A 226,308-nucleotide genomic window follows, 5' to 3' on the forward strand; every position below is an offset into this window, starting at 1 on the left:
AGCGCCCCCAATGCGTGAGCGAAGCGCGGCGGAAGGCGAAGCGCTTGGCGAGCGCCCTCGCCGGGATATGGATGGAGCGAAGCAGCTCGCCAGGTTCCAGGATATTCGTGTGGTTGCCGGTGACGAAGTCGACGACGGAGGCGCGGCGCGGAGCCGCGTTGCGTGGCCACAACGTGCAGACCCCTTCGAGCGCCGCCGTCAGCGAGATCATCGATCCGGCCGGCAGCGACATGCAGACGTTGCCGCCTACCGTTGCTGCATTCCAGACCTTGAACGAGGCGAGCAGCGAGTCGCAGCACATCTTGAACAGGGGCGCCGTCGTCCATGCCGCCGGCGCGTCGAAGTGAGCCAGTTCCGCCAAGGTGCATGTCGCGGCGATCTCAAGTCCCTCGTTCGTGGCCTGCAACGACGGCCAGTTGAGAGACTGAAGGTCTATGAGGGTATCGGTCGCGACCTGCGGCGTCGAGAACAGCCAGGTCCCGCCCGCGAGCCAGGCGTACCCCTCGTGCCAATCGGATATCTCGTCGGCCGAGACCGGCCGCATGACCTCGGTGACGGTTTCCAAATTCATCGCCGTTGCCTCTCGGACAGCCGATGCAGTCGCCGGTTTTTGGTCCGCTGCGCACGCATCACAGCAGGTGCCAAAGAAGCGCGATCTCCGCGAGGTAGCAGAGCACCAGCCCGACCGGCAGCGCCCAAGCGAGCCAAGGCGCCTTGCCCTCGGGGAATAACCAATCGCGGAAAACGTAGATCGCCAGCGGCATCAGCGGCCATGTCGTCAGTCCGACACTGATGATGTTGCCAATGAAGGTGCCGACGGCCGGGTTGAGGTCCTTGAGATGCGGGTTGAGGAAGCGAAGCTCCAGCATGACGACGGGAAAGAGCGTGAGAAGGACGAGGCACGCCGTCTTCCACATGTTCGGCGGCGAGCCCGTTTTGGGATCGTTCGGGACCCACCCCGGGAACGAGGTGTCGACACGCTGCGCGTGAAAATGGGCGACGAGGTTTTCGCTCTCCTTCACCATGGCCGCGCGTTCGGGCGATGCGAGCCAGCGGTCGAGGTGCGCCGCCGAGTCGAAACGCAACACCGTCGTCCAGCCGCCCTCCTTATGCTGCGGTGGCTGCACGAATGAGCCGAGGTAGCCGGGAAACGTCGCCTGCAGTTTCTGAATGCGATCCGTCCAGGCCTTATATGCAGCCTCGCTGCCGGGCTTGATCTCGGTGACCATGACCATCGTCACGCCGTGCGCGACGGAGTAGTCGACGGCCGCCTGCCCCACGAGCTGCATGACGAGGCCGCCTTCGACCAGCGGCGCGGCGGTATCGATGAGTACGCGGTTCTGTTCGCCGCGGCGCCACCGCCGCAGCGTGTCCATCGAAGGAAAGCGGGCCAGTCCCACCGTCTCGAGCTGGTCCGGAGGCGCCGGCGGCCAAAACTCGACGGCGCGAGCGTCGGCGGCGAGCAGCGCGCTCTGCCATTGAACCTGCCACTGGGCAAACGCGGCTTCGCGGCCGGGACGGACACGCGCAGAAAGCAGAAGTGTAGAGGGCTGGCCGCTCATGGTTCAGTCACCGCCTAGGACACCTGGGAACGCGCCGGTGATCGCGCCGACCTCGTTGATCTGCCTGGCGACGAGCGTCGTGGCGTCGGGACTCGGCTTGATGAGCTGGAACTTGAGGACCCTGACCGCCCGGTCTGTCTGCGAGGTGCCGCTGAGGAGGAGGTCGGCGCCGATGGTCGTGCTCGTCGCGGCGACGCGCACGCCCGACGTCTGATTGAACGGCCTGAATTCCGCAATGTCGGTGAAGATGGGCGCCGTCGTGTGCGCCGCACTTTGCAGATAGACGCGCGGCCCACCCTGCAGCGACGAGCCGCTGGAATAGACCTTAACGGTGCCGGGTCCGCTCAGCTGGCCGACGATGATCGTCTCGGCACCACCCCACGGTCCAGTAAGCCAGCCCGTCGCCAGCGAAACGCCGCTCGTATATCCGAGACCGAACGGCATGAACGCCGAGGTGAGCTGCGCCTCCTTGGGGCCGGGGCACTGCTTGTCGCCCGATGCAGAGGCCAGCCGCGAGCGGAGGGGCTTCATCAGTGAGAAGCTGAAGACCTTCACCTGCGTGGGCGTCCCCGGGCCCGGGGCGGTGATGATGCTGTAGCGGCCGGTCGCAAAGTCGACGAAGCCGGACGCGACGCTGACGCCGGAGCGGTCGCCGACGTAGGGCGTGAACGTCGAGAAGAGCGGCGGTGCCGTGTCCAGCGTAGACGGCAGCTCCGTGCCGAACACGCGAACCTCGCTCGGAGTGCCGGGGCCCGAGCCGACGATGATGTTGTCCGCCGTGGTGCCATCGATCTGGGCGGCGGTGACGCTCACGCCGCCGCGCGCGGTGCGATCGAACGCGGCGAAGCGCGCAATCGGTGCGCTGAACGCTGGCTTGCCGTCGCTCGCCTTGCCGGAATAGGCCACGACGATCGGCTCGTAGTTCTCGCCTGCCCCGACGATGAGATCGAGGACGTTGTCGTCGTTGACGTCGCCCATGGCGACGCTCAGCGCGCCTTCGTACCCGGTGAATGGCGTGACCGTGGCGATGTTCCGGTCGCCGTTGCCGTCGTAGACGTTGACCTCGGCCGAGCGGCCCGGCGAGCCTTGCACGGCAACTGCATATGCCGAGACCTCGGGGATGACGTTGACCAGCGTCATCAGACCATTGTCCTCGTGGTTGAGGCGGTGGCAGTGCATCACGAAGAGGCCGGTGTAGTCCTCGAACTTGGTGCGGATCGACAGGGTCCCGGGCTGAATGACGGACTCGCCCGGTCCCAAGGTGGGCGCCGGCACATTGGCGTTGTCGACCTCCCATTTCTCCGCCCCGGTCTTCAGGCCGGTCGTGGGGTCGAAGTAGCTCGTCACCTGGAAGTCGTTGACGTGGACGTGGATCGGATGCTCGTCGTTGTTGTTGTTGATGAAGCTCCACTCCTCGACCGAGTTCAGCCGTGGCTGCAGCAGTGGAACGTTCGGGAAGGCCGTGCCGTCGAACGCGTAGACGAACGCCTTGGGATCGGACGTGCTCGCCAGGTCGTTCAGGAATCCGCCCGTTATCGTCAGCTCGCGCTTGAAGTCGGGCGTGACCTGGGAGAGCTCATCGAACGTCGCGTAGGCGTCGAGCTTCTGTCCTTCCGCGAAGGCGACAGAATTGCCGCGCTCTTGCGCCGGCACAGTGCGCGCCAGGACTTGCGTCGGAAAAATGAAAAAGCCGTCGAAATAGCTGATGTCCGAAGGCAGTACGCTCAATGTGCCGAGAGTGGCCGGCGGATTGTCGCTACCGTCGTTCTCGTAGAGAACTCCCTGCGAACTCAGCGTCCGCGCGCCACCCCCCATCGGCGGCATCTCGAGCACGAGGTCGCCGCTATCCGGCATGGTCACGGCGATCGCGTAGCGCGTGGCCGGCGGAATGACGAGCCGCGTGCCGCCCTCGAAGACGGGATAGTGGACCTCGCGGCTCGGGTTGCCGTCCTGGCCGACGATGGCGATCTTCGGGTGTGTGCCCGTCGCCGTCTCGGTGAGCTGAACGCTCATGTAGGCGATGTCGCTGACGTTCGCGAGCACCCAGATCTCGGTCTGCCCGGGCTTGCTCGTGATCACCGGCTGGAACAGCCCATTCACGGTGAACTGTACGTCACGCTGATAGTCGGGCAGCGCGGGGTTCGCTTCGACGTTGCCTCCCGGGCCGCCGGAGTTTGCCGCAAAGCGCTGCAAGCTGCTCGGAATGAATTCGAAGCGCCCGCGCATGTTGTTGATCGACAGCGGGCCTGCGTACCAGACCGTAAAGTATTGAGTTCCTTTGCGGGATTGCGCGAAATTCACCGGCGCGAGCAGCGGCCGGTACGTCCCCTTCGCCAATTCGTCGGCTGCGGGCGCCTTGCCGGAGCTCACCCATTGCGGCCAGTTCGGATTGTTGATCTGGGAGAGACCGCCTTTGCGGTCGAACACCACGTTGTACTGCAGCAGCATGTTGCGGATCGGCAGGGCGTGCTGGGTGACAAGCGGAAGATTGCCGTCCGTGCGCCCGATCGCCAGCAGGCCGGCGAGCCCGTAGTACACGTGCGGGGTCGTCAAGCCATGCAGGTGGCTGTGATACCAGTAGGCGCCCTGCGGCATGTTCTGCGGGATACGGTACGTGTAGGTGTTCGACATCCCTGCCGGTATATGCAGCATCACATTGTCGGAGTTCCCCTTTGGGCTCACGTGCACGCCGTGGACGTGCAGGTTCAGCGGGGAGGATGTCATCTGGCCCGGATAGAGCGGCACCGGCTCGCCCTTCGCTGAGTATTGCGGGTCGAAGAAGTCGCGGATCGTCAGCCCGCTCAACTCGTTCTCGAGATGCACGATCAGCGTCTCGCCCGGAAAGACTTGCAGCGTCGGCGCGGGATACAAGTTGTCGCCAGACAGCTGCCCGTCGGAAGCGGTGCCGCGGATGACCGCGTAGCCGAAGACGAGCATGTTCTCGACCGGCTTCGCCACGGTGTCGAGCACGGCGCGGCCTTGATGCGCCGTCAGCCTCACCTCGAGGACACCGTCCTTGCTCGCCAGCGTGACCGGTTCGCGATAGGCCGGGCGCAGGGACGGATCGAAATTGGTGACGGCTTCTTGCGCGCGCCCTTGCGTCGTGAGCCAAGCCATGGCTAACGCAAGCACGCCGGCGAGCGCCGCCAGTGCGCGCAAAGTGCTACTCGTGCCCGACGACTCGCTCGCCATTGGTCCTCGCCCAGATCTTTGACCGAACGAAAAACGACCGCAGTCCACCGCCCGCACCGAGGCCCGATGCGAGAATCGCCATCTGGCGACGGTGCCCGGCTAGGGTCGTCTAGACAACGTTTACGTTCCGATACTCACGGTTATTAAGAATGCGGGGCTACGCTTGGGTCGAACCGGAGCGACCGATGCTGCACCGCCTTCTCTCCAGCGTGGCGATGATGGCCCTGGCCGCAGGCCTCGGGCCCGTGCAGGCTGTCTCGCCGAACGGTGTCGAAACGCTCAGCCCGCCCGGCGCCATCAAGGCAGAGGGCACCTGGAGCCTGGGCGTGCGGGCGGGAGACTTCGTCTTCGTCGCCGGCATGCAAGGCATCGACCCCGTCACCAATACTCTGGTCCAGGAGCCCAAGGCGCGCATTCGCCAAGCGTTCCTCAATATCAAGTTGATCGCGCACGCAGAGGGCGCGAGCTTGCAGGACTGCGTCCGGCTGACCGTCTATGTGAGCGACCTGCAGCGGTTCGCGGCGATGGTCGACGAGGTCCAGGCGGAACTGTGGGGGACACCGCCATATCCCCCGCGCACGATGGTCGAGGTCAGGCGGCTGTTCGACGACGACATCGTGGAGATCGACAGCGTCTTCTACGCGCCGGCGAAAAAGTGATGCGTGCCACGCCGCGCAACCCACCGCCCGGCTGCCCTCTTCCTCGGTCGCGCCAAGACCGAGTGCCGGCGTGGAAGGAAGCCGAAAGGGTCGCCACGAGAGATGGAGCGTCGATAGTTTCGATTTGCCGGGGATGCTTCGTTTCCAGGTAACTACCTAGAAACCACAGTTAGTCGCATTCGATTCGCATTGGAGGGTAAGCCTTCCGACCGATATCAGATGATCAGATGGCCCCTCATGTGCTCTATGCCACTCATCTGTTCGCCCGTCCCTAACGGCCGCAGCAGATAGAGGACGTCGCCGACCACCCCGTCGGGCGACGTCCTCGACCCTTCGAGCGTGAAGGTGCAGGGGCCGACCGATAAGGGTCACTGCTTGGCTGCGACGCCAAGGGCTCCACCATCCGCCCGACCACCGCAGGGGCGCACCGCAGTATCAGCCGCGCACAATGGTCGAGGTCAGGCGGCTCTTCGACGACGACATCGTGGAGATCGACAGCGCCTTTTACGCGCCGGCGAAAAAGTGATGCGCTCCATCGTTTGAAGGGCGCCCTACGACAAGCTGACCCTCGATCACCCGACGAATTTTACCGAGGCGTCCCGCGATCATTCGGGAACGATATCCTGGGTCCGCGAGATTTCCCGGTGCAGATTTCCATCCACGTCGGTCAACGCTGCATAGGACGCGCACTGGACGCGCGTAGTCCTCGATCTGACCGTTGATAGAGATCGACCGCCTTCCCACAGAAACACAAGACGCGTTTGCAGTTCGATGAGATGACGAGTAGATCGCCCTCGGCTTGAGGGGCGCAAGCTTGCCGCGGCCCCGCGCGCGACGTCATGTTTTGCACGTGCTGCTGCGAACATCCCGACGAATGCAGCCGAGACCTCCCGGCAATTTCCGGGAATGAATTGCAAATCATTTGCCACCTGCCCCACGTCGTTAACTTCAACGTTGACGCGCAGTTTTCCGAGGCCGCACCTTGCCGCGGTGTCCTGAACATCGCCAAGGCGAGTGAAACACCGGCGAAATACCGATCCAAAAGTACGCAATTGGGTACGGGCAGCGCGTGAATTCAAAGAAACGCGCGCCAATTAATGGGGGAAACTATGGCATCCGGGTCTTCAAGAATCGTCTTCAATCCCATCAATGAGAGCCCTGCTTGGGATAGCACAAGCCATCTCTCGGACCCGCACTATGCCCTTCTACCGGATGCGCTTTTTAGGACCATGCCGGCACCGGGCGCCAACCATTTTGCTCGTGAGGAATTCACTGGTGAGGGTTCGGAACCGGTAATTCAGGTAAATCTCGCGGCCCAGTCCCTCGACGCGCCGACGGACCCGCTGTTCGAGCAGCAGTGGCACTTCAATTTCCTTGGCGACATCGAGAAGATTTGGGAGGAGTTCACCGGCGTCGGCGTCCACGTCGGCATCTACGACGACGGTTTGCAATCAGATCACCCCGATCTCGCCGCCAACTACGATGCCTCGAAGGAACTCGACGTTCAGGGCGAGCACCTCGATCCATTGTGGGCCGCCGCCGGCCTGGGCAATCCGCACGGCACCGCGGTCGCGGGTCTCATCGCAGCAGCACGCGACGGCGTCGGCACCGTGGGTGTGGCTTACGGCAGCTCCATCACCGGCGTGCCGATCTTCAGCGGCGCGGCCGACATCAACGGCAACTATTACGGGTTTTTGGAGGCGGTCAGTCACGCGTCCGAGTTCGACATCGTCAGCAATAGCTGGGGCCACATGCCCCTGTTCTTTCAGGGCGCTATTGGCCAGGATAACGATCTGAACGCCATGTGGATGCAGGCCGTCGAGAGCGGCCGCGACGGTCTGGGGACGATCGTCCTCAAGGCGGCCGGCAACGACAATATGAACTCCATCGGAGAGCAATCTGCTACGTCGCGCTCGACTATCATTGTCGGAGCGTACGACGCGACCGGCGACGCCTCCTACTACTCGAATTACGGTGCAAATCTGCTGGTATCGTCGCCGTCGAGCGGGGACTCGTACGACTTTTTTAATCCTAACGCAGATCCTGATCCCGGCCTCGTCACCACCGATTTGACGAACGGCGGCTACAATATGCGTGCCGGCTATGGCGTGCCGTCTGAGTACACCGACCAGTTCGGAGGTACCTCCGGTGCGACGCCCATCGTGTCGGGCGTTGTCGCGCTCATGCTCGACGCCAACGCCGATCTCGGCTGGCGCGATGTGCAGAATATTCTCGCCTACTCCGCGCGCGAGGTCGGCAGCGGCGTCGGCGGAACTCGGACGGCATCCGAAAATTACCAGTGGCTCTACAACAACGCCGACAACTGGAACGGCGGCGGCCTGCACTTCTCGCAGGACTACGGCTTCGGCTCGGTCGACGCTTACAATGCCGTTCGCATGGCCGAAGTGTGGGGACTGTTCGCGGCACCACAGACGAGTCAAAACGAGACGTCCGTATCGTCTTCGACCGCGGGACCGGTGGCGCTCGACGACCTCACGACTACGGATATCCAGTTCGACTTCAGCGGAGCTGAGTTCGACGTCGATTACGTCAACATCGATCTGGACATTACGCACACATCCACGATGCAGCACGTGTTCCTGAACTTCGGGACCATAGACCAGATTATCCAAAAGAGCCTCGCCGACCTCACCATTCAGCTCATCTCGCCCGATGGCACGGTGGTCGAACTGGCCGATTTCACCCAAGATATCGTTATCGATGACGGCTCGCTGGGATTGCATCTTCAGCTGGGTGCCAACGCCTTCCGCGGCGAGGACGCCAGCGGCACGTGGACACTACGCATCATCGACAATTGGTTCGGCAACGGCGCGGGAACCGTCGACGCGGCGACCGTCACGTTGCATGGCAGTGATGGCGCGCAGGTCAACCTCGACGACGACGTCTACCACTACACCAACGAGGTGTTCACCTCGCTCGCGCGCGACGCGAGCCGGCTGACGTTGACCGACAGCACGGGCAAGGACTGGCTCGATTTGTCGGCAATGACCGGCAACCTCGATATCCGCTTGGCGCAAGGGGGTACCTCGAAGGCGGACGGCGTGGCGTTCCTCAAGATCGGCTCTGGCACGCTCATCGAGAACGCCGTGACTGGAGATGGTGACGACAATATCGTCGGCAACGGTCAGGCAAACCGTCTCTACGGCATGCGCGGCGATGATACCGTCGACGGCAAGGGCGGCGCCGACGTCCTCTCCGGCGGCGCGGGCAACGATACGCTGACGGGCGGTGCCGCCAAGGATGCCTTCCTGTTCGACCGCGCGCTCAATGCGCTGACCAACGTCGACATCATCACCGACTTCTCGCACCTAGACGACACCATCTGGCTCGATGTCACGATCTTCTCCGGCATCGCCGCCGGCGTGCTGAGCGCGGACGCCTTTTACATCGGCACCAGCGCACAGGACGCGCTCGACCGCATCATCTACGACGCGCTGACCGGCGCCCTCTTCTACGATGCCGACGGCTCAGGCTCGTTGGCCGCCATGCAGTTCGCCCTCCTGACTGGCTCCCCCGATGATCTATCGTGGGACGACTTCACCATTGTCTCTATCGAACCGCAGACCATCGTCACAACAACCGACAGGACCGTAGACACCACGCCCAACGTTATTATTTCGGAGGCTGAGGCCAAGGGCTCGGGGGTGATATTCGGAACCGACGGTAGCGAGACCATCCGCGGTGACGACGGCGACAACCAGATATTCGCTCGCGGCGGGGACGACCTGATTCTGACCGGCGCCGGCAACCATTACATCGATGCCGGCGAGGGCATCGATACGGTTCTGGCGGGCGATGGCAACGATGTCATCGTAGGCGGCGGCTCGTCGCTCTACTATGGCGACAACCTTGTAGCCGGCGGCGGCGACGACATCGTCATCGGTAGCGACGATCAGATCAACGACGACTCGTGGCGTGTCCTTTTCGGCCATGGCGATGTGATCGGCGGCGGAGCCGGCAACGACAAGATCTACGGCCTCAACGGTGACGATGTCATCAACGCTGGTGAGGGCGACGACTACATCGAAGGGGGCAATGGCAGCGACGGCATATTCGGCGGAGATGGCAACGATCGGATTCGCGCCGGCCTTGGCGAGGTAAATTCTGCCGCGGGCGGAGAAGGCATCGACACTGTCGTTTTCGAGGGGGCCAGCGACGACTATCGCTTCTTCATGCTGAACGTCGAATCTTTGGGGTTCAACTCACAGACGGTCTACGTTGAGAAAATTTCGAGCGGCGCGGTCGAGCGCACCGGAATCAGTCCGTTCGATGTCGAGTTCCTGGAATTCACCGACACGACGATTGACATCACGCAGAGCCTCGTCGTCGTGGTCGGCGTTCCTGATCTGATCTTTAATGAATTTTATGACGACGTGAACCTTACGGTCGACGCATGGGAAATCGGCGCCGTCATATTCCAGGCCGCTGACGTCAACATCGTCGACACCGGCGCCGAGAACGGTTCGGCGGATAAGCTGCAAGCTGTCCTCGTCGACCATGCGTATGGGGAAGTGAATATAAGCAGCGACGCCCTCACGGTGCTTGAACTTGCCGGCCTCGGCAAACACTACCTGGTTGACATCAACAATCCGGACCTCGGCTGGGTCCACGACCCGATGATGGAGTCCGTTACCGTTCATGCTGCGGCGGGCGAGCGCCACCTGACACTCGATCTCGTTGCTGTCTTCCTGGGAGAGACAGGGAAGATCATCGATGACAATGCAACGAGCGTCAGCATCAAGTCGGGTACTGGTACTGGCAGCTCCCTCTATCCGCACGGAGATCTTCTGAACGGCGCGGGCGTCAATGGCTTCAATCTTTCGTTCGCGTCCGCCACTTCTGTCGATTTCCAGAACGTCGCTGGCATGAAGATCAGGTGGTATGTCCCCGAGGCCACGACCATCACCGCCACGTACACTCAGTTCTCGGCCATCGAGCATCTCACAGAAACCGGCAACCACGGCTATCTTACCATCGAGACGGCGCTCGACGACATGTACCTCGCTACCGCGGGCGGCAGCGAGGAGTACTCGTTCGCGATGACAACCGACGCGGTGGCAGGTTATTTCCCTGGCCGCGAATACATTCGCTTCGGCAATCTCGGCGACGTGAATCTTTCGAATGACGGCACGGTCGGCGATGACGCTGGGACGAACGCCGGTTTAGGTCTGCGAGGCGAGATCAGGCTTGGCCTTGGCGACGACGAGGCGTGGATCCTCGGCACCGGCGCTTTCCAGGGCGAGAACGCTGTCCTCGACGGTGGCGTGTCGATAATGCCGACCGACAATGCACCCAGCGAATATTATGGCGATGCGCTTCGCATGACGTTCGCAGTGGCCGGCAATATCGGCGACATCAGCGACTACATCATGAACTTCGAGGTCCTGCGCCTCGATAGAACCGGCTTGGCAGGACAGACCGTCGACGTTGCCAATTTCGACAATCTGCAGAAGGTGCTGATCACGGGCAATTCGCAAGCCGGCGGTGAAAACACCGTCAAGGGGCTCCTCGATGGCTCGTCGGTGACGTTTGCATCGGTGGGCGAGGCGCTTCAGGAAGGTCCGTCGGGTACTAGCGGTGCCGGCTTCTACGTGTTCGATATCTACGGCGACCAGTTCGGCACCGTTAATCTCGACATGTTGGGCAACGAAGCAGACGACACGCTGACCCTGTCGTTCGTGGGCAGCGAGGTCGTCGGCGGCCTCGACCAGGGCACGATCCACGTGCTCGATGCCGAGACCGTCAACATCGTGACGAGCGCGCACGACCTTAACTACTACGACGAGGCATTCGATCCGAACATCCGACCGCCTCACCTCCCGCTGTCGAATAAGCCGACCGATCCATTTGCCCAGGTGCTCAAGCTCGATGCCACAACGAGCATCAAGATAACGGGGGACACGGGCTGGGATTTCACCGTCGCGGGGACGAACATCTCCAACGTTACACTCCTCGATGCGAGCGGAGTAACCACCGGCGGTACGGTCGGAGCGGTGACAGCTATTGCGACCGGCACTTCGGCAGTCACGTTTAAGGGCGGCAAGGGCGACGATACCTTCGGTGGTGCGGCCGGATCGGATGCCTTCGATGGCGGTGCCGGCTACGACACCGTCAAGTTCCACGGTGCATATAGCGATTACACGTTTGCGATGGTGGATGGCGCGCTCGTCGTCACCGACAATCGCGGCGTGAACGCGGTCGATGGTGGCGATACATTGCGCAACGTCGAGCGCATCGAGTTTGGTGATGGCACCTCCGTTGGTACAATCCTCGGTCCCGATGGAGAGCTCAGTGGGCTTCCCAGCGACATATTGATCGCGCAGGCGGCGCCTGTGCCGGAGTATAGCGCGACGGGCACCGTGGTCGGGACGTTTTCAACGTTCGATGCCGACAGCGCCGACACGTTCGAGTACACCCTGCTCAATCCCACCGGCGCCTACAAGATCGTTGGCAATCAGCTGCTGGTGGATAATGGCCTCTTGATCGACTACGAGCAGACCCTGTCGTCCAACCCCGTCAACATCGTTACGGTGGAGGTCAGGGACTCTGCGGGCAACACGTTCCAGAAGGACGTTGAGGTCTATGTTGGTGACGTCAATCCCGAGTTCGTAGTCGGCGATGACAACCCCAACGAGCTGCGGGGCGGGGCCCTGGCCGATACCTTCTACGGCGCCGGCGGGGACGACATACTGCGGGGCAACGCTGGCGACGATATCCTCATTGGTGGCGCCGGCAACGACTCGCTCTTCGGTCAGAACGGATCCAATACCGCGGTCTTTACCGGTAACCGGTCCGAGTACTCGGCTCTCGGCACGAACCGGTTTGATTTCAGGATCGTTGATAGCGTGGCCGGCCGTGACGGCACGGATCGACTCAACCTGATTTCGAAGATCCAGTTCGCGGACGGGACAATCACCGTCCAGGAATTCTTAAGCGGCGGTAACAGTGCGCCGACGGCGGTGTCGCTGATCAACCAGACGCTTTCCCTCGCCGAGGACACGGACACGGGTGGGCGCATCAAGGTCGCGGACATCGTCGTGACCGACGACGGCAGGGGCACGAACATCCTCGGCCTCACCGGAGCCGACAAAGATGCCTTCGAGATCGATGGCAACGTCCTCTACCTCAAGGCCGGCACCTTCCTCGATTTCGAGGCCAAGGCCTCCTATGACGTCGCCGTCACCGTCGACGACACCACCGTCGGCGGAACGCCCGACGCGAGCGTCTCCTTCTCCCTGACCGTCACCGACGTCAACGAAAAGGCCTCTGTATCGCTCACGCCAGTCCTTGCCTCGATCGCCGAGAACGCCTCCACCGCCTCGCGCATCAAGGTCGCCGACATCGTCGTCAGCGACGAAGACAGCAACGCCGCCTATCGGCAGAACAACTTGTCTCTCGTCGGCCGCGACGCGGCACTGTTCGAGATCGTCGGCATGGCGCTGTACCTGAAGGCCGGCGTTCAGCTGAATGCGATCGCCGCCAGCACCTACGAGGTGTCGGTGACCGTCGATGACGACGAGATCCCCGGTTCGCCCGACGGCACGAGCGACACCTACACACTGATCATCGAAGACGTGCCGGGCTACAACGTCATACCTGGTACGTCGGCGAGCGAGATCCTGAACGGCACGTCAGGCGACGACTACTTCATCGGCAATGGCGGAGAGGACGAGTTCCGCGGCAAGGGAGGCGACGACACCTACGTCGTCGACAGCGCCGGCGACAAGGTCGTCGAGACCGCCAACAAGGGCACCGATACGGTGCTGAGCTCCGTCGATCACACCCTTGCCGCCAACGTCGAGAACCTGACGCTGACCGGCGACGGTAATCTCGATGGCACAGGCAACGACCTCAACAACGTCATCATCGGCAACGATGGCGACAACGAGCTGTCGGGCGGCGCGGGCAACGACCGGCTGTTTGGCGGCGTCGGCGATGACACCCTCACGGGCGGCGCCGGCAACGACATCCTTGATGGCGGGATCGGCGAGGACACGCTCACGGGCGGTATCGGCAACGACTTCCTGGACGGAGGAATGGACGCCGACGCGATGAGCGGCAAGGAAGGCGATGACACCTACATCGTCGACAACGCCGGAGATGCCGTCAGCGAGGCGGCGAACCAGGGGACCGACACCGTATACAGCTCGGTTAACTACACGCTCGGAGCCAATGTCGAGCGCCTCTATCTGACAGGGATCGACGCTATCCGCGGCGCGGGCAATGGGCTCGACAACCGCATCGCCGGCAACAGCGCGTCCAACGTGCTGACGGGCGGGGCCGGCAGCGATGTCTTCATCTTCAATACCGCGCTTGGGTCCGGCAACGTCGATAGCATCACCGACTTCAGTGCCGGTCAGGACAAGATGTGGCTGGATCACCTGATCTTCGACGGCATCGGCAGCAGCGGCGCGCTGGTGGCGAGCGCCTTTGCGCTCGGTGCGCATGCGGCAGATGCCAATGACCGCATCATCTATGACGCGAATACGGGTGCGGTCTACTTCGACGCGGATGGCAGCGGGGCGGGCGCGCAGGTGCAGTTCGCACAGCTCGACGCGCATCTTGCCGTCGCCGCCAGGGACTTCTTCGTCATCTAGACATCAGGCGTCGCCGGCCGAGATGCCGGCGACGCCTGTCGCGCGATCAGGTGCTCCCGGGAGGATGTGGCAAATCTGGATGGAGTAGCCGTGAGATGCCTTGCGTTTGATGAGCAGCGGGTTCGTAATGAAATGCAATGTTCAGGGGTGAATGCCCAGCACGCATCAAAGACGTGCGGTCGGCACTGGGATAGGGGGAAGCATGAGTTTGAGATCAGGATGACCCTTTAAATTCTTATGGCTGCCGCACCGCCACGGTGCGTTTGAACGTTGCCGCTGGTCGGCGGCAGCGCCCGAGCTGGTGCGCGCCGCGGGAGTTATCGCGTCATCTGCAAGCCCAACCATCGTCGGCAGGGAATGTCGGCAGCTTTAGCTTTGGCAGTGTGGAGTTAGCGTACATGCTATTTGGAAAGAAGACGGCCGGCGAGGAAGCCGCCAAGCACGCAAACGGCACTACAGGTACGGCAAGCGGTGGTTCACCGTCGGCGTCTGAGCCCGCCGCCGGGCCGGCCGCAATGTCGGAGGGCTCGACCGGCACCGTGGTCAGTGCCGAAGAGGCAAAGAAGCGAGCTTTGGCTGCCAAACAGGTCGCCGCCGCGTTCGGCGAGTTTGTGATGCTGATGATGCGCTCGCCCACTGAGCGTCATCACACCCTCACGGATCTCGAGTGGCTCATCGTGCCGGGTCTGATCAACCGCCAATATGCGCTCGCCGAGGCCCAATCCAAGGAGACCGGGATGGTAAGCCCGGTCGGGGGCGTACTGTGGGCCTTTGTCTCGGAGGAGATCGACAAACGCTTGTCGGATCTCGCGACGCCGCTGCGGCTGAAGCCCTCCGAGTGGCGCTCGGGCGATATCCCCTGGATCGTATCGGCGCACGGAGACAACCGCGTGCTGGCAGGCCTCATCCAGCAGCTGACCACGACCTTGTTCAAGGACCGCAAGCCGAAGATGCGCGTTCGCGGCCGCGACGGAAAGCTCACGGTCGGCCATCTCGAAGTTAAAGAGAAGGACGCCGCCTGAGTAAGGGGGCAGCGCAGCTAGATGCGGAACGGCAAGGCAGGGAGCTGGCGCTCTAGCCCCGTGCGGGCAGCGATTCGTCGCTGCTCGCTCGCAATTTTGGGAGTCGCGATCTTCTCCGGCGTCATCAATATTTTGGCGCTGACCGGCTCCTTCTACATGCTGCAAGTCTATGACCGGGTGTTGACGTCGCGCAGCATCCCCACGCTCGTCGGTCTGACCGTCCTGATGGCCGGTCTGTACGCCGCCAACGGAATGCTGGACTTTTTGCGTGTGCGCGTCATGAGCCGAGTAGGCGTGCGCATCGACAACGAGTTGCGCGAGAATGCGTTTGCCGCCGTGCAGACGCTGCCGCTGCGCTTTCGCAAGTCTGGCGACGGATTGCAGCCCATCCGCGACCTCGATCAGATCCGCTCATTCCTGTCGGGGCTCGGGCCGACGGCATTATTCGACTTGCCTTGGATTCCCCTGTACCTCGCCGTTGTCTACCTGCTGCATCCTTGGCTGGGAACCTTCAGCTTGGGTGGCGCAGTGCTGCTCGTATTCCTCACGCTTCTGACCGAGTTGCGCAGCTCAGCGCCGATGCGGGACGCAGCGCAGAGTGCCGGCCAGCGACTTGCATTGGGCGAAGCCGTGCGACGCAATGCCGAGGTCATCAAGGCCATGGGTCTTGGTGGCCGGATGCAGAAGCGCTGGAAGGAAATCAATTCACTGCACCTGGCCCATCAGCTCAAGGCCGCGGATGCGGTCGGCGGCATCGGCACTGTCTCGAAAGTTCTGCGCCTCTTGTTGCAGTCCGGAATGTTGGGCCTCGGGGCCTATCTCGTGATCGAGGGCGAGCTGTCGGGTGGCGCGATCATTGCCGGATCGATCATCATGTCGCGCGCCCTTGCGCCGATTGAAACTTCAATCGCGCATTGGCGCGGGTTCGTCGCAGCCCGACATTCCCATCGACGTCTCGTCGAACTCTTTCGCCTTTTGGCTGACGATAGCGAGAAGGTTCTTGAACTGCCGCAGCCTCGGATCAACGTCCTCGTTGAGAATTTGACCCTGGTGCCACCCGGCGGAACTCGCGCCGTCCTCCAGGGTGTGAATTTGGGCCTCGCCGCTGGTGATGGTTTGGGGATCATTGGCCCCAGTGGCTCGGGTAAATCCTCTCTGGTCCGCGCTCTCGTTGGCGCATGGTTGCCGGTCCCCAATGGTGGCAGCGTCCGACTTGATGGGGCTTCACTCGATCAATGGAGCCCCGACATGCTCGGGCGTCATATCGGCTATCTACCGCAAGGTATTGAGCTGTTTGAAGGTACGGTCGCCGAAAACATCGCGCGCTTCGACGAGGAGGCGCCAGACGCTGCCATCGTTGCCGCCGCGCAGGTTGCAGGCGTCCACGACATGATCGTCCACTTGCCTGACGGCTATCAAACGCAAGTCGGCGAGGGAGGCGCGCTCCTCTCAGCGGGGCAGCGACAGCGCATTGCCCTCGCACGTGCACTCTACGGCGACCCTTTCTTTGTCGTGCTGGACGAACCGAACTCCAATCTTGACCAAGTGGGCGAGGCTGCATTGACGGAGGCCATTCTCTCCGTGCGCAGGCGTTGCGGAATCGTCGTCGTCGTCGCCCACCGGCCATCGGCATTGGTGGCTGTCGACAAGGTGTTGGGGCTGGTCGGTGGTCGCGTCCAGGCCTTCGGACCGAAGGAGGAAGCGCTGCGCCGGTTGCTGCAGCCGGTCGCCGACGCTGGCCGCGGGCAACGCGCCGAAGGACCGAGCAGCCAAATGAATCTCAAGGTCGTCGGTGAGCGCCATGGCGTCTGACCGCGTGCCGAAGGAGAGTCTTCAACGCCGGGATCTCGGCAGTGTCTGGCGCTATCTACTCGCCGGGTTTGTCATCATCGTCGGACTCGTGGGCGGTGTCGGCGTCTGGGCATCGCAGACGGAAATCTCGGGAGCCGTGATCGCGCAAGGCACGGTGGTGGTCGAAAGCAGTATCAAGAAGGTGCAGCATCCGAGCGGCGGTGTGGTTGGCGAGATCCACGTCAAGAACGGCGATTTCGTTCAGGCGGGAGACCTTCTGTTGCGGCTCGACGAAACCGTCACGCGCGCCAGTCTGCAAATGGTCACCAAGCAACTCGACGAACTCGCGGTGCGGGAGGCGCGCCTCGTGGCAGAACGAGACGATGCCAAAGCGGTAACTGTGCCGCCGGCAGTGTCCGACAGGCAATCAGAAACGGCGATCGACGAGATCCTCGGTGGCGAGAGGAGCCTGTTCGAGAGCCGTCGCAATTCGCGACAGGGACAAAAATCGCAGCTGCGCGAGCGCATAGCCCAGCTCGACCAGGAATTTGCCGGCATCTCCGGTCAGTTGGATGCCAAGGCGCGAGAGATTCAATTGATCGGCAAGCAGCTCCGCGATCTCGAGACGCTAGAAGAGAAGAAGCTCGTCACCGCTGCGACCATGGTTGCCCTGCGCCGCGAGTCGGCGCGGCTCGAGGGTGAGTACGCGCAGCTCAAAGCGGCGGCTGCCCAAACTCGCGGCCGGGTAAGTGAGATCGAGCTGCAAATTTTGCGTATCGACCAGGATATGCGGACCGAGGTCGTCAAGGAGTTGCGCGAGTGCCAGAGCAAGATTGCTGAATTCACGGAGCGGCGTGTGGCCGCCGAAGATCAGCTGAAGCGTGTCGACCTGAGAGCGCCGCAATCCGGAACCGTCCACCAGCTGGCCGTACACACGGTCGGCGGTGTCATCAACGGCGGCGAAGCCGTGATGTTCATTGTCCCCGACAGCGACAAGCTGGTCGTCGAGGCCAAAATCGCGCCCCACGATATCGACCAAGTGCTTGGAGGCCGCCAGGTAATGCTCCGCTTTGCGGCCTTCAACCAGCGTACGACGCCAGAGCTCGTCGGCGAAATTATCTCCATATCAGCTGATTTGGCGCAGGACCCCCGAACCGGCGAAAACTATTTCACGGGTCGCATTTCGGTCTCGGATGAAGAGATGACCAAACTCGACGGTGGAAAGCTCGTCCCGGGAATGCCTGCCGAGGTGCACATCAAGACCCACGATCGCACTGCCTTGTCGTACTTGGTAAAGCCATTCCAGGATCAAGTTGCGCGCGCGTTCCGGGAGCGCTGAGGGGTGGCTCCCCGCGCCCGAGGCCCATTTGCCATTTTATCCCGAATTCGTTTCCGGCCGGAACACCAAAGCCGGGAGTGGCGGTCGGCGGGATGCATCATGCCCTCGAGGGCCTATCCCATTGCCGTCAGAATATCGAATCTCTGGGTTCCCATTGCCTATCGTCGGGACAGCAATTGAAGCAGCGGGGGGTGCTCATATCGCCGCGTACGAGGCCCTGCGGGCTACCGTGTCCCCTGGGCACATTAAGCTGAATGCTGTCAGAGCGTTGGCCTCTCCAGCGGGCTTCTTGGCTCAACCTCGTGGGCGAACTTTTGCGCTTCCTGCCTGATCGGAACTGGCAATTGGCGACGCCCGTGTGGGGAAATACGTCCACAACGGCATCGCCGCTCCGCATTCGCTCCCGCGAGAGTGGTACGGACTTTCTCTGCGTCATTGGTAGTGGGTTCACTGAAACGGCAGTTGTCTGCGACGCTTTTGCAACAGTGATTCCAACATTGCGCGGCTCGGGAATTGCTCCCTAGTCGATGCTAGATGGCAACCCGTAGCGTGTTACTTGGTAACGCGTACTCGATGAATCTTCCAAATGGCAGCACAGTTCCAGCTGCCTGAAAAGCAGACAACGAGAAAGGCGCGTGCCCAACATCGACTGATGGGGGAGTTGAGTAATGTTGCGTTCGCGTCCGCTCGCTGAGCGAAAGCTCAAAGCGATTATTGGCCCGCTGGCCTTTGCACTGACGATGTCAGTGTCTCACGTGGCCCTCGCCAATTGTAATCCACCCAACACTGGGGATACCAGCGTCATATCGACGGGAGTCGGTGGCGACGTGAACTGCGACAACGCGGATGACGACGTCACCGTAAACGCTACCGGCACGGTAGGCGGCGACCTCAATACCGACGGTGGCGAGGACGCGGTCACCATCGATATCGGCGCCGTCAACGGCGACGTGAATACCGGGGGTGCAAATGACACCGTTGACGTGATCAACGGTGGCACGGTTGGTGGGACCATCAGAACGGGCGACGGCGATGACACCATCGAGATCGATGATGGCGAGGTGGGCGGGAACGTGAACGCCGGCGATGGCGACAACCAGATCACCATTGATGACAGCGAAGTCGGCGGCAACGTCGTCACCGGTTCGGGTACCGACACCATCACTATCGAGGAGACCGAGATCGGCGGAAACATCAATTCCGGCGACGGGAATGATACGGTCAACCTCGACGAGGAGGCCGAAATCACCGGCAACGTCATCACCGACGGGGGCGATGACATCATCAACATCAACGGCGCCGAAGTCGGCGGCAATTTGAATACGGGCACCGGCGCCGACACTGTCACTATTAACGCCGGCGGCGAAGTCGAGGGTAACGTCACTACCGACGGTGGCAATGACATACTCACCCTCAACAACGGCGGCGAGGTCGGCGGCAACATCCAAATGGGTGATGACGACGATCGCCTGAATATCAACGGAGGTGAGGTCGGAGGCGACATTCTGACCGGCGGCGGTGTTGACGTCGTCCGCATCATCCTCAGTGGGAGCAACACTCTCGAGTTCGAGGGAACTCAACTCAATACCGGGGCCGGCGATGACAGCGTTCTGCTCCGAGGCTTGTCCAATATCGAGGAAGACGACGAGAACTTCGAGATTGAAAACCCTGACTTCGTCTTCCGTGGCGGCAGCGGTTATGACGTTTTCCGTGCCGATGATAACGACGACGGCTTGAAATTGGGGGCGATCGAAGGGTTCGAAACCCTCCTTGTCGAGGAGTCGATCCTCGTCCTGACGGCCGACGACTACATGTTTAGCCCCGCGAGTTCGGCAACGGGCGGCATTGAAATCGATGGCAGCTCGCAGCTTTGGTTCAACAACGCGGCGACGGTGGAAACCCCGCACATCGAGATCGAAGCCGGCGGCATGCTGATGTTCGGAGCCTTCCCGGCCGGAGAGGGCGATGACGACGACGATGAGGGTGGCGAGGCCGGCGAGCCCGTCAATACCGTGCTGAACATCGGCGACAGCACCCTCGTCAACAACGGCACGGTGGGCACGCTGAACGGCATCGTCGGCGACACCGTGACGGTCAATGGCGGTCCCTATATTGCTGCCTCGGCCACCGCGAAGATGGTCATCGACACGCAGCTCGGCGGCTCCAACTCGCCCACCGACCGCTTCAACTTCACCTATGCTGGCGCCGGCGGGCCGGTTCAAGGCAACACGACGACGGTCACAGTCAACAACGTCGGCGGCATCGGCGCCTTCACCGGGCAGGGTCCGACGGACGGCATCGTCATCGTCTCAGCTCCGGCGGGCTTCGCACCCACCGCCTTCCAGCTCGGCGTGAACCAGCTGACCGGTAAGCAAGAAGTTCTGGCGGGCGCCTTCTCCTACCGTCTGTTCAACTCGCCGACGGCGGCGCTCCTACAGTCGGACATTCTCGATCAGGTTCCTGGCTATGCCATCGTGTCGTCGGTCGCACAGCGCTACGCATCGGCTGGCCTCGGTACGCTCTACAAGCGGATGGGCGAGGTTCGGCTCGGTCGCGGTGACGGCAAGACGATCGGCAATGCCGGTGCAGGGATGTGGGTACGGGGCTTCTACAACGACAGTGATGTGTCGCCTGAAGCAGGCTTTGCCTTTAGCCAGAAAAATCAGGGCGTCATGGGCGGCGCCGACATAGATTTGGGCTCCAGCGCGGGTGGCCATTTCCTCGCTGGTGCGTTTGGCGGCTACGGCACCGCGGATGCCGGCACCTCGGCAACGATCTGGGGTGTCAAGTCGCCATCGACGGTGGACCTCACCGCGTACACGTTCGGCTTCTATGGCTCGTACTACGATGTCGGCCGGCCCGGCACCGGTTTGTATGTCGATGGCGTCTTCAAGGTCGACATTACCGACTTTGAAATCGCATCGGCGGCACGCGCCGCATCCGCCTCGACGGATGGCTATACCTCTACCGTGTCGGGCGAAACCGGATATGGGTTCAATCTGGGCGGCAACCTAACGCTGCTGCCGCAGGCTCAGTTGAGCTACATTTCCGTGAGCAACCAAAACTACCAGGACAACTATGGGGTGAAGGTCGGGAGCGGTGTCGGCGAGTCCCTCGTCGGCCGTGCAAGCCTGCAGCTGCAAGGCAACTACGGTTCCGCCTCTGGTGGTTGGTTTGCGCCGTACGCCATCGCAAGCATTCTCTCTGACTTCCTCGGCGACAACGAAACTGCGATTGGCCGCACGCCATTCAAGAACGACATGGGCCTCACGTGGTACGAAGCCGGCGGCGGCGTTACGGCCGAGCTTGGCGAGTTCGTGTCGCTCTACGGCTCGGCCGAGTACAGCTTCGGCGACATTGAAGGCTGGGGTGGCACCGGCGGCGTCAAGGCGCGCTGGTAAGCAGACAACTTGGAGGGCTGGGGCGGGATCCGAGCTGCCTACACCTTGGATACCGAGAGCCTCCAAACGCAAGGGCCGCTCCGCGCGGCCCTTGCTCTTTTGTTTTGTAGCCGGCCGCGCTGGACCTGGATCCCGGTTGCAAAACCGCGCATCGGCGCTTCAGCCAAAGCGCCCCCGCTCGCCGAATAGTCAAAGAATTCGTGAGCCGGTTTTTGTGCCGACGCGCTCCGCGTTCGTCGCGCGATGCGCCTGTGGCGTTCGCCACGGAAAGTCAGATTTTATCGGAATAACTTGGAGGCCACGCCCGGAATCGAACCGGGGTGCACGGATTTGCAGTCCGTTGCGTCACCACTCCGCCACGTGGCCATACCGCCCGGGCGAGCCGGGGCGAAAAGAATGCGCCGTGTATCATACTGATCAGAGCCTGCAAAGTGCGCCTGTGGGGGGCGCTCGCCTTCAGACTTTTGCCCCGAGGCGCCGCGTCCTGTCGCGCTGCAGCACACTCTCGGTTAAGCTCCCCGCAAGACCCCTGGAAGCCGGAGATAGTTATGGTCGATGTCGCCACACAGCGCCTGAACATGGTCGACAGCCAAGTTCTGACCAGCGACGTCACGGACCGGCGCATCCTGCGGGCCATGCGCGAGCTGCCGCGTGAGCGGTTCGTCCCAGGACCGATGGCGGCGCTGGCCTACATCGACGAGGCAGTGCCGATCTCGCCGGCAGGTTCCGACCGACGTTGGCTGTTGGCGCCGCGCATCGAGGCCAAGCTGCTGCAGCTGGCCGACGTCGGTGCCGACGACAGCGTGCTCGTTGTCGGAGCGGGCACCGGCTACACCGCGTCAATCCTGGCAGGCATGGCACGGGCGGTGCTCGCCCTCGAAAGCGATGACAAGCTCGCAGTCGAGGCCCGCCGCAACTTGGCCGAGCTCGCCCTGACGAACGTCAAGGTCGACGTCGGCATCCTCGTGGCCGGCTGCACCTCCAAGGCCCCGTTCGACGCGATTGTGCTGCCAGGCGCGGTTTCGTGGGTTCCGGATGCGCTCTTCGATCAGTTGAAGGACGGGGGGCGCCTGGTGGCAGTCGTGACAGAAGGTGGGATAGGCAAGGCGACGCTCTGGCGGCGACTCGGTCGCTCCGTCGACTCGTGGGGCGCGTTCGACGCAACCGCGCCGATGCTGCCCGGCTTCGCGAAGACAACGGAGTTTGTATTGTAGGCAACTCGCAGTCTGCTGTGCTTTAGCGGACAAGAATTCGTTGGCGATTTCGCAGGCTTAAATTGGCCTGCTGCGTCTGCGTGACGCGCGCGAGTGTGGGATTGGCGCAACGCCGTACAAGGGCTTTTCCACCAACGGTCCCCAAACACTACACAAATCACCCACCAGCCCCCAGACTCACTGGGCACCTGCGATTCCAAATGGGCTCGGGGAAAGCCCTTGTACGTGCGCGGCTGAGGGGAAGTAATGCGGACGGCCAGTAAAAATAATTCATCACAACAACGGGTTGACCACTTGGGAAGGTCGTCAGCATGTGGCTCGAGCAGTTCGCCCGGCGCACGCCGCGCGTTCGGGCTGATTCTGTCCTGCCTGGTCGTCGTCGTTGGTTCGGCGCCCGCATCGGCCGAGTCGCTGAAGGACGCTCTGTCGGCCGCCTACGGATACAACCCGCGTCTGGATGCGCAGCGCGCCTTCCAGCGGGCCAGCGACGAGGACGTCGCCCGCGCCATGTCGGGTTACCGTCCGACCGTGACCGGTAATGCCGATATCGGCATCGAGCGCACTGACCAGCGCCCCACGTCGATCTTCGACGGCGTGACCAAGCCGCGTGGCTACGGCATCGACGCGGTGCAGCCGATCTTCAGTGGGTTTCGCACATACAACGCGGTCAACGAGGCGGAAGCCAACGTTCGTGCCGAGCGCGAGGTCCTGCGGGACGTGGAGCGCAGCGTGCTGCTGCAAGCGGTCACCGCCTATATGGACGTGGTCCGTGATCAGGAGCTGGTCCGCCTCAACGAGAACAACGTCAACGTGCTGTCGCGCGAGTTGAAGGCAGCGCAGGACCGCTTCGCAGTGGGCGAGGTGACGCGCACCGACGTCGCGCAGGCCGAGGCCCGGCGCGCCGATGCGGTTTCGCGCCTCGATGCTGCGCGTGCCAACCTGCGCACCAGCCGCGGTAGCTACCAGCTCGTCATCGGCCATCCGCCGAGCGGGCTAGCGTGGCCGGGAACGCCCGAGGAGTTCCTGCCCCGCCAGATGCAGGAGGCGATCGGCGTCAGCAACAACGAGGACCCGCTCGTCGTCGCTTCGCTCTTCCGCGAGCAGGCCGGCAAATACACCGTCGAGCGCATTCGCGGCGAGCTCCTGCCGACTATCCAGCTAGAGGCGAGCTACGACGACCGTTTTGGAACGTCCAAGCTCACCAACGAGGTTGAAACCGGCTCGTTGGTCGGGCGGGCGGTCATTCCGATCTATGAAGCCGGCGACGTCTACGCCCGCGTGCGCCAAGCCAAGCAGAACCACCTCGGCCTTCTGCAGCAGATCGAGCAGGTGCGTACCGAGCAGACGCAGAACGTCGTCGCGGCCTGGTCGCAGCTCGAGGCGGCGCGCGCCCAGCTCGAATCCGACCGCGTGGCGGTCGAATCGAACAAGGTGGCTCTGCAAGGCGTCCGCGAGGAAGAAAAGGTCGGCCAGCGCACGCTCCTTGACGTGCTCAACGCCGAGCTCGAGTACCTCAACTCGCAGGTGAACTTAGAGACGACCCGGCGCAATCTCGTGGTCGCCGCGTATGCCGTGATCTCGTCGATGGGTCGGCTCGATGCCGCCTGGATCGGCGCTGCGGCCTACGTCTACGACCCGAACGTCCACTATAAAGAAGTGCGCCGGAAGTGGATCGGCCTCAGCATTACCTATGGTGACGGCCGGACGGAGACGTTCGAGGCGCAGCCCCAGACGGAGCAGGGCTGGGACCCCGTGAAATAATCACGGGTGAAATTGGGCGCGGCACCCCGTCGCGCCACAGAGCTGCCAAGGATGGCAGCTAGCCATTAGGCCATTAACGCAGCGGCTTGCCGGCCGGAGCCAGGGTGCATGCGCCTAGTGGGTGCATGATGGAGCTCCGGAGTCCCTAGGTTGCGTAGGCGTATTGATAGGGGCAGCACCGCCGTTGTACGACCGGGGAAGCGCTAAGGCTCGCGAGCGGGCGATGGCCGATGCGCGTCGTGTAGAGGATTGCCCTCATGAGTAAGCCGCAGGCGGCCTCCGAGCCCAGTATGGAGGAGATACTCGCCTCCATTCGCAAGATGATCTCCGACGACAGGCCGGGCCCCAATCCGATGCCGGATCAGATGGGTCGCACGCCCTTCGGCGAACCTATGAAGTCCGTATCGGAATACAGCGGTCGCGCATCGCCCGCGGAGAGCGGCTCCACGCGGCCGGCTGGCGCACAGCCCTCCAACTTCAATAGTCTCGCCGACGCACTCAAGGTCGCGACGGCACTGTCCGATCAGCGCCGGTCGCTGCAGCAGGAAATAGCGACCGCTATCGAGAAGGGACCGCGCGGCACGGTCATCGATCCGCTCGGCTATGCGACGGGCTCGCAATCCACGCCCGCTGCGGCACGGGGCGAGGGCGTCCGGCTCCCGGAGGGGTCCGCCTCGCCGGCGCCTGCCGGGAACGAGCCGCAACTGCCGAGCTTCCCCGCTTGGAACCAGTCTGCAAAGCCGACCCGCGACGACAGCCCGGAACTCCTGTCATTCGACTTCGGCACCGTGGTGCCGCAGCAGGAGACGTCGCTCAAGGCCGCGCCGGCGACGAGCGAAGGAAAGCCGTCGGCCGACAAGCCGGAGAGCAAGTCCGCGCCGGCGGCATCTGAAGAGTCGCGCGTCGTGAGCATGCCTTCGCGCGGCGCTGCCCCCGCGGCAGCGAGCAGCACGGTCGCGCCGTTCCCGCGTCCGGCCCGCGACGCGACCAAGCCTGGGAGCGATACGGGGCAAGCTGACAAGGCGCCCGACCAGGCCGCCGCTGTCAGTTCAACGGCAGCGACGCCCGCGCCCTCCACCAAGGAGGAGAAAGCGTCCGCTGAAGCCGAGGCGCTGCTCGATGCCGTTGTCGACATGGTGCAGCAGCAGCCGGATTCGCTGTCGGTATTCACTTCGGGCGCATCCTTCATCGGCGGTATCGCCGGCAAGAAGCACAGTGAGCTCGTTGCCGCCGCGACCGCGGCGAAAGCCAAGGCCGTGGCAACGGCTGCACCCGGCGCACCTCCCAAGCTCGACGGCGCCGCGGCGGAGTTGCTTCGGCCGATGCTTCGTCAATGGCTTGCCGACAACATGCCGCGCATTGTCGAGGACGCGCTGCGCAGCGAAATTACGTCGGGCGACAAGGGGCCGGGAAAGAGCTGACGGCGGCGCCGTCCGGTGAGCGTGGCGCACCCCTGTAGTCCGCGAACGCCAGTCCGCGGGCCCGCCGTTGACAGCGCGGGAACGGAGAGCGTAGGACCGCTGGTCCCGCCTCCTCCTAGAGATTTCCGCTCCCATGCTCGATAAAATCTACCAGCCCGCCGAGATCGAGCCGCGCGTCCGCGCGGAGTGGGAGCGCGCCGACGCCTTCAAGGCCGGACGCTCCGACCGGGCTGGAGCACAGCCCTACTGCATCGTGATCCCGCCACCGAACGTGACGGGATCGCTGCATATGGGGCACGCCCTCAACAACACGCTGCAGGACGTGCTCTGCCGCTTTGAGCGCCTGCGCGGCAAGGACGTCTTGTGGCAGCCGGGCATGGACCATGCCGGTATCGCGACGCAGATGGTCGTCGAGCGCCAGCTTATGGAGAACCAGCAACCGGACCGGCGCGCCCTGGGGCGCGAGGAGTTCGTGCGCCGCGTATGGGCCTGGAAGGAAGAGTCCGGCGGCATGATCATCAACCAGCTGAAACGGCTGGGCGCGTCATGCGACTGGAGCCGCGAGCGCTTCACGATGGACGAGGGCCTGTCGAAGGCCGTCGTCAAGGTGTTCGTGGCGCTCTACGAGGCCGGCCTCATCTACAAGGACAAGCGCCTCGTCAACTGGGACCCGAAGTTCCAGACGGCAATCTCGGATCTCGAGGTCGTGCAGGTGGAGGCGCGCGGCACATTTAATTGGACCTCCGGCGACCCCGAGCAGCCATTCGACGCCGAGGCGCTCGCCAAAGCGCTGAAGCACAATCCGTCCGGCCACCTGTATCACTTGCGCTATCCGCTCAAGGACAAGGTACCGGGCTACGACAAGGACTACATCGTCGTCGCCACGACACGGCCGGAGACGATGCTCGGCGATACCGGCGTTGCCGTGCATCCCGACGACGAGCGCTATGCAGCGCTCATCAAGTCGAATGCCAAGGTGCGGCTGCCGATTATCGGACGCGAGATTCCGATTGTTGCCGACGAATACTCCGATCCCGAGAAGGGGACCGGTGCGGTGAAGATCACGCCGGCGCACGACTTCAACGACTTCGAGGTCGGCAAGCGGCACGGCCTCGAGCAAATCAACGTGCTCGACGAGAACGCACAGCTGAATGACGTGCCGCCGCCGGAGTACCGAGGGCTCGATCGCTTCGATGCGCGCAAACGCATCGTCGCAGATTTGGCGGCGCTTGGTCTGCTCGAGAAAATCGAGCCGACGACGCACACCGTGCCGCACGGTGATCGCTCCAATGTGGTCATCGAGCCGTGGCTGACCGATCAGTGGTACGTCAACGCAGCCGAGCTGGCGAAGCCCGCGATCGCCATGGTCGAGAGCGGCAAGACCAATTTCGTACCCAAGAACTGGGAGAAGACCTACTTCGAGTGGATGCGCAACATCCAGCCGTGGTGCATCTCGCGCCAGCTGTGGTGGGGGCATCAGATACCGGCCTGGTATGGGCCAGATGGGCACGTTTTTGTCGCCGAGGACGAAGCCGCGGCCAAGGCGAGTGCAGCCAAGCACTACGGCAAGGCGACGCCATTGAAACGCGACGAGGATGTGCTCGACACGTGGTTCTCGTCCGGGCTCTGGCCGTTCTCGACGCTCGGCTGGCCCGACAAGACACCAGAGCTCGAGCGCTACTATCCGACGAGCGTGCTCGTCACCGGCTTCGACATCATCTTCTTCTGGGTCGCCCGCATGATGATGATGGGCATGCACTTCATGCAGGAGGTGCCGTTCCGCGACGTCTACATCCACGCCCTCGTCCGCGACGAGAAGGGGCAGAAGATGTCGAAGTCTAAGGGCAACGTGATGGACCCCCTGGGTGTCATCGATGCCTACGGCGCCGACGCGCTGCGCTTCACGCTCGCCGCCATGGCCGCTCAGGGCCGCGACATCAAACTGTCGACGCAGCGCGTCGAGGGCTATCGCAACTTCGCGACCAAGCTCTGGAACGCGGCGCGCTTCGCCGAGATGAACGAGTGCGTGCGCCAGCGCGGGTTCGATCCCTCAGGCGTCAAGGAGCCGGTCAACCGCTGGATCGCGGGCGAGACGGAACGCGCGGTGCGCGCCGTCACCGAGGCGATCGAGGCCTACAAGTTCAACGAGGCGGCCGGCGCCGTCTACGAGTTCGTATGGGGCGTCTTCTGCGACTGGTACCTCGAGCTGATCAAGCCGATCCTCACCGGCGATGACGAGGCGGCAATGTCCGAGACGCGCGCCACCGTGGCGTGGACGCTCGACCAGATCCTGAAGCTCCTCCATCCCTTCATGCCCTACATCACCGAGGAGCTGTGGGCGCATGCGGTCGAGCACGGCGAGAAGCGCGAGAACCTGCTGGCTCTGAGCCAATGGCCGGCGCTCTCGGGCCTCGTCGACGCCGAGATCGACGAGGAGATCGGCTGGGTGGTGCAGCTCATCTCCGAAATCCGCTCGGTGCGTACCGAGATGAACGTGCCGGTCGCCGCCAAGCTGCCCTTGGCGCTTCCCAACGCCGCGCCGGTCGTGAAGGAGCGCGCCAAGCGCCACGAGGAGACGATCAGCCGCCTCGCGCGTCTCGACAGCATCACATTTCCCAAGGCGACGCCCAAGGGTGCGGCCGTGATCGTCGTCGGCGATGCGACCGCCGCCCTGCCGCTGGGCGGCGTCATCGACGCCGAGGCCGAGGCGAAACGCCTTGGGCGCGAGATCGAGAAGGCGGAAAGCGACCTCGGCAAGATGGACGCCAAGCTCTCCAACCCGCAGTTCATGGCCAAGGCCAAGGAAGAGGCGGTGGAAGAGGCTCGCGAGCGCAAGGCCGAGCTGGAGGGCGCTATCAAACGCCTGCGGGCGGCCGTAAAGCGGCTCGAGACGGTCAGTTAAACCGCATTTTCGCGGCCGCCTTGCCCGAAGGTTAACGCCAACTGTGAGATGTGGCGAACGGGCCACGATTTGGGCGGCCACTGCCGCCGTTGCGCCACAATACGGCGCCAGCGTCGAGCTAGGGAAGAGCGAGGGAAGCGTGTGGAGGCGGCGGGTGGCCGTTCGCCGCGCGAGCTTTTCAGACACAGAGGCCTGGGCAACCTTCGTTCGTATCGCGCGACACCTCATATGAGTTGTCGAGACTGTGGCTTATCTAATCTGTGGACGGACTGAAAATAAGTATGGACGCGAAAACGTTCGACAAATCAAAGCTTCCGAGCCGTCACGTGACGGAAGGGCCGACGCGCGCGCCGCATCGCTCCTACTACTATGCCATGGGCCTCGAAGAGGAGCACATACATCGCCCGTTCGTCGGCGTGGTGTCGTGCTGGAACGAGGCGGCTCCCTGCAACATCGCGCTGATGCGCCAGGCTCAGGCCGCCAAGATTGGCGTCGACGAGGGCGGCGGCACGCCGCGTGAATTCTGCACCATCACCGTGACCGACGGCATCGCCATGGGTCACCAGGGCATGAAGGCCTCGCTGGTCTCGCGCGAGGTGATCGCCGATTCGATCGAGCTCACGATGCGCGGTCACTGCTACGACGCGCTCGTCGGCATCGCCGGCTGCGATAAGTCGCTGCCCGGCATCATGATGGCGATGCTGCGTTTGAACGTGCCGTCGGTGTTCATGTACGGCGGCTCGATCCTGCCCGGCAGGTTCAAGGGTCGTGACGTCACGATCGTCGATGTATTCGAGGGCGTTGGCATGCACTCGTCGGGCAAGATGTCCGACGAGGAGCTGCACGAGCTCGAGTGCGTCGCGTGTCCGTCGGCCGGCGCCTGTGGCGGCCAGTTCACCGCCAACACCATGGCCTGCGTGTCGGAAGCGATCGGCCTGGCGCTGCCCGGCTCGGCCGGCGCACCGGCGCCGTTCGAGAGCCGCGATTCCTATGCGACCGAGAGCGGCCGGGCCGTGATGCACCTTCTGGCGCGCGGCATCCGTCCGCGTGACATCTGCACGCGCGAAGCGTTCGAGAACGCGGCCGTCATCGTCGCGGCCACCGGCGGCTCGACCAACGCGGCGCTGCATCTTCCCGCCATGGCGCACGAGGCGGGCATCGACTTCGACCTGTTCGACGTCGCCGAGATATTCAAGAAGACGCCGTACATTGCCGACCTGAAGCCGGGCGGCAAGTACGTCGCCAAGGACGTGTTCGACATCGGCGGCGTGCCGCAGATCTTGAAGGCGCTCATGGATGGCGGCCTGCTGCACGGTGATTGCATCACCGCGACGGGCCTCACGATGAAGCAGAACCTCGAGAAGGTGAAGTTCAACGCCGACCAGGACGTCGTGTATCCGGTGTCCAACCCGATCACGCCGACCGGCGGTGTCGTCGGCCTCAAGGGCACGCTTGCACCGGACGGCGCCATCGTGAAGGTCGCCGGCCTGAAGAAGCTGCAGTTCAGTGGTCCCGCACGGATCTTCGACTGCGAGGAAGACGCGTTCGCGGCGGTCGATGCCGGCCAATACAACGAAGGCGACGTGATCGTCATTCGCTATGAGGGCCCCATCGGCGGTCCCGGCATGCGCGAGATGCTGTCGACGACGGCGGCGCTCTACGGCCAGGGTGCCGGCGAGAAGGTGGCGCTGATCACCGATGGCCGCTTCTCCGGCGGCACGCGCGGTTTCTGCATCGGTCACGTCGGCCCGGAGGCGGCGGTCGGCGGCCCCATCGGCCTCATCAAGGACGGCGACATCATTTCGATCGACGCGGTGAAGGGCACGCTCGACGTGGAGTTGAGGGAAGCCGAACTCGCCGAGCGCAAGAAGAATTGGAAGGCCCCTGCTAACCCGTATCAGAGCGGCGCAATTCGCAAGTATGCGCAACTCGTCGGGCCGGCGTCAAAGGGCGCGGTTACTCATGCTGGTGGCAAAGCGGAAGTGGTCTGCTATGCGGATATTTGATCGGACAGTGCGCGTACTCGTGGCCGGGCTCATGCTGAGCCTCGGCGTCATCGGCGCTGCAGCGGCGGCCGGCAAGTACCGATCGGCGCAGGACGCGCTCGATCAGGGCATCGGCGCCTTCAACGGCGGCTACTACGAGATCGCCATCCCGGCGCTCGAGTACGCGGCCGACGCGCACCTGTTCCTCGCGCCCTACTACCTGGCGCGCATCTACTCCGACAACAACGGCTCGCGCACCGACCACGCCAAGGCGTACCAGCTCTACTTGAAGATTGCCGAGGAGCATACCGACGTCGACCCCGACGACGACCAGCGTGCGCCCTACGTCGCCAAGGCGATGACGCGCATCGCCGGCTATCTCGTCAACGGGCTGCCGGAGGTGAACCTCAAGCCCAATCCGAAGATCGCCATGGAATACCTGCGCGAAGCCGCGCAGTTCTTCCGCGACGAGGACGCGCAGTTCGAGCTCGCCAAGCTCTATCTGCACGGCGACGGCGTCCAGAGCGACGAGGCATATGCCAAGCACTGGCTGTCGGTCCTGAGCCAGAAGGGCCATCCCGGAGCGCAGGCGTTCCTCGCCGATCTCCTGTGGCGTGGCAAGTACATGAAGGCCGACCCCGTCCGCGCGCTGGCGCTGATTTCGGTCGCCGTCACCAACTCGCCGCCGTACGAGCGGGTGTGGATCGAGGACATCTACCAGAACATCTACTGCGGAGCCGCGCAGGGCGTCCGCAAGCAGGCGACGGGCATCGTCGCCGACTGGCGCACCCGCTACGGCCGCAAGCCCGACACGCGTGACGACACCGGCCTCGGGCTCCTCAACGTGCAGGCGACGCGCACCTGCGGCAATGGCGAGCCGGTGCTGTTCGACATGAGCGCCAATGCCGACATGCCGGGCACGCCCACGGCGCCGCTGGCGACCGCACTTCCGAAGCAGGCCGATGGCAGCGACAGCTTCGCCAAAGGAACCGCGGGAAGCGGCATGCGCGATGTCGGTGCAAGCACGAGCGCTCCCGCACCGGCGCGCTGATGCTGGTTATTTGAGCAGCGGGTGCTCATGCATGCAGCTTGAGCCCTGCTAGAATCGCTCATATCCTTGAGCGCAAGAGCAAGAAGAAGGTGACGGAGGTCACGTCCAAGGCGGAGTGAGGCACGACGCGTGTGCTTGCTTAGACCTTGGAGGTGCACTTATGACCGGCTCCGCTTCTTGGCTCCGCCAACTGCAGCAAGTCTTTCATCGCAAGCTCAACGCCACTGTCGTCTGCCTCCTGGCCGGCGGCCTGACGCTGGCCGCCGCAGGCTCTAACGCCACGACGATGTCGCCGCCCGAGCGCGTGCGCGGCTTCTTCTGCAATCAGAAAGTCGATTCGATAAACTTCCTGATGTATCAGGCGCAGGGCGAGAACGAGGAGATGGCGGCCAACGCGGTGAACAAGGACCTCGCCAAGTTCTCCTGCGCCTATTACCTACCGGCCAATGCGATCTACAGCGGCGAGCACACCGTCATGCAGGACGGCCTGGTGTTCAAGCTGCACAGCTATGTGTTCCTGCCAGAAAAGGTCGAACGTTGGAGCGGGTCGGTTCTCGGCTCCCTGCAGCAGCCGACCAATGCGAAGCACGACGTATAGCGCGGGGCGCAAGCCCGAACACGAAAGGCCGGATCGCGTGAAGCGATCCGGCCTTTCGCATTTCTAACGCGGTGAAACGATCAGCGACGCGACAGGCTGAGCTGCGCGGCGGTGCCGTCACCCGACAAGCTCACGCTCTGGCTCTTGCCGTGCACCGTGACGCGGATCGAGCCGCGCACGTTGTACTGCGAGTTGACGAAGCTGCCTTTGTAGGAATTGCCGCCCGTCTTGTAGACCGTCGCGGTCTGCGAGGCCTTGCCCGAAGCCGTGGCGCACGTAGCGGTTACCGTGTAGCTGCCGCCCCCGCCCGTATAGCGCGCGTGGCAGCGAGCCTTTTCCTTCGAGCCGCTGGCGAACGAAACCCAGCCGCCGCCGCTCCACGAGCCGGAAAGACTGCTCGGCTCGGCCTCGCTAGGACCAATGAAACCGACAACGGGAAGAGCCGCGAGCGACAGCAAGCCTGCGCCGCGAGCCAAGCGATTGAGTATCTGCATGTTCATCATGGGACCTTGCACAATGAGCCCTGTGTCCACCGAGTACAGATTACACCAGTTCAAAGCTCGGGACACGGGGCGGAGGGTTGTTCCGGGGGCAGACACTGACCGAGAATCGTAACAACTCGCTGAACGCCTCCGCCGTCCGGCGCCTGTCGCCCCGGAGCATGTGGGGATGCTCCTTAACCCGTCAAAGCCCTGCTGTTCCTTGCGGAACAGTGCGTCGCACCCGCTGCGGGTAACGATCTCCCGACCGCTGCCAGAATCGGCGCGGCGCTTTGCGGATGGCTAAGGATCTCGCTCCACGGGAGGCGAAAATGCTACGCGCCTGTTTTGTTTTGATTGGGGGAATCCTGACGGGAGGCTTCCTTCTGGTCGCCCTCATGGCGACATCGGCCTCCGCGGGCATGAGCCAGGACCTATCTAGTTGCACCGCAGCAAAGGACCGCGCCGGCGCGGCCGCGTGCACGCGGGTGATGAGCAGCGGACGCCTGCCGCGCGAACAAATGTACATCGGGCACTTCAACCGCGGCACCGGCTATCGTCGCGCCGGCGACACCGCCAAAGCAATCAACGACTTCACCAGGGTTCTGGAGTTGAAGCCGGATTTCGTGCGCGCCTACGAGGCACGCGGCATGGTCCACGCCGACAGCGGCAACCCCGAGAAGGCGATGGCCGACCTCGACGAGGCCGTGAAGCGCGGCGGCGACCAATGGCAATTTCATTATAGCCGCGCGGTGGTGCGGCGCGCGGACGGCGATCGAGACGGCGCGCTGCGCGACCTCGAGGCGGCGATGGACCTCGACCGCGAGGCGGCTTTTCCGCCGCTGATGCGCGCGCTGATCCTCGCAGACCAGGGATCGTTCGAAAGTGCCCGCAGCGAAATCAATCGTGTGCTGTCGCGTGGGAGTGAAACCGCGGCGGCGCATTATGCGCGCGCTTCGGTCGCCTTCGCTGAGGGCCGCGTCGAGGCGGCGGAAAAGGACGTCGACCGCGCGTTGGATCTACGCGGCGACTTTGCCGCCGCGCACATGCTGAAGGGCCGCATCCTAGAAGAGCGGGGCGTGGCGAGCGCGGCGCGCCAGCGCTTTGAAAAGGCGCTTGCCGATCCGACGGATTCCTTCGACGGGCGTGCAGCGCGACGATTGGCGAAGGCACGACTCGCGATCGGCGATAGGGGCGATAGCGGCAAGCCGGAAAATTCGGCGCGCAAGAAGTCTGTGGCCAAGGCAGACGTCGCCGAGGTCAAGCTGGAGAAGCCGCGGCCGCTCGACTGCAAGGTGTTCCTGCCGGCTACGGGCAGCGTCGTTACGGCGAAGTGCAGCGAGTAACTCAGCCGCTATCGCTCAAAGATCGAGCTCGACCCACGCAGGAACGTGATCCGACGGCTTTTCCCAGGCGCGCGTGAAGCGGTCGACGCCGGCGCAGACGAGCCGGTCGGCCGCCTGCGGCGAGAGCAGCAGGTGATCGATGCGGATGCCGTCGTCCTTCTGGAAAGCGCCGGCCTGGTAGTCCCAGAACGTGTAGACGCCGGGGCCGGGATGGCACAGGCGGATCGCGTCCGTCAGACCGTCGCTCAGGATGGTACGGTAGGCGGCGCGCGTCTCCGGCTGGAAGAGCGCGTCGGAAGTCCACGCGGCGGGACGCTTGGCGTCGACGGGCTCGGGGATGACGTTGTAATCGCCGGCCATGACGAAGGGGATCTCTTCGGCCAGCAGGCGCTTGAAGTGAGCGCGCAGGCGGGCAAGCCACGCAAGCTTGTAGGGGAATTTCTCGGTGGTAATCGGATTGCCGTTGGGCGCGTAGATGGAGGCGACCTTCAGCACGCCGGACGGCACCGAGATGATCGCCTCGATGAAGCGCGACTGGTCGTCGGCGTCGTTGCCGGGAAGGCCGGTGCGCAGTTCCTCCAGCGGCAGCTTCGACAGGATGGCGACCCCGTTGAAGCCTTTCTGGCCGTGGATGGCGCAGTGGTAGCCCAGCTCCTCGAAGGCTTCGCGCGGAAAGCCCTCGGTGACGCTCTTGATCTCCTGCAGGCAGATAACGTCGGGCGACGCCTGCTTGAGATAGGCGACGGCCGATTCCAGGCGCGCCTTGACGCCGTTGATGTTCCAGGTGGTGACCTTCATGGCGTCGAAGGGGTAGTCGAGAATCGAGGGGCTGGCCAGCGCGGCTAGATCGAGAAGCTGGTGCCGCAGCCGCACGAGGCCGTGGCCTTGGGGTTATTCACCCGGAACGAGGCGCCGATCAGGTCGTCAACGAAATCGATCTCCGAGCCCGCGAGATAGCCCATAGACACCTGGTCGATGACGACCTTGGCGCCGGAGCGCTCGAGCACGACGTCGTCGTCGGCCGCGGCCGGTACGAGGTCGAATTTGTACTGGAAGCCCGAGCAGCCGCCGCCCTCGACGCTGATGCGCAGGGCCCGCGCCGCGGCCTCGCCGGCGACGATCTCGGTAATGCGCTTGGCGGCGCGCTCGGTGACGGTAACGGGGTCGCTCATGGGCTGGCCTCGGGTGGATCGGCGGGAAAGCGGCGGCTAGGGTTGCAGAGCGCCGGATTCTGTCCTTATGCAAGATAAGCGTGATGGGCGCCAAATCAAAGCCCGCGAGGGCCAGGCCGGATGCGGTAGCGACGGTGAAACCTGAAGCCAACAACGTTGGGATGGGCGATTATGGCGCGGGGCTGCGTCCGGGGGAGCGCGCGCCGGCCGGCTATTCGGCCGGTGCGGTGCCGAGCCGCGGGCGCTTGGCCGCCGAACCCGAATGCACCACGCGCAGCCCGTTCCAGCGCGACCGCGACCGTATCCTGCATTCGACCGCCTTCCGCCGCCTCACCTACAAGACGCAGGTGTTCGTCTTCCACGAAGGCGACCACTACCGCACGCGGCTGACGCATTCGCTGGAGGTGGCGCAGATCGCCCGCACGGTGGCGCGACAGTTGCGGCTCGACGAGGATCTGGCTGAGGCGATCGCGCTGGCGCACGACCTCGGCCACCCGCCGTTCGGCCACGCCGGCGAGCGGGCGCTCGATAAGGTGATGCACGACTTCGGTGGGTTCGACCACAACGCCCAGAGCCTCCGCGTCGTCACCGGGCTGGAGCGCAAGTACGCGCAGTTCGACGGCCTCAACCTCACCTGGGAGACGCTCGAGGGGTTAGCCAAGCACAACGGCCCGGTGGACGTCGCGAGCGCGGTGGCGAAAGTGGCGCGGCGCATCGAGCGCTGGCAGAGCTTGGAGCTGGGATCATGGCCGTCGGCCGAGGCGCAGGTCGCGGCGCTGGCCGACGACATCGCCTATGTCGCCCACGACATCGATGACGGGCTGCGCGCCCATCTCTTGACGCTCGGCGATTTCGAAGGGCAGCCCCTGGCGGGCCCGTCGTTGCAGCGGGTGCGCGCCAGCGCCCCGGCCGACAACGGCCGTGCGGTCTACGAGCTGACGCGGCGCCTGATCACCGTGATGATCGCCGATCTCGTGACGGAATCGCGGGCGCGGCTGGCAGCGCTCGCCCCGCAATCGCCCGAGGACATCCGCGCCGCGCCGCAGGCGACCGTCGGTTTCTCCGCAGCAATGGCAACGGACATTGCCCGCCTCAAGGCCTTCCTGTTTGAGCGCGTCTATCGCCACGAGCGGGTGATGAGCGTGATGCGCGACGCCGAGCGCATCGTCGCCGACCTCTTCGCGAAATACCAAGCGGACCCGGCGGCCATGGCGGAAGCCTGGTACGCGGCTTCCCAGCGTCTCGACGACCGGCGCCGCGCGCGTCTCATCTGCGACTTCGTCGGCGGGATGACCGATCGCTTCGCCATCGCCGAGCACCGCCGCCTGTTTGACGCCACCCCCAATTTACGATAGGCGGGCCGCAACTTTTCCCTTGTGTTTCCAGCCCCCAGGATCGCCCCCGTGGACGTTTTCGCCGACATCGAAAGCCGCGTTGCGGCGGCGCTCGAAGCCTTGAAGGCGGAGGGCGAGTTGCCAGCGGATGTGCCAACCTCGAACGTCGAGGTGGAGACGCCGCGCGAGCCGACTCACGGCGATCTCGCCACCAACGCGGCGATGGTTCTGGCTAAGCCGGCGCGCATGAAGCCGCGCGACATCGCCGACAAGCTGCAGGCGAAGCTCTCGGCCGTCGATGGCATCGACACTGTCTCGGTCGCCGGTCCGGGGTTCATCAACCTGACGCTCAAGCCGGCCATTTGGCAAAGCCTTGTGCGCGCCATTCTGGAGCAGGGCGAAGCCTACGGCCGCTCGTCCATCGGCAAGGGCAAGGCTGTCGACATCGAATACGTCTCCGCCAATCCGACGGGTCCGATGCACGTCGGGCATTGCCGCGGCGCAGTCTTCGGCGACGTGCTCGCCAACCTGCTGGCTTTCGTCGGCTACGACGTCACGCGCGAATACTACGTCAATGACGCCGGCGGTCAGGTGGACGTGCTCGCGCGGTCGGTGTTCCTGCGCTACCGCGAGGCGCTGGGCGACGACATCGGCGAAATCCCGGCCGGGCTCTATCCCGGCGACTATTTGAAGCCGGTTGGCGCGGCGTTGACCAAAGAGCATGGCCGCTCGCTCGTCAACATGCCGGAGGAGCGCTGGCTGCCGATCGTGCGGACGTTCGCGATCGCCGAGATGATGCCGATGATCAAGGAGGATCTCGCCGCGCTCAACATCAAGCACGACGTGTTCTTCTCGGAGGCATCGCTGACGCGCGGCAGCACCGACAAGGTGCACGAGGCGGTCGCCGCGCTTCGCGCCAAGGGCCTAATCTACGAGGGTCGCCTGCCGCGTCCGAAAGGCCACGACGACGACGAGTGGGAGGACCGCGAGCAGACGCTGTTCAAGTCGACGGAGTTTGGGGACGAGGTCGACCGCGCGCTGCTGAAGTCGGACGGCACGTACACCTATTTCGCCGGCGACGTCGCCTACCATTACGACAAGCTGCAGCGCGGCTATAAGCACCTCGTCAACGTCTTCGGCGCCGATCACATCGGCTACATTCCACGCATGCTGGCGGTCGTCGCCGCGTTCACGGGCGGCAGAGTCGAGCGTGACGCCAAGGGGAAGCTCAAGGCGTGGGAGACCACGGGCGGCACGAGCGATCTCGCGATCAAGGTCGTCAACCTCGTCAAGCTGTTCAAGAACGGCGAGCCCTACAAGATGTCGAAGCGCGCCGGCACGTTCGTGACGCTGCGTGACGTGGTTGACGAGGTCGGGCGCGACCCCGTGCGCTTCATGATGCTCTACCGCAAGGAGCTTGAGCCGCTCGACTTCGACCTCGCCAAGGTCGTCGAGCAGTCGAAGGACAACCCGGTCTTCTATGTGCAGTACGCGCACGCCCGCGCCGCTTCGGTGTTCCGCAACGCGCAAGAGGTGTTCCCCGAACTGGCGCCCGGCAGCCGGGCGGTGCGGGAGGCCGATCTCTCGAAGCTGACGGACGCCGGCGAGATCGAGCTCATCAAGAAGCTAGCGTTCTTCCCCCGGCTGGTGTCGGGCGCCGCGCGCGCGGAGGAGCCGCACCGGCTAGCGTTCTACCTTTACGACGTCGCGTCGGCCCTGCACGGGCAATGGAGCCGAGGCAATGATTCGCCACATTTGCGATTTATCCAGGCAGATGACGGGGTTATGACCGCAGCTCGGCTTGCCCTTATTGCTGCCGTCCAACAGGTGATATCCTCCGGACTTTCAGTCCTCGGCGTCGAGGCCCCGGAAGCTATGCGCTAGACTCCGATTCGACGCTTGCAGACTGAATCAGCGCTTCGAGGGGTTCTCAATATGTCTCGCTCCCAAGGTGCCCCAAACAATGGATGGCCGACGCAGGGCCGTCCCGCGGGCGAGGGCGACCCCCGTACAGGCGAGCGGCCGGCGCAACGGCCGCAGGCCAATCAATACGCTGTCCCCGGCCAGCAGCAGGCTGGCTATCCTCAGGGCTACGCCGACCCGCAGGCACCCGCCTACGGCGGTGCCCAGCAGGGCTATCACTACCCTCAGCAGAATCCCCAGCAGCCGCAGTACGCGCCTCCGCAGGCGCCCGCGGTGCATACGCAGCCGCCGAGCAATCGGCAGGGGCTGAGCAGCCTCGACAGCGCCCGCAACGCGCAGCCGACCCACGACTTTGAAAATTTCCCGCGTACGCAGCCGCCGCAATACGCGACGCAGCCGCCGCGCCAGGCGGCACCGGCGCAGCGCGCCGCCTACGCCGCTCCCGGCAGCGAGCACGCGCATGCGAATGGTGCCTACCGCCAGCCGGCTCCGCAGGGCGCGCCGCAATATGCACCGCGCCAAGCGCCCCCGGCCTACGAGCAACAGTGGCCGCAGGCGCAGGGCTATGGTCAGGACGTGGGGGGCTATCCTCCCGCCAACAGCAATCAGCCGCACATGGATCCGCTGCAGCAGGCCGATTGGGCCATGCCGGCGACGAGCTACGGCGACCCCATCGACCAGCCGGGCTTCGGCCGCGGCCAAGCCGGCTACGACCAGGCCCACGGCGGCGCCCTGGAGCCGACATACAACCAGGACGAGGCCGGCGCGTACGAGGCCGAGGAGCCGCGTCGCGTCAGCTGGACCATGCGCATTGCCGGCGCGGTGGTGGTGGCCATCGGTCTCGGATACGGATTGGCGCAAGCCTATAAGGCGGTGCTCGGATCGCCGCCCGATTCCAGTCCGCCGGTCATCGAGAGCGACGCCTCGCCCGCCAAGGAGCGGCCACTCGATCCGGGCGGCAAGCAATTCTCGCACACCGACAGCAAGGTTCTTGGTCGCCTGGGCGACAACGGCAGCGCGGCCACCGAGGGACAGGCTGCCGGCCTGTCGGAAAGCGATTCCGGCAACGGCTCTCGCCCGGTGAAGACTCTGGTTGTCGGGCGTGATGGTTCTATCGAAGCACCCACGGGTTCGGCAGAGGCAGCGCCGGCCCACGAGGATCAGGTTTCCGTCCCCGGCCTCACCGTCGTCGATGCATTCGGCAGCGCTGCCCAGGCGCCGCCGCAACAGCGTGCAGCGCCGCAGCCGCCTCCGCAGCAGCAGGCCGAGGCCGAGCCGGTCGTCGTCAACACCAAGCCGCGCGTCAACGTCAAGACGACCAAGGTCATCCCGGCCTCGACCGCCAGCCTTCCGGATGAGATGGCCGCGCCGGTGGCGCCCGCCGCGCCGAAGAAGCAAAAGGTCGCCGCCGCCCCGGTGACCGGTGACGAAGTGGCCCCTAGTGCCTCGGGCGCCAACGGCTATGTCGTCGTGCTGGCCTCGGTGCCGGCATCGGGCAACAGCCGCCTCGACGCGCTACGCAAGTTTGCAGACCTGCAGCAGCAATACGGCACGGTGCTCGCCAACAAGACCCCCGACGTGCGCGAGACGACGCTCGCCGGCAAGGGTGCCTACCATCGGCTCCTGGTTGGGCCGCCTGGTTCAAAGTCTCAGGCGAGCGACCTGTGCACCCAGCTCAAGGCCTCCGGCTACAAGGATTGCTGGGTCACCGCTTACTAGTGAGCGGCGTGCCGCCGCGCTCGACGGGCGCGGCCGGCGATGCTAGGTCCGGCGGGACCTGAAGCTTTCATCGGATAGGTGATGCGGACCGCCCTGATCGTCGGCGTCGCGGGCACGAAGCTGTCGCGCGACGAAGCAGCATTCCTCAAGGACGCGCGGCCGGCGGGGTTCATCCTCTTCGCACGCAATCTCGCCGATCACGAGCAGATCCGCGCCCTGATCGGCGACGTGCACGCGGCCGTCGGGGCGGACGACCTCATGGTGCTCATCGACCAGGAGGGCGGGCGCGTGCAGCGGCTGCGACCGCCGCTGGGCCGGGCGCTGCCGCCCGCCGCCGCCTACGGCGCCCTCTACGCGCGCGACCACGCGGCCGCGGTGCTCGCCGCCTTCGAGGCGACGCGCCTGCTCGCCGCCGACCTCGCCGATCTGGGGATCAATACCGATTGCGCGCCCGTGCTCGATCTTCCTGTCGAGGGGGCGCATGACATCATTGGCGACCGCGCCTACGGGCACACGGTGGAGCAGATTGTCGATCTCGCCAAGGCCGTGGGCGAAGGCTTCATGGCGGGCGGCGTGATCCCCGTGATCAAGCATATTCCCGGACACGGCCGCGCCACCGCCGACAGCCATCTGGCGCTGCCGGTCGTGACCGAGAGCCATGCCGAGCTGACGGCGACGGACTTTGCGCCGTTCAAAGCGCTGAACGGGATGCCGTCGGCCATGTCGGCACACGTGGTGTTCCGCGATATCGACGCGGTTCATCCGGCCAGCACCTCGCGCACGGTCATCCAAGAGGTCATCCGCAGCGAAATCGGATTCGACGGCCTCCTGATGAGCGACGATCTCAGCATGAAGGCCCTGACAGGCCCGATGCGCAAACGCGCCGAAGCGGTCCTCGCGGCGGGCTCCGACCTGGCCCTCCACTGCAATGGCGATCTGACGGAAATGCGTGATGCGGCAGCCGGTTCCGCGCCTCTGGAAGGTCGTGCCCGCGAGCGTTTTGACGCAGCCATTAAGATAACGAAAGCCACGCGGCCGTTTGATTCCGCTGCGGCCGAGGTGCAACTCGCCAAGGTCCTTGCATTTGCGGCCGGCAGCGCTGAATCAGTGTAAACTCAACACCATATGATTGCAGACCGACATGCGGTGGCTGATTCCGGCCGCTGCCAGGATCAAGCCATTACGCGATGAGCGCAGAGACGCAGGACATGGATCAGACGACTTCGGCGTGGGAGGAGCCCGTCGTCGAAGCGCGCGCCGATGCCGAGGACGCGCTGATCGTCGACGTGGCCGGCTACGAGGGGCCGCTCGATCTGCTCCTGGCGCTGGCGCGCACGCAGAAGGTCGACCTGTCGAAGATCTCGGTGCTGGCGCTCGCCGACCAGTACCTCGGGTTCATCGGCGAGGCGCAGAAGCTGCGCTTGGAGCTCGCCGCCGACTACCTCGTCATGGCGGCCTGGCTCACCTACCTCAAATCGCGCCTGCTGCTGCCGCGCGAGGCCGTGCCGGGCGAGGAGGCGACGGCCGAGGAACTGGCGCGGCGCCTGTCGTTCCGCCTGATGCGGCTGGAAGCCATGCGCGAAGCCTCGGCGCAGCTCATGACGCGCATGCGGCTGGGACGTGACGTGTTCCCGCGCGGCATGCCGGAAGGCACCAAGACCATCCGCGAGACCGAGTTCACGGCTAAGATCTACGACCTGCTGCACGCCTACGCCGACCAGCGCCGCCGCACCATCAAGGTCGGGCACGTGATCAAGGTGCGCCCGGTGTGGTCGATCAAGGACGCGCGCCTGCGCCTGGAACGGCTACTCGGAGAAACGCCGACGCAAACCGAGTGGCTGGCGTTCGAGCACTGCATGCAGGAGTTCGCCGGCGCCCACGACAACGGCAAGACGGTGATGGCGAGCTCGTTCGGCGCGACCCTGGAGATGGCGCGCGAAGGCACGATCGAGTTGCGCCAGGAAGGCCCGTTCGAGCCGATCTACATGCGTCCCCGCCGTTCCGAGGCCGGCCAGCCCGATGCGGAATGGCAGCGAGTCGTCTAGTTGGTGAAACCCGTGTGCGTTCCGGACAGCCAATGACGAAAGAGAAGCGCATGGAGCCGCCACGCTTAAGCCTGGTCCCGTCGAGCCAGGAGAGCCACGACCACGCCGGTGACGAGGCGGGCGAGGAGACGGCGCGCGTGGGCTCACTGCCGCGCAACGTCGCGGCGCTGCCCTTCGCTGATCATCGCGAGAAGCTGCGGATCCTAGAGGCGCTGCTGTTCGCCGCCGCCGAGCCGCTCGACGAGGCGAAGCTCGCCGGCCACCTGGCCGAGGGCGAGAATATTGCCGCGCTCATCGAGGAGCTGCGCGCGTTCTATGCCGGGCGCGGTGTCAACCTCGTGAAGGTCGCGGGCAAGTGGGCTTTCCGCACCGCCGAGGATCTCTCCTATCTGCTGGAGCGCTATGCGACGCAGGAGCGGCGCTTGTCGAAGGCGGCGCTCGAGACGCTGTCGATCATCGCCTATCACCAGCCGGTGACGCGCGCTGAGATCGAGGAGATCCGCGGCGTGACCACCTCGGCGGGCACGCTCGACATTCTCCTGGAAACGGGCTGGGTCCGCCTGCGTGGCCGCCGCCGCGCGCCCGGCCGCCCCGTCACCTACGGCACGACTGACGCTTTCCTCAGCCACTTCGGCCTCGAGGGCATCAAGGACCTGCCGGGTCTCGCCGAGCTGCGCGCGTCCGGCCTGCTCGACGGCAATCTGCCGCCCGACTTCACCGTCCCCGATCCGACCGACGTCGCCGCGCTCATGCCGGACGAGCTGCCGCTCGAGGCGGGCGAGGATGAGGACGAAGAGGAAGACGACGAGACCGGCGAGGATACGGACGAAGAGGCCGACGACTTGCCCGACGGCGAGGAGCCCGATAAGTCCTGACGCTGGACGTTGCCGCGTAACCGAGTGCCCGCGTTGTCCTCCGAGATCACACCAGTATCGCAGCGTGGCGCAGTGAACGGCGACGCCAAGGGGCGCGCCGCTGCGACGTTTGCGGCTCGGCTCACCTTCGAGAACCTCACTCGCGACTACGACTCGACGCAGGCGCTAGCCGGCGTCGACCTCGACATCGCGCCGGGCGAGATCGTCTGCCTGCTCGGGCCGTCGGGCTGCGGGAAGTCGACACTCTTGCGCATCGCCGCCGGCATCGAGAAGCCGAGCGCCGGGCGCGTGTTGATCAATGAGCAAGAGGTTGCCGGACCGCAGCGGTTCGTGGCGCCGGAGGAGCGCGGCGTCGGCCTGATGTTCCAGGACTTTGCGCTGTTCCCGCACCTCACTATCCTCGGCAACGTCGCGTTCGGATTGAAGGCGCTGCCCAAGGCCGAGGCGCGGCGCGAGGCGCTCGCGGCCTTGAAGCGCGTCGGCCTCGCGCACCTCGCCGACGAATACCCGCACATCCTTTCGGGCGGCCAGCAGCAGCGCGTCGCGCTCGCCCGCGCCATCGTTCCGCGCCCGGCGGTGATGCTGATGGACGAGCCGTTCTCCGGGCTCGACGTGCAGCTGCGCGAGGCGATGCAGGACGAGACGCTGGGCCTTCTGCGCGAGACGCGTGCGACGTCGGTCATCGTCACGCACCATCCGGAAGAAGCAATGCGCATGGGCGATCGCATCGCGGTGATGCGCGCCGGGCGGCTGGTGCAGGCGGGCGGCGCCGAGGACCTCTACCACAAGCCCGCCGACCTGTTCGTCGCGCGGCTGTTCTCCGAGATCAACGAAATCGGCTACCGTGTCGGGAGCGAGAGCATTGACACGCCGATCGGGGCATTGCCGGCGCCGGCACTTAAGGCCGGTGATCGGGCAACGGTCTGTATCCGCGAGCGCGGGGTTGAACTGTCGCGTAACGGCACGGGGCTAGCGGGCCGCATCCTCGACGTGAAATTCCTCGGCGACGTCGCCCGCCTCGAGGTTGGCGTGGAAGGCTTCGACAAGCCGCTGAAGGTGCGGGCCCGGGAGAGCGACGGCTGGGCGCGCGGCGATGAGGTGCGTGCACAAATCGACCCGGCGAGTGCGCTGGTGTTCCCTACCGAAAGCCAGAAGTGAAGCTTTCGTAATGAGTTAGCGCTATGTGGTCTAGGTTTGGCGGTCTTGCAGGCCCATATGCTTTCTGCGATACCACTACTTAATCTGGTCATTCAGCACAGGAGCGAACGACGATGGGCCTGAGCGGCTGGCATTTGCTCATCCTCGCGCTTGTCGCGCTTCTCGTCTTCGGCGGCAGCGGGCGCATCTCGTCCATCATGGGCGACATGGCGAAGGGCATCAAAAGCTTCAAGAAGGGGCTGACCGAGGACGACGAGGACGAGCGTCCGGAAGCGCGGGCACCCGATCCCCGCATCATCGATCAGCGCCCCGTCAAATCGGCCGAGCGCGACACCACCAAGACGGGCTGAGCGGCGGCGCGGCGCACGTGATGCCGTAGCGCTCGATTGCCTTGAGCGCGGCGCCACCGGAACGACGCATGTTTGACATCACCTCCAGCAAGCTTCTGATCCTCGCTATCGTGGCGCTCATTGTCGTCGGTCCCAAGGACCTGCCGATCCTGTTGCGCACGGTCGGCAAGTATCTGGGCGTCATCCGCCGCCAGGCTGCCGAGTTCCGCCAGCAGTTCGACGAGGCGATGCGGGAAGCCGAGCTCGATCACCTGAAGAAGGAGTTCGAGAACGTGAAGCGCGAGGTGCGCGCCACCATGGATGAGGGCGCGCGCGCCGTGGACAGCCAGATCGAGGCAGCGGCGGTGAAAGCCGATCCGCCGCGGTTCGGGACCTCCATGCCGGTGACGTCGCCATCGCCCGACAAGCCGGCCGAAACCGACGCACCTCTGCCGGCGCCGGCCGTTGCCGCGCCGGACAAAGAGCCGGATCGGGGTGCCGCATGACCGATGTCGTGCCAACAGGGCGTGCGGGCCAGGAGGACATTGATGCCTCCAAGGCGCCGCTCCTCGATCATCTCGTCGAGCTTCGCCAGCGTCTCATCTATTCGCTGATCGCGCTGGGGCTCGCCTTCGTCCTCTGCTTCGTTTTCGCCAAGCAGATCTACAACATTCTCGTGCTGCCCTATCAGTGGGCGCACGGCGGCACCGATCCGATCGAGATGATCTACACGGCGCCGCAGGAGTTCCTGTTCACGCAGATGAAGCTCGCGCTGTTCGGCGCCTTCTGCATCTCGTTCCCGATCATCGCCGCGCAGCTCTACAAGTTCGTGGCGCCCGGCCTCTACAAGAACGAGCGCAAGGCGTTCGTGCCCTACCTCGTGGCGACGCCGGTGCTGTTCCTGCTCGGGGCGCTGCTCGTCTATTTCCTCGTCATGCCGATGGCGATGCGCTTCTTCCTGTCGATGCAGCAGACGGGCGGCCCGGTGGAGATCCACCTGCAGGCACGCGTCTCGGAATACCTCGCCCTGATCATGAACCTGATCATCGGCTTCGGCATCTGTTTCCAGCTGCCGGTTGTGCTCACGCTTTTGGCGCGCGCCGGGATCGTCACCGCCGACACCCTGAAGAAGGGGCGCCGCTATGCGATTCTGGGCATCACGGCGGTGGCCGCGGTGCTGTCGCCGCCCGACCCGTTCAGCATGCTGGCCATGATGCTGCCGACGATTGCCCTCTACGAGCTGTCGATTTGGGCGGTCGAACGGGCGGCGCGTCAGCAGGCCGCCAAACAGGCGTCATCCACCGCGGCTTGATCGCGTCTGGACCATCCCCCGCGCCGCGACTATACGTGCGCCAACTGCCACAACCGAATGTCATCCCCGCGTAGGCGGGGACCCACGCCAGCTTCAACAAGCGCTTTTGGTGAAAGTGCATAACTTCCGGCGAAGCGGCTTGCGGAGACTTGCGTGGATGGCCGGCCGTCTATGCGAAGCATAGCTCCGCTATGACGCGGCCATGACGGTTCTACAGCACGAGATCAGAGGCCGACGTGTTCGACATCAAGTGGATCAGGGATAATCCCGAGAAGTTCGACGCCAAGCTGGCGGCGCGCGGGCTGCCGCCGCAGTCGGCCGAGCTGATCGCGCTCGACGAGGCGCGGCGTGCGCACGTCACCAAGCTGCAGGAGGCGCAGGCGCGCCGCAACGCCGCCTCCAAGGAGATCGGCGCCGCCAAGGCTGCGAAGGACGAGGCCAAAGCCAACGCGCTGATGGCCGAGGTTGCGGCGCTGAAGGATCAGCTCGCCCAGGGCGAAGCGGCCGAGCGCGACCTCGACGCCAAGCTGCGCGATGCGCTGTCAGTCATTCCGAACCTGCCACTCGACGACGTGCCGCTCGGAAAGGACGAGAAGGACAACGTCGAGGTGCGCAAGGTCGGCGAGCCGCCGAAGCTCGCCGGCATCAACAAGCCGCTGCAGCACTTCGAAATCGGCGAGCGCTTGGGCCTCATGGATTTCGCCACGGCGGCGAAGATTTCCGGCGCGCGCTTTGTCGTCTTGAAGGGCGCGCTGGCGCGGCTCGAGCGCGCCATCGGCGCCTTCATGCTCGATCTGCACACGACCGAGTTCGGCTACACCGAGAACGTCGTGCCGCTGCTGGTGCGCGACAATGCATTTTATGGCACGGCGCAGTTGCCGAAGTTCGAGGATGACCTTTTCTTCACCGATCCTAGACCGTCGGATTTTGAAGATCGGACAATGAAACTGGTCGCTGACACTGTTCGACAAACGCTCGGCCGCGGCGATAGGAGCTTCTCCCGCGCGGAGGTTGATGCCCTCGTCGATAAGTTCGCAAAAAATGCTGCGAGCGCATTTATGATGGCGAACCATTGGGCGACGACGGACTACGAAGAGACAAGCCCTGGCGCAACCCGCATTTCTGCAAGTCGCTTCGGCTTGATCCCGACGGCCGAGGTGTCGCTGACCAACTTCGTGCGCGAGGAAATCCTCGACGAGGCAAAGCTGCCGATGCGCCTCACCGCGCAGACGCCGTGCTTCCGGTCGGAGGCGGGCGCCGCCGGCAAGGACACGCGCGGCATGATCCGCCAGCACCAATTCACCAAGGTCGAGCTGGTCTCCATCACCACGCCGGAGGAAAGCCTCGCCGAGCACGAGCGCATGACAGCGTGCGCCGAGGAAGTGCTGAAGCGCCTCGGCCTGCCGTTCCGCACGCTGCTGCTGTGCACCGGCGACATGGGCTTTGCCTCGCAGAAGACCTACGACATCGAGGTGTGGCTGCCGGGAGAGAACACCTATCGCGAAATCTCCTCGTGCTCGGTGTGCGGCGACTTCCAGGCGCGGCGCATGAACGCGCGCTACAAGCCGAAGGGCGCCAAGGAAACGCGCTTCGTGCATACGCTCAACGGCTCGGGCCTCGCGGTCGGGCGCACGCTCGTCGCCGTGCTCGAGAACTACCAGCAGGCGGACGGCTCGGTGGTCGTCCCCGAGGTGCTGCGGCCCTACATGGGCGGCCTCGCCAAGATCGAGAAAGCCGCGTGATGCGCATTCTCGTCACCAACGACGACGGCATCGGCGCCGAGGGCATGGACGTCCTCCGCCGCATCGCCGAGGAGGTTTCCTCCGACGTGTGGGTCGTGGCGCCGGAGAAGAACCAGTCGGGCGCTTCGCACTCGATGACGCTGCACGAGCCGCTGCGCGTGCGCCAGACGGACGAGCGCACGTTCGTCCTGCGCGGCACGCCGACCGACTGCGTGATCATGGCCGTGCGCCACTTCCTGCTGGATCACCCGCCGGATCTGGTGCTGTCCGGCATCAACCACGGCTCCAACCTCGCCGAGGACGTCACCTACTCCGGCACCATCGCCGCGGCCATCGAAGGCACGATGCTCGGCATCCGCTCGGTCGCCATGAGCCAGGTCGGCGGCTCGCTGGAGGAAGGGAAGATCCACTGGGAGACCCCGCTGACGCACGGGCCCGGGTTGCTGGCGCGCGTCATGGAGGCCGGCTGGCCGAAGGACATTGTGCTCAACGTCAACTACCCGCCGTGTCCGCCGGATGCCGTGACCGGCATCGAGGTGACGCGGCAGGGCCGGCGCGACCAGGCCTCGCTGCGCATCGACCAGCGCTCCGATCCCTGGGGCATGCCGTACTTCTGGTTCAACTTCGAGCGCCCGCCGTCGACGATGGTGGCCGGTACCGACCTCGCGGCCATTGACCAACGCCGCATATCGGTGACGCCGCTGTGCCTCAATCTCACGCACGAGCCGACGTGCCGAGCGCTGGAGCAGGTGTTCAAGCCGGTTGCCGCGCGCAAGCGCACCGCCGGCGGCGACAGTCTCTGAGCAGACGCGCTGTTCGTTCAGCCAGCGTTCAGCCATTCGCCATCGCGGCGCCGCGATGCCGACGCCGCAACGTCCTCAACAATGCACAATGGCTGCATAAATTGCTCGCTGTCGGCGGGACGCATTGTGCGTCTCCGACGTTCGCCCAGCGGGTTCTTCCAATGCGTTTTCATCAGCCCTGCTGCCACCTTTAAGGGTCCGTTAACCCCTTAAGGATTAATGGAAGGTTGGCAGTAAAGGTGCGTATCATGATGCGTTTTATGCGTTTCAAGAACCGCGGTGCGTCGATCGCCCAACAAGCGGGCCGCGCCGGCGCCATCCTTCTCGCCACCCTGGCAGGTGGCTGCAGCGCCTCGATCTCGGGCTTCGATTTCCCGAGCTTCAGCCTCAACGACGATCCCAAGCCGCAGCAGACCGCATCCGCATCCGGGCGCGGCAACCCAAGCTATTTGGGTAACGACGGCTATGGCAGCGGCGGTAGCGGCTACAACAACCCGCGTACCAACCGCGAAAGCAGCGTGAGCACGCAGGCGCTCCCGGACGCGACGCCGTCGTCGGGCTATTCCGGCTATTCCGGGGGCCGCACCGGCACGAACTACGCCGCCAACAACGGTCGCTACGACAACCAAGCGCCGCCGTCGAACGCGAACGCGGGCAGCGGCAGCAACGGCCGCTACGACGCGCAGCCGTCGAACTCGTACACCTCGGGCGGCCGCTACGGCACGGTGCCCCCGGCGTCGACCGCCTCGACCAACCGCTACGATCCTCAGCCGACGCCGTCGCTCGCCAACCCGGGCGATACGGTCGAGGTGCAGTCGGGCGATACGCTCTACGGCATCGCGCGCCGCCACAATGTGGCGGTTGCCGAGCTGATGCAGCTCAACAACATGTCGAGCCCCAACCTGAAGCTCGGCCAGCGGCTGTACCTGCCGCAGGGCGTTGCCGCGAGCCGTTCGCCGTCGCCGCCGCCGGTGCAGACGGCGAGCATCCAGCCGCCGCCGCTGCCGCCCTCGGGCGATCTCAACGGCAAGTACAACAGCAGCTACACGGTTCGCCCCGGAGATTCCATCTATGGGATTTCCCGCACGTACGGCGTGCCCGTCACCGAGCTGCAGCAGGCCAACGGCATCACCGACTCGCGCGGCGTCAAGGCCGGCGCCGTGCTGCGCGTGCCCGGTGGCGGCAACGGCTCAGCGCAGCAGCCGCTGCAGCAAGTCGCCGTGGCGCCGCCTGCACAGCAGGGCCCCGGATCGCCGTCGTATCAGAGCGATATCCCCTCGACGCACCAGCCGACCATCATCAATGGCTCGGGTAGCGGAGCTCCGGCACCCTACACACAAGTAACGACGCGCAGCGCCAATAACGTGGCGACAGGTGCGGTTGCGCCGCCGCCCCGCCAATCGTCGGGTAGCGATAAGCTGCGCTGGCCGGCGAGCGGACGAATCATCACCGGCTTCGGCCAACGCTCCGACGGCACCCACAACGACGGCATCAATCTGTCGGTGCCGCAGGGCACGTCGGTGCACGCCGCCGAGTCCGGCACCGTCGCCTACGCCGGCTCGGAGCTGAAGGGCTACGGCAACCTGATCCTTCTGCGCCACGACAACGGGTGGGTCACTGCCTACGCGCACAACGACCAGCTCAACGTGAAGCGCGGCGACAAGGTGCAGCGCGGACAGGTGATCGCCACGGCAGGCCGTACCGGCTCCGTCGATCAGCCGCAGGTGCACTTCGAGCTGCGCCAGGGATCGAAACCGGTCGACCCCGTGCCGTTCCTCGAGCCGCTCTAATTCAATTTGGGTGCTGGAAAAGAGAATGGTGTCAGACCGCGAAGGTCTGACACCGTTTGCGGCGCTTGCGGCCGTCTGACCGGCTGGACCGGTAACGACGTTTAGATCAGAGTCGCGCGGACGATAGAAGAGTCATTTGTGCAACGCGCGACTTGGCTCTTTGCAACGCTCGCATCACTCAGCTCTTGTCGACGCGCTGCATCAGCGCCATCGCCGCGTGCGGCGCGCGCACCTTGCCCTCGTGGATGAAGTAGACGAACGCGTCGCGCGGTTTTTTCGCGGGCTTCGCCTTCGTGTCGACGAGCGGCAGGTCTTGCGGCACGCCGCCCTCAGCCCACGTGTTAAAGCGCGCTGCCCAAGTATCGAGCGCCTTTGGAGCGTAGCCGGTCGTCACTTCGTCCTTGCCCTTCTGCAGCCGCGCGTAGATGAAATCGCCGGTGACGTCGGCGATTTCCGGGTAGGTCTCGTGCTCGGCGTAGACGATCGGCACGCCGTGATCGCGGGCGAGCGCGATGAACTCGGGCACGCAGAAGCTGGCGTGGCGCACCTCGACGACGTGGCGCACGGCAGCATTGCCGACTTGGTGCGGCAGCAGCTCGAGAAACGCGCCAAAATCGGCGGCGTCGAACTTCTTGGTCGCCGCGAACTGCCAGAGGATGGGCCCGAGCTTGGCGCCCAATTCCAGCGGGCCTGAATCGATGAAGCGGTTGATCGAGTCGCCGGCCTCGGCGAGCACGCGGCGGTTCACGGCGTAGCGCGGCCCCTTGAGCGAGAACACGAAGCCGTCGGGCGTTTCGCTCGCCCACTTGGCGAACGTCGCCGGTGTCTGCGTGCGGTAGAACGTGCCGTTCACCTCGATGGTCGGCACGTGCTGGGCCGCGTAGCTGAGCTCCTTCGCGTGCGCCAGCTTGTCGGGATAGAACGTGCCGCGCCAGGGCTCGAACGTCCAGCCGCCCATGCCGGCCCGGATGCTTCCCCGCTTTGCCATACGAACCTCGTCTCCTTGCGCTGGGCGACGGTGGCAACCCCGCTGCCGCAGGTCAAGGCGCCCGTAACAAGCCGATAGAAGCATTTCGAAGCGAATGCGGGTTCCGCGCGCAACCCGACTACAACCGGCATGGGCCGATGCATTTGCCAGCGAGGACGAGCAAGGGAGATCACCATGATTCCGCACACGAGTTCGCCGGCGAAGGCTACGAGCATCAAGCGCGGCGCGAGCAAGGCGTCCCGGACGGAAAGTCCAGTCGTCGATTCCAACACGATGGCGCGCATCAAGGTTGGCAGCGTCGACGACAAGACAATCGATTGGCGCGCATCGTTCGCGAGCTGCGGCGGCAATCACGCTTCGCAGTCGTCGACCATCGTCTACGAGATCGCGCCGGGCGGCCACCTCGGCTGGCACACGGACGCGACCGAGGAGACGCAGTACATCGTCTCGGGCACCGGCGAGCTGTTGATGGAAGATGGCAAATATCCCGTCGGTCCGGGCAGCGTCTTCGTGCTGCCGACCAACGTGCGCCACGACCTCGCCAATACCGGCAAGGAGCCGCTGCGTGCGGTCGCCTTCTTCGCCGCGGCCATGTTTACCCAGGACTTCGACAGCGTGATGCTGCCGCCGAAGTCCCATATCCTCGGCACCCCCAACCGCGAGGGCTAGGCCCAGGAACGATCTGGCGGGGCGCGCATTTTCGCCTGGGAACCCCAGGGAGTGCTCACATGCCCGTCGACACCCAGAAGCACCTATATGATCTGGTGAAGCATTTCGGGACGGCGATGGTGATCACACGCCGTCCCGACGGCCGCGCGCACGCGCGTCCCATGGCGGTGGCGCAGCTTGAGGCTGGCCTCAACGCCTACTTCGCCACGAGCATCGACTCGCCGAAAGTCGGCGAGATCGAAAACGATCCACGGGTCGCCATCGCCTTTCAGAGCCACTCTGAGGATGCGGTCATGTATGGCAAGGCGACGATCGTGCGCGATCGCGACCTCATCCACAGGCTTTGGTCGGAGCCCTGGCGTCTGTGGTTCCCCAAAGGCAAGGACGACCCGTCCATCTGCCTCGTCCACTTCGAACCTGAGGAAGGTGAGTATTGGGATCGCAGCGGGACGGAAGGCATCGGCTTTCTGTTCGAGGCTGGCAAGGCGCTCATGCAGGGGCGCAAGGCGGACGTGGAAGACGATCCCAAGCAGCACGCGAAGGTGCGCCTGGTGAAGTAGCAGCGCCGCTCGCCAGCGGTATTCAAGTCAGGGCCGCGATGGGGCTGCGGTGTTGGCGAGAGATTGCTCAACTTCCTTCGTCGGGGATCTGCAGGGTCGTGCCGCAGGCCTTGCAATGCACGGCATCGGAGTCGTGGCGCATGAGCGCGCAGGTGGGGCAACGGAAGCGTACCTTGTGCGGTGCCACCAGCACGCGCACCAGCATCAAGAACAACGTCACGCCGAGGATCATGATGACGATCGAGATGAAGCGGCCGAACGTGCCTTGGAGCGTGATGTCGCCGAAGCCCGTCGTGGTCAGCGCGGTGACCGTGAAGTAGAGCGCATCGACGTAGTTGTTGATGCCGGGGTTTCGCCCGTATTGGCTCGCGTAAACGATGCCGCTCATGATGAACAGGAACACGGCGAGATTGACGGTGGCGAGGATGACCTCCTCGTTGCGGCGGAACCAGCGGCTGTCCTGTCGTAGCCTGGCGAGCAGCTCGTAGGTGTGTAGGAGACGGACCGTGCGTAGGATTCGCAGGAAGCCCGCCGCTTCCCCGGCCACGGGAGCGAGAAACGAGACGATGGCTGCCATATCGGCGAGCGAGGCTGGGTGTACCAGCTCGCGCAAGCGGTTGCGGCTGATTGCCAATCGCGCCAGGAAGTCGGCGAGGATCACGATGCCGAAGGCGATGTCGAGCCGTTCGAGCACGGGGTTATTCGGCATGAACGACGTCGCGACGATGAACAGGATCGTGACGATGTCGAAGGCCACAAGTGCGTAGCGGAAGCGCTGGGCAGTGCGCGCATCTGATTCATAGAAATAGCGCAGCGTCTCGACGATGCCGGTGGGCTTCGGGTTTGGCTTCAGCATGGACTTGCCTGGCGATATTGCGGCAAGCCGAACAACGGACTTATCACGCTCTTCGTTCCAAGACCGGTCCACGTGCCGCCAGACGCGCCGCTAGGGCAACGGTTGACCTCCGCCGGCGACCGAGCGCCAGACACTGTCGTCTATGGCTTCGAGCACGAGGATGCGGGTCGGCCCGTCGGCCGGCTGAAGCGTCGTCGGCGGTAGCGTGATCTTGGCGCGCGCGCCCGTCTGGCCGCTGAAGCCGATGCGCTCGGGGCGGAACTGCGACGCCCAGGCGTAGGAATACTTGTTCTCGATCGCCGTGGGGCCGAGGGCTGCGAGCGCCGCGCCGTCCCACTTCGCCAGCGTCTGGCCCGAGCCGTCGAGCAGCGAGGCGGCGACGATGTAGGCCGCGCCCGTGTCGGGACCCGCATTGACGTACGCATCGAAGGTTACGCTGCCGTCGGCCGCGACCATCGGCGCCGACAGGGCGATGTGGTGGCGGTGGAAGTTGGTGCGCGAGTGCAGCGGCGAGACGACCGCGCCGAAGAGAATGTGATAGCTCAGCACGGTGAAGGCGATGCAGCCGACGCTGAGCCATACCGCCAGCTTGCGAACGTCCTGGGCGGGGAGCGGGCCGCTGGTGATCCAAGGCACCCAGGGCCGCCGATCGCCGGCGTGCGTCTGCACGAAGAAGCGATTGTCGAGCGCGTAGGCGCCGCTGCCGGCGAGAAATACCGCCGAACTCATGGCGACGCCCGATACGGCCATCGTCCATTCGTCGAGGCAGGTCGAGCCCATCCAGCCGAAGATCAGCATCAGCGCGACGTTGAGCCCGATGCTGACGAAAGCGGCGAGGCGCGTGACGAGACCGAACATCAGGCCCAGTCCCACCGCGAGCTCGGCAAGCGTCCACAGCCACACCGAGGTTACGATCAGGTCGTGGTGGCTGAGCGTCCACTCGATCGGCGTCTGCACCCACAGCGCGCCAGGTACCGCGTGGGTCAATTTCGCCGCCACGTAGCCGGGGATGTCGAAGTCGAGCTTCACCGCGTGATCGACGCCGGCGACGTCGTGATAGTCGTAGATCAGCCGGCGGCTGGCACCACCCCAGAAGATGAAGCCCTGCACGAAGCGCGTGCCGAGAAGGATGAGGGCAGCGAGCGAGAAATCCGCCGCCGTGAACGCGCTGTCCCGCGTCGCCTGCTCTGCGTGCGCCATGCAACCGCTCCCTCTGCCAATGCCGGTGCAACCTTGCGCCGGATAGGATAAGACCGGATTACAACGACGAGACGATTATGGGTAGGGCGACGCGATGAACGACCGGCGCAGCATGGGCAGCTTCGACATCGCCGAGATCGCCGCCTCGCTGCCCGAGCACGCGACGACCCTGCTGGTCGACCGCTATCTGACCGACCGCCCGTCGGCAAGCGCGCGGGTGTTCCGCGTCTATAGGCCGACGCCGCCCCACTACCACGCGCAATGCGATGAATATCTGTACGTTTTCTCCGGACGCGGCACCTTCTGGATGGGCGAGGCCTCGACCAAGGCCGAGTTCGGGCCGGGCGAGCTTTTGCATTTCGAGCGCGGCACCGTGCACGCGCTACCCGACATTCTGGAGGAGCCGCTGGTGTTCTTGTCGATCGATACACCGCGGCGCGATCCGAAGGACGTGATCTTCGTCGATCCGAAGGACGGCACGCCCGAAAGCTTCATCCAGCAAAGCGGCGGCTACTGAGCGGGTGCGGGGGGGAGCGACGTGAGACTGCTGATCCGTACACTGCAGCGCATCGCCATCTTCGCCATCGGCGCGATCAGCATCTGGCTGATCGTTTTCGTCGTCTTCGACTTCGCCGATGCGGAGCTGCCCATCTATTTCGCGCTGCTCGCGACATACGCGATCGGCGCCTACGTGATCCTGCCGTACGCGGTGCGCATGGGGCTCAAGGTTTTGCAGCGCCGTCGCGTTCCCAGCTTTACGCTCGCCGCCGACGGGCTGCCGGCCGATCCGGTCAATCTCGTCCTCGTTGGCACGCTGGATGAGCTGCGCGCCGCCTTCGCCTCGATCGGGTGGGTGGAAGCCGACAAGCTGAACCTCAGAAGCTCGTGGCGCATGGCGAAGTCGTTCTTGTTCAACCGGCCGTATCCCACGGCGCCGTTCTCGACGCTGTTCCTGTTCGGGCGGGGGCAGGACATCGGTTTTCAGAAAGCGATCGGCGACAGTCCGCGGAAGCGTCATCACGTGCGCTTCTGGGGACGCAGCATGCACGACGTGGCCGATGTCGACAGTGCAAGCTTCTGGCTCAACACCGACGTGCCGCCTCCCGGTGCAAGCGTTCCTTGGGTCGGCGCCGGCACGCGCGACACCGGTTTCGGGCTGACCAGCCTGACGTTCCAGATCACGCACGCCACGGATTCCGATACCAACGCCGAGCGCAACTACATCATGGGCGAACTGCGCGATGCCGACGCCATCGGTGACGTCGTCTCGGTAGAGGCGGGCGACCGTGTCGCGGGGCATCACGTCAACCATTACATCACCGACGGGGACGTGGCCGTGGCGCCGCTGGGCAAGGGCGCCGCGCTGCCGACGGGATAGGATCAGCCTTGGCGGTCGCGCCGCTCGAACTCGGCGCGCACAATCTCAGCCAAGGCACGAGGCAGCGCGTCGAGCTGTCGCTCGGTGCTTGTCTTGAAGCGCTGCAGCTCGCTCTCGGCCGTGTCGAACCTTTCATTGGCTTGTTCCTGAAAGCCCAACACAGCGCGATGCACATCGCGGAGCTGTCCGGTCAGAAAGCCGTAGGTGCCTTCCAACTCGCCGACGCGGCGCTTCAAGTCGCGGATTTCGGATTCGACGTCCATGCACGTCCCCAATCGAACGCAGGAACATTACAAGAACAAGAGTGGCAATGCAACCCGAAAGTGCCGCGCGGCGGCCCTAGCCCTGGGTGACCGCCTTCACGTCCTTGAAAGTGATGTCGGGATTGCGCTCGGCGACCCAATTGAGGCTGAACACTGACGGCGCCATGTAGACGCAATCGCCGTCGGCATCGGCCGCGATCGACGAGCGGTTCGCCTCGATGAAACGGGTGAGCTTCGTCTTGTCGTCCGCCTCGATCCAGCGCATCACCTCGCACGGTGCCGGCTCGAAGCCGGTCGACAACCCATACTCGTGCGTTAGCCGGTCACCCAGAACGTCCAACTGCAGCGCGCCGATGACGCCGACGATGGGCTGCATGCCATCGATGGGCGAGAACAGCTGCACCACGCCTTCCTCGGCCATCTCCTTCAGCGCATCTTTCAGCTTCTTCGCCTTGATGGCGTCGCCGAGCCGGATGCGGCGCAGGATTTCCGGCGCGAACGAAGGGATGCCGAGGAATTGCACGTCCTCGCCTTCGGTCAGCGCATCGCCGATCCGAAGCGTGCCGCGATTGGGAATGCCGACCACGTCGCCCGCGTAAGCCTCTTCGGCCAGCGAGCGATCCTGCGCGAAGAAGAACTGCGGCGCCGTCAGCGCCATGATCTTGTCGGTGCGCACGTGCTTCACCTTCATCCCGCGCGTCAGCCGCCCCGAGCACAGCCGCATGAACGCCATGCGGTCGCGGTGGTTGGGGTCCATGTTCGCCTGGATCTTGAAGATGATGCCGGTCATCGCCGGCTCGGTCGCCTCGATGGTGCGCGTCGCAGCCTTGCGGCTCAGCGGTGGCGGTGCATAGGAGATCAGCGCATCGAGCAGATCGCGCACGCCGAAATTGCGCAGCGCGCTGCCGAAATAGACCGGCGACAGCGTGCCATCGCGAAAGGCCTTCAGGTCGAACGCGCCGCAGAGATCGCGCACCAGATCGATGTCCTCGCGCCACTTGGCAAGATCGTCCGGCTCGAGCAGCGTCTCGAACATCGGGTCGTCCGGCCCCGACACGGGCAGACCCTCGTGCGCCTCGTCGACACGGCGGATGCGCGGCGTCTGCAGGTCGTAAGTGCCGCGGAACGTGCGGCCCATACCGATGGGCCAGACCATGGGCGCGGTGTCGAGCGCTAGGACCTTCTCGATTTCGTCGAGGAGCTCCAGCGGCTCGCGCGACTCGCGGTCGAGCTTGTTGATGAATGTGATGATCGGGATATCGCGCAGCCGGCACACCTCGAAGAGCTTGCGCGTGCGCGCCTCGATGCCCTTGGCGGCGTCGATCACCATGATCGCCGAGTCGACGGCCGTCAGCGTGCGGTACGTGTGGTCGGAGAAGTCTTCGTGGCCCGGCGTGTCGAGCAGGTTGAAGACGGCGCCCTCGTACTCGAACGTCATCACCGAGGTGACGACGGAAATGCCGCGCGCTTTCTCGATGGCCATCCAGTCCGAACGCGTGTTGCGCCCGTCCTTCTTCGCCTTCACTTGCCCGGCGAGCTGAATGGCGCCGCCGAACAAAAGCAGCTTCTCGGTCAGCGTGGTCTTGCCGGCGTCGGGATGCGAGATGATGGCGAACGTGCGCCGCCGCTTGATCTCGGCGGCGAGCTTACCCGCCGCACCGCCCGGGGCGGGCGCGGACACGGTTGGAGCTGCGTCGTTGGGCATTCTCGTTGTGGCGCCTGGGGTTGGGAGCGCGCGCCGGGCGCGCCGGGATGATTGCGAGCGGTGCCCTTAGCACCCTTCACCCGGGCCGTCGATGCTTGCCGCCGAACGGCCCCTTCGCTTTTGTCGCGAATGCTGCCACAAGACGTCCGGGCCAGGAGACAAGCCGTGATTCAATGGAAGCAAATCAACGAGTTCACAGAGCCTGACTGGGAGAAGGTGAACGCCGAGCGCCATCCGCCGACGCTCTTCTGGCGCGGGGCCAAGGGCGCCGTGTTCGGGCACATTCGGGACGGCGAGCTGTTCGACCACAAGTGGGTCTATGTCTGCGACAGCAACAAGGTCACCCATTTCACCGAGGTCGAAGGCCCCGAGAAGGCTTGATCCGCCCCTGTTGCTTGCCTATCGGCGACTCCCGCTCGATGCGGGCGGCGACCCTCGCTGCAACGCACTGCGGCTGCCTGTACACGCCCCCGCCAGGGACGCATAGTTCCAGCGTTCTTGTATGCGTTTTCGTCGGGGGACGGGGATGGAGTGCGGATCGCAGGAGTTCCTTTGCGAGCTGACCAATTGGCTATCCGAAAATGAGATGGTCGGGCCCTGGCTGGTCGAGGTGATCGGCCGCTTTGGGACGCAGGCGCAGGGCATCGCCGGATCGGTTGCGCAATTCGTGCGCGAGTACGGCCAGTCCATCGTCGGCTTGATCGGTGTGTCGTTCGGCTTCTGGCGCTGGTGGCGCTACCGCGAGCACATCTTGCACAAGCGGCTCGCCGAATATCTGCGCGAGAACGACGCGCGATTGGCGAACGGAACGGCCGACCTCATCGAGCTGATTCAGCGTCCGGCGCCGGGTCAGCAGTTCAAGGACCCGCTGTTCATCGACGACGACCTTCGCGTCGTCCTGCGCGAGCGCAACTGGGACAAGCCCGCGTACGCGGTTGGTGTCGCTGCGAGTTCGGACTGGCAGCTCGAGAGGGCAATCGGCCGTATCAATCGCCGATTGAGCACTGCGCAAGCAACGGTCGCGTCACTAAACAGGCAGTTGTTTAGTGCGCTCAGCATTCGCGGCGCTATCACTGCTTTGCAACGGGCAGGCAATGACACTAAGGCGCCTTCAGACGCACTCAATCATTTCAAGGCAGCCCTCGCAGTTCCGGGTCACGAACGAGATCTGACGATCCGAGAGCTCGAAGCGCACCAGATGCGCAAGCTTCGGCTTGCGAGCAGGGACGTCTATGGCAACGCACTCAACCTTGCGACGACAATTGACGATCCGCGTGAGCGGAGCTTCCAGCTCGCGCGTCTCAAGCGTTACACGGCTGAGATGATCGTCGGGACCACACCACGAAACGCGTACTGGCTATTGACGGAGTCCGAAGAGGCATTGCCCCTCTTGACGAAGTGCGAGCCGCTCGGTCTATGGGAGCGGCTCGAGAAGGCGGACACGCAATACCTGGCAGGCTACTGCGCAAGAATGTCTAACTTTAACGGGCTAGAGAGGGCGCATCTCTCCGACGCAGAGGCCTCGTACAGCGGCTTGGTCCGGGAATTGTCGTCGCGGAGGTGGCTCAGGCCACGCCAATTTCGACGTCTGCGCTCAATGGCACGAGGTGGGCTCGCGCGCGTAGAAAGCGCGAAGAATGGCACCTACGATACGAGTTGGCTGCCTTAGCCGTGAAGCAGGCGCAGCAGCATGCCGGCACCATACGCGCCGCCAGTAGCCATGAGCGCGTTGAGGAAGCTGCGCACGACGGTGGCACGCAGCGCTTCCGTGAGCCCAAGCTCCTGGCCGCGGCGATAGAGCTGCTGGTGCTCCGAGTAGGAGAATGACGCGAGCGCAATCGCGGCGGCGGCAATCGCCCAGGCACCCAACCCGCCAAACCCAGCTAGCGCCGCGGCGAAGATGGTCAGGAACCCCAGCATGTCGGACCTCGGTCCGGCCGCGACGCGCACCCCCTTACAGCAGCCTGGCGCTGTTATCGGGTGATTCGTCCGGGCAACGCCAAGGCGGCAACCGAGCCAACTGGGGATGAAGAGAAGAAGGTAAGTTTTGCAAGCGCTTGGAAAATGCGCATTCGCCGTCGCGTGCGGCCCGCGGGGCGATCGCAGGGCTAGGGCGCTGCCTCGCCGCTGCATTCCTTGACGAGGCGCTCGCGGGACTCCTTCATCTTGGCGAGCTTGTCCTCGATCGACTTCAGCACCTTCGTCTGGTCGTCGGTCGAGCCGCCGCTCTCGGCAATCTCCGCCTTCATCTCCTTGATGCTCGACTCGCGCTCGGTGATGCCGAGGTCATGGTCGTTGAGCGCGACGTTCGTCTCCTTCTTGGCGCACTTGTAGCCTGCCGCCACTGCCGCCGGCGCGGCGAGACCCATGGCAACGGCAAGGACGACGGCTGATCTCAACATGCTGATGGCTGGCTCCGGCTAGATGGCGCGAGGAAGTCGCGCGCAGCATGCTTGCCGCCCGCTGCGCCGAGCAAGCCGGCACAGTGGCAAGGAGCGTGGAACTTTCGGCAAGCGACGGCCTCGGGCGCAGCCTGCGAACTACTTCGCCGATGCCTAGTGTCCTGATAGCGAAATTCGTCTCAGTGTGCGGCAAGGCGGCAGAACGAATTTCGCGATCTGAAGGACACTAGCCAAGTTAATGCTCTCCAGTGTGATTCAGATCGAGAAGCCGCCTCACTACCCAGCCGAGCATGATGTAGCGGACTTCTCGATCATCACACTAGTGGCCGAGCGCCCAGACGTAGGCGGAGACGGCGGCAGCATCGTCCTTCGACAGCTCGACGCCGCCCATCGGCGGCATGGCACCCGGATGCTGCTTGGGCTCCGGCACGCCGTTGGCGATCGTGTCGGTGATCGACTTGAGGCTGCCGTCGCCCCACAACCACTTGCCGGTCGTCAGGTCGGGACCGACCGGCGTGCCGATGCCGCCGGTGCCATGGCAGCCCGCACACGTCGCGCCGCCCACCTCGCCCGCGAACACCTTGGCGCCGAGATCGACCTGGGCCTGCGTGGCGCCCTCGGGCACCGGCAGCTTCGGCGCGTTGCCGGCGTCGGGGTGGACACCTTCCGGCGGCAGAGCACCAGGTGACGCTGCTGCGCTCTGCTTCGGCGCGGGGGCCGCCTCGATGCCCTTGGCGTCGGGATCGCCCTCGTAAGTGATGCGCCAGATGCGCCCGGCCTTGTCGTCGCTCACGTAGAGCGCGCCATAGGGCCCGACCGCGAGCCCGGAGGGACGATGCGCGGCGCGCCCCGGGTCCTTGTGCACGCCGGCAAAGCCATCGGCGAAGACGATCCAGTCGCCCGACGGCTTGCCGTCCTTCAGCGGCTGGAAGACGACGTTATAGCCACCCTGCGGACCCGGGGCGCGGTTCCACGAGCCGTGGAAGGCGATGAAGGCGCCGCCGCGATAGCCGGCCGGAAAGTCCTCGCTCTTGTAGATCTTGAGGTCGTTCGGCGCCCAGTGCGCGGGGAACGCTGCAACCGGCGGCTCCGCCTTGTCGCAGTCCCCGACCGCCTTGCCGCCGTCGCCGCCGTACTCGGGCCCGAGCACGAGCTTTTTCTGCTGGTCGTCGTAGTAGCACTTGGGCCAGCCGTAGGCTGCGCCCTCCTTGAGGACCGTCACCTCCTCGGCCGGAAGGTTGAAGCCTTGCTCGGCCGTGTAGAGCTTCGGCCAGTTCTCGTGCAATTGATCGCGGCCGTGCTGGGTGACGAAGATGCGGCCGGCCTCGTCGAAGTCGAAGCCTTCCGGGTTGCGGTTGCCGGACGCGTAGCGTTCCTTGGGTGAGAACACCTGGCCGAGCTTGTTGGCGTCGTAGCGCCAGATTCCGGCGCGCGCCTCGAGCTCGGTGCAGGGATCGTGTCCCTTCGACTGCGGCATGCGGTTCTTCAATTCGCACGCGTTCGTCGCCGAGCCCATCGAGACGAAGAGATTGCCGTCGGTGTCGATGATGAACGGATGCATCGGGTGGTCGCCGGTGATCGGCATCCCGGAGAGCACGACCTCGGCGTTGCCCGTCGGCGTGATCTCGTCGTCCTTCAGCGCGTAGCGAACGATCTTGTCGTTGAGCTCGGCGTAGACCCAGTCCTTGTAGAGATAGACGCCGGTGCCGCCCTTGCCACCGTCGGCGAACGTCTGTCCGAAGCGTTCGACGTGCTCGGCGCGGCCGTCGCCGTCCATGTCCTTCAAGGCGACGAGAAAGCCACCGTCGGGCGGCGTGTCGTTGTTGTAGTAGACGCCGCTCCAGGTGTTGACGAACACCGTGCCATTGGGGGCGACCGCTATCTGCCGGGCGTGGCCGATCTTGTCGGCAAAGACGCTGGCGCAAAACCCCTTGGGCAGAACGATGCCGGTGTCGGTTTGCGGACAGCTTGCCTCGGCGCTGAGGGCCGGTGCAGTGACAAGCACGGACATGGAGGCGGCGAGCGCGCCGCAGAGCAGTACGCGCGAATGAAGGGGTCGGGGAGCCATTTCGTTTCCTCGCAATGGCGTGTATCGAGCCTCCTCCCTATATGGGCGCCCGAGGCGACATACGAGAGGGTGCGGCGAGGAGTGCGTCTTACAGGTGGCGTGTGAGGCGTTGCAGTGGGCATACAGCGATGCCGCCGAGGTATCTCGACCGCACCGCTGAAAATGGCTCGTTCCGCGCAACTATCGAGCCGGAAGTTGACCGCTCATATTGTTCGTCGCAGGGAGCTTGCCGTCATTGCCCATCCGCATGGTCGGTCCCTTGGAACCGGCAGGCCCGCCACCTTCCGGCGCCGGCTCCGCGGTGCCCATGTCGGGTACGCTCGTGCTCATTTGGTCAGTGGCCGGCAGCTTGCCTTGGTCGCCCATCGTCTTGGTCGGCGCCTTCTGCACGCGCTCGTCAGCCGTCTCGGCCGAGGCGGTCGTGCCGAAAGCGGCAAGAGCGACGGCACTCGCCGTCGCAAGTGCGAGAATTTTTCTCATCGGCTCCACTCCTTGGTTACGTGGAGCCTTTCGAGTAGGCCTGCCCGCTTGCGGAAGCCTTGCGCGGTGCGGGCGAATTCGCGGCAATTGCACCCTTGTTTGTCGCGGTCTCCGGAACGCCGCCGACGCGCGGAACGGACTAGCCGCTCCAGCGCGCCGGGACGATCCGAGTGAACGTCGCTCGGTCAGTGGCTGAGCTTGATGTTGAGTGCCGCGCGCGCCACGTCGACGTTGTCGAAGGCGATGCGATCGCCGAGATCGACGCTCGGATTGCCGACGGGCAGCGGCGAGCTGGCGCCGATATCGTAGCGCAGGTATTCCGCGCGCAACGACACGCCGTAGGTCATCATCCACTCGACGCCGCCGCCGTAGGCGAGGCCGGAGTCATCGAGACGGATCTTGTGGGCGAATCCAGTGGCCGGCACATTCTGGGTGAACTCGAACTCCGAGAAGCCCCAGCCGACCGAGCCGAACAGCAGCCAGTTGTTGATCGCCCAACCGAGGCGGGCGCGGACGCTGGCGAGGTAGTTCATATCGGCGCCCAGGACCGACGCGTTCGGCACACTCGGCGAGTTGATGTTCTCGCCGCCGTCGGCGAGCGTCATGGCATCGAATTCGACGCCGATCAGCAGTTGCGAACTCTGCCAATTGTAGCCGACCTGGCCGCCCACGACGGCGCCGTTGAGGTCGAAGCCATTGAGGCGCGTGTTGGTGTCCAGGTTGTCGAATGTGCCACCAGCGTCCTGCCAAGCATAGCCGCCGTTGACGCCGACGTAGAAGCCGTTCCACGGGTTGGTCACCTGTGCCCGGGCCGGCGTCATGCTGGCCACCGCGGCAGCGGCCAGCGATGCGGCCGCAAGATAAATCTGTCTCAAAGCTACGTACTCCCTCGCTCGTTATTCCTTCCCCCATACGCGGGCTACGCAACGAGGAAACGAGCTAACATGCCGGCAGGGAGTTCCATTGTTGCGGACCCGCGGTTGTGCACACGGGCGCCTAGTTTTTAAACAGCAGATGAATAACTTTCGGCGCGGGCCCGACATCGCCTTGTTCTATCGGCTTAAGCGGGACGACAGGGTCGCTGGGCGCGACTAGAGCGCCGCGAGTTCTTCGGCGGTGATGCTCAGCGCCGTCGAGATTTGCTCGGGCGTGTGCTCGCTCGTGAGGAAAAAGCGCAGCCGCGCCGCCTTTATCGGTACCGCCGGATAGATGATCGGCAGAACGTAGATGCCGCGCTTCAGCATCCGGTCGGTGATGCGCCCGGCGCTGACGATGTCGCCGACCATAACCGGGCAGATGGCGTAGCCCTGGCAGGTCGCCGTATCAAGGCCGAGGCGTCGCGCCTCGCTCAGAAACATCCGCCCGTTGGCCTGCAGGCGCTGGACGCGCTCGGGCTCGGCGTGTGCGAGCTTGAGGGCGGCGAGGGCCGCGGCGGCGACGGGCGGCGACAGGCCGACCGAATAAACCTGGCCGGCGGCGCGGAACTTCAACAGCTCGACCAGGGCGTGGCTGCCGCAGATGTAGCCGCCGCAGGCGGCGAGTGCCTTGCTCAGCGTGCCCATCCAGATATCGACCGCGGCCGGATCGACGCCTGCCGCCTCGGCGATGCCGTGGCCCGTACGCCCGAGGACCCCGAAGCCGTGCGCCTCGTCGACCATCAGCCACGCGCCGTAGCGCTGCTTGAGAGCGATGAGGCCGCGCAGGTCGGCCATGTCGCCGTCCATCGAATAGAGGCCCTCGACGGCAATGAGCACGTTCTTGTGGCTGTCGCGCTCCCGCTGCAGCAGGCGCTCGAGCGAATTGAGATCGTTGTGGCGGAAGGCGGCGACCGTGGCGCCCGACAGCTTGGCGCCGACGAGGATGCTGTTGTGGGCGAGCTCGTCGTGCAGGATGAGGTCGCCCGGCTCGGTGAGGGCGGCGAGAGTCGACACGTTGGTCGCGTGGCCGCTGACGAAGGTGAGCGCGGCTTCCGTTCGATAGTGTTCGGCCAGCGCCGCTTCCAGCTCGCGGTGCAGTTCGATGTCGCCGGCGACGATGCGGCTTGCCGAGACCGAGGTGCCGTACTGGTCGATCGCAGCCTTCGCAGCAGCGGAAACAGCCGCGTGACCGTTGAGGCCGAGGTAGTCGTACGCCGAGAAATTGAGGAGCGTGCGTCCCTCGACGACAATATGTGGCGTGCGGCTCGGCGAATGGCACTGGTAGAACGGATCGCTGAACCCGAACCGATCGGCGATGGCGCGGTGTTTCATGACGCCGGTGTAGCCGGGCATGTCGTCGAACCGCTGCGAGCGTCGCATCTCCCCGCCGCTGCGGTTCTGGGGTACCGGCGTCAGCTTCTCCCGCCAATACCGCAACCGCGTGGAAGCGTCTTGTGCGGTACCTGCCGCGGCGAGCCCGAGCAAGGTCAGAAGGCGCGCAATTCTGCTGTCGTTGGGGCGACGCAAGTCCTGCCTAACAAGATCTGTCTCACGCGCGTCCAAAGCTACACCCCTTGCTCCCACGTGTTCGCAACCGAAGCGCGTCGGCCGGAACGCGCGCCGATATTGGCCTACTTCGTGTCCTTTGGGCGAGAAATATCGGGCTACGGAGCGTCGCAAGGGCCGCCCCGGCGCGCAAAGATGCCCGCTTGCCGGGCAAGCGGGCATCTCGCGACATCGTCACCGTTAAGGCGCCGGGTTGGAGGTCAGCGGCTTTGTCAGCGCATCGTCGCCGGCTTCGCCGGTGCCGGCACCACTGGCCCCACCGTCATACAAGTCCTCCTGCTTCTGGGGTGCTGTAGGAACCTGCGCGGCGGAGCCCGGATTGCCCGCCTGCGGGTCGGCCGGATTGTTCACGCTCGGGGCCGGGACTTGGTTCTTCGAGGCATTGGGATCGTTGCCGAAACCGGCCTCCTGCGCGAGCGCGACACCGGCGGAAAGGCCGAGGGCAACGGCGGTCGCCAGGGCGATGGCGGAAGATCTCATGATCGAGCACTCCTTGGTCGGGTTTTATCGTACCCCTCGCGTCGACAACGGGATTGTGGCCCCTCGTGTTCCATGAACCGCTCGACGCGCCCACTTTCGACGCCCCCGTAACAAGCTGATTCAAAAGACTAATGTTTAGAGCGGCACCGGGCGGCATTGATGTTCCCGGTGGAACTGTGGGGGCGGCTTCTTCCGCGCATATTCGGGTGACAACAGCAACCGAATGGATACTCAAATGACCCGCACGATCCTCGCCACCGCCGCTCTTCTCGCCGCCACGACGCTCGCCACCACCGGCGCGCAGGCGTGCATCTCCTGCGAGTACGTTCCGGAGGTCGTCCGCAGCTCTTCGACGCTGCCGCACACGGGGCACTACTACGCTGCCGAGCCCTACCAGAAGAAGCGCACCATCAAGGCCGCCATCGTCGATAGGCCGTCACTGCGAGCCGCGAAGGTTGCCAAGCAGGCGAAGTTCGCCAAGGCCGAGCCGGAGAAGTCGGCGAAGGCCGAGCCGGTGAACGTCGCGAAGGCTGAGACCGTCGAGAAGAAGGTTGAAAAGAAGGCCGAAAAGACCATCGCCAAGGTTGAGACCGAGAACTCGTCAGTGACGCTGGCTTCCAATGCTGATGTCGCCACCAATGCGAAGGCGCCGGTGGAACAGACGACCACGACCACCGCAGCCAAGCCGACGGACTGCAAGAAGTTCTTCGCCTCGGTCGGCATGACCCTCACGGTGCCTTGCGAGTAATCAACGCGCAGCATCTCACCAACGACAGCGCCCGCCGGGACGACCGGCGGGCGCCTTTTCTTATGCGGTAGCGCGGAGCTATTTGAAGAGCGAGGTGAGCGAGAACGACGAGCCCTCGACAATGGGCGGTGCCTCGGCGACCTGCGGATGCGGTTCGTCGACGTAGACGGTGACGCCGGTGGCGCGGCCATCCTTGATCAGCTGTGCGACGTAGGCCCAGCCCTTCGGCTCGAGGCCGATGCACGCTTCCGACATCTCGCCTTTCAGTCGAACATGAATAGCGATGTTGCCGCGCGCGAGGATCGCCTTGGTCTGCGCTTTGCTGTAGCGCTCCTTGTTCGCGAGTTTGCGCAGCCAGATGCCGGCGACGTTGCGCTTGGTCTTCGGTCCCCAGCTCACGCGCCGCTCTTTCTCAGCCGAAAACGTGTACTCGCCCGGAGGCAGAGGTCCGACCGCACGCGCCGCGAGACATTCGGGGTCGGGATTGTTGCGGCAGACGTCGCGGCCGGAGATGGCCCAGGCGATGGTCCGTCCGTCGGCCTTGGGATCGTCGGAGACGACGAACAGGCGCCCCGTTCGTATAGTGTAGCCGAGCCTGAAGCTCGCCGCCGAGGCCGGCACCTCGCGCACGACGTCCTGGTACGGATTGCAGATCTCGCCACCGGTCAACTTGCGCTTGAACCCGTTGAGGCTGATCGTCACGAAGTCGACGTTGGCTGCGCAGTCCCACTGCGGCAGCATCTGCTTGTCTTTGATTGCGGCGAGCACCGTCGCCGCCGCCGGCGTCTCGGCTGCGGATTCCTGCACCGATTCCGGCGCAGCCTTCGGCGCCGCGGCAACCTTCGATTTATCCTTCGGCTGCTTCTTCTCGACCGAGAGGGTGGTCTCCCACGGCAGCGGCGCGGGCGCCGGCTGACTGCGCACCTCCTCGCACTTGGCGGACAACTTCGGCGGCTGGATCTGCTTCACTGCCAGCTGGCGGGCGACGGCGCTGCTCGCGCCCTGCTCGATGTAGGCACTGATCAGTGCCTGCTGAACGTCGACCTGCTCGGGCGAGAGCTCGAAGATACACTCGTCATAGAGCTGGTCACCGACCTTGGAGAAGATGTCGGCAATCTGGGCAGCCGCGGCCGATGGCCCGGCGTCGGTGGCTTCAACCGGTTGGGCGAAGCTCTGGCCGGGGGCAAGCAACAGGGTGCCGATGGCGGAAGCGAGCACCGCCCGACGCAGCCCATCCCTGCGCGCATTTCGAGGCATTTGAATGCCCTGCATATCCTCGAACGCATCCCGCTATGTAGACTTGGTAGCCCAAGAGTCGGGGCAAGAGAAAGGCACTTGCCTCCCACGGGCGCTCCAGGGGGCGTCGGTGCGCCATGTGTCGCAAGAAATCGGCGCTGCGGCGCCTCCGAACGATTGCTATAGCGGGGCAGCCAACCGCCCACGGGAGCCCAGCCATGTCCGACGAAAAAGACCTCCACGCCGCCATCGACCGCCTGACGCGTGAGAATGCCGAGCTAAACGGCCTGGTGCTCGCCACGGGCGTCATTCTGACCCAGCTGCTGCAGTCGATGACCCTGCGCGAGTTGAACCCGCAGAACGCGGCGACCCGGATCGTGAGCAACGCTCAGAAGGCGATTGAGGGCTTTCGGCCCGAACCGGCCGGCCCGCTCGACGGCGCGATGAGGGCGCGGGCCCTTTCGGCCGTGAAGCAGTTCGAGGACCAGCTGCGCTCGGTGCTCCCGACCTGAGGCCGACCCGACACCGCTCGGCCCTGAAATGGGTGGCGGGACGCGACGCAGGTGCGCCGCGTCTCCCACACTATTAGCGGGAAGCGCCGGCTTTGGCGTTGCGTTCTTTCTTGGTGATTTTCGCTTCGCGCTTCTTGGTGTTCTCGGCTTTGCGCTGGCGCGCCTGGATCTTCTTACGGCGCGAGTCGGACAAGTTCGGCATTGCAGTTCTCCTCTATGTCGACGGGTGCATACAAGAGATGACGCTGGCCGCGCAAGCCGGTCAGATGCGCAGGTGAGTCCTGCCCGTCGTAAACACGATGCAGCCGGCGCGAGCCTTCGCCGGCGCCGGCCGTTAGAGGTTCGACAGCGCTTGGGTCTACTGGCCCCGAATGCGCTGGTTGATCTCCGCCTGGGTGGGGACACGCCCATCCTGCGTGAGCTTGTCGATGATGCCCGGGAGCGCAGCCGCCAGCTGCGACAGAAGATCCTGCTGACTGCATCCGGCCTTGTCGGCCATCTGCGTCACGGCTCGCTTACCGAGCGCATCACCAAGGTCTTCGGGCTGCACAGGCTTGTTCTGGCCCGTGCCGATCCACGACTTCACCGCGTCATCGAGACCGGCCGCTTGTAACTGGGCGAGCAATCCGCCGAGTCCGCCGGCGCCGGCACCGCCCTGCGGGGCAGCACTTGATTGCGGCACCTCGGCTTCTTGCTGCGGCGAAGCCTGACGCACGCCGGGCTGCTGCGGCTTGCCGACCAGCAGCTCCTGCAGAATCACCACCAACGGCTGTGAGGCGTTACCACCGCCGCCCTGCGTAAACTGCTTTAGTGCGTCGTCGAGAATTCCCATGATCGCTCTCCTCTTACTCGCTTCGCCTACTGTTGACTCAGTCGCTTGTTGCACTCGCTGTAGTAACCGCCGCCTTGCTCGGTCCACTTGGGCTCTGCGACGCCGGCGTCCTTGTTGGCGCGATACTGATCGCGGCAGGTGAGCATGCGGGCCTTGCCGGCGGGCATCCTCGCGTACTTCTTGGCGATGCTCGCGGGGAAGATCGTGCCCATCGTCGGCATCATGCTGCCGCTGCGCTTGGCGACCGTCGTGGGGCAGCCGGCAGAGCGGAACTCGTTCCACGTCATGGCGCCGAGCGTTCCGGCGGATTTCGCCGCCTGATAGCGCGCGCTGCATTCCTGCATCGTCGCACCGGCGGTCTCGGAGACGGGTGCCGACTTCGAGGCGGGTGCCGCCTTCGTCTTCTTGATCGCCATGCTGGCGCCGGTGCCGCACTCGGCGGCGCGGAACTCGTTCCAGCTCATAGAACCGACGCCGCCGGCGTCGTTGGCAGCTTTATACTTCTCGCTGCATTGCTTCATTGTCAGCGCGCTGGCCGGTTGCGCGAACGCACCCAGTATCAACGCCGCGACGATCAAAGTAACTCGGTATTCGCTGTTCGACATTGCGCCCTCATCACGCATCTATTGAGTGGCACACACAGATCACCCGCGCGGCGCGTCGAGCAATCGAAGGTTCTCTGCAGGCTTTATCAATGGCGAACAAAACGCCCTCCATTTTATCGCCGGCATTGGCCACGATCGAGATGTCGTCGCGCCCGCGCTCTCTGCATGCGCCGAAGAGCATGCAGAGAGTTGCGTGGTCGTCCCTCAGAAGCCAAAGCTGCGCCGGAATACGTCGTTCGCCGTGGACCCGCTGCTGACGCGCGCCGAGTAACCGCCGCCTCCACCACCGCCACCGCCGTAGCTGCGGCTGACGACGCGGCGGCCGCCGCCGCTGCGACCCTTGCGAGCCTGTTGCGCGTCATCGAGACGTTGCGCCAGCTCCACCTGCGCGAGGTGATCGGGCCCCTTGTCGATGTCCTTCCATTTGCCTTGCAGCGCCTGGGTAATCCGCTTCTCGTGGCCGTAAATGTCGGGCTCGCTCGTCACCTCGCCGTCGCTGTCGACCTGCGCGGTGAAGTAGGCGAGGTGGACGGGGATGTGCTTGTCGAGGTGCGCGGCGATCTCCTCCGGGTCACCCTTGACGAGCTGCGCGACGTGCTCGGGCGTCCATCCCTTGTCGATGCCGAGCAGGAGCTGCGCCAGCGCGAGCGGGTTCTTCACGCGCACGCAGCCGTGGCTGAAGGTGCGCTGGCTGGCGTCGAACAAGCCCTTGCTCTGCGTGTCGTGCATGTAGACGGAGTGCTTGTTGGGGAAGGTGAACTTAATGAGGCCGAGGGCATTGCCCGGACCCGACGGCTGGTAGATGTCGTAGTTGCGGACGTCCGCCTTGTACCAATTGACGCTACCGGGGCGAACTTCCTTGCCGTTGCGAACGAGCTTCAAGCCCTGCCGATAGAAGTAGCCGCCGCCGCGCGCCAGGCTCGGGAACACCTCTTTCACCTTGATGCTCTCGGGGATGTTCCAGCGCGGGTGGAAGTAGATGGTCTCGAGGTCCTTGGAGAAGATCGGTGTCTGCGTGCTCGTCTCGCCGGTGATCACGCGTTCGTCGAGCACGGCCGCGCCATCCTTCACCACGCGGACGCGGAACTCCGGCACGTTGACCCAGACGTGCACGTCGCCGAGATCCTCCGGCATCCAGCGCCACTGCTCCATATTGGCGAGCAGGGTGGCAAGGCTGACGTTCTGTCGCTCATTGAGGGCACGGCGGGTACTGGCGTTGATTACGCCGTTGGCCGGCGAGATGTTGTGCTTTGCCTGAAAGCGCTTCACGGCGTCGGCGAGCATATCGTCGTAGTGATTGGCGTCCTCGCCGGAGGCGGCGATACCGAGGCGCTCGCGGATGAGCGCGACTTGCTCGTGCGTCGCTCCTGGTTTGATCTTCGAGCCCTTCGGAATAGTCACGGTCTCGCTTGCGGCGCCGTCGCGGCGCGCGAGGTACGCCTGACGCAGTTTTTCGAACTGCTCGTGCTGCGGGTGTAGCTTGCGCAGGTAGTCATCGGGTGCCTCGGCGGCGGCGATTCCAGTCATGACGAGGAACGGCGGACGGACCTGCGGCTTGCGATCGAGATACGAGCTGAGCTGCGTGGCCGGGTCCTCGATGCGGCCGCCACGGGCGTAGCGCGCGTACTTCATCACGGCCAGGGATAGACCGATCTCGGCGTCGACAAGCTGTCGTGCCGGCAGCGGCATGCCTCCTGCGGCGGGTAGCTCAGGAATGTCGAAGGCGGCAGCGTCCAGTCCCCAATCGTCGGCCCGTTTGATCTCGTCGATCACGGCGCGGGCAGCTGGCGTCCAGCCCGTCATTGCCGCCCAGACCGGTGCGTCGCGCCCGGCGTAAAACATCCACAGCGCGTCGCGATCAGCTTGCTGCGTGCCTGCGGGCAGCGGCGACAAGAGCCGGCGGCGCACATCGAGCGCCACCTGCTCCTCCGAACCCAGAAAATAGCTGGGCGGGGACTGCGGCGGTTGCATGGGAGCCGCCGTGGCCGGGGTGGCGACGATGACATTGAGGCCGAGCGTCAGGCCAGCGAACAATCCGGCGACGTGAGTGACGGCGGGCTTGGGCGTGGGGATCTCGGGCATGGGGGGAGCCTCTGCGGTGAGCGGTTCACGACTGGCGAGTTCGGCTTCGGCTGCGGTGACGACGCCGGCGGTGGCGACGGTCTTGAGGACGAAGTTGCGCGCGCGCAGCGCAGCTTCGGCATCGCGATCGGGGCGGCGCGCTTCCGGCGCCTGCGGTAGGGCGACGAGGAGTGCCGCCTCGCCGACGGACAGCTGATGCGGCTCCTTGCCGAAGAATTTGAGACTTGCGGCGCGCACGCCTCGGACGCGTCCGCCGAACGGCGCGAGGCCGAGGTAGAGGCGCAGGATTTGTTTCTTGGTGAGCGAGCTTTCGAGCTGAATGGCGCGCACGATCTGCCGTAGCTTCACCGTCGGGGTGCGGCGATACTGATTGTCGAGCAGGCGTGCGACCTGCATCGTCAGCGTCGAACCGCCGGTGACGATGCGCCCGTTGAGGACGAGATCGCGCGCCGCGCGCAGCAATCCGTAGGGATCGACGCCGTAGTGCGAATAGAAGCGGCGGTCCTCGAACGCGAACAGCATGCGAAGGTAGCGCGGGTCGACCTTGTCGGGATCGAGCGGAGGCTGGCGGGGCTCTTGCGGCTCGACGGCATCGCTCATGTGCGCCGCCGTCGGCATGAGATGGGTGACGCGGGCAAACGGCGGGGGACCCATCTCGGTCATCGCCCAATGAACGCCGGCATAGACGACCAATGCGGCGGCGAGCGCGCACAGGACGGCGCCGATGGCCCAGCGACGCATCGTCTGCGAAGCGCGTGTCTGACTTTGATCGACCCCGTCTTGAGATCGCGCGTTGGCGAGACCGGCGGCTCGATACCCGGCTTCGCCTCCGTCATCAGCAACCGGCATTCAGCCCTCGTCGAAGCACTCGCTCCGGCCCCCCTTAACGGGGCCCGCCGCGGCTCTTCCTGGCGCGGTCACGCGCATGAGCGTGCAAACATCGGGCGACCACAACCGAAACCGGTGAACCGCGTTTACATGTTCCGAACGGGATGCGCGCCATTTGAATCTTCGCGAATTGAGAGTGTTTTTCGCTTTGCCGACAGCGCGCGGCTTTTGGCGCCGTGCGTGCGCGCGGCGTTGTACTTTGTGTCTAGGAGAAAGGCGTCAGCCGTCGCTTTTGGCGACTTCGAGATTTGGCGCACCGCGCTTAGCGAGATGATCGAGCGCCGCGCGCAACCTGCCGCCGACGCCGTCGAGTGCCGACTGGGCCTCGCTGAGCTGATAGCCCTGCAGCAGAAGCACGGCGAGCTTGACGCTGCCGTCGGCCTGGCGAAGCGCTTCACGCACGGGCTCTTCGCTCTGGCCGGTGAGGTGCGCCACCATTCTTTCCCGGCGGAGAGCGAGCTTGGCGTTGCAAGCCTGCACTTCGACCATCATGCCGCGATAGATGCGGCCGAGGCGGATCATTACCAGGGTGGAAAGCAAGTTGAGCGTGATCCGCTGGGCGGTGCCGGCGTTCATGCGCGTCGACCCGGCGATTGGCTCGGGCCCAGTGGCAAGGTAGATCGGGTGGTCGGCGCCAGTGAGGAGCGGGGTGTCGGGATTGTTGGCGATGCCGACCGTCAAGGCACCGCGGCGGCCGGCTTCCAGGAGGCAAGTGAGCGTGAAGGGCGTCGTTCCGCTCGCCGCCACACCGATCAACACGTCGTCCCGGCCGATGTCGTGCTCGGCAATGAGTTCGGTGGCGCGCGCAATATCGTCCTCGGCGCCCTCGATCGCCTGCGTCATGGCGGCGTCGCCGCCGGCAAGCAGCAGCAAAAGCCGCTCCGCCGGCCAACTGAACGTCGGCATCAGCTCGGCGCCATCTTGAACGGCGAGGCGCCCCGACGTACCTGCTCCTACGTAGATAAGCCGCCCCTGCTTGCGCAGGCGGGCCTCGATGGCGAGCGCCGCCTGCTCGATTGCCGACCTCGCACCCCGCACGGCAGCGACCGAGGACAATTGCCCCTCGATCATCGCATCCAGGACGTCGGCCGGTGGCCAGAGGTCGATATCGGCGTAGCGCGGACTTAACTGTTCCGTATGCATGCGTGCAGGGTTGGCTCTGACTGGCTTGTGCCGCGTTTATAGTGACGCGCCTACATAACGTAGATGCTCGGGACCCTGCATCCAATGGCGGTAACGGCGTTACTTCTTGGTGTCGATGGCGGTGGAACCGGCTGCCGCGCCCGTTTGACCGATCTCGAGGGTCAGGTTTGGGGCGAGGGCGCAGCGGGGCCGGCCAACATCCGCTTTGGGCTCAAGGAGAGCTTTGCGTCGGTCATGCGGGCGACCGACGCTTGCCTCGAGCAGGCAGGGCTGTCGCTGGCCGATACCGATATCGTCGCCTGCCTGGCGCTGGCGGGGGCGAGCGAGCCGACCCACCTTGCGGCGGCGCGCACATACAACCTGCCGTTTTCTCATACGTTGATCACCACGGATGCGCATGCCGCCTGCATCGGTGCGCATGGTGGCCGCAACGGCGGGATCATCATCGTCGGCACGGGTAGCGTCGGCTGGGGCATCGTGGCGGGCCGCGAACATCGCGTTGGCGGCTGGGGCTTCCCGGTGTCGGACGAGGGCAGCGGCGCGTGGATCGGCTGCGAGGCGGCGCGCCGGGTCCTGTGGGCCTATGACGGCCGCATTCCCTGGACGGGACTGCTGAAGAGGATCCTGGCGCGCTTTGACGGCGATCCGCACGCGATCGTGCGCTGGATGGGGCAGGCGCAGCCGCGCGATTTCGGCGTGCTCGCGCCGCTGGTCGTCGAGTATTCTGCGCGCGACGACGCCGTGGCGTGCGAGTTGATGCGCGGTGCGGCGAACCATATCGATGGAATGGCATCACGGTTGGCGGCGTTGGGAGTGACACGACTGGCGCTATCGGGCGGCCTGGCGGCGAGCATGGAAAGGTGGCTCTCGCCGCAGACGCGCGAGCGGCTCGTAACGCCGGAAGGCGACGCCCTGAGCGGCGCGCTGCAGTTGGCGCGGCTCGAGGCCAAGGCGATGGCGCAGTCGCTGCTCGCGGCGCAGAATGGATGAAAGCAGCCGGGCTGAATATGAGCGGCGTTGAAGTGAAAATGGCGCAGGAGCTGAGCGAGGCTCCGCTGGCGGTTGTGCGCCAGGAGCAGAGCATGGCCGCGCCGCTGGCAGAACTCGTCGCGCGCCTGCGCAAGCGCCCGCCGCAGGTCGTTGTCACGTGCGCTCGCGGCAGCTCCGCCCATGCAGCCGCCTTTGCCAAGCATCTGATCGAGCGCTATGTCGGCCTGCCGGTCGCGCCGGCGGCGCCGAGCATCGCCAGCATCTACGGCGGCGCCTTGCAGCTCAACAACCAGCTCGTGCTCGCCATCTCCCAATCGGGACGCAGCGACGATCTCTTGGCGTTGACCGAAAGCGCCAAGCGGACCGGCGCACTGTGCGTCGCCGTGGTCAATGCTACGGACTCTCCCCTCGCCAAGATGTGCGACATCGTCATTCCCATTTGCGCGGGGCCGGAACTTAGCGTGGCGGCGACGAAAACGTTCATCGCTACGGCGGCCGCGCTAGCGCGGCTGACGGCGCACTGGGCAGACGATGCTGAGCTCGCCGCCGCCATCGGCCGCTTGCCGTCGCGGCTTGCCGACGCCGCCATGTTGGACTGGAGCGCCGCCGTATCTGCGTTGAGCGACGCGAAAAGCCTCGTCACCATCGGCCGCGGATCGACGCTCGCGATCGCCCGGGAAGCAGCCCTCAAGCTCAAGGAGACGTGCAATCTGCACGCTGAAGCGTTCAGCGGCGCGGAGTTCCTGCACGGCCCGGTATCGCTCGTCTCCGATCGCTATCCCGTGCTCATGTTCATGCCGACCGATGCCGCCGCCCCTGGCATGCGCCAGCTCGCCGGCGAGCTCCGCGGCAAAGGCACTGCGCTCTTCGTTGCCGAGCCGGGCGTTGCTACGGCGACGCGCCTGCCGGCATTGCCGCCGGACCAGCCGGAGGCGGACGCCATCTGCCTCATCCAGAGCTTTTACGCGATGGTCGTGCAACTGGCGGCGCGGCTCGACATCGACGTCGACCGCCCGCGCCACCTCAGCAAAGTGACGAGCACGCTATGACCGGAATGCCCTACCACGCCATCGCCGCGCGCAACGTGTTCGACGGGATCAGCGTCTTGAACGACCACGCGGTCATCGTCGACGGTTGCCATATCGTCGATGTGGTACCGCGCGCCAGCGTGCCGGAGTCGATGCCGGTTCACGCCCTGAGGGGAGACGCTTGGCTCGCGCCGGGCTTCATAGATGTGCAGGTGAACGGCGGCGGCGATGTGCTGTTCAACGACACGCCGACATCGGCTGGCATTCTGGCGATCGCGGCAGCGCACCGGCGCTTTGGGACGACGGGACTGTTGCCGACGCTCATCAGCGATACGCCGGACAAGATGCGCACGGCGATGGCAGCGGCCCAATCGGCTGCAAGCGAGAATCCCGCCGTGCTCGGCATTCACTTCGAGGGGCCGTTCCTGTCACCCGACAAGCCGGGCGTGCATGACCAAGAGATGTTCCGTGCGCCGACCCCGAGCGACCTCGAGCTGTTGACGAGCTGGCCATCCGGCAATGTTCTCGTGACACTGGCGCCTGAGCGTGTGCCGCTCGATTTCATCCGCGAGCTGTCGCTCGCTGGCGTCCGCGTCTCGCTCGGTCATTCGATGGCGACCTATGAGCAGACGCAGGAGGCGCTCGCCGCCGGCCTCACCGGCTTCACGCATCTCTATAATGCCATGCGACCGCTCGGCAGCCGCGATCCCGGACCCATCGCTGCGGCGCTCGAGGCGCCCGCGGCCTGGTTCGGCATGATCGTCGACGGCGCGCACGTGACGCCGGAGATGCTTCGGCTTGCGCTGCGCGGGGCGGCGCATCCGATGCTCGTCACCGACGCCATGCCGCCGGTCGGCGGCACCAAGCAGACCTTCACGCTCTACGGCCAGGAGATCAGCGTGCGTGATGGGCGCTGCATGCGCGCTGACGGGACTTTGGCGGGCGCCGCCATCGACATGGCGAGCAGCGTGCGCAACGCGGTGCGCGACTTGCACTTGCCGCTCACCTCGGCGCTTTGCTTCGCCTCGACTGAGCCAGCTGAGTTTCTCGGGCTCGGAACCGTGCTCGGGCGTTTGGCGCCGGGCTTCCGCGCCGACATGGTCGCGTTCGATGCACCCGATATTCGCATCCTCGATACGTGGATCGCGGGTGTGCCGGCGGCGGCGCACACGCACGTGGCGGCGGACGCCTAGCCCGACCGAGCCTTGCCGCCGGGCGCTAGATCCCTCTCCCAGCCGAACACCGAGCGGCCATCGAGATCGGGTGAGCGCTGACGCTCGCCGGCGATGAATGCGTCAAGCGACGGACCGCCCGCGGTGCGCTCGAGCTTGCGTGCTTGGGCGTCGAGGCGCTTCAGCGTCTCAATCTGCTCATCGCGTCCGAGCTTCGCGTTCTCGACGGCCGACTTCAGGACGCGGATAGTCTCGTCATAGACCTTGATCGGCACGGGGTACGGATGCCGGTCCTTGCCGCCGTGCGCCAGCGAGAAGCGTGCCGGGTCCTCGAAGCGGTAGGGCGCGCCGTGTACGACCTCGGCCACCATGGCGAGCGATTGCACGGTGCGTGCGCCGACACCCGGTGTGAGCAGAAGCTCGGGGAAATCGACAGGCCCTCGATCGGCCGCGGCGGCGAGGGTGCCGTGCAGTCGCCGGGTGAAGACATCGGACGCACGCACGTCATGATGCGCCGGCATGACGAGATGCGGCAGCGTCGGCTGCGCCGACGGCTCATGCACCAGAGCCGCGTACTCACCGACGATGCGGTCCGGACCGAGATCCGAGAGCAGCTCGAGCTGCGCCGACCGCGACGGTGCCGCCCGCTTGTCCGTAAGGTTGACGATGTTGCCTTGGCTCGGGCCGTCGATGGCGCTGTGCGGCGCGTCGACGAAGTCGCGCACCTCGCCGGAATGCCAGTGGTAGCGTCGCGCATACCGCGACTCTCCGTTCATGCCCTGCTGCACGACGGTCCACTGCCCGTCGTCGGTGACGAAGAAGCCGTGCAGGTAGAGGTCGAAGCCGTCCTGCACCGCGGCGCTGTCGACTTTGGCGACGAGGCGGCTGGCGCGCGTCAACGACGGCGCGTTGAAGCCGACGCGCTCGCCAAGGGCGGTGAGCTCGTCGGGCGTCTTGCGCGAATGCTTGCCGCGACCGCCGCACACGTGGATGCCGAGCTCTCCAGACAATGGTGCCAGCCCGCGCTTCAAGGCGCCGATGACGCTGGTGGTAACGCCGGAGGAGTGCCAGTCCATCCCCATGACGGCGCCGAACGATTGGAACCAGAAGGGATGCGCCAGGCGCCGCAGGAATTCTTCGCGGCCGTAGTGATGGACGATCGCTTGCGTGACGATGGCGCCGAGCGTTGCCATGCGTGATGCCAGCCAAGCCGGCACGCGCCCGTTGTGCAGGGGTAGGTCAGCGCTGCCGGTGCGGCGTGCCATCGACAAAACTTTGCCCTTCTGACGATTCGGTAAGTCTAGCAGATGAGGTGTCGGCGCGAGGCATCCCGGAGAAGGAACCCCGAAAGGTGGCAGCGGGTTAGCGGCTTATCTCAACAGGAGTGCGTGCGATGCCACGTGGCGAAAAATCGAAGTACACCGGCAAGCAGGAGCGCAAGGCCGACCACATCGCCGAAGGCTACGAGAAGCGCGGTGTCGGCAAGAAGGAAGCCGAGCGCCGTGCCTGGGCGACGGTCAACAAGGACGACGGCGGCGGCAAAAACCCAGGCGGCTCGGGGCGGGGCAAGCGGACCGGGCGTCCGGCAGCGCACAAGGGCGGGCGTCTCGGCGGCAAAGCGTCGGCCGCGCGGCCCGCTGCGGCGCGCTCGGTGTCGGCCAGGAAGGCGGCGGCCACCCGCAAGCGCCGCGGACACTGACCGCAACACCGTTTAGGGTCGACGTCCTTGGGGCGCGCCTACATATACTGCGCGTTCGCCTGTAACGTGGAGGGTGTGCGCCATGGCAGCGCCGATGACGGTCTCGATCCCCCATTCGCTCGGCCGCGCCGAGGCGCTGCGCCGTCTCAAGTCCGGCCTCGAAGGACTGCCGCAGGCGGGCATCGTGACGGTCGAGCAGCAGGCGTGGGCCGACAACAAGATGACATTCGTGGTGCGTGCGCTGGGCCAGTCGGTGCCGGGCTCGCTCGAAGTTCTCGACGATGCGGTGCGACTCGAGGTGACGCTGCCGGCGCTCCTGCAGAAGCTGTGGGAGCCGCTGAAGACGGTCCTACTCGGGCGCACCAAGGTTCTGCTCGAGAAGAAGTAAGCGCGCTACTTGCCGCCGTAGCCGGTGCTGCCGCCGCCCATTCCGCCCATGCCGCGGCCACCGCCGCCGTAGCCGCCCGGCCGGTAGCCGCCGCCCATGCCACCGCGGATGATGATGTCCATTCCGCGCGCGCCGCCCTCACCATAATCCTCCTGCGGCTCCTCATACTTCTTGCGCTTCACGACCTTGCGCGGCGGCTCGTAGTTGTCATCGTTCGAGGCCTGGCGCTTCGACTTTTTCTTCGGCTTGTCGTCGTTGTCGTCGGCCTTCTGGATCTTCGGCTTCTCCGTATTTGCGCAAGCCTTGGGCTCGGATTCCGGGAAGGCGGCCTCGATCACGCCGTCGCGCGTCGTCGTCGGCAGCGGCTCGATTTGCGGCGTGGTGGCGACGAACGGGAAGGCGACATCGAAATCGGCGGCGTCGCGGCCCGGCATGTCCTTCCAGTTGACCGGCTTGCTGACCGTTCCGGTCTCGTCGATGCGGATGAGCTGTCCCGGACGGTCGAGGACATGACAGACGTTCTTCGACGACGTCACCTCGATGCCACCTTCGTGCAGCAACAGCCAGGCGCTGTCGTCGGGCAGCACGAAGGCATCGAAGATGGTGCCGCGCACGGTGATCGACGCATTGGGGGTGCGGATCTGGTAGGTGGGCTTGGACGCCACACCGGTGATGAAGCGGAAGGCGCCCTTCGTTAGATCGAGAACGATGGAGCCAGCTTTTTTGTCGCTGTCGTAGACGAACTTGTCGAGCACCATGCGCGACCCGGGACCGAGCGCCAGCTTGGTGTCGTCGTTGAGCCGGAACTCGCCCTTGCCGTCGTCGCTCACCTCGATCACCTCGTCCTGACGAACGACGTCGCCGATCGTCAGCTCGCGCTCCTGCTTATCGAAGTCGGCCTTGACGATGCTGATGATGGTGCGCGCGTCCCCGATCTCGTCGCCCGAGCCGGCGCGCGCCGGGGTGGCATGCAGCACGAGGGCCGTCACTGCGGCCGAGGCGATGGCGCGTATGGCGAGTAGCTGCAGCGCAGCCATGGAAGTCTCCGCAAGTCTATGCTGCCTCAGGCTATATCAGTCCGCGGACAGTCCAAACAGGGCGTTCCTATCCCCTTACTAAATGGAGATGGTGACGAGGTTATGGACCTACCAGTGCAGCATCGAGAACACCTAACAGAACGGAACCGAAGGCGCGGCAGGGGGTTAGAGCCCTCGTTCGATCGGAAAGGCCGGCATGCCTCGCTATTTCTTCCACGTCAGATCGCAGACCGGACTCGAGGTCGACCCGACCGGGGTCGAGTTCGACAGCCTCGACGACGCCATCGCCGATGCCCGCAAGGCCGGCGCCGAGATGCTGCTTGACCAGGCGGTCGAGGAGGTTCGCGCCCGGCCGCAGGCCTCGTTCGAAATCGCCGACGCCTCCGGGGAAGTGGTGGCCAAGGTGCCCTTCAGCGGCTGAGGGGAACCGATTGCGACGGCAGGCCGTTGCGTTTGGTTATCGTTGGCAAGGAGCCATTCCAGTGCTGCGCATCAACATTTCCCCGCCACGACCGGCTTCGTGACGACCATTGTGCTCACGTGTGCGTTTGCAGTGCTCGCCGCGGCCATGTGGGTGCCGCGCGGGGACGTGGCGGTTGCCACTGGCGACGAGGGCTCGTCGGCCCCTGCCACGGCCCTGCCTCTCCGACAGGCTGTCCGCTAGCGCAACATGCTCCGGGCTCATGCCGCCTCGATGCGCGCCTCGAGCAGTCGGTCGAGAGCATCGAAGTCCACCGGCGGCAGGGCTTCGAAGGCAGGCCTGGCGAACAGGTAGCCCTGCATCAGCGTGATGCCGAGGTGGCGCAAGACCAGCGCCTCGCGGGCCTCTTCGACGCCTTCGGCGATAACGCGGATGCCGAGCAGCTGGCCGACGGCGGCCAGCGCACCGACGATGGTCTGCCGCGCGCGATCCCTATCGATGCCGCGGATCAGCGCCATGTCGATCTTGACGATGTCGGGCTGGAAGTCGGCCAGCAGGTTGAGACCGGCGTAGCCGGCGCCGAAGTCGTCGATAGCCGTCTTGAAGCCCTGGGCGCGGTAGGTGGCAAAGATCTGCTTCAAGTAGGCGGCATCTTCAACGCGCTCGTCTTCCGTCGTCTCGAAGATGATGCGCTCCACCGGGAAGCCGGTGCGAAGCGCCGCCTCCAGAGTTGTCCGCAGGCAGCGCGAGGGCTCGTAGACCGCGTTGGGCATGAAGTTGATGCTGAGCATGGATGTCATGCCGAGGGCCGCTGCCATCTCCACGGCGCGGACGCGGCAAAGCTGATCGAAGGCGTAGCGGTTCTCGTCGTTGACGCGCCGCAGCATGTCGGCGGCGGGCGCTCCGTCGATACCGCGCACCAGCGCCTCGTGGGCAAAGACCGAACGATCGGCGACGTCGACGATCGGCTGAAAGGCCATCGAGATGTCGAGGTCGAGATGCGCGCCGGTGCAGCCTTGGCAGCCGAAATCGAGCTCTGAGGTCATGCGCTCCTCCAGGTTGCGGAAAGGCTAGGCGCAAAAACCTTACCGGGCGGTGAGGCCTTGTAGGATTTTGAGCATTTGGCGCTGCAACTCACTCAAGCGCGCGGCTCGTTAGCGTGCCGGCGTCAGCTCCGCGCGGATCTCGATGTCGACGGCTTCGCCGACCAAGAACGCGTAGGCGGTCATGTTGAAGTCGTTGCGGTTGATGCGCGTCTTGGCGCGAAACTGGCGGGCTCCGCCGGGACCGGGCGGTGTCAATGCCGAGTGCAGCACGATGGTGCGCGTGACGCCCTTGACGGTGATGTCACCGGTGATGTCGGCGCTCGTCGCGCTCTTCGCGCGCACGCTGCGGCTCTTGAAGCGCATCTGCGGGTAGCGGCCGACGTCAAAGAAATCTGCGCCGCGCAACTGGGCTTGGTAGTCGCCGGCGCGGAGCGTGCGCGTGTCGATGAGGGCATCGACGGTGGTTTGCGTCTGGTCGGCGTCGTTGATGTTGGAAATGCCGGTGACGGAGGTGAAGCGGCCGGTGCCCGTCGAGATCGGCATGCTGTAGGAGAAGAGCACCTCAGACTTCTTCGGGTCGATGGTGTAGGCGACGGCCTGAGCGAAGGCGGGCGCAAACGACAGCCAGCAGGCGCCGGCGACGACGGCAATTCGGGTGGCGACAAGCATGCCAATCCCCTGCAATCGAGCCATAAAAGCGTGGACCCTGGCCGATTCGTCTAGCACGGGCGTTGCCTCTGTGACACACGTGACGGATTAATGGTGAGCGCGGCTTTGAGAGGCCATGCACCCGCCCAATATTGAAGCCACACTCGCCAAGTGATTTGCCGGAAGGAGTGAACCGATGCGATCTGCGCCGACCGTTGCCGCCCTTATGCTGGCCGCCTCGCTGCTGGCATCTCCGGCAGTGGCGTTCGACGTGCAGCACGGCGGCGGCGCGCCGGCGTCCGGCGGCTCGGCCAACTTGGCGCCCGATGCGACGTCGGTACCGGGCGTCAGCATCGATTCCGACCTGCGTGCGCAGCTCGGCCTCTCCGAGCAGAAGGCGGCCGCCGAGAGCAAGTCCGGCCTGCAGTTCAGCACCGGCGCGTTCGGCGCAGCCGGCATGCGCAATCCGACGGCGCTGGGCTACGACGAGAGCCCGTGGGTCGCGCCGCGCACCCGCGCCGGCCGCGACTGATCCCTCGCCTCCGCATCTACCTCGGATCCTGGAGCTCGCCGCGTAGCGGCGGCTAGCGACCGTCCATTCGCGCTGGGTTCCTGCATCGTCGCGAACTAATCCCCACGCACTTGTCCGCACGTGTGCTCACCCTGACCGCTGCCCCGCACGCTGGCCAAAGCAACTGAAGAAAAATCACAAGCGCGTATGCCTTGGTCCGCTATGGGCCAAAAGCTGACGTGCGTTATCCTGTTTGCCTCACCCAGGGACAGCACGCTCGCTATCAGAATATTTCGCGGGAAACCCACATTTCAATTCACGGGCAGTCCACAGCAACCTTTAGAAACTGGACAGGCAGTTCACGGTCGTACCGCTCGGCACTATCTAGATCTTTCTTGCGTAAACAACGCGGTTGTCACCCTCCGCATTCTTGTGCCAAAGCGGCGCCTCAAACGCGCACGAACGACTTAGCAAGGCGGCGATTTGGCGGTCTTGCCCAAGCCCAAATTCGAAAGCGAGCCAGCCGCCAGTCTTGAGATAAGTCACTGATTCATTGATCAGGCGGATATGCAGGGTGACGCCGTAAGGCCCGCCATCGAACGCTTCGCGAGGTTCGCCGTCCAGTAGATGCGCGCGGTCTCCGCTCAAGAGCCGAGATGTCGAAATGTACGGCGGATTGCAGACGATGAGATCGACTTGTCGCTCGAGACCAGTCCCCTGTAGCGGGACGAACATGTCTCCCTGCAGGGCGACGATGCGCTTCTCCAATCCGAGTCGCAGCACGTTGTGACGCGTAGTGATGATGGCATCGCCGCTGAGGTCACATGCCCGGACGCAGGCGTCGGCGCAATGCGTTGCAAGAGCGATTGCCAAGTTGCCCGACCCGCAGCACATATCGACGCAAACAGGGGCTGGTTCGATTTCGTCGAGCAGCTGGCGCGCCGCGCGGCCAAGGAGCTCGGTCTCCATTCTCGGACGGAGAACGTCGCCGTGAATTTCGAGATCAATGCCTAGGAACCGGACGGAATTGTTGGTCTCAGGCTCAGTCTGACCAAACAACTCCATACAATTTCCCCCACCTTGAATAGCCTCGGCGCACAACGAACACGACTGTCGAGGCGCCGCAACGAACAGGCCCGACGATGGTTGAAATGACGTTTAAGTGCCGTGCTCAGCATGCTCGTTGACTACCTGCACGTGGCAATTGCCAGTGTTGCGACGGGAGAACGTACAGATGCTTCGAGAGAAAGTGGCGCGTTTCATACTGGCTCTCTCTCTGTGATGGGAACGTCGCGACTGAGTAGCGGCAGCAACCCTGCCAGCCGCTAACATCCACAAATTGTATACTCTCGCATTGAACATGGGAGGTGATGGCGGTGTCGCTGATGGCAGTGGCTTCTGCGGTACATCGTGATCAAGCAACCCCAGGATCTGACGGGCATGCGCTGAAAAAATATTTTTCGATGGTCAGTCCGCTTCGGGCGTGGCGGCGGCGCCCGGCCCTCGACGAGCGCCGCCGCAGGCATGCCGTGAGGGACCCCGCTGAGTCTCACGGCAAACTGTCTTTGATTGTCAGGCTATGGCGGTAGTCCGCAGCTTGCGGCGCAAGTTCTTAAATTGGCCGCCCCGCACGAACGTCGGCTCATACGCCGCGCGTTCGGGTGTCAGGAAGACCCGGGCAATCCCGAGTGAGTTCATTTCCGCGCACAGTTGCTGGGTACTGTCGTCCAGGTTGGCGGCGATGAAAGCACTGTCGATCTGCTTCTGGTGAACCAGGAGGGATGCGCCGGCGACACTGACAACATGCACGGTTGCGCCGGACTCAACGAGACGTGCGCGCAGGTCAGAGACATCCGGCGTTTCGCCGACGATCAGAATTGTGGAGCCTTTGAGATTTAGCATGGTGGGTACCCTTGGGGCGCGATGCGGTCGCGTTCCGTAGGAGCGAGCATGAGGCCCGCAGTCCCATCGACAGCCACCCAAGTGAGCGCAGCAGGTGACTGACAGAATGCAGCCGCGCAATCCGTACACTAGACCAACTCTAGTGCATGTTGCGATGCGAGATTTTGTGTCGTGGTCAGCAGGTGTTTAACGGAAGACGCCACCGGATGCCGCACGACTGCTGCCGGCCTCGCCGGGATCCCATGTCCGCTAATGGGCCATGAGCGGAAAGTCGACCGTCATCTCGTTCTGAGATGCCACCGCTTTCCGGACGAGGCAGCCCAAGCATCGGGGGTCAATGCCCAATCAATCCCTTGCCAACCTCGGACTTTCATCCATTCGGGGCCATCGCGGCGGTCGATGATCATCGCCCGAACCATCGAGCAAGCCTTTCCACACGGCTGTTGCCACTGGCGGTGTCACCGATGATCGATTTTAGACTGAGAGTGTGAAAGACGTATCGCGCGGCAGCAGGGAGCGGCAGCATGGCGGCGACGGAAACCTGGAATGGCGACTACCTCTGGCGCCAGTTCGAAGCAGCGCTGCTCAACCCGATCCGGGCCTTCCGGCCCCGCTACCTGCCGCTGTTGATGGTTTACTTCGCATACGGCGCCCTCGGCCTCATCGCGGTTGCCGAAAGCTTCTGGATCAAGAAGGCGCTGACGCTCAGCCCCGTGCAGCTCGCCGAGCTCGCAGTTTGGACGACGCTGCCGTGGACCGTGAAGATGGTATTCGGCGAGCTGGTCGACAGCGTGCCGATCCTCGGCTCGCAGCGGCGCGTCTACGTTTTTATCGGAGCGGGGTTCATTGCTACGGGCTTGTTGTTGCTCGCCGGTGCAGCCGGTGGCTGGCTGAGCTTCGCAAGCCCGGAAAATCTCTATCGCCTCGGCGCAGTGATCAGCGTGCTCGGCGTCGTGATCCAGGACGTGGTCGCCGATGCCATGAGCACCGAGGTCGTAGACCGGGAGAACCCGGACGGCACGCCGCGGCCGAAGGAGGATGTCGACCGCGACCTCGGCATGGTGCAGGTGCTCGGACGGCTCGCGCTGTCGGCTGGCATTTTCGCGGTTGCCGGCGTCGCTGGATGGATCGCCAGCGTCTACACCTACGAGACCGTATTCCTTGTCGGACTGATCATCCCGCTCATCTCCATGAGCGGCGCCCTGCTCATTCGGCTGCGTCCGGTGGAGCGGCGTCCCATCGATTGGCGCATCCTCGGTGGCGGCATTGTCTTCGGCGTGTTCGTCGTCGCCGCGGCGCTGACCGGAATGCCCTACAATCAGGAGGTCGTTTTCATCGTCTCGATGGTCGTGGTGTGCGCCATGCTGTGGCGCATCGTCGGCGGCCTCGACCTCGAGACGCAGAAGGTGATCTTCTATGCGGCCCTGATCATTTTCGCCTATCGCGCCATGCCGCTCGCCGGCCAGGGCTACACGTGGTTCACGATCGACGTCTTGGGCTTCGACGAGGCGTTCCAAGGCGTGCTGGCGCAGATCGGGGCGGCGCTCGCGCTCGCCGGCATGTGGCTGTTCTCCGATGCGATCACGCGGCGTCCGGTGGCGCAGGTGCTGTTGTGGCTGACGGTGATCACGACCATCCTGTCGATCCCCGCGTTCGGGCTGACGCTCGGGCTCGCCAACTGGACCGAGCAGGTGTTCGGCTTCGGTGCGCGCACCATCGCCGTCATCGACACCGCGACGACGTCGCCCTTCGCCCAGCTCAGCATGATCCCATTGCTGACCCTGATCGCGATCTATGCCCCTGCGGGGCACCGGGCGACGTGGTTCGCACTGATGGCGTCGCTGATGAACCTCGCGCTCGTCGCGGGACAGCTGCAAACCAAGTATTTGAATGAAGTTTTTGTGGTCTCGCGCGGCAACTACGAGAACCTTCCATATATCGTCGGCATTTGTCTGATCGTCGGCCTCATCGTGCCGCTGGCAGCGATTTTCGCCGTCGGGCGCCGGTTGCAGTAGCCGCGTCAATCGTCGCCTAAGCTTTGCCGACGACACTCCCCGCGAACACAAGGATGGGAGGCTAAGCATGAAACCGACAGTCACGTGGATCCTGGTTGCCGACGGTGCGCACGCCCGCCTGCTCGCCAACCGCGGACCGGGCAAGGGCGTCGAGCAGCTCGAGGCGATCAATGGCGATCACCGGCCCGATAGCGAGCTGGTGCGCGACGGCCTCGGCCGCTCATTCGAATCTTCGGGCTCGGCGGGCGACATGCGCCACGCCATCGAACCGCGCGTCGATCCGCATCGGGAGCTGAAGCGCGACTTCGCCAAGCACCTCGCCAAAATGCTGGCCCAGGGCCTGGCTGACAAGTCCTACGACCGGCTGGTGCTTGTCGCGCCGCCCACGGCGCTGGGCGACCTGCGCGCCTCGCTGTCCGAACCGGTGAAGCACGCCGTCTACGCCGAGCTCGACAAGGACCTGGTGAAGACGCCCACCGCGGAGCTGCCCCAGCACCTCGGCGCCGTCATGCCTGTCTGACCGCCGTTAAGTGTCATCTCGGGGGTCATGCCGGAGGCATGCTTTCAGCATGTCCCCGGGATCCAGCGAACCGCGCGCTCCGCCTCCAGCCGAACGATGGATCCCGGCAACGAGTGCCGGGATGACACTTTCACTTGCCGCGAGAGGACTGTGGCGCGTTGGCTCTTGAGGCCGGGCAACTTCGCCGCTAACGTCGCGGCCATGGTTTGGGGAGTAAAGCGTACGCATCGTCGGACGGCCGCGGCCTTGGCGCTGCTGGGCGTCGCGTTCTATGCGCTGCTCCTCCCCGGGCACCTTACGTCGCAGTTCTCCGCGCAGCTTTATCGCGCCGACGTCGGCATGTTCGCCGACTCGATGTGCTCGCCCGACGGCTCCAATCCGGCGCTGCCGGCGTCGAGCTGTCCGATCTGCAAGGGCCTCGCGGCTTTCCAGCTCGCCCTCGCGACGCCTGACACTGCATTGCTGCCGGTGATGCCGCACGCCTCGCCAGTCCTCACCATTGTGCAGGACGACGTCGCCGGCGTAGCCGTCCCCCATCCGCGCAGCCGCGGCCCCCCACCTCTCTACGCCTGAGAACGGATCGTCGGAGACGCGCCAGCTGCATGTATGCGGCAGCACTCCGTCGCCGCTCTATGCACGCGTAGCCGCATTGCCGCGCCCTGTCGCCGGCATGCCGAGTGGTGTTGGGGGAGTCGAGTACCATGTACCGGAGTACGAAGGCGTCGCTCGTATGCGCGACTGCCGTAGCTGTTACGAGCATTCTAGTGGCTGAGCCCGCGGGCGCCCAGTCGGCCAAGCCGGAAGCGACGCCGTTGCCGCCCGTGATTGTCGAGCAGAGCGCCGTGCCGGCGCCAGCCAAGAAAGCCAAGAAGAAGTCAGCCAAAACGAAGCCCGCGGCGCCCGCAACGGCGGCAACCAGCGAGCCTGCCGCCCCGGCGGCGAGCGCTGCCAGCGGCGTCGCCGCTACTCGTTCGGGCAGCCTCTCGGTACCCAGCACCGCAGAAGCGCGCGCCGAGATCGAACAAACACCCGGCGGCGTCGAGCTGGTGCCGGCCGAGGCCTATAAGGCCTCCACCCCATCCGCGACCATCAAGGACGCGCTCGACTATGTGCCGGGTGTGTTCGTGCAGCCGAAGTGGGGGGAGGATTCACGCCTGTCGATCCGCGGCTCGAGCCTGTCGCGCAACTTCCACCTGCGCGGCGTCCAGCTGTTCATGGACGGCATCCCGATCAACACCGCGGACGGATACGGTGACTTCCAGGAGATCGACCCGACGGCCTACCGCTACATCGAGGTCTATAAGGGCGCCAACGCGCTGCGCTACGGCGCCAATTCGCTCGGCGGCGCCATCAACTTCGTCATGCCCACGGGTTACGACGCCGACGCTTTCGGCGCGCGCGTCGACATGGGCAGCTTCGGCTTTCACAAGCTCGCGGCGAGTTCCGGCGGTGTCGCGGGCCCGGTCGACTATTTCATCACCGGCACCTGGCAGGAGCAGGACGGCTTCCGCGACCATAGCTGGGGCGAGAGCGGGCGCGGCGCCATGAACGTCGGCTATCGCCTGTCGGAGAACGCCGAGACGCGCTTCTACGTCAATGCCAACTGGGTGCGTCAGCGCATCCCGGGCGCGGTGACCAAGAAGAGCGCCCTGACGTCACCGGAGACCGCGGCAGCTGGAAACATTGTCATGGACCAGCAGCGCAACATCGACACGCTGCGCATCGCCAACAAGACGGCAATCCGCGTCACCCCGGGCACGCTGGTCGAGTTCGGCGCCTTCGGCGTCGATCGCCACCTGATGCATCCGATCTTCCAATGGCTCGACTACGAGTACGAGGACTACGGCGGCTTTGCGCGGATCACCGACGACAGCCGCATCGCCGGGTTCAAGAACCGCTTCATCGCCGGCGTCAACCTGCACAATGGAGAAATCGACAACAAGCAGTATCAAAACCTTCCCGGCGCGGTGAAGGGCAACTTGCTGTCGAGCTCCCTCGACAAGTCGGCGAACGTCTCGGCCTATGTCGAGAATTCGTTCTATTTCATGCCGGATGTCGCTTTCGTCGCCGGCACGCAGTTCCTGCATGCGACGCGCGACCGCGATGCGCGCTTCAACAGCGTCAGCGGCGAGACCAAGTTCGATCTCTGGAGCCCAAAGGTCGGACTACTGTGGGACGTGGCGCGCGAGTGGCAGGTGTTCGGCAACATCTCACGCTCGGCCGAAGCGCCGAGCTTCGGCGAGAGCGTTGCCCTGCAGAAGATTCCGTTCACCGCTATCAAGCCGCAGCGGGCGACGACATATGAGATCGGTACGCGCGGCCGAACCGCGGACTACACCTGGGACCTGTCGGTCTACCGCGCCAACATCGACGACGAGCTCATCTGCTTCACGGCTGCCGGTCAGCCGAACAACACCTGCCAAGTCGGCAATGCCGATAAGACGGTCCACCAGGGCGTCGAGCTCGGGTTCGGCGCGGCCCTAGTGCGCGGGGTATTCGCGGGCGGCGCTAAGTCCGACGAGCTGTGGCTGAACACAGCCTACACCTTCAGCGACTTTCGCTACGACGACGATGTACTGTGGGGAAACAACGAGCTGCCCGGCGCCCCGCGACACTATGTACGCGGCGAGCTGATCTACAAGCACCCCTCGGGCGTTTATGTCGGACCGAACGTCGAGTGGGTACCGGAGGCGTATTTCGTCGACAGCGCCAACTCGTTCACTACGCAGGCCTATGCAATCTGGGGCGCTAAAATCGGCTTCGACGACGGCGGTCCTATCGCAGCGTATATCGAAGGTCGCAACTTGTCCGACGAGGCTTACATTTCTTCAACGGCCATTGCTGCCAATGTGAATGGCATCGATACGGCGCTGTTTGAGCCGGGCAATGGGCGCGCCCTCTACGCGGGCGTCCAGGTGCGTTGGTGATGATCGCAAGGTTGAAGCAAAGAACAATGCTTGGGAGAGATGAAATGCTAAAGGGCTTGCGCGTCGGAGTCTTCGCGCTCGGTATCGTCGGCGTCGGCACCGCCGCGCACGCGCACGTCTCGCTGGAGACCAAGCAGGCGAAAGCGGGCGGAAGCTACAAGGCGGTGTTCGGAATCCCGCATGGATGCGAAGGCCAGCCGACAACCGAAGTGTCGATCGAGATTCCCGAGGGTGTCATCGGCGTGAAGCCGATGCCGAAGCCCGGATGGACGCTGGCGCTGGAGAAGGGGCCTTACGCCCGCACCTACAAGTTTCACCACGGCGAGACGAAGAGCGACGGCGTGAAGCGGGTGACGTGGAGCGGCGGATCGCTGCCCGACGAGTACTTCGACCAGTTCGTGCTCTCGACCTACATCGCCGGCGAGCTGCCGCCCGATACGCGAATCTACTTCCCGGTGACGCAGAAGTGCGCGTCGGGCGAGCTCCGCTGGAGCGAGGTTCCGGCGGAGGGACAGGATGCGCACAGTCTCGAGCATCCCGCGCCCGGACTTGCGCTGATTAGCGATGAGGTGAAGAAGCAGGACAAGGTCGCTGGAGCCATGGCAGTTGCCGGCGGCGCAATAGAGATCGGCGCGCCGTGGACGCGGCCGGTTGGCAACGCTGGCGGCATCGGCGCCGGCTATGCGATCATTACCAACAACAGCACGGAGACCGACGAATTGCTCGGCGGCTCATCGGATTCAGCCGAGCGCGTCGAGATGCACGAGACGTCGATCGACGACAAGGGCGTTGCCAGCATGAAGAAGCTCGACAGCGTCGCGCTCCAGTCGGGGCAGAGGATCGAGCTGAAGCCCGGCGGCATGCACATCATGTTTATCGGTCTCAAGGAGCCGCAGAAGGAAGGCGGCATCCTCAAAGCCAAGCTGAAATTCCAGAAGGCGGGTGAGGTCGACGTGGAGTTCGCCGTGAAGGCCGCCGGCCCGGGTTCGGCTGGCGGTCATGGGGGCCACGAGCACATGCATCACGACCACTGACGCGCAGGGTGTCAGCGGCAGATCAGCAAAGGCACGGCGCTGTGCGCCAGCACGCGAGTGGCCTGGCTGCCGAGGATGAACTTGGCGATGCCGCGCCGCCCGTGCGAGGCCATAACGATCAAGTCGCAGCCGCGCGCTTTCGCCTCCTCGACGATGCCCTCGGCCGCGTACTGATCCTTGACGTGCACGCCGTCGCAAGTGACGCCGAGGCTCGCCGCCGCCGCTTGCACGCCGCCGAGGATTTTCTCGGCGTTGGCGGCGGTGGCCTTCTCGTATTCCTCGACCGGAAAGGCGACGGCCCATTCTCCCGAGACAGCAGCCGTCCACGGCTCGGTAACCGTGACGGCCGTGACCTTGGCATTCAGGGCTTTGGCCAGCGCGAGGCCTTGCTCGACGGCGCGCTGGGCGAGATCAGAGCCGTCGGTTGCGATGAGTATGTGCGCGTACATAGTCTGCCTCCGCATAGGCCCGGCTCGTTGCTCGGCCAAGGCCGACATCATCTCTGCAATCTCTTAAATCATGGCAAGGATCACGCATTTGTGGTCGGCGCGGGCGATTTTCTTGAGCCGATGCGGCCGGCTGGTCGCCACAATCCCGCACGCCCTTGCCCAATCGGCTGAGACCATTCAAAACTTAGGTCCAATGAGAAAGGTCACGAGCGGCATGGGGCACGGGGTGGGGCGCGGTTCGGGGGCGTTTCGGCAAAGAAGCGCACAGCGGGCGATACTGGCAGGTGTTGCAGCGCTCATCGGTGCCGTCGCAGTAGTGACGGCGGCATTCGCAGTCAGCGGCGACGAGGTCGATACGGCACTCATCGTCGCCATCGACGTATCGAACTCCGTCGACGATCAGCGCTACAAGCTGCAGATCGAAGGCATCGCCCAGGCATTGGAAGACCCGGGCGTCATTCAGGCCATCGTCGGAGGCGCCAAAGGCGGCATTCTCTTCTCGCTCGTGACATGGGCCGACCAGCCCACGGTCAGCGTGCCGTGGACGCACGTTGCCAGCGAGGCGGATGCCAAGGCCACAGCGAAGCGGGTACGCGGACTGCCGCGGCAGGGTGGCGAATTCACCTGCATGGCGCGCATGATGCGCGTCGTGTCCGATAAGATCGTCCCGCAGATCCCGTCCAAGGCGGCCAAGGTCGTGCTCGATGTCTCCGGCGACGGCAAGGACAACTGCAACAGCCAAGAGCCGATCGAGCAGGTGCGTGACGAGCTCGTGAGCTACGGCGTCACCGTCAACGGGCTGCCGATCCTCGAAGGCGCGGGGCCGGAGGTCGTGACCCCCGGCGCACCCGCGGCGCAATCCTACCTGCCGGAGAAGCAGCAGCAGGATCCGCTCGAAAAGTGGTACATCGAGAATGTCAAAGGCGGTCCCGGCTCGTTCGTGTTGCCCGCCAACGGCTATGCCGACTTCGGACGCGCGATCCGGCAGAAGTTCGTCCTCGAGGTGAGTGAGCTCGGCAGCCGGGTGCGTCGGGTCTTCGCCGCTAACCGCCCCAGTTTTTTCACGCCCTAGCCCTCAGTCGATGTAGGCGCGCTCGCGATTCTTCACGTTGTCGAAGTAGCGTGCCTTGTCCTTGCCCTTGAGCGACAGGAGCCGCGTGGAGTTCACGTCCGCCTGGTTGAAATTGGCGTCGGCGACATTGGCGCCGGTGAGGTCGGCGCCGGCCAGCTCGCTGCCCATCAGGTTGGCGCCCTGCAGATCGGCGTCCCGCAGCGACGCATACTCCATCAAGGCGCGGGCGAGATTGGCATTCTTGAACGACGCGCCCTCGAGCTTGCTCGAGCGGAATACGCCGCGCATCAGACCCATAGATTGGTTCTTCATGTCGGCGGAGAGATCGGCGCCGCTAAAGTTCGCCCCCTTTAGATCGGCGCGGGAGAAGTCGGCGGCGATGCGCGCGCCAGTGAAGTCGGCGCCGGGCATCTTGGCGTCCATGAACTGGGTGGAGAACAGGCTGCTCTTCTTCAGGTTCGCCTTGCTGAAGTCGGACTTCAGCGCCCATGCCTGATCGAGAACGACGCCCTCGAGGTTGGCGCCGGCGAAGTTCGCGCCGTTGATGCGGGCGCTCTGGAGCTTCAGACGCCGCAGATCGAGGCCCGACAGATCGAGCCCATTAAGACGACGGCCGGAAAAGTCAGCCGTGCCGTCGGCGCCCGCCTTGGCGATCGCCGCCAGCACCTCATCGCGAGTGACGTCCGCCTTGGTGAACTCGTCGGATTTGAGATCGAGATGGTCGACCATGTCGGCGCGCACCGCGGGTACGACAGCCAGGCCGACGGCGGCTGACCAGAGGGCGGTGGCTATGAGTCGATGCAAGCGAAGTAAAATAGACATGCGCGCCTCTGCGGTGCGTGGCTTCGCTCAAAGATCCTGATAGTCGCCCGAGGCGCAGCGCCAGCGCTTGATCGTCCACTGCGGATGCTGCTCGGCCCACCTCGGGAGGTGCGGCTGGGCCCGAAAAAGGCATCCCTTGGCGTCGATGTTGGACGCCAGCGGGACGCGGTAGTCCTTGCACACGGTCGGGTTGCTGATCAGGCAGGCCGAAATAATGATCGATATCATGTGTGCTCCTCGACCCGGTTGAGCGGTCCGGACTATTGCGAGGGCGGCAGGAGCCCCTGCCGCCTCCGCAACTTATACGATGTGTGGCGGCGGAAGGTTACAGGGTAGCAACCGGACCTTGGACTAAGGCTTAGGCCGTGAGGAGGATTTCGCCCTTGCCGACGGTCGCCAGATCGCCCGCATATTTGCGTACCGCGGTCGGCAGGGGCTTGGGTGCCTGCGAGCCCAAGGTGGCGCTCATGTACCGCGACAGGATGCGCAGGATAACCAGGTCGTGCCGCCCGGCGTCGGCGAAGGTCGGAAGCATCTGTTCGACGGACGGGCCGATGAGCGTGCCGCGGCGCAGGAGCAGCCCCGGATCGGCGCCGAAGCCGAGTTCCGTCCAGATCGTGCCACCAACCATACGCGAGCCGGCGAACGAGCCGCACTTGCCGCGGATGTAGATGGTACCGCGGCGCATGCGGTCGCCGGTGCGGTCGCCGGCATGGCCGTCGATCACGATCAGGCCACCGGTCATGCCGAACTTGTCGCCGGCGCTGAGCCCACCGACCTGGCTGGCGGCCGAGCCCTTGACGAAAATCTCGCCGCCGCTGATGCCCGAGCCGAGCAAGTTGCCGGCGTCGCCTTTGATCTCGAGGCGGCCGCCGCGCATGTTGCGACCGGCGCTGACGCCGACGTCGCCCTCGACGATCAGTGTGCCGTGATCCAACTCGGCGCCGACGAAGTCGAGGCGCGCCGAGCCGCTTTCGATCCTCACGGTGTCGCCGGGCTTGCCAGACACCGCGAACACGTCGCCGAGGCTCAGTCCGCTCTTGGTGGAGCCGACGTTGAGCTTCAGCACCTGGGCGAGCGGGGTCGACGACAGCTTGCGGGGCGTCAACTGCGAAAGGTCGAGACGCTCTTTCGGAGCCGACGTCAGGCGGAAAGTTAGACCGCTCATGGCAGCAGCTCCCGGAGCTTGTAGTGGTGTTGGCCAAGCTTGCCGCCGTAGTTGCCGGCGGTGACCCGGGTCACGCCCTTGGCGGCGCCGGTGTCGATGACGGCCTTGAGGCCAACGCGCATGGCGTCGGCGACCGACTTAGATGTCAGGCCGTCGATGACGATCTCGAGCACGGCGACGGTGTCGGGGCTGAGCTCCGACTTCACCCGGCCGCGCAGCGTCGGGCAGAAGGCGTCGTTGGTCGAAGCGACCGCGCCCTTGTACTTGGAGCCGACCTTCGAGCCGGAGCGGACGATGCCGCCCGGGAACGGCGTGATCACATCGGGCACTCCGCCGATCGCGTCGACGGCCGCTTCCGCCGTCGTCAGAAGGCCGGCGCGATCGTTGCCCAATATGATGAGGTTGCCGCCGCCCACCGCATCGGTGACGACGCCCGTCGTTTCCTCGATGACGAACTCGCCGTCCATTACGGGCACGCGCCAGTAGCGCTTCTTGCCTAGCCGCTTGGCGGTCTGGAAGCCGTCGCCGAAGAAGCGCGGGCCTTGACCGAGGCCGATCCGCTTGTCGGATTCGACGCCCGCGTAACAGGCCGAGCCGGGACTGGTCAGGACACACTGGCCGACACGGGTCTTGAGCTGCGATGTGGCGGCTTCCGGCGAGAAGCCAAACAGCAGCACGCGCACGCCGGGACGCCCATCGGGCGTCTCCTCGGGCTTCAGCTCGCGGTCGATGCCGACCTCGGCGCCGGCGCCGATGACGGAGGTGCCGAAGCCGGCCATGGTGGTGGCGGCGATGCGCGCCCACTTCATGGTATCGGCGGTGATGATGACGCCGGTGCCGGCCATGCCGAAGGCCTCGGCGAACGTGTCGTCGATTAGAATGCCGTTGACCTTCATGACACCGCTCTGGCCTTGGTTGGCTGCACGATGATCTCGCCGCGGCCGCCGTCGATGATCTCTTCGTCGCTCAAACGGAAGTTCTCCATCCGCACCGTGTGGTAGCGGTCGAAGTACTCCTTCAAGGGTTTCTCGATGGAGCGGTTGTACTCGGGCCGGGCGACGTGCGTGGCGCCGTTGACGACCTTGACGACCTTGCCCTGGCGCACGATGAGCTCGCCGTTCTTGAAGACGTACTCGGGCTTCTCGAACATGCGTTCGCGATTGGAGTCTTCGTTGTAGACGGTGATATCGGCCTTGGCGCCGGGGCCGACGTGGCCCAGGTCCTTAAGGCCGAGGCTGCGGGCGGGGCCGGCCCGCGTCAGGATCGCGATCTCGTACATCGAGTATTCGCGCTCGAGGCTCGGGAGCGTCGAATACTTCAAGGCTTCCTGATTGACGCGATGCAGGGTCTCGCGGCGGAAGTCACGATCCATGAGCAGGCGGATCAGGTGCGGGTACGTGTAGAACGGCGCGCCGTTCGGGTGGTCGGTCGTCAAGAAGATGCGCCACGGGTCCTCGCACAGGAGGAACGTCTCGAGGCCGATCGCCCACTGCAGCGCGTGAACGTAGCTCTTGTCGCGATAGCGGAACGGCACGACGCCGCAGCCGGCATCGCACTCGATGTCCATCACCACCCAACGCTTCGGGTCGGCGTTCTTGGCGCCATTGTACTGGCGCATCGAGTCGCCGGAGGCGGTGCAGGTCTGTCCGAACATCACCTGGCCGACGTCGATGGAGATGTGCGGATACTTCCTCAGAAGGTCGGCGATCTGCGCCGCGCCCGACGAGAAGTGGCGCTCGCCCTCGGTGGCGTAGCTGTGGAACTGGATGTGCGTCAGGTGCAGCGGCAGGCCTTCAGTGGCACGGATCGTCGCCATAGTCGTCTCGACGTTGCCGGGGATGCCGAGGTTGCAGCCGTGCACGTGCAGGGGATGTGTGACGCCGAGTTCGAGTAGGCCGCGTGCCAGCGTTAGGATGATGTCGCGCGGGGTGATGCCGTAATAGACGTGCTTCTCGTCGAGATCGAGCTTGCGCTGGTTGAACTTGAAGGCGCTGATGCCGCCGGGGTTCACCACCTTCATGGCGATGGCCTGCGCGGAGTGCATCGTCCAGGCCATGTAGTCCTTGATGAACTCGAAGTCCTTTTTCTCCGCGATGGCGCGCAGGAGGAAGTCGTCGCTGCCGAGCATGACGAACGCGCCTTTGTCGAGCAGCGGCGTGTCGGCAAGCTCCATGTGCGCCTGACGCGCGTTGGCGGGGAGCATGGCCGGCTCGAAGCAGGCCGTGTAGCCCATCTCGGCGTAGCGGTAGCCGGTGATCATGGTCGACGGCAGCGCGTGGCCCGTGCCAGCGCGTGTGAGCGCAGTGTGGGCGACCTCGTCCTTCTCGTGATCCTCCGGCATCAGCGTGCGGGCGATGGTCACCTTGCCGCCGCCGATGTGCGTGTGCGGGTCGATTCCGCCCGCCATCACGACCTTGCCGCGGACGTCATATTCCTTGTCGACGCGGGCGTCTGGATTGGCGGCAACGATGCGTCCGTCCACGATGTAAATATCGCGAACCTCGCCGTTCACGTTGTTCGCGGGGTCGTAGACCTTGCCGCCGGTCAGCTTGATCATCATAGCGCTGGGCTCACGTCTAAAGGGCGGCTTGGATGGCGGCGAGAACGTTGGCGGCGCTCGGCAACTGCGAGCGGCCGAGGTTCTGCATCGGCAGGGACACGACGTTATCGCAACGGACCATCTGGCCCGTGTGATCGATGCCGGGTGTGCCGACCGGAATGTAGACCGTCGGCGGCTGCGCCATGCGCACGCCGGGCGTCCCGAGCACGATGGTCGGAACGCTCGTCTGCGGTAGGCCGATGTCAGTTCCGATTGAGGCGACCCACAGCAGCATGTCGCCTTCGCCGTCGGTGAGCATGCGGCTGACGTTGTAGCGATAGGAGTCGTACTCGGGCGTGCCGTTGGCGAAGCTGACGCGTAGCGGATAGCCCGTCTGCCACGTGCAAGTCGATGCGGCGCTGGGGGCGCCCTCGTTGCCGCCGAGAGAGAGACCGGCGAAGCGCGTCGTGAGGTTCAGCTCGCGCACGATCTCGGTCATCATGTGAACGGTGAGGTCGGCCTGCGGCATGCTGAGCGCGGGCGGCGCCCAGACGACAACGCCGTACTTCGCCTTCTTGCACTTCTCGGCCACGGCCTCGATGGCGGAGTAGGGAACGCCGGCCACTTCGGGCGCGGCCGTAGCGGCCGAGGTTCTGCCGGGGAGCAGCGACGAAAGAATTCCGCTGCGCTTGGCGGGCGCCGCAGCCGGCGCCTCGGGCGACGGAATGGCATGGCCGCGGACGAGGCCCGAGATGGCAGCCAGCACCTCTGGGATGCGATCCTTGCCGACCGGCAGTGTTATGACTTCGTCAATGCGGGGGCCGGTGGCCGCGGACGTATCGAGACCCTCGCCGATGAAGATGACGGTGCGCTTGTTGGCGACGCCCTCGAACATCGATTGGGCAGGGGTAACGATACGGTCGAAGAAGCGGCCATGCAGCTTGTGCACGTCGGTGCCGACGATGAGGATCAGGTCGGCGCGGTTACGCGTCTCGGTGAGCGTGGACATGATCCAGCCGCTCGTCTGCACGACGCGGAAGTTGCGGTACTGGCCTTCGCTCAACGCGTGATCGACGACGCCGCACGTGCGATCGGCAATCGACAGGACAGCTCGGGCGCCGGCGACGTCGCTGGCCATGCCGCCGTAGAGCGGCAGCTTCGCGCCCCGGATGAGTTCGGCGGCGGTGCGCACAGCCTCCTCGAAGGTCGCTTCCTTCTCGCGCACCAGCGGCTTGGCCGGTGGGAGGGGACGTTGAAAGCCCGCGGTGGCGCGCGGGCAGCCATTGCTGACCTTCAGCGTCGATCCGGTACGGGTGATCTGGAGGTCGTCGCACAACAGTCCGCAGAAGGGACAGGTGACGTTGTCGTAAACATGGGAAGCGTCACCCGGACGATCGCCCTCGGCGTGTGCTGTCATTTAGTGCAGTCTCCTTCGCGCGCGGCGCAAGTAAGCACGGACGCCAGGGCAAAACAACACCGGCGCGAATGCGGCGGTTTGCCGGGGCGCGCTCCGATTGCGGAGCGTTTGGAGCGCCACTATGGTCGCACCCGAGGCGCGCTAAAAAATCGATACTCGGAGGAAACCTGAATGGTGAGAGCTGTTGCGCTGGGGCTGGCTGTGCTGGCCGTGTTCCCGACCCTTGCCTCGGCCCACGGCCCGACCCGGCAGAAGGCGACGGAGACCGTTGAGATCAACGCGCCGGCCGACAAGGTCTGGGCGGTCATCGGCAATTTCCAGGACATGAGCTGGCACCCCGCCGTAGCTAAGCTCGAGGGCAATGGCGGCAATGACGCCAATGCAACGCGGACCCTGACGCTGACCTCGGGCGGCACGATCGAAGAGAAGCTCATTCAGAACGATCCGGCCAAGAAGCTCTATAAATACGAGATCACCAAGGTCGATCCCAAGGTGCTGCCGGTCAATAACTACTCCTCCACGCTGAGCGTGAAGGGCGAAGGCGACAAGTCGACTGTGGAGTGGAAGGGCGCATTCTATCGCGGCTTCATGAACAACGACCCGCCGCCGGAGCTCTCCGACGAGGCGGCCGTGAAGGCCGTGAAGGGCGTCTATCGCGGCGGCCTCGATGCGCTGAAGCAAAAAGTCGAAGCTGGCGGCTGACGCCGGACGCAACACATGCCCCGTCCAGTCACGCGGCTTATGATGTCATTGACGGCGATGCTGGGAAGCATCGCCGTTGCCGTTTCCGGGGCCGCCGAATCCGCCAAGACCGTCAGCGAGGCTTTCGTCACAAACCAAACGGGTGACTCGCTCAGCGTCGTGTCGCTTAGCGATATGAAGTCCGTGGCTGAGATCGCCATTGGCGGCAAACCCGCAGGCATCGCCATGTCCCCCGACGGCAAGCTCGCCTACGTTACATCGCCGGAGAGCAAGGAAGTCGTCGTCGTGGACGCGCGGGCACGCAAAGTCGCCAACCGCTTCAAAGTCGGCGAGGCGCCGCTCGGCATCGCGGCGCATCCGACGAACGGACGCCTCTACGTGGCCGACTGGTTCACGCATTCGATCTCGGTGGTCGATCCTGGGGCGGGAAAGGTCATCGCGCAAATTCCCGTCGGGGAATCGCCCTCGGGCCTCGCGGTGACGCCGGACGGCAGACTTTTGCTGAGCGCCGACCGGGACAGCGACCAGGTGTCGATCATCGACACCGCAACCAACGCGCGACTGGGAACGGTGGCCGTCGGCAAGCGCCCCTTCGGCGTGACGATCGACGCCGGAGGAACGCGGGCCTACACCGCAAACGTCGCCAGCGACGACATGAGCGTCATCGATATCGCCGCGGGAAAGAGCGTCGGCACGGTCGCCGTCGGACACCGACCCTATGCGGTGGCCCTCTCCTCGGGGCGGGCCTTCGTCACCAACCAGTACGCGGGCACCGTCAGCGTCGTTGAGCTCGACGGCCTAAGGGTCGTGCAGACCATCGAGGTCGGCGATCACCCCGAGGGGATCGCGATCGATCCCTCCGCTGCCAACATCTACGTTGCCTGTTGGTTCGACAACGTCCTGATGCGGATAGACACTGCCAAGCTGGCCATAACGGGCGAGGCCGCCGTCGGCGACGGCCCCCGGGCTTTCGGGCTGTTTTTGCGCTGAAACTCCGTCGGTCCCCTGACGTATCTTGCGGTGCAGCGTTCACGCCCCCGTCAACCGAATGACCAAACGTTAAGGTCGGGCCTGTTTACGGGTGTGCATTCCGAAGGCTAAAACGGGCGCGAAAAGCAACAACGTTACGTTTGCGTGGCAACGATCTCTAGGAAGGAAGCGTTACTCATGCGGTTCTATGGTTTGGGTGCTGCGATTGTCGTCGCTGCCCTTGCAGTCGGGTTCCATGCTGTGAGCGTCAAAGCCGCCGACGATCCAAAGCCGGCTGAGGCAGCGGCGTCCGGTCAGCCGAAGGCGACCGACCTCATCTTCGAGCACAAGCATCTGGCGAAGGTCGAGCCCGGCAAGCAGATCGACTACAAGTTCAATCGCAAGGTCAGCGATCCGAAAATTCTCGGCGTGCCGTACTCCGATGACATTACGTTGAAGGTCGTCGCCGACAAGGAAGACGGCAAGAAGGACGTCGAACTGCAGATCTATACGGGCGACCGCGCTCGGGAGCTGCAGAAGCTCGAGAAGTTTTCGATCAATCCGGTATTCGCGGTGTTCTTCTCGCAGGCCGTGAGCACGTTCAGTCAGCTCGCTGGCGGTCAAGTGAACTACCTGCAGCGCAGCTTCTCGGATGGCTGGCTGAAGGCCAAGGTCGAACCGATCCAGGTCGACTACAACGGCAAGAAGATCAACGCCTATCGCATTTCCATGACGCCGTACGCCGGCGACAAATTCGAAACCAAGATGCAGGGGTGGGAAGGCGCCAAATACCAGGTCACCGTCAGCGACGAGGTGCCCGGCGAGATCGTCGATCTCTTCGCCACCTATCACAACCGCTACCCGCCGGCGATTTTGAACATGAGCGAGCGTATTACGCTTGCCGGCATCACAGGATTGGAGGCTCAGCAATGAGGAAGGGCATCCTTGCGGTCGCGTTCGCCGCGCTGATCGCGACTGGGACGGCGGCAATCGCCGAGACGTCGGTGAAGCTGCCGCCGAACGACTACCCGACGGCGGCGCGCGCCGACTACGTGTTTGCCTGCATGCAGACCAACGGGCAAAACCGCATGGTTCTCGACAAGTGCGCCTGCTCCATCGACCAGATCGCGGCGCTCCTGCCCTATGCAGACTATGAGGCCGCCGAGACGATCATGTCGGTACGCCAGAAGGGCGGCGAGAGCGTCGCGATGTTCAATAGCTTCGCGCCGCTGCTGGAGAAGGTGAAGAACATGAAGCGGGCGCAGGTCGAAGCGGAGCTTCGCTGCTTCTGAACCGAGCGGAGCTTCGCTGCTCTTAGTGAGGCGCCGCTTCGCGGTATCTGGACAAACAAAAAGGGCGCCTCCTGGGGCGCCCTTTTTCTTGTGGTTTCGAAGTCAGGAGGCTTTGCCGGCCGAGGTGGCGGTAAACACCTTGCCGTCGCTATCCTTGGCGATGACCTCGATCAAATCCTCGCTGCCGGGGGCGAAGGTGAAACGGAAATTGGGATTCTCGGAAATCGAGATGCCACCCTCCATCTTGAAGATGCGCGCCCCGTCACGCTTCACGTCCATCTCCTGCACGATTTTCATCGGCGTGTATTGGCGCGTGACCTGATCCATCTGCATGCCCGTGAAGTTCGGGTGGCGGATCATCACTTGCGCCTCGCGCTGGGGCGGCGTTTGCGCCTTCAGCGCCGGATCATCGAAAGTGCGCACCTGCATCTTGCCGAGGTTGGCGAATGCCTCATCCGCATCCTTCGAGGCGGCCGCGGAGCATCCGCCCGACGCTTTCACAAAGTTGGTCGCCATGTGCAACTTGCCGTCCGCCGTCTCAACGATCGCGCGGATGTTGGAATACATGTCGACCCGGACGCGGGTCGACAGCATCCGATCGCCGGTGCCGGCGGCCTCCCCGAATTTGAAGGTCGCGGCGACGGGGACTGGGTTCTTGTCGATCACTAGCGTGAGGGTCTTCACCTCGCCGACGCTCGCCGGAATGCGCATCGTGACGGGCACCACCGCGGCGTCCTCGGCGCGGTAAGGCGTCTCGAGCGACACTGTTTTGTCCTCGACCACCTCGCGGCCGTCGAAAACGTTGCGGCGGATGTCCTGCCACGCCGCATCGTCGGCGGCGACGGCGGGGGTCACCACCGCCAACGCCAATACAGCAGTTAGCGCTGATTTCCCCCAGTTGCATCTTGTCGTGTGCATGGCAGTTCTCTCCCGCCGCTCAGAATCCGATCATTCCCACTCTAGTTCGGCGAAGGCGGCTGAAACGTTGCGTGCATGATACTCTTTGAACAGAAGCCACGCATCTTTTTCAGAAAGGCCGACCTTCTCCGCCGCCTCGGCCAGCGTCTTTCCTTGCTTGATCATCGTGCGCACCTCGTCCGCTACGGTGCTGAGGTAGCGCTTCTCCGCGTCCAAGGCTGATGGCCAGGGCATCGACGCCGGACCGTGCCCAGGCACGGCAAGCTTGATGTCGCCCCGCGCGGCGAGCTTGTCGATGAGGGTCAGCCAGCCGCGGATCGATCCATCGAGCGCTGGAACGTGCTTGGAGAAGAGAAGGTCACCAAGGAACATCGTGCCCGTCTTGTCGTCGAGAACGGTGACGTCGTTGTCGGTATGTGCCGTTGCATAGGCCTCAACCGACAACTTGCGGTCGCCGAGATCGAGCTCCTGCTTGTCCTTGACGAGGTCGGTCGGCGGGATGAGGCGCGTGCCGTCGAAGGCGTCGCCGAGCAGTTCCTTGTTGATCGCAAGATAGCGTTCGGCGCGTGCTGCCAGCCCGCGCGGAAGCTTGGCGTGGCCGACAAAGACGGGCTTCTCGTCCTCGAATGCGACGTTTCCGAAGACGTGATCGGGGTGCATGTGCGTGTTGATCACGTACTTGATCGGCAGCTTGGTGCGCGCGCGGATGGCGGCGAGCAGGGCGCGCCCGACGCGCGGGCTGCCGCCCGTATCGATGACGGCGACGCCGTCGCGGCCGACAATGAAGCCGGCGTTCGCCGTGTCGCCGGAGTTGCGCGGGGTGAAGATTTCGTAGCGCCCCTGATGCACGAACACGCCCGGCGCGACTTCGCTCACGCTGAGCGGTTGCTCGGCTTTGAACGGAGCCTCATCCAGCGCTGCGAGCGGCGTCGCCAGAGCGGTCACAGCACCCATAAGGAGCAACGCTGTAACGTTCGGGAAAAACTCCCGAATCCAGGTTCCCCAGCTTGCTCGATGACGCATCTGAACCTCGTTTGAATCTGCTCGCGATCGATCACGCGCGCGAGAGCGCCGCGTGAGACTCGTCACACCGTCCCGCCACACCGGTAAATGCGCGGTCCTGCGCACGATGGTGGCGTAGCCTCCCGTTGGATGACAGCGGTATGACGACTTATTCAACAAAATCGGCTCCAGTTCAGAAGGTTGTCGTGCGTCGCACAATTTTTCTGTGCAGCGCAACAAACCGCGATGGGACACGGCGGAATTTACGTCAACGATCTTGTCCTATTCACGGACGCGTGAATTTTCGTTACCCAGGTGTCTTGCAGCCGAGAAAAAAAAGTGCGTAGATGTGCCGCGGTGTGACACGGCATCCGGGACTGACTGGCATCCGCTAGTACGTCCAGGTCGATCGCCACAAGGGATTAGAAGGGGCAAACCCCATCCCATAAAAAATAGGGTGTGAGGCGCTGCTGTTCACCACCGCTGCAAGCGTGGCAAGAACCTTAAAATGGAGGAAGCGCAATGCGCAAAAGCGTATTCGCAGGTGCTTTGGTTGCGACGGCTGCCCTCGCGGCACCGGCGTTTGCCAATGATAGCGTTATCAAGTGTATCGCTGACGACAATAACTGGTGCATGCAGCAAGGCAACTACGATGCCACCCGTTATTCGAACCTCGACCAGATCAACACGAAGAACGTCGGCAGCATGAAGGTTGCTTGGACGTTCTCGACCGGCGTGCTTCGCGGTCACGAGGGTTCGCCCCTCGTCATCGGCAGCATGATGTATCTCCACACTCCGTTCCCGAACATCGTGTACGCCCTCAACCTCGATGACGAGAACAAGATCGTTTGGAAGTACGAGCCGAAGCAGGATCCGTCCGTGATCCCGGTTATGTGCTGCGACACCGTCAACCGCGGTCTGCAGTATGCCGATGGCAAGCTCTTCCTGCACCAGGCTGACACGACCCTCGTGGCTCTCGATGCCAAGTCCGGCAAAGAGGTCTGGAAGGCCGTCAACGGCGATCCGAAGCGCGGCGAGACCGGCACTGGTGCCGCCATCGTCGTTGGCGACGTCGTCATGATCGGTGTGTCGGGTGCCGAGTTCGGCGTCCGCTGCTTCTTCACCGGCTACGACATCAACAGCGGCAAGATGCTGTGGCGTGGCTACTCGATGGGTCCGGACTCGGACATCCTGTTCAACCCCGAGAAGACGATGTCTCTCGGCAAGCCGGTTGGCAAGGACTCGTCCCTCAAGACCTGGACTGGCGACCAGTGGAAGCTGGGCGGCGGTTCGATCTGGGGCTGGTACGCCTGGGATCAGAAGCTGAACCTCGTCTACTACGGCACGGGCAACCCGTCGACGTGGAACCCGGCTCAGCGCGCTGGACCGGATGGCAAGCAGATCGACCAGAAGTGGTCGATGTCCATCATCGCTCGTAACCCGCAGACCGGCGAGGCCGCCTGGGCATACCAGATGACCCCGTTCGACGAGTGGGACTTCGACGGCGTCAACGAGATGATCCTCGTCGACGACATGGACGTGAAGGGTTCGAAGCACAACGTGCTCGTGCACTTCGACCGTAACGGTCTTGGCTACACGGTTGACCGCAAGTCTGGTCTCCCGCTGGTCGCCGAGAAGTATGACCCGGCCGTCAACTGGACGACTGGCGTCGACCTCGACCCCAAGAGCGAGAAGTATGGCCGCCCCGCGGTCGTGGCTTCGAAGTCCACGTTCCTCAACGGCCAGGACGTCAACACGACCGACGTCTGCCCGGCCGCTCTGGGCACGAAGGACCAGCAGCCTGCTGCTTACTCGCCTCTGACGAAGCTCTTCTACGTGCCGACGAACCACGTCTGCATGGACTATGAGCCCTTCAAGGTCGAGTACACCGCCGGCCAGCCCTACGTTGGCGCCACGCTGTCCATGTATCCGCCGAAGGGCGAGAGCCACATGGGCAACTTCATCGCGTGGGATGCTTCCAAGGGTAAGATCGTCTGGTCGAACAAGGAGCAGTTCTCGGTTTGGTCGGGTGTTCTCACGACCGCTGGCGGCATCGCCTGCGTCGGCACCCTCGAGGGCTACTTCAAGTGCGTCGATCAGAAGGACGGCAAGGAGCTGTACAAGAACCGCACTCCTTCCGGCATCATCGGCAACGCCTTCACCTACGGTCACAAGGGCAAGCAGTACATCGGCATCTTCTCGGGTGTTGGTGGCTGGGCTGGCATCGGCCTCGCGGCTGGTCTCACCAACCCGACCGACGGTCTCGGCGCCGTTGGTGGCTACGCTGGTCTGAACAGCTACACCGCTCTCGGTGGCTCGCTGACGATCTGGACGCTGCCATAAGCTGACGTCACGACAATGGGGGCCGGCGCGGGATTTCCCGCGCCGGTCTTCTCTGTGACTGGAACAAGCCCGGATCAATGGGCGCTTGTGCACCGCACTGTCATCACGCTGCACCGCAACATGCGGAACGCTATGACATTTTGCCCGTTGCACACTCTCATCGACCCGCCCAAATGGTCATCGTATCGATGCCAGCATTACCTGCCGGCGAAAGCACATAGGGGAAACGCGTGAGAAGGATTAGTTTGGCGGTCGTGACGGCCATTGCCCTCGGTGGCGTCTATTGGTCGGCCATCGCGCAAGATGCCAAGGAGCCCGCGAAGAAAGAGGCTCCTGCCCCTGCAGCCGGTGCCGAAGTGCAGCCAGGCCTGCAGAAGGAAGCTACCCTGGCGGACGGCTGCATCAGCCAAGAGGGCGCTGAGTTCAAGGACGGCAAATGGGTTCTGCCGGATGGCACGCCGACCTTCCGCGTTTGTCACAAAGATGGTGGCGCCTTCGTCGTCGATTGGGCGACCTATAACGGCTACCGCCGCTATCATGGCGAGTGCCACGTCTGCCATGGCCCCAACGGCCTCGGCTCCACCTACGCTCCGGCGCTGGCGGACTCGCTGAAGAGCATGCCCTACGGTGATTTTCTCGGCGTCGTCGCCTCGGGCCGCGTTCGCGACGCCGCCGGCACAAAGTTCGTCATGCCCGCCTTCGGCGACAACAAGAACGTGATGTGCTTCATCAACGACTTGTATGCTTACTTGAAGGCTCGCTCGAGCGGCGCCTTGCCCGCCGGGCAGCTCGGCGGTCGCAATCGCGATGAAAAGCCCGAACAGGCAAAAGCAGAAGAGAAGGCTTGCCTTGGTAGCTAAAAATTCCAGTCTCAATAAGCTCGCCGGGGCCGCAATTTGCGGCCTCGGCTTTCTCACCGCCCTGACGAGCGCGGCATTTGCCGTGGAAGGTCACCGCTCCGACCTCGTCAATCGCCAGGTGCTCCGCGTCTGCGCCGATCCGGCGAACATGCCTTTCTCGAACGAAAAAGAAGAAGGTTTCGAGAATAAGATCGCGCACATCATCGCCGAAGAGCTCAAGGTACCCGTCACGTACACGTGGTTCCCGCAAGCCACCGGCTTCACGCGCAACACTCTTCTCGCCAAGCGCTGCGATGTGATCATCGGAACCGGGCAAGGCGACGAGTTGGTTCTCAATACCAATGCGCTTTACCGCTCCGCCTACGCGCTGATCTACAAGCCCGGCACCGGGCTCGACGGCGTCGAGAGCATTTTCGACCCCAAGCTGAAGGGTAAGCGCGTCGGCGCCGTGCAGGGCACACCGTCGGCCACGCTGATCGCCAAAGCCGGGCTGATGGACAAGGCGCGTCCCTACCGCCTGATGGTCGACCGCCGCTACGACGATCCCTCGGCCGACATGGTCAAGGACATCCGCTCGGGCGAGATCGATGCCGGCGTGATGTGGGGACCGATTGCGGGTTACTATGGCTCGCACAACGGCGACAAGTTGACGGTCGTGCCGCTCACGAAGGACGTGGACAAGGCAGGGCGGCTCGACTTCCGCATCACCATGGGCGTTCGCCAGGGCGACGATCTCTGGAAGCGTCAGCTCAATGACATCATCCGCAAGCGGCAGGCGGACATCGACAAGGTGCTGCTTGAGTACGGCGTGCCGATGATCGATGAAGACAGCAAGCCTATCACCAGCCCGCGGAGCTGATACGGAGGCGCCGCACGAATCCGCCGTGCGGCCCTCGTTCCCTCATTCCAAGGCACCAAATCCTCCAACGATGATGCGCCAGCGCCAAGCCCGCCAAAGGTCGAGCGCCTGTCGCATCAAGCTTGCGCTCTACACCTGTCTGGCGCTGCTCGCCGCCGCACCGGCCGCGCTGCATGCCGCCGACGATGGCGCCGGCGCTACGGGAGGCCCCGCAGCCGCGCCGCACCCCGATGTCCCGCCGCCCCCCGCCGAAGGCGCGCACACCGGCCCGGTGGAGGAGCCGGCCGACTACCGCATGGACAACTTCCGCACCCCGGTGCCGCCGACCCTGCGCGGCGCCAAGGTGCTGAGCAACGACCAGGCGGCCGATCTGTGGAACAAGGACGGCGCGGTGTTCATCGACGTCTACCCGCAGGCACCCAAACCACCCAATCTGCCCGCCGGCACGTTCTGGCGCGAGCCGTCTCATCGCAGCATCGAGGGCGCGCGCTGGCTTCCCAATGTCGGCTACGGCGCGCTCAATTCAACGGTCGATGCATCCTTCCGCGCCAACCTCAAAGAGCTGTCGAAAGGCAAGCGCGACGCGCCTCTGGTCTTTTTCTGCCTCAAGGACTGCTGGATGTCGTGGAACGCAGCCAAGCGCGCGCTGGAATACGGCTACACCAACGTCATGTGGTTCCGCGACGGCACCGACGGATGGCAGGAGCTGGGCTACCCGCTCGCCGAGGTCAAGAAGACGGAGTGATGGCCGCAGCCAGCCCGCGAGCGACCGGCGTGGCGCCCGAGAAGTAAGTGCGATGCGCGGGTGCGCTACCGTATCGGCGCCTGCGTGGGCCGCGGGTCGGTAGTCGGCGTCGGTGTCGGCACCGTCGGCGACGTAGAGGGTGATGGCGACGGCATCACGGTCTTTACCGACGGGCCGGCGTTGGTGGTGTCGCCGACGCGCGACAAGTCGTTCGACTGATAGAGCATCGCAATCAGCGCAACCACGATCGCGGCTGCCAAGAGCAGCGGCATCAACATGTTGCCCGCATGGGGCCGGCGCGAATGGGCGTCCGGCGCTCCGGGGGTGATGCGATCGTGCGGCCTGTCATAGATCGCCATGGGCATCCTCCATTGGTTATCTAGGGTTATCTAGGCAACCAGTGGCGGTGCGCAAAGTCCCGTGTTCGGCCTTAAACGCGCCGAGTTAGGATTAACCTTCCAACGGCTGGCCGTGTCAGCTCTTCATCAGCCCGCGAATGAGCCGCCCAATCTCGTAGGCGCGCTGCTCGATGAGCACCGGGATCTCGCAGGCCATGGTGAGGTTCTGCTGGCGTTCCTGGAAGATGCGCGCGTTCCAATTGTACTCCTGCTGCTCCGGCGTGAGCTTCGTCTCCGTCGGCAACAACTCGTCGGTCGCGGCCATGCCTTTGTCCGCGAGGTTTTGCCCCTCGCGCTCGAGCTCTACGGCGCGCCCTTTCTGGCGCTTCTGGAACTCTTCCACCTTGCCCATGACGAACTGACGGTCGGTATTTATCTCGTTCAAGAAGGCGGCGAAGAGCTCGGTCAGCTTCTTGTCGCGCTCGGCACCTTCAGGAAATTGAGCGCCGTATTCCTTGATGGCCTTTTCTGCATCCTCGGGGCTGACGCGGCGGCTCTCCAAGAGCTCCGTGAGGTCGCGGGTCGCCGGGTCGAACTCTTTGATGCCGTCGATGGGCGGCCCGTCCCACACCTGCGCGGGTGAAACCACGGGGACCTTGCGCTGGACGCAGGGCCAATCCGGGCTCGCAAGAATCGCGGAAGGCGAGTAGTCGACTGCCGCGTTCTGCTCGGGCGTCACCGGGCTCGGCGCGAAGGCCGGATGGTTGGCCGCGCCGACGGGTGGACCACCGACGCCACCCGGCTGGGCGCCGGGCGTGACGCCGGGCGCGATGCCCGGTTGTGCTTCGCTCTGAGGTTCCATGCCGCCGGGGCGCGCGCCGGGCGTTACGCCAGGGGCGATTCCGGGCGCCAGCTCCGGAGCAGCTTCGACCTTCGCGGGGGGATCCGCTTTCTGCTCCTGCGCCCGCAGCGCCAGAGACGAGGCGAGTGCGAGGGTAGCCGCCAGCGCGACCGCGCTGACGCCGTGCTTCAGATTGTTTGCCACGCGTTTTGTCTCTTTTTGCATTCTCTTACGCTCCCGAGCCCGGACCGCCACGGCGGGCGATCAGGCCCTTAGATGGATTGTAGGCAAAGATCGCCGCACCGAGGAACACGGCGGTGCAGGCGAGAACGATGGCGAGCGACGGCCAGTCGACCTGCCCGTACAGCGCGAAACGGATGAGCTCCACCGCGTGGGTGAAGGGATTGTACAAGCAGAGCTGGTAGAGCAGCAGGCTCGACTCTTTTACGCGCCAGAGCGGGTACAGTGCCGAGGAGGCGAAGAACATCGGGAAGATCACGAAGTTCATCACGCCCGCGAAGTTCTCGAGCTGTTTGATGACCGACGACATGAAGAGGGCGAGCGAGCCGAGCATCAGCCCTGAGATGACCAGGGCCGGTGCGACGGCGATGTAGTTCATCGACGGCGGCGACAGCTTCCACGCGTAGATGACGTAGGCGATGACGGCGAGCTCGGCGAGCAGCCCGAAGACGAGCGCGTGCTGCAAGAAGCGCTCCGACAAATGGTCCGTCGCCGAATTGTAGATGTTGAGTGCGAACAGCGCCGCGGGGGCTGCCAGCAGCAATGGATAGCCCCAGCCCGACAGCTCGGCCTCCCAGAAATAGAAGATGGCGAGGAAGACGTAGGCCTGGATGGCCGCGACCGCGACGCCGCCTATAAGCTTGGAGAGCAAGAGGAACGAGCGGGGGAAGGGACTGACGAGCAGCGTGCGCATGGCGCCGGTTTCGCGGTCGTAGACCATCGACAGCGACGACTGCATGGCGTTGAACAACAGGATCATGCCGAGCAGTCCCGGCACGACGTAGACTTCATACAAAACGTAGGTCTCGTAGGGCGGAATGATCGACACGCCGAGCGTCTGACGGAATCCGGCCGCGAAGATGAACAGCCAGATGAGCGGGCGCACCAGCGCCGACATGAAGCGCTCGCGCTGGTGCAGGTAGCGCAGCACCTCGCGCCAGACGATGCCCTTGAAGCAGGTAACGTACGCGCGCACGCCGAGGCGCGGCGGCTCGCTGCCCCAGGCGCCTTCGCTCATGCTGCTAGTCGCCAAGGGCGCATGCCCGGCGGTGGCGCTCATGGCAGTCATGCGGCGAGCTCCTGAGTGCCGGTCCCGGTCAGCTTACGGAAAGCATCGCTGACGGATTGCGTTGCGGTTTTGGCGAGTAACTCGGGCACTGAGCCGGTGAACAGGACGCGCCCCTTGTGCAGGATGACCACGAGATCCGTGGGGCGAACCTCGTCGAAGAGATGGGTGGCCCACAAAACGCTCAGGCCCTCCTTCTCGACGAGCGAGCGCACGATGTTGACCACGCTCTCGCGCGAGCCGATGTCGAGGCCGACGGTGGGCTCATCGAGCAGCAGCAGCGACGGTTGGTGCAGCAGCGAGCGGGCGATCTCGACACGGCGGGACTGGCCGCCCGACAGGTTGCGCACCTTCTCGCGTGCCCGGTCAGCGAGGCCGACGATCTCGAGCGCCCGCTCCGTGCGTTTGCGCGCCTCGCGGCCGCGAATGCCGTGCAGCGCGCAATGGTAGAGCAGGTTCTGCTTGAGCGTCAGATCGAGATCGAGCGTGCGGCTCTGAAAGACGACGCCGAGGCGCTGCAGGGCCGCCATCGCCCGGCGGCGAATGTTGTGCCCGAAGATGCGGATCTCGCCGGTGATGTTGTCGTAGAGGCGGGTGATCAGCGCGAACAGCGTCGACTTGCCGGCGCCGTTGAGGCCGAGCAGCATGACGAAACGGCCGCGCGGAATCTCCAGCGAGACATCGCTCAGAGCTTTGTTGTCGCCGAAGCTGTGGCTGACATTCTTGACGACCAGCGCGGGAGCGCTGGCCTCAGGCGGGTTGGATTGCGCTGTCATGTCCATGCGACGATTCTACCGCTAGCCCATTTTTCAAGCCATTGGAAACATTGATTGTTTCTCTCCAGGCTTGGCCACGCAGAAGGCGAGCGGCCCTTTCGTCTTTCTTGCTCCAGTGCCACGACATCTTTGTTCAGCCGGGCCGCCGAGCCCCGCTAGAACGCGAAAACTAGAACGGCGCCACGACCACGCCCCACGGGTAGCGGCCCGTCCTGATCGACTTCACAACTTTCAACGCTTCAACGTCGATGACCGACACGTCGTTCGAGGCGCCGTTCGTCGTCAAGAGCTTCTTGCCGTCGGGCGTGAACGCCATCTGCCACACGCGCTGGCCGACGAGTAGATACTTGGTCACCTTGAAGGTCGCCGTGTCGACGACGGCGACGCGGTTGGCCGGACCGAGGGCCACGAAAGCCGTTTTCCCGTCGGGTGTGATGCGCACGCCTACGGGCTGGATCGCTTCTTTGGTGATGCCGGGGATCTCGAAGTGGATCTTGGAGAGGACCTTGCGATCGGCCGGATTGATCACCGTCACCGTGCCGCCGATCTCCGAGCTAACCCACAACTGCGTGCCCGCCGGATTGAAGATGGCAACGCGCGGGCGGCTGTCGACGAGCACGTTGTCGAAGGTCTTGTGCGTTGTCGTATCGATGAAGTGCGCCATGTTGGTCGTCTCGGACGTGTTGACCAACACTTTGCCGTCGGGGCTCATGCCCATGCCTTCCGGCTCGACGCCGACCGGGATGTCGCCCAGGATCTTGCCGCTCTGGATGTCGACGATGGTGACGAGGTTGTCATCCTCGTTGGCGACGTAGAGCGGATTGCCCGACGGATGCAGGATGAGCAACTCGGGGTCGGGGCCGGACGGCAGTGTCTTGATGAACTCGTAGGTCTTGGCGTCGTAGACCTGGATGATGTTGTCGTCGCTGGTGCAGACGATCAGCCACTTGCCGTCGTTCGAAAGGATGACACCGCGCGGGCGCTGGCCGACGGGGAACGTCTTGATCACCTCGAGCTTCTCGGTGTCGATGACCGAGACGGAATTGTCCTTCTCGTTGGTGACGAACGCCGTATAGGCCATGGCGGCGGGCGCCGACATTGTTAGTCCGAAGCCGATCGCGAGCAGTGCAGCGATGCCGACCTTGAGGCGCATTACCAAAGTTCCTCTAGAGTTTCTTGGGAGCTGTGACGGCGGAATTTCTGCCGCCCTCATTGTGTGTAGGCTTGGCATTTGGTCTCCGGCTTGTCGACGCCGAGGGTGTCGAGTTCGCTCGACTGATGCAGGAAGCCCTGTTGCGGCGAGACGCTGACGAGCATCTTGGGCGTCGTTACCAGGATCGGCTCACGGATCTGGCCGTTCCAGTTGCGCAGCGACAGCCCGACACCCTTGAAGCCGGCGACGTCGAAGTTCGGTCCCTTGATGTAACCGATCAGGTCCTTGTACTCGGCCGACTTGGTGCGCGATGCGGCTTCGCCGATCATGCGCACCGCGAGCCACGCGTTGTAGTCGATCGGGCGCATGGTGCGATCCGCCAAACGCTTGAAACGGTTCTGGAATTGTGTGCCGCCCCACAGCTCGATGGCCGGGTGCCAACTCTCCGCCGTCAGCCCCGCGGTGCCGGCGACGGGACGTGCGTCCCACGTCCGATACGGCAGGTAATCGCCGAACAAGTTGCCTTCGTCGGCGACAACCAGCACATGATAGTCGGGCGCCTTCTGCGTGAATGTCGGGATCTGCTGCTGCACCTGCTCGAAGCCGCCGTCGGTGCGCCGGCTACCCGAGTCGTATTGGAACGTCCGCTCTTCGACGATCTTGGCGCCGAACCGCTTGGCCGAGCGGCGCAACGCGTCGGCGTAGAGCTTGTCCTGCTCGGTCGGGCCGAGCACCAGAAGCCAGTGCGGCCACTTCTTCCAGACGAGGTACTGGGCGAGTGCGTCGGTGAGCATCGATCGCGTCGGCGCCGTATGCAGGATCTGCGGGCGGCAGTTCTCCTCGCGCAGGCTGTCGTCGGGCGCGCTGTAGTTGATCAGGATGGCTTCTTTGCCCTTGATCGCATCGGCCATCTTGAGGAGCGTGTCGGGCGTCGCGTCGACGATGATGAAGTGGGCGCCGGCGTCGACCTTCTGCACCACGTCCTGGATGAGCTTGGCCGGATCGGCTTCCTCGATCAGCTCGAGCTTGAACTCCTGGTTCATGAAGCGGCCGGTCGTGTTGTTATCGGTGATCGCCAGCTTGGCGCCGGCGATGCCGAGATCCTTCGGTGGCAGGTCGAGCAAGGAGAGCGGCAGCGGGTCGTCGCGCAACTGGCGCGCGAGCACTATCGGGATGACGGCGTGGCCGGGCGCGGCTGCTTCCGCTTTGGGAGCAGCGGCTGCAGGCGCCGGAGCGTCAGATTTGGCAGAGTCGGCAGCAGGTGCAGCAGGGGCCGCCGGAGCAGGCGCAGTGGCCGCGGGCGGCGTCGGGGCCTGTGCAGGGGCCTCTTGCGCACTGGCGAGCGAAGGCGCCGAAGCCATCACCAGTCCAGCGAGTACGCTCCGACGCACAAATGCGATTACGCTGCCACGCGAGTGCGGTTCGGCATAGCCTGCTGCCATCAGCCCTTTTCCTCCTTGGCCTCCGGGCCCGCAGTTGGCGGGCCGCAATCTTGTTTGTCTTATCCGGCGACCTGTTACTATGTAGCAGTAAAAGGGTATGGGGTACCCTCGTTGTCAAGGTCTCCCGTTTTTACTCGCGTACTTGTGACCTTCCCTGTGCTGCCGCGTGGCAATAACCCCCTTGCAATTACCCCCCTGTTCGGCACACCTAACCCCTAACACTATAACACTCTAAGCAGCCGGAAACGCGGCGCGGCACAGGGGAAACGCCTTGATTGCTAAACGTATTGTCACTCTAGCGTTAGCTTTTGCGCTGTATCCCGCAGCCGCATCGGCTGCGCAAAAGGCGATCATTTTTCCCTTTGATCTGATCGATCAGCAGCAGCAGTTCGAGATCGGATTGATGCCGACGGGGCTTGATCCAGAGGATAAGCGACGCCTCGAGGTCATCACTGCCGAGCTCACCAAGCTCATCAAGGACAGCGGTCGCTACGAGGTCGTCGACAGCGCGCCGATCGCGAAGGAGATCGACGACAAATCTCCGATTCACAAGTGCAATGGCTGCGAGGATGACCTAGCCAAGAAGGTCGGTGCCGACGTCGCCTTCATCGGTACCGTGCGCAAGGCCTCCGACGTTCTGTTCACCGTCAGCATCTACGTGCGCGATGTCGCCAACCAGAAGGTGATCAACCAGGGTTCGAGCGAGATCTACGGCAACACCGACAAAATGTGGCTCCGAGCCGTGAACTACATTGTCGACCGCCGGTTGTATGCGGACAAAGGTGCGAAATGATCGATCGTCGCCGCCTTCTCGTTGCCGGTGGAGCGGCTGCACTGGTGGGGTTTGGATTGCCGGTAATGCGCGCAAGCGCGGCCGGCTCGCTGCGGGTCACCTCGCTCAAATTCGGGTCGTTGAGCTGGCTCTTGGAGACCATCCGCGCCGAGGGGATTGCCGATAAGCTCGGGCTGCAGATCATCATCGTCGAGGTGGCGACCAATCAGGCCGGTCCCGTTGCCCTGCTTTCCGGCGAAGCCGACGTCATCGTCAGCGACTGGCCGTGGGCGCTGCGCCAGCGTGCGATGGGCGAACCCGTCAAGTTCGCGCCTTACTCGTCAGCGCTGGGTGCGGTGATGGTGGCGCCGGACTCGCCCATTCGGAAACTGGGCGATCTGAAGGGTAAAAGGCTCGGCGTCGCTGGTGGTGCTATCGACAAAAGCTGGCTCCTGCTTCGCGCTTATTCGAAGAAGGAACTCGGCACCGACATGGCCCAGTTCGCGCTGCCCTCCTATGGCGCAGCGCCGCTGCTGACCGAGGAAACGCGCTCCGGGCGCCTCGATGCCGTGCTCAACTTCTGGACCTACGCCGCGCGCCTGCAGGGCGACAACTATCGTGCCCTCCTCGAGATGGACGACGTTCTGAAGGCGCTGGGCATCGATCCAGTACCTTCGATGGTCGGCTTCATCTGGCGCGAGGGCACCGAGGCAAAGAAGGGCGCGGAGCTCACCGCGTTCCTGTCCGCCGTAGAGCAGGGCAACGCAGTGCTGGCGAAGTCGGACGCCGCCTGGGATCGCATCCGCAATCTTGTGCGCCCCGAAACCGACGCTGAGTTTGCCGCTATCAAGGCCTACTATCGCGCCGGCATCCCGCAACCCTGGACCGGGGCAGAGACCCGCTCGGCCGAAAAGTTGACGCATCTCCTGGTGGACGTCGGGGGCGCGCAGCTTCTCGGCAGTGACACCCAGTTCGATCCCAAGTTGTTCCATGCGGCAGGCAGCTAACGCCCCCGCGCGCGGCTTCAGGGTCGGGCGCCTCGGCTGGTCGTTGATCTCGCTCTTGGCGCTGATCGCGCTCTGGGAGGTCTCCGCGCTGATTGCCCAAAGTCGCTACCTGCCGGGACCCTTGGCGGTCGTCGAGGTCATGGTGCGCGAGGCCGAGGCGGGCGAGCTTTGGGGCAACATCGCCGCCACGTTGACGCGCGTCGCGTTCAGCTTCGTCATCGCTATGTTCATCGGCTCGGCCATCGGCGTGGCGCTCGGCCGTCATCCTATCGCCGACCGCTTCTTCGATGCCTGGCTGATCTTCTTCCTCAACCTGCCAGCGCTCGTCATCATCGTCCTCTGCTACATCTGGTTCGGTTTGACCGAGGTCGCCGCCATCACCGCCGTCGCCATCAATAAGATCCCCAACGTTGCCGTCACCATGCGCGAAGGCGCGCGCAGCCTCTCGAAGGACTTGAGCGAGATGGCGCACATCTATCGCTTCGGCCGGTGGAAGACGCTGCGCCACGTGACGATTCCGCAGCTGGCGCCGTTTTTCGCGGCGGCGTCCCGGTCCGGGTTGGCGCTCGTCTGGAAGATCGTGCTCGTGGTCGAGGCGTTCGGACGTTCGGACGGTGTGGGCCATCAGCTCAACATCGCCTTCCAGCTGTTCGACGTGCCCATGATCCTGTCGTACGCGCTGGCCTTCATCGTGGTCGTGCAAATCATCGAGATGGCGATCCTGCAGCCGCTCATCGCGAGGGCCAACAAATGGCGGCGGTGAAGCGCCCGCTGCAGGTGCGGGTCGGAAGCAAGGTGTTCCCCGCGGTCGGCGAGCGGCCGGAGAACCCCGTGCTGAGGAACGTCGAGTTTCAGGTCGAGCCGGGCTCATTCGTGGTCATCACGGGACCGTCGGGCGGTGGCAAGTCGACGCTGCTCAACATCATCGCCGGCCTCGACAAGGATTTCGACGGGACGATCGATTTCGACGGGGACAAGCCGCGCCTCGCGTTCGTGTTCCAGTCGCCGCGCCTGCTTCCCTGGCGCACGGTGTACGAAAATATCGCCCTCGCGCTGCCGAAGGGCGACCCACGCCTCGCCAACATCCCCGAGATGCTGAAGCGTGTGGGGCTCACCGACGCCGCCACCGCCTACCCGGAAATGATCTCGCTCGGCATGCAGCGCCGCGTGGCGCTCGCCCGCGCGTTCGTGATCGAGCCCGACCTCCTGCTCATGGACGAACCGTTCGTGTCGCTGGACGACCCCACGGCACACGCCCTGCGCGAGCTGTTGGTCGAGCTCTGGCACCGCAAGCCGACGACGGTGCTTTTCGTTACCCATGACCGGCCCGAGGCCGTCATGCTGGCGACCCGCATCTTGCGCCTGTCTGCCGCTCCTGCAACTATCTCCCAGGATGTTCCCGTGCGGCTTTCGGTGGCCGACCGGTCCGACCGCGAGAAGGTGCGGGCGGAGCAGCGGCGCATCTTCGGCGAAGCGTAAACGACCCAATCGAGATTGATGAAAAACGTGCGCCAGACGGCGAGGATGCTGGCCAGCGTGACGGACGAGCGCGAGGCAGAGCTCGTCGCGGCGCTGGGGGCCGACATTGTCGACGCAAAAGACCCGGCGGCGGGTGCGCTGGGTGCGCTGCCGCACACAACCGTGTCGGCGATACGCGCTCGCGTGCCGGCCAGCGTCCCGGTCAGTGCCACCATCGGCGACCCGAGCCCTGACACCGAGGCGACGGCGATCGCCGTCCTGCGCATGGCCGAGACCGGCGCCGATATCGTCAAAGTCGGCTTCGGCGCCGCCGCCGAGCGCACCATCGATCGCCTTGCGCGTCTCGACCTCGGCTCTGTACGCCTCGTGGGCGTGCTGCTTGCCGATGAGGGTATCGACTTCGACCTTATCGGCGGCGCCCACGCTGCCGGCTTCGCCGGTTTGATGCTCGACACCGCCGACAAGCGTCGCGGATCGCTCCCCGATATCGTTCCCGCCGAAGTCATGGGCCGCTTCGTCGCCACCGTGCGCCGGGCAGGCCTGTTTGCCGGTCTCGCCGGCTCGCTGCGCGCCGAGCATGTGCCGTCGCTGCTGCAGCTTGCGCCGGATATCCTCGGCTTCCGCGGCGGACTGTGCCGGCTCGGCGACCGCACCGGCGGCATAGATGCCGAGGCCGTCCGCGCCGTGCGGCGCATTATCCCTGTTTGCGATGCAGCACTTTCCGCCGCTTGCCGCGTACCGGCACCGGATGCTATGGCGCCGCGGCAGACGGAAGACGCGGCATGAGCGAAAAACACAGCATAACCAGGCGCGACGGCGTCGTTCTCGACCGCATTTTCGTGCGCGGGTTGGTGCTACCCGTCGCCATTGGTGTGTACGACGAGGAGCAGGGCATCACCCAAAAGGTGGGCTTTCATATCGAGGCTTCGGTCTCCGCCGGCGTGTCGCCGAGGGGCGATAACATCGACGAAGTGCCGTCCTACGATGACCTCGTCGGCGCCGTGAAAGCGATTATCGCCGCAGGCCACATCAATCTCGTCGAGACGCTAGCCGCCCGTATCGCCGAGCGCTGTCTCGCCGACAAGCGCATCGTCTCGGTGCTGGTCCGGGTGGAGAAGCTCGAGCGCGGTCCGGATGCGGTCGGCGTCGAGATCGTGCGGCCGCGCCAGACGTGAGCGCGGCGTCCAGTCCGCTCGTCGTCAAGCTCGGCGGCAGCCTGGCCGAAAGCAAGCGGCTAGCATCCATCCTCAAGATCGTCGGAGCGTCGCGGCAGTCATGCGTGATCGTGCCCGGTGGGGGCGCCTTCGCAGACGCGGTACGCGCCGCATACAAGAAACATGGGCTGTCCCAGACGGTAGCGCACCGCATGGCATTGCTCGCCATGCACCAGACCGGCATGATGCTGGCCGGCATGCATGCGCGGTTGGTGCCGGTGGAGACGCTGGCTGAGATGCGCCGCGTCCTCTCCGAGAGCCGCGTCCCCGTGTGGATGCCGCTGAAGCTGACGGCATCCGACGCGCACGTCAGCGCCGACTGGCGGACCACGTCCGACGGCCTGGCCGCGCGGTTGGCCGAGCGGCTGGGTGGGGCGACCGTGGTACTGGTCAAATCCTGCCGAGTCGATCGCTCGGCATCGGCCGCCCGTCTCGTCCGGAGCGGCGTTGTCGACCCTACGTTCGCCGAGATCGTAGCGCGGGCGCACCTGCCGTGGCGTGTTATGGGTTCGGGTGACGAGCGGGAACTGGCGCGGCTGCTCGGCGTCCTGCATCGATCGGGTCGACGCAGCCCTGCCAAGCGTGCTATCGCGCGGCGGAAATGAGCGCATGCGGCGTCGGCTGAACGACGCGGTCGAGGCACGGCTCACATGACGAAGAAGCTGCTTTTCCTGACCGGGCGCCTCGCCGAGCCGCGGCTTGCCGAGACGGTTGCCGCCATGGGTCTGCCGAACGGCTCATGGCGCATCGCCAATCTGGGCATCAAGGTGGCGGCGCTCATGACCGAGAACATCGTGCGCAACCGCCTGAAGGAGCCGCTCGAGGCCGATCGGGTCATCGTACCGGGGCGGGCGCGCATGAACCTGTCGCACCTCGCGGAGCACTATGGCGTGCCTTTCGAGCGCGGCCCCGACGAAATCATCGACTTGCCGCAGTACTTCGGCAAGGACGGACAGCCGCCGGATCTGTCCAAGCAGGATATCCGCATCTTCGCCGAGATCGTCGACGCGCCGGGGTTGTCGGCCGAGAAGCTCCTGGAAAAGGGGCGCGAGCTCATCGCCAAAGGCGCCGACGTCGTCGACATCGGCTGCCAGCCCGATGTGTCATTCCCGCACCTCGAAGAGACCGTCGCGGCGATGAAGCGCGCCGGACTCAAGGTCAGTGTCGATTCCGGTGACGTTGACGAACTGCGCCGCGGCGCCCGAGCCGGGGCCGACTTCGTTCTCTCTCTCGACGAGTCGAACCTCGATGCCATCGACGGCACGAGTTGCGTGCCGATCCTGCTGCCCAAGCCGCACGGCGATCTCGACTCGCTGCTGCGCGCCATCGACCTGTGCAAGGCGAAGGGCATACCGCACATCGCCGATCCGGTGCTCGACCCGCTCAACTTCGGATTCACGACCTCGCTCGAGCGCTACGCTCAGCTTCGCCGCCTGCGTCCGGATGTCGAAATCCTGATGGGTACCGGCAACCTGACCGAGCTGACCGACGCCGATAGCCAGGGCGTCACCGCGATTTTGATCGGCATTTGTGCCGAGCTTGCCATACGCAACGTGCTCATCGTGCAAGTTTCACCACACACGCGCCGCACGGTCGAAGAGCACGACGCGGCGCGCCGCCTCATGTACCGCGCACGCGAGGACGGCAACCTGCCCAAGGGCTACGATGCGGGCCTCTTGTCGCTGCACGACCTGCGCCCATACCCCGATACGCCCGAGCAGATCGCGGCGGATGCAAAAGCGATCAAAGACGCGAACTACCGCATCGAGGCGGCGGCGGACGGCATCCACATCTACAATCGCGACGGCCATCACGTCGCCTCCGATCCATTCAAACTGTTCGACAAGCTCGGCGTGGAGAAGGACGGCGCGCACGCGTTCTATCTCGGCTACGAGCTCGCCAAGGCGGAGATTGCGCGGGCGTTGGCCAAACGCTATGCGCAAGACAGCCCGCTCGATTGGGGTGTCGCCGCCGACCGCAAGTCCGAAGATCTCACGCAACACGCCCCGGAAGGCGCCACGCTCAAAGCTGCCCGCAAGGAGAAGCAGGATGCCGCGTATCGTCGAAACGATCGTGACGACGACCAACGCGAAGGGTGAGGCGCACATCGCGCCGCTCGGATTGATCGAGGACGGCGATAACTGGATCATCGCGCCGTTCCGTCCCTCGCGCACGCTCGATAACCTGCACGAGGTGCCCTACGCGGTGGCGAGCCACACCGACGACGTGCGCGTGTTCGCCGGCTGCGTCACCGGCCGCAAGGACTGGCCGACGCGGCAGGCGTCCCGCGTCCCCGGCGTCGTGCTCGCCGATGCCGTCTCGCATTGGGAGCTGGCGGTGCAGAAGGTGACGGACGACCCGCAGCGGCCGCGATATTCGTGCGCGCTCGTGCACGAGGCGAGCAACCGGCCGTGGGAAGGCTTCAACCGCGCGCAGGCGGCCGTGCTCGAGTGCGCCGTTCTCGTGACGCGCTTGAAGATGCTGCCGCCGGAGAAGATTGATGCCGAACTAAAGTACCTCGAGATCGCCATCTCCAAGACCGCAGGCCCGCGCGAGGAAGAGGCTTGGGGCTGGCTGATGGAGAAGATCAACGCCTTCCGGGCCGCGCAGTCGTGAACATACGCAACGAGCAGGCCGGCGATTACGTTGCAATCCGGCGTCTACTGACCGAGGCGTTCGGCGGCGACGGTGAAGCGAAGTTGGTCGATTCCTTGCGCGCCGATGGGGATATTGCCATCGCGCTCGTCGCCGATATCGAAGGCGAGGTCGCCGGCTACGCGGCGCTGTCGGTGCTCAAGTCTCCGCCGCGCTCGCTGGCCTTGGCTCCGGTCGCCGTGGCACCTGCCCAGCAACGCCAGGGGGTGGGTAGCGCTTTGATCGAGGAGACCTTGCGCCGGGCACGCGCCGCCGAAGGCGGCATGGTGTTCGTTGTTGGCGACCCGGAATACTACGCGCGCTTCGGTTTTAGCGCTGACGCGGCGCGGAGCTTCGACAGCCTATATGCCGGCGAGCATTTCATGGCCATCGCGCTGACGGAGACGCCGGCGCCGGCGGCACCCGTCCTCTATTCCCGACGCTTTGCCGAACTCTAGTTCTCCCCCGCCAGGAGCGCGACGGCGACGGCGGGAGCGCAGTATGTCGCCCAGTCAGCGCAGTCAGCCGCCGCGTTGGCGAGCGTGCTGAAGTGGACGATCGCCTTGCCCTGTTGCGCCATGAGCGCCGCGATCTGCGATGCGCCGATGCCGGCGACCACGACGGGCGCGGCGCTCAGCTGTTTGAACTCAGCCATTACGCTGGTGGCGGCGAGGCGGATCTCTTCCATCTGTTTGTCGGCGATCTCCCGAGCTGCGTCGCGCCATTCCGCCGGCGATGCGTTTTCAGCGTCGCGGCCAAACACGCGGGCGAAGCGGGCGATGCTTTCCTCGATCGATTTGCCGCGCCCGTCTGCGGTAGCGTGCTGGTCAATGCCATCCGGCAGCTCGCCGAGGATGCGCCGCACGTCGGCCATGCTGGCAAAGCCACCCGCGGCGAGCCGCTGTTCGCGACCCCGCAGCCGCCCGGAGTGCGCAACAACGCATGGGTCGGTGCGTGTGAGGCCGGTATAGATGAGTTCGCTCGTCATCAGGCGCTCGCCGTCGGTGATGCCGCGCGGGCAGGGCATGCTGTCCACGATCGGAATGATGTCCGTGGTCGTCGAGCCCATGTCGATGAGCAGGGCGCCAGGGAGGCTGCGGGCGACGAGAGCGGCGCTGGCCAGGAAGTTCATCGATCCGACGCTTGCCGGCTCGGCCATCGCCGTCGCGGTACCGGCGAACCCGCGCAGGCCCATGTAGACGCGAAGGTCCGCATCGAGCTCGGTGGCGAGGTGCGAGACGATCTCGCGCACGCCGGTTTGCCGGTCGGGGAACAGCTCGCACAGCTCGCCGGTCATGGTTACGGCGTGCTGCTCGGCGCGCGCGATGAGTGCGATGGCCTCGACAAGAGCGGCGTCGAGCTGCTCCATGCCGCGCCACAGCGGGCAGGGGATCTGGCGCACGGCGATGGTGCGGCCGTCGTCGGTCAGCGCTACCTTCAGATGCGCGCCGCCCACATCGTAGCCGGCTGTGATGGGCATGACGCCTCCTTGGTGCGGAGCCTTCCGCGCCGGGCCGTGTTACACGCTGCACGCACGGAGGCAAGCTAGTGTGACGATGGATGTGATCCCGGTCATCGATGTGCGGCACGGCGTGGCGGTCGCTGCCGTGCGCGGCCAGCGCGCCGACTATAGGCCGCTCGCAACGCCGCTGGCGGCGGGCAGCGATCCCGTCGCCGTCGCGCGCGGCTATGCGGCGCTCTTTACCTTTCCGGTGCTGTACGTCGCCGACCTCGACGGCATCGAGGGGCGCGGGCGCAACGCGAGCCTCGCGGCCGAGCTGACGGCTGCGCTTCCGGGCGTCCGCATCTGGATCGACGACGGCCTGCGAACCTACGAGGCGGCGGAACGGATTGCCGAGCAATCCGACATGATACCCGTCGTCGGCACGGAAAGCCTGCGCGGCGGCGACGATGTCGCCGACATGCGGACGCTTCCGCCCGACGCTTATGTGCTGTCGCTCGACTTCAAGGACGGAGAGTTCGCTGGACCCGTTGCCGTGCTCGATGAGCCGCAGCACTGGCCCGACAACGTGATCGTCATGACACTTTCCCGCGTCGGCGCCAGTCGGGGTCCGGCAATCGCCGAGATCGCCGCCATCGTCAGCCGCGCCGGTAACCGGCGGATCTACGCTGCCGGCGGCGTCCGCGACCGCGCGGATGTCGTCGCCCTGCATGCTGCCGGCGCCGCCGGCGTGCTCGTCGCCACCGCGCTGCATGCCGGTACGTTAAAGGCCGGCGACCTCAATGAGATCGCCGGCCTTTGATGTCGTAGCACGAAGGGTTAGAGCAGAACCGCGCGCCGGGGGCTCTTACCCATTCCAACGGCCAGAAAGCAATCTACCCAATCGCTGCAGCAGACCCCTCTTCATAGGCGGGGCATCATCCTGCTGTGGACGGTTTCCGCTTCAAGCCTTCGCACTGAAGGGATGCTGAGCCGAGTTGCGCTGAGCAGTAGCCTCGGCAGCGGTCGGCTTGCCGGCGACGGCGCGGGCGATCGACTCCTTCACGGCGCGATAGTTGTAGTCCTGGATCTTCGCGTCGTCGGAGGCTTCCCAGTGAATGAACACGCCGACGCAGATGAAGATGTCGTCAGCTTCCGAAGCGGGAATCACGCCCTCGGCGACCGAGTCCTGCACGGCCTTGGCGACGGCGTACTGGGCAGGTCCGAACATCTGAACGGCCTGGCGGGCGTCCTTGATCGTGACCTTGTTGTAAAGGATCGTGTTCGGCTTGCAGGCAAGGTTCGGCGCGATCACGGCGAGAAGCGTCGTAAAGCCGTCCTTGTTGTTCGTCAGGGCGTTGCAGAATGCCGTCTCTGCAGCCGAGCCGCGCGGACCCATAAGCAGGTCGATGTGCGCGACTTCGTTACCGTCACCGACGAGCGATTCGCCGACGAGAACCTTGTTGATCTTGGCCATTCGGGGTTTCTCCCAAGCTATAACACCACGAGCACCAACGCCACCCCGCCGAGGCCGAGCTGCACCGGTTCTGCCCAATTTCGAAAAGCTATCCTTTGTTTCGGCGTCCGGTGACGTTGTCCCCGAACCGGTTGGCTGGATAGCGGCGCGCCTTTAGCACCGCCACTAGATAACGCAACGCCCCCTATAGAGACAAGGGCCTAAGGGAGGCTCGCCTGGCCCAATGCGTCGCAGAGGGAGGCTGCAAAAAGGGTGGCTACAACAAGGTCGGCAGTCGTCCCGGGATTAACGTTGTGGCGCTTCAATTCTGCATCGAAATCGAGCAGTTTGGTCAGCGTGTTGCGTTGCGCAACCGGGTGCCAAAGGGGCGTTAGCCCACGTGCCTCCTCGCGGACGGCTTCTGCGACGTCGGCGCCATGCTTGCGCAAAATATGGCTGTCCGGGAAATAGGCCAGAAATGCCATGTGCAGGGTTGTGACGGCGAGGGCATCGTCGTGCGCGTGGCGGCGGGCGTTCGCCAAGACCCCGAGGCCGAACTCGAATATTTCGACGTAGTCGGTCAAATAGGCGGACGCAATTCGGTCGCGCTGGACCGCCATGCCCATCGCTTCGAGCAGCGAGACGGTCGGCGGAGCGGCGACATCTTGCTCAGGCACCGCGCCAAGTCCACCGGGGCTGGCCAAGCGGATGGCGGCAAAGACCGCAGCTGCATCCTCGTCGTCCAAACTATTGAGCACTTCACGCAGGCGCTCGCGCAGGCCCTCGTCGCGCGGTAGCGCCGCTGCTGCGGCCAGCGGAGCGCATAGCAGGAGGATGCCGAGGTTGGTGTTGCAGCCGGCGGCTGCAAACGAGGCTTCGACCGCGCGCAGAACGCGCATGCCGACCTTCGCGTCCGACGCCGCGACCCACGGCGCTGCCGCCTCCGCGCTCGCCTCGAATTGGGCGACTTCCATGCCGTGCCCGCCGGCGTGAACGTGCACGTTGCCGGGCTTCAGCGCGGCGAGCTCGGCGCGGCAGGCGGCGAGAAACAGCTCGGCGATCTGCGCCTCGCTCAAGCGAGGCATGGCTGGGTCTGCGCTGCGAGGCGCGGTTCGGGCTGATGGCAGCGGTGCTCGGCGACGGCGTGCAGGAAGTCCTCGGCAATGGCTTCGCCGATGTTGACCTCCGAGACGCTTTGCAGGCCGCGCCAGGATGGATTGCTGTTGACCTCCAGCACCAGCAGGCGGCCGTCGGGCGTGCGGATCAGATCGATGCCGCCATAATCGGCCCCGACGGCAGCGAGGGCGCTGCCGGCGAGCTGCGCCATTTCCTCGCTCGGCTCGTGCGGGCTCGGCGCGCCTCCCTGATGCACGTTGGTGATCCAGGTGCCGGCGCGGCGCGCCATCGCGGCGACGACGCGGCGGCGGGTGACGATGACCCGCCAGTCCTCGAACGTCGCGCCTGAAGGCGGCACGAAGTCCTGCAGATAGTAGATGTTGTCGGCCGCCTCGGCAGCCGGCAGTCCGGCGGCATCATCGACGCGCAACAGGCCCTTCCCCTGCGAGCCGAACAGCGGTTTGTAGATCAGCGGGCGCTGCGCCTCGTCGACATAGGCGACAGCGGGCGGCTGCGTCTCCATCGTACGCGTGCGCGGTGTCGGGATGCCGGCCTTGTGCAGGAGGAACGTCGTCGCCGACTTGTCGACGCAGCGCTCGATGGCGCGCGCGTCGTTCCACACGCGCACGCCGCTCTCGCGCAGGGCATGCAGGATGCCGAGACGGAAAGTGACCTGCTCCAGCGTCCCAGCCGAGATCGAGCGCACGAACACCGCGTCCGGTAAGGCTCCGTCGAAACCGGGTATGTCTATGCCGCTCGCCAATTGCGTGTCGAAGGCGCAGCGCGGCAGGGACGTGACGACGACATCGACACCGCGCGTGCGCATCGCCTCGGCGAGGCGGCGCACGTGCCAGTTGCCGCTCTCTTCCTCGAGGAAGAGTGCGACGCGCAAACCGGTTCCGCTACTGTCAGCGGAAGCTTTTGTCGACGACATCTGGAGCAAGCTCGCCCGCATGGAATGAGGTGCCGGTATCGAGGTTGGAAACGATCACCTCGGCTGGGCTGAACAGCATGGGATCGATTTTGTAGAAGTCGCCGCCGGCCGCCGCGAAGATGTCGGCGAAAGGCTCGCCATAGGCGGAACACGTCGAGCTGGGGAGTTGCTGAGCGAGCTTTTGCGCCGCCTCGTCGCCGCCCCGCACGAAGAGCTGCACGCGGCCGCCGTAGATGATCGCGTCATTGGTGCGGCCCATGGCCTTGACGAAGTCCGGCACCGGCGGGGCGATGGGCGCGGTTCCGATACCGTCCTCGATATGCTCCAGCGGGAAGTGCAGTTCGTGCGCCTTGTGCAGCGCCACTTCGAGCACGCGGGCGGCGATCTGCACTGTGCCGGCGAGGCTGCCCGTGGGGGCGAACAGGATGGTGAGGTCGGCAGGCTGCACACCGCAGGCCGAGGCGATTGAGCGGGCCACCGAGGCGGGCGGCGCCTTGTCACCCTCGATCACCAGGGACGCCTTGTTGAAGTGGTCGACGTAGCCGAGGTCCTTGTAGAGCGCCTCGACGCGCGACAGGGCGCGGGCCGGCCCGGAGCCCAACGCGAAGAAGCCACTCTCCTGCTCGCTGATCTGCCAGCCGGCGTACTGGCTGGCGAGGCAGGCAATGACCGGGTTGGAGGCGTGCACTGTGATGCCGAGCGGCCAGCGCTTCAGCCCCGAGGACGTGTGCAGCGATACCGTGCCGAGACCGCCCATGCATACCTCGGCGAGGCGGCGGCCAGCCTCCAGGCCACCGATCGCCTGGGCACCCATATCGATGCAGCGCTCGCCGGCCCCCCCGGTGGTCACATGACAGCGCAACGCGTTGGCGTCGGTGACGATCCCGTCAACGAGCTTGGCTGCGCGTGCCGAGACGCTCGGGGCTGGACCGTTGTACTTCTGCATTGTTCGTGGGCTCCCTGTTTGGCGCCTGTGCATACAGCATCTCACCCAATTCGTCCAAGCGCTGGCGGACGCTGCGCAAGGCCGCTTCGGGGCTGGCTTCCCGGGCGAAGACGGTGGCGATCGGCCGATGGTGTGGGACGCGGCTGCCGGGGGCCGGGCGGTCGGCCGCCCATTCAGGCCATGCGACCTCGCCGACGCGCAGGGGGGCAGGCTCGGCGTAGAGGATTGCAGCGGCGCGAGCGCCTTCAGTGACGGGCAGGCGCGGCTCACGGTCGGCGCAAGCGTCGATGTGGGCGCGAAACAGTGAACCGTTTTCGTCATCGAAGACGTCGAGGGTGGCGCTCGGCCGCGGGTTAACCTCCAGCAGGAAAGACGTTTCACCGGCAAGAATGAAATCGAAAGAGACGAGGCCGACGAGGGCAAGCGCCGCGCAGATCCGTTCGGCCGCCGAGCGCAGCGCGGTATCGATAGCCGGGGTGAGCGATACGGGACCGACAGCACCGCCATAGCGATAGGGCCGTGGGCCGCTGCCGATCGTCCACTGGCGGCTGATGCCGACGATCTGCGCCCCGCGGCGCGTGGCCACGGCGAGGACGGAGACCGGCTCGCCATCGAGCTTGCGCTGAACGTACCGCTTGGCGCTGCGTTCGGCGTTCGCCGCTGGGACGATGTGCGTGCCACCGCTGCCTCCCGTGCGCTTCGACAACCACCCGGCTGCGTCGGTGGGCGGAGCGACGCGCGTCTCGGGGTGGGCGATCTGGAGCGTGTCGAGTAGGGCGCCAAGCGCTGCAGGATCCTTGCAGCGCGCCACGGTCGCGGCGTCATTGCCGATCAGCGCAAAGCGGCGTGAAAGCGCGGCGATGAGCTTGGGGCGATCTTCGAAGCCGGAGCCGAGAATCAGCCCGAGGGGTGGATGCCCGGCGCCCGCCTCAAGCGCTCCAAGCGCGCCAAAGACCGGCTTGGCGCGCAGGCCGATGCGCACGGCATCTGCAATGCAGACAAAGTGAGCGGCGTGGTCGCGCGTGTCAGCGTCGGCGAATGCGTCGGCGACCAAAGGCAGGTAGCCCGCGCGCCGGGCGGAGGCAGCGAGCCCCCGCCCGGACAGCGCAGCGATCAGGACGGTCTCGCCCGTCAAGCGGTGAGCGTCCGCGCCAACTCGAAGGCCGCGCGGAAATCGTAGTGCACCGGCTTGTCGGAGGTCAGCATGCGCTTAAACAGGCCGGACTCGGTCTTGTACTTGATGTCGCCGATGGCGAGCGGGCCGACGCCAAGCGCGTTGCAGCCAGGCAGCGGCGCGCCATCCATGAACAACTCCATGCCTTCGACGCCCGGCGGCGGAACGGCGTTGACGTCGGCGACGACCAGCAGGTTCTTGGCGAGCGCTTTGTCTTCGGCGCTGATGACACGCACGCCCGCGGCGGCAGCGGCAAAGATCACCTCGGCATCGGCGATGATGGCTCTCTTCAACTCCTCCGTCTCGCCCGACTTGGCGATCAGGTCGACGCCGAAGCGCTGCTTCGACACCTCAGCCGACTTGATGACGCGGTCGACACCGCGGTGGGCAACGAGCGTGACCTGCGCGCCCTCGAGCGCGGTGATGATCGACGAGGCAAAGCCGACGACGCCGGTGGCGCCGAACACGGCGACGCGAGTGCCCTTCCAGCCGCGATTGAATTTGGTGCGCAGGACGCGCTCGACGCAGGCGACCATGGCCGCGGCGGTGGTGAACGAGCCAGCCGGATCGGCGAAGGTGGAAAGACCGAACGGCGGCACCAGCGCCTTCTGCGCCGCTTCCATCATGTCGAGCGCCAGGATTGCATCCTTGCCGCCGATGAACAGGCCCGTCCTGGTGCCGTAGTTGGGCGGACGCGAGAAGATGGCGTCCTGGGTGAGTGCGGTCACTTCCTCGAGCGTCACGTTGATGTAGGGGACGATGACTTTCCAGCCGGCATCCGCTGCCATGTTCACGTCGAACGGAGACATATGTTTCTGCGGCGAGAGCATGTGCAGAATCGGAGTGACGTCGCTCATGTTTGGTCTTCCTCAGTTCTTTTAAAATTTATGTGCTTGCGATCTTCTCGACGCTTGCGCCCCTGTTGCGCCCCTCGGCGATCACGATCTCAAGGCCCTCGGCTCTAGCGAGTCCAATCGAAGAATCATAGAGGCGGGCGGCAATTTCCTGAGAGGGTGCGAACGCGAAGCCGGTCGGGCCCCATGAGCTTTGACCGATGCCGTAGGCACCATTGCGACGCAGTCCCTCGACGACGCGTCCAACTGCCGAGCTAGCCCACGGGCTGCCGCCTTGTGCAGCTGCGAAATGACCGCCGACAATTCTCTGAATCTCGGTCAACGCATCGCCGAAGGCCTGCATGTCCGCTTCGGCGAGGCCCGGTACGAGCTGCATGAGAACGAGGCGGCAGAGCTTGGCTGCCAAAACTTCTGGCATGGGCGGAAGCGTCGCAAATGCCTTTGTCTCCGCCTCGCCATGCACGCCGGCCGTATGGGCGTCGAGCACGAGCAGCGCCCGCCAGGCGGTCGGGAAGTCGACCCGAATGAGAATTGGGGGCGCGCGATCGAGGGCACCCCGACCGCCGTCAACGATGAAGCCGCCCTGCTCGAACGCCGCCATGCCGATCGCCGAGCGGGCTCCCCGGTCGACGATCTCGCCGAGGCGTGACGGGTTGTAGTCGATGCCTTCAAGCGCCATCAGGGCCGCTCCGGCCGCAAGCGCCAGCTGCGTACCGGAGCCAAGTCCGGCGTGCGGCGGGATCGCGGACGTGACATTCACCTCGTAGGCGCCGTCGAGGGCGTAGGCGTCGACGATGCGGTGCAGCATGGCGACGGCGCGGGCGTGGTCTGGCCCCTCACCCTTGAAGGTGCGGCTGCGCTTCAGGACGAGCTCCGTGCGGGGCACATCGACGGCGAGACCGATGCTGCCGAACATGCGCCCGAGCCCGCCGTTGAGGTCGAGGAAGCCAAGGTGCAGGCGCGCCGGTGCCACGGCGCGAACGGAGCCGGGGTGTGCGCGCGCGCGCTGGGCAGGTGCCTCAGTTTGCGTTGCGTCGGCCAGTGGCATTACGGTCCAACCTGCTGGTGCGAAACGTCCCCACTTGAGGAGAGGACAATATGGCGGCTGAGCGCGAAAAGCCCATGCCTGATGCCGAAGTCAACGCGTGGCTGCAAAAAAACCTGCCAAAGTGGCGCCTGGAGGACGGCTGGATCCGGCGGACATACAAGACGAGCGGCTGGAAGGGTACCCTTATGGTCATCAATACGGTCGGCCACCTGGCCGAGGTGGCCTGGCATCACCCCGATATCACGGCATCCTACGCCTGGGTCGAGGTGCGCCTTATGACGCATACCGCCAAGGGCATCACGGACAAGGATCTCGAGCTGGCCAAGAAGATCGAAGACGTCGTTCATTGGCAGCCGGGCAAGGAGGAGGGAGCTCTCGAGGGCACCCCCCACGGTGACCAGCGGTTCGCATATATCAAATACGACTGATCGGGGGGCATGGCGGCGGGTGGCGTGCTTGCCACCTTGCCGGCGACGCGATAACGAGCGCGCTGCTTTGCAAGCCGTTTCAGCGAGCCGCGATGCCCGAGACCCGTTCCTCTGCCGCCGATGAGATGTCCAACTGCATCATCGCGCTTGGCTCCAATCTGGGCGACAAGGCAGCCAACATCGACAAGGCGATCGCGCTTCTTACCGAGCCGGGCGACGTGAAGCTCGTCGACAGGTCGCGCAACTACGCAACCGAGCCGTGGGGCAAGACCGACCAGGACTGGTTCATCAACGCCGCCATCGCCGTGACGACCAAGCTGGCGCCGAAGGATCTGCTCGCCCGCTGCAAGGACATCGAGCGGCGCATGGGACGCGTGCCAACCGAGAAATGGGGCCCGCGCATCATCGATCTCGATCTTCTGGTTTATGGCAACGTGGCGATGGATGATCCGGTGTTGGTGCTGCCGCACCCTCACATCGGCGCCCGCGCCTTCGTGCTGGCGCCGCTGATGGACATCGCACCCGATCGCGTGATCGCCGGCCGGCGCGTGCGCGACATGCATGCCGCGATCGATGCGACGGGCGTTCGCGCGGTTGATTAATCCCAAAACAAAAACGCCGCCGACATCATGTCGGCGGCGTTTTTTGCAACTCGCTAAACGGAAGCCTACTTATTCGTGCCGTCGGCGTTGAACGATTCGATATAGGCGATGATGTCATCGCGCTCGACCTCGTCTTTCACGCCCGGGAAGAGCATCTTGGTGCCGGGGACCAGCGCCTTCGGGTTCTCGAGCCACTTGTGCAAGTTGGCGTCGTCCCACTTGAGGCCCGACTTCTTCAGGGCGTCGGAGTATGCGAACCCTTCAACCGAGGCGGCGGCGCGGTCGAGAATGCCATTCAGCTCCGGACCGACCTTGTTCTTCGCGCCGGGGCCAACGGCGTGGCACGGCGCGCACTTGGTAAAGAGCTTCTTGCCGTTCGCGGCGTCCTGCGCCGACGCAACTGCCGGCAGCGCGAGTACTAACCCCGCTGCGACTACCCACTTGAGCATCCCGTTTCTCTCCCTGTTTACGACGATGACGCGTCGTTGATGGCGCGCGTATCATCGGATGGCGATCGTGAATGTGCCAAGTCTTTTCTGAACTTGGACTGAACACGATGCCGCACCCCCGGTTCCCCGAGGGCAGGAGTCAGGATTTTCGCTCGTGCAACAATCGCCCTGCTAAACGTCGCTTGTGACCGGCGTTTTCTCGACGGCCGGTTTCGGGTTTGCACCGCCCGGACGGCGATACACAAACGCGGGCGATGACTGATGTGACTCGACATCTGCCACCTTTGCCCACTCGTCGTGGAGGGGTGACAGCGAGCACGCCGGGTCGGTATTCGCCGCGTCGCCGGTGAGCGCGAATGCCTGGCATCGGCAGCCGCCGAAGTCGATCTCGCGTCTCGGACAGGTGCTGCAGGGCTCCTTCATCCAGCTCGTGCCACGATATTTCTGGAAGGCGGAGCCGTTGAGCCAGATGTCGGCCAGCGGCCGATCGCACACATTGTCGAACTCGAGGTGCGTGATCGATTCCGCTGCGTGGCAGGGCAGCACGCGGCCGGACGGCGTGACGTTGATGATGCCGCGGCCCCAGCCGCCCATGCAGGGCTTGGGGAACTTGGCGTAATAGTCGGGCACGACCGAGTCGATGACGATGATGCCCTTCAAGCGCTCGCGCTCGCGCTCGACGATGCGGGCCGCGTCCATGAACGCTTCGCGCGTCGGCATCAGCGAGCCGCGGTTCTTCAGCGCCCAGGCGTAGTACTGCACATGGGCGATCTCCACACGTCCCGCGCCCAGCTCGACGGCGTAGTTGATGATCGCCTCGACGTTGTGAACGTTGTGGCGGTGGATCGGCGCGTTGATGGTGAGCGGCATCCCAAGCTCGCGCACCCAGCCGGCGACTTCCTTCTTCTTGGCGCTGCCGCCCTTGTAGCCGGCGATGCGGTCGGCGTTCTCGGCCGCCGTGTCGACATCCTGAATGGAGATTTGAACGTGGTCGAGGCCGGCCTCTTTCAGTTTCTCGAGGCGGTCGCGCTTCAGGAGCACGGCGGCGGTGATGAGGTTGGTGTAGAGGCCGGACTCGGCCGCCGTCTTGACGATCTCTTCCAGGTCGCGACGTGCGGTCGGCTCGCCGCCCGATAGGTGAACCTGGAGAATGCCGAGCTGCGCCGCCTGGCGCATGACCTTCTGCCACTGCTCGGTGGTCAACTCGACGTTGACCTTCTCGAGCTCGAGCGGGTTCGAGCAGTAGGGGCACTGCAGCGGGCAGCGATGCGTCAGCTCGGCGAGGAGGCCGATCGGCGCACGGACGTTGCACGAAGGATCGGGCGTCGTCGACGAGGACGAGGCTGCGTCGCAGCGCATCTCGCCGGCGTCCATCGTCACCGTACCTTCCGTGACGTGCTTGACTTGGGTAGGGGCAGATTCGTTCATGCCTTCACTACTCCCTTGTCCGCGAGGTCCTGCAGCATCGCGATGATGTCGGCCTCGATATCCTCCGCAGGCGCATTGTAGTCTTTAGATAGCTGTGCGGTGATGTCGCCAACAGTGCGGACGCCATCACAAAGTTTCAAAACCTCGACAGCAATTTCGTCGGGGTCGAACAGCCGCTCGGGTGCCAGGATGATCCAGCGGCCGCGACCGGCGTCGTGGCGCATCTTGATATGGGGTGGCATCACCGGCTTGCTGGCGACCGTGATGATCGCGCGCTGGCGTGGTGCGGTTTCACCCATTCTCAGGCCTCCGCACGGAATGCGCCGGGCGGAACGTGCCCTTCGACATAGGCATTGTGTAGCGCATCGAGCTGCACCCACAGCACGTTGCACTTGAAGCGCACGGCGTCGACGCAGGCCTCCTGCTCCTCGCGCGTCTTGGCGTTCTTCAAGACGTAGTCGAGCGCGAAGTCGGCATCGCGCGGCGCCTGCGTGAGGCGGCGCTTGAAGTAGGCCATCACCTTGTCGTCGATGAAGTCGGGATAGTTCTCCAGCATGCCGGAGATGCGCTCCTTGTGGATCTTGGGAGCGAATAGCTCGGTGAGCGAGGAGGCGATGGCGACGGTGATCGGCTGCTCGCGGACGAAGGTGACGTAGGATTCCACGGCGAACTTGGTGGCTGGCAGCGCCCCCTTCATGGAGACGACGTAGTCGCGGTCGAGGCCGAGGCCGTCGGTCAGCACCAGCCAGCGCTCGATGCCGCCTACCTCCTCGCCGTATCCATCATGGTCGAGAAGACGGTGCACCCACTCGCGGCGCAGCTCGCGGTCATAGAGGCGGCTGATGAGCGCGGCGTCCTTGCGCGGCACTGCCGATTGGTAGCAGTAGCGGTTGAGTGCCCAGGCCTGCACCTGCGGCTTCTTCAATTTGCCGCCGTGCAGCATGTGATGGAACGGGTGCTTGTCGTGATAGCGCTCGGCACCGACGGCGCGGATAGCCGCCTCGAATTCGGCGACCGGCATGAACTCCTGCGCCTTCCGCTCGATGCTCTTGCGTTCCAGGCTGACCGCTTCACTCATAGGCGCACCTCCATCCCATCGTACCCGACTTCCCATCCCGCGCCATCTATGGCTTTGCGGGCGGGCGAGTTCTCGTCCAGCGCCGGGTTCGAGTTGTTTATATGAACGTATATGAGCCTTCCGACGCCAAGTTTCGAGAAGGCGGTGATCGATCCGGCGTCCCCCGACATGCTGATATGGCCCATTCGGGCTCCTGTTTTGTTAAGCAGGCCCTGCTCGATCATCTCGTCGTCGGTAAACAGGGTGCCGTCGAAGAACACCACAGGTGCGCCCTTCAGCCGGGCGGCGAGCTCCTCATCTACGGCCGCGCAGCCGGGGATGTAAAAGAAGGACTTCTTTTCGGCGGGATCAGAGATTTTGAGGCCGATCGTGTCGCCCTCGCGGCCGCCGTAGTCCCCCGATGACTTGTCCTCCAAGTAAAGGGCGACCTTGCCGGGGACGGCGAACGCCTCGACCGTCAACCCCAGGTCGACCCCGCCGCCGGCCAGCTTGAAGGGCTGGTCGAGGGTGATTTCGTTGCGCGGGACCAGCGGGTCGGCAAGAACCTGGAACACCGAGTTGGCGGCGAGGACGTCGAGAATGCGCTTGGAGGCATAGATCGCGAACGGCTGCGCCTCGCGCAGATTGATCAGACCGATGATGTGGTCGACGTCGCCGTTGGTGAGCACCGCCGCCTTGACCGGGCTGTGGCGCAGGCCAGCCTTGAGGTGGGGCTGCAGCTCGCGGTTGTCGTTGATCTGCTGACGCAGATCAGGCGAGGCGTTGAGCAGGGCCCAATCGATCCCATCGCGGCTGACCGCCAGCGATGATTGGGTGCGCGCTCGAAAGCCGGGTGTCCCGGCGCGTGCGGCGGCGCAGTTGCGGCAGTTGCAGTTCCACTGGGGGAATCCGCCTCCCGCAGCGGACCCCAGGACTTTGATGTGCATGGACGCCGTATGGCTACGGGCGCGCCGACGCCCGATAAAACAACGGCGGCCGAATGTTCGACCGCCGTTGTCGGAAACTCACAGAGTTCAGTGAGTGGATCGACAGTCGTTAGATGATGTCGATCTCAGCCGGCATGTACGAGGTAACCTCGAGGCCAACTTCCTGCTCACGAACTGCGGGCTTCGACCAAACCTTCATGACTTCCTCCTGTTTCGGCAAGATGCCGTCCAAAATTGGATGGCCCCGCCGAGGGCCCACCCACTGGAGCGATGACCTCTTCTTAGGGTCGCTCCAGTCCGCGGATCCAGAACACGCAAGTCCGGACCGCCATGGCGGCTATAAACCACAGGCCCCTCACGAACGGAAGTCAAAGGGTCTCACAAACGCGTGTGCTATCCGTCATCAAATCGGCATCTAATCGGCGTGCGTAGACGCACTTATCATCGGCCTTCGAGAGCGCGACGCGCGTGGCCGATCTGGTGCCTCTAACGGTTAGCGCCGGGCCGACACCGCGGTGTCGTTTCGGTGTCGTTACAAGGGAGGCTTCGGACCCCGAGTGTAACGGCAGATTTCGGGGTCGAGGCGAAAAGCCATCCCGACGGACGACGAAGGCCTGGAAAATGGTTCTTATTTTGCCGCAACGTGCCGTCGGCAATAGAAAATTCTACTTCGATAAACTATAAGAAGCGGCACCGGTCGTCATGGCGCGAGGGGTGTCCATGAGGCGGCCGGTTTACCCTTCCGCCAAACTGGTCCGGCGCGCTGGCAGCGAGAGGCAAGGCGTTGCGATACTTCCCGATTTTCGTAGACCTTGAAGGTCGCGACGTACTCATCGTCGGCGGCGGCGAGAAGGCTTTGCAGAAGCTTCGCCTGCTTGCCAAGACGAGTGCCAATCTCAAGATCGTCGCCCCCGAAGTGAGCGAGGACATCGCTACCGCCGGCGTTCCAAACTTGACGATCAAGCTGCACAACTTTGTAGAGAGCGACCTCGACGGCGCGGTGCTGGTGTTCGCCGCCAGCGATGACCCGGCGCTCGATGCCCGCGTTGCCGCCGCCGCGCGGGTGCGCGGCCTTTCCGTCAACGTCGTCGACGGCCCGGCGGAGAGCAACTTCATCATGCCGGCGATCGTCGACCGCGATCCGATCGTCGTCGCTATCGGCACCGAAGGTGCGGCTCCCATTCTCGCTCGTGAGATCAAATCCAAGATCGAAAGCTGGCTGCCGGCGCAGTTCGGCCGCGTGGCGCAACATGCCCAGACGCTACGCCGGCGCGTGCAGGACGCCATCGCCGACCCGACTGTGCGCCGGCGCACGTGGGAAGCGTTGCTGCAGGGGCCCTGGCGCAACGCGGTGCTGGCCGGAGAGGATGCCGCCGCCGACCGCGAGTTCACGCGCCAGCTCGACGCAAGCCGATCCCAGACCGAACTGGCAGGCAGCGTCACGCTGATCGGCTGCGGCCCCGGCGAGCCCGACCTCATCACCCTCAAGGCGCAGCAGCATCTGCAGTCCGCCGACGTGCTCGTCGTCGATCGGCTCGTCAATCCGGCGATCCTCGAATACGCGCGTCGCGACGCCATTCGCATCGATGTCGGCAAGGAGCCTGAGGGTGACTCGGCCGCACAGTCCGACATCAACCAGATCCTGGTGCGCGAGGCGCTGAAGGGCCAACGCGTCGTCCGTTTGAAGGGTGGCGACGCCTTCGTGTTCGGTCGCGCCGCCGAGGAGATGGCCGCCGTGCGTGCAGCAGGTGTCGCCGTGTCGGTAGTTCCGGGGATCACCGCCGCGCACGCCTGCGCCGCGAGCATCGGCCTGCCGGTGACGCTGCGCACCAAAGTTCGCCAGTTCGCCGTGGTCACGGGCGCATCCGCCGACGGCCCGATCGATCTCGATTGGTCATCGCTCGCACATCCCGGACAGGCCTTCGCCATCTACATGGGCGTGCGCACCGCGCAGCACTTCCGCGACAAGCTTCTCGGTGCGGGCGCGGCGCCGCAAACGCCAGTGGTTATCGTCGAGAACGGCACGCTGGCGAGCGAGCGCGCCGTGGCGACCGATCTCGCCTCGCTCGCCTTTGCCATCGCGGATTCGGGCATCCGCGGGCCAGCGGTTATCTTCGTCGGGCTCGATTGGGCGAGTGCGGGGCTGACGCGTCCCGACAAGGTCGAGGTGTACGGCGCGGGCTATCCGCGCGATATGGAGCCGGCCAAAGGCGGCGCCGCCGCAGTCCATCCACGGTGAAGCATTGCCGATATTGACCATCGGCACTTGAGACGAAAGATTTCGAGGAGGCGTTTGTGACCGCCCAGCCGTTGCTTCCGAAGAACGCACCGTTCACGCCGGAAGACATTGATGCCCTGAACAGCGTCGTCGCCCGCACGACGCCGCAGCAACGCGCTTGGCTCGCCGGGTTCTTCGCCGGCTTCGAGGCTGCCCAGGCAGGTGGCGCCGTGCAGCCGCAGCCCGCCGCCCCAGCCAAACCGCGCCAGGCGCTGACCGTCCTTTATGCCAGCGAGAGCGGCAACGCCGAAGCGCTCGCCATGCGCACCAAGAAGCTCGCGCAGAAGCACGGCCTCGACGCCAAGATCGTCGATTTCGCCGACGCCGACTTCGCGGTTTTGTCCAAGGCCAAGAACATCATCGTGTTCGCCTCGACCTGGGGCGAGGGTGACCCGCCGAGCCGCGCGGTCGACTTCTACACCTCGCTTATGAGCGATGCTGCACCGCGCATCGAGGGCGTGCGCTTTGCCGTCCTGGCGCTCGGCGACACGGCCTACGCCCAGTTCTGCGCCACCGGCAAGGCGATCGACCAGCGGCTCGAAGCGCTGGGCGGAACGCGCGCCTTCGACCGCGTCGACCTCGATCTCGACTATGCCAAACAGGCGGCGGAGTGGACCGAGAAGGCGCTGACCGAGCTCGCGCCCGCTGACGCCACCGGCACCGCTACCGTCGTGCACGTCGACTTCAAAGGCGGCGCTCAGTTCGCCGACGACGACGAGCCGCAGTTCACCGCCGAGAGCCCGCTGACCGGCGAAATCTCCGCTCTCGTCAATCTCAACGGCACGGGCTCGACGCGCGAGACTTGGCACGTGGAAATCGCCGCGGACGCGCCGGGCTTCTCGTATCTTCCCGGCGACGCGATCGGCATCGTGCCGGAGAACGACCCGAACCTCGCGCTGGCACTTGCGGAAGCGGTCGGCCTCGGTGCCGACGGCAGCGTCGTGCAAAAGCTGCGCGAGCGCTACGACGTCACCACGCTGTCGCGCGCGCTGGTCGAGAACTACGGCAAGCTCACGCAGCGCACCGACGTGAAGGCGCTCGCCGAGCAGAAGGCGTTCACCGAATTCTCCGAGGACCGGCAGCTTGTCGATCTCTTCGAGACCTATGCGGAGAAGCTGACGCCCGAGCAGCTCTTTTCGCTTCTGCGGCCGCTTCCGGGCCGGCTCTATTCGGTCGCATCGAGCCCCAGGGCGCATCCCGGTGAAGCCCATCTCTTGGTCGGCGCGGTGCGCTGGGCGTCGCACGGCAAGACGCGAGGCGGCGTCGCCTCCACCTACTTCGCCGACCGGCGTAAGGTGGGTGATCCGGTGCGCGTGTACGTCAAGCCCAACCGCCATTTCCGTCTGCCGGAGGACGGCAACCGCCCGATCATCATGATCGGCGCGGGCACGGGCGTGGCGCCCTACCGCGCCTTCATCGAGGAGCGCGTCGAGACCGGCGCCGGCGGCAAGAGCTGGCTCGTGTTCGGCGAGCGCAACTACACCAATGACTTCCTCTACCAGACGGAATGGCAGGAGCACCTGGCGGAAGGCGCGCTGTCGCGCATCGACGTGGCCTTCTCGCGCGACCAGCCGGAGAAGATCTACGTGCAGCAGCGTCTGTGGGAAGCGCGCAACGACCTGCTCAAGTGGGTCGATGACGGCGCCCACATTTACGTGTGCGGCGATGAGAAAGGCATGGCGCGCGACGTCGATGTGATGCTGGCGCGCGTCCTCGCCGAAGCCGCGCGTGGCGACGACGAGGCCGGCCGCGCCAAGCTGAAAGAGTTGGCCAAGGCCGGCCGCTACCAGCGCGACGTGTATTGATGCGCGGGCCTTAAGGCCTCGCCACAGGACGAACGACAATGACCGACGACAAGCGCAGCAAGAACGAATTCATCAAGGAAGGCAGCCGGCAGCTCCGCGGCACCATTGCCGAGGGCCTGGCGGACGTCGCCACCGGCGCCATCTCCGAGGATGACAGCCAGCTCACCAAGTTCCACGGCACCTACCTGCAGGACGACCGCGACGTGCGCGGCGAGCGCGCCAAGAAGAAGCTGGAGAAGGCCTACAGCTTCATGATCCGCGTCCGCCTGCCCGGCGGCGTCACGACATCGAAGCAGTGGCTGCAGCTCGACGCCATCGCCGGCACCTACGCCAATCACACGCTGCGGCTCACCACGCGCCAGACGTTCCAGTTCCACGGCGTGATCAAGTCGAACATGAAGCGCACCATGCAGGCGATCAACGCCGCGGCGCTAGACACGCTCGCCGCCTGCGGCGACGTCAATCGCAACGTGCTCGCCGCGTCGAACCCGTACCTGTCGAAGGCGCATGCCGCCGCGCACGACCTCGCGGTCAAGATCAGCGAGCATCTTTTGCCGAAGACCGGCGCCTATCACGAGATCTGGCTCGACGGTAAGCAGGTGATCGACGAGAGCGGACCGGCCAAGAACGACGAGGAGCCGATCTACGGCGTCCACTACCTGCCCCGCAAGTTCAAGATCGTCATCGCCGTGCCGCCGTCGAACGACATCGACATTTACGCCCACGACTTGGGCTACATCGCCATCACCGACGAGAAGGGCAAGATCGCCGGCTGGAACGTCACCGTCGGTGGCGGCATGGGCATGACGCATGGCGAGATCGACACCTTCCCGCGCGCCGCCGATGTGATGGGCTTCTGCACGCCAGAGCAGGCGGTCGACGTCGCCGAGAAGGTCGTCACCGTGCAGCGCGACTGGGGCAATCGCCACAGCCGAAAACGCGCCCGGCTCAAGTACACGATCGAGGATCACGGACTCGGCAACTTCCGCGCCGAGGTCGAGAAGCGTCTGGGCTACAAGCTCGGCGAGCCGCGCCCCTTCGAATTCAAGTCGACCGGCGACGTCATCGGTTGGGAGCAGGGCGCCGACAAGAAGTGGCACCTCACGCTGTTCATCGAGAGCGGCCGCATCAAGGATATGCCCGGCTGGACGTTGCGCACGGCGCTGCGCGAGATCGCCGAGATGCATCCCGGCGGTTTCGTCGTCACCGCCAATCAGAACCTCATCATCACCAACGTCACCGCCAAGGCGAAGTCGAAGATCGAGGCGCTTCTCAAGGAGCACGGCATCGCCATCGGCACCGGCTTGAGCGGCCTGCGCCGCAACTCCATGGCCTGCGTGGCGCTGCCGACGTGCGGCCTGGCGCTGGCGGAGAGCGAGCGCTTCATGCCTGAGCTGCTGACTGCACTGGAAGAGTCGCTCGACAAGGCCGGCCTGAAAGACGACGAGATCGTCATCCGCATGACGGGCTGCCCGAATGGCTGCGCCCGGCCGTACCTCGCCGAGATCGGTCTCGTTGGCCGCAACCCCGGGCTCTACAACCTCTACCTTGGGGCGGCGTTCAACGGCGACCGGCTGAACAAGCTCTACGCCGAGGATGTCGATAAGGCGCGTATCGTGCGGCTGCTCGAGCCGATGTTCGCGCACTACGCCAAGGAGCGGGAGGAGGGCGAGCACTTCGGCGACTTCGCCATCCGCGCCGGCTACGTGAAGGCGACGACTGCGGGCAACCGCTTCCATGCCGACTTGGCGCCGCTCAAAGCCGTGAGCTGAGACAGGCGTGCGCTGCTGTCGTCAGTGGCGCATGGGGTTGAGCAGCGAGTAGGCCGCCCAGAACAGCACCAGCGCCAGCGTGATGCGAAGCACCCAATCCGGCACGAGGCCGGTGATGCGCGAGCCGAGCGCGATACCAGGCACCGACCCGAGCAGCAGGAACCCCAAGATCTTCAAGTCGACGTTGCCCATGCCGAAGTGGCTGGCGCCGGCGAGGAAGGTGAGGGGGATGGCGTGGACGATGTCGGTGCCGACGAGGCGGCGCGCCGACAGAGAATGATAGAGCATCGTCAGCGCCACGACGCCGATGGCGCCTGCGCCGACCGAAGTGAGCGCAACCAGCACGCCGAGGACAAGTCCCAAGATGAGCGTTGGACCCTGCCGCACGTGTGTCGGCTCGCCGGCGTCAATGGCGCTGGCGGCGAGGCGCCTCAACAGCGGGTAGGCGGCGACGCAGAGAGCGCTCACCACGAGCGCGAAAGCCAGCACCTGGCGGATGATCGCTGCCAGCACGTGAAGATCGGGCTGGGCGAGATAGATCCAACCCAACACCACAACGGCGCCGGGTAAGCTGCCCATCGCCAGCCAGCGCACGATCGACCAGTTGACGTTGCCGAGCGAGTGGTGCCGCCACGCGGCGCTCGCCTTGGTGATGGACGCGAACAGGAGATCGGTGCCGACCGCGAGCACGGGCGAGATGCCGATGCCGGAGATCAGGAACGGCGTCATCAGCGATCCGGCGCCGACGCCGGTGAGGCCGACGAGGAAGCCGACGGCAAAGCCGCCAAAGACAATGATGGGCCAGGCGCCCGAGTGCAGAAATTCCATAAAGCCAGGCTCGTGAACGTTTCTTGGGCGCCTCTCGCGGGCGACCATATCCGTTATCTTGGATCGATCAACCGCAGAAGCGGCACCGCGACGGTGAGGCCATTAAGGCTCAGGTCAGGGCCTGGACGATGGTGCGCAGGCTGAGAATGGCCACCACGCAGCCGACGAGGATCATCAGCACCTTGTCGGGGAGCACTTTGGTCGCATAAGCAGCGAACGGTGCGGCGATGACCCCGCCGATGATCAGGCCGGTGATGATCGGCCACAGCTCGAGACCGATGGTGGCAACGAACGTCGCCGAGATGGTTAGCGTGACGAAGAACTCGGCGAGACTGACCGAGCCGATGGCGTAGCGCGGCGTCGCGCCCTGGCCGATCAGGCTCGAGGTGACGATCGGTCCCCAGCCGCCACCGCCGATCGAATCCAGCAAACCTCCGATGAAGCCGAGCGGTGCCACAGTTGCCGGCTCAGCACCCTCCGAGACGCGCTTGGTCAGCGCCTTCCAGACAATGAAAAGGCCGATGAGAAGCAGATAGCCGCTGATGAACGGCTTGATCATGTCGCCGTCGAGGTTGGTCAGCAGGTAGGCGCCGATGGCACCGCCGATAGCCCCCGGCAACGCCAGACGCAGCAAGAGCTTGCGATCGACGTTGCCGAATTTCCAGTGCGAGGCGCCGGATACCGCCGTCGTGAAGGTTTCCGCCGCGTGTACGCAAGCGCTGGTCGTCGCGGGAGGCACGCCGAGACTGAGCATGACAGACGAGGAGATGACGCCGTACGCCATGCCGATGGCGCCATCGACCATTTGCGCGGCGAAGCCGACCGCCACGAACAACAACAAGTCTTCCCACATGCCCTGGCTCACACTCGCTCTTTTCTGCACACGCATGTCCGCAATTGCGGACGCCTCAGGCGCAGGTCCCCCCTGCCGTGACGATCCGTTAGAGCTCGATCTTCACTTGGATACCGGCCGCATGCAGCAAGAGCGCCGCCTCGCTGGCGCGCCGCTGGAACTCGCGGCGATCCTCATCGCTGTCGGCGAGATCGCGGCATAGCCCGCGCGACAGAAGCTCGCGCGTGAGCCTGAAGGCCGAGGCATCGTCGACAGCTCCGGCCCTGGCCGTGGTGATGACGCCACCGGCCACCGAGGCGCCCGTCACTGCATCGATAATGAGGAAGGCGCCTGTACCTTGGTTGTCGACGAAGGTGTCGACCGCGACCGGGCGTCCAAGCGTGATCCAGATGTTGGCGATGTCGTTGACGCTCGCCTTGTCGGCGGGCTGCACCGCCAGCGTCTCGAGATCGAGGAGCGACGTGATGCTCAACGTAGAGATCGGCGCGAGGTCGGTCGCCGTGCGCAGGAAGTAACCCGCGTTGGGGTCGAACGGCGTTTCCCATAGCCAGACGGCGCGCGCTTCGAGATGCGCGGCGACGGTCGGCGGCGCGTCGGCAGCCGACAGGATGGCGCCACGCGCGACGTCGATGTCGGTGTCGAGCTGCAGGGCGACGGCCTGGCCCTGCTTGGCGATCTCCAGGTCGCGATCCATGGTGGCAATGCGCAGCACGTGCGCGCTCTGCCCGCTCAAGGCGTCGGTGACACGGTCGCCGACGCTGATGCAGCCAGACGCGACGGTTCCGGCGAGGCCGCGGAAATCGAGGCCGTCGCGCAGTACCGTCTGCACCGGCAAGCGGAAGGAGCCGCGCGGGGTGATGTCGCGCGGCGGGATGCGCTCCAGGTGCTCGAGCAGATGCGGGCCCGTGTACCAGGGCATGTGCTCGGACCTGCGGGCGACGTTGTCGCCGCCGACCGCGGAAACGGGAATAGCGATCGCCTCGCGAAAGCCGAAGCGCAGTGTCAGCTCGCGGAAGTCGGCCTCGATGGCGCGAAACTTGTCCTGCGACCAGTCGGCGAGGTCCATCTTGTTGACGGCGAGGACGACACGCTTCACGCCGACGATGTCGAGGATGGCGGCGTGGCGGCGCGTCTGGCGCTTCACGCCGTGGCGCGCATCGACCAGCATGATGGCGACGTCGGCGTGCGAGGCGCCCGACGCCATGTTGCGCGTGTACTGCTCGTGACCTGGGCTGTCGATGACGACAAAGCGGCGCGTCGCCGTATCGAAGTAGCGCCAGGCGATGTCGATGGTGATGCCCTGCTCACGCTCGGCGACCAGGCCGTCGAGCAGGAGCGAGAAGTCGGGATGCGCACCGCCCGTCGCCGCGTTCGACGAGCGGTTGATGGTCTCGCGCTGGTCGTCATAGAGGTCGGAAGCATCCCACAGCAGACGGCCGATCAGTGTCGACTTGCCGTCGTCGACCGATCCGCACGTCAAGAGGTGCAGGATGCCGTTGAGGTCCTGGTTGAAGGCAGGCGCCAGATCCTCGCGCCGAATAGCGGTGAGCGCCGTCATCAGAAGTAGCCTTCCTGCTTCTTGCGCTCCATGGCGCCCGTCTGGTCATGGTCGATGAGGCGGCCCTGCCGCTCCGAGGTGCGTGCGCCGAGCGTCTCCTCGACGACGCTGTCGAGGTCGGCGGCGGTGGAAGGCACCGCGGCGGTGAGCGGCCAGCAGCCGAGCGTGCGGAAGCGTACGCTCTTCATCTGCGGCACCTCGCCCGGCTGCAGCGGCAGGCGATCGTCGTCGACAACGAGGAGCTGGCCATTGCGCACGATGGTGGGGCGCTTGGCGGCAAAGTAGAGCGGCACAACGTCGAGCTTCTCGCGGGCGATGTAGCGCCACACGTCGCGCTCGGTCCAATTCGACAGCGGGAACACGCGCACGGTCTCGCCGGCGCCGAGGCGACCATTGAGCAGGTTCCACATTTCCGGTCTTTGGCGGCGTGGATCCCAGCGATGGCCGGCGGCGCGAAACGAGAAGACGCGCTCCTTGGCGCGCGAGCTCTCCTCGTCACGACGTGCGCCGCCGAACGCGGCATCGAAGCCGTGCTTGTCGAGCGCCTGCTTCAACGGCTGCGTCTTCATCACGTCGGTGTAAACGGAAGGGGAATAGTCGTAGGGATTGATGCCCTTCTTCAGGCCTTCCTCGTTCGTGTGCACGATGAGATCCAGGCCGAAGTCGCGCACCGTCTTGTCGCGGAAGGCGATCATGTCCTTGAACTTCCACGTCGTGTCGATGTGGAGCAGCGGGAACGGCGGCTTCTGCGGCCAGAATGCCTTGCGCGCTAGATGCAGGAGGACGGTCGAGTCCTTGCCGATCGAATACATCAGCACCGGCTTGCGGAACTGCGCGGCAGCCTCGCGGAAAATGTAGATCGACTCCGCCTCGAGCATGTCGAGGTGCGAGAGCGGCGCGCTCATGCAGCTACTTCCTTCTGGCGGGGCCTGTTGTGCAGGCCGCATTCCTTACCGTCCTCGTTCTCCCACCACCAGCGGCCGGCGCGGATATCCTCGCCGGGCTTGATGGCGCGCGTGCACGGCTGGCAGCCGATGGAGGGGAAGCCGCGGGCGTGCAGTGGATTGACGGGGACATTGTGCTCGGCGACGTAGGCCTCGAGCTTCTCGAGACTCCAGTCGGCCATCGGGTTGAACTTGAAGAGCGCGTCCTCCGCATCCCAGGATGCGAACGGGACGTGCGCGCGGCCCACCGATTGCTCGCGGCGCAGGCCCGTGACCCACCCCTTGGCGCCTTCGAGCGCACGTTTCAGTGGACGTACCTTGCGCACGTCGCAGCAAGCCTTGCGGTTCTCTACGGCGAGCCGGAAGCCGTAGATGCCGTCGCGCGCCACGAGCTCCTCGACCTCGCGCGCGTCAGGGAACATGACGCGGATGTCGATGCCATAGCGGTTCTGACTGGCCTCCAAGGTGTCGAGCGTCTCGGGGAAGTGCCGGCCGGTGTCGAGGGTGAAGACGTCGATCTTCGCCCGGCTGGCAGCAATGGCGTTCAGTACGGCCTGGTCCTCGATGCCAAGGCTGGTCGAAAAGGTGACACGGCCGGGCACGGAGCGGACAATTTCGAGGAGCCGGTCCTCGAGGCTGTCGATGGAGGCGAGGCGCCGGTCAAGCGCCAGCGCCTCGGCAACCGGGTCGGACGCCGGCACAGAGTTGGATGTGCGCGAGGATGTCCGGGCGGCCCGCGCCATCTTGGCGCCGCCCCCGGTCGAAGTCTTCGTCGGCATCGTGATCCCTTCGCTGGGACCCCAAAAATAAGGGAAATCGAATTCTACTTAAAGCCTCCCGGGCAAATAAAAATAGGATCGCATTCCGCTTGGTCGCCCGCGCAGAAAATTTTTCCCAGGTAGCGGCTTGTTGGAACGGCGTGCTGTTGGCCGGAGACCGAAGGGACACGCAGGGGATGAAGGGGCGCCCTCTAGCAACTCCTAACCCTGGTTCGCCACCGTCGAGGGCAGCGCCAGAGAGTCGGAGCCGAAGGGGCGGTTTTCGGGGTTCTGACGACGAATCAGTGTGCCAGCAATTCGAGCGTTTGGGGCGGTCAATTCCCGTCACCCAATTATCGCAGGACGTGTGCCCGAGCTGTTCCAGATGAAAATGTGGGGATGAAATGGATTGGCAAAAAGATGTGGTGTGCCAGACGGTTATGTTGGCTCATTTAATGTGGACATCTGCGTGACATTCCGGCCTCGGCAACATCGGAGAAAATATGCCCCTGGCGGCTTGGTTAACAGATGGTATTCTCGGGACCGCTTCGAGACGACGTCGGACATGAAGAGGGCTCTTCCATGATCCGTCGCCGTTCCGGGGCAGAAAAAGCTAACGTTGAGCAAGTAGCGGGGTACCACCAATGGGGGATTCTAAGCGTCCCGATTTTCCTTCTTTCGACCAGCCGACCGAGCTTACTCGTGTCCAGGCCGAGGAAGCCGGGATCGAGGTCTTCGAGGTCGTCGGATCAATTAAATGGTTCGATGCATCAAAGGGTTACGGCTTCATAGTTCCCGATAACGGGCTCGCCGACATCCTGCTCCACGTCACCTGCCTGCGGGCAGGAGGCTACCAGACAGCCTACGAAGGAGCACGAGTTCACGCCGAGGTCCTGCGCCGCCCGAAGGGCATGCAGGCTTTCCGCATCCTCAGCATGGACGAGAGCACTGCCATCCACCCATCGCAGCTCCCGCAGCGGACGCACGTCATTGTCACGCCGGAAAGCGACTGGGAGCGGGCCATGGTCAAGTGGTTCAACCGGGTGCGGGGTTTCGGCTTCTTGACGCGGGGTGAGGGAACGCCTGACGTATTCGTGCACATGGAGACGCTGCGGCGTTTCGGGTTCACGGAGCTACGTCCCGGTCAAATGGTTATGGTTCGCTGGGGCCACGGCTGTAAGGGCTGTATGGCCGCCGAACTCCGGCCCGACGGGCAACCCGGACTGCCGCCAACGCACTGATAGGTGTGATGGCTCATTCGAGAATTCAGAGCAGGGCTGCCCAATGGGCGGCCCTGTTTGCCGCCGCGGTAATGTTGTCGCTGGCGCCGCCCGCCGGCGCCAAGATGCGCAGCGAAACGCTGTGGCTCGTCCCTGCGAGCGGGCCGGAGGCCGCCATCGACATCGAGATCGCCGAGGATCCGAAGGAGAAGGCGATGGGCCTGATGTTTCGCACCGATCTCGCCGACAACCAGGGGATGCTGTTCCCCTATGGCGATGCGAGCGAGCTCAGCATGTGGATGCACAACACCTACATTCCGCTCGATATGCTGTTCATTCGCCCCGATGGCGTCATCCATCGGATCGAGACGCGCGCCGAGCCGATGTCCGATCGCGTCATCAATTCCGATGGTCCCGTCTCGGCGGTGCTGGAGCTTCCCGGCGGCACGTCCGAGCGGCTTGGCATCAAGGCGGGTGACCGCGTCCGTCACCCACTTTTCAAGGCTTCGGAACCAGCCTCGGCCAAGTAGTCGGACCTAGGCACCAGCCCGTTGATCCTGCGGTCCGGCGCCGCGCTGGATACGCCGCGTTTACTCCCCGGGCGGCATCGCGTAGAAGGCATCGGACGTCACGCGTCGGGGCGTAGCTCAGCCTGGTAGAGCACTTGCTTTGGGAGCAAGGGGTCGCGAGTTCGAATCCCGCCGCCCCGACCAATGACGTGACGTCACTCACAGCGAGGGGCCGATGGTTGCGCGTATCTTTAAGCCGGCGAGAACGGCGATGCAGTCGGGCGAAGGGCGCACCAAGGAGTGGGTGCTCGAGTTCGCCCCTGCAAGCCCGCGCGAGATCGAGCCGCTGATGGGTTGGACCGCGACGCGCGACATGAGTGCGGAGGTGCAGCTCGCATTCGATTCCAAGGAGGAGGCGATCGCCTACGCCGAGCGCGAGGGCATCGCCTACCAGCTGCTCGAGCCATCGCCGCGCAAGATGATCCGCAAATCCTACGCCGACAATTTCAAGTACGGTCGCATCGGGCGCTGGACCCACTAGGCCAGACTGCCGGTCATTCGCCGCGGATCCTACTGGGCGGACAGAACAGCTTCCGCCCCGGGGCTTTTGGCTAGTGGAAGAGCACCAGCGCCTTCTCGACTGTGTTCCAGATCCCCCACGCCAGCGGGATGCCGACGAACAGCCAGAACAGCGTCGATTTGAAGTCGACGCCACCCATGCCGATGCCACCGTCTGACGACGTCGCAGCATTGCTGCTCGTCGGGACGTGCTTGGCGTGCTCGGCCGCGAGGTCGCCTTCGCTCATATGCCACTTCGGATTGACCGGGCGCACGAGCAGATTGGCGATGAAGCCTACGACCAAGAGACCAGCGAGAATGTAGAAGATCGGCCCGTAGATCTGGTCGGGCGCGATGCCCTCGGCCTGGCGCGTGTCGTGCATGTAGTTGACGATCACCGGGCCGACGATGCCGGCCGTCGACCAAGCCGTCAGCAGGCGTCCGTGAATGGCACCGACGAACTGCGTGCCAAACATGTCGGCGAGGTAGGCAGGGATAGTCGCGAAGCCGCCGCCGTACATCGAGGCGATGACGCAGAAGCAGGCGACGAACAGGGCGAGGATCTTCCAATCTGCCGCAAAGGAAGCGAGCACGTACATGGCGGCGCCGAGCACGAAAAAGATGAAGTAGGTCTGCTTGCGCCCGAGCCGGTCGGAAGACGACGCCCAACCGATGCGGCCGAAGATGTTGAACAGCGAGATGAGCCCGACGAAGCCGGCGCCGACGCTGGCGGCAGCGGCGGCGAGTGCAATGTCCTTCTTTAGATCGAGGTAGCCGAGCGCCGGATTGTCGACGAGCGCGCCGGCGAACGTCTCCTGCAACATGGGCGAGGCGGCGCCGATAATGCCGATACCGGCCGACACGTTCATGCATAGAATGATCCACAGCAACCAGAACTGCGGCGTCTTGTGTGCATCCTTGAGGTGCACGTTGTTGGAGGTGATCATCCGGTTTCCATTGACCGGTGGCGTCCAGCCTTGCGGCTTCCAGCCGGCCGGCGGCAGGCGGTAGCCAAACACGCCGACCATCATGAATATGAAATAGATGCCGGCGAGGGCGACGAACGTTTGCCACACGCCGACGTCGGTCGCGGTGCGGAAGCCGGCCCACGGCAGTGTGAACCCACCGGCCGAATAAGCCCCGTCCTTGAAGCCGTTCATCAGGATGGTGGCGAGCGGCGAACCGATCATAGCGCCGCCGCCGAACCCCATGATGGCCATACCGGTCGCCATGCCACGGCGGTCGGGAAACCATTTGATGAGGGTGGAGACGGGCGAGATGTAGCCGAGCCCGAGACCGATGCCGCCGATGACACCGGCGCCGATCCACATCAGCCATAGCTGGTGGATGTAAACGCCGACGGCGGCGAGCAGCAGGCCGCCACACCAACACAACGCCGAGACGAACGCCGCCTTGCGCGGACCGACGCGCTCAAGCCAGCCGCCCCAGGTGGCGGCCGAGACGCCGAGCAGCACGAAGAAGAACGTGTACATCCAGCCGAGGTCGAACTGGCTCCAATTGCAGTCGGTGGCCGTAAGGGCGGTGAGCGTGCCGAGCGATTTCTCGGCAAAGGTGACGGCGCCCTGCGAGCACTCGGGCAGCGGCTTGCCGTCGGCGCCCAGCAGCGCCGCCTGCAGCGGCTTCCAGAACACCGAGAAGCCGTAGGCCATGCCGATGCACAGATGGATGCAGAGGGCGGCAGGCGGAACGAGCCAGCGATTGAAGCCCGGTTTGGCGATGATGCGCTCTCTGGAGAAGAGCGGCGCGCCGGCGTCCTCCAGGCTTGCAGTGCTGGCCATTGGTACGTTTCCCTTCCCCCAAATCCCTTTACATGGCGGCTGGCGCCTGGCGCCGCCGCTCTTATTCCCTTTATTGGCATGGGTTTGCCGTCACGATCAACGTGCATGCGTGACATCCCCGTCTGGGGGCCGCGGCCATTGGTCCGGACGGAAGCGGCGCATGAAAATAGGGCGGGGCGCTGGGCACCCCGCCCAAGATGGACCGTGATGGGTCTATGGAAGTCGACTAGGCGGCGCGGTCCGTGCTGAGCGGCGCGTGGCGCCCGTCGACGAAGAAGGGCACGCATTCGGCGGCGATGCGATTGGCGCCCATGCCGTCGAGCGCCGCCAACATCCGCCCCTCGCGCTTCAGGAAAGCATCGGCGAGCGCCACGAAGCGCCGGTTCGGCACCGCCGTGTCGGAGGCACGCCGCAGGGCCAGGGCGATCGCCCGCTCTGGCGCATTCGGGTTGAGTGCGCACAGGGCGATGAACGCGGCGGCCGTCGAGCGGCTCAGGCCCGCATAGCAGTGGATCAGCAACGGGGCTTCGCGATCCCAACTTTGGACGAAGTCGATGAGCTGGCCGACGTGCTCCTCGGCCGGGGCCGTGGCGCCATCGCGAACATCCTGGATGTCGTGCATGTCGAGTCGCAAATGCCGCTCGGGCATCAGGCCGGTCGGTGTTGCGGGTGCTAGCTCGGCGTTGATAGCGCTGATCAGGTGGCGCGCGCCGCTGTTGTTCAGGACCTCCGGGATATGCCTCAGCGCGCAGACGTGGACTGAGGCGGACCGTCTAACCTGCATGATCAAATCTTTCTGGCTTCCAATGCTTAGCGGGTGTGTGCCAGCGAACCATGACCGTTTCAAGAACCGCCCGTTAACAACAGTGAAACGGACGTCCGCAGCGCACCCAATGTCTTGCCTGGCGGCGGCGCGCGGCCTATCCACGGCACTCACCAAACCGTGGCGCACCTATGATATAGGTGGCCGGCGAGAGATCCCGTAGCTCAGTTGGATAGAGCATCTGCCTTCTAAGCAGAGGGTCGCAGGTTCAAATCCTGCCGGGATCGCCAAATAAAACAGTCCGTTATGTTTGATGCACGTTCCGCAGCTAAGGGGGCGCGGAACGTGAGTGGACTTGAAGCCCGTTACATGGCTCGCCAATCCGACCATCATATGAGCCTGACGCCGCGCACAATTAGATCGCCGTCGCGATCTTCCACTGGAACCCCAGCCTCGTTGAAGAGGCACCCTGGCTCTCGCGCAAAGTCGGCGCGCCCGATAAGCGCCATTAGCGGATATTGCGGAGTCGTTCTGTTTCCCCGCGGAATCAGTATGCGCCGCACCTATCCAGTTTTACGGGGAGCATGTCAGTTATCACGGCGCACAAATATGAATCCCGCGGACGGAGCACCGAATTCCACGAGTAGTTCGTAGTCCGCGTGGGCTCGCAAGAAATCGGAACGCGGGAGTTTGGTGATTGGATAACTAACCATCCCATCCTTCAGTCCGGGCGGCATTGAGCCATGACCGTTTTCAGAAAGCCACGATTTCTGCGTCTTAGTCACAGACCGACCATCCTCCACGAGGGCCATTCGCGTCCAAACGACAACGGGAGGCGATAAGGACAGCGTGAGCGAAAGCGCTTCTATTGGCTTGCTCATGTATTGGAGCGTACCCGATGAGAATAGGAGATCGACACCACCCAGCCAATCGTTGGCAGTTCGTATATCGGAGAAAAAGTTCAACTCGTCGCTGGCAAGATCAGCAGCGCGAGTAGCCATCGCCGGCGATTCGACCACTGCCCAACGAAGGGGAAATTTCAGCAGTTGCGCGACAGCGTAGTGGACGCCGCAAGCCCCACCCAAATCGATAACGCGAAGCGGACGCGCGGCGCATCTAGCGGCTGCAAGTGATGCCGCAAGCAGCGTTCGCTCAGCCCCCGGCATATTTGGGATAGATCTGCGGTCCAACGCCCGTGTTTTACGGTAGACAACTTCTGCTAAGCTTTCCGCCGCGTAGCTTGTTTCGTTCGCACGAAATGGCGCTCGTGCAAGTCCAAGGAGCATTGGCGTTGCTGCAGCTTTGAGGGCAGCCACATAACTGGCCGGCATGGCGAGGCCTCTTGGATCAAGCGTTGATCCGCGATACCACTGTTGACACAATCTGGGTAAGCAGTGCGGGGCTTCTATCCACAGATAACGGTATAGAGGCCGCGGGAGTATGCCCGGAGCGGAGGACAAATCCCTTTGCCAGTTCGGGGCCATATGGTCGAGGCGAGCGGCCACTGTTGGCCGCGGAGCTTGCGTTCATCTGCAGGGTCGTAATCTCGCGTCGTTGTGTTCTCTAAGCGGGGAAAGAATGATCCCCCTTCAGATTAAGGCTCCGCCACCCACGCGATGGATTTCTCCGAGAACCACTTGTATCCGGAGACCTATGGCGAAGGACGCGTACCCACCCGAGCTCATGGAATTGATGTCGGCCGCTTTCGACGCGGCCTACGACCGGCTTCTGTTTGAACCGAGCCAAGCCCTGCAGCTTCAGCTCGCCACCCGCATCATGGCGGCGGTGAACAACGGTGAGCGCGATCCCGAACGGCTCCCCGCAATCGCCCTGGCCGAAGTGCAAGGCGAACCTAAGGACGCGGAACAAACGCCTCCTCCGCTCCATGAAGATTAAATCGCCGGGACAGAACGAGCATTGTGCTCGGCTACAAAGTATCATCGCGGGTACGTGGAAGGGCCGCTTCGACGATGCGCACGCCTCTCTGAACGATGTGTGTGATCCACTCGACGTCTGCGCGTCAATTCTCCCGCCGAATATCCTCTTGAGAGTTGCAGCGTAGGCGAGCGGCCGCGCTGTGTTTCTGTTATACTTGGCAAGTCGCTTTCGGCTTGATGGCGCGTCTCTGGACGTTGCCCCGAATTGAAGACCCGCGGCTCTACTCGGGCAACGCTATGTGGGATGGAAGCGACATCTAGACTTCGAGCTGCGTCATCACGTGACCGGAAACGGGAGCGTTGTCATGATGAGGGTCCTCGAACAAGCCGTCGCCAAGATCGAGGGGTTGCCGGAAGAGCGGCAGCGCGCTGCTGCCGAAGCCCTCGAGACGATAGCGGCGCAGACACGCGTCGAGGCGCACAACCAGCCGGGCGTCGACTTGCGATGGCCTGCCTCTGCAATATGGAGGCCCGGCGAGCCGGCAATTAACGTGATCGGGTTGGCGGACTTGAGAGATGCGCTGCATAAGGGCATCGAAGATTTCAAGGCGATTCCCAGCCACGCGGTCTTCCTTCTCCTAATCTATCCCGTTGTCGGTGTCATTCTGTTCAGGCTCTCGTTTGGATACGATATCCTGCCGCTGGTCTTCCCGCTCATTGCCGGATTCTCCCTGGTCGGACCGTTGGCAGCCGTCGGCCTTTATGAGCTGAGCCGCCGCCGTGAACAGGGTCTCGACTCCTCGGCGTGGCACGCTCTCGACGTTCTTCGGTCTCCGTCGATCGGCGCCATCACGCGGTTGGGCCTGGCATACATGGCAATCTTCTTCGCTTGGATGTTCGCCGCCCAACTCATTTACGACCGGATTTTCGGAGGCGCCGTGCCAAACTCCGTCGGGGAGTTCGTCACGCAGGTACTGACGACGCCGGCCGGCAGGCAGCTGATCATCGTGGGCAACGGCGTGGGCTTCCTTTTTGCGCTCGTAGTTCTGGTAACCGGCGTGGTGTCCTTCCCGATGCTCGTCGATCGCAATGTTAGTGCCGCGACAGCCGTGCGGACGTCGGTTCGCGCCGTGCTCGAAAATCCGACGACGATGGCGATATGGGGCCTCTTTGTTGCGGGTGCTCTCATCCTCGGGGCCTTACCCCTCTTCTTCGGCCTCGCCATCGTTTTTCCGGTGCTCGGCCATTCGACGTGGCATCTCTATCGCAAGGTAGTGGGGCGCTGACTGGCCGGCCACGCGCCGCACTAGGCCCGTCATTCCTCGCCTCGCCGTTCTCTGGCAAGGTGGAAACCATGCTCACAATCCCTCTGATCGGTGCCATGCTCATTCTTTGCGGCATTGTGTATATGGCCGGAGCCGCCATCTATCGCGGCAGGATGAGCGATCCTCATATTGATCCCGGCGATGACGCGCCTACGCTCGAGCCGCGCCATCGCGGCATGCGTTTCCTCGGTTTCAAAGCCAATTGGCCAGGCCTACTGCTCGTCGCGATCGGTGCGCTAATGCTGCTCCTGCCACCGCCGGCGTAACGCTTTGTGTCTGCAGTGCGAGGGATGGCGGGATATGATTGGTATGCACCTACTCAGCACAGCCGTTCGATCATAGGCATCGTCTGGCCTTTGTCCGAAATGGGCTGCACCGGATCTTCTGCGATTCCATCACGGAAGAGATCGACATGGGCGCAATGCTCACAAGTCTGCGCAACACTGCCGCAGCCGGCCTTGTGCTAGCAATTCTGCTCGGTGTTCTCATTCGTCTCGTACCCGGCGAGGGGGCCGGGTTAGAAAGCGCATGGTGGACACTCTGCCTTCGCTGGCTGCATGTCATGAGCGGCACGATGTGGATCGGGCTGCTTTGGTATTTCAATTTTGTTCAGCTGCCGAATATGGACAAGATCCCGGATCATCAAAGAGCAGCCATCGGCAAGGTAATCGCGCCAGCCGCGCTGTGGTGGTATCGCTGGAGCGCAATGGCGACCATGGCCACAGGTCTGCTCCTCGCATGGACCCACGGCTATCTGTGGGACGCTCTTGCGATGGGGCTGACTGATGACGGCCGAAGCATGCCAATGGGTATTGGCATGTGGCTCGGGATCGTCATGTGGATCAATGTTTGGTTCGGCATCTGGCCAAACCAAGAGAGAGCGCTCGGGATCGTAGACGCCACTGCAGAAGAGAGATCCGCGTCGGCCCGAGCAGCGATGCTGTTCTTGCGGGCAAATGCCCTTATCTCAATTCCCATGCTCTTTTGCATGGTGGGCATGTCGCACGGTCGCTTCGTCTAGGTGCGACGCGATCATCAACGCGTCTGAACATCCGTCGCCGAGTTCACTATGGGCCGCCGAAAGCCATCGTGCGCAGCGCATGCACATATTCTGACTCGAACACCATAATCGCCACGAACACCAGCACCAAAACTGGCGGAAGCAGAATGGCGTACGTTAGCGCCAGTCGCTCCCAGGCCATGTGCATGAAGATGGCCACGATCAGTCCGGCCTTCAGAATCATGAATAAGAGAATGAGAGACCATCGGAGATAGCCCTGCAAATGAAAATAGTCGACGAGGTAGGAGAACGTGCTGAGCACGAACAGCCATCCCCACACCACGAGATAGAGCTTGATCGGATGCTCTTGTCCCTCGTGGTCCACAGTGGGGGCTGCGGAACCGACGTGTGCCTGTGCCTGTGCCATGGCTCCCTCCTACCAAAGATAGAAAAGTGCGAAGATGAAGACCCACACGAGATCGACGAAATGCCAATATAGGCCCATGATTTCGACGCTCTCGTAATTGCCCTTCCTGCTCGTGAAGAAGCCCGGCGCTCCCCGATCGTAGTCTCCCCGCCAGACCTTGCGGGCAACGATGAGAAGGAAAATAACGCCGATCGTGACGTGGGTGCCGTGGAACCCCGTGATCATGAAAAACGTCGATCCAAATTGCGGCGCACCCCACGGGTTAGCCCAGGGTCGTACGCCTTCGCTGATCAGCTTGGTCCACTCGAATGCCTGCATGCTGACGAATGTGGCGCCGAGCAGCGCAGTAACCACCAACAAAATCGCGGTTGCGCGCCGGTAGCGCCGGTAGCCGCAATTGACAGCCATGGCCATCGTGCCGCTCGAGCTGATCAGAACGAAGGTCATGATCGCTATCAGGATGAGCGGAATGTGCTGGCCCCCGATCTCCAGCGCAAAGACCTCGCTCGGATTGGGCCACGGCACCGTCGTCGACATTCGCACCGTCATGTAGCCGATCAGGAAGACGCTGAAGACGAATGTGTCGCTGAGGAGGAAGATCCACATCATCGCCTTGCCCCAGGGAACGTTCTTGAACGCCCTCTGGTCAGACGACCAATCCGCAGCGATGCTCCGCACGCCTTGCAGCGACGAATGTCCGGTATTTGTCACGGCGACATCTGTCATGAGCTTTCACCCAATCTATTTGAGCCCGCAAATTGCCAACAAGAACCCCAAATTTTCATCCCCCGAGAACAGCAGGCCAAATAGAACCAGCCATACCGCCAGCAAGTAGTGCCAGTAGATCGCGCACAGCCTTACGCTCAGGCGCAGCCGAGCTAGATCGACATCATCGCTCAGCCGGGTCGCAGTTCCTCCCCACGCCACCAGGCCGCCCAGCATGTGCAACGCATGCAGCCCGGTGATCAAACAGAAGAAGGCGACCGCCGGATGAGTGATGTCGAACGAAGGCATTGAGTTGAGTTGCCACCAGGCGACCATCTGCCCGCCGAGGAATGCCGAGCCGAACACGCCGGCAGCAATCAGCCCCCACTTGACGTGCTCCATTTCTCGCGGTCGGGACAGAGGCGAGCTTTCCGCCCGGTCCACCCCGATCTTTGCCCATTGGAACGCTGCGCTGGCTAGGACGAGCATCCCAGTGTTGAGCCACAAGAGCCGCAGCGGCGGTGCCGGCCGCCAGCTCTCAGCGACCATGCGTTCCGCGTACGCGATGGTCAGAAGCATGAACAACACCGTCACCACGGCAAGGAAGATCCGCAGAGCCAATTCCGCTTTGGGCAGCGAGAAGGCGGCCCCATCGTGGAGGTCGTCGATGCGACCCTGCGCGGGGAGCCAGGGCTTTTCCGTCAGGTGTCCGAAGAACCTCACGCGCCGACTCCTTCGTGCACACCCGCCTTTTGGTCGACGTACTTTATTTCGTTGGGCGGAAGATTCTGCGGGATGTAGTCCTCGACGACACCCGGCACGCTGTAGTCATAGGCCCAGCGATAGACCACAGGCAGCTCCTTGCCGAAATTGCCATGCCCTGGCGGCAACTGGGCCGTCTGCCACTCGAGTGAGGTGGCGTGCCAGGGGTTGTGCTGGGCGCGTTGTCCGTTGAAGTAGCTCCACACCAGATTGTAGAGGAACAAGATCTGGGCGGCGCCAACGGTCAACGCTGCCACGGTGATAAATTCATTCAAGGTCGCAGCCGACGGCGGATAGATTGCCACGTCGCCCATCTCGAAATACCGCCGCGGCACGCCGAGGAACCCGAGATAGTGCATGGGGAAAAAGATTGCGTAGGCCCCTAGGAACGAAACCCAGAAGTGCACCTTGCCCATTGTCTCGTTGAGCATTCGGCCGGTGATCAGCGGATACCAATGGTAGATCGCTCCGAAGATGACAAAGATCGGCGCCACGCCCATCACCATGTGGAAGTGGGCAACGACGAACATCGTGTCGGAAAGCGGAACATCGACCACGGCATTGCCGAGGAATAGCCCGGTGATCCCTCCGTTCACAAACGTAACGATGAAGCCGAGGGCGAACAGCATCGGCGGCGTGAGATGAATGTCTCCCCGCCACAGGGTTAGTATCCAGTTGTAGACCTTGATGGCGGTAGGGATCGCGATGATGAGAGTCGTCGTGGCGAAGAAGAATCCGAAGTAGGGATTCATGCCGCTGACATACATGTGGTGCGCCCACACGACGAAGCTGAGCGCGCCGATGGCTACCAGCGCCCAGACCATCATCCGATAGCCGAAGATGTTTTTGCGCGCGTGACAGCTGATCAAGTCCGACACGATCCCGAAGGCCGGCAAGGCTACGATGTAGACCTCGGGATGGCCAAAGAACCAGAAGAGGTGCTGGAACAGGATCGGGCTGCCTCCTCCATATTCAAGGTGGCCGCCCATTTCGACGATGGACGGCATGAAGAAGCTGGTACCCAGCGTACGGTCGAGCAGCATCATTACGGCGCCGACGAAGAGAGCGGGGAACGCCAACAGCGCGAGCACCGTCGCCATGAAGATGCCCCAGATCGTGAGGGGCATACGCATCAGCGTCATTCCGCGCGTTCGCCCCTGCAAGACCGTCACCACATAATTCAAACCGCCCATGGTGAAGCCGACGATGAATATCGCCAGGGAGACGAGCATGAAAATGATGCCCCACTCGTAACCCGGAGTGCCGGAGAGAATTGCCTGTGGAGGATACAGCGTCCAACCGGCGCCCGTCGGGCCGCCTGGCATGAAGAAGCTGCCGACCAGCACGAGCACGGCGAGCAGGTAGAGCCAATAGCTCAGCATATTGACATAGGGGAACACCATATCGCGGGCCCCCACCATCAACGGGATCAGGTAATTGCCGAAGCCGCCGAGGAACAGTGCGGTGAGAAGGTAGATCACCATGATCATGCCGTGCATGGTGATGAACTGGTAGTAGTCGGCGGGATCGATCAGCTGGAATACGTGCGGGAAACCCAATTGCAGCCGCATCACCCATGACAACACCAGCGCTACCAGCCCGATGCCGAGGGCGGTAAATGAGTATTGAATGGCGATGACCTTCGCGTCCTGGCTGAAGACATACTTCGTCACCCAGCTCTTCGGATGATAAAGCTCGGCCTCTCCGACTTCTGCAGGTGGAACGAAGTCAACTGCGCCCGGCGCGATATCGGTCATCGAAATACTCCTCGCCTACTCTGGCCACGAGCTAACGCATACGGTCGTGGCTCCTCATTTGGTGAAAGCCGGCATCTTCTCTCCCGAGGCTAGATCAGATTGGCCGCGTCGCTTCGCGGCGCGGTCAGCCACTTGCTTGAAGGTCGGCTGCTTCTTCAGCCATTCCTGATAGGCGGCCTCTTCCTCCACCACGACAGCGCCACGCATGGTGTAGTGCCCGGTGCCGCACAGCTCGGCGCACATGGCCTCGTACGTGCCGACTTTGGTGGGGATGAACCAGAAATAGGTGGTCATTCCCGGCACACCGTCCATTTTGGCTCGGAACTGGGGGACGAAGTAGTCATGCAGCACATCGATGGATCGGAGCGAGAGCTTCACGGGCTTACCGATCGGCAGGTGCAAAGCGTCACCCACGATGACGATGTCGTCGTCGCCGTGACGATCATTCGGCATTAGCCCGAGGGGGTTCTCAGTGCTGACTGTCTTCGTATCGGCTGTGCCTAGCACGCCGTCTTTCCCAGGCAGGCGGTAGTTCCACATCCACTGCTGACCAAGGACCTCGATGGTGGTCGCTTCTTTCGGAACCGTAATGAAATCGTTCCACACGACCAGACCAGGCGCCAACATGGCCGCCACGCCGACGGCGGTGACGATCGTGAGCCCCCATTCCAGCTTCTTGTTTTCGGGATTGTAGGCCGCCTTTACACCTTTGCGGTGACGGAAGCGGAGCACGCAGTAGGCCATGAACAAAAGAATGACGACGTACACCACGCCGGTGATCCAGAACGTGATGACGATCGTTGAATCCATGTAGCCCCAGTTTGAGGCAAGGGGGGAGAACCACCATGGGCTCATCACGTGAAACAGCACTGAGCCCAGGGCCAGCAGGACCAGGATGAGAGCTACAGGCATTTCCACTTCCTCCTTAGACCCATAGGGTCCAGGCATGGGTTCAGTGGAGTCTATTTTCGATTCACGAACCCATTCCTGGCAAAATTCTCCTCGGCCAACCAAAAAATCGACGCTAATTCACCAACGAATGACCGCCGCAATTGGTCGACGATCAGACACCAACCATCATTCCACGACCTTACGGTACAAATGCCAGGTGGAATGACCGAGCACCGGAAGAACGACTGCGAGGCCGACGAGGCACGGCAGGGAGCCGAGCGCCAGACCGGCGGCGACGATGAGCCCCCACATTGCCATCGTCATCGGGTTCGCAAGGACAGCTCGTACGGACGTTAAAACCGCCGTCGCTGCATCGACGTGCTTGTCCAATAGCATCGGGAAGGACACGACGCTGATGGTCAGCACGGCGACGGCAAAAAGAAAGCCGACGCCGCAGCCAACGAAGATGAGCGTCCAGCCGGCAGACGTCGTGAACACCTGGTGGGCGAAGTCCGCGATCGAGACAGGCACCGCGCTGCCGAAGATAAGATGGTAGATGGCCTGCGCTGTGCCCAACCAGATGAAGAAGATCACCATGAGCACGATGCCGAGTGTCAGGATGGAGTGCAGCGACGGGGCGCGGTGCAACTTCATCGCCTCCCCGCCTAATCCCTGCTCGCGAAGGCGGCTCAGCTCACACAGGCCGACAGCCGCAAAAGGTCCGATGAGGCTGAAGCCGGCGGTGAGCGGGAAGACCAACTGCAGCAAATTGGATTTGAAGACGAAGCTGAATAGAATGAGACCGATAATCGGGTACAGAATGGCGAGAAACAAAGCGAAGGTCGGCATCGCTTGAAAGTCGGCCCAGCCCTTGGTCAAAGCGTCGCGTAGGTCCGCAGCACCAATTGTGCGGACCACAATCAGCCGATCGACTGACGCGTTAGCGGCGGGGCTTGCGACGACCATGCGCGCGCCTCCCAGATCGCTCCTACGAGCGGTCGCACCTCACCGGTGACTCTGGGCGCTCTGACAGGCCCACAATCATGTGAGGCGCAACAGGCAAGCTTAACTATACCAAGTGGGACTGAAGCTGTCATCTGCCAAGCTTCGGCTGACGCACTTGACGCTCTATCTACATACCGAATTTGACTAACGCGTCAGCCGCTTGGGGCCCTTATCTCGCGGGGGATCGGCGCGCAACTTCGTGCGCGACATGCACACGACGCGCGAGCGCGTGCTCGCTCGCTGATGCGGAAAAGTCTGAAAACGCCGCCTCGCGCGGCGCAACCAAACGGAGATTAGATCGCAAGCCGTCCGGCGCGTTGCCCGCACCGCACCGCAATATCGATGAACGGTACTGCGACTAGAGAAACTTGGAGAAGGCGCCCAACAATCCCAGCAAGAAGACGCTTGCCCCAATTATTGCGGCCACCTGGAGGGCGGCTCCATTGTCAAAGTCTTCTTCCATCGCTGTGCCTCCGCGCCTCGTGTTCGGCCCGATTGCTCAAGGCATGGGTAGTCTAGTCGTTTGTGCCGATCCTCTCAATCGCCGCATCGCGGGCGGCCCGCGCGAGGCGCCTGGCGTGCATTATGCCGGCACTGTGCTGAGAGTAGTTGCCGGCCACCGTGCCAACCGGGGCAGACGCTAGTGTCGGTCGAATCGGATGGGGGCGAGGCTGCCCACAAGGCGCGAACCCGTACCTTCGAGCTGCAGCCAGCGCAGGAGCGGCCGCAGCTTCAATGCTGCAACAATGCGGCGCATGGAGTTGTAAGCATTGCAACGCGCCCAGGTCGAAGGGCCCAACTTGCGGAAATTGAAGACGACGCCCTCCGGCGTATGCAATGGGTTTCCCGTCCAGCAGTGGCGCGAGGGGATCGGCAGGCCGCGGCGTTGGCGCGAATGATTGCCGAGATCGTGAATGACCGAGCCGAGTGACTCGCCGGCACTGATCAAGCTTGGCGCGACGCCGTAGATCTCGAGCCCGAACAGCCAGGGCTGGCGGAAATCGGTGTCGATCGGCCAGTACCGCTTCATCGGGCGGAGAAACTTGCGGGCGCCCGCGCGGCTGACGAGATAGCCGGTGGTGACCTCGGGCACGCGCGAATAGCGAACGATGCGCCGGCCGTCGTCGAGCTCGGCAATCGGCTTGATCGCACGGTTGCTGTCCCTCGACACGTGCACGAAATCCCAGTCGGCTGGCAGGTTGTCCAGCACATCGGCGAGGCGGGCATGCAAGTCGACAGGCAGGCCGGCATCGTCTTCGAGTACGAGCGCATAGGGCAAATCGCGGTCGACGATCAGCTGCATGACCGTGAGGTGGCTGGCATAGCAGCCCACTTCGCCCGGGCGCAGTGTCGAGTGCAGCCGCTCGCCCGTGAAGAACATCGGCCGGAAGTGCGAAGGAACGGCAGTCCCCTCGACGCCGGTGACGCGTTCGGCCGGGAGTTGCGCAAGCCGCAGGTAGCCGGTAATCGCGGCGCGGCGCTCGGTGTCGACCGACCGGTTGATGTAAAAGACGGGGATGCGTGGAAGCAGTTTGCGGCTGGGCGCATCGCCCGGCCCTTCGAACGCGCACGCGAAGTCCGCCATCACTTTCGACGCGGATTCAACGAGCATGCGCAGCAACTCCACTTGGCGGCACCAAAAACCGGCGTTCAGACACGCCGCCAGTGTATCCAGGTAGCATTGCTGACGGGCCCTCGGCGAGCGAATTGGCGACGCGGTGACATGCCCCCGCGGCCTGCCCCTCAGCCGGGATGGCAAACCGATGCGGCGCGAGTAGGGCGATACTGCCGTTTCATCCGTGCAAAACTGGCGGAAAGCGCGGATATCGGCTTTCGCGCACTCGCACCCAATGTCGCACCGAACTAGTGGTGCCTATCTGGGCGACATAACCACGTGGAGAGGCGGGGCGATGCGGGGCAGTATTCGAGACGTCTACTGGTTCAATTCTCCACTATACACATGGTCGGCATTGGCCTGGAATATCCGAACACTCGGCATTCCTTGGTGGCTGTATTGCCTGGCCCTGAATACTTGCGCCCTCATGCGCGAGCGGCTAGGTGCGCTTCGTCACGTCGGTGCGGCGCCGCGGCTACAGCTGCGCGTCGTGCACAGTCGGAGCCGCTAGGCAGTGGGAGTGGCCGTGTGGCCACCCTCACCAGCTGAGTCAGCTCTTGTCGATGAGCAGGACAACCTTGTCCTCGTCCGGATCGACGATTGCCAATTGATCGTCGGCGACAAAGTAGCGGCAGGCGCTCAACTCTGCGGCCTCGGCCAAGACCGGCTCCGGGAAGCGCTCGAGTGCAATTTCACTCGGAACGCTCCATCCGATCTCGAGGTCCGAGACATCCACCTCCCGACCCGAACGGACCAAGTCGAGAATGAGCTCACGTTCGTTGGCGCTCAACTCGATGCGCGTCGAGCACTTCCCGCTGGGGCCGCCTGAACGCGAGGCGGCGGCGTAGCCTTGCTCGCGAGCTGGGATGACCGCCACCACCTCATACGTAACGGGGTCGCAGATCAGGTATTCCTCTTCAACCCAGACGTAGACGTAGTCGCGATACTCCGGGACGATCTCGATGACGGCGATCGGTACAGGCGCGAAGTCCCAATCGCGGGGCAGGCGCCGGCCGATGGATATGTCGATATGGACGTCGGTGCGGTGCTTGACGTCGGGTTTGTCGCGCAAGGCGGTTTGGACCCGGTCTCGCTTCTCTCCCGACAGCTCGACCTGCTTGGCGCGCTCCGGCTTTGCGGAACCGGCAGTATCGGCACGCGGCGCTTCCTTGTCAGTGGTCTCGCCCTGCGCCTTCTTGGCGTTGTCGGTAGCCTTCTGGTCAGCCGCCTCCTTTCGCTCAGCCGTGTCTTTGGCGCGTGCCCGGTCGGCTTCATCGGCGGATTTGCGCGTCTTGCGGGCGCCGTCGCCGGCATCCTCGACCGCTTTGCGAGCGCCGCTATCCGAGCGATCGGCGCGGTCGCTCTTGGCATCTGGTTGCGGCGCCTCGCGTTCCGGCTGCGCTTCGCGCGCCGCGCGCGGGGCATCGCCTAGCCCGGGACCGCCTGCGTCTGAGCCGCCAGTGCCTGGCCCTTCCGGACCGGTTAACGCCGGCCCGCCGCCGTCCGATCCACCACCACCACCGCCCTCTGGCCCACCACTAGGCGCGCCGCCGCCGGGACCCGCTGGACCTTCCATTCCTCCACCCGCAGGACCTCCCATCCTGCCGTCGGGCCCTCCTTGAGCGGACGCCACGCTCGCCGTTGCGAGCAGCAGCGCCGCGACAATTGCTGTGGTTCTCATCGTTGACTCCATCCATGCGCGAGCTTGCGTAATGCGAACTTGGAGGGCCAACGGGCGGAGGATCGACGCGTTCCGATCTCGGTTAAGTAAACATGACGCATGATTTTTGGCGCAAGCCGAGGTTGGGAAGCGCGCGGCAACTAAGCTGCTCTTCGGTCGAGACCTGAACTTATTGGGCGCGGGCGAGTTATGGCTCTACTCAAACAGGAGCAAAGCTATGGGATTCTTCGCCTGGATTTTCGTCGGCCTCATCGCCGGCTGGATCGCCGAACAGATTGCCGGCCGCGAGCACGGTCTCATCACCAACCTTGTCGTTGGCGTCATTGGCGCACTGATCGGCGGCTTCCTCTTCGGCTCGCTGCTGGGCTTCCGCTACGACGAGGGCTTCAACTTCGCGACTATCGCCTCGGCGACGGGTGGTGCCGTCATCCTACTTTGGATCGTCGGCGCGATGCGTGCCCGCAACTCGATGTCGTAAGCGCAAAGATCGACGCGCCGAATGCCCTCGCTATTTCTCGCTGTAAGGCATTTCGCCTTCGACGTAGGGGCGCACCTTGCGCCACAGGCGGTGGTAATCATTGGCGAGCTGGCGCTGCTCTTCGACGTCATCGGCGAGGCGTGACGCTTCCCGCAGCCGTTCCATCTCCCGCAGCGCCGTCTCGACCTGCTCTCTTGTCATACGAGGCTCCTCGTCGTGCACGACCTCGGTCCGCATGAGGCGCGCTGCCGACAAGAGTTTATCGCCAGTCGGCCTAACTGAACAACGCGCTACATCCATGTTCTCCCGACTGCTAAGCCCTGGCACGGTGACGCAGATCAGCGCAGTTGCCAGCCCCTGGCTATTCCTGGAACCGCGACAGCCGGTGCGTGTTTGCTTAACCGACCAAAGCGCCGATCGGTTCTGTGCGCGTGCAACCTGCATTGGAGCTGAAATCGTCATGCGGATAGCGTCCGTGTCGATCGTTGTTGCCATTCTCGCCCTGAGCCTGCCTGCGAATGCTGAAGATCAGCCGGGCGTGGGGCCGAGCCCGAAATTGCCTGAGCCGCAACAATCCTTGATCCCCACCGTCCACGTCGCGCCGGCGACCGGCTGGCCCGACGGCGGTAAGCCTGTGGCAGGAGAAGGCTTGAGCGTCGCCGCGTTTGCCTCTGGCCTCGAGCATCCGCGCTGGCTTTATACGCTTCCCAACGGCGACGTTCTCGTCGCCGAGACCAACGCGCCCCCGAAACCCGAGGATGGGCAGGGCATCAAGGGCTGGTTCATGAAGCTTTTCATGCGCCGCGCCACAGGCCCGTCCAAGAGTGCAAATCGCATCCGCCTGCTGCGCGATGCGGACGGCGATGGCGTCGCCGAGGTCAACAAGGTGTTTCTCGATGGGCTCAATTCGCCGTTCGGCATGGCGCTGATCGGCGACAACTTCTACGTCGCCAACACCGATGCCATCATGCGCTATCCCTACAAGGACGGCGCGATCACGGGCGGCGGGGAGAAACTCACCGACCTGCCCGGTGGACCGCTGAACCATCATTGGACGAAGAACATCATCGCCAGCCGCGACGGCAAGAAGCTGTTCGCGACGGTCGGCTCCAATAGCAACGTTGGCGAGAACGGTCTCGACGAAGAGGAAGGACGCGCCGCGATCTGGGAGGTCGACGTGGCGACCGGCAACAAGCGCCTATTTGTCACCGGGCTACGCAATCCCAACGGTATGGCCTGGGAGCCGGCCACAGGTGAGTTGTGGACCGTCGTCAACGAGCGTGACGAGCTCGGCAACGACCTTGTGCCCGACTACCTCACCTCGGTGAAGGACGGCGCGTTCTACGGCTGGCCCTACAGTTATTGGGGTCAACACGTCGACACGCGCGTCAAAGAGCAGAAGCCGGGTCTCGTCGCCAAGGCGCTCGTGCCCGATTACGGCCTCGGCAGCCACGTCGCCGCGCTAGGGCTCACGTTCGATCAACCGACGCTGCTGCCCGAAGCCTATCGCGGCGGAGCATTCATCGGCTTGCACGGCTCCTGGAACCGCGAACCGCGCAGCGGCTACAAAGTGATCCATGTCCCCTTCGCCAACGGCAAGCCGGCCGGTCCGCCGAAAGACGTGCTCACCGGCTTCGTCGACAAGGATGGTAACGCGCTGGGCCGCCCCGTCGGCGTCGCGGTCGACAAGACAGGTGCGCTGCTCGTCGCCGACGATGTCGGCAACCGCGTTTGGCGGGTCACGCCAGCGGGTGGCGCGGCATCACCCACGAAGCAACCGCCGCCAGCGGCCTCTCAATAGATGAATGCCTTGTGCCCCCGGGCACAGCGCGCCACCGCAAAGAGCCCTACGAGTGCTCCGTTAGAAACCAGTGGAGTACGCACCATGCCGCTCTTCCTCTTGCCGTTTCTCTATACGCAGCTGGCGCTGACCAACGCGACCAACTATTGGGCCGAAACAAACGGCCAGGTTCACAGCCCGTCGCTGCCGTGCCCTGAAATGATCGAGCAGGTGCTGCGCTAATGCTGCAGGTTGTTTCGATCGGGCGTGCGGACTAAACCAGGGCGCTTACCTTCTCCGTGCCCTGGTGATGTCCCATGCCGCTGTTGCGCTTTGACCTGATCGAAGGCCGTACTGACGCCGAGCTGCAAACGCTCCTCGATGCGGCGCATCGCGCGATGCTCGCCGCCTTCAAGGTGCCCGAGCGCGATCGCTACCAGATAGTCAACGAGCACAAGCCCTCGCGCATGATCGTCGAGGACACCGGGCTCGATATTCCGCGCACCAAGGACGTTATCGTGGTGACTGTCGTCACCCGTCCGCGCGGCAAGAAGGCAAAGCAAAAGTTTTATAAGCTGCTCGTCGATGAGCTGCAGAAAAGCTGCGGCATCGCGCCGGCCGACGTCATGGTGTCACTCGTCGAAAATTCCGACGAGGACTGGTCGTTCGGCTTGGGGAGGGCGCAGTTCCTCGAAGGCGATCTATAGGGCCTGAGATCAGCTCTTCTTCGGAGCGTGCTCGGCGAGCAGCGAGCGCAGCATGCGCACCACGCCTAGCGCTGGGCCGCTCGAGCAGCATTGGATGGAAATCCGCGCACCCTCGAACAGCAGGAACACTTCGTCGGCGAGCTGTTCGGGCTCGGCATATCCGGCGTCGCGGAACAGGTTGACCAGCCGGTTGCGCTTGCGCGTCTTATAGTCGTCGATGATCTGCCGCGCCGGATGCTCGATTTCACGCATCTCGACCGCTGCATTGGCGATGGCGCAGCCACGCTCCCCGCCGTCGGTCAGGACTTTCTCGACATATCGCACCCAGCCTTCCAGCTGGGCGTTGGGGTCGCCGGGGTAATCGCGCGCCAGCGTCTCCCAGACCTCGTCGCCTTCTTTAGCGAGTTCGGTGATGTAGGCGGCGATCAACTCATCCTTGGAACCAAAATGACGATAGAGCGTCATCTTGTTCGTGACCGCGGTTTCCGCGATAGCCTCGACGCCCACTGCCCGGATGCCGTGGCGATAAAATAGCTCCCGCGCAGCGTTAAGGATACGCTCGCGGGGCGGTGCCAAAGCGGTCTCTGCTGTGCGGTTAATAGTTGTAGCCATGGCCTCTTGACATAGGGTGTTACCGGTCAGTATACGAGTGGGAGTTACCGGTCAGTAACATAGTGTGCGGGTGCTGTCATGCCCCTCGTTTCGCACCGCACCAAATCCCGCGAGCATAACCATGCAGCCAACCAGTACCGCGCAGCGCAAGAACACGCAGTCATACGGTTTTGTGCGCAATGAAGCCAATAGCAATATCCTTTGCCTGACGAGCAGCCCGCGGCGCGATACCTCGTACTCGAGCCTGGTGGCCATGCGTGTCCTGCGGGAGCTGCGCCAAGTCTATCCTGACGCCACCGTCACGATTCGCGATCTCGCCCGCAACCCTCTTCCGCACCTCGACGAGGATTTCGTCATCGCCACGCGCTCAATCGCCGGGGCGCGGACCGACCGCCAGCGCGAGCAGATCGAGCGCTCGGATGCTCTGATCGACGAGCTGTTTGCCGCCGAAACCATCGTGATCGCGGCGGCTATGATTAATTTCGGAATACCATCGCCGCTGAAGGCTTGGATCGACCATATCGTCCGGCCAGATCGCACCTTCCGTTACACGGAAGGGGGCTCCCAAGGGCTGTTGCGCGGCCGGCGCGCCATACTCGTCTTGTCGCGCGGAGGGATCTATTCTGGCGGTCCGCTGCGCTCGTTCGAGCACGACGAAAGCTACCTGCGCTCCGTCCTCGACTTCGTCGGTATCACCGACGTGCAGGCGATCCTCTTGGAGGGCATGGCGTTGGGACCAGACTTCGCCGAGCGGGCAGTCGATGCCGCAATGCGGCGCGCCGGTCCGGTCGCCGGTGTCCTCGCGGCGGCCTGACTATACCTTTGAACAACTGACGGCACTTCCACTGCACGACTAAATCATGGGGCCAACCGGCCCCAGTGCCACATCAAATGGACTCTTTATGCCGATCTCCCCGCTTGCCCGTCTCGTCGTTCCGTTGGCCGCAATCTCCGCCCTCTTGGCCGGTTGCGGCCAGTCGCAGGCGCCGGCGCAGTCAGCGCCGCCGCCACCGCAGGTGAGCGTCGCCAAACCGACGAAGAAGATGGTGACGGACCACGACGAGTACGTCGGCCGCTTCATTGCCTTCGACTATGTCGAGGTGCGCGCCCGCGTCTCCGGCTATCTCGATAAGATCCTCTTCAAGGACGGCCAGCTCGTCAAAGAGGGCGACCCGCTGTTCGTCATCGACCGGCGCCCCTTCGAAGCGACGGTGGAGCAGTCCAAGGCGGCGGTAGAGCAGGCGAAAGCCAATCTTGCGTTCGCCGAAAGCGACCTCAAGCGCGGCGAAAGCCTGCGCACCGGCACGACCATCACCCAGCAGGCGCTCGATCAACGGCTGCAGGCATCGCGTGTCACCGCGGCTTCGGTGACGGCGCAAGAGGCGGCACTCAAGCAGGCTGAGCTCGACCTGAGCTTCACCGAACTCAAAGCCCCGATCTCGGGGCGCATCGGTGACCGGCGCGTTTCGGTCGGCAATCTCGTGACGGGCGGCGCAGGCGGGGGGACGACTCTGCTGGCGACGATCGCCTCGATCGACCCGATCCGCTTCGAGTTCACCATGGATGAAGCGTCCTACCTGCGCTACCTGCGCATGGCGAGCGGGGCTGAGTCCAATGCAGCCAATCGCGGCATGAGTCTGCCGGTGAAGCTCAAGTTGATCGACGAGGACTCTTACGCTCACGAGGGCAAGATCGACTTCGTCGACAACGCCATCGATCGCTCGTCGGGCACCATCCGCGGTCGAGCCGAGTTCAGGAACGCCGACGGGCGGCTTACACCCGGCATGTTCGGGCGCGTCCAGATTTCTACCTCGGCGCCCGCCGAGGCATTGCTGGTTCCCGATACGGCTATCGGCACCGAGCAGGTGCGGAAATTCGTCTACGTGCTCAATGCCGACAACGTGGCGACGCCGAAGTACGTGACGCTGGGCCCACTCGTCGACGGACTGCGTGTGGTGCAGGGGCTCAAGCCTGACGACACCATCGTCATCGACGGCCTGATGCGCGTGCGCCCCGGCGCCAAGGTCGCGCCGCAACAGGCAGAGGCCGAAACCGGCACGGTTCGCGACACGTCCTCCATCCGCACCAACTAAGGGCCGGCGATGCGCTTTTCGCACTTCTTTATCGATCGGCCGATTTTCGCGGCAGTCATCTCTATCGTGTTCGTGATCCTCGGCGCCGTCGCCGTGGGCCGCTTGCCGATTGCCCAGTATCCCGATATCGCGCCGCCAGTGGTCAACGTCACCGGCCAGTACCCGGGTGCGAGCGCGGAGGTCGTCGCGTCGACAGTCGTCGCGCCGCTCGAGCAGCAGATCAATGGTGTGGAGCACATGCTCTACATCTCGTCGAACTCGACGGTCGACGGCCGCTTCTCCATCTCGGTCACGTTCGATCTCGGCACCAATCTCGATACGGCCCAGGTGCAGGTGCAGAACCGCGTGGCGATCGCCCAGCCGCGCTTGCCCGCCGACGTGCGCAACATCGGCGTCACCGTCGCCAAGGCCTCGCCCGACCTGATGATGGTCGTGCACTTGTATTCCCCCGACCAGTCTCGCGACACGCTGTTCATCTCCAACTACGCCAGCGTCAACGTCGTCGACGTGTTGAGCCGCATCCAGGGCGTCGGCTCGATTACCGTGTTCGGCAGCCGCGACTACTCGATGCGCGTGTGGCTGGACCCGGATCGCTTGCAGTCGCTGGGCCTCACTGCCAACGACGTGACCACGGCGCTGCAGCGGCAGAACGTGCAGGTCGCCGCCGGCATTTTGAACCAGCCACCGGTGCAGCAGCCGGGCGCATTCCAAATTTCGGTGCAGACGCAGGGGCGTCTCGCCGATCCCAATGAGTTTTCGCAGATCGTCGTCAAGCAGAGCGGCGATGCGGTGGTACGCCTCAAGGACGTGGCGCGCGTCGAGCTCGCCGCCCTCGACTATGGCGTGAACTCCTATCTCGACTTGAATCCGGCGACCGGCCTCGGCGTCTTCCAGCTTCCCGGTTCGAATGCCATCGAAACGGCGGAGAAGATCAAGGCGACCATGGAGGAGCTCTCCAAGAGCTTCCCCGCCGGGCTCAAGTACGACATCATCTACAATCCGACCGACTTCATCCAGCAGTCGGTCGACGCGGTGGTGACCACCATCCTCGAAGCCGTCGTGCTCGTCGTTTTGGTGGTCATCCTCTTCCTGCAGACATGGCGTGCCGCGATCATTCCGATCGTCGCCATTCCCGTATCGCTCATCGGCACGTTCTTCCTGATGTCGCTGTTTGGCTTCTCGCTGAACAATCTGTCGCTGTTCGGCCTCGTGCTCGCCATCGGCATCGTCGTCGACGACGCCATCGTCGTGGTCGAGAACGTCGAGCGCAACATGGCGGCTGGCATGAGCCCGCGCGAGGCGGCCTACCGGACTATGGAAGAGGTGGGCGGTGCGCTCGTTGCCATCGCGCTCGTGCTCTCAGCCGTGTTCGTGCCGTCAACCTTCATCACCGGCATCTCCGGCCAGTTTTACCGCCAGTTCGCGCTGACCATCGCTGGCGCCACGGTCATCTCGCTGGTCGTCTCCCTCACGCTGTCGCCGGCATTGTGCGCGCTGCTCCTCAAGCCGCACAGCGAGAAGCACAAGACGCCCTGGTACATGTGGCCGGTGGAGGCCTTCTTCCGCGCCTTCAACTGGTCGTTCGAAAAGGCCTCGCACGGCTATGCCTGGATGGTTGGGCGCCTCGTCCGGCTGGCAGTGCTGATGTTGCTCGTCTATGTGGGCGTCATCGCCTTCGGCCTGAACGAGTTCCGCAAGACGCCGATCGGGTTCATTCCGGCGGTGGACGGTGGCTACCTCATCACCATCACGCAGCTCCCCCCCGCCGCCTCGCTCGACCGCACCGACGCCGTCAACCGGCGCGCCGTCGAGCTGGCGCTCGATACGCCGGGCGTCGCGCACGCCGTGAACATCGTCGGCTTCTCGGGTGCGACGCGCACCAACGCGCCCAACGCCGGCGCGGTGTTCGTCGTGCTGAAGCCGTTCGAGGAGCGCGCCAAGGATCCGAACCAGTCGGCGCAGGCAATCCAAAAGGCGCTGATGGGCAAGTTCTCCACCATCCGCGACGCGCAGGTGCTCGTCGTCGCGCCGCCACCGGTGCGCGGCATCGGCAGCGCCGGCGGCTTCCGGATGATGATCCAGGATCGCGGTAACGCTGGCCCTGGAGCGCTGCAGCAGGCGGTCTACGCGATGATGGGTCGCGCCAATCAGACGCCCGGCCTGCAACAGGTCTTCTCGCTGTTCGAGAACGCCACGCCGCAGCTCTACCTCGACATCGATCGAGTCAAGGCGCAGATGCTCGGCATCAATGTCACCGACGTGTTCACGGCGCTGCAGACGTTTCTCGGCTCCGCCTACGTTAACGACTTCAACCTGCTCGGCCGCACCTTCCGCGTGACGGCGCAGGCTGACAGCGCTTTCCGCGTCAACACCAAGGACATCCTGCGGCTGCGGGTGCGCAACTCGCAGGGCGATACTGTGCCGCTCGGCACGTTCACGACGGTGCGCGACATCTCCGCTCCCTCGCGCGTGCCCCGCTACAACCTCTATCCCGCCGCCGAGCTCGACGGCTCCGCCGCGCCCGGCTACTCGCAAGGCCAGGCGATCGACATGATGCAGAAGATCGCCGACGAAACGCTGCCGCAGGGGTTCAGCTACGAGTGGACGGAGCTCGCCTACCAGCAGATCCGCGCCGGCAACACGGCGGCCTTCGCCTTCGCGCTCGGCGTCGTGTTCGTGTTTCTCGTGCTCGCCGCGCAGTTCGAAAGTTTGACGCTGCCCCTGGCCGTCATCCTGATCGTGCCGATGAGCTTGATCGCCTCGATCACCGGCGTCGTCATGCGCGGAATGGACAACAACATCCTCACGCAGGTCGGCTTCATCGTGCTCATTGGTCTCGCCGCGAAGAACGCGATTCTGATCGTCGAGTTCGCGGCGCAGCTCGAGCAGCAGGGCAAGACCAAGTTCGAGGCGGCGACGGAGGCGGCGCGGCTGCGCATGCGCCCTATCCTCATGACGTCGCTCGCGTTCATCCTCGGCGTGGTTCCGCTCGTCTGGGCGATCGGCGCCGGCGCCGAGCTGCGGCAGGCACTCGGCACCGCCGTGTTCGCCGGCATGATCGGCGTCACGTTCTTCGGTCTCATCTTTACGCCGGTGTTCTACGTCACCTGCCGGTGGCTCGGCGACCGCTTCTCGCGCCGTCGTCCAGAGGACGCCGCCCCCGCGGGGGCCGTGCACCCGGCCGAATGAGCCGCATTGTTTGGAGGCGCCACATGCACCGATCGGTTTTCGCCCGCCGCATGTCGTGGCGCACATAATTCTATCATTGTTGGAGGAGCCCGCCGCCACCTGAAGCGTTGACCTCTGCAACACGTGATTGCTCTGCACCCAGCCAACTCAAGTAAGCGAGGCGCCAGATGATCAAATTGACTGTCAACGGAGCCCCAGCGACTTTCGACGGCGATCCGTCGATGCCGTTGCTGTGGTTCCTTCGCGATGTGCAGGGATTGACGGGCACGAAGTTCGGCTGCGGCGTCGCTCAATGTGGCGCTTGCACGGTGCACGTGAACGGCGAGCCGCGCCGCTCCTGCGTGTCCCCCATTGGCACGCTGGAAGGCGCTGACGTCACCACCATCGAGGGCGCGAAGGGCAAGGAGACGGAAGCGGTACGTGCCGCCTGGGTCGCCATCGACGTGCCGCAGTGCGGCTACTGCCAGTCCGGCCAGATCATGTCGGCCGTAGGCCTGCTCAGCATGAACCCCAAGCCGACGGACGAGGACATCGACCTCGCCATGACCGGCAACGTCTGCCGCTGCTGCACCTATCACAGAATCCGCGCCGCCATCCACGACGCGGCCGGACGGATGGAGGGCTGAGCATGAACGTTCCCGTTTCAGCCAATCGCCGCCAGTTTTTGCAAGGCTCCGCCGCCGTCGGCCTCGTCGTCGGCTTCCACCTGCCTGGACAAGAGCGCGCGCATGCGGCCGACGCCACGGGCGAATTCGTGCCGAACGCCTTCATCCGCATCGCCCCCGACAACACGGTGACGGTGCTCTCCAAGCACATCGAGTTCGGCCAGGGACCCTATACCGGTATTGCCACCATCCTCGCGGAGGAGCTCGACGCCGACTGGGCGCAGATGCGGGTCGAATCCGCACCGGCCGACGCGACGAAGTATGCCAACAGCGCCTTCGGCATTCAGGGCACTGGCGGCTCGACGGCCATGGCAAACTCGTGGGATCAGCTGCGTTCGGCGGGTGCCGAGGCACGCGCCCGGCTCGTCGCCGCTGCAGCAAAGCAGTGGGGCGTCGACGCCGCCTCGATCACGGTCGAAAAGGGCGTCGTCAAGGACGCCTCAGGCAAGCAAGCGACGTTCGGCGAGCTGGCCGAGCTCGCGCAAAAGACCGAGGTCGCCGGACCCTTCAAGCTAAAGGAGCCGGACGCCTGGAAGCTGATCGGCACGCCGAGGCTGCCGAAGGTCGACACGCTGCCGAAGACGAATGGCACGGCGATCTACACCATCGACGTGAAGATGCCGAACATGCTCACCTGCGTGCTCGCGCGGCCGTCGCGCTTCAACGCCAAGGCAAAGTCGTTCGATCCGGCGCCGGCGCTCGCCATCCCCGGCGTGAAAGAGGTCTTCGCCGTGCCGCAGGGCGTCGCCGTGCTCGCGGAAAACTTCTGGGCGGCGAAGAAGGGCCGCGATGCGCTCGACGTGATGTGGGACGAGACCGGAACCGAGGCGCGCTCCACCGCCGACATCGTCAAGCAGTACGTCGCTCTCGCCAACACGCGGGGTACACCGGCGCGCAATGACGGCGACGTCGAGAAGGCGCTCGCGGCCGGCGCGAAGGTGCTCGACGCGACGTACGTCTTCCCCTACCTGGCGCACGCGCCGATGGAGCCGAACAACTGCGTCATCCATCGCACCGCCGACGGTGGCGTGGAAATGAACTTCGGGTCGCAGCTGCAGACAGTTGACCAGAACGTCGCCGCCGCAGTGCTCGGGCTCAAGCCCACGCAGGTGAAGATCAACACTTTGCTCGCGGGCGGCAGTTTCGGCCGCCGTGCGACGCCGGCCGGAGACATGGCAGCGGAGGCGGCCGAGGTCCTGAAGGGCGCCAAGCACAACGGCCCTATCAAGGTGCTGTGGACGCGCGAGGACGACATCAAGGGCGGCCGCTACCGGCCGATCTTCGTGCACAAGCTGCGCGGCGCCGTCGACGCGCAGGGAAACATCGTCGCCTGGGACCAGGTGATCGTCGGCCAGTCGTTCATGAAGGGCTCGCCGTTCGAGGCGGGCATGATCAAGAACGGCATCGATCAGACGATGGTCGAAGGCGCGAGCACGTTGCCCTATCAAATCCCCAACCTGCGCGTTTCGGCGCACATGACCGACGTCGGCGTGCCGACCCTCTGGTGGCGCTCGGTCGGCTCGACCCACACGGCGTTCTCGACCGAGACGTTTCTCGATCAGCTGGCCGAGGCGGGCGGCGTCGATCCGCTCACCATCCGCCGCAAGCTGCTCGCCAAGCATCCCCGTCACTTGGGAGTGCTCGAGCTCGCGGCCGCAAAGGCGGGGTGGGACAAGCCGTTACCGCAGGGACGCGCGCGCGGCATCGCCGTGCATGAGTCCTTCAGTTCCTACGTCGCCCACGTCGTCGAGGTGTCTATGGGCGAGGACGGGCTGCCGAAGGTGGAGCGGGTCGTCGTCGCCGCCGACTGCGGCATCGCCATCAATCCCGATGTGATTGCCGCGCAACTCGAGGGCGGCATGGGTTTTGGCCTGTCGGCAGCGCTGTTCGCCTCGGTCGATTTAGAGGACGGGCGTGTCGTTCAATCGAATTTTCACGACTATCGGGTGCTGCGGATTAACGAGATGCCCGATGTCGAGGTACATATTGTGCCATCGAAAGAGAAGCCGACCGGCATCGGCGAGCCGGGCACCCCGCCCATCGCTCCGGCCATTGCCAATGCCTGGTCGAAGCTGACCGGCCAGCGCGTGTTCACGCTGCCGTTCGCGCACTCGGCCGCCAAGGCGTAAGGAGAACACCATGCGTGCAGCATCGATCCTGCTCTCCGGGGCCCTGGCGATCATCGCGGTGGGTATGGCTGTGTCCGCCGCGCAGCCCGACCCGGTCCAATCTCTCAAGTCCGTGCAGTCTTTCGCATCGATCGCCGACGACAAGCAGCGCTCGTTGGCGCTGTTTCAGGAGGTTGGTAAAGTCATCACGCACGCGCGCTGCATGAACTGCCACCCGGCAGGCGACCGGCCTTTCCAGGGCGACGACCGGCATCCGCACATGCCGCTCGTCGTGCGCGGTGTCGACAACTTCGGCGCCATCGGCATGCGCTGCACCACCTGCCACGGACCGGCAAACTTCGATCCGGGCGGCGTGCCGGGCAATCCCGTGTGGCACCTCGCCCCGATCGAGATGGCGTGGGTCGGCAAGTCGCTCGGTCATATCTGCGAGCAGATCAAGGACCCGAACCGCAATGGCGGCAAATCGATGGACGAGCTTCTTCATCACATGGCGGAAGACCCGCTCGTCGGCTGGGGCTGGAATCCTGGCGTCGGCCGCGAGCCGGCGCCCGGAACCCAAAAAGAGTTCGGTGCGCTGTTCAAGGCATGGATTGACACGGGAGCCGTCTGTCCGGCTGCTTGATACGCGAGCGACGCGCGAGGTGTGCGCATGAACGTCATTGCAGCTGACCGGCGTGGAGGCACGGCGCGCGACGCGTGGGATGTAGTGCGCGCCTGGCTCGACGAGCAGGGGCAGGTCGCCATCGCCACCGTCGTGTCGACGTGGGGATCAGCGCCGGTGCCGGCCGGTGGACAACTCGTCGTGGCGCCCGGCGACCGGTTCGAAGGCTCGGTGTCGGGCGGCTGCGTCGAGGTTGACGTTCTCGTCGAGGCGGCGGATGTGATGGCCTCCGGCAAACCGCGGCTGATCGAGTACGGCGTTAGCGAGGAAACGGCGTGGCGTGCCGGCCTGCCGTGCGGCGGCAAGCTCACCGTTCTGATCGAGCCGCTGACCCGGGCTGATATCGCCTTCGTCGACGGCATCATCGAGGCGCGCCGCGAGCGCCGAACGGTCGTGGTGACCTCGCGCATTGGCGACGGTTCGCGGCGCGTGCACGCCGCAGACGAAGCCTTGCCGACCGTATTGGCAAGTTTCATTGCATCCGCCACCGGCGGTCTCATCGACACCCCCGAAGGGCAGCTTTTCGTGCAGCCACTCGTGCCGCCGCTGCGCATCATCGTGGCCGGTGCGACCCACATCGGGCAGGTATTCGCGGAGCTGGCGCGCCAAATCGGCTACGCCGTCACCGTCGTCGATCCGCGCTCTGTGTTCGCCAGCGAAGAGCGGTTCGGGGCCGCGGCGACGATCGCCGAATGGCCGGAGGCTTCCTTCGATAAGCTGGGGCTCGACAGACGGACGGCGGTCGTGGCGCTGACCCACGCCTCGCACATCGACGACGAAGCGCTGACGGCGGCGCTGCGCTCGCCCTGCATGTATATCGGCGCGCTGGGCTCGCGGGCGACGCACGCCAAACGTTTGGATCGCCTGGGCGCCGCCGGCTTCAGCACAGAGGATCTGCAGCGCATCCATGCTCCGATAGGTCTCAACATCGGTGCCAAGGGGCCGGCCGAGATCGCCGTATCCATCCTCGCGGAAATCATCAAAGTCTCCCGCGGTGCGGCCTGACGGCGACATCGCCGCCGTGGTGCTCGCCGCCGGCGCCTCGCGGCGCTTTGGTGAAGCCAATAAGCTATTGTCCGAGATCGGCGGACGCACTCTGATCGAACGGGTCGTCGCCGCCTTGGCCGCGGCAGACGTCGGCGACATCTTGGTGGTCACAGGTTGGGACCGTGAGGCCGTCGAAGCGGCGCTGCGCGGCCAACGCGTGCGTTTCGTTCACAATGAGCGCTGGGACGAGGGCATGGGAGCGTCGATCGCGGCAGGCATCGCCGCTGTCGAGGCGGCGGCATCCGGCGCATTCGTCGTTCCCGCCGACTTGCCTATGCTGACGCCACAAGCCATCGCATCGTTGATCGCGGCATTCCGGGCTGCGGGCGGCAATCGCATCGTCTTCCCGACCACTTCTGCCGGCGAGCAGCGCAATCCCGTGCTCTGGCCGCGCGCGCATTTTGGCGCGCTTCTGTCATTGCCGCCGGAGAAGGGGGCCAAAGCTCTGCTGCAGCTCATTGCCGCCCAATGTCTGCCGGTCGCCGTCGACGATGCTTTGCTCAGCGACGTGGACACGTCGGCCGACCTCGACGCGTTGCGTGGCGAGGATCAGAGTTAGGCGAAAATGCCCCGCAACTTTTATTCGCCTCCGCGGTCAGGGATAAATTTCCCTATACCTATGGATAAGACTCCCTGCGTTGACAGGAAATACGGGCAAGCGCAGGCTCCAAAGTTCCCGGCGAGGCTCGCCATGCGAGCTGCTTTCGAGCGGCCGTGCGCGCGCCCGGGCGGGACTGGAGGAAGCCATGAACCGAACGAAGGACGCTCTCGTCCGTTCCTGTATTGGTGCAGCGATCGTTTACTGCGGCGTGAGCGCAGCGAGCGCCCAGGAGATCGAGCAGAGCGCGGCGAAAGCCGCAGCGAGCGCACCGGCGACGGCGGTCACGCAGGAGCAGCTGAGCGCGGCCGCGAAGGACGCGAACAACTTCCTCCACACCAACGGCAACTACGACCAGACGCGCTACTTCCCCGGCAAGCAGATCGACACGTCTAACGTCGGCAAGATGCATCCGGCTTGGATATTCCAGACGGAGGTGAAGGAGTCGTTGGAGACGACGCCGATCGTCGTCAACGGCGTCATGTATGTCACCACGTCCTTCAATCACGTCTACGCACTCAACGCCAAGACGGGCGAGCAGTACTGGCACTACAAGCACAAGATGGGGCCAATCACGACCTACTGCTGCGGTCCGAACAATCGCGGCGTCGCCGTCAATGGCGACAAGGTCTTCATGGGGACGCTCGACGCCAAGCTGGTGGCGCTCGACGCGAAAACGGGCAGTCTCGTCTGGGAAACGCAGATCGCCGACCCGGAACTCGGCTACAGCGAGACGATGGCTCCCACCGCCGTCAACGGCAAGATCCTCATCGGCACTAACGGCGGCGAATACGGTATCCGTGGCTTCGTGCGCGCCTACGATGCCGAGACCGGCAAGCAGGTGTGGAATTTCGATACCATCCCCGAGAAGTCGGTTGGCGTGTGGGCGACGCACGATGCGACAGGCCGCGACATGCATCGCGATATCGCGGCGGAGAAGGCGGCGTTTGAGAAGAACGGCGACCCCTACAAAACACTCGGCGGCGGAGTGTGGCAGAACCCGGCCGTCGATCTCAAGACCAACCGCATCTACTTCGTTGTCGGCAATCCGTCCCCTGATCTCGACGGCTCGCTACGTCCCGGCGACAACCTCTATACGGACTCTCTTGTCGCTGTGGACCTGGAGACCGGGAAGTATGTCTGCCACTTCCAGTACATTGCGCATGACGTGTGGGACCTCGACGCGGTGAGCCCGCCGATCCTGGTCGACGTCAAAGGCAAGGACGGCAAGACGGTTCCCGGCGTTATTCACGGCGGCAAGACCGGCCACGTCTATGTGCACAATCGCGACGACTGCAGCCTCATCCGCTTCTCCGACGCCATGGTGGCGCAGGAGAACATGTGGGTGCTGCCTACCAAGGAGGGCGCGCGCATGCTGCCGGGCGCCAACGGTGGCGTCGAGTGGTCGCCGATGGCGGTCAACCCCGAGCTGGCCCTCGCCTACGCCGTCAACCTGCATCAGCCGATGACGTACCACGTCGAAAGCTCACCCTATCCGGATGGCAAGCTGTGGCTGGGCGGCGCCTTCAAAGTCATCCCGACCGAGGAGCAGGCAGGCAACATCACGGCGGTCGACTACAACACCGGCAAGATCAAGTGGCAGGTAAAGACGCCGCAGCCGATGATGGGTGGAGCGTTCACCACTGCCGGTGGCTTGATGTTCACCGGCGAAGCCAACGGCTGGTTCCGTGCCTATGACGCAGCCAGCGGTAAGGTGCTGTGGTCGTTCCAGGCGGGCGCGGGCGTCAATGCGCCAGCATCGTCGTATGGCGTCGACGGCAAGCAGTACATCGTCGTCGGTGCGGGAGGCAACACGCAGATCGACTTCAAGCGCGGTAACAACATTATCGCGTTCACCGTGGACTGAGGCGGCGCCCTCGCCGAGGGCACCGTGCTCCACTACATTTGGAGACGGGGCTACGCCCCGTCCCTTTATTTGTTCGCCAGCGGAGGAAGATATCGATGCCGCCAAGCTCCGCTCGCGCTAGCAGCATCCTCGCCGCTGTGACCTCTGGTCTTGTCCTCCTGGGTTCACAAGCGTTCGCTCAAACCATCGAGGAGAAGGCGCAGGTCTGCTCGGCGTGCCACGGCGAGGCCGGCATCCCGCAAGAGAAAACGACGCCGGTCATCTGGGGGCAGAACGAGGGCTACCTCTATCTGCAGCTGCGCGACTTCAACAAGGGTTCGCGCAAGAATGAACAGATGTCGCCCATCGCCGCCGACCTGTCGAAGGACGACATGAAGGCGCTGGCCGCATACTTCACGAAGCTCGCGTGGCCCAATCTGCAGCAGCCTTCCGCCGCGAAGGACGTTTCCACCAAGGCACTAACAGCGGTCGGATCCATCGGCTGTCCGAGCTGCCATCTCGATCAGCTGCAAGGTGACGGCACCACGGCGCGGTTGGCCGGCCAGCAGAGCGCGTATCTAAAGCAAACGATGCTGGCGTTTCGCGATGGGTCGCGCGGCAATAACCCCGGCATGTCGGACCTGATGAAGGCGATCTCCCCGGAGGACATCGACGCGATATCGCAGTACGCCGCCGGCCTGCAGATACTCGGCGGCAGCAACGGGCGCTGACGTCGGCACAGGTCTATTTTGCGGCAAGGCGTGCCCGCAACGTGTCGTTCGCTGCAAGGTCCCTTGCAGTTTTTCCGCTCTTGTCGCGCAGGCTGGCGTTTGCGCCGTGACTGAGCAATAGCTCGGCGGTGGCCGTGTGTCCGACGGCGGCGGCGATCATTAGCGCCGTGCGACCGCGGTTGTCGGCATCGTCGATGTGCGCACCGCGCTCGATGAGCAGCTTAATAATTTCGGCCATGTCGCCGGTGCCGGCTTCCTCGGTATAGCCCGCCGCCCACATCAACGCGGTGAGATCGTTGCCGTACCGTGCATTGGAGGCGACGCCGCGCTCGAGCAACTGCCGCACAACGTCGGGAAAGCCGCGGCCGGCAGCATAGCAGATCGCCGTCTTGCCAGTGCCATCGGCGACGTTCGGGTCGGCGCCCTTGTCGAGCAGCAAGCGGACGAGCGTGTCGCTGCCCATGAATGCCGCGGCAGCAATCGGCGTTATGCCGGTGCGTCCCGGCAAATTGACGTCGGCACCATGCCGCAGGAGCACCTCGACCGCCGTTCGGTTGCCCGCTTCGGCTGCGAGGTACAGCGCCGTCGAGCCGTCGAGGTTGCGCGCATTGATCGCCGCGCCGTTCTGCAAGAACAGATCGACGATCTCGGCTTCTCCGGATTGGGCGGCGCGGCTGAGCGGCATGGCGCCCAATCGATCGCGTGCCTGCAGCGAGGCGCCGTCCGTGAGTAGCCGGCGGGCCAATGCGGCGCAGCCCTTGTCGGCGGCGGAAAATAGCGCGGCGTTGACCTCGAGCGTTGTCGCGACGGGTTTGATCTGCTCGTAAGCCTGGTCCTGGCCCTGGCAGACACGCACTTTCGCGGCGGCGGCAGGGTCGCACGTCGTGGCGCCGACCAGCATGGCGACTGCGGCCGCAATGAATCGGGGTTCGGAGTTGCCGTGCATGCGCTCATGCTTCACCGAAGCGACCAGCGACGCAAGCCTCCAAACGCCGTCAAGCTTACGATTACTTTGCGGCGTCGAGGCGCTCGAAACCCGCTTCGAGATCGGCGCGCAGGTCGTCGACGTCTTCCAGGCCGATGTGGAGGCGCAGTGCGGGCCCATCGGCGGTCCACTTCGTGGCAGTCCGGTACGGCTTAGGGTCGAACGGAATGATGAGGCTTTCGTAGCCGCCCCATGAAAAGCCCATGCCGAAAAGCTGCAGCCCGTCGAGCATCGCAGCGACCGCCTTGTCGCTTGCCGGCTTCAAGACGATCGAGAACAGACCAGTGGCGCCGAGGAAGTCGCGCTTCCACAGGGCATGCTGCGGGTGGCTCGGCAGCCCCGGATGCAGCACGCGCGCGACCTCGGGCCGGCCTTCGAGCCAGCGCGCGATTTCCAGGCCCGAACGCTGGTGCTGCGCCAGCCTCGTCGCCAGCGTGCGCAGGCCGCGCATGCCGAGGAACGTCTCTTCCGAGCCTGGGCAGACGCCAAGCTGTTCCTTGGCAAGGGCGACGTGCTTGGCGGCGCGCGCGTTCGAGGTGATGGCGCCAAGCATCGCATCGGCATGACCGACGATATATTTGGTCGCCGCTTGGATCGAGACGTCGACGCCGTGATCGAACGGCCGGAAATAGAGGGGGCTCGCCCAGGTGTTGTCCATCAACAGCCACAGGTCGCGCTCGCGGGCAACGCGGGCGATGGCCGGAATGTCCTGCACCTCGAAGGTCTGTGACCCCGGGCTCTCGGTAAAGATGATGCGCGTGTTGGGCCGGATGAGGTCGGCAATGCCGGCGCCGATCAGCGGATCGTAGTAGGTCGTCTCGACGCCGAGCTTTGCCAGCATGTAGTCGCAGAACTTGCGCGTCGGCTGATAGACGCTGTCGACCATCAGGATATGGTCGCCGGACTTCACGAAGGCGAGGATGGCCGTGCTCACCGCTTGATAGCCTGAGGCCGTCAGCGCTGTGGCAGCCCCGCCCTCGACCTCGGCGATGGCCTCCTCGAGCGACCTGACTGTCGGTGTGCTGGAGCGGCCGTAAGTGTAGAGCTGGTCGCGCTTCCACAGCTTCTCAGCCGTGGGAAAAAGCACGGTCGAGCCGCGGTAGACGGGCGGGTTGACGAACCCGAAGTTGTCGTGCGGCGCGCGCCCCGAATGGACGACCTTGGTCGCCGGAGCATGCGGACGCGGGGGCTTCTTGCCTGAGGAGGACATCGGGCGGATCCTGGTCGCCGCGGCTGGCGGCCCGTGTGACGCATGTTTGCCGCTTGGTCAAGGTCTTGACCCCATCCCGGTTCCGGGAGATTGAGCGGCAACTGATCCTAGAGGCAGGTTTACGCTTCTGCGTGTCGCAGCATCGTGTCCCTTGCGCCTCCCGTCCTATCGCCCCACACTGACGCGACGTCATGAAAATGATCCAGCATCTCCGCTGCCTTTTGACCGCGGTTCTCGGGCTTGGCGCGCTCGCCGCCCTGGCGGGGACGGCTGACGCCGAAACGACGACGCTCGATGCCATTCGAGCGCGCGGCTACTTGCTCTGCGGCATCGGCGAGGTGCAGGTGGGCTTCTCCCAGGCGAGCCCGGCGGGCGAGCGGTCCGGTCTAGACGTCGATTTCTGCACGGCCCTTGCCTCGGCCGTGTTCGGCAGCAAGGACGCCGTAAAGTTCTGGCCCCTCAGCGCCAATGACCGCTTCAAGGCGCTGCAGAGCGGCGACGTCGACGTTCTGGCCCGCGGCGCGACGTGGACCTTGAGCCGCGATACCGAGCTCGGGGCGCGCTTCACGGATGTGCTTTTCTACGATGGCCAGGGCTTCCTCACCCGGCGCGGCAACGCCGTGGCAAGCGCCCTGGAATTGTCCGGCGCGACCGTCTGCGCGCTGCCGGGCGCCATGGGTGAGCAGGGGGTTGCCGAGTTCTTCGGCGCGAAGCGCATGCGCTACCAGATCGTCGCCCAGGACAGCTGGGACGATTTGGTCAAAGCCTATGCCGGCGGGAGCTGCACGGTGCTGACGGGGGACGTCTCGCTTCTTGCCGTGGCACGCAGCAAAATGGCCACGCCCGGCGATCACATGATCCTTCCCGAGCTGATCACCAAGGAGCCCCTCGGGCCGGCGGTACGGCAAGACGATGCGCAATGGTTTGGTGTCGTGCGCTGGACGCTGATGGCGCTTGTCGAGGCAGAGGAGCTGGGGCTCACCAAGGAGAACGTCGATGCGCAGCGCGCCGCGACCGAGCCGAGCATCCGCCGCTTCCTCGGGCTGGAGGCCAATCTCGGGCAGGCGCTAGGGCTGCCGCGCGACTGGGCGTACCAGGTCGTGAAGAACGTGGGCAACTACGGCGAGGTGTTTGACCGCAACCTCGGTGCCAAGTCCGACCTGAAGCTCGCCCGCGGCCTGAACAATCTTTGGACCAAGGGCGGCCTGATGTACTCGATGCCCTTCCGCTAAAGGCAGCTTCCCATGGATCCCGCCCTACCGATCGATGTGGGTATCGCGTTGGTCGGCTCGTTTATGCTGGCGCTGCTCGTCACGCTCATCGCCCTTGCGCTACGCACCCGCCGCCGCGCGCGTCTAACTATTCCAGCCGCCGACGTTCCTGTCGTCGCGAACGAGCGCGCCTTGGATGGTGCCGCGTTGCTCGCCGCCGTCGGTGAGGCGGAGGCCGCCGGGCAAACCCAGCGGCTTCCGGGCCTCTACTTGTCGCTGGCGCAGTGGCGGCGCGATTTGGGCGAGACGGACGCGGCCGAGGACCTGTTGCGCAGGAGCATCCGCGCCGCGGCGAGCGCCGGCCTCAAGGAGACGCACGCCAAGGCGCGCGTGGCGCTCGGCGACATCGCCCAGGCAAAAGGCGACCCCGCCACCGCCTGCGAGCATTGGCAGATCGCGCGCGGGCTGTTCCACGAGCTCAAGCGGCGGGGCGAGCACGACGCTGTCGATGCGCGCATGCAGCGCAACGGCTGCCCCACCGATTGGGTGCTGACCGACTTCTAGGGCGGTAACCGACCGGCCTATTGCATCAGGACCTCGACCTGCGAGACCTCGCCATTGGCGAGGGTGAAGTCGCGCTTGTAGACGCCCGCCGCCGATTTGGCGGTTACCGAGTACGTGCCCGGTGCGAGGATGTGGGTCGGCAGCGCGCCGACGCTCTGCAGCACGAGCTCGCCATCCGGCGCGTGCACCGTCCATTGCGTATCGGGCAGCGCCTCGCCGCCCAGGCGGTTGACGAGCTTGAAGGTGACGCGCGCCGCTGAGTGCGTGACGGTCGCCTCGGTCAGCTTGCCGGCCTCCACCGTCACGTCCGCCTCGACCTTGGCGTTGGCGTCGCCGTAGCGCGACGCGATGCGGTAGATGCCGGCGTTGAGGCGATTGATCACGTTCGGCTTGGCCCCCGCGAGCACCCGTACGCGATTGTCGGACTGGTCGCGCTCGCTCGACAGGATGTCATACGTAACCGTATTCGCCGCCGGTTCGACGCCGCCCACCATAACCTTCACCTTGAGACCCCCCGCGTTGAGCACGAACTTCTCGCTCGATGCGGTACCCGCCGTCACCACGATCTTGCGGGTGATGTCGGCGCGCCCGAACGCGGCGTTGACGATGTATTCGCCTGGGTCGAGTTCGATGGTCGGACTGGCCTCGCGTTTTGTCATCACCAGGTTGGGCGCCGCGCGCGGATCGCGCGCCGAAGCAAAAATGCGCCACACGAGGCCCTTGTCGATGCGTTGGCCGTCGACGGTCAAAAGCGCGACGAGGTTCACCTGCCCACCGGTCGGCACCGTTCCGTCAGCCGCCGGCGCGCGCGGTACGACGGTGGTGTTTGCGGGCAGTGTCGGGCCGGGCACGACGGGTGACGGAGCCATGCGGCCGGTGTCGGGCGGAAAGGCGCCGCGCAATTGCGCGCCGCTGTCCGGCGTCGCCTCTTGCGCCACGGCTTGAGGCATGGCGACGGCGAGCGCCGCGACGACAGCGCCGCCTATCGCATATCGCCACTGGATGCAATGCCTCGCCATGTTCGCGCCGGTCGGAAGAGTATCGCTCAATCAGCTGTTACAACGCGACCCGCGTGGTCGAAGTGTGACGCCGGAGAGCATGTCCCCGGCGGGGCGCTCACTGCCCCGTAAAATCGAAGGTTCGGTGCTCGTTGGCCTTGACCTCGATGCTGCTCATCAGAGGCGTCGAAGTCTCCGAGCTCACCGCGTAGCGCCCCGGAGCCAGCACCGCGGTCGGCTGCGGCTGACTGCTGCGGAGCACGGTTTTCTGCTTCTCGTCGCGCACTTCCCAGAAGATGTCTCCCGGCGCACCCGTGTCGGTCCGCTTCAGCGTCAGGCTGCCGCCCTGGAGGGGAAGGTTGACCTTCTGCGTTTGACCGGCTCCGAGAGCGAGGTCGACCGCGGCGATGACATTGCTGCCCCCCAGCGATGCCTCGAACCGATACTGCCCAGCCGAAAGTTCGAACTCGGGATCCTTGGCGAGCGTCCGCGCAATCTCGTGCGGCTCGGCGCCGAGGCGCACGATGCGATACGTGACCGGCGCGGTGCCGGTTGGCGGCTGACCGCCGAGCGTCGCCGACAACTTCACTTGGGCGAGCGACAGAGGTAGCGCGCGCTTGACGACATCGCCGGCACCTATGGCGAGCTGGTCGCGTGCCTCCGACGTCGCGGTGCGTGCGGTGACGTAGTAGGTGCCGGACGGCAGCATGAAGCTCGGAGCCGGGGCAGCCGAGCGCGCCACCTCGCGTCGGCCTTGCGGGGCGTCGGGGTCGTCTTGGTGAAGGATGAAGGTCACGCCGTCGTCGACCGCGTCTCCAGGGACGGCGGCAGTGCCGCGTGTGGCACTCAGCTCGAGCGTCCCCGAGGCGAGCATGGAATTGAAGCTCGTACCCGTTGCCGCCCCGATCGTGACGCTGGTCTGCTGGCGTGCCAGGCCGTTCTGTGCCGTGACGACGTAGTCGCCAGCGGGAAGCAAGATCTCGGGCTGGGTATCGCGCCCGACCCAGATCGGGGCGTCGCCGGCGTCGGCCTTGGCCGGGCTGACTGTGAACACCGGCGACGTGAGCGGTGGCGCCGCGGTCGTCGATCGCGCCTGCATCTTGAGGACGCCGGCATTGAGATCGACCCGGACCTGTACCGCCTGGTCGGCAGCGACATCGACCGTCTGGCGCGCGCGGGCCAAGCCGACATCCGCCTCGATGTCGTAGCTACCCGGCTCGAGCTTCTCGAACACTGCCGCGGCGCGCGTGTCGCGCACGGGCTGCCCGTCGGCACCGGATTTCGTGATCCGCCAATGCACCGGCGTGTCTAGCGTAGCACTCGTCGGTCCAAGTCCAGCTGAAAGATAGAGTCCCGGCGGTGCACCCGCAGCCGGCTTCTGCGCTTCGGCTTGCGCGGGCTCCGGCGCCGGAGCGGTCGGCCCGCTCTGCAGCAGCGCCAGCTTGACGGCCTGGCCGATTGCCGAGTTGAACCCGACAGCGTCCTGCGCATCCCACAGCTTGCCGCCTGTCTGGCGAGGAATGCAGCTAATGTGGTCGAGCTTCGGCTTGTCGAAACCGATCGCTACCGTGTGCACGACCAGGTTGGGGTTCGTGGCGAGAATGTCGCCGAGCGCCGTGCAGACGTCCTGTCCGCAGTTATCGAGGTCGTCGGCGACGAGCACGATGCTTGCCGGCGTTGCCCCGGCGATGGCCTGGGCGGATTCGCGGAGGGCGAGGACAAGCGGTCCTTTGCCCATTGCGTTGAGTTTCTCGACGGGCTGCGTCAGCCGCTCCGGGCCGTTGATGTCGGGCGGGAGAATGACTTCCGCGTCGCCGCAGTTGCCGCGGCGGCGGTGTCCGAACGAGGCAATGCCGATGCGCGCATCGGTGCGCAGGCTCGGCAGAAGCGCGCGCAGCGCCGCCCGCGCCATTTCGAGCTTGGAAAGCTTTTCGGTGCCGAGGTTACCCCACATCGACCCTGAGCCGTCGAGGACGATCATCGTCGTGGGGGGGGCATCTTGCCCCTCGGCTCCCGCACAGGCGAGAGCGACGACGGCGGCGACAAGACAACCAGCGAACATTCTCGAAAGCGGCGGCATGCGTCCCCTGTTTCATCCGCCGGAGCGCAAGAGGCGGATTCGGGCGGGAGAATAGCCGATCCGACGGACGTGCGGTATCGGGCGCTGGCAGGGGCGGCCGCCGCCCCTAAGAGCTTAGCCCTGCGGCAAGCTTGGCCTGCGGCGAATTTGGCTTGGCAGCGCGGGGCCCGGACGGGTAAGGAGGCCTCCCATGGAAAACCCCGTCATCTCCTTCCTCGCCAAGCGCCGCTCGGTAAAGCCCGACCGGCTGGTGGCGCCCGGCCCCACGGACACCGAGCTCGAAACCATCCTCACCATCGCGTCGCGGGTGCCCGACCACAAAAAGCTGGCGCCGTGGCGCTTCATCCTGATCGAGGGGGATGCACGGGCGCGGCTCGGCGATGTCGTCGCCGAGGCGTGCGTGGCGGCGGAGAAGGAGCCGCCCTCGCACGTGCGGCTTGAGACGGAGCGCACACGGCTGATGCGCGCGCCGCTGGTCATTGCCGTGGTGTCGCGGGTCACGCCGCATCGGAGCGCGCCCGAGTGGGAGCAGGTCCTGTCTGCTGGCGCTGCCTGCTTCAACCTGTGCCTCGCTGCCAACGCGTTGGGCTACGGCACGTCCTGGATCACCGAGTGGATCGCCTACAACAAGGCGGTGGGCGCGGCCCTGGGCTTGGGTGAGAACGAGCGCATCGCCGGCTTTGTCTACGTCGGCACGCCCTCCGAACCCTCCGACGAGCGCGAGCGTCCGGCGCTCACGGACATCGTCAGTCGCTGGCCCGGGTAACTTTATTTTCATACCTGTCCCAGCCTGCGGCGATCCTTAACGCGATCTTCACCCTTTTATTCCTAGCCTCGAGCACTGCCTCTTTTTCGGGCGGGGTTGGTCGTTCGTCCCGCATGCCGTGCGGAGTGCCGCGCATGAGTTCGCTATTCGAGATCCCGGCCCAGCTCGCGATGCTGCTGTCCCTTGCCGCTTCGACGGCAGGGCACGACGCGCCCGTGGAAGCCGCAAAAGCCTTTCCGGCGACCGCCCCTGAATTGGCTGAGCCGATCGAGGGTCCGCTGCGCTTCACAGAGCGCGGATGGATGCGGGCGCTATACGAGAACCAAGCGCAAGCGGATGGCCTCGGGGCGCGTATTTTCGTGACCAGTGCTGGCCGGTACTACGTGCCGGTCGCCAGCGACCGTGGGCGCATCCTCGAAACGCGCCAAAACGTCGAGATCGCAAGCCGCGTGACGAGCGCGGCAGCCGTCCGCGATGCTGCCCGCATCCGCAACGCCCTGAAACGAGCACCTGCGGCGGCCGACCTTTACGTCGCGCACGTATTCGGTCCCGAGACGGCGATCAGCTTGATCAAGGAAGTTGGCCGGGCGCCCGATGCCCCGCTCAAAGAATCGTTCCCGATGCTGGCCGCGCTGCCCGAGGTCAGCCAGGGCAACGGCGCGCCGCCGACAGTCGCCCAGTTCTACCGGCGCCTCGGTGCGGCGCTAGGCGAGCCGCCGCGGCTTGTCGCCATTGGCCTCAGGCCGCCTGCGGTTGATCCAGAACCCGGCCATCGCAATGCCGAGCCGCCGGCTCGTGACAGCATCGTGGCTTGGCAGGCAAAGGTAGATATCGCCAGGGTCGGCGGTCGCGCTCAGTAGCGAAACTGCTCCGCAAGCACGCGCTCGTCGAGGCTGTGGTCGGGATCGAACATCATAAATAGCTCGACGTTACGCGCTTTTTCGACCTCGACGCGGGTCACGCCGCGCGTCTCGAAGTGGTCGGCCACGGCGCTCACCGGCCGCTTGTCGGCTTCCAGCACTTCAATGGCGATACGCACCTTGTTGGGGAGCAACGCGCCGCGCCAACGCCGCGGACGGAAGGGGCTAATCGGCGTGAGAGCCAGGAGGGGCGCGTTGATTGGCAGGATCGGCCCGTGGGCGGAAAGGTTGTACGCCGTCGAGCCGGCCGGCGTGGCGACCATCACTCCATCGCACACCAGCTCTTCCATCCGTGCGGTGTCATCGACGAGAATGCGCAGCTTCGCCGCCTGATGGCGCTCGCGGAATAGCGATACTTCATTGATGGCGAGCGCCTTGTGGGCCTTGCCGGCTTTGTCGTAGGCGATCATCGAGAGCGGATGGATGCGGCTCACGTCCGCGTCGGCGAGGCGCTCGCGCAGGTTCTCCTCGCTGTAGTCGTTCATCAGGAAACCGACCGAGCCGCGGTTCATGCCGTAGATCGGCACGCCGTCGTTCATGAAGCGGTGGAGCGTCTGCAGCATGTGGCCGTCACCCCCTAGGGCGACGATCGCGTCGGCTTCGGCCGGATCGGAATCGCCGTAGAGGGCTCCCAGGCGCTCGCACGCAGCTATCGCCTCCGGCATCTCGCTGGCGACGAACGCAATCCTGTCGAATTTGGTCTTCGTCTTTGGCATGGTTGGTACTGGGCGGCGGCGCAAGGCGTGGGAGGCTCGCTCAAGTGCAGGAAAACAACAAGCCCGTTCTGATTTATTCGACCTTCCCATCACCGGAAGCCGCCGAAGCGGTCGGACGCGAGTTGGTCGAGCGGCGGCTGGCCGCCTGCGTCAACATCCTGCCGGGCATGACGTCAATTTATCGTTGGGAAGGGACGATCGCGCGCGACAGCGAGGTGGTGATGATCATCAAGACGCGCGAGGCGCTGGCGCCGAGCGTCATCAAGGCGGTGAAGAGCCGCCACACGTACACGAACCCGGCGCTGGTCGTGCTGCCGATTATCGACGGAGCGGCCGATTACCTGAGCTGGCTGCTCGCTGAGACCCTGCCGGAGAGCGATTGAGGAGGCGGCGCTCAGTAGACGCCGCCAAGGCTCAGCATGAGATTGTAGCGCGGCGTCCCGTGGGCCGGCTTGCGCCAGCCGCCAGATTTCTTGGCCTGGCGCTTCTGCGGGGCTGCCGAGGGCGAGGCAACGCCCGGATCGAGCGCCGCCGTGGCGACGCCGGGTTGACCGGGCGTGCCAGGAACGAGCGGCGCCTGTTGCGCGGCTGGGAACTCCTTCGGGCCGCCGATCGTCATGCGGCCGGGCAGCGGCTCGCTGGAGACGACGCTGTTGGGCATCGGCTTATAGAGCGAGTTCGCCTGATTGGCCTTCCAGGGAAGAACCTCGGGCTGCGCCGCGGCGACCGTGTCCGCATTCTGCGGGTGTGTCGCGACGGTCGTGGTTTCGGCAATGCCGCAGGAGCGACCGCTGTTCTGCTTCAAGAGCGAGAGCAGTAGATAGTCGGGCTTGTCGACCGGGAGTGCAGCATTGGTGTTCGACGTGAACGTCCGCAGCGCTTCGCGCGTGGAGTTGTTCCAGGCGCCATTGGCGCGGCCCCAATAGCAGCCAACGCGCTTCAGTTGCTGTTGGATGTCTACCACGAGCTTGTAACGGCTCTCGGGGTCGGTCGGCTCGAGTGCCGTGCCTGCAGGGGCAGGGGCGACGCTCGTCTGCCAGTTGGCAACGGATTCGACTTTTGCCGTTGGTGTGGTCGCGGTCGGAGCCGCAGCGGCGAACTGCGCGTTCGATCGTGCAGGCGACAGCGTCAGGGCAGGGGAGAAGCGCGCTACGCTCGGCGGCGCAGTCGCGGCGACAGGAGCGATCGCGGTCTCACCGCGGGCGGCGACGCGTTCGAACGTCGCGCGCTTTGCCTGCTCGAGCGTCGTATCTCGGTCGACCGGGGCAGGAAAATAGACGAACAACCCTACGCCTATACCCGCCAACAACACGAAGCCGCCAAGGCCACGCATATCAATGAACTCCCTACGCTTCCCGACATGCTCGTGGTGCGATGCCGTTCGAGAACGTGCGGCAGCGTTAATCGGTTCGCATGAGCCTAAGAAGAAGCGATGACAATGAACTTAAGAAGCCGCGACAAAATCCCAGTTTGTAAGTCCCTACCGGGCCTTAACTAAATATATCCGCCCGCGGGCTTATGCAACCACCGGACTAGCTCGGTCCGCACACAACTCGGAGACCGCCGTGCGGGCACGCCTGTGCAATTTGCACCCGTGCTGGGGGTAACTGTCGTCCAGTCAGTGGGCAATCTGTGGACGACATCGTGACCGCTTTCCGTGGTTAATTGCGGCCGGATCCTGGCGCCTCCAGCTACAGGGCTGATTCTCTTAACAAAAGATTTCGAATCGCGTAGCAAAGGCAACTGAGGGGGCAGTCCCGCGTCCGTAAACTTGTCGCCTCGCCCAGTGGGGAAAGTTGCGCACAGGGGGAAATCGAGCGGCGATTTCCCGCCCGTGCCGGCACCCAAAGGGTGAGGCTCCAGCTCTCGGTACGACGTCTACGTGTGCGGTTGCCGGTCTGCCGGATGCCATTGGGGAATGGAGCCGGAGCTCAACGGATCGACCAAACCAAGCACGCCAGCACGAAGTGCCCAGTACCTCGTTGGAGATGGAGAGGTTCTGTTCCAGCCCTGAACAGAGACAAGCAAGCCCGGCATCGCTGTCATGCGTCGAAAGCCGGCGTCCATAATTCATGAGGGCAAACATGAGACATGCTCTAGGCGTGTTGGGGGTTCTCGCGGCCGGCGTACTACTCGCCGTTTCGTGCGCGATGAACTGGCGGTTTGGCGTCAGTCTCGGAAGGACCGAGTTCGACGGCCAGATCTACGGAGCGGCCAGCGCGGCCGCCGACTGCATGAAGGCACTCGTGCCTTTCTTCTTCTTCGCCGCAATACGCAATCGGATGTGGTCGCAGGCTCTCGCCTCCGCCCTCGTCTGGGTCGTCGTCACGTCCTACTCGCTGACCTCGGCTCTCGGCCACGCGGCGTTGAACAGGTTGGACACGGCCGGCCAGCGCACCGCCTCGGCGGATAGCTACAAGGATCATCGTGCCGACTTGGCTCGGGCTCAGGAACAGTTGTCCTGGATCCCGCAGCATCGTCCTGCTCAGGCGGTGCAAGCCGACATCGACGCTGTGAAAGACGAGCGCGCATGGGCCAACACCGAGCAATGCAGCAAGGTGACCGGCAGCAAGTCGCGTGGCTTCTGTCAGAAGTATCACGCCCTTTCGGCGGAGCTCGCTTCAGCGCAGCAATCCATCGCGCTCGAAGCTCGCATTGCCGATATCCAAGGCAAGATGACCAACGTCAATGGTGGTCATGCCGTGATGACTGAGGCCGACCCGCAAGCTGCGGTTCTTGCCAAGCTCGCTGCGCTGATTGCCCCAACCGTCAAGGTCGAGGACGTGCAGACCGCACTTACGGTCTTCATCGCGCTTCTGCTCGAAGTCGGATCGGGTTTCGGTATGTACATAGCTTTTAGCCAGTGGCGCCTCTACGACAGCCACTCGCCGGCCGCGCCGCGTATCGCGCCGGTCAGCACCGCTGCGGCAGCGGTGGCGGCCCCCAAGGCCGTTGCGATAGAAAAGCCGCGTTCTGGAGCGAACGACAACCGATCGACCACAGAAACCAAGGTCGCGTCGCCGGCTCCACAGAGACTGATCGCTCCCGAAAACGACGTGGAGCGCTTCTATAAGGAGAGAATCGAGACACAAGACGGATCGAGCTTGACTGCAACTTCGCTATACGAGGACTACTGTGCATGGTGTGAAGAGCAGCAGAAAGAGCCGCTGGCACTGCCGACATTCGGTCGGGAGTTCGGTGAGCTCGGAGTCCAGAAAGCAAGGATAGCAGGACGCGTGCGGTACATCGGCATTGCGCTGAAGTCCGCCGGCGAGCTCGAGGAGGATAAGAAGCTGACGGCTTTCAGTGAGAAGGCCGCCTAGAAATAGGCTTCGACGAAAGGCCGCGAGAGCGGCCTTTCTCTTTTTCAGCGACTGATTGGACGAGGGCGGCTCTCAGGCCGCCCTTTCTTTTTGCCTGACGGGCTCGGCCGCCAACCCGGCGATCTTCAGCGCGAACGCATAGTCGGCTGCCATCTCGCGCAGCTGCTCGTAGCGACCCGACGCGCCGCCGTGACCCGCTTCCATATTGATCTTGAGCAGGATCAAGTTGTCGGAGGTGTTGCGCTCCCGCAGGCGTGCAACCCACTTCGCCGGCTCCCAGTACGTGACGCGAGGATCCGTGAGGCCACCATACGCAAAGATGTGCGGATAGGGCTTGGCCTCCACGTTCTCGTACGGGCTGTAGGCGTGAATGATCTCAAACTCGTCGCGCCTAGTGATCGGATTGCCCCACTCTGGCCACTCCGGCGGCGTGAGCGGCAGGTCCTTGTCGAGCATGGTGTTCAATACATCGACGAAGGGCACATCCGCGATGATGCCGAGGAACAGATCCGGTGCCATGTTGGCGACGACGCCCATGAGCATGCCCCCGGCCGATCCACCATTGGCGACGATGCGACCGCGCTGCGTCAGGCCCTGCGCGACGAGGTATTCACCGGCGGCGATGAAGTCGGTGAACGTGTGGACCTTCCGCGCCAGCTTGCCGTCGGTGTACCAGCGATATCCCTTGTCCTTGCCGCCGCGGACGTGGGCGATGGCATAGATGAAGCCGCGATCGACGAGCGACAGGCGCGTCGTCGAGAACGACGCCGGGATGGAGATGCCGTAGGCGCCGTAGCCATAGAGCAGCACCGGCGCTGACCCGTCGAGCGGCGTGCTCTTGTGATGGAGGATCGAGACCGGGACCGTCTCGCCGTCAGCGGTGGGCGCATAGAGGCGGCGCGTGACGTAGTCGACGGGGTTGTGACCGCTCGGAATCTGCTGGCGCTTGCGCAGCACGCGTGTCCGCGCCTGCATGTCGTAGTCGTAGGTTTCCGCCGGCGTCGTCATCGATGAATAGACGAAGCGCTGCGTCGTCGTATCGAACTCATAGCCGGGTGAAATGCCGAGCGAGTACGCTTCCTCAGGAAACGCGATAACGTGCTCGCTGGCGTCGGCGAGCTGACGCACGACGATGCGCGGTAGTCCATTCTCGCGCTCCAGCCGCACCATGTGATCGCGGTAGAGGACGGTATCGAGGATCAGGCAGCCGGGCCGATGCGGCATGATTTCGCGCCAGTTGGCCATGGCGGGTGTGGCGATCGGCGCCTCACAAATGCGGAAGTCCTCCGCCCCCTCCGAGTTCGTCGTAATCACCAGCTTGTCGCCGTGATGCTCGACTGAGTACTCGTGTCCGATCTGGCGCGGCTCCACCACGACAGGCAATGCCAACGGTGCATCGGCGTCGATGAGGTGAACCTCGCTCGTCTGATGGTCGTGCGCCTCGATGAGCACGAACCGCGACGACTGCGTCGAGGCGATAGCGACGTAGAAGCCGACATCTGTCTCCGCATAGACGAGAACGTCGTCCTCCACCGGCGTTCCGACCACGTGGCGGTACACCAGGAGCGGCCGGTGGTGATCGTCGAGCCGCACGTAGAACAGCGTCTTGCTATCGTTGGCCCACACGACGCCACCGCGCGTGTCCGGAATACTGTCGGGGAGATCCTGACCAGTCGCCAAGTCGCGCAGACGAATGGTGTAGAGCTCGGAGCCCTTGTCGTCGCTGGCATAGGCGAGCAGGCGGTGGTCGGGACTGTGCTGGAAGCCGCCGAGGTCCCAATAGGGCTTGCCCTCGGCCTCGCGATTGCCATCGAGCAGGACAACCTCGCTCCCACCAGTGCGGGCCTGCCGGCGCACGACCGGGTACTGACCACCGGCGACGAAACCGGTGTAGTACGCATAGGGGCCATCGGGGGCCGGCACCGAGGCGTCATCCTCCTTGAGGCGACCGCGCATTTCGCGGAACAGATCATCCTGCAGCGGCAGCGTCTCGGCGAGCTGCGCCTCGCAGTAGGCGTTCTCCGCGTCGAGATAGGCGCGGATGTCCGGGTCGAGCACCGAAGGCTCGCGCATGACCTCCTGCCAGTTGCTGGCCTTCAACCAAGCGTAATCGTCGACAAGTTCGACGCCATGCCAAGTGTCCACCTTGGGCTGGCGCGCGGCGCGCGGCGGCTTGACGAACGCGTGACGGTCGGCGGGGCCGGACATGGGGATCTCCAGGCGGGGGTTAGCGCAGCAGGTGTGACCGCGGGGGCGGGGTCGAGGCGTCGGCTGTCATCTAGGGGCGCTCACTGGAGCGGCAATGGCGCCAGCGGGCAGGAGATGAGACGGATAGGTCCATGCCTTGTCAACTTTAGGGAGGCAGCCGGCGCACAACCTCCCCGCGCACATAAGGAAAGTCGAGTACATGTGTGAAGTGAATAAGGAATTCTAATCAAGAGGCATAGCGGTTCTGGAGCTATCTCGGGACGGCGGCTTGCATAGCGTACCCATTGTTAGATCGAAAACTTTGCGTCCCGAGCACTTAGTCCGCCGAAATATTAAAACGGGGTCTGAGAACGCCGTTAACAAACGCGCCGGCCCGAAATGACGTTCCCAAGATTAGCCATATCAAGTGTAAGCATGTTACCTCTTGTTGACTTTACTTCGGGGCGGTGCGAAATCTGCCCTCCGCAGCGTATTTCCCGGTAGTAAATTCGATGCGACGGCTGTTCAATCTCGCGACGTCTACGCAGCCGGTCGTATTCATTCGGTAACGTCGGTGCATTGCGAATAAGAGCTTGTGCCTTTTCGCCTGGAGGGCGACGTGGAAGACCCAACTGAGCCGGAACTCGTCGAGCTGACGGCCAAGATTGTTTCGGCTTACGTCAGCAACAATTCCGTCGTCGCCAGCGAGCTGCCGCACCTGATCAGCGAGACCCACGCGGCATTGAGCCGTGCAAGGGGGGGAGCAGTACCCGTCGAGCGCGAGGAGCAGAAGCCGAAGGTGCCGGTGAAGAAGTCGGTGATGCCCGACTATTTGATCTGTCTCGAGGACGGCAAGAAGTTCAAGTCGCTGAAGCGCCACCTCCGCACGCACTACAATCTCTCGCCCGAGGAGTATCGCGAGAAGTGGGGCCTCCCGCACGACTACCCGATGGTCGCGCCGAACTATGCCCGTGCCCGCTCCGACCTCGCCAAGAAGATGGGCTTGGGTACCCGGCGCGAGAAGTAGTTACTCAGACATTGCGGTAGCGGCACATGCGCTCCCACCGCGGCGCATATAAAGCGAAACCTCGGCTCGATAGGCGCGCAGCAGCTGCGCGTGACGCGCGAGATCGTAAGCCCAATGCCCACCGCGTCCCCGCTGGCGCTCGATGCGCAGGGCACGCCGCATGCGCGCGAGCAGCCGGGCGTGCTCTCCAAGACTCGCGGCCTCGATCTCGTGCGGCCAAAGGGGAAGCAGACGCGGCAGATCGCGCCGCCGATCGTACATGTGCGCAGCGACGGCGGGTTCGACATGTTTTGCGGTTGGCATGGGACGGCCCTCGGGGAGCCGAACTTGCGCATCGCGGCAGCGCATGGGGATTTCTTCGGCATCGCCGACTTATCCCCCTCGTTCACCCGGCCCGTAGTTTGCACAGGGGGAGCGAGCGCTTCGCTCGTATGATCCTTCAACGAGTGAACCTGACCGCCGTTTGAGAGCCGCCCGCATGCTGCAGTCATCTTCTCCTATCGTCCCCGATGTCGCTTCCGCGCGATCGCCGATGCAGAACACGGCGACAGCCCTGCACACGCACTTTCGCCGCGCGGCCATCGAGCACGCGGTCATTCAGGTCTTCGGGATAGCTGGCCACGACCTGCGCCGTGCCACGCGCGGTCGCGCGAAGGTCGCACTCGCGCGCCAGGTTGCTATGTACCTGGCGCACGTCGGCTGCGGGATGTCGCTCACGGAGACAGGGCGCCTGTTTGATCGCGACCGCACAACCGTGGCGCATGCCTGTGGGATCATCGAGGACCGACGCGACGATCCGCTTTTCGATCGCGCATTGGACTTGCTTGAATGGGCGGTGCCGGCCCTCGCCACCCGCGCGGTGCCAACAATTGCGACGGCGTGAAAGCATGGAGAGCACCCACGCGCGGCGACGAACCTCCGCCGCCATCAATCCCGACGAGAGTCCCATCGCCTGGTTGCGCCGACGCAAGGATCGGAACGGCGAGCCGATGATCTCGCAAACGCAGTTCGACGCCGGTGAGCGGCTGCGTGGAGACTTCTGGTTTGCGCAGATGACGCCGCGCACGACTACGAACTGGTCGTCGTTGTCGCCGCAGCAGCGCGGCCGGCGCTACGGAGCGGCGCGACACTCAGGAGCCGACATGCTCGACAGTGCCGCGGCCGCAGCGGAGCGGGTACGGCGCGCCCTCTCGTCCGTCGGGCCGGAACTCTCCGGCGTGCTGATCGACGTGTGCTGCCACCTGAAGGGATTGGAAGAGGCCGAGCGCGCCGCGGGTTGGCCGCAGCGCTCGGCGAAGATCGTGCTGCAGCTCGCACTCACCCGACTAGCGCGCCATTACGGCTTGGAGACCCACACTCCGCCAAATGCAGGGGGCGGAGTGCGCCATTGGGGTAGCGCGGACTATCGCCCGCAAATTGACGCGCCGTCGGAGCGCGAGGGCTAGGAGGCATCCGCCGCCTGCGCCATCGCGGACGCATCGGTCCGGATGCGGGCGACCATCGACGCTAGCCCGTTCGACCGCTGGGGCGTCAGATGCTCATTCAGCCCGAGCTTGGCGAAGACCGGGTGGGGATCGAGCGAGACCGCCGCATCGACGCTGCGGCCATTATAGATGGCGGCGAGAATTGCAATGAGACCGCGCACAATGTGTGCATCGCTGTCGGCGACGAAGCCGAACTCGCGTCGGCCGTCGGTGCCTTTCATGCTCGTCGCGAGCCACACCTGGCTGGCACAGCCACGCACCTTGTTGGCGTCGGTGCGCAGGGCCTCGGGCAGCGGCGGCAGAGTCCGGCCGAGCTCGATCAGGTAGCGGTAGCGATCCTCCCAATCGTCGAGGAGGGAGAAATCGGCGGTGATGTCCGAAATATTCGGCAAGCGCTCGCCCTAAGAAAAGTTGATGCAACTCCTGACATAGGTTGCCGAAGGGTAAAAACGCAAGGGCCGGCGTTTAGGCGCCGGCCCTTGGGATGTGCTCGAAACCTTCGGCCTAGATGCCGCCAGGGCCAGAACCGCGCCAAGCCGGCTCGAGATCGTCCGCGCGCAGCGTGCCGCGCGGTTTCATGTCGACGGCCGGCTCGATGAGGCTCGGGCTCTGAATCTTGCCAGAGTTCTTCGTGGCGAGCTCGTAAGCCATCGCAGCGCCGAACTGAGCCTTCTTGACGAAGCCAGCCCAGATCACTCCGGCCTGCTCGCAGGTCGGACCATTGCGATCGCAGAAGGTCGCCGTCCAATGCACGGCGGAGGCGGCCCTGTTATAGAGAGCTGCCTGCTGCTCGCGGTCGGCCGGCAGAACGGCGACGACGACGGCGACGAGAATTCCTATCTTCAAGATGGACATGTTGGTTGCTCCAACCCCGATCCCAGCGTCCTTAATAGCAGGCCGATATCAACAAACTGCCTCATGCAATCGGTAAAATTGCGTCGATTTGCATGCTATCTGCACGCCCCCTAGCGCCGCCGCTGCGGGCGATCACGCAACGATCCGTAAACCAGGGTTAAGAGATCGTTTACACCCTCCGCCGCATACTCGTGCTTCATCGTTAGCAGCGCGTACGGGGTGGAGTGATGCTGCCGAAGCGGATGACCGTGCAACTTATTGCCTTCCTCGTCTTGAGCGGAGGCGTTGCCGCAAACGTATTCTTCCTACAGACCAGCGGACGCGGCGCGCCAAGCGCGCGGGTGAGCGATACGACCGCCTGGAACATCGCCGCCATCGAGGCGGCGGAGTTCAACACAGGCTCGATCGAACGCGGGGCGCGCGATACAACTCAGGCGCCGGCCATCAATCTCGCGGCTCCCCCTTCCACGGGCGGCGCGGCGAAGGGCAGCGCCACCGAGGTCACGCGCGCCGTCCAGCGCGAGCTGCAGATCCGCGGCTATGAGACCGGCGGAAGCGACGGCATTGCCGGGCTCATGACCCGCGGCGCCATCATGGCCTATGAGTACGATCACAACCTGCCGCTGTCGGGGCAGCCCAGCGATCGTCTCCTCAAGGCGATCATCCTCGGTGAAGCGGGCAAGGCGAAGGGCAAGGGCGGCGAGGTGAAAACGGCCGAGGCGCAGGACGTCGTCCGCTCGGTTCAGCGCTCGCTCGTCAAGCTCGGCTACAAGCCGGGTGCTGCCAACGGCCGGCTGACGCCGGACACTCTGCGGGCCATCCGCGCCTTCGAAGGCGACCAGGCGCTCCCCGAAACGGGCCGCATCTCGGGCCCGCTGATCGCCCGCCTATTGCGCCTGTCGGGTGACGGCCGAGTGGCCGCCGCGCCTTAGCGCCGCTTTGCCAGCGCGGCCGGTGTGACTAGAGTGCCGGCCATGCGACTGCGCGCGGAATTCTGGGTGAAGGGCTATATCCGCCGGTGTGCCATCGAGGGCGCGTCGGCGGTCGTCGTGCGCCACGGCGACGACGACGCCGGCGCCATCTTCATCAAGGTCGATCGCCTCGACGGGAGTTGCCTCGTCTTCGGTCCTGCGCCGGCCGGGCTCGACGGCGCGGATAGCGATCGCCGGTGGACCGCCCCGCTCGGGCCGGCCGTCGTCGACACCGCCAAGGCGGACGAGTTCCTCGCGCGTGAAGCGCGGTTCGATACGGACCTCTGGCTCATCGAGGTCGAGGACCGCCGCGGTCGGCACTTCCTGGATGACAGTCTCGTCACAGCCTCCGACTAACCGTTACGCGGCGTTTAGGTTTTGGTAACGCCTAGGCTTGCCAACTTGTACACTGTGATTCTCGTTGCTCGCGTCGAAGAGACTTGACGACGCGCGCGAATCACTGGGCCGCCATGTCAACGGGGGAAGCACATGGCACAGATACTCAGCTTTCGTACCCAAGAGTATAGATCCAGCGACGCCGGGGCGCGTCGTGTCGGCATTTCCGCAGAAGTCATTTTATTTCCGGGCGTCCGTTACGAGCGCTGGGGCGATCGCGATGCGGCAGCGGCAAGCGCTGACCGCGATGCGGCGCGCGACGTGCTCGAGCTCGCCGAATAGTTCACCGCGTACTTGATGGATCAGAAGGAACGCGCGGCGCAGTGCGCGTCCTGCAGCACGGCTTCGACCTGCCGCTGGTAGGCGAAGCCCTTGTCGGGACCCCGCACGATGACGATGCCGCGCGTCGCGGACACAGCCGTCGGCGGCTGCACGTCGCGAGCAATGCCGCGCGCCTCGGGCGTGACGCCGAGGAACGCGTCTTCCGAAGGCACCAGAGCCAGAGTGATCGGCGTCGGGCGCGATGGCACCGACGCGGCGGCGTAGATGTTGTCGCCTTGCGGCGTCATCACCGTCAGCGTCCAGCCGAGATCGGGCGGCAAGGTGGCGGCCACGCTGACCGGTCCGCCCCTGGCGTCGAAACGGCACATGGCATAACGCGCATCCGGCGACATGAAGGGCACCGGTTCGGCGCCCGGAGCGGCGACGCTGAGAACCTGCATGCGATTGACCGGCAGCCCGGGCGCGAGCCGGCTGTACGCAGAGGCAGCTGTCAGATACGGCGACGCCAGCGTCGCGCAGATGTGCAGAATCCCAGCGGCGACGGGTGCCGCGAGAATGAGCTGCCAATTGGCGCGCGATAGAACTTCGGCAATCTTCATCGGCATTGCACGCGGCGTATGACGGGCAGCACGCGCGCCTGTTCGGTCTTTCCAAGCATCGGCGTCGCCCCCTCGAAGGTCGTGTACATCAGCGCAAGGCGCCCGGCGCCGCCGGTCGGTAGCCAGTTGCCCGGGCTCGCCTCGCGTCCCAACCCAACCGCGAAGCTGCCGTCGGGACGCAGCGCGACCGACTGGCTGGTGTAGGCGTGGCGCTGCGCGGCGTTTGAAATGAGGTCGCCGCGATCATTGAAGACGGTGAGGCTCCACCAGTGGTCACTGGCGTCGCGACCCTCGACGACATAGTCGCACGAGGAGTGCAGCCGGTTCCCCTCGCTGTCGGTATAGGCAAGGTAGGTGAGTGCCAGATCGCTGGTGAGCTGCAGCGTGCCCAGTCGCGCGAAGTGCGCGCGCGTGTAGGGATCGGCGTCCGCCTTGCCGGATGACGTCCACGCAACCCACGGCCCGTGGCGTTCGGTCGTCAGCTTGGTGCCGACGTCGACCATGTACCAACTGGTGCCGAGGCCGAGGATCAGCACCGCGCCGAGGAAGGCCGCCCAGTCGCCCAGTATCCCGATGAACATCGAGATGCGCTTCTGCAGGCGATGCAGACCGACGTGAACGGGGGTGAGGGCGCTATGGGACAGCACGTGCGGGCGTTCCATCGAGTGGCGGCTGAGCGACGCCTAAGGTTGCGCGGCGATGATCGGCAGGCACGGTGCCGTCAGCCCGCTTGTTGGGCGGCGGGGGCGGCGGTGATCCCGGTGTGCTGCCGGTACTGTTCGGTGTGGTGGATGGCGGCGGCTCGGCGATGCCGCCGGCCTTGCGCAATGCCGCGGCCGTCTTGCGCAGCGCGTCGCGGGCCTGGTCGGACATCAGGCTCGAGCTCGTGCGCTGCGTCTCCGGCCCCGCCGCCGCACCTTCGGGGTGGATGGCGGCGATGCGCTGCTGCTCGGAAACCTGGACCGGGTGCGGCTGCAAGCCGGGGATGGTCGGGATGTTCATGTCGGTATGCACGACCGACATGAACGAGTGCCACACGGGAGAGGCGAAAACACCGCCCGTCGTGCCTCCCGACATCGGCCGGTTGTCGTCGTTGCCGAGCCAGACGACGCCGACGTACTTGCCGGTGAAGCCGACGAACCAAGCGTCCTTCGGGCCAGTCGACGTGCCCGTCTTGCCGGCGACATTGGTGAAATCGAGCTGCGCCCGCTGGCCGGTGCCCTCGGTCACGACCTTGTTCATCATCCAGTTGAGGCCCTCGGCGACCTTGCGCTCAACGACCTGCGGCGCCTCGGGCTCGTCGCGGTCGCGGCTGTAGACGAGGTCGCCCTTCGAGCTGACGAGGTCGAGGATCGCGTACGGCTTGGCGAGCTTGCCGCCGTTGGCGAAGGTGGCGAGGCCGCCGCCGTGCTCGAGCGGGCTGATGCCGTAGTCGCCGAGCGCCATGGAGCAGGTCTTGCGGATGCCGGTAATCCCGACGCGCTGCGTCATCTCGATGACCTTGTCGCGTCCGACCGCGAACGACAGCTCGGCCGCGACCGTGTTGAGCGACTTCGCCAGCGCGTTCCACAGCGGCATGCGCCCGCCGCCGCCGTGACTGCCGCCGTAGTTCTGCGGATGCCAGCGGCCGCAACTGCGCGAGGCGTCGCGCACGGACGTGGTCGGGGTGTAGCCGTTCTCCAGCGCGGCGGCATAGACGTAAATCTTGAACGACGAGCCCGGCTGGCGCCTAGCGTGCGTGGCGCGGTTGAACTGGCTTTCGCCATAGTCCGGGCCGCCGGTGATGGCGCGCACGGCACCGTCCGTCTCCATCAAGACGATAGCGCCGCTGCCGATGCGGTTGCCGCGGTAGTTGCGCAGCGCTTGCGTAAGCGCCTCGTCCGTCGCCTTCTGCATGTTGAGGTCGACGGTGGTGCGGGCCGTCAGCACGTATGCGCCGCGGCCGGCAGCGATGCGCTGCACCTCCTCGAAGGCCCAGTCGAGGAACCAGTCGGGACTGTTTGGGTTGCGGGTTTCGATGGTCTTGGCCGGGTGGACGCGCGCCCAATGGACTTGTCCGGCGGTGTAGAAGCCGGCTTCGACGAGGTTGTTCAAGACCTCGTTGGTGCGCGCCCGCGAGGCCGGCAGGTTGACGTGCGGGGCGTACTTCGTCGGCGCCTTGAAGAGGCCGGCGAGCAAGGCGGCCTCGGCGAGATTGATCTGGCGCACCGACTTGCCGAAGTAGAATTGCGCGGCCGCCTCGACCCCGAAGGCGCCGCCGCCCATGTAGGCGCGGTCGAAGTAGAACTTCAGGATGTCCCGCTTGGAGAAGCGGCTCTCGAGCAGCAGGGCGAGGAACGCTTCCTTGATCTTGCGCTGGAAGGAGCGCTCGGACGACAGGAAGAGGTTCTTGGCGACCTGCTGGGTGATGGACGAGCCGCCCTGCACGACCTCGTTGGCCTGCAGGTTGGTGGCAAGCGCGCGGAAGGTACCGTAGACGTCGATGCCCCAGTGCTCGAAGAAGCGCCGGTCCTCGGTGGCGAGCGCGGCCTTGACCATGGCATCGGGAATTTCGTCGAGCGGCACCGCGTCGTTATGCAGGATGCCGCGTTTGCCGATCTCGTTGCCGTTCTGGTCGAGGAACTTCACGGCGAACTGGCCGGTGAGGAACTTGCCCTCGTTGAATTCGTGGAAGGCGGGGATGGCGAGGGCGTACATGACGACGAAGCCGCCGGCGCCGAGCGACAGGCCCTCCGAGGCCGCTTCGTTCAGGAGACGCTTCCAGCCGGTAATCTTGAAGCGCGAGAAAAAGCTCGTGCCGGCGTTCCATACGTCGCGGAACCGCTCCCAGCTCTCGGCGATCGTGGAGTCGATCTTGGAGTCGAGGCTGAGCCAGTCGATGACCCGCTCACGCCGTCCGCGCTTGAAAAGCCAATCCTGCACGTCGATTGCTGTCCCGGGGTCCGCTTCCACCGCCCCATATGGCGCCGCCCTTTGGCGGGCTTGAGGCGCGACTCAGTCGCGTTCGTTGAACGAGGTTACTTATACATAAGGCCGGGTGGAGATGTTAAGGCCGGACTCCGCGGAAAAACCGCTTGAATGGCGCTAGTTACCACGTCTTTTGGCGGGAGTAGGCGCGGCAGGCTCCGGCTGGGCGAGCGGACGGCGGTAGTTCCCGCTGTCGAGCGCTGGCTTCCGTCTCGGCTGGCGAGCGGCTGGGTGCCGAAAGTCGGCAACCCAGCCGTCGCACCGCTGACACCTTTGGAGCGACCCGGGGCGTCAGACGTTCAGTTCATGGGAAGTGAAGGACGCGAACTGCCCCTCGAACGCCGTCCGGGCGTCGCGGTTCCGGGATTTCAGGGCGATCTTGCGCCTTCGATGCCGGTTGTTGCCCGTCGGCACCAGCGATCTGAGCGCGCGTAGCCCCCCATGGTGCGACCAGCGGGCAATGAATACCCCCGTGTCGGAGGCGTCGCCCGGGCTACGCGTGGGCCGCTCGGAGAGGAGCGGCCCGTTGACCCCACGGCCGAGTTAGCAGACAAGAGTGGGTCCACAAGCTGGACATTCAACCCCTACAAGTGAGGAATTTCTCGTGGCTCAAGGCACCGTCAAGTGGTTCAACTCTCAAAAAGGCTTCGGCTTCATTCAGCCGGACGGCGGCGGCAACGACGTGTTCGTGCACATTTCGGCTGTTGAGCGCGCGGGCCTCAGCAACCTCGGCGAAGGTCAGAAGATCTCCTTCGAGACCGAGACCGGCCGCAATGGCAAGGCGTCGGCAGTAAACCTGAAGGTCCTCTGACCGAACGACCCGCATCGTAGCGACATGATCCTCGCGCCAGTCCGATGGCGGCGCGAGGGTCCCGCTGAGAGGAGCAGGGGTTGAAGATTGAAACCCCGTCGCTCCACTCACCGCTCGCCCGCCCGCTTCCTCGGCCGAATGTCCGAAGGCGCCAAGCCCGCGCCGTTCCCCGGCTTCGTCGAGCCATGCGGGCCGACGCCGCGCCAGCACCCTCCGTCAGGTGACGGCTGGCTCCACGAGATCAAGCACGACGGCTATCGTTTCCAGGCGCACGTCCGCGAAGGCGCGGTCGCCCTGTACACCAGCGGCGGCAACGACTGGACCCTACGCATGCCGACCATTGCCGCCAGCGTGGGCGCGGTGCCGGTCAACAACGTCATCCTCGATGGCGAGCTGGTCGCGGTCGACGCCAAGGGCAACGCCGTCTTCTACGAGCTGCCGAGCGAGCTGAAGGCGCGGGTGAAAGCCAAGCTCGTCTACTACGCGTTCGACCTGCTCCACCTCGACGGCTTCGATCTACGGGGCGCCGACCTCGTCGACCGCAAGCGCGTGCTGGAGGCACTGCTTGCTGACGCGAAGGGAATGCAGCTGATCAAGTATGTCGAGCACATCGCCGGCAACGGCGAGGCGGTGCTCGACCATGCATGCAAGCTCGGCCTCGAAGGCATCGTGTCGAAGCGTGCCGACGCGCCGTACCGCTCGGGCAAGCGGCCGGAGTGGATCAAGACGAACTGCGCCGTGGCGTGAGGCCAACCGCGATCGCTTCGAGTTAGTGTAGAAGAAGCGGCAACGCCGTCATTGCGGGCGGCAGACGTATTCGCCACCTTCACAGACGTTGGTGCCGTAGCTGTTCTTGAAACAGGTCCGACCACGCCATTCGCACTCCGGCCCTGCCGCTTGTGGCTCTGGCATTTCCGCTTGTCGCTGAATTTGACGATGCCTGCGCTTGTGCCTATGGCGGCTGGCTTCCGCACCGATAATCGCGAGAGCTATAATGCCAACGGCGATTCCGGCGGCGATACCTCGGCCGCGTCGAGCCTGCGCATCGTTGACCGGAACGACGGCTAGACTCACGGCGACTGCCAGGACGACAAGCGATTTTGTAGCTTGCTGGAGCATGAGCTTACTCCCCCTCGTGCATTAGTCAGTACGCGAAGACGTGGGCGAATTAGAGGCGAGGAGCTGGTAGTTTCTCTGACTGGCTCACGTCGGTCGTCGAGTGATCGACATGGTCGGCGAGCATCCATCTCAGACGCCGCTTCCCGGCGCTGGTGATCCGCACCTCTGGCGGTGTGAAACCGATACCCCGAACACCGAGAGTTGGCGGCGCATGGTTCTCCCGCTGAGGAGGACGAGAAGGCCGTCATAAACTCTCTACTAAGCATTTGCTCAGATGTCTGATCATATTGACACCAATTGCTGTAGATTGAGATGGGACGAAGCGTTTGAGGCATGCCATGACCGTCGAGATACGGCAGGCGGGCGAACATTGGTCCGTTGAAGTGCTCGGAGCTTCAATCGGCGTAGCTGAGACACAATCCGAAGCACAACAGCTCGCCGACTATTGGCAGGCGCGGATGAATTCTGTGGCTCGCTGGCGCGGTCATTCTCAGGCGAAGACCCGGCTCCCCGCCTGGTTCACTCGCGTGCTCAATCTTCAACGATGAGATTTGCTGTCGTGCGTCGGCATTTGAGCCTTGAGAGACTGATTTCAGAGCGCGCTCGCGTAGCTCACGACATCTCGAACATCGCCAGTGGTATCGAGGACATGCTGGCGCTGGTGGCCGCACGGCAGATCACCAGCGATCGTGCGGACTGCGTCGTGGCTCAATGCCGCGAAGAGCACAGGATGCTCGGTGACCGCTTGGAGCTGCTCGACGCGGCGATCGCGGAATGCGGTAAGTTCTAGCATTCGGCTATGCGGCCAGAGTGGATCAAAGGGCGGCTAAGCGGCCAGACCTAATCGCCGGCCCCATCGCTGTTCTTAAGCACGCCATAGTCAGCCGACCGCATTCCATGATTTGGGCCCGCATTGAGGGCCAGCAGACCCAGCCTCAGAAGCTGCCGCACTGCGGCTGCCCGACTGGGGATCCTGTTTTGAAAGCGGTAGTCGTCAATGGCGGCGAGCTCCGCGTCATCCAGCATGATTTGCAGGCGCGTCTCGCGAGATAGGCCGGACATCGGGATACCTCCCCAACCGCGTTGAAGTAAGCCAACAACGCTAAATTAGGCCATGTAGTTCCATGGGTCAATTGCGTCAGTTACTCATTCCACTAATTAGCCTCCCTTCAAGGCAAACTTGTCTAGTGGTTCGAGCGAGTTAGCGGCGGATTTACTTGGGTGTCACTGAGCCTAGGTTGGGAGGGGGCAAGTGGGGCCAGGAGTAGGTTTATGATGATCCACGGCAACGAAACCCTGCAGCCAGAAGAGCTCACTCAACTGGGCGTCGTGTTCGACGAGGTCTGGGCCGAATTTAGCGACACAGCCGGGCAGGAGAACACTGAGCTACGGACATTCCTCGCCAGTATCCTGTTGCGGCTGGCCAATCTAAAGCAGCTTGGTCCTGAGCAAATGAAGGCGACCGCACTCCGGATTATCCGCGGCGAAGCCATCCAGGACACCCACTCGGATGCGCCGCTTGCAGAGATCGAGTGCCCATCCAGCCTCGCAGAGGAAAGGCAAGGCTGCTCAGCGCCAGCGGCTATCCCGTCTGCTCCCCAAGGTGCATAAGTTGGAAATGGTCGTCGAGGACAGGAAAGAAGGTGCCAAGCAATCGCTGCGGCTGGGGAGCCACGAGACCGAGCTCAATCGGATCGACACCGCGTTTATAGCCGCGGCCAGGACCGGAAGTCGCCTACCCTCCGCGACCAAGATTTTCGGCGCGCTGACCGACGCGTCGATCGTTTGCGCTGAAGTGATCGATTCGTATGAAGCCAGGCCCATTCCGACGAACGTCCGAACCGGCCTCTCTCGGGTCCATTGCGCGATCACTGATCTAGCGGCATCGCTCAAGCTCTATGCGGCGCTGTCCGTCTCGAAAAAACACTAACAGCCCACCTTTCACTGTGGATACGCAAGCAGGCCGCTCGTTCGCGACGAGCGTTGACGCCACGCAACCTGCGGTAAGCGACGGCGGGGCCGTCCCACCGCGAAAGGGTAGTTACCCCATCGCCGTCGTCGCGCCCATTAGCACTTGAGCGGTCGCTCGCCTTCGCTGTCCGGCAGGCTCAATTCCGCTTTGAGGCGCGCTCTCTCTTTTTCATCCAGGCAGTTGACGAGCTCCAGCCACTTCTCGGGAAGCGGCTCACGGATAAGACCGTCGTGCCTGGCGCGAAGCAGCCAGCCGAGGCCGCGCGCAGCATTCGCTCCGTCGAAGCTTCGAGAGCCCATCAGACCTGTCCAATGCGTTGGTGTTCCCGCGAATGCAACGCCTTGGATGACCCGCTGTTCCGTGTTTGGTGGACGGGTGCTGGCACCGCGCTATACGGGGGCCAACGGATCGATTGCGGGCCCAATTTGTAGCGGGCCAAAATCCGCCGAATGACCGGGGCTTAATGCTGCTTCGGCGTGTCCATTGCGGGTCGCGACCTGCCTACCGCATAAGGAAGTCATGGGGACCTACCCGCGAACATTGTTCCGGCTACTCGGTTACGCGCCTGTCATGTTGGGCTTGGCGACAGCGCTGACGGTCGTGGCGCGCGCCGCGCCGGACGACAAGCCTGCAGCGCCGTCGAAGGCGCCGCTCACCGTTGAGCAGCCGGCGGGGCAGATGCCCGACGCCTACAAGCTCAACATGCTGATCCGCACGACTCTTATCGCTTTGAACCAGGCCAACCAGACAGGCAACTATTCGGTGCTGCGCGATCTGGGCACCCCGCAGTTCCAGTCGCTCAATAGCGATGCGCGCTTAGCCGAAATTTTTGCGGCCCTCCGCAACCGGAAGCTCGATCTCTCGCCGCTCTTGTTCTTTGATCCAAAGCTCATCCGCGAGCCGGCATTGCTGCCGGGCGGCCTTTTGCGACTCACCGGCTACATCCCTACCGACCCGAAGCGCATTCTGTTCGATCTCGGGTTCGAGCGCATCGGTAATGACTGGCGCCTGTCGGCCATCGTGATCGACGTGCAGCCATTGAAATCGGTGCCGCCGGCCTCGGATCTGCAGTCGAAGGCTGCCTCCGAAAAGAAGTCTGCGCCGGCAAAGGCGGGTGCTCCGGCGCCGCCCGCTAAACCATAAGTCTGCGACAGGTATGTGTTCGGGCCGGGTGCTAGTGGGAGCCGGCTTGTGCGTCGCCGTCAGCGCGGCCGGTATACTCGCGCACGGCTAATTCGCTGGTGCCTCCGAGGGTTATCATGCGGCGGCGGATCATGCGGGCGGGAATTTTTCCCGACATGCGAGCGTTGCGCGTTCGCCACGCGGGATAATTGAATGTTGCCCACGGGTCCTTTCCTATTGCGGGGCATGCGGACGAAAGGGCTAGCTGTGGGCAACCTGTCGAAAAGTACACAGACAGCGATCAAAAACGACCGGGGCGAGGGAATTTCAGCCTTAGCAAGCCTCAACCGCGATTGATCGACTGAATTTTAGAGTTGCGTGTTTTTGTGTGGGGAGTTGCGTAACATGCGTTCGCGTAAAGTGGCGTCTAAGGCCGTTGTGCTGCCCATTCTCCGGTTCCCGCATTGGCGGAACTGCTCGGCCAGCGCTCTGGCTCTGGCTCTCGCCGTTGGAGCGCCAGTCGCTCTCTACCCCACAGCCTCGATGGCCCTGGAATGCCAGAACAACGCGGCCACTAGTGCCTTCCCAGGCGGCCCCTCCAACGACAATAACGGCTCAACGAACACTGCGTGCGGCAGCAACGCCAATGCCGGCCCGGGTACGAATAACTCCGCATACGGAGCGGACTCCAATGCCTCCGGTCCGCACGGTACCGCCATCGGCGCCCAGTCCGACGCAACCGACCTCGATACTACCGCGGTCGGCTACTACGCAGAGGCGAGCAACAACGGCGCGACCGCTATCGGTGGCGGTGGGGCGCTCGATCTCAGTTCCGAAAATGCGGCTCGCGCCCGCGGGGAGAACTCCATTGCAATTGGCGGCGGAAACGGCGACGCCGGGCTCGGAGGTCCTGACCATGGCGCGCTGGCGCAAGGCAACTTCTCAATCGCCGTAGGTCAGGGTTCGGATGCAATCGGCCCAAGTGCCATCGCGGTCGGTAAGAATGCAAATGCGGCCAGCGCCGACACGATTGCTTTCGGCTCGGATTGGGACGGAAACGGAACCGGTGCCAACGCAACAAATAGAGGCTCGGTCGCGATCGGCTCCGACGCGCGTGCGGGCGGTCCCACTCCGGATGACGTAGGCACGGCGGTCGGCACGAACTCGACAGCTACCGGTAGAAGCGCATCTGCGTTCGGCCAGAATGCGACAGCGACGGGCGGCGACTCGACGGCCACTGGATACAGCGCCCAAGCTCTGACCTTCGGCTCAACCGCTACCGGTGTAGGTGCCCTCGCGACCGGGAACTCTGCCGGAGACAATCAAGCAACTGCAACAGGCTATCTGGCGCGCGCAGAGGGCAGTCAGACCACTGCGACGGGTGCTGGCGCCCAGGCGACGGCCGACAGGTCGACGGCGATTGGCGCTGAGACCCACGCCTTCGGTGAAGGTTCGACGGTCGGCGGATGGCTATCGGAAGGCACCGGCGCGCGCGACACCATTTACGGTACCAACAACCAGACCGCCCCCGGGACCGGCGGAGACAATACTTTGATGGGCAACGGAATAGACATTCTTGGTGCAGGTAGCGCCAACAATGTCGCCGTCGGCAAAGGGCATCAGATCACCGGCAGCAATAACACTGCCATCGGCGATCCGATCGACATCGTCGGTGACGGCAACTTCGTCGCCGGCAATGACAGCGATGTTTTCGGAAGCAACAATCAGGTCGTTGGCAACAACAACGCGGTTGGGACTGCCATAAACAACGGCAGCAACAATTTCGTCGGCGGCAACGGCAACACTACAACCGGGGACAACAACATCCTCGTCGGTCAGGGCAACAATACGGGCGACACCTCCGACAACGTCATCGTTGGCAACAACAATGACAACGTGACCAGCAACAACAACGTCGTCGGTAGCGGCAACGACATCATTGGCGGCACGGAAAACAACGTGCTAGGCGACGGCGCCGACATCAGCGGCAACCAGAACGTCGCCGTCGGCCAGAACGTCAACGTGACAGGCGACGACGCCATCGGTATCGGCACGGGGGCTACAGCAAACGGTCCGGAAGCGATCGCAATCGGCGAGTTCGCCAATGCGGACGGCAACTGGACCGTAGCGCTCGGCTCGGCCAGCAACGCCGACGGCCACCATGCCGTTTCCGTCGGCTCGGAGTCGGATGCCACCGGCCTCGACTCGACAGCCGTGGGCTATTTCTCACAGGCGACTGGTCAGGGCTCCACCGCTCTCGGCGGCGGACCCGGTGCCACGGCGGCCGCCAACGCCGGCGGCGCCTTCGCCATTGCTGTCGGTGGCGGCGCGGGGGCCGGGGATGGAGCGGATGCGAGCGCCGCCAACTCCATCGCCATGGGGCAGCAGTCGACCGCATCCGCAGCGGGCGCTGTAGCCATCGGCCAGGGTTCCTCTGCCATAAATGACGCGGGCAACGTTGCGGTCGGCCAGTCATCGCAGGCAACAGGCACCAATTCCACGGCGCTTGGTGAATTGGCTTTCGCCACGGGCAGCGAATCTACGGCCATTGGCCAGAGCGCCGAGGCGAACCAAGCCGAGTCGACCGCCGTCGGTCAGAACGCCACGGCCAGCGCCGTGCAGAGCACGGCGATCGGCGAGGACTCCGACGCTCTCGGGCTCAGCGCCACCGCGGTCGGCAACGACGCCACCGCGCTCGGCGACAACTCGACGGCTTTGGGCGATGACTCCTTCGCGCAGGGCGATGAATCGGTCGCCCTGGGCGACAACGCCACCGCCATCGGCGACGACACCACCGCCGTCGGTCAGAATTCAGCGGCTATCGGCACCAACACCACCGCGGTCGGTCAGAACGCCGCCGTGGTAGGTGCCTTCTCCAACGCCGTCGGTGCGGAGTCGTCGGCGCTGTTCAGCCTTGGCTCAAATGCGTTCGGCAGCTTCGCGAACGCCGACGGCAGCTTCCAGTCGGACGCGATCGGCTTCTTTGCCAATGCCGAGGACAGCTTCTTCTCGCAGGCGTCAGGCGCATTCTCGACAGTCGAAGGCAGCGTCTTCTCGGTGGCGAATGGCTACTTCGCCGACGCCAGCGGCCAGATTGGCGCCACTGCGACCGGTGCCTTCTCCGACGCTGCCAACACGTTCGCGACGTCCTACGGCTTCAACGCTGACGCGTTAGGCACGAACTCGACGGCAGCTGGCGCCAACTCGCTCGCCGTTGGTGAGAACGACACCGCCTACGGTGCCAACTCGCAAGTGCTCTCGGCCAACGGCACGGCGGCCGGCGCGAATACCACGATCGGGGCTAACTCGGACAACAGCACGGCCTTCGGCTTCGGGGCGACCGTGGCTGCGAACTCACCCAACTCGACGGCCATCGGCTCCAACACGCAGGCCAATGCGCCGGGGTCCGCCGCCTACGGCGCCGGCGCCGTGGCCAACCTCGCGAACGAGCAGGTGTTCGGTACCACGGCAAACACCTACACGACGCCGGGGATCACTTCCGGCCTCAGCAAGGCTCGCCAGGATGTCGGTCCGCTAGAGGTCGTAACCTCCGACCAAGCTGGTCATCTCGCCACGGACGGTGGGCTCATCTTCGATGAGCTCAGCAAGCTCAACGGCGGCGTAGCGGTCGCCATGGCGATGACCAACCCCGACCTAGTCGGCTCGGAAACCTTCGGCCTGTCGGGCAACGTCGCTTACTGGGAGGAGAACGTCGCCCTCGGCTTCAGCGCCATGGGCGTACTTGGCCGCAATATCTTCGGGGCGGGTGAGCGTCTAGCAGTCTCCGGTGCCGTGGGCGCGAGCGTCGAGGAGAAATCCTTCGGCCGCCAAGGCAGCAACAACTCGGTTGGTGGCCGGGCCGGCGCGCAGATTACTTGGTAAACGGCCTGCTCTGAAAAACGCATCACGGACCTTTGGTCCGTGATGCTTTTTTTGCCTTTTTTTGGGGGTAGTCGGAGCGTTCGGAGTATTCTTTTGAGGATCATTGCCCGATGCCTATTGATCTTCGCATTGCGCACCTGCCTGCACTGACCGCCGCACTGTTTTTCGGTTTCATTTCGATCGTCCCGACGTTTGCCCAGGAGAAGGGTAAGGTCGAGGTTCCGAAGGCGGCCGCGAAGCAGAAAGATGCTGCCCCGGCAGCCGCAAAGCCGGCCGCAGTCTCCCAGCCGATGCCCGACGGCGCTGCGTTGAACATCCTGATCCGCCGCACGCTGCTAACCGTCAACGACGCCAATATGAGCGGCAACTACTCCGTCCTTCGCGATTTGGCGGCGCCCGGCTTTCAGCAGGAAAACGACGTGAAGAAGCTGGCCGAGATCTTCGCGGCTTTGCGCAATAGCAAGATCGACTTCGCACCCATCGTCTATTTCGATCCAAAGCTCGTGCGCCAGCCGGAGTTCATCAAGGAGGGCCGCCTGCGCTTGACGGGTTTCATGCCGACCAAGCCGCAACAAGTGAATTTCGACATGCTGTTCGAAAACATTGCCGGCACTTGGCGCCTTTACGGCATCGCGGTGAATACGTCCGCGCAGTCGAAGACATCGTCGGCGGATCCGGCCAAAGCACCCCCCGCTGCAGCACCGGCGAAGAAGTAAGATCGACCATCGTCCTGTGACTGGGTGCCTCCCGCGTTCGAGCGCGGTCAATTGCGTTGTCGCAGAACCACACCCGCGCCTCGGCGCTCGCTCCCGCTTCACCGTGCGGATGGGCGTCAGACCAGGGTATTACCCGCAAATCGTAGCCGATCTGACACAGGATCGCGTTATCGCCGTTTGAGTGTGAATCCCGAATCGCCTTAGCGATCAAGTAGCGCCATTCCGCGCACGGAGCGCCTGATCATCCGGCGCTTCGCGACGAACCCGTTAGTTCACAGATCCGGATACTTGCGGAACCAGCAGGGAGGTTCGCCATGTATCGATATTTCATATTGCTTTTGGCCATGTTGATGGCGACGACCACGGTTGCAGCGCGCGACAAGCATCGCTCGAAACCCCGCGAAGACTCAACAGCGTCGGAGCGGCGAGATGATCGCGGAAGGGGTCGCGTATGCCTCGATCGCGTGCGCGGGCTCGGTACCCAATGGATTGGAGAGCAGGGCGCTTTGGATGCAGCCAAGAAGGACTGGATGGAGCGCGTTCGCTATTACCACGGCGAAACTTTCCTCGATCTCAGTCACGCCGCGGACTTCGCGAAGCGCTGTGGCCGCGTGTCCATTGGAGAAGTCGCAGGTCAGGTTTTGTATCGCTGCGAGATTGAAGCGCGCCCGTGCAAGGGCAGCTTCGAGTCCTTGGACGCTCAGAAGTGAACCGCGATCAACGGGCCCGGCGCTGGCGCGCGCGAACTTTCGACCCCGGCGCGCATCGTCGTTAGGGTCGTCATCCCGCTGGGCCATGCAGGCTCCTAATCGATCGTCGCTTTTTAACGGCGAGACGAAGTTATCCCCAGCGTGACGCTGCCGAGGTACGCCGCTGACTGGTCAGAATACTTCGGACACCAGCCACCGGATGGAACGGGCGACGTCTATTTCCATCTCGATCCGCTCTGGGCATCGGACGCGATCGACGCCATCGGCATCGACGTCTACTGGCCGCTCGCCGACTGGCGCGACGGGCGCGAGCACCTGGACTACCAGGCCGGGACGCGTACCATCTACGATCTCGGCTATCTGAGCGGCAACCTGCGCGGCGGCGAGGGCTTCGACTGGTACTACGCCTCGCCCGAGGACCGCGCGGCGCAGGTGCGCTCGCCGATCACCGACGGCAGCGGCAAGCCGTGGGTGTTCCGCTACAAGGATATAAAGTCGTGGTGGCAGAACGCGCACTATGACCGGCCCGGCGGCGTCGAGGCCGCGACCCCGACGGCCTGGGTGCCGCAGTCGAAGCCGTTCTGGCTGACGGAGATCGGCTGTCCGGCGGTCGACAAGGGTGCCAACCAGCCGAACGTGTTCGTCGACCCGAAAAGCTCGGAAACGGCGCTGCCGTATTTCTCCAAGGGCACGCGCGACGACTACATGCAGCGCCGCTTCCTGCGCGCGTTCATCGAGGGGCTCGACCCGGACTCCGACAACTACCTCGCCGGCGCCAATCCGCTGTCGAGCGAGTACGACGGGCGCATGGTCGATCTCGACCGCATCCACGTCTACACGTGGGACGCGCGCCCGTATCCGGCGTTTCCCAACGACACGGGCGTGTGGGGTGACGGCGACAACTGGCGGCTCGGCCACTGGCTGACCGGCCGCTTCGCCAATGCGACGCTGGCCGAGACCGTGGGGCAGATCCTCGCCGACTACGGCTTTGCCGCGCACGCAACGGGCGGGCTTAACGGCACGGTGCCGGGCTACGTCATCGATCGCGTCATGGCGGCGCGCGATGCGCTGCAGCCGCTCGAGCTCGCTTACTTCTTCGATAGTCTGGAGAGCGGCGGCGCGATCGCCTTCCGGCATCGCGGCGTCGAGGCGACGGCGGTTGAGCTGAGCGAGGCCGATCTCGTCGAGACGCGGGCCGAGAACGCGCTCCTCACCCTGACGCGCGGGCAGGAGACGGAGCTGCCCGCCTCCGCCAAGCTGCGTTTCATCTCCGCCGCCGGCGACTATGCGCAAGCCGTTGCCGAGGCACGGCGCATCACGGGTGCGAGCGGGCGCGTCAGCCAAGCCGACATGCCGCTGGTGCTGGAAGGGCAGCAGGCGGACGCCATCGCGGAAACGTGGTTGTTCGAGGCGTGGGCGGCGCGCGAGCGGGCGAGCTTCGCACTGCCGCCGAGTATGCTGGCGGTCGAGCCGGCCGATGTGGTGCGCGTGACGCATGCGGGTAGTGAGCGGCTGCTGCGGGTCGTCGAGGTGGGCGAGCACGGCGCGCGCGACATCGAGGCGCGCAGCGTCGATCCGGACATCTACGGACATGGTGCAGGCAGAGAGCGTCCGGTGCGGCCCGGGGTGCCGGTCATCGGCGGTCAGCCGCTCGTCGAGTTCATCGACCTGCCGCTGTTGCGCGGCGACGAGCCCCCGGCGGCAGGCTACGCGGCGGCGACGCAAGTACCCTGGCCGGGCAGCGTGGCGGTGTACGGATCGCCGGAGTCGACCGGCTATGCCTTGAAGGCCCTGGCGACGGCACCGGCGACGATCGGCGTGACGCTGAACGTCCTCCCCGCGGGACCAGAGGGACGCCTCGACCACGGTACGCGTCTGAGCGTGAGGGTGGAGGGCGAAGCGCTCGTCTCCTGCACGCTCATGCAACTCTTCGCCGGCCGCAACGTGGCGGCTGTCCGCAACGCCGACGGCGAATGGGAGGTCATCCAGTTTGCGACAGCGACGCTGACCGCGCCGGGAACCTATGAGCTGACGGGGCTGTTGCGCGGGCAGGGCGGCAGCGAGTTCGCCATGCGGCCGGCGGTGGCGGCGGGGGCGCGCTTCGTGCTCGTCAGCACCGCGCTGGCGCGCCTCGACCTGACGGCGGCGGAGATTAGGCTGCCGTACAATTGGCGTTTCGGTCCGGCGGCACGCGACATCGGCGATGCGTCGTATGCGACCGCGACACACACGTTCCAGGGGCTCGGCCTCAAGCCGCTGTCGCCGGTGCATGTGCGCGCGGCGCGGAGTGGCGGCGACGTGGCGCTGTCGTGGATGCGGCGCACGCGTGTCGGCGGCGACAGCTGGGAGACGCCGGAGGTTCCGCTGGGCGAGGACGTCGAGAGCTACGAGGTCGACGTGCTCGACGGCGCCGACGTGGTGCGGACGCTGGCGAGCAGCGCGTCGGCCGTCGTCTACACAGCGGTGCAACAGGCCGAAGATTTCGGCGGCGCGCAGGAAAGCTACACCGTGCGCGTCTACCAGCTCTCTTCTTCCTATGGCCGCGGCACCCCCCGCGCCGCAGTGGTGTGAACTTCAGCACTGTCATCCTCGGGCTTGTCCCGAGGACCCACCCATCAACTGGCTCTGTCACAAGTGCTTTGGTGAGAGGCTTCCGCAGACGACATTCGTCGGGCGCAAGCGGAGCGTTGGGTCCTCGGGACAAGCCCGAGGATGACACAAATCTAGAACATCGAGAGTTCGCAAGATGGAACAGCCGGCGTGGCTCGCGGCGGCGTGGGCCGAGCTCGGCCAGCGCGAGGTGTCGGGTACGGCCGACAACGCGCGCATCCGCGCCTTCTTCCGCGACGTGGGCCAGCCGGCGAGCCTGCACGACGAGGTCGCCTGGTGCGCGGCGTTCGCCGGTGCGTGTCTCGAGCGCGCCGGGCATGCGTCGACGCGCTCGCTGATGGCGCGCTCGTACTTGCGCTGGGGCGAGGGACTGGACGAAGGGCGCTTCGGCGCCGTCGCCGTGTTGAGCCGTGGCAGCGACCCGGCGGCCGGCCATGTCGGGTTTCTGCTCGGCGAGACGGACGCACACGTCGTATTACTGGGCGGCAACCAGGGCGATGCGGTGAGCGTCGCCGCGTTCCCCAGGGCGCGGCTGCTCGGGTTGCGCTGGCCCAAGGAAATGATCGCACCACCGGCATCGGCACCGGCGCCGATGCAGGACGACCGGTTGTTCGATGCCGCACTCGGCCACGTGCTCGAAATGGAAGGCGGATTTTCCGACGACGCGTACGACCCTGGCGGCCCGACCAATTTCGGCATCACGCTCGCCGTCTACGCCGCCTGGAAGGGCGTGGCGCTCACCGAGGCGACGTGCGCGGCCCTGAAAAGTGAGCTGCGGCGCATCGAGCACGGGACGGTGCGCGACATCTATTATGCGCGCTACTGGACGCCGGCCTGTTGCGCCGAGATGGCGCCGGCGCTGGCCTTCTTTCACTTCGATGCCGCCGTCAATCACGGTGTGACCGGCGCCATGCGCCTGTTGCAGCGCGCGGCCCGCACCGACGCCGACGGCGAGATCGGCCCCAACACGCGCGCGGCGATCGCGGCGCTGCCGCTCGGCGTCCTCCTGCAACGCTATGCCGGGGTGCGCCGCGCCCGCTACCGCGCGCTCCGCCACTTCTGGCGCTTCGGCCGCGGGTGGCTGGCGCGCGTGGACAAGACGTTGGCGCGCGCCGAAGCGCTTCTCAATGCAAGCGCAACTCAAGCTTCCGAACAGACAAAAGGAGAGAGCGAGATGACCGACACGACATCCGAGACGCAGCCGGCGGCGAAGTGGTGGGGCCAGTCGATCACCATCTGGGGCGCCGTCATCACCGGGTTGTCGACGGTGCTGCCGGCGCTCGGGCCGGCGTTCGGCATCGACATCACCGGCGACCTCGTGCGCGAAGCGGGCGCAGGAATCGTGCAGACGGTGCAAGCGGTTGGCGGTCTCCTCGGCACGCTGATGACGATCTACGGACGCGTGCGGGCCACAAAGCCGCTCGCACAGCGCAGCGTGCAGGTGAAGTTGTGACGCGCCGCGGCGGCGCGCATTCATGACGAGTTCAGGCGCGCCTCCGTAAGAGTACGCCAATGCTCAACGACATTTCGCTCATGCGCCGAATCATTTTTCCCCTCATTGCCGTCGTCGCCACACTGCCGCCCGCCGTCGCGACGGATGCGTGCATCGCCGATTGGTCGGACGCCGCATCGATCGTGCATCAGAAAAAGCTGACGACCGTCGAGGCGCTATCGCGCCTCGCGGCGGCCGAGCTTCCCGGCGCCATCGTCAAGACGACGCTGTGCGAGGAGAAGGGGAGCTTCGTCTACCGGCTCGTCGTGCGCGACCCGCAGGGCAAGCTCACCGCCCACACCGTCGACGCGCGTGCGCCGTTCGGCCGCTGACAATCTTTGCCACGCGGGTTCGCAATAGTGCGCGCATGTCCTAAGGTTGCGCCAAGCCCCATTTCGAGGGCGCAACCAACGGAGGAGCGCAATGGCTTACGTCGACGGATTCGTGCTGGCGGTACCCAAGAAGAACCTCCCAGCCTACAAGAAGCTGGCGCAGCTGGCCGGCAAGGTCTGGATGGAGCACGGCGCCCTGGAGTTCAAAGAGTGCGTCGCCGACGACGTGAAGGTCGGCAAGCTGACCTCGTTTCCCCAGGCGGTGAAGCTGAAGGCGGGGGAGGTCGTCGTCTTCTCCTACATCGTCTACAAGAACCGCGCCGCGCGCGACAAGATCAATAAAAAGGTCATGGAGGACCCGCGGCTGACGGCGATGATGGCGGGCAAGGACATGCCGTTCGACGGCAAGCGGATGATCTACGGCGGCTTCGAGACGCTGGTGACGCTCGAGGCCTGACGGCGCCCCTAGTGTGATGATCGAGAAATTCGCCAGCATCAGTGGCGAGGGATCGAGCGAATTTCTCGATCTGACTCACACTAGAGAATCTATGTTTCTAGTGTCCCTTATGATTCCGAAGTTCGCTCCCGATCCCAGCCGCGCGCGCTGGCGAACTTCGGAATCGGGACACTAGGATCGCGCCACCTGCATCGCTATAGTCCCCGCGAGTCAACGAAGCAGTGAGGGACTGAGGTCGTGCGCGTCCTGGTGGTCGAGGATGACAAGGATCTGAACCGGCAGCTCGTCGCGGCGCTGGGCGACGCGGGCTATGCGGTCGATTCCGCGATGGACGGCGAGGAGGGTTACTTCCTCGGCGACACCGAGCCCTACGACATCGTCATCCTCGACATCGGCCTGCCGAAGATGGACGGCATCTCCATCCTCGAGCAGTGGCGTCGCGCCGACCGCAAGATGCCGGTCATTATCCTCACCGCGCGCGACCGCTGGAGCGACAAGGTCGCCGGCATGGACGCAGGCGCCGACGACTATCTCGCCAAGCCGTTCCACATGGAGGAGCTGTTGGCGCGCGTGCGCGCCCAGGTTCGCCGCGCCTCCGGCCACGCCAAGAGCGAGATCGAGTGCGGGCCACTGCGGCTCGACACCAAGACGGCGCGCGTCACCTGCAACGGCCAGCAGATCAAGCTCACCTCGCACGAGTACCGTCTGCTCGCCTACATGATGCACCACAACGGCCGCGTCGTGTCGCGCACGGAGCTGGTCGAGCATCTCTACGAGCAGGACTTCGACCGCGACTCGAACACGATCGAGGTGTTCATTGGCCGCCTGCGGAAGAAAATACCCGTGGATGTAATCGAGACGGTGCGCGGACTGGGCTATCGGCTGAGCGAAACGCCCGCTAAGGGCTAATGCGATGATCGAGAAATTCGCAACCATCTGGGGCGAGCTGTCGAGCGAAATTCTCGATCTGAATCGCATTAGCAAAGCTAAGCCTGCAGTGTCCCTTATGATTCCGAAGTTCGCTCCCGGCGCCAGCCGCAAGCTCTGGCGAACTTCGGAATCGGGACACTGAAAAGAATGCGCTTCAACTCGCTCGCGTTCCGTCTCTTCGCCACCGCCGCAATCTGGACGCTGCTGGTGTTGCCGATTGCCGGCTTCATCATCTATCGGCTCTACCGCGACGACGTGCAGACGAGTTTCGACGGGCAGCTCCTCAAGCTCGTCAACGCCATCACCGTCGACAGTATGGGCTCCTCGGGCGATACGCAGCCGCTGCCACCGAGCAATCTCTACGAGCCGCTGTTCGAGGTGACGCATTCGGGCTGGTACTGGCAGATCCTGCCGCTCACCTCGGGCGGCGGCCGCAAGCTCGTCTCCCCGTCGCTCGCCACCTGGTCGCTGCCGTCTCCCGCGGCGAAGAGCGTGAAGCCCGACGCGTCCGGCGCCCGCTGGATGAATGCCAAGGGCCCGAAGAACGAGCCGCTGCGGCTGGTCGAAGTCATCGACACGCTGGGGCACGAGCCGGGCAAGCCGAAGTATTCGATCGTCGTCGCCGGCCCGCAGGACTGGCTCGACCATCTCGTCGGCAATTTCCGCTACCGCTTGACGACCGCGCTGGCGCTCGCCGGTCTCGGGCTCGTGGCGGTGACGCTCTTCCAGGTGCGCTTCGGACTGCTGCCGCTGCGCCAGATCGAGCGCGGCCTGGCCGGCATCCGCTCCGGCACGGCGACGACGCTCGAGGGCGATCTCCCCGCCGAGATCGAGCCGCTGCAATCGGAGCTCAACGCCCTTATCCGCTCCAACCAGGCGATCGTCGACCGCGCCCGCACGCAGGTCGGCAACCTGGCGCACGCGTTGAAGACGCCGCTCGCCGTCATCACCAACGAGGTGCGCGGCGACAAGACCGGTCTCGGCGACAAGATCGTCGAGCAGTCCGAGATCATGAAGCAATCGGTGACGCGCTATCTCGACCGTGCCCGCATGGCGGCGCGCGTCGGCGTCATCGGGCGGGTGACACCGGTTGCCCCCGTGATCGAGCCGCTGGTGCGCACCCTGCAGCGCATCCACCAGGAGAAGGCCGTCGTCATCAAGGTCGAGTGCCCGCCCGACGCGCGGTTCTCGGGCGAGAAGCAGGACCTGGAGGAGATGCTCGGCAACCTGCTCGACAATGCCTGCAAGTGGGCACGCCGCGAGGTGGAGCTGACGGTGGAGGTGCCGCCATCGACCAGCCGTGCCAAGAACCGGCGCCTCGCCATTACCGTCGCCGACGACGGCCCGGGCCTCAGCGAGGAGGAGCGCGCCCGCATCGGCAAGCGCGGCCTGCGGCTGGACGAGACGAAGCCCGGATCGGGCCTCGGCCTGTCGATCGTGCTGGAGCTGGCACATTCCTACGGCGGCACTTGCCAGCTTGAGCAGGCCCGGCAGGGCGGCCTGGCGGTACACCTGAACCTGCCGGCGGGATAAACTACCCGCAGTCCGATTCGCCCTATTGCCGCCGGTATTTAGTCACGGCCGGTGCACATTCGTTGGCTAGTCGGCTACACTGTGATGCAAATACATGGGGCGAGGGCGGCCGGTCCATGCGGAGGTCCATGCGGAGTATGGCTCCGCCATGACGCTTCGCCAAGACGACAGGCCGCTGTTCGGGGAGACAATCGCCATGCGCAAAGCGCAGCTATTCGCCGTCGCGCTCATTCCCGCGCTGCTGCCCGCCTGCAGCGGCGAAACCGCTAATCAGGACACCGGTCTTATCGTCGGCGGCATTGCTGGCGGCATCATCGGCAACCAGGTCGGCAAGGGCTCCGGCAACGTGCTGGCGACCGTCGCCGGCGCGATGATCGGCGGCATCGTCGGAAGCGAGATCGGCCGCTCGATGGACGAGCAGGATCGCCGTCTCGCCGAGCAGGCGGAATACGCCGCGCTTGAGGAAGGCGAATCCGATCGCCCGCGCCGCTGGCGCAATCCCGACAACGGCCGCTACGGCGACGTGGTCCCGGGACGCCCGTACAAGCGGGCGAGCGTCGACTGCCGCGACTACACGCACACCGTTTATATCGAGGGCAAGCCGCGGACCATGCGCGGCACCGCCTGCCGCAATCCCGACGGCACCTGGAAGAACATGGCCTGACGCTGCCGGGATTGAATGTCGCCTGACGGCGATGGGGCGCACCGTCGCCAGACGGGAGCAGGACGCTGCCGCACGTGTCATCCTCGGGCTTGTCCAGAGGACCCAGGGTCTGGCAATCTCCGACGTTGATGCTATCCGGCAGACGTCGGAGCCAATGGAGAGTTGGGTCCTCGGCATAAAGCCGAGGATGACAGTGGGGGCTTCGCTCGCGATTCCCACCTCTTCCGGGATGCTGTAACCGTACCCGTGTGACCCAACCCCTTAATCCCCCGTCATCTTGCGCTGCGGCAGAAATCTTGCCGCGGCGCCCGAGGCTTGTCAGCCGCGCCCCCGAGCCCTATTCCAGCCCGAGTGCCCCCATACCGAAGTTCGCCGGTGCTTGCCGCTGGAGGCGGGAGCGAACTTCGGAATGATGAGGGGCACTCGAATTGTCGACTTGCTAGTGTGATTCAGATCGAGAAATTCGCTCGATCCCTCGCCGCTGACTTTGGCGAATTTCTCGGTCATCACACTAGGGGCGAGGCTTGGATAGCGCATGGTGCTGTGGGTTCTCTTTGCGGTCTTGGCGGCTGCCGTCGTGTGGGCGGTGACGCGGCCGCTGCTCGCGCCGGGCCCCTCCACCGCCACTGCCGATAGCGAGCTCGCCGTCTACCGCGATCAGCTGGCCGAGATCGAGACCGAGCGCGCGCAGGGTCTGCTTGGTGGCGCCGAGGCCGAGGGCGCCCGCGTCGAGCTGGCGCGCCGCGTGATCCGCCGCTCCGAAGAAAAGCAGAAAACCGGCGCCGCGGCGCAGGAGCGGTTTTCGGGAGTGCGCCAGGCAGCGGTCTATGCGGCGGCTGCCATTCCCGTCATCGGCATCGGCATCTATCTCGCATACGGCTCACCGCAATTGCCGGGACGACCGTACGCGGCGCGCCTCGAGGCGCCGGTCGATCAGTCGACGGCCGCCGATCTCGTCGCGCGTGTCGAGTCGCACCTGCGCGCCAACCCCGAGGACGGCCGCGGCTGGGACGTGCTGGCGCCCGTGTATCTGCGGATGGGCGACTTCGTGCAGGCCGCCGACGCCTTCCAGCGGGCCACGCGTATTTTGGGTGAAAACCCGAAGCGGCTCGCCGGCTTGGCGCGCGCGACGATCATGGCGCAGAACGGCATCGTCGGCGAGACCGCGCGGGTGTCCTACGAGAAGCTGCAACGGCTCGAGCCGCAGTCGATCGAGCCGCAGGTCTGGCTCGCCATCGCGCGCGAGCAGGACGGCGACGTCAAGGGTGCGGAAGCCGAGTATCGCCGGCTGCTGCCCGGCGCAGAGGACCCGTGGAAGGGCCTCCTCGAGTCGCGCCTCGCGTCGGTTACGGCGAAGCTCGGCGGCGCAACGTCCGAGCCACCGAACGTGCGCCCGGCCGATGCCGCGGCAGCCGCGGCGCCGACCAATCCGGCCGACCGGGATAAGATGATCAATCAGATGGTCGACGGTCTCGCCGCCCGTTTGAAGGATAACGGCAAGGACCTTGATGGCTGGATGCGCCTCGTGCGTTCCTACGTGGTGCTCGGGCGGCGCGAGGAGGCGACGACGGCCCTGGCGAGCGCGCGCGGCGCCTTCGCCGGGGACGAGAAGTCGCTCGCCGAGCTCAATGTGCTGGCGGAAAGCTTGGGGCTCGGCTCATGAGCAAACGGGTAGGATAAGGCATGACGCGGAAGCAGCGGCGCGGCGTTCTGATCGGTGTCGGCCTGGCAGTGCTCACGCTCGCCGTCGGCCTCGTGCTGTTCGCGCTGCGCGATTCCATCGTCTTCTTCCATACGCCGAGCGACCTCGCCGAAAAGCCGATCGCCACCGGCGAGCGCTTCCGTCTCGGGGGCCTCGTCGCCGCCGGATCGGTGAAGCGCGGCGAAGGCACGCGGGTTCAGTTCGTCGTCACCGATACCTTGAAGACCATTCCCGTCGCCTACGAGGGCGTGCTGCCGGATCTGTTCAAGGAAGGGCAGGGCGTGATCGCCGAAGGCAAGCTCACGGACGACGGCACCTTCCACGCCGACAGCGTGCTCGCCAAGCACGACGAGAACTACATGCCGCCCGAGGTGGCGAAGGCGCTGGAGGCGAAGGGCGTCAAGCTCGGCAAGACGGCGCCGCACCCTGCGGAGGCCACGCAATGATCGTCGAGATCGGACATTTCGCGCTGGTGCTGGCGCTGCTGGTCGCCATCTTCCAGATGGTGGTGCCGGCCTACGGCGCGCAGGTGCGCGATCCGCGCCTCATGGCCGTCGCCGATCCGGCGGCGCTCTGCCAGTTCGGCCTGCTGCTCGTCGCGTTCCTGGCGCTGACGATTGCCTACGTGACGTCGGACTTCTCGGTCGTCAACGTCGCCAACAACTCGCATTCGACGAAGCCGATCCTCTATCGGATCTCCGGCGTGTGGGGGAACCACGAAGGCTCGATGGTGCTGTGGGTGCTGATCCTCACGCTCTTCGGTGCCGCCGTCGCCGCGTTCGGCCGCAACCTGCCGCCCACGTTGAAGGCCAACGTGCTCGCCGTGCAGTCGTCGATCGCCGTCGCCTTCATCCTCTTCATCCTGCTGACGTCGAACCCGTTCCTGCGCATCGATCCGCCGCCGGCCGACGGTAACGGCCTCAACCCGATCCTGCAGGACCCGGCCCTCGCCTTCCATCCGCCGTTCCTCTACACGGGCTACGTCGGCTTCTCGATCGCCTACTCGTTCGCGATGGCCGCGCTGATCGACGGCCGCATCGACGCCGCCTGGGCACGATGGGTGCGGCCGTGGACGCTCGCCGCCTGGATGTGCCTGACCATTGGCATCGCCATGGGCTCGTGGTGGGCCTACTACGAGCTCGGTTGGGGCGGCTGGTGGTTCTGGGACCCGGTCGAGAACGCCTCGTTCATGCCGTGGCTCGCCGGCACAGCACTCTTGCACTCGGCGCTGGTGATGGAAAAGCGCGACGCACTCAAAGTGTGGACGGTGCTGCTCGCCATCCTCACCTTCTCGCTGTCGCTGATGGGAACCTTCCTCGTCCGCTCCGGCGTTCTCACCTCGGTGCACGCCTTTGCCGTCGATCCGCAGCGCGGCGTGTTCGTGCTGGGCATCATGGCGCTGTTCACCGGCGGCGGCCTGGCGCTGTTCGCGCTGCGCGCCCGCGATTTGCGGCAGGGCGGGATTTTCGCGCCGATCAGCCGCGAGGGCGCGCTCGTTCTCAACAACATCATCCTCACCGTTGCGTGCGCGACGGTCCTCGTCGGCACGCTCTATCCGCTGTTGCTGGAGTCGCTGACCGGCGACAAGATCTCGGTGGGGCCGCCCTACTTCGATTGGACGTTCGGGCCGCTGATGGTGCCGCTGCTGCTGGCCTTGCCGTTCGGCCCGTTCCTCGCCTGGAAGCGCGGCGACGTGCTGGCTGTTGCGCAGCGACTAATGTTTGCGGCGATGCTGGCGGTGGTCATCATGGTCGTCGGTATGATCGGGATGCAGCGCGGCCCGTGGCTGGCGCCGTTCGGCATTGCGCTGGGCGTGTTCGTGATGGCCGCCTCGCTGTCCGATCTCGCGTGGCGCGTGCGGCTCGGCGACGTGCCGCTGGGCGAAGCTTGGCGGCGGTTCGTCAACCTGCCGCGCTCCGCGATTGGCACGGCCATCGCCCATTTCGGCGTCGGCATGATGGTGGTCGGCGTCGTGGCGACGAGCGCCTACCGCGAGGAGCACATCCTGGTGATGAAGCCGGGCGAGCAGAC

At 64.6% G+C, this 226,308-nt stretch carries 218 protein-coding genes, 3 tRNA genes and 1 pseudogene (2 of these 222 running past the window's edge); 130 read left to right on the forward strand and 92 right to left on the reverse strand.

All coding sequences use genetic code 11. The features are described from left to right. The 3 genes in view from GIW81_RS17070 to GIW81_RS17080 are tightly spaced (at most 58 nt apart) and all read right to left on the reverse strand, a layout consistent with a single transcriptional unit that may run on beyond the window. A protein-coding gene (locus GIW81_RS17070; RefSeq protein ID WP_154740524.1) for an FAD binding domain-containing protein crosses the window boundary here: on the reverse strand, positions 1–571 show its 5' portion. The gene continues 260 nt to the left of window position 1, outside the view; only the first 571 of its 831 coding nucleotides appear in the window; its start codon is at positions 569–571; the stop codon falls past the left edge of the window. A gap of 58 nt (positions 572–629) precedes the next feature. Next, positions 630–1,562 (reverse strand): antibiotic biosynthesis monooxygenase, encoded by a 933-nt coding sequence (locus GIW81_RS17075; protein WP_154740525.1) that lies wholly within the window; start codon positions 1,560–1,562, stop codon positions 630–632. Positions 1,563–1,565: 3 nt separating this feature from the next. Further along, the gene (locus GIW81_RS17080) at positions 1,566–4,754 is read right to left on the reverse strand and encodes a multicopper oxidase domain-containing protein (RefSeq protein WP_229309380.1); all 3,189 of its coding nucleotides are present in this window, start codon (positions 4,752–4,754) and stop codon (positions 1,566–1,568) included. A gap of 185 nt (positions 4,755–4,939) precedes the next feature. Here GIW81_RS17080 and GIW81_RS17085 point away from each other — a divergent pair, with 185 nt between their 5' ends. From GIW81_RS17085 to GIW81_RS19400, 6 genes are all read left to right on the forward strand, one after another. After that, the gene (locus tag GIW81_RS17085) at positions 4,940–5,413 is read left to right on the forward strand and encodes a RidA family protein (RefSeq protein ID WP_154740526.1); all 474 of its coding nucleotides are present in this window, start codon (positions 4,940–4,942) and stop codon (positions 5,411–5,413) included. 1,229 nt (positions 5,414–6,642) lie between these two features. Next, positions 6,643–14,031 (forward strand): S8 family serine peptidase, encoded by a 7,389-nt coding sequence (locus GIW81_RS17090; protein ID WP_195930625.1) that lies wholly within the window; start codon positions 6,643–6,645, stop codon positions 14,029–14,031. 398 nt (positions 14,032–14,429) lie between these two features. Next, positions 14,430–15,053 (forward strand): toxin-activating lysine-acyltransferase, encoded by a 624-nt coding sequence (locus GIW81_RS17095; protein ID WP_195930627.1) that lies wholly within the window; start codon positions 14,430–14,432, stop codon positions 15,051–15,053. Between the two features lie 21 nt (positions 15,054–15,074). Continuing rightward, positions 15,075–16,865, forward strand: coding sequence for a type I secretion system permease/ATPase (locus GIW81_RS17100; protein ID WP_154740529.1), 1,791 nt, complete (start codon positions 15,075–15,077; stop codon positions 16,863–16,865). Continuing rightward, complete coding sequence (locus GIW81_RS17105) at positions 16,855–18,183, forward strand: HlyD family type I secretion periplasmic adaptor subunit (RefSeq protein WP_154740530.1); 1,329 nt, start codon at positions 16,855–16,857, stop codon at positions 18,181–18,183. Before GIW81_RS17100 ends, GIW81_RS17105 begins: the two co-directional genes overlap by 11 nt. A gap of 827 nt (positions 18,184–19,010) precedes the next feature. Further along, positions 19,011–21,584, forward strand: coding sequence for an autotransporter outer membrane beta-barrel domain-containing protein (locus GIW81_RS19400; protein WP_195930629.1), 2,574 nt, complete (start codon positions 19,011–19,013; stop codon positions 21,582–21,584). A gap of 292 nt (positions 21,585–21,876) precedes the next feature. On the opposite strand, the gene GIW81_RS17115 is transcribed toward GIW81_RS19400, so the two are convergent. After that, positions 21,877–21,950, reverse strand: a tRNA-Cys gene (locus GIW81_RS17115). 182 nt (positions 21,951–22,132) lie between these two features. Between GIW81_RS17115 and GIW81_RS17120 the strand changes: the two genes are divergently transcribed. The 7 genes from GIW81_RS17120 (at position 22,133) to GIW81_RS17150 (ending at position 32,516) form a co-directional block, all read left to right on the forward strand. Next, complete coding sequence (locus tag GIW81_RS17120; protein ID WP_154740532.1) at positions 22,133–22,798, forward strand: protein-L-isoaspartate O-methyltransferase family protein; 666 nt, start codon at positions 22,133–22,135, stop codon at positions 22,796–22,798. Positions 22,799–23,092: 294 nt separating this feature from the next. Continuing rightward, a complete protein-coding gene (locus tag GIW81_RS17125; RefSeq protein WP_229309381.1) occupies positions 23,093–24,559 on the forward strand; it encodes a TolC family outer membrane protein in 1,467 nt (488 codons plus the stop codon). A gap of 257 nt (positions 24,560–24,816) precedes the next feature. Then, positions 24,817–25,980, forward strand: coding sequence for a DUF2497 domain-containing protein (locus tag GIW81_RS17130; protein ID WP_154740534.1), 1,164 nt, complete (start codon positions 24,817–24,819; stop codon positions 25,978–25,980). Positions 25,981–26,113: 133 nt separating this feature from the next. Then, positions 26,114–28,882 carry a valine--tRNA ligase gene (locus tag GIW81_RS17135; RefSeq protein ID WP_154740535.1) on the forward strand — a complete coding sequence of 923 codons (2,769 nt, stop codon included), beginning with the start codon at positions 26,114–26,116 and terminating at the stop codon, positions 28,880–28,882. 281 nt (positions 28,883–29,163) lie between these two features. Further along, the gene (gene ilvD / locus GIW81_RS17140) at positions 29,164–30,888 is read left to right on the forward strand and encodes a dihydroxy-acid dehydratase (protein ID WP_154740536.1); all 1,725 of its coding nucleotides are present in this window, start codon (positions 29,164–29,166) and stop codon (positions 30,886–30,888) included. Positions 30,889–30,895: 7 nt separating this feature from the next. Then, positions 30,896–31,918: a tetratricopeptide repeat protein gene (locus GIW81_RS19405; protein WP_195930631.1), complete on the forward strand. Its 1,023-nt coding sequence runs from the start codon at positions 30,896–30,898 to the stop codon at positions 31,916–31,918. Positions 31,919–32,078: 160 nt separating this feature from the next. Beyond that, on the forward strand, positions 32,079–32,516 hold the full coding sequence (locus GIW81_RS17150; RefSeq protein WP_154740538.1) for a hypothetical protein: 438 nt from the start codon (positions 32,079–32,081) through the stop codon (positions 32,514–32,516). Between the two features lie 80 nt (positions 32,517–32,596). Here the strand turns inward: GIW81_RS17150 and GIW81_RS17155 are convergent, their stop codons facing one another. Beyond that, on the reverse strand, positions 32,597–33,019 hold the full coding sequence (locus GIW81_RS17155) for a hypothetical protein (RefSeq protein WP_195930633.1): 423 nt from the start codon (positions 33,017–33,019) through the stop codon (positions 32,597–32,599). Positions 33,020–33,486: 467 nt separating this feature from the next. Between GIW81_RS17155 and GIW81_RS17160 the strand changes: the two genes are divergently transcribed. After that, positions 33,487–34,341, forward strand: a complete 855-nt coding sequence (locus GIW81_RS17160) for a tetratricopeptide repeat protein (RefSeq protein ID WP_195930635.1) — start codon at positions 33,487–33,489, stop codon at positions 34,339–34,341. Positions 34,342–34,356: 15 nt separating this feature from the next. On the opposite strand, the gene xth is transcribed toward GIW81_RS17160, so the two are convergent. Further along, positions 34,357–35,139, reverse strand: a complete 783-nt coding sequence (gene xth, locus GIW81_RS17165; protein ID WP_154740839.1) for an exodeoxyribonuclease III — start codon at positions 35,137–35,139, stop codon at positions 34,357–34,359. 44 nt (positions 35,140–35,183) lie between these two features. Next, the gene (gene erpA / locus GIW81_RS17170; protein ID WP_154740541.1) at positions 35,184–35,513 is read right to left on the reverse strand and encodes an iron-sulfur cluster insertion protein ErpA; all 330 of its coding nucleotides are present in this window, start codon (positions 35,511–35,513) and stop codon (positions 35,184–35,186) included. A 161-nt stretch (positions 35,514–35,674) separates the two neighbouring features. Between erpA and GIW81_RS17175 the strand changes: the two genes are divergently transcribed. The 13 genes from GIW81_RS17175 (at position 35,675) to GIW81_RS17240 (ending at position 50,543) form a co-directional block, all read left to right on the forward strand. Further along, positions 35,675–36,868, forward strand: a complete 1,194-nt coding sequence (locus GIW81_RS17175) for a deoxyguanosinetriphosphate triphosphohydrolase (RefSeq protein WP_154740840.1) — start codon at positions 35,675–35,677, stop codon at positions 36,866–36,868. A 48-nt stretch (positions 36,869–36,916) separates the two neighbouring features. Further along, positions 36,917–38,731: an arginine--tRNA ligase gene (argS, locus tag GIW81_RS17180; protein WP_324615086.1), complete on the forward strand. Its 1,815-nt coding sequence runs from the start codon at positions 36,917–36,919 to the stop codon at positions 38,729–38,731. A 51-nt stretch (positions 38,732–38,782) separates the two neighbouring features. Beyond that, entirely contained in the window at positions 38,783–40,489 is a 1,707-nt protein-coding gene (locus tag GIW81_RS17185; protein ID WP_154740542.1) for an SPOR domain-containing protein, read from the forward strand. A gap of 81 nt (positions 40,490–40,570) precedes the next feature. Continuing rightward, positions 40,571–41,602, forward strand: coding sequence for a beta-N-acetylhexosaminidase (gene nagZ, locus GIW81_RS17190; RefSeq protein WP_154740543.1), 1,032 nt, complete (start codon positions 40,571–40,573; stop codon positions 41,600–41,602). A 95-nt stretch (positions 41,603–41,697) separates the two neighbouring features. Beyond that, entirely contained in the window at positions 41,698–42,534 is an 837-nt protein-coding gene (locus tag GIW81_RS17195) for a segregation and condensation protein A (protein WP_229309382.1), read from the forward strand. Between the two features lie 32 nt (positions 42,535–42,566). Next, positions 42,567–43,409, forward strand: coding sequence for an SMC-Scp complex subunit ScpB (scpB, locus tag GIW81_RS17200; RefSeq protein ID WP_229309383.1), 843 nt, complete (start codon positions 42,567–42,569; stop codon positions 43,407–43,409). A 24-nt stretch (positions 43,410–43,433) separates the two neighbouring features. Continuing rightward, positions 43,434–44,567 carry an ABC transporter ATP-binding protein gene (locus GIW81_RS17205; protein WP_407658204.1) on the forward strand — a complete coding sequence of 378 codons (1,134 nt, stop codon included), beginning with the start codon at positions 43,434–43,436 and terminating at the stop codon, positions 44,565–44,567. Positions 44,568–44,680: 113 nt separating this feature from the next. Beyond that, positions 44,681–44,917 carry a twin-arginine translocase TatA/TatE family subunit gene (gene tatA, locus GIW81_RS17210; RefSeq protein ID WP_154740546.1) on the forward strand — a complete coding sequence of 79 codons (237 nt, stop codon included), beginning with the start codon at positions 44,681–44,683 and terminating at the stop codon, positions 44,915–44,917. Between the two features lie 68 nt (positions 44,918–44,985). Continuing rightward, positions 44,986–45,402 carry a Sec-independent protein translocase protein TatB gene (tatB, locus tag GIW81_RS17215; protein WP_154740547.1) on the forward strand — a complete coding sequence of 139 codons (417 nt, stop codon included), beginning with the start codon at positions 44,986–44,988 and terminating at the stop codon, positions 45,400–45,402. Continuing rightward, a complete protein-coding gene (gene tatC / locus GIW81_RS17220; RefSeq protein WP_154740548.1) occupies positions 45,399–46,208 on the forward strand; it encodes a twin-arginine translocase subunit TatC in 810 nt (269 codons plus the stop codon). The genes tatB and tatC overlap by 4 nt, the downstream gene beginning before the upstream one ends. A 236-nt stretch (positions 46,209–46,444) precedes the next feature. Continuing rightward, positions 46,445–47,950 carry a serine--tRNA ligase gene (gene serS, locus GIW81_RS19410; protein WP_324615088.1) on the forward strand — a complete coding sequence of 502 codons (1,506 nt, stop codon included), beginning with the start codon at positions 46,445–46,447 and terminating at the stop codon, positions 47,948–47,950. After that, positions 47,950–48,753: a 5'/3'-nucleotidase SurE gene (surE, locus tag GIW81_RS17235; RefSeq protein ID WP_154740549.1), complete on the forward strand. Its 804-nt coding sequence runs from the start codon at positions 47,950–47,952 to the stop codon at positions 48,751–48,753. Before serS ends, surE begins: the two co-directional genes overlap by 1 nt. A gap of 260 nt (positions 48,754–49,013) precedes the next feature. Further along, complete coding sequence (locus GIW81_RS17240) at positions 49,014–50,543, forward strand: peptidoglycan DD-metalloendopeptidase family protein (protein WP_195930637.1); 1,530 nt, start codon at positions 49,014–49,016, stop codon at positions 50,541–50,543. A gap of 178 nt (positions 50,544–50,721) precedes the next feature. On the opposite strand, the gene GIW81_RS17245 is transcribed toward GIW81_RS17240, so the two are convergent. Beyond that, a complete protein-coding gene (locus GIW81_RS17245; RefSeq protein ID WP_154740551.1) occupies positions 50,722–51,531 on the reverse strand; it encodes a DUF72 domain-containing protein in 810 nt (269 codons plus the stop codon). A 174-nt stretch (positions 51,532–51,705) separates the two neighbouring features. Between GIW81_RS17245 and GIW81_RS17250 the strand changes: the two genes are divergently transcribed. Together GIW81_RS17250 and GIW81_RS17255 are read left to right on the forward strand one after the other, a co-directional pair. Beyond that, positions 51,706–52,200: a cupin domain-containing protein gene (locus GIW81_RS17250; RefSeq protein ID WP_210251956.1), complete on the forward strand. Its 495-nt coding sequence runs from the start codon at positions 51,706–51,708 to the stop codon at positions 52,198–52,200. 59 nt (positions 52,201–52,259) lie between these two features. Beyond that, positions 52,260–52,760: a pyridoxamine 5'-phosphate oxidase family protein gene (locus GIW81_RS17255; RefSeq protein WP_154740552.1), complete on the forward strand. Its 501-nt coding sequence runs from the start codon at positions 52,260–52,262 to the stop codon at positions 52,758–52,760. A gap of 67 nt (positions 52,761–52,827) precedes the next feature. Here GIW81_RS17255 and GIW81_RS17260 read toward each other — a convergent pair whose 3' ends face one another. After that, positions 52,828–53,616, reverse strand: a complete 789-nt coding sequence (locus tag GIW81_RS17260; RefSeq protein WP_195930639.1) for a potassium channel family protein — start codon at positions 53,614–53,616, stop codon at positions 52,828–52,830. Positions 53,617–53,706: 90 nt separating this feature from the next. Continuing rightward, entirely contained in the window at positions 53,707–54,816 is a 1,110-nt protein-coding gene (locus tag GIW81_RS17265) for a TQO small subunit DoxD (RefSeq protein ID WP_154740553.1), read from the reverse strand. A 94-nt stretch (positions 54,817–54,910) separates the two neighbouring features. Between GIW81_RS17265 and GIW81_RS17270 the strand changes: the two genes are divergently transcribed. Beyond that, complete coding sequence (locus GIW81_RS17270) at positions 54,911–55,333, forward strand: cupin domain-containing protein (protein ID WP_154740554.1); 423 nt, start codon at positions 54,911–54,913, stop codon at positions 55,331–55,333. A 21-nt stretch (positions 55,334–55,354) separates the two neighbouring features. Next, positions 55,355–56,194, forward strand: a complete 840-nt coding sequence (locus GIW81_RS17275) for an LssY C-terminal domain-containing protein (protein WP_324615089.1) — start codon at positions 55,355–55,357, stop codon at positions 56,192–56,194. A 2-nt stretch (positions 56,195–56,196) separates the two neighbouring features. Here the strand turns inward: GIW81_RS17275 and GIW81_RS17280 are convergent, their stop codons facing one another. Then, positions 56,197–56,457, reverse strand: coding sequence for a hypothetical protein (locus GIW81_RS17280; RefSeq protein WP_154740555.1), 261 nt, complete (start codon positions 56,455–56,457; stop codon positions 56,197–56,199). A gap of 76 nt (positions 56,458–56,533) precedes the next feature. Continuing rightward, positions 56,534–58,162, reverse strand: a complete 1,629-nt coding sequence (locus GIW81_RS17285; protein WP_154740556.1) for a peptide chain release factor 3 — start codon at positions 58,160–58,162, stop codon at positions 56,534–56,536. Between the two features lie 165 nt (positions 58,163–58,327). Here GIW81_RS17285 and GIW81_RS17290 point away from each other — a divergent pair, with 165 nt between their 5' ends. Then, positions 58,328–58,543: a hypothetical protein gene (locus GIW81_RS17290; RefSeq protein WP_229309384.1), complete on the forward strand. Its 216-nt coding sequence runs from the start codon at positions 58,328–58,330 to the stop codon at positions 58,541–58,543. A gap of 145 nt (positions 58,544–58,688) precedes the next feature. Then, positions 58,689–59,831 (forward strand): hypothetical protein, encoded by a 1,143-nt coding sequence (locus tag GIW81_RS17295; protein WP_154740558.1) that lies wholly within the window; start codon positions 58,689–58,691, stop codon positions 59,829–59,831. Here the strand turns inward: GIW81_RS17295 and GIW81_RS17300 are convergent. From GIW81_RS17300 to GIW81_RS17330, 7 genes are all read right to left on the reverse strand, one after another. Further along, complete coding sequence (locus GIW81_RS17300; RefSeq protein ID WP_154740559.1) at positions 59,828–60,082, reverse strand: hypothetical protein; 255 nt, start codon at positions 60,080–60,082, stop codon at positions 59,828–59,830. The two genes, GIW81_RS17295 and GIW81_RS17300, sit on opposite strands and share 4 nt — an antisense overlap. Before the next feature lie 188 nt (positions 60,083–60,270). Then, a complete protein-coding gene (locus GIW81_RS17305; protein WP_154740560.1) occupies positions 60,271–60,564 on the reverse strand; it encodes a hypothetical protein in 294 nt (97 codons plus the stop codon). 319 nt (positions 60,565–60,883) lie between these two features. Continuing rightward, the gene (locus GIW81_RS17310) at positions 60,884–62,632 is read right to left on the reverse strand and encodes a PQQ-dependent sugar dehydrogenase (RefSeq protein WP_154740561.1); all 1,749 of its coding nucleotides are present in this window, start codon (positions 62,630–62,632) and stop codon (positions 60,884–60,886) included. Positions 62,633–62,812: 180 nt separating this feature from the next. After that, a complete protein-coding gene (locus GIW81_RS17315) occupies positions 62,813–63,112 on the reverse strand; it encodes a hypothetical protein (RefSeq protein WP_154740562.1) in 300 nt (99 codons plus the stop codon). A gap of 185 nt (positions 63,113–63,297) precedes the next feature. Then, on the reverse strand, positions 63,298–63,987 hold the full coding sequence (locus GIW81_RS17320) for an outer membrane protein (protein WP_154740563.1): 690 nt from the start codon (positions 63,985–63,987) through the stop codon (positions 63,298–63,300). 216 nt (positions 63,988–64,203) lie between these two features. Beyond that, positions 64,204–65,409 (reverse strand): aminotransferase class I/II-fold pyridoxal phosphate-dependent enzyme, encoded by a 1,206-nt coding sequence (locus GIW81_RS17325; RefSeq protein ID WP_154740564.1) that lies wholly within the window; start codon positions 65,407–65,409, stop codon positions 64,204–64,206. 366 nt (positions 65,410–65,775) lie between these two features. Further along, complete coding sequence (locus GIW81_RS17330; RefSeq protein ID WP_154740565.1) at positions 65,776–66,075, reverse strand: hypothetical protein; 300 nt, start codon at positions 66,073–66,075, stop codon at positions 65,776–65,778. Between the two features lie 235 nt (positions 66,076–66,310). On the opposite strand from GIW81_RS17330, the gene GIW81_RS17335 reads away from it, so the two are divergent. Continuing rightward, the gene (locus tag GIW81_RS17335) at positions 66,311–66,823 is read left to right on the forward strand and encodes a hypothetical protein (RefSeq protein ID WP_154740566.1); all 513 of its coding nucleotides are present in this window, start codon (positions 66,311–66,313) and stop codon (positions 66,821–66,823) included. A 78-nt stretch (positions 66,824–66,901) separates the two neighbouring features. On the opposite strand, the gene GIW81_RS17340 is transcribed toward GIW81_RS17335, so the two are convergent. Beyond that, positions 66,902–68,080, reverse strand: a complete 1,179-nt coding sequence (locus tag GIW81_RS17340; RefSeq protein WP_154740567.1) for a tlde1 domain-containing protein — start codon at positions 68,078–68,080, stop codon at positions 66,902–66,904. 197 nt (positions 68,081–68,277) lie between these two features. Here GIW81_RS17340 and GIW81_RS17345 point away from each other — a divergent pair, with 197 nt between their 5' ends. Beyond that, the gene (locus GIW81_RS17345) at positions 68,278–68,571 is read left to right on the forward strand and encodes a hypothetical protein (protein ID WP_154740568.1); all 294 of its coding nucleotides are present in this window, start codon (positions 68,278–68,280) and stop codon (positions 68,569–68,571) included. A gap of 73 nt (positions 68,572–68,644) precedes the next feature. On the opposite strand, the gene GIW81_RS19285 is transcribed toward GIW81_RS17345, so the two are convergent. The 5 genes and pseudogenes from GIW81_RS19285 to GIW81_RS17365 form a co-directional block, all read right to left on the reverse strand. Continuing rightward, positions 68,645–68,773, reverse strand: a complete 129-nt coding sequence (locus tag GIW81_RS19285; protein ID WP_267873854.1) for a hypothetical protein — start codon at positions 68,771–68,773, stop codon at positions 68,645–68,647. A 156-nt stretch (positions 68,774–68,929) separates the two neighbouring features. Further along, the gene (locus tag GIW81_RS17350) at positions 68,930–69,403 is read right to left on the reverse strand and encodes a YidB family protein (protein ID WP_154740569.1); all 474 of its coding nucleotides are present in this window, start codon (positions 69,401–69,403) and stop codon (positions 68,930–68,932) included. A gap of 26 nt (positions 69,404–69,429) precedes the next feature. Beyond that, complete coding sequence (locus GIW81_RS17355; protein WP_154740570.1) at positions 69,430–70,008, reverse strand: antifreeze protein; 579 nt, start codon at positions 70,006–70,008, stop codon at positions 69,430–69,432. A gap of 204 nt (positions 70,009–70,212) precedes the next feature. Continuing rightward, positions 70,213–72,939 (reverse strand): transglycosylase domain-containing protein, encoded by a 2,727-nt coding sequence (locus GIW81_RS17360; protein WP_154740571.1) that lies wholly within the window; start codon positions 72,937–72,939, stop codon positions 70,213–70,215. A 258-nt stretch (positions 72,940–73,197) separates the two neighbouring features. Then, positions 73,198–74,124: pseudogene (locus GIW81_RS17365) on the reverse strand (N-acetylmuramic acid 6-phosphate etherase); the annotation flags it as partial. A 60-nt stretch (positions 74,125–74,184) separates the two neighbouring features. Between GIW81_RS17365 and GIW81_RS17370 the strand changes: the two are divergent. The 3 genes from GIW81_RS17370 to nagA are packed head-to-tail and all read left to right on the forward strand — an operon-like array spanning position 74,185 to position 77,332. Next, positions 74,185–75,111 carry a BadF/BadG/BcrA/BcrD ATPase family protein gene (locus GIW81_RS17370; RefSeq protein ID WP_154740573.1) on the forward strand — a complete coding sequence of 309 codons (927 nt, stop codon included), beginning with the start codon at positions 74,185–74,187 and terminating at the stop codon, positions 75,109–75,111. Positions 75,112–75,128: 17 nt separating this feature from the next. Next, positions 75,129–76,160, forward strand: a complete 1,032-nt coding sequence (locus GIW81_RS17375; protein ID WP_154740574.1) for an SIS domain-containing protein — start codon at positions 75,129–75,131, stop codon at positions 76,158–76,160. Next, on the forward strand, positions 76,157–77,332 hold the full coding sequence (gene nagA / locus GIW81_RS17380) for an N-acetylglucosamine-6-phosphate deacetylase (protein WP_210251957.1): 1,176 nt from the start codon (positions 76,157–76,159) through the stop codon (positions 77,330–77,332). The genes GIW81_RS17375 and nagA overlap by 4 nt, the downstream gene beginning before the upstream one ends. Here the strand turns inward: nagA and GIW81_RS17385 are convergent. After that, complete coding sequence (locus tag GIW81_RS17385) at positions 77,329–78,576, reverse strand: DUF763 domain-containing protein (RefSeq protein ID WP_154740575.1); 1,248 nt, start codon at positions 78,574–78,576, stop codon at positions 77,329–77,331. The genes nagA and GIW81_RS17385 overlap by 4 nt on opposite strands. A gap of 128 nt (positions 78,577–78,704) precedes the next feature. On the opposite strand from GIW81_RS17385, the gene GIW81_RS17390 reads away from it, so the two are divergent. Then, positions 78,705–79,010 (forward strand): plasmid stabilization protein, encoded by a 306-nt coding sequence (locus tag GIW81_RS17390; protein ID WP_154740576.1) that lies wholly within the window; start codon positions 78,705–78,707, stop codon positions 79,008–79,010. Positions 79,011–79,092: 82 nt separating this feature from the next. Further along, complete coding sequence (locus GIW81_RS17395; protein ID WP_154740577.1) at positions 79,093–79,398, forward strand: polyhydroxyalkanoic acid system family protein; 306 nt, start codon at positions 79,093–79,095, stop codon at positions 79,396–79,398. Between the two features lie 5 nt (positions 79,399–79,403). Here the strand turns inward: GIW81_RS17395 and GIW81_RS17400 are convergent, their stop codons facing one another. Further along, a complete protein-coding gene (locus GIW81_RS17400) occupies positions 79,404–80,435 on the reverse strand; it encodes a FecR family protein (protein WP_154740578.1) in 1,032 nt (343 codons plus the stop codon). A gap of 196 nt (positions 80,436–80,631) precedes the next feature. On the opposite strand from GIW81_RS17400, the gene GIW81_RS17405 reads away from it, so the two are divergent. Then, a complete protein-coding gene (locus tag GIW81_RS17405; protein WP_154740579.1) occupies positions 80,632–80,856 on the forward strand; it encodes a DUF6894 family protein in 225 nt (74 codons plus the stop codon). 260 nt (positions 80,857–81,116) lie between these two features. Here GIW81_RS17405 and GIW81_RS17410 read toward each other — a convergent pair whose 3' ends face one another. Continuing rightward, complete coding sequence (locus GIW81_RS17410) at positions 81,117–81,902, reverse strand: EAL domain-containing protein (protein WP_154740580.1); 786 nt, start codon at positions 81,900–81,902, stop codon at positions 81,117–81,119. A gap of 108 nt (positions 81,903–82,010) precedes the next feature. Continuing rightward, on the reverse strand, positions 82,011–82,571 hold the full coding sequence (locus tag GIW81_RS17415; protein ID WP_195930642.1) for a YceI family protein: 561 nt from the start codon (positions 82,569–82,571) through the stop codon (positions 82,011–82,013). Positions 82,572–82,746: 175 nt separating this feature from the next. Between GIW81_RS17415 and GIW81_RS17420 the strand changes: the two genes are divergently transcribed. After that, positions 82,747–83,082, forward strand: coding sequence for a hypothetical protein (locus GIW81_RS17420; protein ID WP_154740582.1), 336 nt, complete (start codon positions 82,747–82,749; stop codon positions 83,080–83,082). A 363-nt stretch (positions 83,083–83,445) separates the two neighbouring features. On the opposite strand, the gene GIW81_RS17425 is transcribed toward GIW81_RS17420, so the two are convergent. Then, a complete protein-coding gene (locus GIW81_RS17425) occupies positions 83,446–84,126 on the reverse strand; it encodes a N5-glutamine methyltransferase family protein (RefSeq protein ID WP_154740583.1) in 681 nt (226 codons plus the stop codon). 507 nt (positions 84,127–84,633) lie between these two features. Beyond that, entirely contained in the window at positions 84,634–84,963 is a 330-nt protein-coding gene (locus GIW81_RS17430; protein ID WP_154740584.1) for a hypothetical protein, read from the reverse strand. Positions 84,964–85,487: 524 nt separating this feature from the next. On the opposite strand from GIW81_RS17430, the gene GIW81_RS17435 reads away from it, so the two are divergent. The 5 genes from GIW81_RS17435 (at position 85,488) to GIW81_RS17455 (ending at position 91,459) form a co-directional block, all read left to right on the forward strand. Continuing rightward, on the forward strand, positions 85,488–86,978 hold the full coding sequence (locus GIW81_RS17435) for an MFS transporter (protein WP_154740585.1): 1,491 nt from the start codon (positions 85,488–85,490) through the stop codon (positions 86,976–86,978). Between the two features lie 67 nt (positions 86,979–87,045). Beyond that, positions 87,046–87,498, forward strand: a complete 453-nt coding sequence (locus GIW81_RS17440) for a host attachment protein (RefSeq protein ID WP_154740586.1) — start codon at positions 87,046–87,048, stop codon at positions 87,496–87,498. Between the two features lie 150 nt (positions 87,499–87,648). Further along, the gene (locus GIW81_RS17445; protein ID WP_154740587.1) at positions 87,649–88,071 is read left to right on the forward strand and encodes a DUF2946 domain-containing protein; all 423 of its coding nucleotides are present in this window, start codon (positions 87,649–87,651) and stop codon (positions 88,069–88,071) included. A 128-nt stretch (positions 88,072–88,199) separates the two neighbouring features. Further along, positions 88,200–90,425 carry a TonB-dependent receptor family protein gene (locus GIW81_RS17450; RefSeq protein WP_154740588.1) on the forward strand — a complete coding sequence of 742 codons (2,226 nt, stop codon included), beginning with the start codon at positions 88,200–88,202 and terminating at the stop codon, positions 90,423–90,425. Between the two features lie 44 nt (positions 90,426–90,469). Next, entirely contained in the window at positions 90,470–91,459 is a 990-nt protein-coding gene (locus GIW81_RS17455; protein ID WP_154740589.1) for a DUF1775 domain-containing protein, read from the forward strand. 11 nt (positions 91,460–91,470) lie between these two features. Here the strand turns inward: GIW81_RS17455 and GIW81_RS17460 are convergent, their stop codons facing one another. Beyond that, positions 91,471–91,908, reverse strand: coding sequence for a universal stress protein (locus tag GIW81_RS17460; protein WP_154740590.1), 438 nt, complete (start codon positions 91,906–91,908; stop codon positions 91,471–91,473). 316 nt (positions 91,909–92,224) lie between these two features. Between GIW81_RS17460 and GIW81_RS17465 the strand changes: the two genes are divergently transcribed. Further along, positions 92,225–92,980 (forward strand): DUF1194 domain-containing protein, encoded by a 756-nt coding sequence (locus GIW81_RS17465; protein WP_324615091.1) that lies wholly within the window; start codon positions 92,225–92,227, stop codon positions 92,978–92,980. A 3-nt stretch (positions 92,981–92,983) separates the two neighbouring features. On the opposite strand, the gene GIW81_RS17470 is transcribed toward GIW81_RS17465, so the two are convergent. The 6 genes from GIW81_RS17470 to GIW81_RS17495 form a co-directional block, all read right to left on the reverse strand. Continuing rightward, complete coding sequence (locus tag GIW81_RS17470) at positions 92,984–93,802, reverse strand: pentapeptide repeat-containing protein (RefSeq protein ID WP_154740591.1); 819 nt, start codon at positions 93,800–93,802, stop codon at positions 92,984–92,986. Positions 93,803–93,829: 27 nt separating this feature from the next. Beyond that, on the reverse strand, positions 93,830–94,030 hold the full coding sequence (locus tag GIW81_RS17475) for a hypothetical protein (RefSeq protein ID WP_154740592.1): 201 nt from the start codon (positions 94,028–94,030) through the stop codon (positions 93,830–93,832). Between the two features lie 130 nt (positions 94,031–94,160). Beyond that, positions 94,161–94,970 carry a formylmethanofuran dehydrogenase subunit C gene (locus GIW81_RS17480; protein ID WP_154740593.1) on the reverse strand — a complete coding sequence of 270 codons (810 nt, stop codon included), beginning with the start codon at positions 94,968–94,970 and terminating at the stop codon, positions 94,161–94,163. Next, complete coding sequence (fhcD, locus tag GIW81_RS17485) at positions 94,967–95,866, reverse strand: formylmethanofuran--tetrahydromethanopterin N-formyltransferase (RefSeq protein WP_154740594.1); 900 nt, start codon at positions 95,864–95,866, stop codon at positions 94,967–94,969. Before fhcD ends, GIW81_RS17480 begins: the two co-directional genes overlap by 4 nt. Then, entirely contained in the window at positions 95,863–97,530 is a 1,668-nt protein-coding gene (locus tag GIW81_RS17490) for a formylmethanofuran dehydrogenase subunit A (RefSeq protein ID WP_154740595.1), read from the reverse strand. The genes fhcD and GIW81_RS17490 overlap by 4 nt, the downstream gene beginning before the upstream one ends. 16 nt (positions 97,531–97,546) lie before the next feature. Next, positions 97,547–98,926: a formylmethanofuran dehydrogenase gene (locus tag GIW81_RS17495; RefSeq protein ID WP_154740596.1), complete on the reverse strand. Its 1,380-nt coding sequence runs from the start codon at positions 98,924–98,926 to the stop codon at positions 97,547–97,549. 171 nt (positions 98,927–99,097) lie between these two features. On the opposite strand from GIW81_RS17495, the gene GIW81_RS17500 reads away from it, so the two are divergent. The 4 genes from GIW81_RS17500 to GIW81_RS17515 all read left to right on the forward strand — a co-directional run bounded on the left by GIW81_RS17500 (position 99,098) and on the right by GIW81_RS17515 (position 101,889). After that, the gene (locus GIW81_RS17500; protein WP_154740597.1) at positions 99,098–99,628 is read left to right on the forward strand and encodes an SRPBCC family protein; all 531 of its coding nucleotides are present in this window, start codon (positions 99,098–99,100) and stop codon (positions 99,626–99,628) included. Positions 99,629–99,643: 15 nt separating this feature from the next. Then, on the forward strand, positions 99,644–100,618 hold the full coding sequence (locus GIW81_RS17505; RefSeq protein ID WP_229309385.1) for a YVTN family beta-propeller repeat protein: 975 nt from the start codon (positions 99,644–99,646) through the stop codon (positions 100,616–100,618). A gap of 177 nt (positions 100,619–100,795) precedes the next feature. After that, positions 100,796–101,530: a hypothetical protein gene (locus GIW81_RS17510; RefSeq protein ID WP_154740598.1), complete on the forward strand. Its 735-nt coding sequence runs from the start codon at positions 100,796–100,798 to the stop codon at positions 101,528–101,530. Then, on the forward strand, positions 101,527–101,889 hold the full coding sequence (locus GIW81_RS17515) for a hypothetical protein (RefSeq protein WP_154740599.1): 363 nt from the start codon (positions 101,527–101,529) through the stop codon (positions 101,887–101,889). Before GIW81_RS17510 ends, GIW81_RS17515 begins: the two co-directional genes overlap by 4 nt. A gap of 102 nt (positions 101,890–101,991) precedes the next feature. Here the strand turns inward: GIW81_RS17515 and GIW81_RS17520 are convergent, their stop codons facing one another. Together GIW81_RS17520 and GIW81_RS17525 are read right to left on the reverse strand one after the other, a co-directional pair. Next, complete coding sequence (locus GIW81_RS17520) at positions 101,992–102,807, reverse strand: quinoprotein dehydrogenase-associated SoxYZ-like carrier (RefSeq protein WP_154740600.1); 816 nt, start codon at positions 102,805–102,807, stop codon at positions 101,992–101,994. A gap of 30 nt (positions 102,808–102,837) precedes the next feature. Beyond that, on the reverse strand, positions 102,838–103,761 hold the full coding sequence (locus GIW81_RS17525; protein WP_229309386.1) for a quinoprotein relay system zinc metallohydrolase 2: 924 nt from the start codon (positions 103,759–103,761) through the stop codon (positions 102,838–102,840). A 570-nt stretch (positions 103,762–104,331) separates the two neighbouring features. Between GIW81_RS17525 and GIW81_RS17530 the strand changes: the two genes are divergently transcribed. From GIW81_RS17530 to GIW81_RS17545, 4 genes are all read left to right on the forward strand, one after another. Next, complete coding sequence (locus GIW81_RS17530; protein ID WP_154740602.1) at positions 104,332–106,152, forward strand: methanol/ethanol family PQQ-dependent dehydrogenase; 1,821 nt, start codon at positions 104,332–104,334, stop codon at positions 106,150–106,152. Positions 106,153–106,382: 230 nt separating this feature from the next. Continuing rightward, positions 106,383–107,012, forward strand: a complete 630-nt coding sequence (locus tag GIW81_RS17535; protein ID WP_324615092.1) for a c-type cytochrome, methanol metabolism-related — start codon at positions 106,383–106,385, stop codon at positions 107,010–107,012. Further along, a complete protein-coding gene (locus GIW81_RS17540; protein ID WP_229309387.1) occupies positions 107,002–107,871 on the forward strand; it encodes a substrate-binding domain-containing protein in 870 nt (289 codons plus the stop codon). The genes GIW81_RS17535 and GIW81_RS17540 overlap by 11 nt, the downstream gene beginning before the upstream one ends. A gap of 70 nt (positions 107,872–107,941) precedes the next feature. Continuing rightward, positions 107,942–108,616, forward strand: a complete 675-nt coding sequence (locus GIW81_RS17545) for a PQQ-dependent catabolism-associated CXXCW motif protein (protein WP_324615093.1) — start codon at positions 107,942–107,944, stop codon at positions 108,614–108,616. Between the two features lie 65 nt (positions 108,617–108,681). On the opposite strand, the gene GIW81_RS17550 is transcribed toward GIW81_RS17545, so the two are convergent. The 6 genes from GIW81_RS17550 to GIW81_RS17575 all read right to left on the reverse strand — a co-directional run bounded on the left by GIW81_RS17550 (position 108,682) and on the right by GIW81_RS17575 (position 114,472). Further along, entirely contained in the window at positions 108,682–108,975 is a 294-nt protein-coding gene (locus GIW81_RS17550) for a hypothetical protein (protein WP_154740606.1), read from the reverse strand. A 115-nt stretch (positions 108,976–109,090) separates the two neighbouring features. Further along, the gene (locus tag GIW81_RS17555) at positions 109,091–109,999 is read right to left on the reverse strand and encodes a hypothetical protein (protein WP_154740607.1); all 909 of its coding nucleotides are present in this window, start codon (positions 109,997–109,999) and stop codon (positions 109,091–109,093) included. Positions 110,000–110,024: 25 nt separating this feature from the next. Next, positions 110,025–111,053, reverse strand: a complete 1,029-nt coding sequence (locus GIW81_RS17560; protein ID WP_229309452.1) for an ABC transporter permease — start codon at positions 111,051–111,053, stop codon at positions 110,025–110,027. 47 nt (positions 111,054–111,100) lie between these two features. After that, the gene (locus GIW81_RS17565; protein ID WP_154740848.1) at positions 111,101–111,877 is read right to left on the reverse strand and encodes an ABC transporter ATP-binding protein; all 777 of its coding nucleotides are present in this window, start codon (positions 111,875–111,877) and stop codon (positions 111,101–111,103) included. Between the two features lie 169 nt (positions 111,878–112,046). Next, positions 112,047–113,030, reverse strand: a complete 984-nt coding sequence (locus GIW81_RS17570; RefSeq protein ID WP_154740609.1) for a YVTN family beta-propeller repeat protein — start codon at positions 113,028–113,030, stop codon at positions 112,047–112,049. 56 nt (positions 113,031–113,086) lie between these two features. Continuing rightward, positions 113,087–114,472, reverse strand: a complete 1,386-nt coding sequence (locus tag GIW81_RS17575; protein WP_229309388.1) for an ABC transporter substrate-binding protein — start codon at positions 114,470–114,472, stop codon at positions 113,087–113,089. 271 nt (positions 114,473–114,743) lie between these two features. On the opposite strand from GIW81_RS17575, the gene GIW81_RS17580 reads away from it, so the two are divergent. From GIW81_RS17580 to GIW81_RS17625, 10 genes are all read left to right on the forward strand, one after another. Next, the gene (locus GIW81_RS17580; RefSeq protein WP_154740611.1) at positions 114,744–115,265 is read left to right on the forward strand and encodes a DUF3280 domain-containing protein; all 522 of its coding nucleotides are present in this window, start codon (positions 114,744–114,746) and stop codon (positions 115,263–115,265) included. Positions 115,266–115,330: 65 nt separating this feature from the next. Then, the gene (locus GIW81_RS17585) at positions 115,331–116,251 is read left to right on the forward strand and encodes an ABC transporter substrate-binding protein (protein WP_229309389.1); all 921 of its coding nucleotides are present in this window, start codon (positions 115,331–115,333) and stop codon (positions 116,249–116,251) included. Continuing rightward, positions 116,235–117,014 carry an ABC transporter permease gene (locus GIW81_RS17590; RefSeq protein WP_154740613.1) on the forward strand — a complete coding sequence of 260 codons (780 nt, stop codon included), beginning with the start codon at positions 116,235–116,237 and terminating at the stop codon, positions 117,012–117,014. The genes GIW81_RS17585 and GIW81_RS17590 overlap by 17 nt, the downstream gene beginning before the upstream one ends. Next, positions 117,002–117,730: an ABC transporter ATP-binding protein gene (locus GIW81_RS17595; protein WP_154740614.1), complete on the forward strand. Its 729-nt coding sequence runs from the start codon at positions 117,002–117,004 to the stop codon at positions 117,728–117,730. The genes GIW81_RS17590 and GIW81_RS17595 overlap by 13 nt, the downstream gene beginning before the upstream one ends. An 18-nt stretch (positions 117,731–117,748) precedes the next feature. Next, the gene (locus GIW81_RS17600) at positions 117,749–118,516 is read left to right on the forward strand and encodes a (5-formylfuran-3-yl)methyl phosphate synthase (RefSeq protein WP_195930644.1); all 768 of its coding nucleotides are present in this window, start codon (positions 117,749–117,751) and stop codon (positions 118,514–118,516) included. Then, positions 118,513–118,905 carry a dihydroneopterin aldolase gene (locus tag GIW81_RS17605; RefSeq protein ID WP_154740615.1) on the forward strand — a complete coding sequence of 131 codons (393 nt, stop codon included), beginning with the start codon at positions 118,513–118,515 and terminating at the stop codon, positions 118,903–118,905. Before GIW81_RS17600 ends, GIW81_RS17605 begins: the two co-directional genes overlap by 4 nt. Next, positions 118,902–119,549, forward strand: a complete 648-nt coding sequence (locus tag GIW81_RS17610) for an amino acid kinase family protein (RefSeq protein WP_195930646.1) — start codon at positions 118,902–118,904, stop codon at positions 119,547–119,549. Before GIW81_RS17605 ends, GIW81_RS17610 begins: the two co-directional genes overlap by 4 nt. Positions 119,550–119,594: 45 nt before the next feature. After that, positions 119,595–121,043, forward strand: a complete 1,449-nt coding sequence (locus GIW81_RS17615; protein WP_154740617.1) for a DUF6513 domain-containing protein — start codon at positions 119,595–119,597, stop codon at positions 121,041–121,043. Next, positions 120,994–121,560: a DUF447 domain-containing protein gene (locus GIW81_RS17620; RefSeq protein WP_154740618.1), complete on the forward strand. Its 567-nt coding sequence runs from the start codon at positions 120,994–120,996 to the stop codon at positions 121,558–121,560. Before GIW81_RS17615 ends, GIW81_RS17620 begins: the two co-directional genes overlap by 50 nt. Next, complete coding sequence (locus GIW81_RS17625) at positions 121,557–122,036, forward strand: GNAT family N-acetyltransferase (protein ID WP_210251958.1); 480 nt, start codon at positions 121,557–121,559, stop codon at positions 122,034–122,036. The genes GIW81_RS17620 and GIW81_RS17625 overlap by 4 nt, the downstream gene beginning before the upstream one ends. Here GIW81_RS17625 and GIW81_RS17630 read toward each other — a convergent pair. Further along, the gene (locus GIW81_RS17630; RefSeq protein ID WP_154740619.1) at positions 122,033–123,058 is read right to left on the reverse strand and encodes a hydantoinase/oxoprolinase family protein; all 1,026 of its coding nucleotides are present in this window, start codon (positions 123,056–123,058) and stop codon (positions 122,033–122,035) included. The genes GIW81_RS17625 and GIW81_RS17630 overlap by 4 nt on opposite strands. 76 nt (positions 123,059–123,134) lie before the next feature. On the opposite strand from GIW81_RS17630, the gene GIW81_RS17635 reads away from it, so the two are divergent. Beyond that, positions 123,135–123,842, forward strand: coding sequence for a HisA/HisF-related TIM barrel protein (locus tag GIW81_RS17635; RefSeq protein WP_154740851.1), 708 nt, complete (start codon positions 123,135–123,137; stop codon positions 123,840–123,842). Positions 123,843–123,983: 141 nt separating this feature from the next. On the opposite strand, the gene fae is transcribed toward GIW81_RS17635, so the two are convergent. From fae to GIW81_RS17670, 7 genes are all read right to left on the reverse strand, one after another. Further along, positions 123,984–124,496: a formaldehyde-activating enzyme gene (gene fae, locus GIW81_RS17640; protein WP_154740620.1), complete on the reverse strand. Its 513-nt coding sequence runs from the start codon at positions 124,494–124,496 to the stop codon at positions 123,984–123,986. A 200-nt stretch (positions 124,497–124,696) separates the two neighbouring features. Beyond that, on the reverse strand, positions 124,697–125,560 hold the full coding sequence (locus GIW81_RS17645) for a triphosphoribosyl-dephospho-CoA synthase (RefSeq protein WP_154740621.1): 864 nt from the start codon (positions 125,558–125,560) through the stop codon (positions 124,697–124,699). Beyond that, positions 125,548–126,483 (reverse strand): ATP-grasp domain-containing protein, encoded by a 936-nt coding sequence (locus tag GIW81_RS17650; protein ID WP_229309391.1) that lies wholly within the window; start codon positions 126,481–126,483, stop codon positions 125,548–125,550. Before GIW81_RS17650 ends, GIW81_RS17645 begins: the two co-directional genes overlap by 13 nt. Before the next feature lie 16 nt (positions 126,484–126,499). Beyond that, on the reverse strand, positions 126,500–127,471 hold the full coding sequence (gene mch / locus GIW81_RS17655; RefSeq protein ID WP_154740623.1) for a methenyltetrahydromethanopterin cyclohydrolase: 972 nt from the start codon (positions 127,469–127,471) through the stop codon (positions 126,500–126,502). Continuing rightward, positions 127,413–128,606, reverse strand: coding sequence for an ATP-grasp domain-containing protein (locus GIW81_RS17660; RefSeq protein WP_154740624.1), 1,194 nt, complete (start codon positions 128,604–128,606; stop codon positions 127,413–127,415). Before GIW81_RS17660 ends, mch begins: the two co-directional genes overlap by 59 nt. Beyond that, positions 128,603–129,502, reverse strand: a complete 900-nt coding sequence (locus GIW81_RS17665) for an NAD(P)-dependent methylenetetrahydromethanopterin dehydrogenase (protein WP_154740625.1) — start codon at positions 129,500–129,502, stop codon at positions 128,603–128,605. Before GIW81_RS17665 ends, GIW81_RS17660 begins: the two co-directional genes overlap by 4 nt. Before the next feature lie 28 nt (positions 129,503–129,530). After that, positions 129,531–130,547 carry a beta-ribofuranosylaminobenzene 5'-phosphate synthase family protein gene (locus tag GIW81_RS17670; RefSeq protein ID WP_154740626.1) on the reverse strand — a complete coding sequence of 339 codons (1,017 nt, stop codon included), beginning with the start codon at positions 130,545–130,547 and terminating at the stop codon, positions 129,531–129,533. A 50-nt stretch (positions 130,548–130,597) separates the two neighbouring features. On the opposite strand from GIW81_RS17670, the gene GIW81_RS17675 reads away from it, so the two are divergent. Beyond that, complete coding sequence (locus GIW81_RS17675) at positions 130,598–130,975, forward strand: 4a-hydroxytetrahydrobiopterin dehydratase (RefSeq protein ID WP_154740627.1); 378 nt, start codon at positions 130,598–130,600, stop codon at positions 130,973–130,975. A gap of 92 nt (positions 130,976–131,067) precedes the next feature. Continuing rightward, positions 131,068–131,577 carry a 2-amino-4-hydroxy-6-hydroxymethyldihydropteridine diphosphokinase gene (folK, locus tag GIW81_RS17680; protein WP_229309392.1) on the forward strand — a complete coding sequence of 170 codons (510 nt, stop codon included), beginning with the start codon at positions 131,068–131,070 and terminating at the stop codon, positions 131,575–131,577. Between the two features lie 65 nt (positions 131,578–131,642). On the opposite strand, the gene GIW81_RS17685 is transcribed toward folK, so the two are convergent. The 6 genes from GIW81_RS17685 to pqqA all read right to left on the reverse strand — a co-directional run bounded on the left by GIW81_RS17685 (position 131,643) and on the right by pqqA (position 135,657). After that, positions 131,643–132,026, reverse strand: a complete 384-nt coding sequence (locus GIW81_RS17685; RefSeq protein WP_154740628.1) for a c-type cytochrome — start codon at positions 132,024–132,026, stop codon at positions 131,643–131,645. Between the two features lie 171 nt (positions 132,027–132,197). Continuing rightward, positions 132,198–133,454: a pyrroloquinoline quinone biosynthesis protein PqqE gene (pqqE, locus tag GIW81_RS17690; protein WP_154740629.1), complete on the reverse strand. Its 1,257-nt coding sequence runs from the start codon at positions 133,452–133,454 to the stop codon at positions 132,198–132,200. Beyond that, positions 133,451–133,753, reverse strand: coding sequence for a pyrroloquinoline quinone biosynthesis peptide chaperone PqqD (gene pqqD / locus GIW81_RS17695; protein WP_154740630.1), 303 nt, complete (start codon positions 133,751–133,753; stop codon positions 133,451–133,453). Before pqqD ends, pqqE begins: the two co-directional genes overlap by 4 nt. Before the next feature lie 2 nt (positions 133,754–133,755). Beyond that, entirely contained in the window at positions 133,756–134,475 is a 720-nt protein-coding gene (gene pqqC / locus GIW81_RS17700; RefSeq protein ID WP_407658208.1) for a pyrroloquinoline-quinone synthase PqqC, read from the reverse strand. 53 nt (positions 134,476–134,528) lie between these two features. Further along, entirely contained in the window at positions 134,529–135,458 is a 930-nt protein-coding gene (pqqB, locus tag GIW81_RS17705) for a pyrroloquinoline quinone biosynthesis protein PqqB (protein WP_154740632.1), read from the reverse strand. A gap of 109 nt (positions 135,459–135,567) precedes the next feature. Then, positions 135,568–135,657 (reverse strand): pyrroloquinoline quinone precursor peptide PqqA, encoded by a 90-nt coding sequence (gene pqqA / locus GIW81_RS17710; protein ID WP_068459738.1) that lies wholly within the window; start codon positions 135,655–135,657, stop codon positions 135,568–135,570. 585 nt (positions 135,658–136,242) lie between these two features. On the opposite strand from pqqA, the gene cysG reads away from it, so the two are divergent. The 3 genes from cysG to GIW81_RS17725 are packed head-to-tail and all read left to right on the forward strand — an operon-like array spanning position 136,243 to position 141,313. Beyond that, complete coding sequence (gene cysG / locus GIW81_RS17715; protein WP_154740633.1) at positions 136,243–137,697, forward strand: siroheme synthase CysG; 1,455 nt, start codon at positions 136,243–136,245, stop codon at positions 137,695–137,697. A 56-nt stretch (positions 137,698–137,753) separates the two neighbouring features. Then, the gene (locus GIW81_RS17720; protein WP_324615094.1) at positions 137,754–139,541 is read left to right on the forward strand and encodes a diflavin oxidoreductase; all 1,788 of its coding nucleotides are present in this window, start codon (positions 137,754–137,756) and stop codon (positions 139,539–139,541) included. 38 nt (positions 139,542–139,579) lie between these two features. Beyond that, entirely contained in the window at positions 139,580–141,313 is a 1,734-nt protein-coding gene (locus GIW81_RS17725) for an NADPH-dependent assimilatory sulfite reductase hemoprotein subunit (protein ID WP_154740634.1), read from the forward strand. A 21-nt stretch (positions 141,314–141,334) separates the two neighbouring features. On the opposite strand, the gene GIW81_RS17730 is transcribed toward GIW81_RS17725, so the two are convergent. The 5 genes from GIW81_RS17730 to GIW81_RS17750 form a co-directional block, all read right to left on the reverse strand. Further along, positions 141,335–142,141 (reverse strand): sulfite exporter TauE/SafE family protein, encoded by an 807-nt coding sequence (locus GIW81_RS17730; protein ID WP_154740635.1) that lies wholly within the window; start codon positions 142,139–142,141, stop codon positions 141,335–141,337. Positions 142,142–142,250: 109 nt separating this feature from the next. After that, positions 142,251–143,024 (reverse strand): sulfite exporter TauE/SafE family protein, encoded by a 774-nt coding sequence (locus GIW81_RS17735; RefSeq protein WP_324615095.1) that lies wholly within the window; start codon positions 143,022–143,024, stop codon positions 142,251–142,253. A gap of 58 nt (positions 143,025–143,082) precedes the next feature. Further along, a complete protein-coding gene (locus GIW81_RS17740; RefSeq protein WP_154740636.1) occupies positions 143,083–144,552 on the reverse strand; it encodes a GTP-binding protein in 1,470 nt (489 codons plus the stop codon). Next, positions 144,552–145,457 carry a sulfate adenylyltransferase subunit CysD gene (cysD, locus tag GIW81_RS17745; protein WP_154740637.1) on the reverse strand — a complete coding sequence of 302 codons (906 nt, stop codon included), beginning with the start codon at positions 145,455–145,457 and terminating at the stop codon, positions 144,552–144,554. Before cysD ends, GIW81_RS17740 begins: the two co-directional genes overlap by 1 nt. Beyond that, positions 145,454–146,239 (reverse strand): phosphoadenylyl-sulfate reductase, encoded by a 786-nt coding sequence (locus tag GIW81_RS17750; RefSeq protein WP_154740855.1) that lies wholly within the window; start codon positions 146,237–146,239, stop codon positions 145,454–145,456. The genes cysD and GIW81_RS17750 overlap by 4 nt, the downstream gene beginning before the upstream one ends. A gap of 659 nt (positions 146,240–146,898) precedes the next feature. On the opposite strand from GIW81_RS17750, the gene GIW81_RS17755 reads away from it, so the two are divergent. From GIW81_RS17755 to GIW81_RS17770, 4 genes are all read left to right on the forward strand, one after another. Continuing rightward, the gene (locus GIW81_RS17755) at positions 146,899–147,495 is read left to right on the forward strand and encodes a cold-shock protein (protein WP_154740638.1); all 597 of its coding nucleotides are present in this window, start codon (positions 146,899–146,901) and stop codon (positions 147,493–147,495) included. Between the two features lie 8 nt (positions 147,496–147,503). Continuing rightward, positions 147,504–148,004, forward strand: coding sequence for a DUF192 domain-containing protein (locus GIW81_RS17760; protein ID WP_154740639.1), 501 nt, complete (start codon positions 147,504–147,506; stop codon positions 148,002–148,004). 106 nt (positions 148,005–148,110) lie between these two features. Further along, positions 148,111–148,187: transfer RNA gene (locus GIW81_RS17765), tRNA-Pro, on the forward strand. A 31-nt stretch (positions 148,188–148,218) separates the two neighbouring features. Continuing rightward, the gene (locus GIW81_RS17770; RefSeq protein ID WP_154740640.1) at positions 148,219–148,524 is read left to right on the forward strand and encodes an ETC complex I subunit; all 306 of its coding nucleotides are present in this window, start codon (positions 148,219–148,221) and stop codon (positions 148,522–148,524) included. 70 nt (positions 148,525–148,594) lie between these two features. On the opposite strand, the gene GIW81_RS17775 is transcribed toward GIW81_RS17770, so the two are convergent. Both GIW81_RS17775 and GIW81_RS17780 read right to left on the reverse strand, forming a co-directional pair. Beyond that, on the reverse strand, positions 148,595–150,340 hold the full coding sequence (locus tag GIW81_RS17775; protein ID WP_154740641.1) for an OFA family MFS transporter: 1,746 nt from the start codon (positions 150,338–150,340) through the stop codon (positions 148,595–148,597). 226 nt (positions 150,341–150,566) lie between these two features. Beyond that, on the reverse strand, positions 150,567–151,124 hold the full coding sequence (locus GIW81_RS17780) for a tyrosine phosphatase family protein (protein ID WP_154740642.1): 558 nt from the start codon (positions 151,122–151,124) through the stop codon (positions 150,567–150,569). 192 nt (positions 151,125–151,316) lie between these two features. Here GIW81_RS17780 and GIW81_RS17785 point away from each other — a divergent pair. Beyond that, positions 151,317–151,393, forward strand: a tRNA-Arg gene (locus GIW81_RS17785). A 297-nt stretch (positions 151,394–151,690) separates the two neighbouring features. On the opposite strand, the gene GIW81_RS17790 is transcribed toward GIW81_RS17785, so the two are convergent. Continuing rightward, positions 151,691–152,434 carry a methyltransferase, TIGR04325 family gene (locus GIW81_RS17790; protein ID WP_195930648.1) on the reverse strand — a complete coding sequence of 248 codons (744 nt, stop codon included), beginning with the start codon at positions 152,432–152,434 and terminating at the stop codon, positions 151,691–151,693. Between the two features lie 322 nt (positions 152,435–152,756). On the opposite strand from GIW81_RS17790, the gene GIW81_RS17795 reads away from it, so the two are divergent. The 4 genes from GIW81_RS17795 to GIW81_RS17810 all read left to right on the forward strand — a co-directional run bounded on the left by GIW81_RS17795 (position 152,757) and on the right by GIW81_RS17810 (position 155,326). Further along, entirely contained in the window at positions 152,757–152,999 is a 243-nt protein-coding gene (locus GIW81_RS17795; RefSeq protein ID WP_154740644.1) for a hypothetical protein, read from the forward strand. A gap of 346 nt (positions 153,000–153,345) precedes the next feature. Continuing rightward, positions 153,346–154,266: a DUF2189 domain-containing protein gene (locus GIW81_RS17800; RefSeq protein ID WP_229309393.1), complete on the forward strand. Its 921-nt coding sequence runs from the start codon at positions 153,346–153,348 to the stop codon at positions 154,264–154,266. 68 nt (positions 154,267–154,334) lie between these two features. Further along, positions 154,335–154,571, forward strand: a complete 237-nt coding sequence (locus tag GIW81_RS17805; RefSeq protein WP_154740645.1) for a hypothetical protein — start codon at positions 154,335–154,337, stop codon at positions 154,569–154,571. Positions 154,572–154,717: 146 nt separating this feature from the next. Beyond that, positions 154,718–155,326, forward strand: coding sequence for a hypothetical protein (locus GIW81_RS17810; protein WP_154740646.1), 609 nt, complete (start codon positions 154,718–154,720; stop codon positions 155,324–155,326). A gap of 46 nt (positions 155,327–155,372) precedes the next feature. On the opposite strand, the gene GIW81_RS17815 is transcribed toward GIW81_RS17810, so the two are convergent. From GIW81_RS17815 to GIW81_RS17850, 8 genes are all read right to left on the reverse strand, one after another. Then, positions 155,373–155,732, reverse strand: a complete 360-nt coding sequence (locus GIW81_RS17815; RefSeq protein WP_154740647.1) for a cytochrome C oxidase subunit IV family protein — start codon at positions 155,730–155,732, stop codon at positions 155,373–155,375. Between the two features lie 9 nt (positions 155,733–155,741). After that, entirely contained in the window at positions 155,742–156,458 is a 717-nt protein-coding gene (locus GIW81_RS17820) for a heme-copper oxidase subunit III family protein (protein WP_154740648.1), read from the reverse strand. A gap of 15 nt (positions 156,459–156,473) precedes the next feature. Continuing rightward, positions 156,474–157,160, reverse strand: coding sequence for a cytochrome c oxidase subunit 3 family protein (locus tag GIW81_RS17825; protein ID WP_154740649.1), 687 nt, complete (start codon positions 157,158–157,160; stop codon positions 156,474–156,476). Next, complete coding sequence (locus GIW81_RS17830; protein ID WP_154740650.1) at positions 157,157–158,956, reverse strand: cbb3-type cytochrome c oxidase subunit I; 1,800 nt, start codon at positions 158,954–158,956, stop codon at positions 157,157–157,159. The genes GIW81_RS17825 and GIW81_RS17830 overlap by 4 nt, the downstream gene beginning before the upstream one ends. A 54-nt stretch (positions 158,957–159,010) precedes the next feature. Next, complete coding sequence (locus GIW81_RS17835; protein WP_154740651.1) at positions 159,011–159,868, reverse strand: cytochrome c oxidase subunit II; 858 nt, start codon at positions 159,866–159,868, stop codon at positions 159,011–159,013. Between the two features lie 165 nt (positions 159,869–160,033). Further along, complete coding sequence (locus GIW81_RS17840; RefSeq protein WP_154740652.1) at positions 160,034–160,813, reverse strand: DUF2189 domain-containing protein; 780 nt, start codon at positions 160,811–160,813, stop codon at positions 160,034–160,036. Between the two features lie 679 nt (positions 160,814–161,492). Further along, entirely contained in the window at positions 161,493–162,611 is a 1,119-nt protein-coding gene (locus tag GIW81_RS17845) for a glycosyltransferase family 25 protein (RefSeq protein WP_154740653.1), read from the reverse strand. Positions 162,612–163,017: 406 nt separating this feature from the next. After that, entirely contained in the window at positions 163,018–164,043 is a 1,026-nt protein-coding gene (locus GIW81_RS17850) for a DUF1236 domain-containing protein (protein ID WP_154740654.1), read from the reverse strand. A 322-nt stretch (positions 164,044–164,365) separates the two neighbouring features. On the opposite strand from GIW81_RS17850, the gene GIW81_RS17855 reads away from it, so the two are divergent. Beyond that, positions 164,366–164,626 (forward strand): GlsB/YeaQ/YmgE family stress response membrane protein, encoded by a 261-nt coding sequence (locus GIW81_RS17855; protein ID WP_154740655.1) that lies wholly within the window; start codon positions 164,366–164,368, stop codon positions 164,624–164,626. A 30-nt stretch (positions 164,627–164,656) separates the two neighbouring features. Here GIW81_RS17855 and GIW81_RS17860 read toward each other — a convergent pair whose 3' ends face one another. Further along, positions 164,657–164,827 carry a hypothetical protein gene (locus GIW81_RS17860; RefSeq protein WP_154740656.1) on the reverse strand — a complete coding sequence of 57 codons (171 nt, stop codon included), beginning with the start codon at positions 164,825–164,827 and terminating at the stop codon, positions 164,657–164,659. Between the two features lie 259 nt (positions 164,828–165,086). On the opposite strand from GIW81_RS17860, the gene GIW81_RS17865 reads away from it, so the two are divergent. The 3 genes from GIW81_RS17865 (at position 165,087) to GIW81_RS17875 (ending at position 167,113) form a co-directional block, all read left to right on the forward strand. After that, entirely contained in the window at positions 165,087–166,427 is a 1,341-nt protein-coding gene (locus GIW81_RS17865) for a PQQ-dependent sugar dehydrogenase (protein WP_154740657.1), read from the forward strand. A gap of 84 nt (positions 166,428–166,511) precedes the next feature. Beyond that, entirely contained in the window at positions 166,512–166,649 is a 138-nt protein-coding gene (locus tag GIW81_RS17870) for a hypothetical protein (RefSeq protein ID WP_154740658.1), read from the forward strand. A gap of 74 nt (positions 166,650–166,723) precedes the next feature. Beyond that, positions 166,724–167,113, forward strand: coding sequence for a tautomerase family protein (locus tag GIW81_RS17875; RefSeq protein ID WP_154740659.1), 390 nt, complete (start codon positions 166,724–166,726; stop codon positions 167,111–167,113). Between the two features lie 9 nt (positions 167,114–167,122). Here GIW81_RS17875 and GIW81_RS17880 read toward each other — a convergent pair whose 3' ends face one another. Then, positions 167,123–167,689, reverse strand: coding sequence for a TetR/AcrR family transcriptional regulator (locus tag GIW81_RS17880; RefSeq protein ID WP_229309394.1), 567 nt, complete (start codon positions 167,687–167,689; stop codon positions 167,123–167,125). A 157-nt stretch (positions 167,690–167,846) separates the two neighbouring features. Between GIW81_RS17880 and GIW81_RS17885 the strand changes: the two genes are divergently transcribed. The 10 genes from GIW81_RS17885 to GIW81_RS17930 all read left to right on the forward strand — a co-directional run bounded on the left by GIW81_RS17885 (position 167,847) and on the right by GIW81_RS17930 (position 180,684). After that, the gene (locus GIW81_RS17885; RefSeq protein WP_154740661.1) at positions 167,847–168,539 is read left to right on the forward strand and encodes an FMN-dependent NADH-azoreductase; all 693 of its coding nucleotides are present in this window, start codon (positions 167,847–167,849) and stop codon (positions 168,537–168,539) included. Positions 168,540–168,627: 88 nt separating this feature from the next. After that, entirely contained in the window at positions 168,628–169,818 is a 1,191-nt protein-coding gene (locus GIW81_RS17890; RefSeq protein ID WP_154740662.1) for an efflux RND transporter periplasmic adaptor subunit, read from the forward strand. Positions 169,819–169,827: 9 nt separating this feature from the next. Further along, positions 169,828–173,007 (forward strand): efflux RND transporter permease subunit, encoded by a 3,180-nt coding sequence (locus tag GIW81_RS17895; protein ID WP_154740663.1) that lies wholly within the window; start codon positions 169,828–169,830, stop codon positions 173,005–173,007. 167 nt (positions 173,008–173,174) lie between these two features. After that, positions 173,175–173,633: a (2Fe-2S)-binding protein gene (locus GIW81_RS17900; protein WP_154740664.1), complete on the forward strand. Its 459-nt coding sequence runs from the start codon at positions 173,175–173,177 to the stop codon at positions 173,631–173,633. 2 nt (positions 173,634–173,635) lie between these two features. Then, on the forward strand, positions 173,636–175,801 hold the full coding sequence (locus GIW81_RS17905) for a xanthine dehydrogenase family protein molybdopterin-binding subunit (protein ID WP_154740665.1): 2,166 nt from the start codon (positions 173,636–173,638) through the stop codon (positions 175,799–175,801). Between the two features lie 10 nt (positions 175,802–175,811). Beyond that, the gene (locus GIW81_RS17910; RefSeq protein ID WP_154740666.1) at positions 175,812–176,423 is read left to right on the forward strand and encodes an Isoquinoline 1-oxidoreductase subunit; all 612 of its coding nucleotides are present in this window, start codon (positions 175,812–175,814) and stop codon (positions 176,421–176,423) included. Positions 176,424–176,450: 27 nt separating this feature from the next. Continuing rightward, positions 176,451–177,467 (forward strand): XdhC family protein, encoded by a 1,017-nt coding sequence (locus tag GIW81_RS17915; protein WP_154740667.1) that lies wholly within the window; start codon positions 176,451–176,453, stop codon positions 177,465–177,467. Between the two features lie 16 nt (positions 177,468–177,483). Next, complete coding sequence (locus GIW81_RS17920; protein WP_324615096.1) at positions 177,484–178,068, forward strand: nucleotidyltransferase family protein; 585 nt, start codon at positions 177,484–177,486, stop codon at positions 178,066–178,068. 187 nt (positions 178,069–178,255) lie between these two features. Further along, entirely contained in the window at positions 178,256–179,974 is a 1,719-nt protein-coding gene (locus GIW81_RS17925; protein WP_154740668.1) for a pyrroloquinoline quinone-dependent dehydrogenase, read from the forward strand. Positions 179,975–180,069: 95 nt separating this feature from the next. After that, the gene (locus tag GIW81_RS17930; RefSeq protein ID WP_154740669.1) at positions 180,070–180,684 is read left to right on the forward strand and encodes a c-type cytochrome; all 615 of its coding nucleotides are present in this window, start codon (positions 180,070–180,072) and stop codon (positions 180,682–180,684) included. Between the two features lie 13 nt (positions 180,685–180,697). On the opposite strand, the gene GIW81_RS17935 is transcribed toward GIW81_RS17930, so the two are convergent. Further along, a complete protein-coding gene (locus tag GIW81_RS17935) occupies positions 180,698–181,630 on the reverse strand; it encodes an ankyrin repeat domain-containing protein (protein ID WP_195930653.1) in 933 nt (310 codons plus the stop codon). 61 nt (positions 181,631–181,691) lie between these two features. Next, positions 181,692–182,879, reverse strand: a complete 1,188-nt coding sequence (gene metC / locus GIW81_RS17940; RefSeq protein ID WP_154740671.1) for a cystathionine beta-lyase — start codon at positions 182,877–182,879, stop codon at positions 181,692–181,694. 191 nt (positions 182,880–183,070) lie between these two features. Here metC and GIW81_RS17945 point away from each other — a divergent pair, with 191 nt between their 5' ends. Continuing rightward, entirely contained in the window at positions 183,071–184,111 is a 1,041-nt protein-coding gene (locus GIW81_RS17945) for an amino acid ABC transporter substrate-binding protein (protein WP_154740672.1), read from the forward strand. Positions 184,112–184,123: 12 nt separating this feature from the next. Further along, a complete protein-coding gene (locus tag GIW81_RS17950) occupies positions 184,124–184,654 on the forward strand; it encodes a tetratricopeptide repeat protein (protein WP_154740673.1) in 531 nt (176 codons plus the stop codon). Between the two features lie 17 nt (positions 184,655–184,671). Here GIW81_RS17950 and GIW81_RS17955 read toward each other — a convergent pair whose 3' ends face one another. Together GIW81_RS17955 and GIW81_RS17960 are read right to left on the reverse strand one after the other, a co-directional pair. Continuing rightward, positions 184,672–185,673 carry a hypothetical protein gene (locus GIW81_RS17955; protein WP_154740674.1) on the reverse strand — a complete coding sequence of 334 codons (1,002 nt, stop codon included), beginning with the start codon at positions 185,671–185,673 and terminating at the stop codon, positions 184,672–184,674. 97 nt (positions 185,674–185,770) lie between these two features. Further along, positions 185,771–187,732, reverse strand: coding sequence for a vWA domain-containing protein (locus GIW81_RS17960; RefSeq protein ID WP_154740675.1), 1,962 nt, complete (start codon positions 187,730–187,732; stop codon positions 185,771–185,773). A 190-nt stretch (positions 187,733–187,922) separates the two neighbouring features. Between GIW81_RS17960 and GIW81_RS17965 the strand changes: the two genes are divergently transcribed. Both GIW81_RS17965 and GIW81_RS17970 read left to right on the forward strand, forming a co-directional pair. Further along, a complete protein-coding gene (locus GIW81_RS17965) occupies positions 187,923–188,498 on the forward strand; it encodes a nitroreductase family protein (protein WP_154740676.1) in 576 nt (191 codons plus the stop codon). Between the two features lie 134 nt (positions 188,499–188,632). Beyond that, positions 188,633–189,358 carry a hypothetical protein gene (locus tag GIW81_RS17970; protein ID WP_154740677.1) on the forward strand — a complete coding sequence of 242 codons (726 nt, stop codon included), beginning with the start codon at positions 188,633–188,635 and terminating at the stop codon, positions 189,356–189,358. Here GIW81_RS17970 and GIW81_RS17975 read toward each other — a convergent pair. Next, positions 189,352–190,134, reverse strand: coding sequence for an NAD kinase (locus tag GIW81_RS17975; RefSeq protein WP_154740678.1), 783 nt, complete (start codon positions 190,132–190,134; stop codon positions 189,352–189,354). The two genes, GIW81_RS17970 and GIW81_RS17975, sit on opposite strands and share 7 nt — an antisense overlap. Positions 190,135–190,178: 44 nt before the next feature. On the opposite strand from GIW81_RS17975, the gene cutA reads away from it, so the two are divergent. Beyond that, on the forward strand, positions 190,179–190,517 hold the full coding sequence (gene cutA / locus GIW81_RS17980) for a divalent-cation tolerance protein CutA (protein WP_324615097.1): 339 nt from the start codon (positions 190,179–190,181) through the stop codon (positions 190,515–190,517). 11 nt (positions 190,518–190,528) lie between these two features. Here the strand turns inward: cutA and GIW81_RS17985 are convergent, their stop codons facing one another. Then, positions 190,529–191,467, reverse strand: coding sequence for a peptidoglycan-binding domain-containing protein (locus GIW81_RS17985; protein WP_154740679.1), 939 nt, complete (start codon positions 191,465–191,467; stop codon positions 190,529–190,531). Positions 191,468–192,284: 817 nt separating this feature from the next. On the opposite strand from GIW81_RS17985, the gene GIW81_RS17990 reads away from it, so the two are divergent. Further along, entirely contained in the window at positions 192,285–193,457 is a 1,173-nt protein-coding gene (locus GIW81_RS17990) for a hypothetical protein (protein ID WP_229309395.1), read from the forward strand. A 72-nt stretch (positions 193,458–193,529) separates the two neighbouring features. Here the strand turns inward: GIW81_RS17990 and GIW81_RS17995 are convergent, their stop codons facing one another. Then, the gene (locus tag GIW81_RS17995) at positions 193,530–195,665 is read right to left on the reverse strand and encodes a S9 family peptidase (RefSeq protein ID WP_154740680.1); all 2,136 of its coding nucleotides are present in this window, start codon (positions 195,663–195,665) and stop codon (positions 193,530–193,532) included. 598 nt (positions 195,666–196,263) lie between these two features. On the opposite strand from GIW81_RS17995, the gene GIW81_RS18000 reads away from it, so the two are divergent. The 4 genes from GIW81_RS18000 to GIW81_RS18015 all read left to right on the forward strand — a co-directional run bounded on the left by GIW81_RS18000 (position 196,264) and on the right by GIW81_RS18015 (position 198,116). Further along, positions 196,264–196,671: a MucR family transcriptional regulator gene (locus GIW81_RS18000; RefSeq protein WP_324615098.1), complete on the forward strand. Its 408-nt coding sequence runs from the start codon at positions 196,264–196,266 to the stop codon at positions 196,669–196,671. Positions 196,672–196,785: 114 nt separating this feature from the next. Continuing rightward, positions 196,786–197,106, forward strand: a complete 321-nt coding sequence (locus GIW81_RS18005) for a hypothetical protein (RefSeq protein ID WP_154740681.1) — start codon at positions 196,786–196,788, stop codon at positions 197,104–197,106. Between the two features lie 43 nt (positions 197,107–197,149). Next, a complete protein-coding gene (locus GIW81_RS18010; protein WP_229309396.1) occupies positions 197,150–197,554 on the forward strand; it encodes a helix-turn-helix domain-containing protein in 405 nt (134 codons plus the stop codon). A gap of 4 nt (positions 197,555–197,558) precedes the next feature. Further along, positions 197,559–198,116 carry a DUF6456 domain-containing protein gene (locus GIW81_RS18015; RefSeq protein WP_154740682.1) on the forward strand — a complete coding sequence of 186 codons (558 nt, stop codon included), beginning with the start codon at positions 197,559–197,561 and terminating at the stop codon, positions 198,114–198,116. On the opposite strand, the gene GIW81_RS18020 is transcribed toward GIW81_RS18015, so the two are convergent. Beyond that, positions 198,113–198,547 (reverse strand): SufE family protein, encoded by a 435-nt coding sequence (locus tag GIW81_RS18020; protein ID WP_154740683.1) that lies wholly within the window; start codon positions 198,545–198,547, stop codon positions 198,113–198,115. The two genes, GIW81_RS18015 and GIW81_RS18020, sit on opposite strands and share 4 nt — an antisense overlap. 112 nt (positions 198,548–198,659) lie before the next feature. Further along, positions 198,660–199,010, reverse strand: coding sequence for a DUF5330 domain-containing protein (locus GIW81_RS18025; RefSeq protein ID WP_154740684.1), 351 nt, complete (start codon positions 199,008–199,010; stop codon positions 198,660–198,662). A 227-nt stretch (positions 199,011–199,237) separates the two neighbouring features. On the opposite strand from GIW81_RS18025, the gene GIW81_RS18030 reads away from it, so the two are divergent. The 3 genes from GIW81_RS18030 (at position 199,238) to GIW81_RS18040 (ending at position 200,659) form a co-directional block, all read left to right on the forward strand. Continuing rightward, the gene (locus GIW81_RS18030) at positions 199,238–199,942 is read left to right on the forward strand and encodes a peptidoglycan-binding domain-containing protein (RefSeq protein WP_154740685.1); all 705 of its coding nucleotides are present in this window, start codon (positions 199,238–199,240) and stop codon (positions 199,940–199,942) included. A 42-nt stretch (positions 199,943–199,984) separates the two neighbouring features. Continuing rightward, positions 199,985–200,338 carry a DUF1491 family protein gene (locus GIW81_RS18035; protein ID WP_154740686.1) on the forward strand — a complete coding sequence of 118 codons (354 nt, stop codon included), beginning with the start codon at positions 199,985–199,987 and terminating at the stop codon, positions 200,336–200,338. Positions 200,339–200,470: 132 nt separating this feature from the next. After that, complete coding sequence (locus GIW81_RS18040; protein WP_154740687.1) at positions 200,471–200,659, forward strand: hypothetical protein; 189 nt, start codon at positions 200,471–200,473, stop codon at positions 200,657–200,659. Between the two features lie 20 nt (positions 200,660–200,679). Here GIW81_RS18040 and GIW81_RS18045 read toward each other — a convergent pair whose 3' ends face one another. From GIW81_RS18045 to GIW81_RS18055, 3 genes are read right to left on the reverse strand one after another with little or no spacing between them, the layout of a single operon-like run. Then, the gene (locus GIW81_RS18045; protein ID WP_154740688.1) at positions 200,680–201,258 is read right to left on the reverse strand and encodes a hypothetical protein; all 579 of its coding nucleotides are present in this window, start codon (positions 201,256–201,258) and stop codon (positions 200,680–200,682) included. Beyond that, positions 201,255–201,905, reverse strand: coding sequence for a DUF1214 domain-containing protein (locus GIW81_RS18050; protein ID WP_195930655.1), 651 nt, complete (start codon positions 201,903–201,905; stop codon positions 201,255–201,257). The genes GIW81_RS18045 and GIW81_RS18050 overlap by 4 nt, the downstream gene beginning before the upstream one ends. Beyond that, positions 201,892–204,180 (reverse strand): transglycosylase domain-containing protein, encoded by a 2,289-nt coding sequence (locus GIW81_RS18055; RefSeq protein ID WP_324615099.1) that lies wholly within the window; start codon positions 204,178–204,180, stop codon positions 201,892–201,894. Before GIW81_RS18055 ends, GIW81_RS18050 begins: the two co-directional genes overlap by 14 nt. Before the next feature lie 649 nt (positions 204,181–204,829). Between GIW81_RS18055 and GIW81_RS18060 the strand changes: the two genes are divergently transcribed. The 5 genes from GIW81_RS18060 to GIW81_RS18075 all read left to right on the forward strand — a co-directional run bounded on the left by GIW81_RS18060 (position 204,830) and on the right by GIW81_RS18075 (position 206,945). Continuing rightward, the gene (locus GIW81_RS18060; RefSeq protein ID WP_324615100.1) at positions 204,830–205,036 is read left to right on the forward strand and encodes a cold-shock protein; all 207 of its coding nucleotides are present in this window, start codon (positions 204,830–204,832) and stop codon (positions 205,034–205,036) included. A gap of 87 nt (positions 205,037–205,123) precedes the next feature. Continuing rightward, entirely contained in the window at positions 205,124–205,783 is a 660-nt protein-coding gene (locus tag GIW81_RS18065; protein WP_154740690.1) for an ATP-dependent DNA ligase, read from the forward strand. Between the two features lie 189 nt (positions 205,784–205,972). After that, on the forward strand, positions 205,973–206,104 hold the full coding sequence (locus GIW81_RS19290; protein WP_267873855.1) for a hypothetical protein: 132 nt from the start codon (positions 205,973–205,975) through the stop codon (positions 206,102–206,104). A 389-nt stretch (positions 206,105–206,493) separates the two neighbouring features. Then, positions 206,494–206,703: a hypothetical protein gene (locus GIW81_RS18070; RefSeq protein ID WP_154740691.1), complete on the forward strand. Its 210-nt coding sequence runs from the start codon at positions 206,494–206,496 to the stop codon at positions 206,701–206,703. Then, positions 206,700–206,945 (forward strand): hypothetical protein, encoded by a 246-nt coding sequence (locus GIW81_RS18075; RefSeq protein WP_154740692.1) that lies wholly within the window; start codon positions 206,700–206,702, stop codon positions 206,943–206,945. Before GIW81_RS18070 ends, GIW81_RS18075 begins: the two co-directional genes overlap by 4 nt. A 50-nt stretch (positions 206,946–206,995) precedes the next feature. Here GIW81_RS18075 and GIW81_RS18080 read toward each other — a convergent pair whose 3' ends face one another. Next, complete coding sequence (locus GIW81_RS18080; RefSeq protein ID WP_154740693.1) at positions 206,996–207,217, reverse strand: hypothetical protein; 222 nt, start codon at positions 207,215–207,217, stop codon at positions 206,996–206,998. Between the two features lie 210 nt (positions 207,218–207,427). Between GIW81_RS18080 and GIW81_RS18085 the strand changes: the two genes are divergently transcribed. Both GIW81_RS18085 and GIW81_RS18090 read left to right on the forward strand, forming a co-directional pair. Next, on the forward strand, positions 207,428–207,766 hold the full coding sequence (locus GIW81_RS18085) for a hypothetical protein (RefSeq protein ID WP_154740694.1): 339 nt from the start codon (positions 207,428–207,430) through the stop codon (positions 207,764–207,766). Between the two features lie 7 nt (positions 207,767–207,773). Then, on the forward strand, positions 207,774–208,085 hold the full coding sequence (locus tag GIW81_RS18090; RefSeq protein WP_154740695.1) for a hypothetical protein: 312 nt from the start codon (positions 207,774–207,776) through the stop codon (positions 208,083–208,085). Between the two features lie 137 nt (positions 208,086–208,222). On the opposite strand, the gene GIW81_RS18095 is transcribed toward GIW81_RS18090, so the two are convergent. Then, entirely contained in the window at positions 208,223–208,426 is a 204-nt protein-coding gene (locus GIW81_RS18095; RefSeq protein ID WP_154740696.1) for a hypothetical protein, read from the reverse strand. Between the two features lie 220 nt (positions 208,427–208,646). On the opposite strand from GIW81_RS18095, the gene GIW81_RS18100 reads away from it, so the two are divergent. The 15 genes from GIW81_RS18100 to GIW81_RS18170 form a co-directional block, all read left to right on the forward strand. Continuing rightward, entirely contained in the window at positions 208,647–209,270 is a 624-nt protein-coding gene (locus GIW81_RS18100) for a hypothetical protein (protein ID WP_154740697.1), read from the forward strand. A gap of 384 nt (positions 209,271–209,654) precedes the next feature. Then, positions 209,655–213,131: a beta strand repeat-containing protein gene (locus GIW81_RS18105; protein ID WP_154740698.1), complete on the forward strand. Its 3,477-nt coding sequence runs from the start codon at positions 209,655–209,657 to the stop codon at positions 213,129–213,131. Positions 213,132–213,241: 110 nt separating this feature from the next. After that, entirely contained in the window at positions 213,242–213,847 is a 606-nt protein-coding gene (locus GIW81_RS18110; protein WP_154740699.1) for a hypothetical protein, read from the forward strand. 314 nt (positions 213,848–214,161) lie between these two features. Continuing rightward, positions 214,162–214,557, forward strand: a complete 396-nt coding sequence (locus tag GIW81_RS18115) for a hypothetical protein (protein ID WP_154740700.1) — start codon at positions 214,162–214,164, stop codon at positions 214,555–214,557. Positions 214,558–214,698: 141 nt separating this feature from the next. Beyond that, positions 214,699–217,128 (forward strand): baseplate multidomain protein megatron, encoded by a 2,430-nt coding sequence (locus tag GIW81_RS18120; protein WP_324615101.1) that lies wholly within the window; start codon positions 214,699–214,701, stop codon positions 217,126–217,128. Between the two features lie 175 nt (positions 217,129–217,303). Continuing rightward, positions 217,304–218,620 carry a TIGR02594 family protein gene (locus GIW81_RS18125; protein WP_154740701.1) on the forward strand — a complete coding sequence of 439 codons (1,317 nt, stop codon included), beginning with the start codon at positions 217,304–217,306 and terminating at the stop codon, positions 218,618–218,620. Positions 218,621–218,679: 59 nt separating this feature from the next. Beyond that, positions 218,680–218,991 (forward strand): PepSY domain-containing protein, encoded by a 312-nt coding sequence (locus tag GIW81_RS18130; RefSeq protein WP_154740702.1) that lies wholly within the window; start codon positions 218,680–218,682, stop codon positions 218,989–218,991. A gap of 91 nt (positions 218,992–219,082) precedes the next feature. Then, positions 219,083–219,448: a DUF1428 domain-containing protein gene (locus GIW81_RS18135; protein WP_154740703.1), complete on the forward strand. Its 366-nt coding sequence runs from the start codon at positions 219,083–219,085 to the stop codon at positions 219,446–219,448. A gap of 237 nt (positions 219,449–219,685) precedes the next feature. Then, positions 219,686–220,357 carry a response regulator transcription factor gene (locus GIW81_RS18140; RefSeq protein WP_324615102.1) on the forward strand — a complete coding sequence of 224 codons (672 nt, stop codon included), beginning with the start codon at positions 219,686–219,688 and terminating at the stop codon, positions 220,355–220,357. Positions 220,358–220,361: 4 nt separating this feature from the next. Beyond that, a complete protein-coding gene (locus tag GIW81_RS18145) occupies positions 220,362–220,520 on the forward strand; it encodes a hypothetical protein (protein WP_154740704.1) in 159 nt (52 codons plus the stop codon). A gap of 5 nt (positions 220,521–220,525) precedes the next feature. Then, entirely contained in the window at positions 220,526–221,911 is a 1,386-nt protein-coding gene (locus tag GIW81_RS18150; protein ID WP_154740705.1) for an ATP-binding protein, read from the forward strand. Between the two features lie 148 nt (positions 221,912–222,059). Further along, on the forward strand, positions 222,060–222,575 hold the full coding sequence (locus tag GIW81_RS18155; RefSeq protein WP_229309397.1) for an RT0821/Lpp0805 family surface protein: 516 nt from the start codon (positions 222,060–222,062) through the stop codon (positions 222,573–222,575). Between the two features lie 535 nt (positions 222,576–223,110). Beyond that, a complete protein-coding gene (gene ccmI, locus GIW81_RS18160) occupies positions 223,111–224,238 on the forward strand; it encodes a c-type cytochrome biogenesis protein CcmI (RefSeq protein WP_154740706.1) in 1,128 nt (375 codons plus the stop codon). Positions 224,239–224,258: 20 nt separating this feature from the next. Further along, entirely contained in the window at positions 224,259–224,723 is a 465-nt protein-coding gene (ccmE, locus tag GIW81_RS18165) for a cytochrome c maturation protein CcmE (RefSeq protein WP_154740707.1), read from the forward strand. Continuing rightward, positions 224,720–226,308, forward strand: partial view of a heme lyase CcmF/NrfE family subunit gene (locus tag GIW81_RS18170; protein WP_154740708.1) — the 5' portion only. Its footprint extends 391 nt past the window's final position; the window shows 1,589 of its 1,980 coding nt (coding positions 1–1,589); the start codon lies at positions 224,720–224,722; its stop codon lies off the right edge, out of view. Before ccmE ends, GIW81_RS18170 begins: the two co-directional genes overlap by 4 nt.

This window comes from Hyphomicrobium album, from assembly GCF_009708035.1.
Classification (GTDB): Bacteria; Pseudomonadota; Alphaproteobacteria; order Rhizobiales; family Hyphomicrobiaceae; genus Hyphomicrobium_A; species Hyphomicrobium_A album.

Excerpts from the sequence above, each read along its gene's own strand:
- GIW81_RS17525 (WP_229309386.1), bottom strand. The coding sequence starts at position 103,761 with ATGGGTGCTGTGACCGCTCTGGCGACGCCGCTCGCAGCGCTGGATGAG.
- GIW81_RS17470 (WP_154740591.1), bottom strand. The coding sequence starts at position 93,802 with ATGTCTATTTTACTTCGCTTGCATCGACTCATAGCCACCGCCCTCTGG.
- GIW81_RS17375 (WP_154740574.1), top strand. The coding sequence starts at position 75,129 with ATGAGCGGCGTTGAAGTGAAAATGGCGCAGGAGCTGAGCGAGGCTCCG.
- nagA (WP_210251957.1), top strand. The coding sequence starts at position 76,157 with ATGACCGGAATGCCCTACCACGCCATCGCCGCGCGCAACGTGTTCGAC.
- GIW81_RS17835 (WP_154740651.1), bottom strand. The coding sequence starts at position 159,868 with ATGCCTGTAGCTCTCATCCTGGTCCTGCTGGCCCTGGGCTCAGTGCTG.
- GIW81_RS17255 (WP_154740552.1), top strand. The coding sequence starts at position 52,260 with ATGCCCGTCGACACCCAGAAGCACCTATATGATCTGGTGAAGCATTTC.
- GIW81_RS17150 (WP_154740538.1), top strand. The coding sequence starts at position 32,079 with ATGACCGGCTCCGCTTCTTGGCTCCGCCAACTGCAGCAAGTCTTTCAT.
- erpA (WP_154740541.1), bottom strand. The coding sequence starts at position 35,513 with ATGAGCGACCCCGTTACCGTCACCGAGCGCGCCGCCAAGCGCATTACC.
- GIW81_RS17750 (WP_154740855.1), bottom strand. The coding sequence starts at position 146,239 with ATGGCGCGGGCCGCCCGGACATCCTCGCGCACATCCAACTCTGTGCCG.
- GIW81_RS17195 (WP_229309382.1), top strand. The coding sequence starts at position 41,698 with ATGGATCAGACGACTTCGGCGTGGGAGGAGCCCGTCGTCGAAGCGCGC.
- GIW81_RS18070 (WP_154740691.1), top strand. The coding sequence starts at position 206,494 with ATGACCGTCGAGATACGGCAGGCGGGCGAACATTGGTCCGTTGAAGTG.
- GIW81_RS18145 (WP_154740704.1), top strand. The coding sequence starts at position 220,362 with ATGATCGAGAAATTCGCAACCATCTGGGGCGAGCTGTCGAGCGAAATT.
- nagZ (WP_154740543.1), top strand. The coding sequence starts at position 40,571 with ATGCGGACCGCCCTGATCGTCGGCGTCGCGGGCACGAAGCTGTCGCGC.
- GIW81_RS17865 (WP_154740657.1), top strand. The coding sequence starts at position 165,087 with ATGCGGATAGCGTCCGTGTCGATCGTTGTTGCCATTCTCGCCCTGAGC.
- GIW81_RS17840 (WP_154740652.1), bottom strand. The coding sequence starts at position 160,813 with ATGGTCGTCGCAAGCCCCGCCGCTAACGCGTCAGTCGATCGGCTGATT.
- GIW81_RS19285 (WP_267873854.1), bottom strand. The coding sequence starts at position 68,773 with ATGCCGAACTTGTCCGACTCGCGCCGTAAGAAGATCCAGGCGCGCCAG.
- pqqE (WP_154740629.1), bottom strand. The coding sequence starts at position 133,454 with ATGAACGAATCTGCCCCTACCCAAGTCAAGCACGTCACGGAAGGTACG.
- tatC (WP_154740548.1), top strand. The coding sequence starts at position 45,399 with ATGACCGATGTCGTGCCAACAGGGCGTGCGGGCCAGGAGGACATTGAT.
- fhcD (WP_154740594.1), bottom strand. The coding sequence starts at position 95,866 with ATGAAGGTCAACGGCATTCTAATCGACGACACGTTCGCCGAGGCCTTC.
- GIW81_RS17905 (WP_154740665.1), top strand. The coding sequence starts at position 173,636 with ATGAACGTTCCCGTTTCAGCCAATCGCCGCCAGTTTTTGCAAGGCTCC.
- GIW81_RS17600 (WP_195930644.1), top strand. The coding sequence starts at position 117,749 with ATGAAAAACGTGCGCCAGACGGCGAGGATGCTGGCCAGCGTGACGGAC.
- GIW81_RS17415 (WP_195930642.1), bottom strand. The coding sequence starts at position 82,571 with ATGCTTGTCGCCACCCGAATTGCCGTCGTCGCCGGCGCCTGCTGGCTG.
- GIW81_RS18040 (WP_154740687.1), top strand. The coding sequence starts at position 200,471 with ATGGCACAGATACTCAGCTTTCGTACCCAAGAGTATAGATCCAGCGAC.
- GIW81_RS17570 (WP_154740609.1), bottom strand. The coding sequence starts at position 113,030 with ATGCGCCTCAAGGTCGGCATCGCTGCACTGCTCGCGATCGGCTTCGGA.
- GIW81_RS17805 (WP_154740645.1), top strand. The coding sequence starts at position 154,335 with ATGCTCACAATCCCTCTGATCGGTGCCATGCTCATTCTTTGCGGCATT.
- GIW81_RS17105 (WP_154740530.1), top strand. The coding sequence starts at position 16,855 with ATGGCGTCTGACCGCGTGCCGAAGGAGAGTCTTCAACGCCGGGATCTC.
- GIW81_RS17325 (WP_154740564.1), bottom strand. The coding sequence starts at position 65,409 with ATGCGACGCTCGCAGCGGTTCGACGACATGCCCGGCTACACCGGCGTC.
- GIW81_RS17560 (WP_229309452.1), bottom strand. The coding sequence starts at position 111,053 with ATGAGCGAAGGCGCCTGGGGCAGCGAGCCGCCGCGCCTCGGCGTGCGC.
- GIW81_RS17505 (WP_229309385.1), top strand. The coding sequence starts at position 99,644 with ATGCCCCGTCCAGTCACGCGGCTTATGATGTCATTGACGGCGATGCTG.
- GIW81_RS18075 (WP_154740692.1), top strand. The coding sequence starts at position 206,700 with ATGAGATTTGCTGTCGTGCGTCGGCATTTGAGCCTTGAGAGACTGATT.
- tatA (WP_154740546.1), top strand. The coding sequence starts at position 44,681 with ATGGGCCTGAGCGGCTGGCATTTGCTCATCCTCGCGCTTGTCGCGCTT.
- GIW81_RS17405 (WP_154740579.1), top strand. The coding sequence starts at position 80,632 with ATGCCTCGCTATTTCTTCCACGTCAGATCGCAGACCGGACTCGAGGTC.
- GIW81_RS17875 (WP_154740659.1), top strand. The coding sequence starts at position 166,724 with ATGCCGCTGTTGCGCTTTGACCTGATCGAAGGCCGTACTGACGCCGAG.
- GIW81_RS17250 (WP_210251956.1), top strand. The coding sequence starts at position 51,706 with ATGATTCCGCACACGAGTTCGCCGGCGAAGGCTACGAGCATCAAGCGC.
- GIW81_RS17500 (WP_154740597.1), top strand. The coding sequence starts at position 99,098 with ATGGTGAGAGCTGTTGCGCTGGGGCTGGCTGTGCTGGCCGTGTTCCCG.
- GIW81_RS18155 (WP_229309397.1), top strand. The coding sequence starts at position 222,060 with ATGACGCTTCGCCAAGACGACAGGCCGCTGTTCGGGGAGACAATCGCC.
- GIW81_RS17635 (WP_154740851.1), top strand. The coding sequence starts at position 123,135 with ATGGATGTGATCCCGGTCATCGATGTGCGGCACGGCGTGGCGGTCGCT.
- GIW81_RS17160 (WP_195930635.1), top strand. The coding sequence starts at position 33,487 with ATGAGCAGCGGACGCCTGCCGCGCGAACAAATGTACATCGGGCACTTC.
- GIW81_RS17520 (WP_154740600.1), bottom strand. The coding sequence starts at position 102,807 with ATGCACACGACAAGATGCAACTGGGGGAAATCAGCGCTAACTGCTGTA.
- GIW81_RS17185 (WP_154740542.1), top strand. The coding sequence starts at position 38,783 with ATGTCTCGCTCCCAAGGTGCCCCAAACAATGGATGGCCGACGCAGGGC.
- GIW81_RS17370 (WP_154740573.1), top strand. The coding sequence starts at position 74,185 with ATGCTCGGGACCCTGCATCCAATGGCGGTAACGGCGTTACTTCTTGGT.
- GIW81_RS17155 (WP_195930633.1), bottom strand. The coding sequence starts at position 33,019 with ATGATGAACATGCAGATACTCAATCGCTTGGCTCGCGGCGCAGGCTTG.
- xth (WP_154740839.1), bottom strand. The coding sequence starts at position 35,139 with ATGAAGGTCACCACCTGGAACATCAACGGCGTCAAGGCGCGCCTGGAA.
- GIW81_RS17945 (WP_154740672.1), top strand. The coding sequence starts at position 183,071 with ATGAAAATGATCCAGCATCTCCGCTGCCTTTTGACCGCGGTTCTCGGG.
- GIW81_RS17590 (WP_154740613.1), top strand. The coding sequence starts at position 116,235 with ATGCGGCAGGCAGCTAACGCCCCCGCGCGCGGCTTCAGGGTCGGGCGC.
- GIW81_RS18085 (WP_154740694.1), top strand. The coding sequence starts at position 207,428 with ATGATGATCCACGGCAACGAAACCCTGCAGCCAGAAGAGCTCACTCAA.
- GIW81_RS18125 (WP_154740701.1), top strand. The coding sequence starts at position 217,304 with ATGGAACAGCCGGCGTGGCTCGCGGCGGCGTGGGCCGAGCTCGGCCAG.
- GIW81_RS17135 (WP_154740535.1), top strand. The coding sequence starts at position 26,114 with ATGCTCGATAAAATCTACCAGCCCGCCGAGATCGAGCCGCGCGTCCGC.
- GIW81_RS18025 (WP_154740684.1), bottom strand. The coding sequence starts at position 199,010 with ATGTCCATCTTGAAGATAGGAATTCTCGTCGCCGTCGTCGTCGCCGTT.
- GIW81_RS17820 (WP_154740648.1), bottom strand. The coding sequence starts at position 156,458 with ATGACAGATGTCGCCGTGACAAATACCGGACATTCGTCGCTGCAAGGC.
- GIW81_RS17620 (WP_154740618.1), top strand. The coding sequence starts at position 120,994 with ATGCCGCGTATCGTCGAAACGATCGTGACGACGACCAACGCGAAGGGT.
- GIW81_RS17900 (WP_154740664.1), top strand. The coding sequence starts at position 173,175 with ATGATCAAATTGACTGTCAACGGAGCCCCAGCGACTTTCGACGGCGAT.
- GIW81_RS17895 (WP_154740663.1), top strand. The coding sequence starts at position 169,828 with ATGCGCTTTTCGCACTTCTTTATCGATCGGCCGATTTTCGCGGCAGTC.
- GIW81_RS17240 (WP_195930637.1), top strand. The coding sequence starts at position 49,014 with ATGCGTTTCAAGAACCGCGGTGCGTCGATCGCCCAACAAGCGGGCCGC.
- GIW81_RS17420 (WP_154740582.1), top strand. The coding sequence starts at position 82,747 with ATGCGATCTGCGCCGACCGTTGCCGCCCTTATGCTGGCCGCCTCGCTG.
- GIW81_RS17730 (WP_154740635.1), bottom strand. The coding sequence starts at position 142,141 with ATGGAATTTCTGCACTCGGGCGCCTGGCCCATCATTGTCTTTGGCGGC.
- GIW81_RS17970 (WP_154740677.1), top strand. The coding sequence starts at position 188,633 with ATGAGTTCGCTATTCGAGATCCCGGCCCAGCTCGCGATGCTGCTGTCC.
- GIW81_RS17300 (WP_154740559.1), bottom strand. The coding sequence starts at position 60,082 with ATGCTGGGGTTCCTGACCATCTTCGCCGCGGCGCTAGCTGGGTTTGGC.
- GIW81_RS18045 (WP_154740688.1), bottom strand. The coding sequence starts at position 201,258 with ATGAAGATTGCCGAAGTTCTATCGCGCGCCAATTGGCAGCTCATTCTC.
- GIW81_RS18010 (WP_229309396.1), top strand. The coding sequence starts at position 197,150 with ATGCTGCAGTCATCTTCTCCTATCGTCCCCGATGTCGCTTCCGCGCGA.
- pqqB (WP_154740632.1), bottom strand. The coding sequence starts at position 135,458 with ATGCACATCAAAGTCCTGGGGTCCGCTGCGGGAGGCGGATTCCCCCAG.
- GIW81_RS17495 (WP_154740596.1), bottom strand. The coding sequence starts at position 98,926 with ATGACAGCACACGCCGAGGGCGATCGTCCGGGTGACGCTTCCCATGTT.
- cysD (WP_154740637.1), bottom strand. The coding sequence starts at position 145,457 with ATGAGCGCGCCGCTCTCGCACCTCGACATGCTCGAGGCGGAGTCGATC.
- GIW81_RS17975 (WP_154740678.1), bottom strand. The coding sequence starts at position 190,134 with ATGCCAAAGACGAAGACCAAATTCGACAGGATTGCGTTCGTCGCCAGC.
- GIW81_RS17815 (WP_154740647.1), bottom strand. The coding sequence starts at position 155,732 with ATGGCACAGGCACAGGCACACGTCGGTTCCGCAGCCCCCACTGTGGAC.
- GIW81_RS17800 (WP_229309393.1), top strand. The coding sequence starts at position 153,346 with ATGATGAGGGTCCTCGAACAAGCCGTCGCCAAGATCGAGGGGTTGCCG.
- GIW81_RS17915 (WP_154740667.1), top strand. The coding sequence starts at position 176,451 with ATGAACGTCATTGCAGCTGACCGGCGTGGAGGCACGGCGCGCGACGCG.
- GIW81_RS17930 (WP_154740669.1), top strand. The coding sequence starts at position 180,070 with ATGCCGCCAAGCTCCGCTCGCGCTAGCAGCATCCTCGCCGCTGTGACC.
- tatB (WP_154740547.1), top strand. The coding sequence starts at position 44,986 with ATGTTTGACATCACCTCCAGCAAGCTTCTGATCCTCGCTATCGTGGCG.
- GIW81_RS17585 (WP_229309389.1), top strand. The coding sequence starts at position 115,331 with ATGCGCGCAAGCGCGGCCGGCTCGCTGCGGGTCACCTCGCTCAAATTC.
- GIW81_RS17870 (WP_154740658.1), top strand. The coding sequence starts at position 166,512 with ATGCCGCTCTTCCTCTTGCCGTTTCTCTATACGCAGCTGGCGCTGACC.
- GIW81_RS17425 (WP_154740583.1), bottom strand. The coding sequence starts at position 84,126 with ATGGAGTTGTTTGGTCAGACTGAGCCTGAGACCAACAATTCCGTCCGG.
- scpB (WP_229309383.1), top strand. The coding sequence starts at position 42,567 with ATGACGAAAGAGAAGCGCATGGAGCCGCCACGCTTAAGCCTGGTCCCG.
- GIW81_RS17100 (WP_154740529.1), top strand. The coding sequence starts at position 15,075 with ATGCGGAACGGCAAGGCAGGGAGCTGGCGCTCTAGCCCCGTGCGGGCA.
- GIW81_RS17480 (WP_154740593.1), bottom strand. The coding sequence starts at position 94,970 with ATGAGCGGTCTAACTTTCCGCCTGACGTCGGCTCCGAAAGAGCGTCTC.
- GIW81_RS17955 (WP_154740674.1), bottom strand. The coding sequence starts at position 185,673 with ATGGCGAGGCATTGCATCCAGTGGCGATATGCGATAGGCGGCGCTGTC.
- GIW81_RS17755 (WP_154740638.1), top strand. The coding sequence starts at position 146,899 with ATGGGGGATTCTAAGCGTCCCGATTTTCCTTCTTTCGACCAGCCGACC.
- GIW81_RS17795 (WP_154740644.1), top strand. The coding sequence starts at position 152,757 with ATGGCGAAGGACGCGTACCCACCCGAGCTCATGGAATTGATGTCGGCC.
- GIW81_RS18105 (WP_154740698.1), top strand. The coding sequence starts at position 209,655 with ATGCGTTCGCGTAAAGTGGCGTCTAAGGCCGTTGTGCTGCCCATTCTC.
- ilvD (WP_154740536.1), top strand. The coding sequence starts at position 29,164 with ATGGACGCGAAAACGTTCGACAAATCAAAGCTTCCGAGCCGTCACGTG.
- GIW81_RS17315 (WP_154740562.1), bottom strand. The coding sequence starts at position 63,112 with ATGAGAAAAATTCTCGCACTTGCGACGGCGAGTGCCGTCGCTCTTGCC.
- GIW81_RS17950 (WP_154740673.1), top strand. The coding sequence starts at position 184,124 with ATGGATCCCGCCCTACCGATCGATGTGGGTATCGCGTTGGTCGGCTCG.
- GIW81_RS18130 (WP_154740702.1), top strand. The coding sequence starts at position 218,680 with ATGCTCAACGACATTTCGCTCATGCGCCGAATCATTTTTCCCCTCATT.
- GIW81_RS17440 (WP_154740586.1), top strand. The coding sequence starts at position 87,046 with ATGAAACCGACAGTCACGTGGATCCTGGTTGCCGACGGTGCGCACGCC.
- GIW81_RS17515 (WP_154740599.1), top strand. The coding sequence starts at position 101,527 with ATGAGGAAGGGCATCCTTGCGGTCGCGTTCGCCGCGCTGATCGCGACT.
- GIW81_RS17725 (WP_154740634.1), top strand. The coding sequence starts at position 139,580 with ATGACCGACGACAAGCGCAGCAAGAACGAATTCATCAAGGAAGGCAGC.
- GIW81_RS17850 (WP_154740654.1), bottom strand. The coding sequence starts at position 164,043 with ATGGAAGGTCCAGCGGGTCCCGGCGGCGGCGCGCCTAGTGGTGGGCCA.
- GIW81_RS17490 (WP_154740595.1), bottom strand. The coding sequence starts at position 97,530 with ATGATGATCAAGCTGACCGGCGGCAAGGTCTACGACCCCGCGAACAAC.
- GIW81_RS18030 (WP_154740685.1), top strand. The coding sequence starts at position 199,238 with ATGCTGCCGAAGCGGATGACCGTGCAACTTATTGCCTTCCTCGTCTTG.
- GIW81_RS17095 (WP_195930627.1), top strand. The coding sequence starts at position 14,430 with ATGCTATTTGGAAAGAAGACGGCCGGCGAGGAAGCCGCCAAGCACGCA.
- GIW81_RS18080 (WP_154740693.1), bottom strand. The coding sequence starts at position 207,217 with ATGTCCGGCCTATCTCGCGAGACGCGCCTGCAAATCATGCTGGATGAC.
- GIW81_RS17780 (WP_154740642.1), bottom strand. The coding sequence starts at position 151,124 with ATGCAGGTTAGACGGTCCGCCTCAGTCCACGTCTGCGCGCTGAGGCAT.
- GIW81_RS17910 (WP_154740666.1), top strand. The coding sequence starts at position 175,812 with ATGCGTGCAGCATCGATCCTGCTCTCCGGGGCCCTGGCGATCATCGCG.
- GIW81_RS17305 (WP_154740560.1), bottom strand. The coding sequence starts at position 60,564 with ATGTTGAGATCAGCCGTCGTCCTTGCCGTTGCCATGGGTCTCGCCGCG.
- GIW81_RS17455 (WP_154740589.1), top strand. The coding sequence starts at position 90,470 with ATGCTAAAGGGCTTGCGCGTCGGAGTCTTCGCGCTCGGTATCGTCGGC.
- GIW81_RS18110 (WP_154740699.1), top strand. The coding sequence starts at position 213,242 with ATGCCTATTGATCTTCGCATTGCGCACCTGCCTGCACTGACCGCCGCA.
- GIW81_RS17510 (WP_154740598.1), top strand. The coding sequence starts at position 100,796 with ATGCGGTTCTATGGTTTGGGTGCTGCGATTGTCGTCGCTGCCCTTGCA.
- folK (WP_229309392.1), top strand. The coding sequence starts at position 131,068 with ATGCCCGAGACCCGTTCCTCTGCCGCCGATGAGATGTCCAACTGCATC.
- GIW81_RS17670 (WP_154740626.1), bottom strand. The coding sequence starts at position 130,547 with ATGCCACTGGCCGACGCAACGCAAACTGAGGCACCTGCCCAGCGCGCG.
- GIW81_RS18150 (WP_154740705.1), top strand. The coding sequence starts at position 220,526 with ATGCGCTTCAACTCGCTCGCGTTCCGTCTCTTCGCCACCGCCGCAATC.
- pqqC (WP_407658208.1), bottom strand. The coding sequence starts at position 134,475 with ATGCCGGTCGCCGAATTCGAGGCGGCTATCCGCGCCGTCGGTGCCGAG.
- GIW81_RS18015 (WP_154740682.1), top strand. The coding sequence starts at position 197,559 with ATGGAGAGCACCCACGCGCGGCGACGAACCTCCGCCGCCATCAATCCC.
- GIW81_RS17665 (WP_154740625.1), bottom strand. The coding sequence starts at position 129,502 with ATGAGCGACGTCACTCCGATTCTGCACATGCTCTCGCCGCAGAAACAT.
- pqqA (WP_068459738.1), bottom strand. The coding sequence starts at position 135,657 with ATGAAGGTTTGGTCGAAGCCCGCAGTTCGTGAGCAGGAAGTTGGCCTC.
- GIW81_RS17460 (WP_154740590.1), bottom strand. The coding sequence starts at position 91,908 with ATGTACGCGCACATACTCATCGCAACCGACGGCTCTGATCTCGCCCAG.
- GIW81_RS17995 (WP_154740680.1), bottom strand. The coding sequence starts at position 195,665 with ATGTCCGGCCCCGCCGACCGTCACGCGTTCGTCAAGCCGCCGCGCGCC.
- GIW81_RS17885 (WP_154740661.1), top strand. The coding sequence starts at position 167,847 with ATGCAGCCAACCAGTACCGCGCAGCGCAAGAACACGCAGTCATACGGT.
- GIW81_RS17080 (WP_229309380.1), bottom strand. The coding sequence starts at position 4,754 with ATGGCGAGCGAGTCGTCGGGCACGAGTAGCACTTTGCGCGCACTGGCG.
- GIW81_RS17770 (WP_154740640.1), top strand. The coding sequence starts at position 148,219 with ATGGTTGCGCGTATCTTTAAGCCGGCGAGAACGGCGATGCAGTCGGGC.
- GIW81_RS17280 (WP_154740555.1), bottom strand. The coding sequence starts at position 56,457 with ATGGACGTCGAATCCGAAATCCGCGACTTGAAGCGCCGCGTCGGCGAG.
- GIW81_RS17855 (WP_154740655.1), top strand. The coding sequence starts at position 164,366 with ATGGGATTCTTCGCCTGGATTTTCGTCGGCCTCATCGCCGGCTGGATC.
- GIW81_RS17120 (WP_154740532.1), top strand. The coding sequence starts at position 22,133 with ATGGTCGATGTCGCCACACAGCGCCTGAACATGGTCGACAGCCAAGTT.
- GIW81_RS17990 (WP_229309395.1), top strand. The coding sequence starts at position 192,285 with ATGAACTGGCGGTTTGGCGTCAGTCTCGGAAGGACCGAGTTCGACGGC.
- GIW81_RS17260 (WP_195930639.1), bottom strand. The coding sequence starts at position 53,616 with ATGCTGAAGCCAAACCCGAAGCCCACCGGCATCGTCGAGACGCTGCGC.
- GIW81_RS17630 (WP_154740619.1), bottom strand. The coding sequence starts at position 123,058 with ATGCCCATCACAGCCGGCTACGATGTGGGCGGCGCGCATCTGAAGGTA.
- GIW81_RS17685 (WP_154740628.1), bottom strand. The coding sequence starts at position 132,026 with ATGCTCAAGTGGGTAGTCGCAGCGGGGTTAGTACTCGCGCTGCCGGCA.
- GIW81_RS17350 (WP_154740569.1), bottom strand. The coding sequence starts at position 69,403 with ATGGGAATTCTCGACGACGCACTAAAGCAGTTTACGCAGGGCGGCGGT.
- GIW81_RS17360 (WP_154740571.1), bottom strand. The coding sequence starts at position 72,939 with ATGCCGGTTGCTGATGACGGAGGCGAAGCCGGGTATCGAGCCGCCGGT.
- GIW81_RS17830 (WP_154740650.1), bottom strand. The coding sequence starts at position 158,956 with ATGACCGATATCGCGCCGGGCGCAGTTGACTTCGTTCCACCTGCAGAA.
- metC (WP_154740671.1), bottom strand. The coding sequence starts at position 182,879 with ATGTCCTCCTCAGGCAAGAAGCCCCCGCGTCCGCATGCTCCGGCGACC.
- surE (WP_154740549.1), top strand. The coding sequence starts at position 47,950 with ATGCGCATTCTCGTCACCAACGACGACGGCATCGGCGCCGAGGGCATG.
- GIW81_RS17790 (WP_195930648.1), bottom strand. The coding sequence starts at position 152,434 with ATGCCGGCCAGTTATGTGGCTGCCCTCAAAGCTGCAGCAACGCCAATG.
- GIW81_RS17355 (WP_154740570.1), bottom strand. The coding sequence starts at position 70,008 with ATGTCGAACAGCGAATACCGAGTTACTTTGATCGTCGCGGCGTTGATA.
- GIW81_RS18005 (WP_154740681.1), top strand. The coding sequence starts at position 196,786 with ATGCCCACCGCGTCCCCGCTGGCGCTCGATGCGCAGGGCACGCCGCAT.
- GIW81_RS17310 (WP_154740561.1), bottom strand. The coding sequence starts at position 62,632 with ATGGCTCCCCGACCCCTTCATTCGCGCGTACTGCTCTGCGGCGCGCTC.
- GIW81_RS17345 (WP_154740568.1), top strand. The coding sequence starts at position 68,278 with ATGTCCGACGAAAAAGACCTCCACGCCGCCATCGACCGCCTGACGCGT.
- GIW81_RS17565 (WP_154740848.1), bottom strand. The coding sequence starts at position 111,877 with ATGACAGCGCAATCCAACCCGCCTGAGGCCAGCGCTCCCGCGCTGGTC.
- GIW81_RS17270 (WP_154740554.1), top strand. The coding sequence starts at position 54,911 with ATGAACGACCGGCGCAGCATGGGCAGCTTCGACATCGCCGAGATCGCC.
- GIW81_RS17395 (WP_154740577.1), top strand. The coding sequence starts at position 79,093 with ATGGCAGCGCCGATGACGGTCTCGATCCCCCATTCGCTCGGCCGCGCC.
- GIW81_RS17575 (WP_229309388.1), bottom strand. The coding sequence starts at position 114,472 with ATGGCAGCAGGCTATGCCGAACCGCACTCGCGTGGCAGCGTAATCGCA.
- fae (WP_154740620.1), bottom strand. The coding sequence starts at position 124,496 with ATGGCCAAGATCAACAAGGTTCTCGTCGGCGAATCGCTCGTCGGTGAC.
- pqqD (WP_154740630.1), bottom strand. The coding sequence starts at position 133,753 with ATGGGTGAAACCGCACCACGCCAGCGCGCGATCATCACGGTCGCCAGC.
- GIW81_RS17925 (WP_154740668.1), top strand. The coding sequence starts at position 178,256 with ATGAACCGAACGAAGGACGCTCTCGTCCGTTCCTGTATTGGTGCAGCG.
- GIW81_RS17075 (WP_154740525.1), bottom strand. The coding sequence starts at position 1,562 with ATGAGCGGCCAGCCCTCTACACTTCTGCTTTCTGCGCGTGTCCGTCCC.
- GIW81_RS17475 (WP_154740592.1), bottom strand. The coding sequence starts at position 94,030 with ATGATATCGATCATTATTTCGGCCTGCCTGATCAGCAACCCGACCGTG.
- GIW81_RS17130 (WP_154740534.1), top strand. The coding sequence starts at position 24,817 with ATGAGTAAGCCGCAGGCGGCCTCCGAGCCCAGTATGGAGGAGATACTC.
- GIW81_RS18135 (WP_154740703.1), top strand. The coding sequence starts at position 219,083 with ATGGCTTACGTCGACGGATTCGTGCTGGCGGTACCCAAGAAGAACCTC.
- GIW81_RS17285 (WP_154740556.1), bottom strand. The coding sequence starts at position 58,162 with ATGCCCAACGACGCAGCTCCAACCGTGTCCGCGCCCGCCCCGGGCGGT.
- GIW81_RS17400 (WP_154740578.1), bottom strand. The coding sequence starts at position 80,435 with ATGGCTGCGCTGCAGCTACTCGCCATACGCGCCATCGCCTCGGCCGCA.
- GIW81_RS17245 (WP_154740551.1), bottom strand. The coding sequence starts at position 51,531 with ATGGCAAAGCGGGGAAGCATCCGGGCCGGCATGGGCGGCTGGACGTTC.
- GIW81_RS17615 (WP_154740617.1), top strand. The coding sequence starts at position 119,595 with ATGACGAAGAAGCTGCTTTTCCTGACCGGGCGCCTCGCCGAGCCGCGG.
- GIW81_RS17295 (WP_154740558.1), top strand. The coding sequence starts at position 58,689 with ATGGAGTGCGGATCGCAGGAGTTCCTTTGCGAGCTGACCAATTGGCTA.
- GIW81_RS18035 (WP_154740686.1), top strand. The coding sequence starts at position 199,985 with ATGCGACTGCGCGCGGAATTCTGGGTGAAGGGCTATATCCGCCGGTGT.
- GIW81_RS17430 (WP_154740584.1), bottom strand. The coding sequence starts at position 84,963 with ATGCTAAATCTCAAAGGCTCCACAATTCTGATCGTCGGCGAAACGCCG.
- GIW81_RS17335 (WP_154740566.1), top strand. The coding sequence starts at position 66,311 with ATGACCCGCACGATCCTCGCCACCGCCGCTCTTCTCGCCGCCACGACG.
- GIW81_RS18095 (WP_154740696.1), bottom strand. The coding sequence starts at position 208,426 with ATGGGCTCTCGAAGCTTCGACGGAGCGAATGCTGCGCGCGGCCTCGGC.
- GIW81_RS17960 (WP_154740675.1), bottom strand. The coding sequence starts at position 187,732 with ATGCCGCCGCTTTCGAGAATGTTCGCTGGTTGTCTTGTCGCCGCCGTC.
- GIW81_RS17530 (WP_154740602.1), top strand. The coding sequence starts at position 104,332 with ATGCGCAAAAGCGTATTCGCAGGTGCTTTGGTTGCGACGGCTGCCCTC.
- GIW81_RS17450 (WP_154740588.1), top strand. The coding sequence starts at position 88,200 with ATGTACCGGAGTACGAAGGCGTCGCTCGTATGCGCGACTGCCGTAGCT.
- ccmE (WP_154740707.1), top strand. The coding sequence starts at position 224,259 with ATGACGCGGAAGCAGCGGCGCGGCGTTCTGATCGGTGTCGGCCTGGCA.
- GIW81_RS17265 (WP_154740553.1), bottom strand. The coding sequence starts at position 54,816 with ATGGCGCACGCAGAGCAGGCGACGCGGGACAGCGCGTTCACGGCGGCG.
- GIW81_RS17810 (WP_154740646.1), top strand. The coding sequence starts at position 154,718 with ATGGGCGCAATGCTCACAAGTCTGCGCAACACTGCCGCAGCCGGCCTT.
- GIW81_RS17890 (WP_154740662.1), top strand. The coding sequence starts at position 168,628 with ATGCCGATCTCCCCGCTTGCCCGTCTCGTCGTTCCGTTGGCCGCAATC.
- GIW81_RS17090 (WP_195930625.1), top strand. The coding sequence starts at position 6,643 with ATGCCGGCACCGGGCGCCAACCATTTTGCTCGTGAGGAATTCACTGGT.
- GIW81_RS17675 (WP_154740627.1), top strand. The coding sequence starts at position 130,598 with ATGGCGGCTGAGCGCGAAAAGCCCATGCCTGATGCCGAAGTCAACGCG.
- GIW81_RS17935 (WP_195930653.1), bottom strand. The coding sequence starts at position 181,630 with ATGCACGGCAACTCCGAACCCCGATTCATTGCGGCCGCAGTCGCCATG.
- GIW81_RS17390 (WP_154740576.1), top strand. The coding sequence starts at position 78,705 with ATGCCACGTGGCGAAAAATCGAAGTACACCGGCAAGCAGGAGCGCAAG.
- GIW81_RS17330 (WP_154740565.1), bottom strand. The coding sequence starts at position 66,075 with ATGAGATCTTCCGCCATCGCCCTGGCGACCGCCGTTGCCCTCGGCCTT.
- GIW81_RS17860 (WP_154740656.1), bottom strand. The coding sequence starts at position 164,827 with ATGACAAGAGAGCAGGTCGAGACGGCGCTGCGGGAGATGGAACGGCTG.
- GIW81_RS17965 (WP_154740676.1), top strand. The coding sequence starts at position 187,923 with ATGGAAAACCCCGTCATCTCCTTCCTCGCCAAGCGCCGCTCGGTAAAG.
- GIW81_RS17435 (WP_154740585.1), top strand. The coding sequence starts at position 85,488 with ATGGCGGCGACGGAAACCTGGAATGGCGACTACCTCTGGCGCCAGTTC.
- GIW81_RS17085 (WP_154740526.1), top strand. The coding sequence starts at position 4,940 with ATGCTGCACCGCCTTCTCTCCAGCGTGGCGATGATGGCCCTGGCCGCA.
- ccmI (WP_154740706.1), top strand. The coding sequence starts at position 223,111 with ATGGTGCTGTGGGTTCTCTTTGCGGTCTTGGCGGCTGCCGTCGTGTGG.
- GIW81_RS17410 (WP_154740580.1), bottom strand. The coding sequence starts at position 81,902 with ATGACCTCAGAGCTCGATTTCGGCTGCCAAGGCTGCACCGGCGCGCAT.
- GIW81_RS18100 (WP_154740697.1), top strand. The coding sequence starts at position 208,647 with ATGGGGACCTACCCGCGAACATTGTTCCGGCTACTCGGTTACGCGCCT.
- GIW81_RS17340 (WP_154740567.1), bottom strand. The coding sequence starts at position 68,080 with ATGCCTCGAAATGCGCGCAGGGATGGGCTGCGTCGGGCGGTGCTCGCT.
- GIW81_RS17605 (WP_154740615.1), top strand. The coding sequence starts at position 118,513 with ATGAGCGAAAAACACAGCATAACCAGGCGCGACGGCGTCGTTCTCGAC.
- GIW81_RS17595 (WP_154740614.1), top strand. The coding sequence starts at position 117,002 with ATGGCGGCGGTGAAGCGCCCGCTGCAGGTGCGGGTCGGAAGCAAGGTG.
- GIW81_RS17775 (WP_154740641.1), bottom strand. The coding sequence starts at position 150,340 with ATGGCCAGCACTGCAAGCCTGGAGGACGCCGGCGCGCCGCTCTTCTCC.
- GIW81_RS17985 (WP_154740679.1), bottom strand. The coding sequence starts at position 191,467 with ATGCGTGGCCTTGGCGGCTTCGTGTTGTTGGCGGGTATAGGCGTAGGG.
- GIW81_RS17175 (WP_154740840.1), top strand. The coding sequence starts at position 35,675 with ATGGGCGATTATGGCGCGGGGCTGCGTCCGGGGGAGCGCGCGCCGGCC.
- GIW81_RS18090 (WP_154740695.1), top strand. The coding sequence starts at position 207,774 with ATGGTCGTCGAGGACAGGAAAGAAGGTGCCAAGCAATCGCTGCGGCTG.
- mch (WP_154740623.1), bottom strand. The coding sequence starts at position 127,471 with ATGCAGAAGTACAACGGTCCAGCCCCGAGCGTCTCGGCACGCGCAGCC.
- GIW81_RS19290 (WP_267873855.1), top strand. The coding sequence starts at position 205,973 with ATGCCTGCGCTTGTGCCTATGGCGGCTGGCTTCCGCACCGATAATCGC.
- GIW81_RS17550 (WP_154740606.1), bottom strand. The coding sequence starts at position 108,975 with ATGGCGATCTATGACAGGCCGCACGATCGCATCACCCCCGGAGCGCCG.
- GIW81_RS18115 (WP_154740700.1), top strand. The coding sequence starts at position 214,162 with ATGTATCGATATTTCATATTGCTTTTGGCCATGTTGATGGCGACGACC.
- GIW81_RS17740 (WP_154740636.1), bottom strand. The coding sequence starts at position 144,552 with ATGACGGCGCTCACCGCTATTCGGCGCGAGGATCTGGCGCCTGCCTTC.
- GIW81_RS17545 (WP_324615093.1), top strand. The coding sequence starts at position 107,942 with ATGATGCGCCAGCGCCAAGCCCGCCAAAGGTCGAGCGCCTGTCGCATC.
- GIW81_RS17385 (WP_154740575.1), bottom strand. The coding sequence starts at position 78,576 with ATGGCACGCCGCACCGGCAGCGCTGACCTACCCCTGCACAACGGGCGC.
- GIW81_RS17645 (WP_154740621.1), bottom strand. The coding sequence starts at position 125,560 with ATGCCTCGCTTGAGCGAGGCGCAGATCGCCGAGCTGTTTCTCGCCGCC.
- GIW81_RS17760 (WP_154740639.1), top strand. The coding sequence starts at position 147,504 with ATGGCTCATTCGAGAATTCAGAGCAGGGCTGCCCAATGGGCGGCCCTG.